Source organism: Paenibacillus plantarum (genome assembly GCF_013141695.1).
In the GTDB taxonomy this organism is placed as follows: domain Bacteria; phylum Bacillota; class Bacilli; order Paenibacillales; family NBRC-103111; genus Paenibacillus_E; species Paenibacillus_E plantarum.
Genome location: NZ_WHNY01000075.1, coordinates 633,560 through 864,245, shown reverse-complemented (window position 1 = coordinate 864,245; position 230,686 = coordinate 633,560). Strand labels below are relative to the sequence as shown.

Sequence of the window (230,686 nt, the reverse complement as noted above, 5' to 3'; positions counted from 1 at the left end):
ATACAGCCGTTCCATGAATCGTCTCTTGGTGGAGTGCCGATCCCTCTCAGGCAAGCCTGCATAATGTTCCGCCGCCATTTTGTAGACGAGATATGCGCGGGCGTCCGACTGCCACAGCCGGAGCAGCGCCTTACAATACGTCAACATCTGCCTCTCATTCTGGCCGCCGCCGCAGATGTTTGCCCATTCTGCAAGGGCTTGCTCGCATCGCTCGAAGCCGCTGCCCAGCACATCTTCTATTAATAAATGTCGGTTGGGGTAATAATGGTATACCGTGCCGTAACCGATCTTCGCCTCGCGGGCGACGTCGCGAATATCAAAGCTGCCGCTCGTGTGGAAGTAGGTGCGCGCGGCAGCGTCAAGGATCTGTTCACTGCGCTGCATGCGGATGAGCTCATTTTGTTCTTTGGTACGGGGGCACATGGACGTGTAAACCTCCTTGTATAGACCTGCAAATTTGTCGATATAAACATAGTAACGCATGCGGCGGGGATATGCAAATTATCTGTTAGAGAAATAAAGTTCAATAGTGAACTGAACTAAAACAGAACTCCATGCAGGAGAAAAAGTGGGATTTCATAAAATTTCCTTTTCCTTGAGCTTTCAAGCGTTAGATTTCTACTTAGAGGCATAGACACACTCATTATTATTTGAAAAAAGAAATCAAATGTTCAATGACACAAAAGTGCCTACATAACTTTTAATGTAAAGGCATGAGGAATTAGGCTTTTTTATTTTTATGTAGGAGGATTTGTGTCATCAATAATGCACAAATTCACCTACTTTATAGCGAGTTCGATTTTCAGACGGATACCTCAATAAATTCCGATTGCCGACAAAGACAAACTTAACCGCTCCACTAAACATTCCTGTTAATGCTAAGAAATGGCCTTTGTCAATAAAGGAGCGCCTCGGTATGATGGGTTTGTGCACGGGTTCGAAACCCAATACCATCAAGGAGGCACTCTTCTATGAAGTTTAAACAATCTGACGGACACAATCAACGTATTGAACGAATTACCAACTCCCACCTTGTCGTGGGAATATTGCGAAGGAAACTCATGTAGCACAAACAATAAATTTTCGTGACATTGTGCTTTCAAAAAGGTATCTATCATTTTCAAATACAATAGAAGACTTAGAAAAAATAATGCGATGTGTGAGTTGAAATAAACGAAATAGGAATACATCAATTAAGTTCAGTAAGCCAGAGTAGTTATAAATAGGAGCGGAGTTAGAAGTATTAATCAAAATGATGAATATATATTCATATTTATTGATACAATTATGGGGCTATATCATACCGAAGAGGTCGTTTGTAACTGAAAAAGAAAGCTTGGAGTTTTATCATCAAACTCAAATTTATTTTGCAAAGTGCACTTCGTAAACGATTAATGATGAGTTCATAATCGGATTTGTGAGTAAATGTTTAAAGATCAAATGTTTTTAATATTACGATAGTTACATCTCAAACATCGAGGCTGCCGCGTGCAGCCTAAAGTGCTAACGGGCAGTGCGCGCCTAGCCAAGCTAGGCACAACTTACTGATGCAAGTTCAGTCGGGGTAAGGTCCAGTGGATCTGGTTAACGGCACTTACGAGTCGTTTAACGACCGTTTCTCGGTTAGCCATGAGCACTCGCAGTTCCTCGTATTCGGAAGAATGGAAGCGGACAGGAGAGTAGTAGCCGTTTTTCACCATGTCGGCAAATAACTAAAGCATCTTTTTTGTCGCTCTTAGAGCGTGTATTGTCGCGGTTTTCTTTATTCTTTTTAACTAAGTGAGGATTAAAAAGTACGGCTTCAATGGCTTTGTTTTTGAGCCACCCGGCAAGGCTTAGCCAGTAATTGCCAGTCGGTTCCATACCAACGATAACTTGAGATAATTTAAATGAAGCTAACAAGTCGCGAATCCAACGGTCGAGTGACTTGAAACCATCCTCGTCATTACTAAACACTAAAGGATTACCGAGAGCAACACCTCGAAAGTTAACCGCTCTGGCAACATGAGTCTCTTGAGCAATGTCTACACCAACAACAATATGATTAAAGGTAATGTTTTCAATGAGTTGATTTTGCTTATCTTGTGATTTAAACTTCATAGTAGAGCGTCCTCCTGGATGATGGAATTAAAGGGCTTTTGACCCGTTGCGTACTTCCATCGTACAGAGGCGCTCCTTTTTTTACAAAGCTGAAATTTATCCATCTACAGGAATCTAACGGGCAGTTATGCGTAGTTAAGTGTAAGTAACTTATGGTAAGATATTTCCAGTAAATGTATTTACATAATCGACAATTTCTAAGGAAACACGAGCTCAATAAACACCATGAACCGTTCCCAGTTGATTTTCATACGTAATGAAAGAAAATAGATATTAGGAGGTGTTACTTATGAAAATCAACTATTTAATTACATTTGACTCTGAAGAATCAGATGCATCTTTAGATGAACTTGAATATGGTGGAAGACTTTCAGGTTACTTTGAGCTTGTGTGTAATGAAGAATGTAGTTATGGGTGTATACCCTATTTACCAATCCCCGCTGATTTACAAGGTTTGGATTTGCTATCAACATGGTTCGAGCAAATATCAGAAGCAGCAATGTTACTTTCCAAAACTTCAGACTTTGTAATAATAAATGATATTGATTCTTATAATTCATGGATTGAGATTCAAAAAAGTGGTGAACAAGTATTTATTAGCCATATAATATCTGAAAAGAAAGCAGGGCATGGTGCAGTATTGCTTAAACCACTAAGTAACTATTCTAATGGTCGTTGGGTGAAACAACCTGTTGAATCTAATGTTTTTTTTCAAGAGGTCATTGGTAAAACACTGACATTTTTGGATGAACTTCTTTCACATAATAAAAATTTCCTGAACGTTAGTTGGGTTAATAGAATAATGAATAATATAAATAACATAGAGGTTTAGACGAGATTAATCTAACGAGAAACGTTTGTTCAATACACAGGAAAGGGAGGCAGCCGGCACGATCGACAACCTTTCGCTCACCTAACGGGCAGTTTAATTTATATTTCTTTTTTACTTTAATGTCTGAGTTTAATGTATAATTATTCCAATATTCTGTTTTGGGTGGGTGTTCTACATTGAATAAGTTTAAATACATTTTCTTTGATTGTATGGAAACAATTGTTGATTTATATGAATTGCCAAAAGGGAATGACTATGCTTTATGGGCATTTAAAGGTTCTGGTGTTGAGCATTATTGGAATGATTTTAATGAGTTCGCAAAATATTATGAAACTTCAAAAATTGAAATTGGAGTAACCCTTGAAATGGACGAAGAGTATGAGTTAGTAAGAAGGTTTGAGTTATTAGTTCATAAATCTAAGTCAATAGGACTAAATATTAAAACTGAAGTAGTAACAAAGCTATATGAAAATTATTGGAGAACATATAAATCGAAATGCTACATAAGTCCAGAAGTGAGAGAGGTTATAATTCAGCTTTCTAAGAGATATAAGTTAGCTATAGTTTCAAATTTTATGGTAAAGGATGGTATAGAGGAGTTACTATTCAGCAACGGAATCGGAGAATTATTTGACTTTATAATCACCTCGATAAATGTAGGTTGGAGAAAGCCACATTCAAAAATATACGAGATTTCCATGCAATCAGCGGGCTGTAATAATTCTGAAATTATATTTGTTGGCGACGATTATGAAAATGATTATTTAACACCACAGAGAATGGGAATGAAGTCAATCTTCTTAGATAAATTTGACACTCAGAGAGCAGGATGTGAACGAGTATCCAGCTTCAATGAATTGAAGACAGCTTTACTAATATAAATGATATACGATAAACACCAATTAACTAACGGATAAACGATGTTGATTTGTATTTACCGGCTGTAAACGACTTGTCGCTCAATACAGATGAAGTGAAAATGATTATGCATAAAACGCCTTGAGTTGTTTTGTAAAGAAATCGAAGTAATCTCAGTCCATAAGTTAATAGTTTATTAGCTTTTCTAAGAGCTCTTTGAACTAACGGATAACGTTTGTTCAATACACAGCAATGGGAGGCTGCCGGTACGATCGGCGCTACTCCCGAAAGGTGCGGAGGTGTCGATTGGAATCGTAGGTTTACGGGATCGGAACAAGCACTTGCATATAAATGTTTACTTACAAGATGGCATCCTTTTAAATGAAAAGCTTGTAGAAGAGGGATACGCGGCCACTAGTTTGGATCTTCAAAATGATGGTTTAGCAAGCACACTCAATCCGTTACAGGCCGATGCCATACAGAAAAACAAGGGTCTCTGGGCAAGCAAGCAACTACTTCGCCTGCTTCATTACATAATATCAACATTTATACGACCGATGTTGTGGTCGTGACCGATGAAGGGGAATTATGGACATGGGGGCAGTTTTATGAAAAGCCAACTCGTATTCTTCAGGATGTCGTGGACGCGCAAGTGGATAGCGATGCTGGTATTGCTTTAAAGAAGGACGGTACAGTTTGGGTCTGGGGCTTCAACAATGCGGGACTATGGGGCATTGGAGAACAAAAATATGAAACAACAGTTCTCCCTAGACAGGTAGAGGGACTCCAGGACATCGTTTCTATTGCAATTCAGCATTCAAGTATTTTTGCGGTTGATCGCGAAGGTAGTGTATTCGCCTGGGGATCGAATTACAACGGTAGGCTTGGGCAAACGTACAAGATGAGCGAGATCATCTATAAGAAGCCTTATCAGACACCATGGGTAAATGTTCGATCTGTTAGTCCCGGATTTGAATTTACCGTGGTACTTAAGAATGACGGTACCGTGTGGCAAACACAACCAACTAAATCTGTTCTGAAACAGCTGAGTTCCCTAAAAGATATTATTGCGGTTTCAAACCATAATAACTTTGCAGTAGCTCTCCAAAATGACGGGACCGTATGGACATGGGGTGTTAAGAGCTTCTTCGGTGTTGGAAATTCCGAAAATCCTGAACCAAAACGTGTTGAAGGTCTTTCGAATATCATCCAGGTGGATGCGGGGCATGACCATGCTCAAGCAGTGGATCGAGACGGTAATCTGTTTTCGTGGGGTGATAACGAGTATGGACAACTCGGAAGCGTAGTCTTTGGGGATAGCATAGCACAACCTACACTGGTGCCTAACCTTCCCCCAGTCAAATTAGTGGAAGCAGGTAGAAGGCAATCCCTAATTCTCATGCAGGACGGAACTTTATGGGGAGTTGGGGCGAATGCCCACTATATTTTGAGCTCTCAAACTCTGAGAGATAGATATGAAAACAAAGTGTTATATCAAAACAAATTAACACAGATCAATCTCAATCTCAAATCATTACGCTAATGGAAGAAGGAAAGCTCAATAATCCAGACGAAAAGGCAACCGACTAAAAGCGGTTGCCTGTTCCAATGCTTTAAAGAATATTTAGAAAAAGGGCGATAAGATGAAAAGAAATAGTAAAAGATGGTTAATAATTATGCTCCACGATCGGCAGCCCTTTCTGACATATGTATAAAATACGGATTTTGTGAAGTAGTAAGCATTTGTGAAGCTGTACCGAAATTGTTCTTTCTGGAGCACCGCCTGCTAAAAGACCAACCGGATCCCAATCATTAATAACTTGGGTCTTCTGATATTGGTTATATGCTTTAATTCTCCCGCCCGTACAACAAAAAAGGAACAGCTGCCAGTCGTGACAATCTGCTCTCTTATTTTGAACTACTTATCCGTTAGCGCAATGAAAAGGAGTAGCTCGGATTATCTTCAAAGTTTAGCGTACGCGTCTCCTAAAGCAATAAAATTGTCGTCTAACCAAAAAATTGAAAAAGTTGGTCTAACAATTCTGCGAATGAAACGTTACTCACGTCCTTTCTGCTGCTCAAAGTTTCTTAAACTCTCGTGTCCCGTTAGCTGAGCGATAGTCCTAGTTTTTCAAATGGATGTTCAAATAGGTCTAGCTCGGTTTCTTTTACTTTGAAAAATGAAGCTACAATGAGAAATCGAATGCCTCTTGAAACAATTATGATTACCTTTCGATCATTTGATGGTTCACCTAATTTGTTATTTACATTAAAGGATTTCTTCATTATTTGCATCATCGAGCATAATTTCATCCAGAAAACGTGGTAATTCAATGTATCTAATATTAAAAAACAAGATATCTATATTTTTGTGGTTATATCCTTACTTTTGGGACTACGAATAAGAAGTTCTCCATGACTCACTCTGTATAACCAAAATTGAAAACTTCTGTTTTTAAACCTCATTGGTAAACCTAGCATTATCCCATCCCCTAGAGCATCCCCCTATAATTATAGAGAAAAGTCTGCAGTACCATTAATGTCAGCTGCCAAATTGAACTCTCGTTCTGCGTTAGCGTAGTAATGGATTAACAATAGTGAGTCACCTTCTAGATAGACACTTCGTCCCAAGAAAACAACGCAGCTGTTTATTTCGGGGATGGAACCTCCAAAGATTGGGTATGTTATGAAATAGCTATTAATCACCCGACTGTGCGAGCTTTGGCTCCACTGGATACCGGGATAAATTTTAGGGGGTTCTTTTTCATATGGCTATCTCTTTACAAGCAGGAGTACGCAAACAAGCAACAAAATCAGAAATTAAGCAACTGCGTTCCAAAGGAAAAATTCCCGCTGTCGTGTACGGTAAGAAAATGGCGACTACGGTCATAAGCGTCGATTTAAAAGAATTGCAGGTCGTTCTTCGGCAAAATCCTCATGCCATTATTGATTTGGCTATCTCCGGCAGTACAGTAAGTCAACCGGTCATGATTAATGAAATTCAGCGCAATCCGCTAAACCGCGAGTTGTCCCACATCGACTTCCATCAAATTAATATGGATGAGCCGATCAAAACGGTTGTTGCGCTGGAATTTATCGGTGATGCCGTAGGTGTGCATGATGGCGGGATTATTCAAATTCAGATGCACAACATCGAGATTCGCTGCATGCCGAGCCAAGTTCCGACTTCCATTCAAGTGGAAGTATCTAGCTTGGGGCTAGGTGACAACCTACATGTCAGTCAAATTGTAGTGCCCGCCGGCATTGAAATGAAATCCGACCCGAATGATATCGTCGTAACGATTCTGGTACCTCAGAAGGAAACGGAGACACCAGTGGCTGCGAACCATGAAGAGCGCGTGGGTGAAGCGGAGACGTCCAATGAGGCTGCAACAGTAGGCCAGCCTAGCTAAGCCAAGTTAGCACCGTGCAAAGAAGCCCTGCGCCATCGCGTGAAGGCTTCTTTCGCTAAGCCTAAATATGTAAACGGTTAACACCGTTTTAGTATGCCGACCGCGGCGATCTGCTCTCTGTTTCTAAGCTCACGTTTCGAGGGTTCGCTGGCAATGTCGATTTAATTTTTTAATTCATCAAGAGTTTCAAAAAGCAGATCGATTCTATCTTCATAATCATTAATGGCTTCTTTTATTTTAATTATCAGATCTTCTGGAATTCGGACATCCAGTAGTTGCAGTAAATATTTTGCTTCATGGCGCACTTCAAAATTTCCGCTAATTACAAAATCGACTAGTAACCCTAAATGGGATGAGTAATCAAATGGTCTCAAGGCAAACAACAGTGAGCCTCTGCTACCCAATGTCTTTGGGTCCTTGAGCAGTTCGATAATTGGTTCCAGAGCAGCTGGATTTCTAATGTCACTTAGAGGGCTATAGCAATTTCATTTCTAAGTATTTTGTTTTCAGTATTGTTTAAATGTTTTATTAACATAAATACCTTCTTCATTCTTGTAGCCACTTGCCTCAGAAATTGCTCCAGATGCTTCTTCTTGATTACCACTCATTAGAGCCCGTTCTAAACGTATAAGCTCCATTGCATGCCCTCACACTGTTGAATTATGTATTACATTTATTCTACCACTTATTGGAACTATCCTGTCCGTTAGCGCAACGAGGCTGCCGATCTATCCGGCAGCCTCGTATTGGTTACTTAAACCAATGGGTAATCAACTACAATAACATTTTCCAGTATACCATCCAGCGATTTAACAAATTCCTGATGAACAGGATGCGGACCATATGAACGCAGCGACTCAAGGTCTTCAAACGTTACCCGTAATCCGAGAGTATAACCCTTAATATTTTCCGTTTCTTCAGTTACGTTGATGCCTGCACTCATATCAAATATCCCGGGGATACGATCCCGAAACGTTAACAATTGATCCAGCAATTCCTGTTGCTTAATTGGCGTGACATTAGTATTGAACTTGAATACAACGAGATGTTCGTACATCGCTAAATTGCTCCTTTTATAAGCTTAATGTTGTGGTGCTATTGTTCTTACGTAAGCTCAACGAGGGACGAGAGTGCTTCCAGAAAGAGAGAAACATAAAGGTTTACCTTTATCCTTTGGTGTCCATCCCTGTTTCATCGCCTCGACAATGATAGTAGCCACATCCGATGGCTTTATGACCTTCATATTCAGTGACTTTACATTCGGACACTTAGTCGCTAAGAAAGCAATTGGAAAAAAGTTTGGAAAACGTCTAGCATCATCCGAAACAAATATCCCCCAAATAACTTCTTTATCCAAGGCTTCCCTCCGTTCTTGATTACCATATTGTAGCACATTATATTGCGTTAAACTGCCCTGTACTTTAAAAACAGGGAGAAGCTGCCGCGGCAATCTGCTCCCTGTTTACTGTGCTATAAGTTTATCCGATAGTTCAACGACGACCCAAAAAGTCATTCACTCATTTTTTCTAATTGATTTTGATTTTCTTAAACAGGAAGGAAGAAAACTGTTACGATTTTAAATAATAAAAAGATAGCTTTTTCAAATTTTTTTGCGGGGGTGCATTATGTATATATTCGAAAAAAATGCAGTGTCTTGTATGAAATGAACTCATCTGTTTGACGTTTATACTTTGACAATTAGAACAGTGCTTCATATTTCCACCTCTTTTTGTCATAGACAAAGCACAACATATATCTACTTTCAATTAAATTATAGGATGTTTTGTTTTATTTCAGAAGTTCGTCGAGAATGGGATCAAGTTCTTGTCATTGGCTCGTGACAAGAACTTGATCCCATAAAATAAAAAACGCGATTTACGTGGCAATTAATAAGATAATGTTCTTGTCACCCGACATTTACTAACCCCGGGTAATCCCTCGAAAAGTACTTTCACTCACTTCTACGTATAGTCGAATTCTTTCCAGCACTCGTATGCTCTATATTTAAGTCAATATGGACATCTCGGATCTCATTTTCATTTAACAACATCCCCTCCGATTGGGTGGTGATGGCCTTCCAATCTTGATAATGGTAACGGAATAAATCGTGTTCAAGATTATAGATATCCGTATTCCTTTTCATACCTGCCATGAATGACTTCCGGATTTCTTTTTCGATGTTCTCTGTCGACTTTTGGGTTAATTGTTGAAGCCCCAACAATTGATTATTGATTCGGCTGACAACATATCCTGTCGCTTTCATATCAATATTAAATTGAGGACGATCATCTATCTTGACCATCTTCAACTTAGTTTTGGGATTATCGACAACGATTTCAACCGATGGCTCCGTCTTACTCGGAACTGACACACCCGCCCGTACAGAACCCGATTGTATCCAGCGAAGTCCGATCAATTCCTCTACTGGAATATAGCTTTTGTAGACTTCACGTTTTAGGAATATCGCCCCATCGATCGTTAGTTTAGGTTCATTATTCTTTTTTTCCACCCAGCTTTTCTTGTTTACTGCTAGGGTCGGAATACATGAGGTAAAGCCATCTTCGTTCATCTGACCGATTAATCTATGAAGTTTGATGGGCTTAATAAAGGAGGTTTGGGAATAATTCCCTGTTGGTTCATGGAGAATGGTACTAAGTGGTGATTGTCCAAAAAAACCACCTGTGCTGAGAATTTCCTTTATTGATTCTCGCGTTCCATACACCCAGGGGGTCAATCGAAATTCATAATATCTAACAAAACTATCGTAAATATTACCAATACCTTGCTTGAACGCCTCTTCGCTAACCACAATAGCAGTCACATGACCCCAATAAATTTTTTCCTGCGCCGTTCTATAAAGATCAAAAAGGGACTCTTCGAAGGAGTCCCCTACTCCTTCACCCACCCAAATTTTTGAAGGCGACCTCTGTGTATCGCTTGTTTTGGCAACGGACTGAAAATCATTGAATTGGATATAACCGTGGTATTTCCCATCCTTGTAATCCACGCCTATGGTAGACGCATAATTTAACTTATCAATATCCTTGACATCAGTGGCGCAGCCCGACATCACCAATAATCCAAGCATCATCACAACTAGCTTCCATAGCCGCTTATGCTTCAACGCTTTCACCTTTTCCGTTTATTTAGCATAGCCGACGAAACTCGCGATCTCCGAAACGGATCAACGACGAACGCAGCTAGCCAGTCCTTCATTCGTAAGGAAGATATCGGCTCGAGATAAGACAATCCAAATGTCTCAAGTCGGCAGAGATAGATCAAAAGCAAGAACATGCTCAGAAAAAAGCCGTAAATGCCAAGGTAGGAAGAGAGTAGAAAAATAAAAATCCTGACCACGCTTACAGTGCCAGCCAATGATTGATTCACGAGACTAAACGCTGCCACTGTGGAAAGTGCTATAACTACAAGCAATGTCGGAGATGCAAGGCCAGCCCTGATGAGGGAGTCTCCTATTATTAGTCCTCCTACAATGCCGATCGTTTGTCCAACGGCCTTCGGCAATCGAACGCCTGCTTCCCGAAGCAATTCAAACTGAAATATCAGAAGTAACGCTTCAAGAAACGAAGGCAACGGAACCCCTTCACGTGAAAGGACTACCGTTGAAAGGAGAGCAAATGGTATCTGGTCTAGATTTACGCTTGCAATTGCGATCCAAAAGCCCGGCAAAAAAATACTGAGCATCAGCCCCAATATCCTGAGGACGCGTTGAAATATCACATAATGATAAGGGAAATGGACATCTTCAGGTGTCTTTAACAATTCAAGGAAGTTAGAAGGTCCGATGAGTACCATAGGTGACCCGTCTACCACAATCGTAAATCTTCCTCGAAGCAGCGTTTCAACGACGAAATCAGGCCGACCGATATAATCAATCAAGGGAAACAATGAAAAGGTTCGGTCCGATAACCATTGTTCCAACTGGCCACTGCTAACAATGCTTTCTGTTTGAAAGGTTTCCAATCGTTTACGTACTTCTGCAACCATTGCAGGGTTCGCTTTATGACTCAGATACAGTAGAGATACTTCGGTTTTGCTTAAACTTCCAATGACGAACTTTTCGCAGAATAACAATCCCGTTTGCAATCGTTTCCTTATTAGGGATATATTCGTAAACATGTCTTCTGTGAAAGCATCCTTCGCGCCTTTGATTGAGATTTCCGTATTGGATTCCTGTATCGCGCGTTGGGGGACCTTGGAAATATCCACCACCCAAAAGTAGGTATCACCTTTCCGATAAAGAATCAAACAGCCGGTAAACAAATTTATAACCATATCTCCGAACGTCCAGTTAATATCAAACAGAGGCATTTCATCCGAATACTTCGGAACATCCTCTAGATTAACCGATAAATGGTTTATATATTGACATACCCTAGTAAAGTACGAGTTCAATTCGGTTTTATCAATCATGCCTTCGCAGTAGAAAGCCGTCAATTGATCGGATACTTCTAATTGGGGAAGCGCTGGAAAAATGATGTCTGAATACTGTGCGAATGCTTCTTGCAGTTGACCTGTCAACAAGCTTCCACCCCTTAAGCAGGCGTCTTGCTCTGCGAATAGCCTCGATTCCTCAGGTGATTGATTCATTGCCTTTCCCCTTTCGTTGCGGAACATAAATGATCATAAAAAGAACCGCTGTTAAGGCAACTCCGAACCATAGCGAATAGGTGTAAAAGTAATCATGGATGATCTTTTGCATCCTGATGTCGCTGACCATGAACAGCGAAGGAAGTGACAAGACGGCAGCACTGAGTAGCAATACGACTTGTCGATTTTTTTGAGATAGGGCAGCAGCCAGTTCAGTAAGGAGATGGATTATTAAAGCTGTTCTCACAACACTTCCTGCCATCAACTGAAATGCGGCTAAAAAATCCACATGAGAGATTTGTCTGCCAAGCATCACTAGCCTCCATTGTTCAAAAGCGGGAAATCGCAAGTTTTCAGCTTGGTAAGGACCAAAGGCTGCTATGGATCCTATAGTTGGACCCATGATTAGCCCTATTAATATTGTCAGTAATACGAAAATGACGCCATAATTAAGCGGTTTGCTCATTTTATGCTGGATCAAGAGCAAAACCATCAAATCAATGCTTCCACCAAAAACGACCACACTTCCGGACAGGTCTGAGCCAAATCCTTCCTTCAGAAGGGGGTGTAGCATACCATAATCTTTACTGCTCATAGTCATCAGAGATACTCCGACACCTAACATCCATACGATAGGCAGTAACATTGAAGACATATAAACAATTGTTTTGAGTCCCGATTTAGCTGCGATGTAAGACAAAAAAATATAACTAAGAATGACAACGATATCAGGCGTTTTTGGAAGAAAATGAATGCTGATGTTTTTTGTCGTATCAAAGACGATCATCATCCCGGCAGCAACTAAATAAAGAGCGATGCAGCCACTTACAATTGATAATCCAATCATACCTACCCTGTCTTTAAGCCAAAGGTAAAACGATGCCATCCCCATTGATTTCAAAATAAAATACAGGATCAAGCTCCAACCAATTAAAGCTAGGTATGCGAGCAAAATACTAAACCATGCATCGCGTTTCGCAGCTTGGAGTAGATGAGGAATAATGAGCACATGATTAGAAATGCCAAGCGATAATAGCAACAAAAATACGATTTGCAGCCTAGAGAAGGAAACCTCCACTGCTGTCCCCCCTAGCGTAGTGACGTTTCAGTATTTGGTATACTTTCCCTAATTCCGCTTATTTATTCATCCTAATATAGTGCTTGTACTTAGTAGTCTCTTTGTTTGACGTAAGAATTTCAACTGTCTAGTCATGAAACGAACCAATAAAAAAGCAGAATGAAAACTCAGATTCTGAATTTTCATTCTGCTTTCTATTTTCAAGCCCCTTTTATAGACACATCATTAAAAATGTTAAGCTATTCACCCTTTAAAAAAGCGGCTTTCAGTAGAACTGTCATGTCCTCGATCTAACCACGTGATAAGCATTACTAATGAGCAGTCCGATAAATAAGTACATCAGGCCGCCAAAAAAACCATAAATAACAACACCTACTGTTGCGCTCAGTAAACCAAAAACCACTTGTTCCTTATTGGAGACTGGAGAGGTTGGTGGATCTGTCAGCATAAATAGGGCAAAGAACAGTGAAGCATTTATAAAAGGAGGTCGAAATGCATCGGCGGCTTCTCCGACATGTATGAACCCCAATAGGAGCAATAACAAAAAATACACACTAAGAAAGGAAAACACTTGTGGGAATTTGTTCACCCGATTGGTAACCATATAACCCCCTAGAAAAAGAAATCCAATTGTCCACACCGGAAGATCTCCAAATGCCCCCCACCAACTCTGTCCCGTTTGAAAAAACAGGATAGATAATAGAAGTCCAAAAGCGGCTGGATTAAATACCGGTTTCTTTTTATACACGAGTAGATGCTTAGATAAAATAGCCATGGCTGCAGTAATAGCCACAATATACCAGGAGGTTGCTGTGCTTAAAATTAAGGCAATAATAAGCCCTGTGATCACTGCACCATCCGGAAGCCACTTTTTTCTTTTGCCTTTGCCTAAACGAAAACAAATCAAATCAATCCCTACTGCTGTAACTATAGCAATAATTGAATTATAAATTCCTTTACTATCTGATGAGAATATCGCGGCAATAATTAGAATGCCCACCAAGGAAATGATGACATAGCTCTTTGGTTTTTTATGCCATGGATGGGTTGACACTCATATCCCTCCTACTCTTTCCACTTGTAACTTCGACGTAATCAAAATCCCCTTCAATTGCAAGTCGTTTATCAAACTTCTGCCTTGATCCAAGCCATATAAATATACGACAGTTGAGAAGACATCCGCCATCATCGCATATGGGGCCACAATACTGCAACTAATCAACTCATGGGGAGACTGTTTACTTTTCGGGATAATAATATGATGGATATCTTCTCTGACTTTACTTTTGCGCTCGTAACCGCCAGATGTACATACCGCTTCGTTCGATACTTCAATGGTATCTATGATGTGATCCTTGTACGCCGGATGCTGAATTCCGATGCGCCAAGCGTGGCCTGTTTCATCTACACCTCCAGCATAAAGGTCTCCACCAGCATTTATTATAAAACCAGGAAAATTTGATAATATCTGGGAGGCTAAATCAATAGCAAATCCTTTCGCAACCGCCCCTAAATCAATCAGCAGTGGCTTATGCAAGTACATCGTTCGGTCATGATCTCTTAAGACAATATCTCGAAAGGTCGCGTTATCTGCAGCTACGTTTGAATTAGTTTCTCCGGTTAGATAATGTCGATTGAAGCCATACGCTTCCATTGTTTTCCCGATTGTTGGGTCAAATATCCCCTGTGTCCATTCCGCCATTTCCAAAGCAAACTTCAATGGTTGAAATAACCAAGAGCTGATCTGAACATGAGTTCTAATCTGTTGAGAGGCTTTCATTAATTCACTATCCGAAGTGAAACGACTGCAAGCTAGTTCCACGTTTCGAAATGCAGCAAAAGCTTGCTCTATCAAAGGTTCAACCTTAGGCAATGAAAGAGAAGTAACGACCTTAATCTCTATAACAGTATCCATCATTAACTTGGACTTTTTCACAATGTGGATCATTATTCATTCCGCGCTTGCATAAGTGCGTCTTCAATTGCATCTTGGAATGCTTGTGTACTATACGTTGCTCCTGAAACATTCTGCACTTGAGCACTTTGCTTTTGTATAACTTCTTGAGGTAATCCAACAACATCGTTTTTGGAATAATGCATGGCAAAATGACTAATTTCCAAATCCGTTATTTTATCATTGGTAATGCTCACTTTAACCCCAATGGACCCGCGTCGATTACTCCCACTTCCATCGAAAGTGCCATTCTTATATTGACTTTTGATCTGACTGCTGACGGAATGAACATTGGTTTGTATGTGCTGCTGAGACTCCTGCAAAGTGGCTTGTGTTTCTGTTGTCAAATACCCAGCACTGTACATTACGCCTATAGCTGTAGTACAAAGTACTATCCACTTTTTATCCATTTTGGTCATATACATTCCTCCAACGTACACAAATAGTACTTACATACATACGACTTCAATTTTCAACTACTTGATTAATGATACATCAAGTAAATGAAATTAAACTGAAATCAGCTACGTATTGAATTCTATTTCGAATATACTCCCCTTCCCTTCTTCACTTGTAACATGAATGTAAGCACGATGATTACTTAAGATATCTGCGGCAATAGAAAGGCCTAATCCGGCTCCACCTAACTCACGTGAACGTGCTTTGTCCACTCTATAGAAACGCTCAAATATACGTTCGAGCTCATTCTTTGGAATGCCAATACCCGTATCAGCAATTTGCAACATGGGTCTACCGTTCTGTTTAACGCAATATGTGATCGTGACTTGTCCGCCAGGCGGTGTATACTTAATGGCATTATCAAGTAAGATATAAATGAGTTGTTTTAATTGATCTACGTTTCCCTGAATGAAGTTAAGTTCCTGATTGAGCGGTGGTATATCTACATTTAAAATAATCCCTTTCACAAGAGCCAGCGGTTCTATCGCTTGAATCATTTTATAGGAAACTTGCCCTAAATTAATCCTTTCCATTTTGATACTCAACGTTTTCGAATCGCTACGGGCCAAGGTTAGTAATGTCTCTACAAGCCGGATCATCCTTTTCACTTCATCCTGTAAACTATCCAGGATATGCTGTTCAAATTCTGGTAATGTATCCTTACACTCCTCTAATAGTTCTACGGAGGAATGAATAACACTCAGCGGTGTCCTTAGCTCATGGGATGCATTCGTTGTGAACTCAACCTGGCGATAATAGGATTTTTTGATAGGAACCATGGCTTTGCCCGCAAAAAAGTAGGCTAACCAGATGGCAATCAACAATAATACAATGGTAGAAATCAAGAGGATTAGCCTGATAGTATGCAAGAGTGCTACATTTGAGGATATATCAACGGCCATCCAATATACCCCGCCAGCGTCATTTAAGACTTGGGAACTTATTAGAAAGGTCTGTCTTGCCCCCCCTACTTCCACATAGAACCGTTCACCGCGCTCACTTTTCATCTCATTTCGTTGAGCCCAATTTAAGAGCTGATTGGACATTTCTGTGTAACGACTTGGAGAGATCTGAGTTTTCCCATCTGGACTCACCCAAACAATTGATTCGTCTGAAAGCAGGAAGATCCATTCGACATTCTTGGCTTCATGCTCCATAGTACGCTTTCCCTTAATTTGCTCCTCAATGCGATGCTCCCATTGCTGGGACATTTTATTCTTTAGATCTTCTAATTTCTGAATTTCATTGTGTTGAAGAGTTTCCTGTAGAATCAGATAAAAAAAAGCAGTTATGAGAATGATAACAACGCCAAGGATACTGCCGAAAAATATCGTCAGTTGCTTTCTTGTTCGTTCGAACATCATTTTCCCCCTTCTACAACCAAGCGGTAACCAAGTCCACGTACATTTTGTATAATTTTGTCGGAAAATGGGTCATCCAGTTTCTTACGCAGTAATTTTATGGTGGCATCGACAGTATTAAGTGTAATTTCAGCATCTATGCCCCATACACGGTCAATAAGCTGCTCTCGACTTAATATTTGTTTGGGATGTTGTGACATAAACGATAACAATTGAAATTCGCGGCGCGAAAGAGGAACCGACACTCCGTTTCGACTCACTTCATAGGTACTATGGTCAATGACAAGCGTATCTCCAAATTTTTTGGTATCCGCTTCCCAATTCGTTTCTTTTCTACGATATAAGGCATGAAGACGTGCAATCAATTCTTCGAAAGCAAATGGCTTCACCAAATAATCATCAGCTCCTGCATTTAATCCTTGAACACGGTCAGTAATGGAATCTCGTGCTGTTAGCATAAGGATCGGTGTCCGATTCTTCTTCTTTCGGATTTCTTTACATAACTCAATTCCGGTTTTATGAGGAATCATCCAGTCTAATATATAAATATCAAAAGTTGCTCTTTCAATGAATTCCAGTGCACTTTCCGCATTTAATGCCCATTCCACTTGGTATAGTTGTTTTTTAAGTTTATATTGAATCAGCTCGCCCAGCTTCACATCATCCTCAACCAGTAAGATATGCATTGCCCTCCACCACCTTCCTCAGATTTACTGTTATAGAAATGCATGAATCAAAAATAATACAGCAAATGCTAGTCCAGATCTTAAATGCCATTTCTTATCGAGTCTTCTGTAACGAAATAATCCCGAAATGGGGACCGGTAACAGGACAATTAGTGCAAGAAGCCCGCTAATGTTGTTAAAATCCCATTTAAAACCATACATAAAAACGGCAACCGCATGAAGAGTAATAAGCGCAATAGCCAGAATGGCAATGGATGTATGATATTTTTTAACAATACGAAGCAGCGTAACCAAACCTTTTTTCAGTAGAGCTAATTCTCCCCAAATACGCTGTTTAATGATAAAAGCTAATACATAATTCGCTAACACTACGAATAAGGCTATTCGGGCATTGGAGCCATAATTTTTGAATGTATGCTCAAAACGACGATTGTGCAATGTTGTTGATGGTAAATGAAAAAGACTCCAAAGCTGCCATATCACATAGATTGCGGCTACTGCCATCGCACCAAATAACCATTTGTGTTCTTTCTTAGGAATCCATGTTTGTTTTACTTCTTGTTTATGCTGAGAGCTCATCCTAACTCCTCCAATTCTTATTAATAGGTGTAATATACCCCATCTTTCTGAAAATGAAATGAAAAGCAACAAACCGAAACAATTCAGTAATAGACCCCGATTTATTACTGCCTTTTTTGCTGCAGTTATTTATTACTGCGTGTATACTCTTTCTTAAATCTCCTCTTTTTAACAAAATATTTCCCCCCTACAATATGCAATGTACTGAAAGAGAGAAAATGCTTCCCAACTATACCGGGAAGCATTTTCTCTTATTGTATTTCTATGAATAGGAAGATATCTGTCTGTAAAAAATGTCGAAAGATCATTTTCATCATCTGATCTAATCACGAATTCGATCTATGATCATTGCACAAGCTCTCTCTATTTCATTCTCAGTTGTATAGCGCCCAATTGAAAACCGCACAGTGCCAGCCGCAACCTCCGGAGATAATTTCATAGCCTTTAGTACAGGTGACATTTCGATACTTCCCGTATGGCAGGCTGAACCCGTGGTGGCAGCAATTTCAGGGATCTTTGCTAAAATCTCTTCCCCAATCATGCCAATAAAGCTAACGTTTAACGTATTTGGCAATCGCTTTTCTGGGTGCCCATTCCTAACAATGCGATCTTTAAATGCATCCGATAGCTTTTTCCAAAATAGGTTCGATAATGTCTGGATCTCCTGATGATCATTTCTTCTATGAGCGATATCTGCCGCCTTCCCAAGACCTACGATGAAAGGCACATTCTCGGTACCTGCTCTTCTGCCCACTTCATGACTGGCTCCGTGATTGTGTGGCGTAATCTCAGTTCCTTCTCTAATGATTAAGGCACCGACTCCTTTAGGAGCGTAGAGTTTATGACCTGCAACAGTAAGCAGATTCACATTCATTTCATCCCAATTAACTTCGATTTTCCCTAAAGATTGCGCTGCATCGGTATGTAGAATGATCCCTCTTCTACTCGTGATTTGAGCAATTTCCTGGAGAGGTTGGACCGTTCCTACTTCATTATTAGCATGCATAATAGACACGAGAATCGTATCCTTCGTTATTGCTGCAGTAAGATCTGAGAGATCCACCAACCCATATGCATCTACATCTAAATATGTAACCTTAGTTCCGATGGATTCAAGAAATACGCACGGGTTAAGGACAGAAGGATGCTCAACTTTTGTCGTAATGATATGATTCCCACGATGTCTATTGGCAAAATATGATCCCTTGATTGCGTGATTATTGGATTCACTTCCCCCACTGGTGAAGACGATTTCACTAGTTTTGCAATCTAGCAGCTTACCTATACGCTGTCTGGCAAGATCGATGGCCACTTTAATTTTCTCAGAAGCCCAATGGGATGAAGATGGATTACCATAATAACTCGTTAGAAATGGTAACATTTCCTCCAAAACTTCTGGATCAATCGGCGTGCTTGCATTATAGTCCAGATAAATGCGATCTTGTACTGTCTCATTTAGTCCTGTTGCCATTCTTACACTCCATTTATCCATCTAAGTTTACGAGTAATTTATTTTTTTACTTTCTACATCTACTTCTTTCAAATAATTCTTTACAGCTATTACCGCTTCATCTATCGTGTTTGCTCGAATCGTAATGATTTCTTGTTCGTATTTATGCATAGCGTGTTCATATCGCGGATCATAATAATGTTCCAATAAGAGGCTAACTGCCTTCTCATAATGATCTTCATGGAGAGCTGTTTCAATTTCTTTTGCGATTGGCGTGTGGATTCGGTTCTTAATACGGCTATAGGCTTTAAGCAACTCTACCTTGTTTTCCAATGGACGATACTCTTCAATGATATGTCGAGCACGTTCAAGAAGAGGCATTTCAATATAGAGTTGTACACCCGAATCTTTTTTGCTAACGATGAACTCAGGAATGACTGCTTTTCCAATTCGCTTGCTTTCTCCCTCAATCAGAAAATAAGATGAATCTTTCAATTGCATAAGTTTAGTGACGAGATGGGCTTCAAATGTCTTCTGATTGTTTGCTTGGAGGCCGACATGACCGAATATAGATCCCCGATGCCCGGCAAGCGCTTCTAAGTCCAGCACAGGATATCCATCATCTTGAAGACGTCTTAAAATAGCCGTTTTTCCTGCTCCTGTATTCCCAGAAATCACGCATATGCTAGGTTTGAAATCCATCTTCTCAAGCGTGGCAACGACCCATCTACGATAGGAACGAAAGCCTCCTGTTAAACGATAGGTTCTAATACCCATTAACGAAAGAACTGTCGCAGACGTATGACTTCGCATGCCACCACGCCAACAGAATACCGCTTTTTGTTCTTTGATTCCTTCAAATAACTTTACAAAAGTCGGCAATTTCGCTGAAATGATTTCAAGACCTCTATCTTTAGCAGCCTGTACACTTACTTGCTTATAAATGGTTCCAATTTCTGCACGCTCGTTATCATCAAAAAATGGAATGTTTATGCTTCCTGGAATCGTCGCGTCCTGAAACTCGGAAGGCGAACGGACGTCGATCATAACTAACTCTTTCTTGTCTCTAAGCGCTAACAATTCTTCTATAGTGATGTCTTGAAACAATGAATCTCGCCCCTTTAAAGTTTTCGTAAGAAAACTAGCATAGCAATAGCTTTTAGATGACCACAATACGTCCCGAATGTTCTTCTGTGATTTCACCGATCATACTTGCCTCGACTCCGCCTAATGTCAACTTAGTGAGCAAATCATCAGCCTGGGCTCCAGCCACGGAAATTAGAAGACCTCCAGATGTCACGGCATCGCATAAGATCCATTGACCGATCTGATCTAATGTGTCCGGGAAAGTAACTGAGTTCTGTACATGAGCGAAATTATTTTTTGTGCCACCAGGAACAAAACCTTCTTCAGCCAATTCCCTAACTCTCGGTAATAAAGGCACGTCATTTGCGATAAGGCGGATGCCAACTCCACTACCTTTTGCCATTTCAAGAGAATGTCCGATCAAGCCAAAACCAGTAACATCTGTGCAAGCATGAACTTCAAAGGGTTCCATCGTTTCTGCTGCCGTTTTATTCAATGTAGCCATGACCTGTGTTACTCGCTTTATTTCCTGTTCATTTAACCTATCCTTCTTAATTGAAGTGGTCAAAATCCCTACACCAATTGGCTTCGTCAGAATCAATTTATCTCCTGGAATCGCCCCCGCATTGGTGCGTATCTTCTGAGGATGTACCAACCCAGTAACAGCAAGGCCGAACTTAGGCTCGTTATCGTCAATGGAATGTCCACCAACCAGTGTAATGCCTGCTTCCTTCATTTTGTCGCCGGCGCCACGTAATATGTCAGCGAGCACATCCTTGTCCAATGTACGAATCGGAAATGCTACAATATTTAGAGCGGTAAGCGGCTTGCCACCCATCGCATAAATGTCACTAATCGCATTAGCTGCAGCTACTTGCCCGAACGAATAGGGATCATCCACGATTGGGGTGAAAAAGTCTACCGTTTGCACTAGCGCAAGCTCTTCGCTCAATTTATAAACTCCAGCATCATCACTGGTGTCAATGCCTACAAGAAGGTTGGGATTTGGAAGCGCTGGAGGTAATTTCTTAATCACCTCTGAAAGATCTGCAGGACCTATTTTACAGCCGCACCCACCCTTGGTTGAATAGGATGTAAGCTTAATTTTATCAGATGTCGACAATGTACCTCTTCCTTTCTTTATTCAGCAGTAAATAGGATTGTTTTATTATGATACCATCATAACCGATTTACCTGATCATAAACACCTTCGAATGGAGCGATCGCTCTCAGACGCTTTTATCTAGCAGTGCAACTGCCAGATCTCGTTTTGTGCCGCGGTATATCGCTGATATACATAAAAAAGCTTAACTCAGTTAAGAGTTAAGCTTTTAAACGTGCACTAAGGAGCGTACGGTGTATCACTTAAGCCAGGTTAGGCTTTTTTACAGAGTGGCTAAATTCTTAAAATCCTGAATAGATTGAGCAAACTCCCTCCATCTTTCAGGAATACCCTCCCTATTGTCGCAATAAATAAACTGTAAATAACGTGACAAGCTCGTTACTTCCCCTTCCACAAGAACCTCGCGTATCTCAGAAGGTTTTGAAGGCACATCATGGTCCCGCGCAATCTCGAATTGGTCAAGTGTAACAAACATCTGCAAACTTTTCTTATAGGCACAACGATTTGGATACCGCGGTGAGCTTCCTGAATCATACTTAGATAATTTAATATCATCATAGAACTCATCAAGCAACGCATGCGCATCCAATTGAAGAATGGCAAATGCTTCATCAGGTTCTCTTCTCGCATACATCTCCAGCATTTTTTGACAATCTCTTGGTGTCGGCCAAAAAAATACGTGCTGATCCAGATAGCTATGAAATTGCTGATGAGTTATGGTCTCACTCATGACTTGGTCTGCAATTCGTAAATGAGCATTGGCAACAAATACATGTCCATCTAAATGAATTTCTCGCCTCACTAACCGTCTCTCATTCGATAAAGCAGGGTCAACCTTATGACAGGAATACAAAGCATCTAGATGCGCAATGGAGGGCAAGTTCCGTACTCTCGTAAAATGAAAGAATGACTTCCTTTTTTTACTGTTCGTTATTTTATCTACGATTTCATTTCTCATATGGATGAGCTTTCTTCTTTTTTAATCGTACCGATATAAGAAAACACCAGATCAATAAATCCACTAGCTGCTTGACCCAAATACCTATCTTTATGATAAACAATCACGACTTCACGGCTGAGCTTAGGGTTTACGATTGGTATGATAACCAAGTCCTCATAGTGGTACATGTCAATTAATGTTTTTGAAAGCACAGTTGATCCAATGCCAGATCGAACTAAAGAAAATAAAGAATCTACCGTGGTCGTTTCAATAAAAGGTTTTAATTCCAATCCTTCAATTTGGCATGTGGAATCAATCAGTTGCCTGCATCTATGTGTTTCTGGAAACATCACAATCGGGGTTGTTACTAATTCTTCAAAATCAATTGAAGTGTGACTGGCCAAAGGATGATTGGCGGTAGTCACGAAATAAAAGGATTCACGATAGAGAGATTTAACCGCCAATTTATCATGTTCTACAGGTAGAATTGAGATGGCAAAGTCAAGTTCATTATGCAAAACCCGTTCAACGACATCTTCATTAGCAATCAACTTGATATGAATGTTGGGATATTTGCGGTGGTAGTTGATTAATTGGGATGAAACGAGTTCATTTAATTCACCTGGCAATGCGCCGATCGAAAGCGTGCCACGCTCTACTTTCTGCAGCTCTTGAATTTGTTCGCGTGCGCTAGTCAAGGATCCTATAGTAATATGGGATTGCTGGTACAAAATCATACCGGCTTCTGTGATCATCGTCTTCTTACCTATTCGGTCAAACAAACGAACGCCTAGTTCGTTCTCAAGCGCCTTAATTTGATGACTTAATGTTGGCTGTGTAATCCCAAGCTTTTCTGCAGCCCGAGTGAAATGGAGTTCTTCACACGTCGTCATGAAATATTCTAATTGTCTCAATTCCATGATCTATTTCACCTCACTATCCTTTCAACAATTTGCCGTTAAACAGCATGTTCAGCGTTCGAATAAACAGAATGATCAGAACGACACTAAGCAAAGCCAGAATGACCGCGGCAATGGTAATGAGTAGCCAAGAATGTACGAACATCGCATACTTCAAAGCAGCATTGCTAAGCGCAGCCATCGGGAAACTTACCGCCCACCAAGAAGCACCGAATGGTACTGACTTTTTGAACACTTTAAAGAACATGACAACAAATAAAAATAGGCCAAAGTAAAACAATATCGCTGAAAAACCATCTATTCGTTGCATAACATTCGTATAGCCAAGAAAGCCTACCTCAAATGGCGCAGTCATGATCATCATTGAAGGCATTAATCCAACTGGCAAAGGTTCCTTATGAACCAATCTGGACACGATCATGATGAAGAAAACCAATGCAATAATTCCACCAATCGCTAAGCACAGCAGATTGACTTCATGCGCCCATGTAAACGGCATCGTTCCGCCAGCGACGGCCACATCAAGTGTAGCGACCCCAGGAATAAGCAATGGTGGAACAGCATTTCCAGGCTCTTGATTCCCATTAAACAATCGTGAAACGAAAACAAAACTAAGCAGTAACGTGGTCGCTGTACCGATGATCCAGGCAGCTTGACCTAATGCTTGACTGTAAGTTCCTATTACGGTAGAAAGCAATAGAATCGAAATCGTGATTGTACCGAAAAAGTTCCCTATAATAGGATGCCTAAATTCGCTAACTACATTCTGAGGGTAGCGAATCCACTTATAAATATAACCTATACTTAACGCGATAAACATGATGATCGCAACAATTCCAATCAGATCCGCGATGGCTGGAGAAGTGCCAAATAGCTTGCTCGCTTGTCCCCAAGCTGAAGACAATCCTGAAATACCCATTACAGAAGCGAATAAATTGACTGGCAAGAACTGAACGGAACCGAAAGTTCTTCTATGGTTCTGTATGGGGGAAGCCATTGTATTCATAGTAAGTCACCTCTATATTCATATTTGTGTAGAGCCGCGGCACTCGCTATGACTGCCTTCCTGCATGCAAGGAACATCCTTATCTTACCCTTGTAACAGGAAGTGATCAATGTTGTTGTTTCTATTGTTCCTATAGATAGGATGACTAGATTGAAAACAAAAAATCCGCCAATTTAGCGGATTCTAATCGAACTAATTGATCTATATGCTTCATCCATGCAGCTTCTCCAGCCCTAAATGAAATCAAATCGATGAAATAACGAATTTCGATCAGGGTAATTATAACGAATCGGCAAATCATGTTTGGTTATCGCGACCAACCCATTTTTCTCGAAAAAGTGTTGTGACCTCTTTGCAATTGCAGGCGTGTCCAAGAAAATGGTTGTTGCTCCTTGCTGCCTTGCATACTCAAGAATTACGTCCAACAATTCTTGTCCAAAAGAGAGTTCCTTCCCCCGATTTTCGATATATATATAAAACTTTTTAATAGGAAAGATATCATGCGCATTCGCCTGCTCTACGGTGTTTCCCCATTTATTCTCTTTCAAGGCAATGAACTCATGATGATGAAAAGATAATATGAGCTCAACAATTTCCTCATCATAACGATCTTTTAATACCCTTAAACTACTCATTTTACTTACCCTCATCCGTTCAATATGTATTCAATATCCAACGCTCCGAGTGGCTTACTGGCTATTTAAACGCTTCACTAATTTGCTCAGCCATACCAACCGTTTGATCACTAGCATGAATCCCTTCCAAAATAACTGAAAATTTCTCGCAGCTTAAGCGAGCGACAGTGCCTCAATCGTGATAAACTAATGATAATAAGTTCATACGAGTTTTAAAACGACAAAGACACACAATCCTCATCATAACTACTTTTACTCACGATGTAACCATCCACTCAACAAGAAAACAAACCATCCAAGTTGACCTCAGAAACCTAAATTTTTCTTATTTTTTGTATTTTCATGTTGCTCATTTAACGTAACTTCAAATAGTATGACAAAAATTTGATAAAAGTTGGTATATTTTATGTGGAAGCCTGATCGATCAAGCAAAACGCCTATTTATCAACAAATTGCAGATTACATGGAACACCGCATAGCATTTGGAGAGTTCCCTCCTGGCAGTACGCTTCCATCCGAACGAAAATTGGCCGCCGTACTACGCGTTAACCGAAGTACCGTGGTAGCTGCGTACGAAGAACTTCGTGCTACTGGCATACTGGTAAGTAGTAAAGGCAATGGTACCATTGTTTCCAATCTGAATGAGGAGAACATGACTAACCAAACTCCCAACTGGAAAGAGTATGTAGAAGGAGGAAATTTCCTCCCCAATCAACCATTCGTACGCCGGATTCGCGAAGAATTACTTCACAAAAAAGGGCTTATCGACTTCGCAAGCGGCCAGTTGTCACCAGATCTATATCCGCAAGATATCGTCCGTGAACTTTTACAAAAGCGGCCCTTTCATGAACAACTTGGTTACGATAACCCGCAAGGGTGCGCACAACTGAGAGAAACGCTTGTTTCCTTTCTTGCTAAGCATCTTCACATTCATACAACTTACTCATCTATATTAATTTCAGCTGGTTCCCAACAGTCCTTATATTTAATTCTACAGTGTTTATTGAATCCTGGAGACGCGGTTGCGATTGAAGACCCTTCCTACTGTTATTCGTTGCCCATGTTTCAATCGGCTGGCCTTCGCTTATTCCGTATCCCCTCCTATGAGCACGGCATAAATCCAGAAGAAGTTATGACACTATATCGCAAATACAAAATTCGCATGTTATTTGTAAACCCTAACTATCAAAATCCAACGGGTAGTGTAATGCCAACTGAACGAAAAATTAGGCTGCTTGAAATTGCATCGGAGCTAGGCATACCGATCGTTGAGGATGACACTTTCACATTAACCGCCTTCGATGGTCATCCACCTCCTACCTTGAAATCATTAGATAAGAATAACAATGTCTTATATATTGGTTCCCTATCCAAAACGGCTTCTTCTGGCATACGAATTGGTTGGTTAATCGCTCCACAATCCGTTATTAGTCGGTTGTCCGATGCTAGACAACAGATGGATTTCGGCTTGAGCAGCATTCCGCAGTGGGTTGCTAACCATTTTATCAAGGAAGGTCATCTCGATAATCATATTCAATTCTTGCGAACAGAATTAGCAAATAAGAGAAATGAACTCATGCGAGGACTAACAGAAATTATGGGAGATACGATTTCATATGCCATACCTCAGGGTGGGCTTACACTTTGGTGTAGAATCAACCGCGAAGTTGATGAATTTAAATGGCTTGAAGAGTCCACCAAAAGAGGCGTTATTTTTGTACCGGGAACTGTTTATGGATCCAATAAAGGATGGATTCGTCTAAGCTTTGCAAGGCCCCATTTCAATGAAATCATTCCAGGTATTCAACAACTTCATGCTGCTTTAGAGATGTGCAGTAATTAATGACCTTACAAGGCCGCAAATTTGCGGCCTTTTTCAATTCGCTTATTTTACAATGAGACTGCCTTAGAAATGATAGTAACTTATTTAAGTGTAGCTGCAACCTTTTTATCAACAGTGCCGTTTAAGTTTCTGAAACACAAAAAACCATATGAGGTGAATGAATATGAAAAAAACAATCAAGACCTTCACGCTAACAGCAGCAACTGCGTTGCTATCCCTATCTTTAGTTGGACAAAGCTTTGCAGCTACTAGCTCCTTTACTGACCTAAACAACATTGCATCAAAAGATAAAATTATAGCCCTACAAGAAAGCGGTATTGTCGGTGGAATAACTTCTACGCTTTTTTCACCACAAGAGAAAATTACAGCAGCCCAATCTGTACAACTACTGGTGAACGCACTTGGACTTAATTTAGATTTGGTCAGATTCGTGAAAGAACCGAAAGCTAGCGATTATATTACGAATGCTTCAAATGACGCATGGTATGCACAGGCCCTTATCGTTGCGGCAGTCAACAATGTTGATCTTCCCAAAGATCTAAACCCTGATAAAAAATTAACACGCGAAGAGTTCACACATCAGCTTGTTCGAGCAATCGAAGTGAGTAAGAACCTCCCTTTGATTAACCCGCTTGTTGTCGATATCAAAGATGGAGATCAACTAACCGTTGATTATTCGGGATCGATCCAACGTGGACTTAAATACGGGATTATTACATTGAATACCGATGGAACATTCAATCCAAAAGCTGAAATTACTCGTGCTGAGGCTGCTGAGGAAGTTTATAATGCGTTAGATTACCTGAAAACTCATCAAGCGCCCGTTACAAGCAATGACCCTATCTCAGCAGCACAAGGTGTTCAACTTATCACAGATGCACTTGGTAAATTGGGTACTGATATCAAAATCAAGATAGATCCGGATGCCAAAATGACGCGTGAATCGTTCACATATCTTCTCATTCACACATTTCAAACCAGTGAGAAATTGCCAATGATTAAATTAAATCCAGTCGAAATCAAAGATAATGACAAGATAGACTTATCCAATGTTGGCGCCATCCAAACCGCGCTTGCTTTAGATATTGTCGAGCTTAATGCAGACGGTACTTTTCATCCGCAAGATGGCATTACCCTTACAGATGCAACAGAAATCGCTACTCAAGCGGTTAAAGCGGTCGAGGGCTTAAAGAAGTAAATTTAAAAGCAGCAGTCATGGACGAGAAAATAAAGTCCTGGACTGCTGCTGTTTTATTGAACAAACGTTATTCTCTCTATTGATCTTGTTTTTTGATTTTATTCGGAGACTTTACATATATACTGTTGAGTATGGTGATTTCTGCGGAGATTTCATAGTCCAAGTCTTCAAACCAAATCTTTTTCCAATCTCTTATTTGTTCATCGTTCATCCTTTTCCGGAAAAGTTGTCCTATAGCTAGAACGTCTGCCTTATCACTTTTAAGATCTGTTATTAGTTTTTGAGCTCTTTTCTCGATGATCTCTTTGAGTTTCTTCGTAATTTGACCCTCAGTTTCTTCGTTTTTATTTTCCAAAATCTCTACTTTCAAGCGAATACGACTTTTTATCTGAGGCCCTGATTCAGTCCAATTAAGGGCATGTTTAATAGTTGCTTTTTTAATCCTCACACTACTATCTTCGGCAACTTCAATGGTTCCACCCGTATATCTTTCCTGAAATACATTGTAAATTAATACTTCATCAGAAGAAATTTCCCCTACCATTTTATCCCCACCCATAATGGCTGATCCTTTAAATTGATACAGGGTATCTGTTCCTTTTGTAAGAATAGGAATCGACATGTCTTGTGTGTTGGATTTAATATTTCGGTAGGCTTCCCATAAGCGTACGATGGTCGTTTCAGGTGTCCAACCAGCCTGCTCACTGAAAAAATCATAAGAGGAAAGCTCTGGATTTGCATTGATTTCGTGATGGATAACATCATCGAAATCGCCTTTAACTATGGCTAGTAACCCTTTAATGGAGATATCGTTTGCCTGAATCGCATAATCGATAATATCGCCAATACCTTCCTTTGCCGTTTTTTCACAGATAAGGAACAGTCGGATATGGAGAAGATCGATACTTTTTTCCGATTTTGTTCGGATGTTGTCAACCGCATTGTTGATTGTCGCGGAGCTGCTCTCCATATATTGAGAGCCTTTTTTTTGAGGACTCGGAATTTGTAAAATAATTCGGTAATCCTGATTCTTCTCTTTACATATTCCCATCACAACGGGCATGAGTCGCTTGTTAATGTCTTTCGTATCCCAACAACCTGTAAGGAGTGTACTCAGGGTACATAGAACCAGTACAACCGTTAGAAATGATCGATGGATCAAGCCGGCTTCCTCCTAACCCTTAAACCCATGAGAATAATGGCAAGTGGGATACCAAGGATGCAGTAGAAGCATAGGATAGTATTTAACGTAATATATTTCCCTAGTTTGTCGATATTATCCAAATAACAACTGAAGATATAGGATAAAATGCCAACGATGAGGACTGCTATTCCTCTCTTCTTTTTCAAAAATAGTTTTTCGATCAGCGTTGACATCATCCAGAAACTCACTGCTGCTGCTACCATCGAGATAGCGATCATGGCAATAACGAAAAAAGTTGGGAGCCAATCAAATACAATCCACTCACTATCAATCGTGTCAGAAGTCAATACATTCGGATAGCGAAAATAAATAATCGATTCCTGACCGAAAATGAGCATGGGCACATACACAGAGGACATTGCAAAAATAAGAAGTATCCCCAACATCGAAGTGATTTGGCGAAATGGCAATCGACGCTTCATCTTAACCAATCCTAAGAACAAGAAGCCCGCATGCACGAAAAAGGCAGAATAAAACGTCGGTTTCTTGAAGAAACTGAGCCGTGTATCGATGATTGGATAGATGTTATTGAAATCGAAATTACTCATTGCGCTAATCAAAGAGAATAGCACCAAGGGAAACACACAGATGAATACGACCATCCCCCCTCTTGAGATCGCGTCATAGCCTTTCCAAGCGACGTAAAGGGGAATAATATACAACAATAAAATGAAATACGTAGGAGTATTAGGCAGTAATAGGATGCTGATCGATTCCATTTCATAGCTGTGCGTAAAGTTGGAATCCAGAAATAAATAGACGATCAGCGGAATAAGCAAAAGACGTGCCACCCATGTCCCTGATACTTCTTTGCAGATATCAACGAGGTCCTTACCTGGAAAAGCAGCAAGTCCCTTCACATAAACCCATACGCAGCACAATTCTAGAAGAAAACCAATAACAATAGGCTCCCAATGCCCTTTGGATGTAGACTCAATCATTTTGACGGGATAGATATAAAAATACAACGAGAGGTGAACGATGACAAACATCGTTAATAGGGCTTTATTGCTCATTTGTTTTTCACTCTTTTGGTAGAGAGGCTTAAATAGGGCACGTCAAACGTTGTAATTGTTCCAAGGTAAAAACAAAACAAGACGATCGATACCATTAGGCCGAGTATGCCATACATAGCGCTAAATAAAATGACTACATACTTGTACAATCGGATCGAGACTGTGTTCATATAGGTGCCCATCGTAAAATGTGCAATTGTCGATCCAGCTACAACAATGATAAGAAAGTAACTGACTAACCTAGCTTGAACGACCGCTTGTCCTAGAATAATACCGCCAACCATCGTAATGGTTGGACCAATACTTTTGGGAAGACGAATGCTCGCTTCGATGACCATTTCAATAATAAACAGCATGAGAAGCAATTCAACTAACACGGGATAGGGAACTCCTTCTCTTGAGTTCGTAATCGATACAGCCAATTGAATCCGCAACAATTCAGGGTTCACAGAATTAAGAACCACATATAACCCTGGCATGGTAAGCGCGATGATTAAACTCGCGATACGAATAATTCGGTATAAATACATAAACAGTGGTAGTTGATCTTTATCTGTTTGTACCTCCCAAAAGTCCGATATAATAGAAGGAAACGAAATCGAGAACGGAAAATGATCTAAGAAAAGGATCACTCGACCGTCCATCAGATTGTGTTTGGTTGTCGAAGGAAGCTCGGATGTGACATAGGTTGGAACAAGACTGTAGTAGGGCTGTTTGAGCGCTTTCAGCAATCCTTGAACATTCGAAACATCCATCATGGCATTATCATTCAAGCAGGTATGGATGAGTTCAACGACCTTTGGATCAACTTGTCCATCCACATAAAGAACAGCCACATCACGTGGAAGTGTAGATCCAAGGGTAAAGTTCTGAATATGTAAATTTTTGATTTTCATTTTATTGCGAATAAGACTTATGTTGGCAAAAATGTCTTCCGTAAAGGCATCTAGCGAAGTCTGAATCGGATTCTCCGTTTCTGCAGTCGTAATACCTCGATTCATGTTGACGGAAGAAGGCTCAATCAACATGTTATCGTAGCCTTCTTGTGGGAAAATAACCAACTTACCTTGCAATATGGCATTCACGATCTCAGTCAAGGGGACATTCAGCCTTACCGATGGGGATAAGCCGATTTGTTCAATCGGATTGTCCTTGCCATGAAGCAGTGACAGCCTATTAACGAGGTTGTCAAACGTTTCTTCATAATGAACTAATGTTTCTAAATAGCATATGTGGACATGCGCCTCATAAATATAAGCATCCCTGCTTACAAAATCAGATGTATGCTCAAAAACTTCATCGATATAGGCTAGTTTTTCTATTGATGTCGTTCTGTTCATCTGTCTTCTCGCCTCTTTACTTGAAATTTCCTCTCCTTTTAATATCCTCCAATTCGGTTTCGATTACTCCGAAAAAGAAAAAAAACCAGTGCCTCAGCCTGAGTTTCAGACTGCACTGGTCATTTAACTATCGTTCTATCTATCCGAGATTAGCTGCTTGTCGTTTATACAAATCTTCCAATACTAAGCACGCCATCGCTTCAACCACGGGTACGATTCGCGGACAAATACATGGATCATGGCGACCTATCGTTCGAATTTCTTGTTCCTCACCATTCACGTTTAACGTCTTTTGGGCAACAGAAATCGAAGAAGTCGGCTTCACACTAATTCGGAAAATAATTTCTTGTCCCGTACTAATCCCGCCTAGAATTCCTCCAGAATGGTTACTGAGAAATCCGTCACTATCCATTTCATCATTGTGCTCACTACCTAACATTGTTGCAGCTGAGAAACCCGCACCAAATTCAATCCCCTTCACAGCGCCAATAGACAGCATTGCTTTCGCTAATTCAGCATCCAATTTATCAAATACCGGCTCTCCAAGACCAGGCATAACCCCACGAATCCGGCATTCTACGATACCTCCACAGCTATCACCAATCGCAGCTAATTGCTCAATTTTTTCAATCATTTTGGCTCCGGCAATCGGATCACATGCACGTACTGCATTGCGTTCAATCGCATCTTCATCGAAGGTCTGACAAGGAATTCCTCCGATTTCTTGGGTATAGGCTACCACTTGTACACCTCGGTGTTCAAGCAGTTTTCGAGCGATTGCCCCACCTGCTACCCTGCCCGCAGTTTCTCTACCCGAAGCTCGTCCACTTCCGCGATGATCGCGGATTCCGTATTTCTGCAGATACGTGAAATCCGCATGGCCTGGTCGAAACGAGTTCTGAATATCATTGTAAGCTTCTGGCTTCATATCTTGATTATAGAGATTGACAAACAGCGGCGTACCTGTCGTTTTCCCTTCGAAAACACCCGATAAAATATGAATAATATCATATTCTTTGCGTGGGGAGGTCACCGAGGATTGGCCAGGCTTTCTTCGATCCATCTGTTTCTGAATATAGGCTTCATCGATCTCAATGCCTGGTGTTACACCATCCACAATGACGCCTACCGCGGCTCCATGTGATTCCCCGAAAGTTGTAATTTTGAAAATTTCACCGAAAGTATTTCCTGCCATATGATTGTAATCCTCCTATTTAGTAAGTAACTTCTATGCCTAATGTAGACAATTGTTCGAAATAGCCTGGACATGTCTTGGATACACACCCTGGATCTACAATACGGATATTTTCAACCCTTAGGCCGATCAAAGTCAAAGCCATAGCCATGCGATGATCGTCATACGAGTCTACCAAAGCAGGCAACGGTTGCCCAGGATAGATCGTTAAACCATCCTGATGTTCCTCTACATGAATGCCAAGTTTGCCGAGTTCACAACACATCGCCGCAATACGATCGCATTCATGATGTCGAATATGAGCTGCATCGGTAAGTGTAATCGGTCCATCTGCAAAAGGAGCCAAAGCTGCTATCGTCAACGTTTGATCGGACCATTGCTTCATACTACGTGTAAAGCCACCTTTGAGCTGCTTAGTACCCTGCACTTCAACGAAATTCTCGCCGCGTAGAACGGTACAACCCATTAGCTCTAGTACATCTAATATCTCTATGTCAGGCTGACTCTTGCTCCGTGCATCAATGCCTTCAATTCTTACACGACCAGCGGTTAATGCAGCTAAAGACCAGAAATAACAACAAGTTGAGACATCTGGTTCAAGTTGCAACGTCTGCGCTTGATAGGTCCCTGAAGGAACGCGAATTGATTGTCCGTCCTCAGAAACCTGCGGAGTGATACCAAAAGATCTCATCATATCCATGGTTAATTGAACATAATCCCTCTGCACAATTTCTCCTTCAATCTCAATGGTTAATGGTGTTTGCGTATAAGGTGCGGCTAATAATACCCCGCTAATGAATTGGCTGGACGTTGATCCAGGTAACTTCACGGTTCCACCTTTGAGACCGGCAGCATCAAGTTCATAAGGCAATCGGTGTTCCGCCTCCAAATAATTGAACGAAGCTCCTTGCGCTGAAAGCGCCGAAAGTAGTGGTGCGAGTGGTCGCTCACTTAATCGTTTACTCCCTTTGATCGTCCATTTCCCTCGTCCGATAGCCAAAGCTGCCGGCAAGAACCGTGCAACCGTACCTGCTGCCCCCATGTAGAGCTCTCCAGATGAATTGGGCCAATTTCCACCACAGCCTTCCACATAAGCAGTTTCTCCATCGATGACAACAGTCACTCCTAGCTTGGTTAATGCTTCTATACACCAGTACGAATCATCACTTTTCAAAATGCCTCTTAACGTTGATTTACCTTCAGCTAGTGCGGCAATCAGTAACGCTCGGTTCGTCAGACTTTTACTCCCAGGCACTCGGATGGTTCCTGCTACGCTCGATTTTGGAGGACTAATGCGTACTTCCGATTCCCCCTTATTCGTCGACCACGGAGACCGCGCTTCCCAATCTGGTTGATGCATCGCCATATTCGCCACCTCTTTTGTGTTTTTGCTATATGCCAATTATAATGAGTTCAATGAGATAAATGAAATTGGAATATTTATAACTTGTCATAGAGGTGATCTATATCAAATGATCAATTTAGAATGGTATCGTATTTTTTTACATACGGCCAAATGCCGAAATCTAACGAAAGCTGCGCAAGAACTTCATATAACGCAACCCTCAGTAAGCTATGCCATTAAGCAAATGGAAGAGGCAATTGGGCTTAAATTATTTCATCGTCTGTCCAAAGGTGTTGAGCTCACAGAAGAAGGACGCACGCTGTTTGACTATGTGGAACAATCCTTTGCTATGCTGGATTCGGGACAGAAGCATCTTCTCAATCTGAAGCAATTACATCAAGGTGAGATTCGGATCGGGGCAAGTGATTCATTGATTAAGCACCTCCTGTTACCTCAGTTGAATGCTTATCATAGGCAATATCCAGGCATTCGGATTCGTTTATCACACGGGAAAACAGGCGAGATTACGAAGCGTTTAAAGGAAGGTGAAATTGACTGTGCCATCGTTCATCTACCGATTGAAGATTCGGATTTGACGATTCACACGATAGCGACGTTGGAGGATTGTTTCGTGGTTGGGGAAGATTTCCGAGAATGGACGAACTGTTCCATCTCTACGAAGGAACTCGCGAGGCTACCTCTTATCTTCTTGTCGCCAGGGAGCAGTACTAGAGTATCTATAGAAAAATGGTTTGCATTACAAGGATTCGCGGTGAATCCAGATATTGAATTAGGGAATATTGATCTCCTAGCGGAGTTCGCACGGTTAGGTTACGGGGTTGCCTTCATAAGTCGGTCATTTGTACAGGATGAGCTTCGATCAGGCACTCTCTTGGAGCTCACGTTGCAGGAACCACTTCCACCGCGCAGCATTGGTTTAGCCGTTCGTCGAGATATGAAATTATCGCTAGCTGCTGAAGGTTTTGTTCAGATTCTACTCGCGTAGTTTGACGTAAATGAACCATACTCCTTGTTCCAACGTCTTAATTAAAGTAAGAAATCTAACTGTTTAAGGAGTAATGCATGAAAAATTTTCTCACATCACGATTAAACTGGACTAGAATTAGCGATCAACTGGAGTCTTATTGGGAAGCAAACGTACTGAAATGGAAGAAACGCTTAAATCCATTGACGAACAAAATCGGATTTGGCATCTACTTTTATAAAAACATGACCTTAAACCTCAATCGTTTGAATAAGGAAATCTTACAAATTGCTGAGGATCATATCCATCTTGGACTTCTCAAGAAACCCGAGTTCCCTAGCTTTATCTCCGTTGTAGATGGCATTAATGCGTCCACGATGGTTATGAAACTACCCAATCATATCACGAAGCAAATCACGACTATGGTTAGAGCGCTCCCTGGGTTCAAATCCTTACAAGCCATTGCCTGTGAATATGGGTACAAATGTGAGCTGCATTATAATCAAGGGAAAGCATTTTTCGGATCGTTGCAGATTCACTTTATCAAAATCAACACGTTTCCATCGATGCCGGCATGACTCCTACATAACTCCCTATTCCGCGTCAAAATAAAAAAATCTCCAGTTATGGAGATTTTTTTCTGTATGTATGTCTATTCAATTGAGTATCGAATAAAAGCTAGCAACGCTAATAAGCCTGCTGCAATCGAGATGACGTACAAAGATGTAAGCCTTACCCACTTCGTGCCTGTTTTCTGAAAATAGGACTGATCCCCTTCACGATTTTTACGAGAAAAACCGATGAGGAATGTCGACAATAAGCCAAACAATAAAATAACAGAAAATATCACAAAGTAAATGGATGTATTCATAAGAAAAGCGACCACCCTTCTTTTGTCTAATCAAAATGTCTTCTCCTAAATTATATAGGAGCTTGTATGATAAATCATATACATTCGCTTCCATGTTCATACAAATTTCAAAAAGTATCTGTTATTATGACGCGAAAATGTCATTTCTAGCGTAACAGTAAACTTAACTTATATTATGTAAACAAATATCATTTATTAGTGATCCCCCGCGGGAAACATTTGTTATAACTGTATTTTCAATTGCACAAGATTCTATTCAACCGTTATGCTACTCGTAAATACTTAATCTTATGGAGGCCATAACGATGTTAAAAATCGGAATTATTCTCGGCAGCACTCGCCCAGGTCGTAGAGGCGAAGTCGTCGCTCAGTGGGTACATGAAGTAGCGAGCAAACGTACGGATGCCATATTTGAGATCGTCGATCTGGCCGATTTTAATTTGCCACTTTATGATGAACCTCATCCACCTATGATGATGAAATACACGAAAGAACATACCATTGCCTGGTCGAAAGCAATTCAGTTTTACGACGGTTACATCTTCGTGACACCAGAGTATAATCATGCCGTTCCAGCGGCGCTGAAGAACGCGCTAGATTTCCTATACAATGAATGGAAAGATAAAGCAGCTGGAATCGTCAGTTATGGTGGAGGTACGGGTGGAGCGCGTGCTGCAGAGAACCTAAGACTCATCTTAGCTGAATTACATATTGCCGGCGTACGTGCTCAGGTAACCTTATCCCTCTTTACTGATTTTGAGAACTTCACAGTGCTCAAGCCCAATCCGCGTCAGGATGCCGCTGCGAACACCATGTTTGATCAAGTCATTGCTTGGAGCGGAGCTTTGAAGACATTACGTTAATTCCTATCTAAGCAAAAGAATGTGAAAAAAAGCTGATTTTAGGGTTCCCCTAATTCAGCTTTTTTGGTCTATTTCATCAAAACGCAAGGTGAACATAATCGCATATTCAATCCTGCTTAGCGCTTCAGGTGAGAAATCAGATGTACGAATTTCATTCGTACTCGTCGCATGCATTCCCCAGACATGAACGGACTCATTCGTGTTAAAGATACGGGGTTCACTATTCTCAATCAGACCTATAGCATTCAGTTTATTATCCCATGGAGCGGTAAAAACAGCTATATTTGATCCTGAATGAGATCGCAAACCCACTTTTATCGTGTTTAGAGCAGCTTGCCCCTCTATTTCTACTTTATCTATGGAGATGATGACCTCCAGTTCTTTACTATTTTCCGCTTGTGTCTGAAAGAACAAATCGCCAATTGCCCCGATCGTCTTCTCTTTCTTTCCGTTCCGCCAAATATCAATATCCAGCGTTGCATGTGGTTTCGTACCGTGATAACGTAATTGAAATGCTCCCGACATAGCGCCCATAAATGGCTTAAATTTAGCGCCATCCCCCTTGAACAACTCGACAGGTGTAAGAGCTATTTCATTAGCTTTAAGACTTGGTTTATAATCAAATAATTCTGAACAACCAACTGTCAATAACGTTAGCATGGTTATCACAAGAGATAGTCTAAAACATTTAAAAATCCGATGTGTCATGGCTCTTCCTCTCTTTTATAATTTATGTATATATATTCCATATAGAGTTTGTGAATTCCTTCTATTGAGTATTTGTTTACATAACATATGTTATGTTGTCTAAAATATTCATGAATGGGCGAATCCCCGCCGGCGCCCGTTCCAACCGAGATAGTCGATTATTTCGACTATCTCGCCCAACCAAAAAACCGCCCCCTGCACACAGGAAGCGGTCCACACACTTACTTTTTAGCGATCACAGGATCAGCCTGGCTTTGCATTTCAGCCACAATCTTATCAATGCCTGCTTGCTTCAACTTGTCTTTGAAAATTTGCAAACCATGTCCAGCATCGCTAGGATCAACTAAGCCGTAGAATAACGGTTTACCATAAGTTTCCATCACATTACTGACAGCGGCAACTTCATTTTTCACTTTGGAATCATCGAACGTAAATGTCTCCAATGGATGATTAACCGTTACGGTTTTCTTCCAGTTCTCTGTGAATTTAATTGTCTCTTCAGCTACCGTCGAATCCAGACGCTCATTCAATGAGTTCCAGCCCCATGGATCTGTACCCGATGGCGGGAAATCAGCCGAGGCAGGTAGAGGCTTGAATTGATCTTTGCCTACTGGCTCATAATGCTTGCCTTTGATGCCATAGTTCGTCAAATCATGAATTTCCGGGTCATAACGAAGAAGGTCAATCGCCATCAATGCGCGCTCATAGTTCTTGGAACCCGCGTGAATGGACATCCCATTGTTGATGAATGGATTGGATAGACGTTTCTTGTCTGCACTTAGATCGTATAGCTCAACTTTCCAATCCGGATGCGTCGTTTGCATTTCGGATTTCGTACGCAGCAGAGTACCAAGGTTCCACTCAACAGATGCTAATTTACCATCTTTGAAAGCTTGCGTCTTATCTACTTTGTTCGCAATCGCATCACGGGACCATGCACCGGTCTTCTGGGTATCGAACATTTTCTTAGAGAATGTAGCGAATTCTGGTGTATCTACATAACTAAACAGCTTACCTGTTGCTTCTGTTACTTTATACACGATAGGCAGCTGCGGTACGACAAAATTCCACTCGTTCGGCTGAATCAACTCTACTGAGTTAAACTCACTTACCCCAATGCTTGGCTTGAAATCTTTCTCTTTCTCTGAGATTACTTTCAAGTAATTCACATAATCATCATACGTTTTCAGCTCAGGTAAATTATACTTCTGACGCAGATCACCACGAATACCGATCATATGATAGCTGTATTCAAAATTGTTCTGTGGAATCATATAAATTTTCCCGTTGATTTTCGCTTGCTCCCAAGCAACCTTCGGCTCCTCGGCCCATGTTTTAGGAGCGAATTTCTTGATCAGATCTTCCGTCAAAGGCATGAAACCATTCTTCGTAGCTTGCTGGGCATAATAGGACCACGTCGCTGAGAAGACAAGATCGAAATCTTCATTCGCAGCAAACATCAAAGGATATTTCTGTTGATATTCGCCCCAATCCAAGAAGCTAATGTCGAGTGTGGCATTAATCTTTTGCTTCATTAATTTATTGACTTCCCCATATACCTCATCAAAAGCCTTTGGCTTGGAGCCTAACAGAACCGTTTTCAGCTTAACTTCCTTGCTTGTGTCAATACCCGTATTAGCAACTGCAGTAGCGGAAGCGCTTGCTTGTGGAACCACAGATGTACTTGGAGAAGGCGATGCTTCTTTGGTACTGCAAGCTGTCAGTACAGTTCCCATCGCAAATAAGGATGCCAGACTGAGTGTGGCTAATTTCTTCGTGTTTGCCATGTTATTCTCCCCTTATAAATGATAGATAAGTTATGATAAACCGGGAATTGGAATTCCCGGGGCTACCCTTTTTTACCCTTTTACAGCTCCAACCGTCAAGCCTTGAACGAAATAACGCTGTACGAACGGATACAAGAAAATGATCGGTCCCGTGACAAGAATGGCTAAGGCCATTTTCAAACTCTCGCCAGGCAAGTCAGTTACCTGCATACCGGTAATCGCCATAACCTTGCGAATCCCTTCGAGATTTCCTAGCATTTTATAAAGTAAATATTGCAGGGTGTACAGTTTCTCATTCTGCACAAACAGCAACGAGTTAAACCAATCGTTCCAATAATTCAGCGCGGTGAACAAGCCAATCGTAGCTAGACCGGGTTTAGCCAAAGGGATAATCAATCGCACGAAGATCGTGAAATCCCCTGCTCCATCGATTTTGGCAGATTCGGTAATCGCATCCGGAATGCTGCGTAGAAACGTTCGTAAGATGATAATATAGAACACATTTAACAATGGCGGGACAAGCAGCGCCCAGAACGTATTCTTCATGTGTAAATAGTTAACCATTAAGATATACCAGGGTACAAGTCCACCGTTAAACAGCGTCGTAAAGTAGAAGAAGAATGAAAATCCGCTGCGCCATTCAAAATCCTGACGTTGCAGCACATATGCAGCCATCGCGGAAATAAATAATCCGACAACTGTACCTGTCACCGTTAAAGTGATGGTCAACACATACGAGCTCACAAATTGCTGTGGATGCTTGAGCGCGAAGGTGTAGGCATCCCACGAAAATTCCTTTGGCCATAAGCGAAACCCATCGCTAGTAATTGATGACTCACTCGTTAATGAGCCACTGATGATGAGCAAGAACGGAATCAAGCAGGCCAAACATATCACTGCTATAAAGACATAGCCAACCGCATCCAAGATTCGTTGATCGATTTGACTCTTTTTCAAACTGGTCGTACTCATAGTTCCACCTCGCAAGTTGCTGTAAGTTTAGAATAACGCATTATCTTTATCGGATTTACGTACTAGGAAATTCGTCACCATGATGGTTACAAAACACAGAATGGATTGGTAGAAACCGATCGCAGAGGACATACCGATTTCATTATTGACCAGCAGTGAGCGATATACATAAGTGTCAATGACATCTGTCGTTTCATACAGCAGACCGTTATTACCCACAAGTTGATAGAACAATCCGAAATCACCACGGAAAATGCCGCCAATCGCTAATAGAACAAGTATTGTAATCGTTGGTCGAAGTGATGGTAAGGTGATATATCGAATGCGCTGGAACACGTTGGCTCCATCGATTTCGGCTGCTTCATACGTCTCACGGTCAATGCTCAGAATGGAAGCCATATAGAACACGGCACCATACCCCACTGCTTTCCAAGCCGAGAAGAAGACCAAGATATATTTCCAATACTCCGTCGTTGTATAGATATCTAATTCAGGAATGTGCAACGCACGCAGCAGTGTGTTTACGGTTCCATGCTCGTAGTTAAACAAATTGTAAGCAACCGCCCCTACGACCACCCAGGATAAGAAGTAAGGTAAAAACATAACCGTTTGCGCTGTTTTACGGAACAGCTTGGACCCGATCTCCGCCATGAAGATGGCGACAATAATTTGCAATCCATTATTAATCAAAATGAATGCCGCATTGTACAGCAGTGTGTTCCTGGTTACTCGGAAGGCATCTCCTGTCAGAAAGAAGAACTTGAAGTTGTCCAAACCTACCCATGGGGACCCCATTATTCCTAAATCATAGCGATACTGCTTGAAAGCCAGCACAATGCCTGCCATCGGTACATAGCTGAACAGCAAGAAGTAAATCACAGCCGGCGCGATCATGAATAACAGCGCTTTCTTGGATCTCATGCGATACAGGAGTCCTGTTCTCATCTCTACCTTTCCCCCATCCGTTTCTAGTTGTCTCTCTCCTGTATCTAAATTAACAGGTTACTTGGAACGTGATAACCCGACAAAATATCGATTCCCTGTAACTTTTGCAGATGCGCCCTGTAGCTAGTGGTATTGCGTGTAAATATGAGATAATCTATAGCTACATCTAAGGGGGGTTGCCCGTCATGAAACTTCTATTTGCAGAAGATGAGAAATTCACGCGAGAAGGCGTACTCAAATCCGTCAGTTGGGAGCGTCTTGGCATTACCGAACTCCATGAAGCTGTAGACGGTCTGGATGCTGTTGCTATTGCGGAACAGTTCAAACCCGACATCGTACTCACTGATATTCGCATGCCGCGGATGGATGGCATCGAACTTGCCTTTCATCTTCGCCGGAAGTACCCGCAGTGCAAAATCGTCTTTATGAGCGGCTATGCCGATAAAGAATATTTGAAAGCCGCGATAACCTTGAAGGCGGTTAGTTATGTCGAGAAACCAATTGATGTGGAAGAATTGGAAGATGCTCTGCGGGGAGCAATTGATATCGTGTTAGAAGAACAGCGACATGTTGCCAATGATACGGTAGCCAAAGAAAATAAGAGCTACATGAAGCAAGAAGCCGCTTTGCAGTTGATTCGCGGCGGTTACGATGAGGATATGCTGCATAGTCGCTTATTGGCGGCTGATTTCACAGCTGTCATGCAAGCGCCCGCTGCAACAGCTGTCATCAAGCTGATTTCATCAGGATCACGGAAAGAATCGCTGGGTCATTTAATAGATGAAGCACTATCTGGCTGTGAGCTGCCTTATTTGTACGCTTGGAAAGATGATCATCACGTGATTGTTCACTTCTTTTCACAGCAGAATGACAGTATCGCAATCAGCCATGTTCAACATCTGTGCTATGAGCTGTCCACCGCCTTGAAGCGGGAGTATGATTTATTTTCGATCGCTGCGGGCAAAATTGTCCCTTCCGCCTATAAGCTGCAGGAGTCCTATACGAGTGCTGTGCTTCGCTTACAAGAGTCGTTTTTTCACAAACCGTGCTCCCTCATTTTGCATGATAATACGGGAAGTGACGCTCACTCGCTTCATTACGTTACGCAGCCTGAACAACTCGTCCGCTTCTCGGAAGCGTTGTCTGAAGAGCATTTTGCCGACGCCGATCAGCAACTCGCGACGATAACCGCCGATATTCGCCTGCATCCAGGTACGCTGATTGTTAGTGTGAAAGAACTCTACTACCGCTTCATTCTGGAATTGGACAAATTCGCCCATGGTCGGAACATCACCCTCTTCGACACATCGGAGGAGAATGATGTGGCTTGGAAGCTGATCCTGGAATGTCATTATTTGGACGATATCCACCGTGTGACAGCTATGAAACTAGACGAATTGAAAAAAGCCATTCAAGAACGCTCGAACGGCGGCATGTCGTCAACAAGCTCCCGAATTGTGCGTTTCATCCATCTCCACTATGCCGATGACGATCTTTCCGTCCAGGATGTGAGTGATCATATGCAGATGACGGCTTCACATCTTATTTCGATCTTTAAGGATGCTACAGGGAAAACGATCAAGCAGTATGTGACCGAATATCGGATGGAAAAAGCGAAGGAGCTGCTGCGCAACAACCGACTAAAGGTCCTCGATGTGGCTTCGCAAGTGGGTTATAAGGACGGGGAGCATTTCGCCAAAATTTTCCGCAAATCCACGGGTATGACGCCTTCCGAGTATCGGGAGCGGTGCCAGTCATGATCTTCTCATTCATTCAAATGCTGCGCAAATGGCTGTACAATACGAAACTGCGTCATAAAATCATGTACACCTATTTGCTGCTGATCATGCTTCCACTAGGCTTCTATCAATTCATTGCTTCTGAGAAAATGTCCGATATCATCATCAATCATGTCACCTATTCAGCTAAGCAAGGCTTCGATCAGACGTATTCTTTTCTGAATTATCGCGTCCAGCGGATTGCAGAGACAACGAATATTCTCGTCTCCAACTCCGCCATCTCAGATATTCTGATGGATAACAATGTAACCAGTGATATCAATCGTGAACTGCAGGAATACGCTAATCTCAAGAAATTGCTGCGCTCTATGCAGGATAGTCTCGATATTTCACGTGTCATCCTTTACGTGCCGAGTGCTTTTATTTTCGCGAATGAGTCTGAGAATTTCTTATCACTAAATGAAACCAAGGACAGTCCTTGCTTCGACCGTTTAAATGACTTGCATGCCAAATATTTGTGGTGCTCAGCCCCTGAGCTTGGGGGGAAAGCTACTCGTGACAATTCTTCGCTCTATGTCGTTCGAAGTATATTGGATCCGAACAATTATGCCATTCCGATCGGTCAATTGCGTGTTGATGTACAAGCGGAAACGATTCGTTCCATGCTGAGTAAAGCGAACGTGGTCAGAAACAGCACAACCTTCTTGGTGGATCAGAATCAACAAATCATCCTATCCTCGGATCCTTCAGTAACCACGCTAGTCAATTTGCCTGATACATGGGACGATGCAGTCTCCACCACTTGGCAAACGAATAACAATTACTATTTGTTCCGGCAACTGCCTTCCAATTGGGGGATGGTCACCGTCATTCCATTGCATGAGGTCGTGCAGCAAAGTCATCAATTGCGCAATGATTTGTTGGTTATTTTGCTCATCGTGACGGTCATCGCCTACTTATTAGCCTACCTCTTCTCCTTCTCCGTCACACGACGTGTCACGCAATTGACTAGCCGTCTAAGGGATGTGCAGAATGGAAATCTCATCGCGCTCGCTCAAACGCAGGGTCGAGATGAAATCGGTGAGCTGATCCAAACATATAATTACATGATCGAGCAAATAAGCTCTATGAATAAGGAGCATTACCGTCTGGGACAAGAGGTCAAAAATGCGGAGTTAAAAGCACTCCAATCGCAGATCAACCCACATTTTCTGTATAATACATTGGATCTGATTAACTGGATGGCGGACAGCGGGCTGAACACGGACATTAAGAAAGTCGTCAAAGCACTCGCTCGTTTCTACAAAGTCAGCCTCAGCAGCGGCAAAGATATTATCACCTTGCGTGAGGAGCTGCAGCATGTTTCGTTCTATGTGCAGATTCAGAATATTCGTTTTGAGAATAAAATCGATTTCCAGATTGACGTTCCTGAAGAGCTGCTTAATCATCCTATCCCGAAAATCACCCTGCAGCCACTTGTCGAGAATGCCATTCTTCATGGGATATTAGGTCGGACGCAGCGCGAAGGCAGCATCTCGATTCGGGCTTATCTGGAAGATCACACGATGCATCTCCTCATCAAAGATGACGGTGTAGGTATGAATCCCAACCTCATCGAGGATATGATGGCGGGCATTAGCCGCAGTCGGATCGGCGGGAGCAGCTTCGGCGTTAAGAACGTTGGCGAGCGTATTCGCCACTATTTCGGAGATCCAGCGAAGCTTATTTATCGAAGTGTCCCCGGTGTAGGGACCGAGGTTGAGATCACGTTTCCTTTTACGGATGAGGAAGAATGAGAATTCATGTAACCCTGAACTCCTCAAACAACTCTCACGAGCAACTACACAGCGAAAAGCCAGCGGATACCCGCTGGCTTTTCTGTACTTTATCTCATTTAATCAAGCTGATTGATGACAGCTGTCCACTTATCACTTTCCCAGGCCACCTGCGCGCCAAGCGCTTCAGTAGCAAATCGTAGTGGAACATACGTAGAGCCATCCGTGGAAATAAAAGGCGCATTCGAAAGTGCCTGCCTTGTTCCGTTAACTAGGGCTTCTTTCTTACCAATGGACAAAACAATCGTTTTTGATCCTTTCACAATGGTAACTTCTTGACGAGTTCCTTCCCAAATCACTTTGGCTCCCATAGCCTCAAACACGCCACGAAGCGGGATGAACGTACTTTCGCCAATGATTTTCGCCTTTGGAGAAACGTCTACATAGGTCCCATTGATACGAATACCCACATCATTTTGCGTATATTTCTTAGGCGGGTCCGTTTTGACTGGACTGCCTTTCTGTTCCTTAGATGGCTCAGCTGGATTTTCTACAGTTGTGAAAGACCATGATTTATTCTCAACAGTTACCGTATACGTTTCTCCATATGCAAGCTCATTTATAGGAATAATATGCCACGCGTTCATATCGCCAAGCTCTTGCTTTAATTTGTAAATCTCAATAGGTTCATCTCGACTATTCATCAGCGAGGCGGTCACGTCCGTCTTATCTTGAGCTACCCCTGCGTAAGTAATAAAATAACCTGACTTCTCCAAATCGAATTGTTCCAATGGATTCGGTATCTCGAACCCATAAAATCCAATCGGTACCCCTGTCTGTCCATCGTAGGGATAAACGCCTGTTCCTGTGTGGGTAAACCACTTCTTAGCAGGGTTTAGAACAAGTGCATGCTTGTTATACCCTACGCCTAGTAGTGACATGTCCGGAAGAATCAAACTCGCTCGATGAAGAGGAGCATCCAATAAAGACTGAACACCAATTTCTGGCGAATCGGTCGTAAACGAAACATCCTCAAACACACCGAATTTATCTGTATCCAGGCCTGCAGCGGCTGCCCGATCCCAGGGAAGTTTGCCAGAGAACCCTTGCATATTTGGTGTTTCTGTATGGCCGTTCTCTTGATTGAGCAGGAGATAATTCGCATGTTTTCCAGCTGCAGTAGTAAGTGAAGGATCTAATTCCATCAATGGAATGCCCATATGTGCCCTGACATCATTTAAATAGTCTAGTGCGGCGCTCTGATCGTCATTACTTGCAGCTAGTACACTGAGATTCCCGAATACCATGGATGCCCCAGATACCCCAGCAAGAACAACTGCTAACTTGACACTCATTTTCAACCAATTAGTCATTGTACCTCCGTAACACACGGTTTGATTTCCACGAATCATTCCTTTTCGACAAAATCCCTCCTAATTCCTGCAAAAAGGAGCACCCGTGCGCTAATTTGTCTTCCCTTAATAGAGAAATATACTTCTCTATTAGAAAAAGGCCACCGAGATCAGACTCGGCAGCCCTTGAATGTAATGAAATTTGCTCGCTTTGATAGTGCACCTACCAACCCATCCGTTCCTTCAGTGATGCGATCTGAGCAATGTGATGTCGATCATGCCATACCAAACGTTGCAGTGCCGTTTCCAGACTAAGTACGCCAAGGACTGGACTCGTAAAAGTCTTCTTGAAATCCGAAGAACTTAACGAACGGAGCACAGAAACAAAACGAATATGTATCGATTCCAGTAGCTGTATCGAAGCTTCAATCGGTACCTGATAATCGCTCAACTCTGCCCATAAATCTTCCCGGTATGAGCTTGCAATGGGACTGTCCTCTGTAAGGGCTCGCTTGAAACGCAGAAAAGCATTCATATCATTGTCCGCCATATGGTGAACGACTTGTTGAACCGTCCATCCGCCAGGGCGGTACGTTGTTAAACGTTGTTCCTGATTTAGATGTAAGACCGTCTTTCGCAATAAATTAGCTGTCTCCGCAACGTCCGTCACCCACTTATCCCGATCCGATTGTGTGGGATGCTCGATTCGTTCGAATCTCCCAATCGGGTATTGTAGATGTTCCATATCGATCGCCCCACCCTTTCAGTCTAATCTAACCGCTTTATCCGGATCTCTCAAATAATCAAACATACTCTTCACTTGTGCAATCGTGTTCCGTTCTGCTGATAATTCGGGAAGTTCACTTTCACCGAAAAAACGCACCTCACTCGTCTCCACCCCGACTAACGCTTCTCCGCCAATTATTTTGCAAAGAATAAACATCTTATAGATGTGATAGAGTTCAGGTGGATGAGCATGGAACTTTTTATCTAGAACAGCAAGCAACTTGACGGGCACCACATCAAAGCCTGCCTCTTCTCTGACCTCTTTCACAGCTACTTCCGAAGGTGAGTAACCAATATCGGCCCACCCCCCTGGTAGTGCCCAGGCTCCATCAGCTTTTTCCTTTACAAGAAGTATCTTATCCTCTTCAAAAACAACGCCTCGAATATCAACCTTCGGTGTGGCGTACCCGGTTTCATTTGCAAAGCTAAGGTTAACCGTATCCTTACCCACCAAAGTGTAAGTATCCAGAATATCAACACTTATTTCCCGAAGCGCCTGGAAACGTTCCAAATCGAAGACATCCTTCGAATACGTTAAACCGATTTGGGCAATCGATTGAATTTGTTTGGCCCAGTCTAACCATTTGAGGCTTACATCACGTTCTGTCATCTCTTCACACTCCTACTTTTCTCCCGATATATAACAAATGCGAGGAAACCCCCAACACCGATGGATCACGCGCTAGTCGAATGAGAAGTTCTATGAACGCGTCTTTTTCCCCACGATCCGTCCAATATTGCTTCTGTTCTTGCGATAACAAAGCCCCAAGATTGGAAGATCCAATCAGATCTAATGTCTCAAATCCTTGGCTTTCCATAAAAGGCTTGATGTCTTCCACATCGTAATAATAAGCCCCCGTGAAACGACCTGCATCTGTATGATTAAAAATACCTTCCTCTATAAAATGCTCAATCGCAGCCATATTGTCATTCGGTTTCCAAGCATTTGGGAAGAGCAACGAAGTTAGAAGCATTCGCATCCGACTTTGAAAAGCGACAAACACGATCCCATCGTTCTTGGTCACACGATACAATTCTCTTGCGGCAGCAATGCGATCCTCTTCTACTTGCAAATGATACAATGGTCCCAACATCAATGAAGCATCGAAGGTTGCATCTGATATCCCCTCTAAACGCGTTGCGTTCAGCGCTTGAAAGCCACTAAACATGTCTGCTAAACCCAGCTCATTTGCTTTATCTTTCGCAATCTCGACAAGATTAGGCGTAAGGTCAGTAAGCGTTACATGATAGCCGAGTTTCGCTAATTCCATTGCGTATTTGCCTGGTCCAGCCCCGTTATCTAGGACATGACCACCACGAGGGAGATACTTCTTCATGTAGTGCCAATTTACCGTAAACTCAATAGGCTCGCGATCTAGTCTTCCCCATTCATCAAACTTGGCATAGTAATCGATCACATTCTTCATTTGTTTTTCCCTCCCTTTTTGAAAATGCCAAAAAACCCATCGCCTACAAAGAGGCGACAGGTTAAACCTTCGCGGTACCACTCTTCTTGATTCGCAACATGAATCGTTACAAATCCTTGAGACCCGATCACGGAGGTTAACCGTTAAGATCTACATGACACTTCGATCTTACCGCTCATGGGTGAGTTGGGGAAGCTATTGGCTGTCTTCCACCGAAGCGACAGCTCTCTGGACAATAGATGTTCCTTACTAGTCCCAATCATTGCGTTTGGATATCAAATTAGTTGGATGTGATGTAAGTTTATATTCCCAAATACTTCCTGTCAATGAATTCTTTGACGCTACAAATGTTCTTTCAATTGACCAATGATTTCCTCATATTCTTGCTCAGACAATTGCTTATTGTCAGCGGGATTCATTTCGAACATTTTACCCCACGTGTACCCATCCTTATATTTCGGAACAATATGGAAATGCACATGAGGCATCGTATCGCCGAAGGCGCCATAATTGATTTTGTCTGGAGAAAATGCACGTTCTACTGCAGCCGCAGCCTGCGCCACATCACGCATGTACAGATCCTGATTCTCTTGAGATAAGTGAAAGAATTCAGTGTGATGCTCATTCAGGGCAACAATACAGCGCCCCTTATACGTCTGTTCTTTGAATAAGTACAACGTGGATACACGCAATTGTCCAATTTCAATCATTAAGTTCGCTAATGCCTCGTTCTTGCTGCAATAATTACATACTGGGGTCATGGTGGAAGTCTCCTATTCTAGCGATTAGTTAATGGATAACATTACTAGTATCATAGCATACTTCACATCGGAGCAGATACACTTCCTATTTGGAACAATACGGATCTGCCAGCTTCCTAACACGCTCAATACCGTCCCACATATCACCAGGGCCATCATAGACAAGCGTAAGCGGCCCTTCATAACCAGCCTGTTTGGCGATGTTTAAACAGCGAATAAACTCCGCCTCATCAGGATCTCCCTCGGCATTGGTTTGCGCTTTGGCATGGATGGATTCACTAAGTGGAATTGTTTGGACTAACTCATCGAATTTCTGTTCGCCTTTGAAATTCCCGAAATCGGATGTAAATCCAATGACATCTCCACACCCTTCCAAAATCGCTAGACAATTGTCGCCTGTTGAGGATAGGGATTTGAAATTTTCTGTCACAACGCGTACGTCATGATCCTTCCCATACTGTCCTAGCTCACGCAGCGCTTCGATCGATCGTGTTAAGGCATCCCTGTCCGATGGATCCGCTTCCCCTGCAATTATACGTACTCTTTCCGCACCTGCTAGGGCCGCGACATCGATCCAACCTTTGATCCATGCGATATCGGATTGTCTACGAACCTCATCTGGACTAGAGATATCCCCATATTCAAGCAGTAGTGTGTAAAAACGAAGTCCCGCATCCGCAAATGCCCCTTTCAACGCAAGCAGATATGCTTCATTCGTCTCTGCAAAATGAAAATGACACACTTCCAGCGAGGTGAACCCCTTCTCCGCTAGTACAGCTGGTAGTTCGAGCAAAGAAAGCAGTTCTGGTTGATCTTGAGCTTCCGTGAATTGCGTTTGCTTATTGTCATCCCAGCGAGTCCAACGCAAAGGACCTAAATTTCGATGTAAACTCCAACTCGTTAGCGATAAAAATGGCATAGCTACCATCCCTTCATTCCTCTATTTTGTCATATCTTATCAAAGTCGTTCTGGAATCGCCATATTCGAATGCGCAAAAAGATATCTTATTATGCTATTTTTCAAGAAAAAAAGCAGGCCGCCGCAGCGCCTGCTCTCCTCCCAACTATTTGATGCGATCCAAAAGCTCCGCTAACCGCTCATACGAATCCTGCATCCCTTGCTCCATGCCTGAATGCAGCATGCCGTCTCGATCTGCGACCGATTGAAACACTGACTCCATCACTAGCTTGGTCTTACCGCCTTCGAGTTCTTCGAATTTAGCCGTTTCGAGGATAACATGTCCCTTCTCCGGAAGTCCCTCAAACTCGAACGTTTGAATAATCCGCTCAGGCGCAGAAACTTCATGGTATACGCCGCGGAATGCATACTCATTTCCATTGTTATCCAAATGAATATACCGCCAGTTGCCACCGCTTCTCGGCTCAAACGTGTCCAATTTCATCGTTAGCTTGCGGGGCCCAAGCCATTCCACGATCAGCGCTGCATCCGTAAACGCTTTAAACACTAACTCTCGTGGCGCATTGAACACGCGTGTCATGCAGATCTGTTGACCTCCAGGCTCATAGGTAAGAATCGCTTCATTCTCGATCATAACCGTTCACTTCCTTTTCATTACAATAATAGGCTACTATCATATCGAATTCTAGGATGATATCCAATTCTGAATGCTTTGAGAACCTATATCCCTAGTTCATTGTGCTTTCTTCGTGTAAATAATACGACGCCAATCACCACGACACACGCCATAGATAGCCATGAGCTGTATAGGAAAACTTGTCTCATCCCATAGGCTGCGCTCATGAAGCCACCTAAGAAGCTGCCAATAATACGAGCAGCGCCAAGGCTGAGTAAACCGTTGAGCGTTTGCCCGCTTGCCTTCCATTCCGCTGGTACTTCGCGGTTAATGATCGTAGCAATCGTAACAGATAGTACGATAAAGATAACGCCATGCAAGATTTGAACAGGTAATAACCAGTGCGCCACTTCAATCTGGGAGAATAAGAACCATCGTAAGGCTGACGCAAGAGCTGCCACGAGTAAAATGATTGAGATAGGGACTCGCTTGAAAATTTTTGCTGAAAATAACAGAAAAGGCAACTCGCTCAAGGACGAAATCGTCATCGACCAGCCTAACATTACACTGTCCCCGCCCATTTGCTTGAAATAAATCGGAAAGAAAGCATAATAATAGCCAAGCGTAATTTGGATAATAAAATTCATGCCTATATAGAACATGAGTTTTCCATTTTTGAACAGCTCACGGAATTTCCGCCCCATTACATTCACAGGTCGCCCAGCGGCAGCTGGAAATCGCCATAAACAAAGCAAAGCGGCAAGCATCGTACAGGCGTAAACCGGGAACATGGAATTGATGTAAGACTTGGCAACGAACCCGAAAAGAAGTGACATCATGGCGAAGCCTACGGTTCCTCCCAGCCGAATCAAGCCAAAGCTCCATGTAGGCTGTCTATCTAATTCCTCTAAGGTAATGGCATCACTTAGCGCAAAAATGGAGGTCTGGAAAAAAGTAAAAATACAAATGATAACAAGAATAAAGAGGAATTGATGCGAGATCGGGAAGAACAGAATCGAAATACCGCTGCCGATAATTAATAACCGCAGGATGTGATTCTTAGATTTGGCACGGTCCCCTAACGCCCCCCATACAGGTTGACCAATCATGGCAATCAAGGGTCCGAGACTAAGTAGGACTCCGATCTGCTCTTGAGAAAACTTCGCGTTGTTCAGATACACCGGCATGAAAGTTCCATAAACCGCGTTCCCCATATAAATAACGACATAAAATAATACAAATGCATTCAGTTTCGTAGCTGTTCCCTTCTTTCATCTGTGGTTGCTAAACGATGCCTATCCGCATGCGGTAACCAAATAAGATGGATCGTTCTTCACCAGCGAATACCTTTTCCACTAACTGGCGAAACGCTGCTGCCTCTGCCTCAAGCTCTTTCGCACCTAACTTTATCGCGGATTGTAAGCTGCCCTGACTTAACGCGAGGTTGGCATAGCGAGTTGCATCGCATGACTCCCAATTATGAAACACAATTTCTCTTGCATAGCGGAATAAACCCGATGATTGGATTTGTTTCAAATGCTCGTCCTTGTTCCATTTATGCGCTTGCTCATGCTTCGGTGCCAGCTCAACAGCCCGTTGATGACCAAGCGACGTAAGTTTGATATATTGCTGCTCAATTTCCCAGTCAACGACAGGCGGCCAATCGCAATCATAAGCAGCGAAAACGCCACCAGTGCGAAGGATACGCGCGAATTCACGCAAAGTGCTTTGCGGCTCCATCCAGTGAAATGATTGTGAACACGTGACAACGTCTGCAGAATCGGAAGGTAGCTCCAGTTCATGTGACAACCCGCTAATAAATTGAATCGCCTCTGGCTTGTTCATACTCTCCCATTTGGCTAGCGCTACTGCGCGCATGTCATCACTTGGCTCAACGCCGATGATCCGCTCTGCATCATTCAACCAGATAAACGAAGATAGCCCTGTGCCGCAGCCTACATCTACAACGGTTTGGGGTTGGCTGCCCAAATAAGATGTCAAAATCTTGATCAATTCCTGCGGCGCAGTTGGCCGGCTTTCATCATACAACGCACCGAACCCGGTAAATCGCTGTACATTACTCGTGCGAATATGTTCAATCATAGATTCCCTCCTCTGATTCATGACAAAAAAGCTCAACCAATGGATGAGCTTCTACTCGACATTTTTAACGTACATGAACGTGTAATCGTCCCTCTAGATGAAGTATGCCTTTATCTTGGACGGCTTCCTTCGCGAGGACATTGATTCGTTTCAACCACTCTTCTGGCTTATAATTGTTGGTTGTTGCTTGGACTAATCGCTCTGCATGATCATAACAGGTGTCATATCCACCTAATTTACGAATGACCTCGACATACTCAACAACAAGCTTTCGAGCACCTTGCGAGGTGTAACCGAAACTCTGAACAAGAGCATCAACGATTCCGCGTTCATACAGACTCAGCCGAACTTGTGTTTTCATAGTAGATCCACCTGCCTCCCGTAAAAATGTTATAACCAACAAAGCGAAGGGATGCTTCCCACTTCTCAGAGGAAAATACCACTTGATTGCCAAGACGCAACGCATCCAATTTCCGACCGCGTGTGGTGCGTAAAATTTGATCATAAAACCAATGTACATCTTTATTTAATTGTACTGCTTCTTCAATAATTCGTCCAGTATCCCCATCCGCCATTGGGCCTATAATGATATCCGGATGCTTGTGACATGGGTCCGCTTCTCCCTTATTCATGACACTGCGATGCGACATTACAAATTCAGCCCATGCTAAGGAATCACTTAGAAAAATGAGCGGCTCCATCTTCGCAGGAATTGAAATAAGCTCAATTTCAAGCACACAGGCAAGTTCATGCCCCATAATCGATCGAGCCGCTGCCTTACGTGCCCAATTTCGCGCCTGTGCTGCTGAGATGGTTGTATAAAATCCTTCGCCGAAATCACGGCCAGGTCGCCAATACCTGCTATCCAATAACTTATCTTTGAAAAGGTTGACGAGATTATCCGTTGTTCCATGATATAAACGTTGTGGTGTTATTATATCCATTTCGCTTTCCTCTGAAACCCCTTTCCATTCAAAATAGGCTAGTAAGCACCACGAATATGATCGTGAACGTCCGTCGCATAGAAGCTCTTCAGACGGACTAGCTCTTCCGAAGAAAACGCCGGAACTTCAAGGGTAGCTAAATTATCTTCAATTTGCTTGACGTTCTTGAAGCCAGGGATAATACAAGTAATGTGGGGATTCTCCAAAATCCAACGCATCGCAGCACGTGCCATGTTTCCACGACCTTCACCAATCCAAGCCAACTCCTGCGCGAGTTCTACGCCTTTCGCAAACGGCAGTCCTGCAAACGTCTCACCCACGTTAAATTGGTCGCCATTCACATTGAAATTACGGTGATCATCCGCTGCAAATGTGCTAGATGTCGTGAATTTCCCTGTTAGCAAGCCGCTGGCCAACGGAAGCCGTACCAAAATACCTACCCCAGCTGCGTTCGCTTGCGGAAAGAGGAGGTCTGCAGGCTTTTGACGGAACAAGTTAAAAATCACTTGCAACGCTTTAACACCAGGAACTGAGAGACAGAACAAACCTTCTTCCACCGTCTCCACGCTCACGCCATAGTGGCGAATTTTACCCTCGGCTTTCATTTTCTCAAGCACCTCGAAGACCGAACCATCCTTCAAGATCGCTAGCGGCGGACAGTGAATTTGATACAGGTCAATTCGCTCGCGATTTAACCGTTTCAAGCTGTTTTCGGCAAATTGGCGAACCGCTTGCTCGGAGTACGTCGCAAGATCATGAATATCACCCGAACGGCAAAACTTCGTGGCGATGTGTACCTCATCGTCTTTCCCTTTCGTCGCTTTCGCTAGGAGCTCTTCTGCGTGACCCGAGCCATATACATCCGCCGTATCAAAAAAGTTCACACCTGCCTCCATGGCACGGTGTAAGCCTCGAATCGATTCATCGTCATTTGCCTCACCCCAGCCTCCACCAATTGCCCAAGTACCGAAGCTAACCTCACTAATTCGAAGCTCTGTATCGCCAAGTTGACGGTATTTCATCATTCCCACTCCTTCTATGTAAATATTATCAAGCTGTTTCTAATAATTTTCATCTCTCACCATTTCGCCATAGGATAAGAGGAAACCTCCCTCTTTATGCAAAAAAAAGGGAGTCCGCTTATGACGGAACCCCCTTTTGGGATGGAGTAAACGAAAGACTAGCGTTTTCGTTTATTGTAACCCTTATCGTCGTATGGCTCCAACTTCTCGAGCCATAGTTCAAGCAACGCATCAACCTCAGATCGATAACTCTTCAGATCCGCGGCATCCAACATGATCTCATCACGAGGCTCAATACGATCTAGCACCTCAAATACGAACACTTGACCGCCGAACGTCGCCCAGTCCTTCTGGAGCTCATTGAAAGTATTGGTATTCATCTGCTTGCAAAATTCAAGCCGATTCTTCATACCATCGAGATCCATACTGCCGTTTACAAATATTTTATCGTTCTGGGTATTGCGTATTTGATACACACCCATGGCACGAAACGTTTGTTTATAATTGGTCGCAAGCTCCTTTTTCTTCTGTTTGTCTAACATGTTGATTAATACCCCATTTCTTTTAAAATCCTGGAAAGCGTACTTAAACGTTCCCCAATCAACTCTCCATCATCACTCAAAGCTTGACTGAAAAGCTTGATATCTTCATTGATTTTCTCATTATCTGTACATACGCCTACCGTCATCGCATCCCCTTGCAGGCCGATTCTGTCAATGATAGGATTCTCCGCGTCATACCCGTTCTCAAAGCGATAAGCGTCCTCTTGGAAATGAAGCTTCGTACGACATACGAGGATAGCAAGATCTAAAACACGGTGCAAAGGCAACTCTTCCGATTGGCGTGACCATTTCTCGCCCGTATAGCGCCATACTTTAGCCGAAATATCAACCTTTCCTCTGTCATTCCACTGAGCTAGACCTAAGGAAAGACCTTGCGTATCCGTGTTTTGCGTGTATCTACCGTCAATATTGGCGTAGTTCTCAGCTACGATAACAGGTTTATGTTTGAGTGTTGTTGGGATTTTCATTGTGATTCCTCCATGTTTGAAAATAAGTTATTTTGATTTAGTAATTTACTAATTTACTAAATATATAACCGTTGATTGAAGTATACCTCAGCTTCTTTTTCAAGTCAATGGATGCCTGTATGTAGCAGTATGACACAGATACTAGGAAGTCTGCGCCGAAAAAAACACAGGACCACCCCAACAGGGAATCACTGTGTTTGTTTTCCTTCTTATCCGCTATGCCCTACCGCGGTATCCGTTTTGTCGGCTCAGCAAGCACGCATGCCTCTGGAAGCATGTTGCCGGACGTCATTTTCGAATCAATCACATCTATGATCATTTGTAAGGAATTAATCTGATGTTGAATATTCTCCTTATGCTGCTGGAGCTTGACTTGTAGTTCGGGATGCTCAGTCAAATCGGACTCATAAGTTAGACCTAACGTTGGGAAATAATAAAGCACATTTCATCCCTATTCAACATAAAAATAGGTGAAAACGCTTGTTGATTTTTTAAAATGAGGAGAAACCCATGATTGTAATCGAAGGTATCAGTAAAATAGCCTTTGAAGAAGGAACGCTGTCCGAGTTAGAACTCGCCATTTATCAAAAGAAGCAGAATAGCCCTTTTATGTATCGTTATGATTCGGTATTCACCTTGTTGTTTGAATTGTACATGCGAACCCAAATCGTGGAGTCCTCTAGTTTGCTGAGTAAAAGTGGTGTTTATTTTGCTGATTTCAAAAACACGCTATGCAACCAGACGTATTGGACCATTACAGATCAGGGTAAGTTTCAGCTGAAAAGTGATGTTGCTCCTCAAGATGCGATAAGGGATATATTCACGAATGGAACCTCATACGGTTTTGAATGTTCAATGGCTGTCGTCGTTGTCTTATACAAAGCTATATTAGAGTCCATAGATCCTAGACATTTTGACATACTGTTTTCGGATCTTTTATTATTTAATTGGCATTCTAACAGTAATTTACGTCTGATCGACCGGACTATCCATGAGGAATCTGTGATGGGTGACGTTCTCTATTTCGAAAACCCTGAGTACGATCCTATGATTCCTTGGGGCAAAGGAGAAAATGTCGTCATGATGGGAAAAGGGCTCTTTTATGGACATGGTTACGGCCTCGGAATCGCGACTTCGAAAGAAGTTATTACTGTCCTGAATAAACACAGAATACCTGGTAGTACAATATCAGCCTATCTGGCGGACCGTTATGTACATCCAGACTTCTCTTATTATGCACTTTTTCAAAATACCGGACGAAAGAAACCCCTTATTGCGAAAATAGGAGAATGGATATATGTTCGAAACAATTGATTATTTAAAACTATTAATAAGATAAGCCCAATTTGCTTAGACATGTGCCCTGTTTACTTTTTCTTGCATAGGATGACGTATGCCTACACCGAAAGGGGAAAGAAAATGACACAACGAAATTCATCAACGGAGGGTAACCTCCCGATTTATCCATCTGAGACTAGAATGGAGTCCCATATGCCAGCTCAGCAAACTCCGACTTGGACGGGGGATAATCTTCCTATATATCAACAACCAGCCGTAAATCCCGGACAGCAATCTCCGATGCATCTACAACATGTTTCCCATGCGCAGCCTCAACACATGTACCACCCGCATCACCACTATGCCTATCACCCACACCATCATCATGCCTATCATCCCATGCACCATCTAGCATATCACCCTATGCATCATGTGGCTTACCATCCTATGCATCATCACCTTGCCTACTATCCACATCATACTCAGCATCCGCATCATCCACACCCTACTCATCATGCTCAGCCACATCAACAGCATCATGCTCATCATACTCAGCCACAGCATCATACTCATCATACAAATCAACAATAGCAGTATGTTACCGCGTCAATGAGCTGTATAAATCCATCGATTTCTTCAAATTTTTTACCAGATAGCGTGAATTTCTATCCCACATGCTAAGCAACTTTAAAAAAGTTATCCAATTTGCGGTTAGCTTTTTTAAAGTTTGCTGTAACGAGTATAACCTAGACCAATCGGCAAATTAACCGATACCTCGGTCGTTCCCGGGCTTCTTTTGATCGTAAAGCTGCATTTTTTTAGCAAAATATCTGAGGACACATACGGCAAGTCCTTACAATTATTTTCCACAATCGTTCCCTCCTCTTCAATTTCAAAGCGTATATTTTGGTTAAAATGTTGGCTGGACCCCAGATTTGAGTGATTTTACAAGCTTAAGTTCGGCATTAGAGCAAATTAAAAACAACGAGCAGTTGATTGATCTCCTTTACAACAATGCAGGTGGTAGCTTCCCCGAGTTAATGTATTCGAAGCATGGTCGTGAACTGCATTATGAACTGCAAACCGTCGTACTCTATATCATCACGATGGAGTTAAAGACGCTTTTGAAGAATGGAACGCTGAAGCGAGTCGTGCATACCTCCACTAACGCGTTCAATACGATGAAGCGATTTGACCCTGAAACTTTAGATAGCCCCGCGCAAAATAAAATGTTCTTCGGCCCTTATGCGGCGTCTAAACTCGCGCTATCCTTATGGACACAAGAACTCGCTCCCCATCTTGTAGCTCTGAAATTCGTCCAGCATGCACCACGGGTTCTTGAGAAAGTTCGAGCCATTTATGAGTATATGTATAATGAAGTTGGGAAATAATGAGTAGACGCGAACGGCGTTGTCTATACAGAAAAACTCCTGCAATCGTGCTTTACTAGCACTTTTGCAGGAGTTTTTCCTACTCACCTATAAGTCCTGACTTAGGCGAATCATATCGCGGCACTGAATGCCATTTTCAAAAATAGGTTCCTTATAATGCCTTGTAAAGAAATCGAGATCAACACCGTAGATGCGAAATCCGCACTTCTGATAGAGACTCAACTGCTGAACACCAGAATTTCCTGTACCAACCTCTATTGTCTGATAGTTAAGCGTTCTTGCCGTTTCCACCGCGTGTTTCACTAATTCCTTCCCATAGCCACGGCCTTGTTTCTTCGTTATCACCGCGATATTCACCAGTTCAATCGTCTTCGGTCTCGTTGGGAGCAGCAAATAAGCACCAATAACTTCATGGTTTTCTTCCAAAACGAAACATTTACTTTGGTACACATACGACTCGACCATCGCAAGCTCTGGGTCAGCTAATAGAAATAAGTGAATCGGATATTCTTCCGTTACTTGTAATTCTCGAATATGCAACATGCTGTATGCCTCCATCCAACTGTGATGGGTTTCAGAAATGAAACTTTGCTTTAATCATCGCTGCGACATCCTCTGGACTTACCCCTGCATTGTTGATCCGCATGTAATTTTCTCTAGTGATTTCACCATCTAGCGAGTTTAAACGGTTCTTTTCCATGCTTTCTAGTAAATTCTGTTCCGATTGTGCAACATTTCGCTTGGTAGGCTTATGCGCTAGTCGATGGGGGGTTTTATTCCGTTCTATTCTCTCTTCCATTGGTGCTTCAAGTTCAACGAAATAGATCTCGCCACCTTTGGATTCGAAAATAGCGCAAACTTTCTGCACGAAATCCCAATCGGCTTGCTTATCAAATGCCCATACGTACGTGAAAATTAATCCGTACAACTCACTTTTCGCGACAGCCTCAAAAATTTCAAAACGAAATAACTCAACTAATCGCCACGTTTCTTGGGAAAATCCGAAATAGGGATGTAGGAGATCAATCGTCATATGATTGTGAAAGAGCTTCAACGCGGTAGTTTCTTCAAGTGCGTGGCCGACTGTCATCTTTCCAACAGCTTGCGGACCGAAAATGAACACAAATTTCATAGCAGCACCTCACTATACTTCATCCCTACTCCTAGTTTATCATGCCTAATGGCGCTTTATTTGTATAAAATAAGTAAAATTCAAACTTTCCGGGTTGCTACTACTACAGGTTACTATTAGTCCGACTTTGCCGATCTAATCCCTCTGTCCGCGTCACTCCGTCGAAGTTGCGGAATGTAGTTCCCTTTCGCAGTACCACGATCCCCCGCTGGATCATTCTAATGAAAAAAACGGCCGCCCCGAGGCAGCCGCAACTTAATTATACGTAATTTTCAGGCCTAATTCTGCGGCACGTATTAGCGCTGCGTCAGAGAATTTCGGCTTTTTGTATTTGACTTCGAACTCTTCTTTCGTCAGCGGTGTCCAATTGAAATCGCGATTCTGATACACCCACGTTTTCGTTCCCCAATCCACATGAATGGTACGACTCGCTACCTTTTTCACAACACCAATTTCAAGAATAACACCTGTCTTACCAAAAAACTTCGCACAGTACTTCCCGACCATTTCACTCACTCGAAACATCCTCATTTCCATTAGTCAAATCACGTAGTATGCCAATTGCGATTTCAAAAGTATCCGCCTCAGACTGAAATTCATCCAGAAAGGATTTTCTGAAAATCCGTTGGATCTCTTGTCCCAACCCGGCAACACTTATCTCTTCCATATGCTTAATTATATAAATGGTAACGCTGCGACCCTCACCATCGTATTCATCATCTTGACTTCCATCGTCTAGCAATTGAATCGGATCCCACTGATCAAGATGATACTTCACAACGCCAATGATCGGCGAAGGATCAAACGGTAAGGATGCTAAGTACTTATTCTCTTTCCTGATTTCATTCTTTATACTCCAGAGCATATAATTCATCTTGGTCTCTTGCGATACAGCACGAAATTCCACAGCGTTTGCCTCCTTTGTTGGACACCAGCTTCATCTGCTGATTCCGTCAAAACAGATCAATCCGCTGCAGTGTCGCCCTTAGCAGTTTATCATGTTAGCTGGAGGATGCCAACTATTTATATTTAATTACCTAAATTATTAATGGCATTAACTATAAATATTCTCGTCTCTGCCAATCGATTTCTATTGTCATTTCGATCCTCCGGCTCCAACCAACCAAAGCCATCCCCAACATATCTCGGGAAAATATGAACATGCACATGGCCTAAATCATTGAATGTACCACCATTTTGGAGGATCGTAACGCCATCTGGTTGATAGAGTGTTTTAATCACGCGTGACATTTTCATCACTGCTTTCAGCATGGCTGCTGATGTCTCTTCCTCTAATTCCTCCAATTCAGCCACGTGGTGCTTGGGAAGCAATAGAACATGTCCTTCATTTAACGGAGCGATATCTAAAAGGCAGGTCAACCACTCATTCTCATAGACAACGTTAGCTTGAACTTGTGAGTTCGCTAGCTGGCAACCTAAGCACGTATTTTCCATCTTACACATTCATCCTTCCAGACTTCAGATTAGCGCAAATCGCTACTTATCAATTCCATTCATCCCCTGAATTTACCTGCTGAAACAAAAAACAGCCCCTCCACAGAGTGACTGCATAGCAAACCGTTCAACTCGAATACGTATAAAAACCTTGCCCAGACTTGCGTCCAAGTCGCCCAGACTTCACATATTTCCTCAGGAGCGGACAGGGTCGATATTTGGAATCCTTAAACCCCTCGTGGAGAATTTCCATGATCGATAAACATGTGTCCAACCCAATGAAATCAGCTAGCTCCAGCGGTCCCATCGGGTGGTTCATCCCGAGTTTCATCACCGTATCTACAGCTTCAACCGTTGCTACACCTTCATATACTGTAAAAATGGCTTCATTAATCATCGGCATCAGAATACGATTCGAAACGAATCCTGGAAAATCCTGCACCTCAACCGGTGTTTTTCCCAGTTCTTTGCTAAGTTGAAAGATGGCGTCGAATACATGCTGGGACGTTTCCAGACCTCGAATAATTTCAATCAGAGGCATCACGGGAACCGGGTTCATGAAATGCATCCCGATAACTTGCGAAGGTCGTGTTGTCGCCGCAGCAATCTCGGTGATCGGCAGTGATGACGTATTCGTTGCCAGAATCACATGAGACGGACAAATCCCATCCAACTTCTGAAAAAGTGCTGTTTTCCAAGCCATATTCTCAGATATCGCCTCGATCACAAGATCCACCTGCGCAGCCTCTTCAATAGCTCCCGTCAGTTGAATGCGACTAAGAATGCTTACTTTCGCTTCCTCCGTCAACCTTCCTTTCGCAACATTCCGATCTAATTGGTTGCTAATGACCAACATGCCCTTATCGATCAAAGGCATAGATAGATCATGCCAAAGTACCCTGCGGCCAGCTGAGGCAGCTACTTGCGCAATGCCGCTCCCCATCTGCCCTGCCCCAATTACCATGATGGTTTGTATAGACATCGTTCATCGCTCCTACTGCTTCATCGAACCGAACTACCAGCACCGAATAGGGTTCCTCGGCTATTCCACACGAAGCAAGATCGCATCACCTTGCGCCGTGCCGCTGCATATCGCTGCAATCCCATAACCACCGCCAATTCTGCGAAGCTCGTGGATTAAAGTGAGAATGATGCGTGTTCCACTCGCACCAATGGGATGACCGAGTGCTATGGCACCGCCATTAACGTTAACGCGTTGCGAATTCCACCCCAGCATACGCTCGCATGTCAGCACGACAGCGGCAAAAGCTTCATTCACCTCGAATCGATCTATTTGATCCAGTGTCATGCCCTTTTGCTGCATTAGCTTCCGAATCGCCAAAGCAGGTGTCGTCGCAATATATGGCGCTCGCTCGCCTACACTGGCATGGCCGAGTATCGTGGCTAGCGGTATAACGCCCTGTTCTAAAGCAGCTTCTCTCGCCATTACGACCAAAGCTGCTGCGCCATCATTTACACCTGGCGCATTTCCAGCCGTAATGCTGCCTTGTTTATCGAATACAGGGACTAATCCGGCAAGCTTAGCTAAACTCGTATCTGCACGTGGTCCCTCATCACGGTCCACCACAATTGTACCCGCTTGGACAGGTACGATTTCCTCTGCACAGTAACCATTGGACATCGCCTGCAAGGCTAATTGATGACTGCGCAAAGCCCACTCATCCTGCTCTTGACGTCCAATGTTGCATTCAGCAGCAATGCGACTACCGTGAAGCACCATATGCACGCGTTCGAACGGACATGTCAGTCCATCATGTATCATCAGATCGATCAGTCGCTGTTCGCCCATCCGTGCGCCCCAACGCGCATGCGTCGCCAAATATGGCGCGTTGCTCATGCTTTCCATGCCGCCTGCCACAAGTACCGACGCATCACCTGCACGGATGATTTGGTCGGCCATGGTCACACTGCGCAGCCCCGAGGCGCACACTTTGTTGATCGTCTCCGACGTTACACTCCACGCCAGTCCCGCCTTGCGAGCAGCCTGACGTGAAGGAATTTGTCCGGCACCTCCTTGCAGCACCATACCCATGATGACTTCTTCGATCAATGAAGGATCCAGAGACGCACGTCGTATGGCTTCCTTGATGACGATTCCCCCCAGCTCGACAGCTGGGACATCCTTCAACGCGCCGCCAAACTTACCGAATGGGGTTCTCGCACCGCCAACAATGACGCTTTCTCGCATACACCTCGCCCTCCAGTCCAAGCTCACCTCATCTTCATCAAACGAGCAATTGCTCTCCGCTCCTCATCCATTGTTGCTTCTATCATTTGGAGCATTTTCGCATCACGCATGTACCGTTCAACGGGGAAGGCTTTCGTATATCCGTAACCACCGTGGATTTGAACAGCTTCAATCGTAACCGCCATTGCCGTATCTCCTGCAAATAGATTGGAATACGCCCCTCCAACTGCTCCCTGGCTCTCACGCCATGCGGCTTGATACGTAAGCAGTTTAGCAGCTTCAATTTGTGTAGCCATATTCGCTAGCTTGAATGCGATAGCCTGCTGCTGTGCAATTGGCTTACCGAATTGCTTGCGTGTCTTCGCATAGGAGACAGACACATCCAATGCTGCTTGCGCGAGCCCTACCGCCAGTGCAGCGATGCCGCTGCGGGCAGACTCCAGCGTCTGCAGAGCAATCCGCAGGCCGTCTCCTTCCTCGCCAAGCCGATTCGCTATTGGAATTCGGCAATCAACCAGTTCAATAGACATGCTAGGTGAGCCACGAAGTCCGAGTTTTCTTTCCTTTTTGCCTAACAAGAAGCCTGGAGTGCCCTTCTCAATAATAAAAGCACTACTCTCGCGTGACATAGCATCATTTCCCGTCGATGCAAACACCACATATACATCCGCATCACCCGCATTTGTAACGAAAAACTTCGCACCCTGCAGCACGTAATTATCCCCGTCACGCAATGCTTGCGTATGCAGAATTAAGCCAGAAGCCCCCTCAGTATGCGTACTTTCAGACCACGCATAAGCCCCTAGCTTTTGCCCATTTCCCATCGGACCCAGAAACAACTTCTTCTGTTCCTCGCTGCCAAACATCGAAATTGCCATACCCGCCAACCCGCTATGCACGAAAAGTGTATACCCCGTCGATGCGCATGCACGAGCTAACTCCTCCAAAACCAAACAATTCGTCAGAGCATCCGAGCCAAGTCCCCCATATAACTCAGGTACCAGAATCCCAGTTAAACCAAGCTCCCCCATCATTTCGAATAGATGACGATCAAACCGTTCTTCTTCATCTCGAAGAGCCGCAGTTGGCGCAACCTCCTCGGATGCAAAATCGCGCACCATCGTGCGAATCATTTCCAATTCCTCTGAAAGGCTATAATCCATGTGGAGCCCTCCCTCAAGCCGCTTGCACTTCTAGAGGTTGTTCAAAAAGTCCAATTTTGATCACGAAGTAGTCCATGAAGCGTATTCGACATCGAATATTGAATTCAGCCGGAACTTCCGGTGCTCACGTAGCTTCCACTACGCTCCGCTCCTCATTTCCTAGCTTCTTTCAATCTTCTCGGTGCTGAAAACCCGACTTTTTGAACACGCACTTCTAGCTCTTATCCTCCCAAGTTGATCGTGCAATAGAACCATCCAAGGCCTCATAATCTTCATAGCGAATGGCTTGATATAACTCACTGCGCGTTTGCATGTCAGCTAGCGATCCGATCTGCGTCCCTTGCTGACGAATCTCCTCAAATACCCGCTCATAAGCTTTAGCAGCGACACGCAGCGACGTTACCGGATAGAGAACCATCCGAAAGCCCCAACTTTCGAATTGCGCAGCCGTATAGTACAGTGTACGTCCAAATTCCGTCATATTAGCCAAAAGTGGTGCATCTACTTCCTTTCGAAAATGCTGAAACTCCTCCTCACGCTCGAGCGCTTCTGGAAAAATAGCATCCGCCCCAGCGGCGAGATAGTGCTTTGCGCGGGTAATGGCTTCCGCCATGCCTTCTACCCCTTTCGCATCTGTCCGTGCAACAATATATAGCGTCGGGCTGACGGCTTTGAGTGTGCGGATTTTTTGACACATTTCTTCGGTGGAAATGAGTTTTTTACCACTGAGATGCCCGCATTTCTTCGGCATATCTTGATCTTCAATTTGCACGGCGGCAACTTTCGCCTCCACCATCTCCTTTGCGGTCCGTGCGACATTCAGGATGCCGCCATATCCCGTATCGATATCGACCAATAACGGGAGTCCCGATGCTCGAACGAGTTCCCTAGCTCGCTCTGCTACCTCGTTGGAATAAATAAGACCCAAATCAGGCAATCCTCGACTGGCCGTATAAGCAGCACCGGATAAGTAAAGGGCCCCAAACCCTGCTTGCTTAGCGATTCTAGCTGCCATGCCATCGTGAGTGCCAACGATTTGGACAATAGGACCCGCTTCAACGAAACGTCGCCACCCTGCAGCTAACTGTTCTTGGCTCGGCTCCTCCTCAATCAACCATGACATAGTAACCTCCTGCCTCATTCAGCCGATCTGTCTACCATTTAAATGACGAAAAGCGACATATACGCAGGCACAGGTGTCTGAATGAGCTTCTCGTAATCGAGTGATAGCTTCATAATTTCTTCTGTTTGCTTCCTTGGAAACCGCGTTTGCACATTCGCTTTGAACTTTTCGATCACTTTTGGCAGTCCCTCCGCCCGCCGTTTCCGGTGTCCGATGGGGTATTCACAAACGATTTTTCCCGTCGACGTTCCATCCTTAAAATAAATTTGAATGCTATTCGCGATAGATCGTTTATCTGGATCCAAATAATCCTTGCTGTACTGCTCGTTCTCGACAACAACCATGCGTTCCCGAAGTGCATCAATACGCGGATCAGCAGCGATATCATCTTCATAATGCTCCGCAGTTAACGTACCATACAGAAGTCCGATGGCCACCATATACTGTAAACAATGATCACGATCCGCTGGATTGTGCAAAGGGCCTTTTTTATCAATAATACGCATCGCTGATTTGTGAGTTGTTAACATAACTTTTGTTATGTCTCCAAAACGATCTTTAATAGGTTCATGGAGAGTAAGTGCACATTCAACAGCGGTTTGCGCGTGAAACTCGGCTGGAAATGAAATTTTGAACAAAATATGTTCCATCACATAGCTGCTCAAGGGTCTGGCCAATGTTAGCGTCTTGCCTTCGAAAAGCACATCCTGGAATCCCCAGTTCGGCGCTGTCAGCGCTGAGGCATACCCCATCTCACCTCCGACTGCCATCAAAGCCAAGCGAACAGCCCGGCTCGTAGCATCTCCCGCAGCCCAAGATTTTCTAGAACCTGTATTTGGCGCGTGCCGATACGTGCGTAAACTCGCTCCATCAATCCAAGCATTGGAGATGGCGTTGCATACCTCTTCCTTCGTCCCACCCAGCATGACGGCAGACACTGCGGTAGAAGCGATTTTCACCAGATGAACATGATCCAAGCCAACTGCGTTCAAACTATTTTCCAGTGCGAGCACACCTTGAATTTCATGCGCTTTGATCGCCATCGTTAAGACATCTTTGATCGTAAAAGGTGCCTGCCCCTCGGCCATACGTTTCCGACTCACATAGTCGGCAATTGCAAGGATACTGCCTAAGTTGTCGGATGGATGCCCCCATTCTGCCGCTAGCCACGTATCGTTGTAATCGAGCCACCGAATCATACATCCAATATTGAAAGCCGCTTGAACGGGGTCCAATTCGTATCGCGTACCAGGTACGCGAGCGCCGCCGATCACCTCTGCACCTGGAACAATCGGACCGAGATGTTTCGTACAAGCTGGAAAACGCAGCGCTAGCAAGCCTGTTCCCAGTGAGTCCATGAGGACATGATGAGCAATCTGATAGGCTTCCTCACTCTCAATCTCGGCATGCAAGGCGTAGTCTGCAATCTCTACAATGAGCGGGTCAAAAATCATCTCCCTCTGAACAGGTTCTCTAGACGTACTCATACAATCTCGTCCTCACTTTCTGAAACAATATTCCCTTGAGGCGGATGTAAATCTCGCGCGCCTGTATAATGAACACGTGGTCGGAAGAGGCGATTGTTCGCATGCTGCTCCATCACATGTGCGCTAATACCTACCGTGCGCGCTGCAAGGAAAACAGGTGTAAACAACTCAATTGGAATGCCAAGCAAGTAGTAAACAGGCGCGGCATAATAATCCAAATTGGGATGCAGCCCTTTCTCTGTCCTCATCACGTTTTCCCCACGTACGCACATGTCATATAGTTCCTGTTGATTACATGCCGGTGCGAGCTTCGCCAGCGCTTCCTTCATCAGCAATGCGCGTGGATCTGGTTTTCGCATATACACACGGTGTCCGAAGCCCATGATGCGCTCCTTTCTTGCAAGCTTAGAACGAATCAACGCTTCCAAATCATCTTCTGTACCCGCTTCAAGCAGCATGTGCATGACTGCTTCGTTCGCTCCTCCGTGCAGCGTTCCTTTCAGAGAAGCAACCGCGCCAACAAGCGCGCCATAAATATCTGACTGCGTGGAGGCGATGACGCGCGCCGCAAAAGTCGAATTCGGCAATTCATGCTCACTGTACACAATCAGCGATTGATCAAATATCGCCACCTCCATCGGCGACGGAATTGTTCCCGTTATCATGTACAGAAAATTAGCTGTATAAGACAGCTTGGGATCTGGTTCAATGAGCGGTTGCTTCGTGATAGCCCGGTAACCATAGGCGACAATTTGCGGTACTTTAGCCAACAGTCGTAGCGCCTTACGTCCATTCGCCTCGAGTGATCGATCATCGAGTTCGTCATCAAAGCTCGCTAACGCAGAAATGCTCGTTCGCAGCACATCCATCATATCGGCTCGATCCGGCATCAAATGGAGCATGGCACGCACATTTGGCGGTAATCCATAGACCGCTTGAATCAGTGATTCAATCGCTTGACGCCTCGACTCATTAGGCAATTCACCTTCTAATAGCAATCCAACTACATCCAAATAGGTCATTTGCTCAGCAAGCTCCATCAGATCATACCCTCGAATCACAATCTCTTCCTTCTCCACATCGAGAAATGAAATGCTAGTCTCACTGGCTATCACATGCTCAAGTCCAGGCAAATAGTGATCACTCATGTTTTCGCTCTCCCTTCCTACGTGGTTTCAGAAAGCAGCAAACGCGAAATCACAATACGCTGAATCTCATTCGTCCCTTCATAAATTTGCGTCACTTTGGCATCTCGCAGATAACGCTCCACCTTCGACTCCTTCAGGCAACCCCATACGCCGCAGAGCTGGACAGCACGCAAACATACTTGAACAGCCATATCACTGGCAAAAAGCTTCGCACTGGCAGCCTGTTTCCCATACGGAAGGCCTTGGCTTTTGCGCCAAGCGGCTTGATAGGTCAACAGTCTTGCGCCTTCGATGTGCGTGGCCATCTCCGATATATGAGCATGGAATTGCTCGCCGGTGAGCGCGCTGACTCCCGCACCATAAGCAATGACAGCGTCCAAGGCCCCTTGGCCGATGCCTGTGGCTTGTGCGGCAATCCCGATTCGCCCGCCATCCAGACTTCGCATCGCGATGCGGAATCCTTCGCCTTCCGGACCTAATCGGTTGTCCGCAGGCACGCTGCATGCTTCAAACCTCAGCTCCATCGTTGTGGATGAACGAATCCCGAGCTTATTTTCTTTGATTCCGAAAATAAGCCCTTCCATGCCTTTCTCCACGATGAAAGCCGTGGTGCCTTTCTGTTTGTTCTGCGCATCCGTTATGGCGAACACAATATAAACCTCTGCCTCACCGCCATTCGTAACGAATAGCTTGGAACCGTTAAGTACGTAGGCATCTCCTTCCTTCGTTGCTGTCGTGCGCATTGCACCGGCATCAGAGCCGGACTCACTTTCCGTCAGACAGTAGGCGCCGAGCTTTTTACCTTGTGCCATGGGCAGTAGATATCTTTGTTTCTGCGCATCTGTCCCATACGTATGAATCGCCCAACTGGCCAGCGACGTATGCACGGAGAGCATCACGCCTGTTGACGCACAGACACGAGAAAGCTCTTCAATCACCATCGCATAGGTGAGAAAATCGTAGCCTCCCCCGCCGAATTCACGTGGCCAGGGAATCCCTGACCATCCAAGCTCTCCCATACGGTCAAAAATATCTCGATCAAACCGTTCAAATTCATCCCTTTCCTCTGAAGTCGGCTCCATCTTCGCGAGTGCAAACTCACGGACTTTAGCCCTGATATTTTGCTGATCTTGGGTATAAGAGAATTGCATGCGACGACCTCCTTCGACGTGCTCATGCTGCTAACACCAGATTGGCCGAGGTTGATTGGGTCGATCGTACTTCTTTGGACAAGTTGTAAACGCTTTCAATATATGTTATATATACACGCTTTTGTTAGGCATTAGACTGTGCCGCGGCAAAAAATGATCTATTCCTACTGTCCATTACCTTTTAACCTGCATGACCTTCATTTTCCCCTTACCACTAATCCTCGTCGCTCCTTTAACTGCACTTCACATACCACTTAAAACTTATCATTCTTGAACGCGCTTTAAAACTTATTGCCGCAAGCTATGCGGTTCCTTTACCTCTAATCAGCCCCATCGCCTACTTATCTCCTTTACCACTAATCACCCACTCTCCTCCTCTACTCATTTACCACCAATCAACCTCTCGCCTCCTTATCTCCTTTACCACCAATCAACCTCTCGCCTCCTTAACTCCCTCACCACCAATCAACCTCTCGCCTCCTTATCTCCTTTATCACCAATCAACCTCTCGCCTCCTTATCTCCTTTACCACCAATCAACCTCTCGCCTCCTTATCTCCCTCACCACTAATCAATCTCTCGCCTCCTTTATCTCCTTTACCACCAATCAACCTCTCGCCTCCTTTATCTCCTTTACCACCAATCAACCTCTCGCTTCCTTATCTCCTTTACCTCTACACGCCCCAAAACTGGGATTAGATGGAAAATACACAGTTATTTCAGCGGAAAATTTGATTTTAGAATGATTAGGTGGAAAATACGTTGTTAATTTTGCAGTTTTCATTATTTCCGCCCGTTCCGCACCAAATTAACGTCATATAATCCAGTTATTTCATCTTTTAGTCTCAAAACAGCTGAATTAGCTGTACATTTTCCAGTTAATTGCATTTTTCCGATACCTGGGATACAAAATGCAAGACATCAAAAAAGAGGAGCAGTCATCTGCTCCTCTTCCGCGAACTATTTCAACCTTTATTCCGACTTCATCACAACGCCTGCCGGTAGAACCCGTTCCACATGCTCGCGCAGCGATGCATTCGTATACAACTCATCGCTGAAAATCGCAATAATCCCACTATCTTCTCGCGTTCGAATCAATCGACCCATCCCTTGACGCAATCTGAGCAGCATATAAGGAATATCGACTTCTTCATACGGAGAAACAGCCGCTTCACGCTTCGCATTAAATACCGGATCTTGCGGAGGGAACGGCAACGCCCAGACGATGACGTTGGAGAGCGATGGACCCGGAATATCTAGTCCCTCCCATAGGCTAACCGCAGCCAGCACACTGTGCTCATTCTCTTGAAACGATGCAATCACATGCGAGATTTCTTGATCTCCCTCGTAGAAGAAGGTTAAATCCTTGCAATCCGAACGGTCATTCATCTCTTTTTTAAAACGCTGCAATTCCTGATGTGTCGGGAACAAAATAAGCGCTCTGCCTTCTGTTCTTTTCAACAAGCTGGCGGCTGAAGTCATCTTCTCCTGGAAAGTTCCCCCCTCCGAGAAACGAGGAGCTACTACTTCCATCCGTTCCGCGTAGTCATACGGTGAGTCTACCGAGAATGATAAATATTTCTCAAGGCCTAAGCTGTTCGCCACATAATCGAACTTACCCTCTACGGATAGTGTAGCCGACGAGAACACGATTGGCATTTTGGAGGAAAAGACATACTCCTTGAGAACTTCCTTCACCGTTCTTGGCATTACAACAAGACTCAGTCCTGTAATACTTTCCGTCGCCCAGCAAATGAAGGATTGATCGTTGCGGAATAACGCGAACGCCTTCTGCATCATTTCTAGATGCTCTTCAACTATTTTCAGCTGATAGTCATTAAGAGTAAACATTTCCCCCTCAAAGACAAGCTCCTCTTCAATCTCGGATAAAATATCACAGAGCGTAAGAATCTCTCTTTTCAAGAGATCACTCATAACGATTTGTTTACGGTCAGAGCCCGCAATCGGGCGACAACAGCTTTCCAACACTTCAAACATACGTTCGCTCTGCTCAATCGCACGATCAATACAGACAGCTAAGGTTTCACGAACTTCCCCTTTTAACAAGCGAATGACCAATTCCTCGAATACCATATGCTTCAGCTTATAGGTCAAAGCCTTTTGAGCAGCGGATTCCATCAGATGTCCTTCGTCAAACACAACAGTGCAATGATCCGGCAATAGTGGCAGCTGTCCTTCACGCTTTCTTCCGTCATATGTCCATACATGCTCCATGTAGAAATCATGCGAACAAATGATTAAATCGGCCGATTTCCGGTAAGATTCACGCGACAAGGTTTGTCCACAACGATGCCGCTTATCACACACAAAACAGTCTTGATAAGCATCCCAGTTCATGCGGTGCCACTGCTCATCGTTCAGCTGCGGATAGTTTTTGCGATCTCCATAAGCATGGAATGTTTGTAGCGCTTCACGCGTATGCACAAAATCAGGAAGTCCCTCATACACTTCACGATACAGCCCCGTATCTTCATGACCGAATCTGGCCTCATCTAGCTTGACCAAACAGGCATACTGATCTGGTGATTTTGCTAGTCGTGCATCGATTTCCATATTCAAATGGCGAGAAATTTTATCAATATCTCCGCCAGGTTTCACAAGCTGCTCAATGAGTGACTCATCAGCACAAGCAATGATGGCCGGCTTCTTCGTAAAGCGCGAATAGCATAGTGCATATAATAAATAGACTAACGTTTTGCCTGTCCCAACGCCGGCTTCCGCAAAAATCGTCTGCTTCTCAGCATAAGCCCGCTCTAGCTGAAACGCCATGTAAATCTGTTCATCCCGAACCTCAAAGCCCGCTTCAGGTAAAATGTCATAAAAGATATCCGCAATCCAGTCGGACACCTGCTGCATATATGGCTGTGCATGATCATATGCAAATGGATAACGTCCCACGTGTGTGCCCCCAACCCTCTAAGTTAAGAATCAAACTTGTATTATCTCATGAAAGATGGCTAAAAGCAAAAAACTCATTCCACAGCCTACGTGCTGTCCGGAATGAGCCTTTATTTTACATGCTAAAACGTTCGCGATATCCACATTTACGGCATAGTTCCTCAACCACTTCACGTCTAGAAAAGCCTTCGAATAACCGATTCGCTCTCTCACCCTCTACGATTTCGGAGAATGGCGTGTGGTTAATATTCCCCAAGTTAATAACTCCTTCCCCGTCTAAACAACAAGGAATAACGGTTCCGTCAACGAGAATACCTGCTTGATTGCGCAGCGCATGGCAGAAGCCAGGTCCCTCAATCTCCTCCGCTTTCAAATCCGGCCATTGGAACTCATGATCCTGATTCAGATACACACGATCAGCGAGCTTTACGCCAGTTCCGCGGACGAATTTCTCATCGATTTTGTAATCGAGTTCGAACTCTTTCTCTAGCAATTCCAACACTTCACGATTCCGATTCCGTTCCAAATTCGTTTGATTGTCGGTATCCAAATTCCATAATCGAAAGGAAATAATGACATTCGACTTCGCAACGATTTCCTTGGCAAAACGCAGAATGCTCGTCACATAACCTTCCTTATCCTCGGAGCCTTCATGACCGTCAAAGCTGTGTAAGGAAAAATTCATTTGGCGAAGCGCCGGTTTATCAAGCAGCTTGTGCCTATTTTTATTAATGAGCGTCCCGTTTGTTGTGATATTTACTTTGAAGCCTTTTTCGTGGCTTAGGTCGAGTAATTCATCGATTTTGGGATGGAGCAGCGGCTCACCTTTCACATGCAAATAAATATGATCCGTATGCGGCTTAATTTGATCAAGGATATTCGTAAACGTATCTATTTTGATGAAATTCGCTTGACGCTTCGTCTGTGGACAGAACGTACAAGCCAAATTGCATACACTCGTAATTTCAATATAAAACTTCTTGAACTTCTTCATGGTCGGACTCCGTTTCTTGTTTGCGCTACTATGATAGAGGCTATTATACCAAGTGAGGCTTCTGAATGAAAGGATTTCACACTTTTTTAGAAAAACAATTGGACCATCCAGCCAATAAAGTACGCCGACGGAACGAGAAAAATTTGTGCTAACAGCGTTCCTAGAAAGCGTGTAGTCATGAGTAAAGCGTAGATTTTGCCTAGCTGCTTACGTTGTTCTTCGTCGTGCAATGCCTTATCGGTAATGAGACCCAACTGAGGATCAATGAATATGGTGAGCAAAATAGTCGCAATTCCGTTGATCAGACCCGACGCTTGTGAAGCTGTAGTTGCATAATCTGGCCATAAATGAGCCGCATATAAGGAGGCTAGAACACCTACGGAATAGAACGCTGTAACGACAATATTGATGAATAGGAATCGTTTGGAAATGCCGAGATAACGGAACTGGCTTAGTTTCACTTTGGGCTTTTTGATATATTTGGTCGTGTTCTTCAATTGTGAAATGGTTACATTCGTGAGCATCTTCGGCAGTGATCCTGCAAGTTCGAGACGAGCAATAACTCTAGCACTTAAGTTGATAAAAGTAGGAAACAGCGCAATCGCGATAATCGTCCCGATTGACGATGCCAGCAAAGAAATGCGTAAATATCGCACCAAATCAAACGTGGGCTCATGCTTGGCAAAATCCACAAAATTCGCTGTCATCGGCGCCTGAATCAGGTTCGCTGTGCGCGATACCAACACGACGATACCAACCAGCGATAGTGCTACAGCGAGTTTGTTCACCCGCACCCCCGCATACCGAATCGAGTATGACAGTGTCTCGGCTGTGTGAATGATCATGGTCAAAATGAAAACCAAAATGAGCGTGTTGATCATGCGAATTGTTCATCCTCTACTAGAGTTATAGGTGCATAAGAGAGCGAAAACGAAAACCCACCTCCTGTTGATCACATTGGGTGGGTTTCTTGGTGATTGTGGTGAGGGAAATGAAAGGTTCGCCCCTCTGATCGGAGGGGCACCTGGAATAGATGGAAAACATGTAGGTAATTTCGCCGATTTCACCCCCACTGGACAATTTAAAAGGAAAATATGCAGCTAATTTCACGAGTTTCAACGTTTTCAGCGAATTCCGGTGAAATTAACTACAGAAAATCCAGTTATATTGAAATTAGGTAAGAAATTTAAAAGATTAGCTGTAGTTTTTACAGTTAATTGATTTAATTTGTTTAAGAGCCTAGGTGTTCGGTGTTGATGATGAAGGTGACATTGGTGATTCGAGTTACGACAGAAAAATTTCCTTTATTTCACTATTCGTGATGCAGCTCGGATTCCCTTTATTGGTAATCACGAAGAGTGCAGAAACTACGCCTATGACTAAGCCTTGCGATCGTCCCCGTACCACAGCTCACGGAACGTGGAGCTGTGTCGTAGCAGTTCCTCCGATGTGCCCTCCGCTTCGATACGGCCATCCTTCATCACGATGATGTGATCGGCACGCGTCAACGCGGTCTTGCGGTGCGAGACGACCAGACACGTCGCATCGCTGCGGCGCTGGAACATCCGCTCCCAGAGCTTCTGCTCCGTCTCGACGTCGAGCGCGCTCGAGAGGTCGTCGAAGACGTACAGCTCGGCGTCCCGCACGAGCATCCGTGCCGCGGCGGTCCGCTGCGCTTGGCCGCCGGAGAGCTTCACCCCGCGCGGGCCGATGACCGTGTCCAGCCCGCCAGGCAGCTGCGCGACGTCGAACTCGAGCACCGCCGCGTTTAAAGCCTGCTGCAAGCTGTCGCCTTGCTCCGCTTGCCCGAGCAAAATATTATTGCGCAGCGTATCGCTGTATAGCCGCGGCACCTGCGCGGTATATGCGCTCTGCGGCGGTGTAAAGAAGGTGCCCGGATCCTCGACGGGCACACCATTCCACGCAATCGTTCCACTCTCCTTGGGCAGCAGCCCAAGAAGGGAACGAACCAGCGTGGTTTTGCCTGAGCCGATCGTTCCCGTGATGACGGTGAACGATCCTCTTTGCATGGCGAAGTGAATGTCAGCGATACCTCTACCCGTATCCGGGTAGGTGTAGCTGAGCCCATTCACTTCCAATCGTTGCAGCGGAGGTGCAACGACGCTGTCATTCTCTTGATCTTGATCTTTCTCTTGATTTCTAACTTGATCTTTATCTTGCCCTTGCTCTTCCTTCACCCGCTCCGTCTTCAAATACAACGGCTTCACCATCGTCAATACCTTCGCCGATGCGCCTTGCAACAAGAAGGTCAATCGCTCTAGTGAAACACTCATTTGCTTAAAGTACGTAATAAACTTCCCGACATTCGTAATAAACTGTGTCACGAAAGTCAAATAGTAAACAAACAACGCGAGATCTCCGACGGTGAACGTCCCTGCTCTCATTTTCGTCCCCGCCAAAAGAAGCAAAAGTCCCGTCCCCAAATTAACCGAATTCGAGAAAACGGAGTCGAGCAATTCGCTCATGAGTCGATCTTTCAGCATCGCTTTGCGACGCTGATCACCGAAGCTGTGAAACCGTTCCATCACTCGCTTCTCAGCACCCGCCACTTGAATGGCCTGCACATTGCCGAACATTTCGCTAATCTCCCCCGTTACTTTGGAGGTGGATTCCCGACTCGCAGCGCGATATTTCTGCAAACGTACGGTTGCAAGTTGAGCTGCCGTGATGACAATAACGATTGGCATAAATACGAGAAGTGTCATTTGTGCATCGATACGAATCAATATGTATCCGGACACGAGGGCGAAAACCGTCATCCCAAACACATCAACCGACCAACTCACCGCTTCCTCCGATTGATCTACATCGTCCCGGAAATGACTGATAGCTTCCCCAGGAGATACGGGAATGGCCTGCGCTCCAGGTTGCTTGAGGACATGCTCTAGCAAATTGCGGCGAAGCAGCATCCCCATGCGAAAGCGGAAATGCACATCCGTAATGAATCCAATAATGATCAATAGAATTCGTCCCAATGCTGCCCCGATCAACAGCGCGATCAAGCCCCACACGCCAAACTTCACTGTGGCATTCCCTGTCAACGTATCGAAAAAAGCTTTTGTAATAAGACCAGGCGCAATAGGTGCCAAATAAATGATGGTCCATGCGAGAGCATTAATGAAATATCGAAAAGGTTTATACATGATAAGACCTTTTAAATACTGAAACGTTGTCATGCCAACACCTCCTCTAACCCTGTCGCGAGCAGTTGGCTGAACCTAGAATTCGGGTCGGCAGCCAGAACTTCTCTACGTCCAGATTCCAGCACACGCCCTCCATCCAAAATAACGATGTGATCGGCACGCTGTACAGTGGCAAGTCGATGGGCAATCATAATGCAGGAGCGCTCCGTTAACAATTTGGAAACGGCTTTCTCCATCCGTTGTTCGGTCAATGGATCCAGACGCGATGATGCTTCATCCATAATAACCAGTCCCGGATTCGTCAGGAATACGCGTGCAAAAGCCAACAACTGCGCCTCTCCAGCAGATAAACTGCTCCCCCCCGATGCAAGCCCCGTATCCAAGCCATCTGGCATCGCTTCAAACCAAGCACCTAAGCCAAGTTCATGAAGTACTGCAACAATCTGTTCATCCCGAATCGACTCATCATAAAAGGTTAAATTATCACGAATTGTCCCTTGGATGATTTCAATATTTTGTGTCACTAGCGCGACACGCTTCCGCAGTTCTGGTAGTTTACAAGCTCGAATGTCAGTACCACTTAGAGCAATCACACCACTTTGCGGATCATAAAATCGCAATAATAACCTCGCAATTGTAGACTTCCCGCTCCCTGTTCGACCAAGCAACCCAAGCACTTCACCAGGTTTCAAAGTCATCGTCAGGTGATCAATCGTCGGTTGATCGTCATCATAACTGAATACGACATCTTTGAAATCAACCCCAAGTGGTCCATCCGGAAGCTCAGCCCCAGCTCCATCTTGAATCTTAGATTTAATCGCGAATAGCTCACGAATCCGGGAAATACTTGCGTCTGCCTTTTGCAAATCCTCCATTTGCGTCCGAATCTTCTCGATCGGCTTAGCGAGTAATTCCGTGTAGAAGAAAATTAAATATACGGTACCCAAGGAAATATGATTACCATGCCATAAATAGGCGCTGATCCCGAACGCCATCGCATTTCCTAACGCGAAAACAAAGATCGACATGTTCCACATCGCACAGAAACCGAGGAACGCTTTGACGCGTAGCGGCAGCATTTTTCGGAGCATCGTATAAAAGCGATTCATCACGAAGCGTACCGCACCGTTGGCGCGAATATCCTCTGTTCCCTCCAGATGTTCCCCGATAAAACCATAAAACTCCGCATTTGCTTGCCTCCACCCCGCCCAAACAGGCACAGCAAATTGACGAATCCACCCAATCATGTAAATCGCGCAAACGACGAAAACAGCCATTCCCACACCAATTAACCAATTTTCCCGGAATAAAAGAACGAGAATACCTGCCATAAGCAGCACATTTCCAAATAAATGAATGATCATACTGGAAAAGAAATTCGCAAGCGCATTCACATCCCCATCCACACGTTCAATCAGCGAGCCTGATGTATGACTTTTATGAAAAGACATATCCAACGACAGACAATGGGCTGCTAAATCAACCCGTAGTTTATTCGTTGTTTTCCAACCAACATTTTCACTAAAATAGGTCGCAATTACTGATACAAGCTGCTGCACTAATGCAAATCCAATGAACAGAAGCGCCGCCGTAAAAAGAGGCTGCATCGCCCCCTGCGACTGCGCGGTATCAATAAAATAGCGGATAATTTGCGGATTAATCAGCTGCAGCCCGATGGATGCGAACAACAGGAGTGTTAGTCCAATCAGCGTCCCTTTCTGAGGGAACAAATAGCGGCCAAGCAGCTCGCGGTATTGTCCCATGGAGTTGCTGTTTTTTCGGTTTTTCTTCATTGTAATGGAGTCCTCCGTATTCCTCTCGACGTACACTCCATCATACTAAATTGACTCCTTCTCGACAACGGACTGTTTGGTTAAAATGAAAAAAACCGCCTTCTGGGCGGTGTGGTATCCACTAGAGTTTGGCTTTTGAGCTGTAGTGATGTTTTTCATCACTACAGGCATCGAAATCAGGCCTAGCTGGATTTCAGGCGCGGAACTGCGCCTCCACACTCTGAAAAACCTGAGGCTCCACCTCAGGTTCATAAGCCATCCATACTCAAAAATACCGCGAGGTAATCATTTTCTTTTTCGTATAAAATTCAACACCGTCTTTCCCGTTGGCATGCAAGTCGCCATAGAAGGAATCCTTCCAGCCTGAGAAGGGGAAGAAGGCCATCGGCGCAGGCACTCCAACATTGACACCAAGCATCCCTGCTTCTACTTCCTCGCGGAATTGGCGCACTGCCTTCGCATTCTCCGTGTAAATAACCGCTGAGTTCCCGAACCGTGACTGATTCACTAACTCCAGAGCGCTAGTCAAATCCGCCGCGCGGAATAACGACAAGACAGGCCCGAATATCTCCTCTTTGGCAATCGTCATCTCCGGTTTGACATGATCGAATATCGTGGCTCCGAGGAAGAACCCCTCTCCTTCACACGCTTCAACTGTTCTCCCGTCGATCAGTAGATCAGCACCTTCCGTGATCCCTTTCTCAATGTAGCTCGTGATCCGTGTACGCTGCTCATCTCGGATAATCGGAGTCAGTGTCACCTGCTCCTCCATCCCACTGCCAAGTACCAACTGAGCAGCAGCTTCCGTCAACCCGCCAACAAACGCATCCCCATCGCCAACAACAACGACAGCGGAACACGCCATACAGCGCTCACCAGCAGAACCGAAAGAAGACATGACGATATTCTCGATCGTTTTCTCCTGATGGGCATCGGGCATGACGATATGATAGTTTTTGGCGCCTGCGAGGGCTTGCACTCTTTTACCAGCAGCGGATGCTCGTTCATACACATACTTAGCCACTGGCTGCGAGCCAACGAAGGATACGGCTTTGACAGAAGGGGACGACGTCAGCTCATTAACCACGTCATGGGCACCATGCACGACATTGAGCACACCATCAGGAAGACCAGCTTCTTGGAGCAATGCGGCTAATTTCATCGCGGTCAACGGTGTGCGTTCGGAAGGCTTCAAGACGAAGGTGTTCCCAAGTGCAATGGCAAGCGGAAACATCCAGCATGGCACCATCATGGGGAAGTTAAATGGTGTAATACCTCCGACTACGCCTAATGGCACCCGAAATAACTCGGAATCCATTTCCGCAGAAATATTAGCGAGTGTCGTCCCCATCATGTGGGACGGTGCACCAGCTGCAAATTCTACGCACTCAATGCCGCGAAGCACTTCACCAAGTGCCTCTTTGTAGCTTTTCCCGTTCTCTCGGGTAATCAATTCAGCAAGTTCATGCTCGTGAGCTTGAAGCAGCTGCCAATAATGAAATAAGACGCGTGCACGTTTGGGAACAGGTGTTCTACTCCATGTTTCAAACGCATCTTGTGCAGCAGCTACAGCTTGCTTAACATCCTCAGCTGAAGAAAGTGGCACACGCGCAATCACTCCTCCTGTTGCAGGATTGATGACATCACTCATTTCCCCACTTGTTGCGTCTACCCAAACGCCGTTAATTAAATTTTGCAGGTCCGTCATCGCCGTTCATCTCCTGGGGCAATAAATTTTCTCCACAAGTCATTGGACACATTGTATAATAGGGTTCATTCCCTTACTTTTCGCAATTACGTTAACTTTCCTTACATGAAAGTGGTGATTTCGCTTGGTACAGACCCTATTGCAATTAACCGTGCACGATATTCTGCAGCGCCCGCTCTTTCAGAAGGCCGAAACCATTGCTACGGAAGAAGCACTGGCCCGTAAAGTTCGCTGGGTTCACATCATGGAAGTTACGCAAGTCGGTCACCTTTTGAACGGAAATGAGCTTATTCTTAGCACGGGAATTGGTTGGCAGGACAATGAGGAAACAAGCCTTTCGTTCTTGCAGCAATTAATTGACAGCGGTGCTTCCGGTCTTTGTATCGAGCTAGGCACCTATACGAAGCATCCGCTAGAAAGCATGAAGGCACTTGCCCTTCAAGCAAATTTTCCGCTTATTTTTTTCCATGAGGAAGTCCGTTACATTGATATCACGCAGGATTTACATACGCATTTCATTCACCAGCATCACAAAATGGTTTCCGATCTAGAATCCCTCTCCACCAAGCTCAATCAACTGCTTTTGTCAGGCAAAGGCTTGCACCCACTTCTCAAACTGCTGCACGAGACGACGCAAGCGCAGGTCGCTTTCTTCCCATTCGATACGGATTCCTCCGTATTCGTCCCTTCGCTTCCCAAATCAGATGGTGCTGCGTTTTATGAGAAATGGATTTACGGCGAAATGTTTCACCTTTTCGATGTCAAAAACAAGCTTGCTCATCGCCCCATTCTCGCACTAGAACATTTGTTCGCAGACCTACTTTTATATGCCGAACAAGAGCTGAGCGAGTACCAAATCCTTGCTTTGGATCGATGTGCGACCGCTATTGCCCAAGAGATGATGCGTACGACCTATATCGAAGAGAAAACCCGTTACAAACAGGATCTATGGGTGACCGATTGGTTAGTCGGCAAGCATTCGCTTCAGGATATTCGTGACTATGTCATGACCATCAAGCCTCCGATGAAACTAGGTCCAATCATCTTATGTGTCTTCGATAAAGCCGCAGGAAGCAATAGTTCCAGAGAGCAGGAAACACTCCTAATTCAGAAACAAATGATCGCCCGCTCCTTATTTGAAAGAGAAGGCTTTTATTTACTCCCAACGGTGTACGAGCACCGGATCGTCTTCATCCTCATAGATCAAATGCCTTCTGGTACTAGTCATGAACGAATTTTACGTACGATCCAACGCTTTCATAAAACACAAGAAACACTGCTGTTTCCGACGCTAATGGGGATTGGCCAATCAATTAGCGATCCGCTCCAAATTCAAGTCAGTTATGAAACTGCCCTACAAACGTTAGAGATCCAGAAAGATATCGGCGTTCTCCCGAAGCCTTTCTATCACGAACTTCATATCTACAAAGTGATCCTACTCATGAAGCAAACTGGAGAACTTACTTCCTTCATAGACGGTTATCTCAATGGGATTATCGCCTATGATCACGAGAAAAATGGCCAGCTATTGAAAACATTGCACATGTATCTAGCGCTATCCGGCTCAAAACAGGAAACAGCCAAGGAACTGTTCATCGTTCGGCAAACGTTATACCATCGGCTGGACAAAATTGCTGCGATCCTCGGAGACGACTTCATGCAGCCACAGAAGCGAATCGCACTGGAACTCGCCATGCATGGCTATGAATATTTGAACGGAGCCATCCATTAAGCTTTGGTTTTGCCCTGTGACAATAGTACATTAACGTAGTACTTCCTGGCGTTCGCCGTCGTCAAATGAAGCCTCGCGGTTTCACCGCCGGGGTGCTCGAGGTCTAGCCATGCCCCTTCTAGATCCTCGAGCACGCCGACTATTTTGAATTTCTGCGCGACGTAGCCGTCAAGTTTCTGCTTTTCCGATTGAAAAAGCTCAAATTCAGACATAAGGAGTACCTCCTTGAACCGTTTCCTTCTTCGGTTGAGTCACCTGCGAGGAAAATGAAACATATGTTCCCCTCTTGATGAATTGACCATTTCCCGCTTCTCCTACGAACTGTTTATCCCGAATGACATAGGCTCCACGCGACAATACCGTCACGGGCTCCCCAGTAATTTCAATCCCTTCGAACGGATTATAATCCACATTCATATGGTGGGTTTCGGCGGAAATCGTGCGTTTCGCATTCGGATCAAAAATCACAATATCCGCGTCCCCGCCGACCGCAATCGTCCCCTTTTTCGGAAACAAACCAAACAGCTTGGCGCTTCGCGTCGACACAATATCCACGAACTGATTCAGCGTAATTCGGCCTTTCCCCACCCCTTCAGAGAACAGAATAGAGAAACGATCCTCGATACAAGGTCCACCGTTGGGAATTTTGCTGAAGTCGCCGAGCCCTAAATCTTTTTGACCGTTAAAATTAAACGAGCATTGATCCGAGCCGACCGTCTGCAGCTGCCCCGTTTTCAACGCATTCCACAGCACGTCTTGGTGAAACTTCGGCCGAAGTGGTGGAGACCACACGTATTTCGCGCCTTCAAAGTCAGGCTTTTCCAAATAGGATTGATCAAGCATCAGATACTGCGGACACGTTTCTCCCCAGATATCGACACCGCGATTCCGCGCCTCTGTAATTTGCTGCACAGCCTCTTCACACGTCACATGCACCACATAAAGCTGAGAGTTGGCTAATGCGGTGAGTTTGGCAGCACGCCCTGTCGCTTCCCCTTCAATCAAGGATGGCCGAGTCAGCGCGTGATAAATTGGATCAGTCTGACCCGCTTCAAGCGCTTCTTTAATCAAATACTCAATCACATCGCCATTCTCCGCATGTACCATAACGAGTGCACCGTGCTTTTTCGCCTCAAGCAAAGTCCTATATAGGGTGCCGTCATCCGCTTGAAAGACATTCTTATACGCCATAAAAACCTTCAGTGACGTGATACCTTCATCATGAATCATGCTCGGTAACTCAGCCAGCACCTCATCATTGATTTCCGCAATCATGAGATGGAAGCTATAGTCGATGACAGCTTTGCCTTCTGCTTTCTGATGCCATGTCTGAACAGACTGACTAAGCGGTTTCCCTTTATTCGTCAGGCAAAAATCAATCACAGTCGTCGTTCCGCCAAAGGCAGCAGCTATCGTGCCTGTCTCGAAATCATCAGCAGTGACCGTCCCGCCAAATGGCATATCCAGATGCGTATGCGGATCAATACCGCCAGGAAAAACATATTTTCCTGTGACATCTACAATCTCTGCGCCTTCACGTGAAAGGTTCAAACCAATCCCGGTAATCAACCCATCTTCGATGAGAATATCCCCTTGATAGTGATCCGTTGCAGTGACAATCGTTCCATTCTTAATGAGTTTGGCCATGACTACACAGCCTCCTTCTTATCGGCATCTTTTCCCTCTGTCAGCTTGGCAACAGCCGTTTGACGTTCGTTCCACGTCATTGGCTCCTCGGTCCCCTTCACCTCAACCATCGAGATCGCACCATCTACGGGGCACACAATCGCGCATAAATTACACCCTACACAGTCCTCTTCCCTCACTTGCAAAAAGGACTTCCCTTGCTCATCCGTATGTCGCTCAATGCATTGATGCGAGGTATCCTCGCAGGCAATATGGCACTTATTGCAGTTAATACACGTTTCCGTGTCGATCTTGGCAACTACGGCATAGTTCAAATCCAAATTTCCCCAATCCGCATAGCGCGGGACGGATTTACCGATCAACTCGGAGACACTGGCTAGCCCTTTTTCATCCAAATAGTTATTCAATCCATCGATCATATCCTCCACGATCCGGAAGCCATGATGCATGGCGGCTGTGCACACTTGAACACCTGTTGCGCCCATGAGCATAAATTCAACCGCATCGCGCCAATTGGAAATACCGCCAATGCCGGAAATTGGAATATTGACCCCTGGATTACGCGCGCAATCTGCGACCATATGAAGGGCAATGGGCTTCACAGCAGGACCGCAATAACCGCCATGTGAGCCTTTGCCGCCAACATGAGGAATGGTGTTCCATGAGTCAATGTCGACACCTGCCAACGAGTTTATCGTGTTGATGAGCGAGATCGCATCTGCCCCGCCACGAACCGCCGCTAAAGCGGTGCTTGTGATATCTGTGATGTTCGGTGTCAGTTTCACGATCACGGGCGTCTGGGCCGCTTCCTTCGCCCACATCGTCTGCGCCTCCACAAGATCAGGCTGCTGCCCGGATGCCGCTCCCATGCCACGCTCCGCCATACCATGCGGACATCCGAAATTCAGTTCAAGTCCGTCTACGCCAACGGCTTCGACCTTTTTGACGATCTCGTGCCACTTGTCACGCTTGGGCTCAACCATTAAGGACACGACCAGTGTATGATTCGGAAATCGCTTCTTCGTTTCATAGATTTCCTTGAGATTAACCTCAAGCGGACGATCGGTGATCAACTCGATATTGTTAAAGCCCGCAACGCGTTGTCCGTTGAAATGGACAGCAGCGAAACGCGAGGATGTATTGATAATCGGATCGCCAAGCGTTTTCCACACGGCGCCACCCCATCCCGCTTCAAAAGCCCGCTGAACCTGATACCCCGTGTTCGTTGGCGGAGCCGATGCCAACCAGAAAGGGTTGGGTGACACAATTCCAGCTAGATTCGTTCGTAAATCAGCCATGCTGAATCCCTCCTGATTCTGAAGTAACCCTACCTATGCTGATGCCTCTTGCTCCTTCACCAACTGCTTGTAAATCGCGTAAGCCACTAATTTGCCTTGTTGTGCTGCCGACACGACCATGGCTTCACCCTGTCCATCTCCGAAAATAACATCACCAGCTGCGAACACCTTCGGATTCGATGTCATGCCTGCAGCTGTGTCTACCAATGTCACGGTGCCTCGTGAATGAGCGAGTCCGAACTGCTCGATCAGCGAGATATGTTTCGTCTGACCGATCGCCTTGATCACCGCGTCCACGTCGATGACAAATTCAGAATCTGCAAGGGGGACTGGTCGTTTACGCCCTCCATCTGTCTCAAGAAGCTCCATCCGTACACACTCGATGCCAATGACGTTCCCCTGCGCATCACCGAGGATCCGTTTCGGCGCCGTTAACCACTGAAAGGCGACGCCATCAAGCTTCGCAAACTCATATTCGAAATCATACGCTGTCATTTCTTCTTGTGTTCGTCTGTACACGATTTGCACGTTGTCTGCCCCAAGCCGGACTGAGCACGTTGCTGCATCTATGGCGGTATTCCCAGCACCAATCACCGCAATCCGCTTCCCAATGAAAGACTCATCGAGATCTGGGGCCGTTTTCGTCGACTCTACGAAATCAATGGCATCATAGACACCGGTCAGTTCTTCTCCATCGATGCCTAGCAGGGGTACTTTAGACATCCCAACCGCGAGTACCACTGCATCGTAATCACTTAGCAATTCAGCAGCACTCACATCCACTCCGACACGCGTGTTCATCCGAAACTCCACACCAAGCTGCCTGACTTGCTCGACCTCCCAAAGCGAGATTTCCTGCGGCAGCCGGAACGATACGATGCCATACGTATCCAAGCCGCCAGCTTGCTCCTTGGCTTCGAACACGGTGACTTTAAAACCGAAGCGTGCTAGCTCACGAGCTGCCGCAAGTCCCGCAGGTCCGCTGCCCACGATTGCAACTGTTTTACCGTTACTTGTCCCTGCTTTAAATAAAATCTGTTCATTCTTAATGGCCCAGTCGGTTGCATACCGCTGCAACTGACCAATCAGGATAGGCTTGGACGAATGATTGAGAACACAAGCCCCTTCGCATAATTCCTCTGTGGGACATACTCTCGAACAGGAAGCGCCAACTGGATTGGCATCCATAATCGTCCTGGCGGAGCCTTTTAGATTGCCGGAGGCAATCTTTTTAATAAAGGAAGGAATATCAATGCCTGTCGGACAGGCGTGTGTGCAAGGAGCGTCATAACAGAATAAGCAGCGGTTGGATTCTTCGATCGCCTCTTTGGGCTTCATGCCTGCCTTCACTTCCGCAAAATTACGCTTCAACTCCGTCAGCGAAATAAATGTCGTACCCATCTTCGCTCCTCCTCCCTCATTCAAAGTTGCGTGATTTGATCATACGTTTCAGGCCTGCGGTCTCGATAAAACTGCCACACGTTTCGAACCTCACGAATCAACGATTTGTCCATTTCCCCAATGATTACTTCGTCTTGATCCCGACTGCCTATTGTAACGATGGACCCCCGCGGATCCACTAAGTACGACTGTCCATAAAACTCACCCATGTTCCACGGCGCTTCCGTTCCAACCCGATTAATTGCAGCTACGTAATACCCATTGGCTACCGCATGCGCGGGCTGTTCAAGCTTCCACAGATACTCTGATGTGCCTGCAACGGTAGCAGATGGGTTAAACACGATCTCTGCACCCCCAAGTCCAAGAGCTCTTGCTCCTTCAGGAAAGTGACGATCATAGCAAATGTATACACCGACTTTTGCAAAAGTGGTATGAAACACAGGATATCCGAGATTGCCCGGCTTAAAATAATACTTCTCCCAGAATCCGCAGGACCCGCCTCCTGCCGCAACGTGAGGGATATGATGTTTCCGGTACTTCCCTAGATAAGCCCCATCCGCATCAATGACTGCCGCAGTATTGTAATAAGAGGCAATTCCCTCCCTCTCGTAAATCGGGAGAATAATGACGATACCTAGTTCCTTTGCTACACTTTGAAAAAGCTTTGTCGTCGGTCCATTTGGGATTTCCTCAGCCGCATCGTACCATTTGGTCGTTTGCTCTGCGCAAAAGTAGGGACCGTAGAAGATCTCCTGTAAGCACACGATTTGCGCTCCCTGAGCAGCCGCCTTGCGTACTAAGCCAAGATGCTTCTGAATGGCCTGCTCTTTATGTTCGGCGATCGGTGCATCTCCATGCACGTCATGTGAGGCTTGAATGAGACCGATGCTGACGATACTCATGTTTGGAAGCCCCCTTTGTCTACAACAATCTGGCGAGCGGTTCGGAATAATAGCTCCGTCCCCAAAGTAATATCCTCTGGGCTAGCATATTCCTTCGGATTGTGGCTAATGCCCTCTAGGCAGCGCACGAAAATCATGCCGTAATCGCACACGTAGGACATGGTTAGCGAATCATGGAATGGCCCGCTCATGAGCTCAGGCGGTTTCATGCCCATCATGCCTGCTTCTTTGTGCAGCGCATCTTTGATCCAATTCGCACAATAGCGAGGATCGCTATTCGTATCTTCTCGAATTGTATAGGTGAGCCCATGTTCGCAAGCTACATTCTTAATAACACTAAGGAGCTCAGCTTCAAGCGCATTTCGCCGACAGATGTCGATGTCGCGTAAATCAATCGTAAAGCTGACCTTTTCTGGGATGATGTTGCGAGAATCAGGAAATACCCTGAGTGAGCCGACGGTACCAACCGTTGGGGCGCTTGGTTCACGACAAACAAGTTCGTTAAGTGCAACGATGATCTTGGCACTGCCTAGCAGAGCATCATGCCGCATCGACATTGGCACGGAGCCGGCATGACCCGCGAATCCTGTCATTTCTACTGTGAGCCATAATGGACCAGAGATTCCGCTCACGATACCAATCGGCTCATCGAGCGATTCCAAGACAGGACCTTGTTCGATATGCAGCTCCAGAAAAGCACCAATCCGGCCCTCTTGGAACGTATAGCCTTCGAAATCAGCAGGATCGCATCCGAATTCCAACAGTGCTTCTCGGCGGGTAACGCCGTTTTTGTCCGTACGCTCCAACTCATCCGCTTCGAGTTTACCGGTCATGCCCCTAACGCCAAATAGACCTTTATTGAAGCGACTGCCTTCTTCATCACAGAAAGCAACCACTTCAACATTGCAAGCGGGTGTTACACCTTGTTCCACCATCGTTTGCACAGCTTCAATCGCGCCAAGCACACCGATCGCCCCATCAAATCGCCCCCCATACGGCTGTGAATCCACATGAGATCCGAGCATGAGGACAGGAGTCCCCGAATCACTCCCGCGCCAAACGCCAATCAGGTTAGCGAAAGGGTCGATATATGCCTCCATCCCGGCCTCTTCCATCCAGGATTTCACAAGTTCCACACCTGCACGATCTTCCTTCGAGAGAGCAAGTCTGCAAACGCCTGTTTCGCCGATTTTCCCAATTTGCGCCAGATCATGAATATGCTGTCCAAGACGTTCTGCGTTGATTTGGATAAGTGGCATTGTCGACAAGTCCGATCATCCTTTCTCTTGCTCGTTACCAAACACACTGAGTAAGGTTTCGATTATGAAATTTACATCTTCATCTGTAGAGGATAACGGGGGACTGAGTGTAAGGATATTGGCATAGCCAGGAACGGTATCCCCATTCTTACCGACGAGCAGCCCCTTGCTTTTACAGGCTAGAATAAGATGAGTTACCCGTTCTACCGAAGCGGGAATCATCGATTTACGATCCTCTACCAATTCAATGCCCATGGCCGATCCAAAAATACGAATTTCTCCTACATGAGGATGTTCATTCAATGGTTCTAAACGAACTCTGAATGCTTGCCCAATCTCAGCAGATCGTTCAACAAGCCCCTCACGTTCAATAATGGCGAGATTCGCTAAGGCCACTTTACAAGAAACAGGATTTCCACCAAACGTATTAACATGTCTAAAATGGCTAGTCGCTTCTTTCTCTTTGAAAGAATCGTATAATTCAGCTGATACAGCGGTGGCTGATAGAGGTGAATAGGCGCTTGTTAACCCTTTGGCCATCGTGATGATGTCGGGTCTTACCCCATAATTCTGATGTCCGAAGGGCTTGCCCGATCGCCCAAAACCGCAAATGACTTCATCTACGATCAGCAGCACATCATATTTATCACAAATGCTTCTAACCGCCGGTAAATAACCGTCATGAGGAACAAGCATTCCCCCGCCAGTAATAACAGGCTCCATGATCACACCAGCAACGGAATCGGCTCCTTCCCACACGATGGCATTCTCGATCGCTTTGGCACATTGTAAGGAGCAAGTCTCTTTCGTCTGCCCAAAAGGGCACCGATAACAATAAGGCGGGGGCACGTGCTGGAAGCCCACCCCAAGCGGTTCATATTTTAACTTACGTTGCGCTTGACCCGTGGCTCCTAGTGCTCCCATGGAATTTCCATGATACGCGCGATGACGCGAAATGAACTTATGTTTACTCGGTTTTCCATTTTGATGGTGATATTGACGGGCGATTTTGAACGCGACTTCATTCGCGTCTGATCCTGAATTGGAGTAAAAAATACGGTACTCCCCTTCAAGCCATTCATTTAATTTCGCCGCTAACTCAATAGCTGGTATATGGGATTGAACTAGTGTCGCATAAGCAATTTTCATCATTTGATCAGCGGCTGCTTCAGCAATTTCCCGCCTTCCATGACCGACATTCACGCACCATAACCCTGACATACCGTCTAAATAACGATTGCCATCAATATCTGTCACCCAACTTCCCTCGCCCGAAGCGATGATCATGGGATTCTCATTATGGGCAGACATATGATGCCAAACATATTTGCGATCCTTCTCTAGCAGTTCCTCTTTAACCAATGGATCTACGCCATCCTGAGCACTCATAAGCAGTCCCTCCATCTCTTGTCCATTCATTCATACACTATTTCTATGATCAAAAAGAGGATGTCATCCCTAGCTTAAGTTGTTATTTTTCAATTGGTAGATTTGGTTTTGGCTGTGTAATAAATTGGAGGTAAAAAGAAAGATAACCTTAGCCTTGTTTAAAAGTTACGCTTCAGAGGATTCACTTCCCTCGTTAACAGACTTTCGAATTGCAGCGGTTATTTCCTGAAAAAGTGGAGATTCACGCGTTTGCAAAGTGCGATCATTACCTAAGGGGACCTGGTGAATCGCATGCACACGACCTGGATTTGCGGATAAGACGATAATTCGATTCGAGAGGAATACGGCTTCGGTTGTACTTCGAGTGACAAAAACGATGGTTTTGTTCATTTTCTTCTTCATTTCCAGTAAGTCGAGTTGTAATTTATCTTTCGTATATTCATCTAAGGTTGAGAAGGGTTCATCCATGAATAGTATGGGAGGATCGAGGGATAACGCACGGGCTATAGCGACTCTAATTTGCATACCAACACTGAGCTGCCAGGGGTAATAATCCTTAAATTTAGTTAAACTGACTGTTTCGAGTAAGTGGTCTACCCGATCTTGGTACGTATGTCTTGACTGTTCGTGAACTTCAAGCGGCAGCTCGATATTCTCTCGTACAGTCCGCCACTCAAATAAGTTAGGTGTGCGAAAAATGATACCAAATTTACGGCGCAGCCGTACTTCCTTAGGGTGTTCCTTCTGAATCGTAATCTGCCCACTGGAGGGCTGTAAGAGATCAGCCATAAGTCGAAGCAACGTTGATTTGCCACAAACTGAAGGTCCTAATAACGTGACGAATTCATTCTGTTCAACATCGAAGGTAATGTTCTGAAGGACGGTCACTTGCCTCCCTTTTTTTCCGAACACCATACCGACGTCATCCAACGAAATTTCCACTTTCTGACGGGAAAAGTCTGAATTCACCGGGTTCCTCCTTCTATCTGCTGATCATCGCGTTATCTATCTGTGAGTATTAATAACTCTATATGTTATATTATATCTTGAATTTCATCATTTTCATTATACATTCTGTTCCTAAATTAGCATGTTTATTTGACATAGTGTAAACTCATTCGTTAATTTCTGGACCAGGGGTTGGTGGGTTAGTTACATAGTTGTCTTTTGTTTACATAACTAATGTTCTGTAAACAAATTATCAACCCAACCTTTATATCCATATATTGTTCATATTCTCTATTTCTTCAATTTGATAGAATGTCTAAGTAAACACATTCGACATCTAGGAGGAAGACTATGAAAAAGATCATTCTTACAACAGTTGTTGCTACGAGTCTCATGTTCAGTGGAATGGCGAATGCCGCGCCCTCCAATTCGTACATAGCTACGGATTCCGACACCTTCTGGTCCATTTCACAGAAGTTTAATGTGCCCCTATCCGATCTTATCGCAAGTAATCCAAATGTGAATGCAGATAACATTTATGAAGGCGTTAACATTTCAATTCCTTCGAAAGCGACTCCCAAAGCTAGTTGGGAAGTCAAAGCTGATGCAATCATCGCAATTGGGATGAAGCAGCTTGGTGTACCTTATGTTTTTGGCGGCAGCACACCTTATGTAGCCTTTGATTGTTCGGGTTTTGTACAATATGCGTTTAATCAGCAAGGATTTAATTTACTTCATTCTGCGGCTTTACAAAGTCAATTAGGAACACCTGTGGAGAAAAGCAACCTTCGAAAAGGAGATTTAGTTTTTCTACAAGGAACCTATACAACTGGTGTTTCCCATGTCGCTATCTATCTAGGCAATAATCAAATTCTTCAAGCAGGAACAATGGGAACACGAGAAGTGAAAGTCAGTACTTTGTTTGGTACGCCCTATTATGATGAGCATTATTGGGGAGCACGTCGTTTGATTAACTAACTACGAACGAAGCTTCTATCGCAGTCCTTTGTTGAGCCAAAACTACAATTGGTGCGATTTGGAGCAATTCCAAAAACCAGTTAACAGCCGCAACATCGGATTGTTAACTGGTTTTATACATACTTATATTAACTGGAAAATGTACAGCTATTTATGAGGAACTTCCTCGAAAACTCGATTTAACTGGAAAATACGTAGTTAATTCCTCCACTTTTGTTCACATCGGATAAAATGGTTAAAATTAACTGGAGGTTATCCATTTATTCTGCATTTGTTCAGAATATCAGAAGATTTAACTACAGAAAATCCATCTATTTACTTACTTCTAAACTTTCCCCCTTCTCAACGCCACTCCACACATTTACGACGCACTATCCCGTAACAGTTGGTTCTAAAACAGTCAGTTTATTCGCATACGTATCGAGTTCAGCCATTGCCCCAATGGGAATAGCCGCTTTGTATAAGCCATGAGCCGTACTAAAGTTAGTCAAAAGTGGTTTTCCTAAAGGCACGATGATCCCCGCAATTAAATCATTATAGGAAGTTGCATAGGAAGTGGTACAATTCGTGCATTGTCCCATCACAATCCCCACGCAATCTCGAAATTTCCCCGCCAAAATTAATTGTGTCAAATAGCGATATATCGCATTCGTCGGTTCATGTGTCTCTTCAATGACGATTATTTTACCAACAGTATCTACTTCGAAAGGTGTCCCGAGTGTCCCAACGAATGAGGTGAGATTCCCACCAACAATTCGCCCTCTCACCGTACCCTTTACTAGGCCATTCAACGGCATACTAGGTGGATTTTGAATAACTCTAGGGCTTACAAGCGTGGAAGTCGCCGCATAGAATTGATCGAAATTATAGGCTGGTGTATTGGAGTTAAAATCAATTAACAACAGGCTTTGAAACGTAATGAGATTGGCAAATTGAAATAAAATATTTAATAAAATCGTAATATCACTGTATCCCGTTACGATTTTCGGGTGACTATTAATGAGAGGATAATCAAGAAGCGGCAAAATATCCTTAACCCCCGTACCACCTCGAGAGGGGAGAATCATTTTTACCTTCGGATTGACAAACATACTCATCAGGTCTTCTGCTCGCTGTTCTGCTGTCGCTGCAACGATCCCTCCATACGCGTATGCGTATTTGCCTACGACAACATTAAAACCCATGTCTCCGAGCGTCCCTATTCTAGCATCAATCGTGCTCGCATCAAGTGGGCTTCCTAAAGTAACAATGCCAATGGTATCTCCACTTTGTAAGATGGGTGGGCGTATTGCCATCGCTATACCTCCTACCAATGACATTGTGTGAAAAAGGAACTTCCCCTCAATCCCTTTTATGCTCCGAATTAGCGAATTATGACAATCCCCCTCAGATTCCCATACCTACTGGAATAAATGCGGATACACGATTCATGGCTTCCTGCTTTTGTTTATCCCCCACGTGTGTGTATATTTGCGTCGTTTGAATACTGGCATGTCCAAGCAACTCTTGCAGCGTTCGGATATCCGTGCCAGCTAACACTTGCATCGTTGCAAATGTGTGCCTTAGCTTATGGCTAGAGAATGATTTCCCTTGCAGCTCCATATATTGCCCTTTTAATTGCTCAAATTGCTTCTCAGCAATCGATTGAATCATTCGTATGCTAATACGCCGACCGAATTGGGATACAAAGAACGGCTGCTCGCTCCCACTCCTCGCTTCCAGTCGCTCAACTAGCGCGCGCTCAAGCACCTGTACGATTTCACTGGGAAGCGGGATCACACGCCACTTGCGCCCTTTCCCTAAGACCATCAATGAATTCGTGCCGCGATTAAAATCCGAAACGTTCATCCGATTCAATTCACTGACGCGAAGTCCCGCATAGCTCATCAAGAGGAACATCGCTACATTGCGAATCTGGTATTTCCCTTCGATCGATTGTAGAAAAACAGAAAGTAGCTCCTCACTCAGAAAGGTCGGAACTGAATTCTTCTCTACCTTCGATTTCTTGACTACGATAGAAGGATTGTACTTCACCATCTGCAATTCGATGAGTGCTGAGAAAAATGTTCGGATCGATGAGAGGTAGCGATTCCTCGCGGCATCTCCTGCCCCACCTTGGCGCATCTTCGTCAAAAAGCGCATGATATCAATCGCTTCAATCGTAGACAACTCTTTCTCTCCTAGGGTCGCGAGAAATAAACGAACATCCCCCAAGTACGCTTGTTGTGTTCGTTTCGTGAACCCTTGATCCTTCATCCAGGTATCAAAAAGCTCCAAATAGTCGTCATCATATGTGAATCTAGTGTCCATTCTAGTAAACTCCGTTCCTTACAAACTAAATTGCGTTAAATATAGATTTAGTGCAATTTTTCGAGATGAAAAATCGCTTATTCTTAGACTCAGAACCAGTTTCGTTACACTGGTCATTTACTAGAGTTAAGAATAAGCGTATTGTTGGGAAAACCTCAGAAGTACCGATTAATCCCGCGGATACTCCACCTTCATAATATCCATAAACGGCACCTTATCCAACTCGCCTTTGCAATCCATATGTACTCTTCCTGTACGTGAATCCATCGTCGAGATCGTGCCTCGCACGGTTTCTTCGCGTCCCCAAACCGTTAACACAATCTCGGAATTCTCCATCTTCGCTTCCGACAACTGGTTCCCGATTTCTTCTAAAACGAATTCATCACGTGTAGGCCGCTTCGCTACCTTTGCTTTTGCCATCCCCTATTCTCCTCCATGTTCCGTCAGTTGGACGGCGTAATAATTTCTTTCACACGGCCGACTTGGCCATCTGTGAGTCTTACTTTTATACCATGAGGATGTGTAGGTGAGTTCGTTAATAAATCCTTCACGATCCCGCGTGTAAGTTTCCCGCTTCTTTGATCTTGCTTTAACACGATGTTCACTTCTCTGCCAGGTACAACATCTTTCCGATTTTGTCCATTCATGCTGCCTAAGTCGCCTGCTTTCATGCCATAATGTTGATTCATTATACCATAGTTTCCCCATCTGCCCCATCTCGATGAAGGAATTTACCTCGAATATTTAATTAATGACATTAATAATTTATCTCATTAAATTAAAATATGACACAAAATAAACCTGATTCTCTGCCTCAGGTCCTTTGTAAAAACCCAATCTGAAGTGTATAGGGAGGGTTATCCATGTTTCAAGTTAAACAGGCGAGCATATTCTTCCCAAACATAAAGAGTATTGCAAAAAGAGGATGGTTGAATTTTCTAACAGACATGACAGCCTCTAATAGCTAAAAATGAGGCCGTTTTGATTTTTAATGGACACCAGAAGCGTTATTGACTGATTTGTGTGCCAACATGTGTGGCAAGGGACTGAATAACGGCCATGGCGGCCGTTAGCATTTGGACTCCCTGCTTTTCTTACTAAATAACGGCTCTCCTGTCCGTAACGCAGAAAAAAATGAAAGCTAACTTGCATCACAACTGGTTCCCTCTGCTGCTCTTATCCCAACAGCAACGGTTAACTTAGGTGAAGTCTTCCAACTACCCTTTTTTTAGAAAGGGGGGGCCGCTTTCACAACACCCCTATCGTGATTCTCGTAAACCCCAAACATATAAATTCTTATCTTTCAAAAAAAACGGGAATCCTAAGATTCCACGCCTTTTATGACCATATTTTCTGCTGACTCATCACTTTTTCTTGAAAAATAGGGGATTAACAAGGCGCTTGAGAAACTAAAGATCATCACAGCCTTAAATACGTTTCCATCAAAATCCTGAATCCCGAGGATCAACGCCAGTAGGAACATTCTTGAAATAACAAGGATGAGTTCGCGCCATACCATCACCCTCGTTTGATGAATCGGTTCTAATGGATAGGTCACAAGAAATTGTCGGGAACTCCAAATTGTGCCGAAGAAAAACAATCCGATCGTCGTTAATATGTTGGAAAGAATCAGAATCAAAGGTGTCGGGAATAACGCTAACAAGAAACCTGCCGCCGCGGCTGCCATCCCAAAGGTTAACCATTTATTGTCACTTATCTTACGCGTACGACTTAAACGTCGATAGATGAATACACAGGCAATCGTGAACGATGTGTACATAATTTGCAACAATGCAATGCTGAGCTTATCTTGTGTGACCGAAAAGGTAAAGATTAGTGAGAATATCCCCTGAAACTGAATGAAAAATCCGCCAGCAATAAGCGAAGGAATCATCCATTTCAATTGTGGAGTTGCAAATACTTGGCCCAAGCGGAACTTACGAAAAACGGGTTCATTCGCTTCTTTTAACGAAATAGGTGGAACGAAATACGATGTGAAAATCATAAGTGCGATGAAGATGAACATAATGAAGAAGGATGCAGTGAATCCCATCCACTTAATGATCACTGCAAAGAATAATGGATTAAGGAAAGAAATTAACTGACCGATCACACTCACTGCGGAAAAAAATACGCTAAACTCCTTCCCTTTTCCGAATAGCGAGATCCCCATATTATTCGCAGAGCCATATAAACCGTTCGTCAGCCCTACAGGGATTGCGATCAAAGTAATATATAGGATTTTCGGCTCAAAATGCACCCAGGATAGTAGGACAAATGTGACACCTGCCCCAATGGCAGCAACTCGCATCACGGAGCCTATCGTAAATTTAGATAGAAGATTGGCACCGTACATAAAGGCCACTCCCCAAGCTAGGAACATAACGAGATTAAACCACGCAACGTCGAAGATTTGATTTCCTTTTTCCCAAATAAAAAGATTAATAAATATGCCCATATAGTTAAAAATAATGCCAGAACTTATATTCATCCATAATAGTCGTTTTAATGCGGTCGTCATGTTGTCCACTCTTTCTGAACGAATTTTTTATAAACTAGTTACGTAGGCATAGATTCTCCCTTATAATGAACATATACGAAAGTTTATGCGGTTTAACTTTCACAATCATATCACGGAGTCCGTTCGGAAGGAATGTATGTTATGCCTAGGTTCATGGACGATACGATAAGTCCTTATCCACTTCGAATCATTACTTTACCTATCGATGCTAGTAAATTAAAACTGCAATCTCTACGGATTCAACATGTCGGACATCTGCCTGGGCGGATTATGTTTCGTGGACATGCCAAATTCGAAAGCTTTGCCATAGTATATATCGCAGGAGGCAAGGGAACTTACCGAGTCAATGATGGACCGGTTCAAAAAGTGGAAAGCGGCAGCCTCTTCTTCTTCCGGCCAAATCAAGTTTATCAATATGGGCCTGATCCCGGAGGCTTCTGGGATGAGTATTATTTTACGCTCGAAGGCAGCCGTGTGAAGGAATGGCAGAACAGTTGGCTGACCAATTTAGATCAAGTGAAACAGGTTGGTTATGAGGATGCTGCCCAGCATAATCGGATTGAGCGAATTTTCATCGCCATGGAAAGTGGCATTCCTGCTAATATTGATCGTGCAGCTTTACTTATTGAGTCATTATTATTTGAATTCATTCAGCGAGCGGAAGCCACAACGGAAACAACGAAGTCGGGACAATTCATCAATCTTATCAATGAGCTCAGTGATTCGTTATATCAACCATTTGATGCGCATAGCATTGCGAAACGACATCACATTTCACTTTCTACCCTTCGTAGAATCGTTAGTGATTATTCCGGTTATCCGCTAAATACCTATATGCATAGAATGAAAATGGCTGAAGCCAAAAATATTTTGTTGAATACGTCGAATTCCGTAAAGGAAATTGCCGACTCGCTCGGTTATAAAGACGTCTTCTACTTCTCGCGTATTTTCAAAAAGTATGTAGGCGTCTCCCCACATATCTTCCGAAATACGATGCACACCTAGTCACAAAAATTTCCGACTACCTAGCACGACTTGTCACATTGCCGCATATGATAGATTGAAAGCGAATCTTCGTATGTGGGGGTGAATCAGACATGGCACTTACACTATCGGGTTTAATGCTTTATGCAATGTGGCTTGTCTTGGGAGTCATGGGTCTTAGCTTTGTAGTAGACTTGTTCAAATCGTTCTCATCTGGCACGTTCTCCAGTTCTACGATTACAAATTACTTGAGAGACCTTTTGTACTTTGTGTTCCCATTATTCTTACTTTCCAACATGATGCCGCTAGATCATACCGATTTCATTATCAAAATCGCCTATTATATCGGTGTGCTTGGCGTCCTCTACAATTATGTTGGAGGCTATTTTAAAAAATAATTTTGCAATCGCATTCAAAGCTGCTGAGATACTCAGCAGCTTTTTTAATGCGCAAAAAAGCTGTTCACCAATGAATGGTAAACAGCTTTTCATTTTCTTTAAAATCGCGGTAAATTTGATAAATTATTGCTTGGGTCTCCATCCGGATAGGAACGCAAGGTTTTCTCGCCTTTCCGATTGACCCCCGTATTCGCATCTTCAATTAAATCGGCTTCGGTCATCTCAATTGCAGTCTGGACATCGACCACTTGGCCATTTTGAAATTGAACAGCCCCAATACTTCCATTTTCATAATGTACGGATTGGATCATGGCTTTATTCGGATCAATCGTATGTGGACCACTATTACGACGTCGCGGCATAATGTCTCCTCCTCTATCTTCCTGCGAGTTGTTCAACCCCACGAATGTGGGGTCTCATTGTAGCTTCATTCAGATACTATGACTGTGTGGACTCACTCTGCGATTTAATTTCCTGCTTCAGATCTTCTGTTTTCTGCTGCGCTTGCTTGATTTGAGATTGAAGATCCTCTAACTGCTGCTCGGCTTCCGTAAGCGCCGCTGCTGTAGCTTGTGAATAGATTTGCTGAGCAACCTGCAAAGTTTGTTCGGCTGCTTGCTCTGCTTTTTGGGCAACATCTTTGATTTGCGCTAAACCAAGTTCCTTTTGTTGCGGCATGGTAATACCCCCAGCTGATGTTTTGCATACCCAATTAATGTAGGCAACCTAGTCCTTTTTTATTCGGGCAAAAGATAAGCATGTGTACTTAATTGATCAACTAAAAGGTTGGTCGGTATGATGAATTCCGGTGTCCCCATATAACCTGGTGTAACCTCATATTTCTGAAACACGATCACAAGCTTGCCATCCTTATTGATATAGAAGCTTTGATCTTTTTTAATGGAACTAAAATAAAACTTCACATCATTTGGAACACCCTCTACCCAATAAATTTTAGCCGGATCATCTTTCATCCGCTGTATCATTTGCGCTTTAATATAATCACTGATCACTTGAACATATCCCTCATCCTTAAATAAGCTCGGTAAGGTGATTAGCAACTGATTTTTCTTATCAATCGTGTCATATTGGAAGGTGGTAGACGAAGAACCCACTGTATTGACAACATATCTGCCCACCGCTAAGATCTGATCATTGTCCGTTTTTACTATATAACCACTATCCACCCCAAGGTGTCCCTCTAATCCACTTGCTTTCATCTTCTCAATGTCGATCATGAAATCCGTGTAGAGCTTCTTGCTTTCTTCTAAGTATTTCGTATTTAGGGATTCCTCTAACACTTTGTTATCCAAATTCGTGATGATGGGGACTTCTACTTTTGCTTTATGTGCGCCATCGTCATATAGGTATTCTCGGAAGGTCAGCACTTTGATCAGTTTGCCAACGACAGGCATCTCCGCTAACGAATGAGCAAAAGCTGGGCTCGTATTAAGACCCGCAACAAATACAATTACTGCAGCCGCGACAGCTACTGATGACCATTTCAGATTAGTCCTAGGCTTTTTTCTATGTTGTTTTATCGCTTGATTGACTATGAAATCGAGTTCTGCAGGAATGGGGATGTCCATATAGGTTTGTTTCATTTGTTCTAGCTTCTCATCCATGGTTAGTTTACCTCCACAAGCGTATCATCGTTCATTTTTATCCGTAAAAGTTTAAGTGCCTGGTAGAGCCGAGTCTTGATCGTACTCGAGTTTTCTTTTAACACATCCGCAATTTCATCGATCTTCAAATCTTCGAAATAACGAAGCGTAATCACACTGCGATACATGGTCGGCAAATCTTCCAGAGCTCTCTCCAAGTCAATATTCGTATAGGCATCTTCACTGCCAGGCGTTATCGCTTCCATCGTCACATCATCCATTACGGTAAGCTTCTTATGTTTTCGCAAGAAATCTAATGAGGTATTGACGACAATTCGGTAAAACCAGCTTTTAATGGCTACATGGCTTTTCAACGAATCTGCAGCAGCAAATGCTTTCTGAATCGCCTCTTGTACGATGTCGAGCGCATCCTCTTGATTTTTCACATAGCTATAGGCGAGTCGATATACTTGCTCCTTATGTTCCGTTATACAGGTAATAAGTTCGGTTTCTAGCTTCCTATTCTTAGTCATATCGTTGATGACGCTCCTTTTACCGCGCGGTTAATCAGAATTAAATCATGTTGTAGCTAAGACGTTTAAGGGTGCCAAATAGTTTGACTTCGATGCCTACCAATTTAGGGAATCCACTGGTATACTAACAGCAAGACGCTTATGAGGTGAACCGTATGAATATTATTAAAGTCAAAGACCGCCATGAGTTAGATCGACGAGTTCCTTCGATGCCTTGGTATATTGAGAAATTTATTAATTATAAGCTCCCTGATCTTTCACCTTCATCACTTCTTGAATATGTACGTGATTATGAAATTTTCCTCTCCTGGCTTCTTGCCGAAGGTTTAAGCACGGCGACCGTCATGAACCAAGTTCCACTTGAGGACTTAGAGCGATTACATATGGACAGTGTTAATAATTTTCGCATGTTCCTTGCAACTCGTAAAGCACAAGCTAATGGTAAAACTACAATTAACCGCAAATTGTCTGCGCTGCGCTCCTTATTTCATTATTTGAGTCAAATTGCCGAAGATGATAACTTCTACCCGCTTCTGAAACGAAATGTGATGGCGAAAGTGGAAATTAAACGTGCTCACAAGGCCAAAGATAGTGCAGCGAAGCTCGAAGGCAAGTTGCTGCAGGAAGAAGAAATTGCTGAATTTATTGCTTATGTGAAGGAAGGCTATGAGCACGATGTCGCAACGAATAAACAAGCTCTATATGCCTATGAGTTAAATAAAGTCAGAGATGCCTGTATCGTTACGCTAATCCTTAATTCAGGACTTCGTGTATCTGAGGTGTTCAACCTAAACGTTGATGATATCGATATGAAATTGAAGCTTGTCCATGTGTATCGAAAAGGTAAAAATGACGATACGTTCAAAACGCCCGTCTACTTCCGGCTCGATGCCATTCAAGCCATCACGGATTACTTAAGTATTCGTTCCTCCCGATACAAGCCAGCCAAAAAAGAAAAAGCCCTCTTCATCGCCATGGCCAATGGCAAAAAAGAAGGCGAACGTATGACGAAGAGAGCCATTCAAGAGCTTGTGATCAAATATGCGAAAAGGTTTGGCAAGCCGTACTTATCTGTGCATAAGTTGCGACACTCGTTCGCTACCGACTACTACCTACAGAACGACTTGTACAAAACGCAAGAGCAGCTTGGCCATGCTTCCCCGGAGACCACGCAAATCTATGCGCATCTCACAGATCGTACAATGTCTGAAGCAATTGACAAGCGCGCGGAGTCTTAATGCCCCGTTACTGATCTTACGTCAATCAACCAGCCATGTTGTTAATAGAATGAACGGTATCAAATACCGAAATATGATCTACTTTACCAGTGGATTTGGGAATAATAAATTTGAGTTGAAATTCTTGTGAAGCTTGATAAATATAAATAGTGTCGTCTCCATTTAATTTGATATCCGTCGGTTTGCCTAATGCTTGTTCGATCTGAGTCAACGTTAGTGTCTGTAACTGTGGATCGTTAGAGCGGATATCGATGATTTGGCTTCCCTTGTTATACCCAATAACAGCATTTTTCTTGCTATATGTCGCGTAAATCCCGCTTCCTGCAGATTCTGTCTTATCTGCCTTTCCCCACAATTTCTCGACATCGTCACTCAATACTGTTTTCGCTGCAAAAGGAATGCCGCTGACCTTACCAGACTTTGCGAGTTCAAGCATATCTTTCATTTTCTTCGAAACCGTACTAGTATCTGCAGTTGATGAAGGCTTCGGTGTTGCAGGTGTGACAGTCCCACTAGCAGATGGACTAGCCGCTGAAGTCGCTGCGGGCGTTGCTGTTGGTGATGCCGACGGTGACATACTAGGACTTGGAGTCATCGTACTCGACGCTGGTTCTTGTGTTGAAGAACATGCCGTTGCTAAGAGCATTGTCGATAAAATCAATGTATATATCTTTGTTTTTCTATTGTATGTTTTCATGGTAGTCTCCTTTAATTCATGTAGTTACAGTTTCTTAACGATGAAACCTCATGAAAAGTTGCTGAGCCTGAAATAAAACAAACCATAGGGGATCACTCCCCCATGGTTTGTTTAGCTATTATTATTCAACTTTGCTTCTACTTCAAGATTTTTTCAATCGCTGCCAATTCCTCTGGAGCAAACGCCAGATTTTTAAGTGCGGCAACATTCTCTTCAATTTGCGATACGCGGCTTGCACCAATCAATGCAGAAGTAACACGTTCGCCGCGAAGTACCCAAGCCAGCGACATCTGTGCTAAGCTTTGACCACGAGAGCTCGCCAATTCGTTCAGTTGAATAATTTGGTTGAGCTTTTCTTCTGTGATGTCTTTTTCTTTCAAGAATTGACTCTTGCCGCCAGCCCTCGAATCAGCAGGAATCCCGTTCACGTATTTATTCGTTAACAAGCCTTGAGCAAGCGGGCAGAATGCGATACTACCAACACCGAAATCATCCAGCACATCTTGTAAGCCATCCTCGATCCAGCGATTCATCATACTGTAAGATGGTTGGTGGATAAGTAGCGGAGTACCTAAACCTTTAAGAATGGAAGCAGCTTCTTTGGTTTGCTCAGCCGTATAATTAGAAAGTCCAACATAGAGCGCCTTACCTTGACGTACGATTAAATCCAAGGTTGCCATTGTTTCTTCGAACGGCGTGTTCGGATCTGGACGGTGAGAATAGAAAATATCGACATAATCTAGGCCCATTCTTTTCAAACTTTGATCTAAGCTCGACACCATGTTTTTCTTGGATCCCCACTCACCATAAGGACCTTCCCACATGTGGTAACCCGATTTAGTCGAGATGATGATTTCATCGCGATAAGCCCCGAGGTCACTTTTAAGTACACGCCCCATCAATTCCTCTGCTGATCCTGGCGGCGGCCCATAGTTATTCGCTAAGTCAAAATGTGTAATCCCCAAATCAAATGAACGAAGCAGCATAGCTCTTCCGTTCTCATGGTAATCTAACCCTCCGAAATTATGCCACATGCCAAGAGAAATAGCTGGAAGCTTAAGCCCCGATTTCCCAGAGCGATTATATTTCATTTCAGCATAGCGTGTTGAACTTGCTTGATAGACCATGATAGTCCTCCTTCATATTTCTAAGTAACATTGTTATTAGGCAAGAAACCTATGTATTCACTAAAGTTTTCACAAATATCCTGCTTCCTATGTACCAGTATAGTTCAAGCCTATCAACAAAAAAAGAACTGAAAAAAACGTGTCTTACTAACCTCGAGGTTAGTATGGCACGCTTTAGTGATTAATTCGGATCGAATCGCAACAAAGTATTATGCTCTTGGAGCCATTTCGTTTTCTCATAGGTATTGCCTATAATATCGACCAACACACCTTGTGGATCTACCCCGTCCAAGTATCGCCCGAGGAAATGAATGAAAACATCTAACCTCCGAAGCTCGATTAACAAAGGTAATATCTTGATTTCTTCTTGTGTTAATTGGACAAATTGACAGAAACCGTCATAGAACGCTTTGCTTTTCCTTCTGAGACTATCCTCGGGAAGCATCGGATCAATGAGATCAGATAAACAAACGGCAAGTTCCATAACCCTCGCATCGATTGTTACAAATTCAAAATCAAGAATGGCCACAAACCGTCCATCGTCATCCACCAGCATGTTGGAACCGTTAATATCACCATGAACGAGTTGATGAGGAAGCTGACGAATCGTTGGTATAGCGCTGTACAAGGCCATATAGCGATTAAATATATAAGCAAGTTCTTCCTGCTGTGCGATGAAAGGTTCTGGCGGTTGCAGTGCGAACGCTCGAATCGCATCTGGCTTACAGCTAGGATGAATATGTTCTATTTCATAGTAAGGAGCGTACTCCGGTTTATCTCCTATTGAGATCTTGGCTAAGGAAGCAGATAATTGTCCTGCTGCTTTCCCCATCTCTTGCAGTTGGCTTAGACTTAATTCAATTGGATTATGACCTTCTGTAAAAGTAAATAAAGCAGCAAGCTTCCCATCTTGATCGTCATCCGCTAACGTTACCACGGTTCCCCCAGTTGGCAACTCTAGTGGCATCGGAATTTCGAAAGGAAGCTCTTCTTTCATTTCAGCTAAACGAAGCAATACATTATGCTCAAACTTAATTTTGTCCCGGTCACGATGTGTCTCATACAGTCGTAGAACATATGTACGATCCTCAACCTCAACGAATCGTGTTGTATTATTCATCCCGCCTGCACCAACACGAAGCGTCCATGTTTGAGCCCCGAACCAATTAGCTGGGAGTAATGCTAATTGTTCCTCTTTTTCAATAACTCGCATAATACCCTGACCCAGCTCCTCTTCTTATACTTGGTTGTCGCCTTCTACCGCGAATTCAAAATCCTCTACATCGAATGCCTCAACAGGTATGGCAAATTCCACTAATCGCTCAATAAAATCGAATTGATCCGTTAATAATACAGCTTGTTCTTTCAAAGCTGTCAAAATTAATTCCGTTTCGATAGGATCAAATTGATCACCATAGGCTTCATTATCTATCGCATACACTATTTTCAATGTCACATGCTCATTTATTGGTAGCGGTGGGCTTTTTCCCCATGGTATGGACAAAGCCTTTTCTATTTTTTTCTTATTAAAAGATTCCTCGAAAAATGCAATGAGCTCACCGATCATTTGTTTGACAAAGCCATCATCTTCTTGTTCTAACATAATAGGTTCGGGGCTGCTATGCAGTTCATATAATTCTTGAATGGTCGTATAAGGTATCAAATAAGTCACAGGTTTTGATGGCAGCATGAGCTGGCCATGCACGGCTAACATCACCGCTTCGATAATAAACGTTTTGCTCATGGAGTCCCCCCTAATGTTACAAACATCATTCAGCAATACTTCGCTAAGCATACTCGGAAACCCTTTTTTTTAAATAGAAACACATCATACCCTTGCCTTAAAAGCAAAACCGTTAGCTCCCAAGATCACTTTGACCATTCGAGCTAACGGTTCCTTCCTCAGCTTATAAACTGCCATCGAACACCTCATTATCTTCATAAAGGGGTCGATATGGTTTCTTGGAGAAGCGATTCGCATAGGCGGATGCAACATAACAATCGGGTTTAATGACCGGAACCATACCGACAGATTCCACCCGTCTCACCATTTCTTGGACGAATTTGGCCGTCCGATTTCTATTCTCATCATCTCCCGCATCAATATGAATGAACATATCGAAAGTGGCACCTTGATACAGATGAGGAAGAATAATATTTTCCATATCTAATCGCTTGTTTTCGTCGAAATACATCGCAATCTCTTCACTTAGTGTCGTTTCCATCGAAAGCTTTTCTTTGATGGAGTGAAGCGCTCTTGGTACGATGACTTGACGATAACATGCCCACGCTCCTTTCCCTAGCCGCTGGATCACTACGCCGGTAATGAATTTCGTATGACCTGTGTGTACCTGACAATCCGTCCCTATAATGAATTTGTAGGTTGCCACGGGGTCAAGACGCATGAAATGAAGAATACGCTCGTGCACGGTATCCAGGTTAAGTCCTCTTTCCGTTGTGTTCCTAAATTCCAGTGGTTGGTTCGTCGCCGAAGGTTTCAAAGATAAGGCTCTCCCTTTCTCCATAGACTAAAGAAAAAGGCGGATGCTCAAGGCAGCACCCGCCTCTTCTATAGTATATGGCAAACCTTGCCTGTTCGAACCATCTTCTTATTTTAAAACAGGTCCACCGTACAAAAATCGATTTTCCCACTGCTTGCCATCAATGGTATCCACACGAACGCCGCCGGATTCAACGGAATAGGTGTGCAGCATTTGGCCGTTGCCTAAGTATATACCAACATGGGTAATCGGCTCTGTCAATACATTAATACCATCGTAATCAGAAGCTTTGGAACCTTTATAGCTGCTGAAAAATAAAAGATCCCCGCGTTTTAACTTCGTCCAATCCTTCACAATAGATCCCAAGGATCTCACATAGCTGCCTTGTGCAGCAGAATCACTTGGCAAGGAAAGACGGAGAGCATCCCAGTACATCGTTTGCACAAAATCAGAACAGTCGAATGTAGTGGGATTATTCCGTTCGGAACCAAATTCATAAGGAGTCCCTAAGTAGACTTCTCCCGCATCAATCACAGCTTCAATTTCATCCGCTACTGGCATATTAGGTTTGATAACGGAGAAATCCGCTGTTATGTATTTGGAACTAGAGCTCATATAGCCACTGACACCACTAGCATCTTTGACTTTATACCAGCTATCATTCACTTTATCAGTGACAAGAACTTCTTCCCCTTTGCTCAGCATTCGAATCACCTTCGAACCTGAACTTGCGTCTGATGATGGCAACGTACGGAAATTAACGCCATAAATGATCTGTGCATTGCTCACAATCGATATGTATTTACTGTTTGTCGATACGTAACCACTAACACCTTGTGCATCCTTAATTTGAAACCAATTCGTCGTCGTATAGTCTGTTACCGTGACCACTTCATTGGCTTTCAACATACGTTTGACATTACTAGACGTACTTGGTTGATCTCGAAAGCTTACACCAGCTACAATTTGAGCTTTCGTCCCGACAACTTCTTCCGCTTGCGTATCTTTGGGAAGTAGAGCTATAAATGATACCATCAATACCGCGATAACCATTGTCAACTTATTCATCGTCGTACCCTCCATCCTCTTGATGTTAAAATTTTCATTCGTATCCTTATTATAGTTTGAGGGGGTAATCTGCGAATATAGGTGAATGGTAGCGATTATTGCGATCGTATGCGTGGCGATTAGCCTATTGACGGCTAGGTTTAATTTTCCAATTTCCGAGCTTCCGCTTTTCGTGTAAGAGAAGACCAAAACAACCGCCATTGCGGGGAGTTTTTGAGTTTTACGTTCCCTATTTTCATCTCGTTTTCTTCCAATTCAATCACTTGCCAACTGCTTGGATCTTGAACGGCTTGGGATTCTAAAAAGGCTATAGCATGCTTATTCGCTTCCTCTTGCTCATTCCAGAATTTCACACCATAGTAAGCGAGACCATAATGGTTAACCAGCGTAGTCGTATAAATTTGCTCAGAATCTTTCTGCTGCAGCACATAAGGCATATTTCTTCCCTCCTAATGAGGAAGACCCATTCACCACGAGGGGAATGGGCCTCCGTTTGTAAGCGAGCTTCTTAGATAACGGTTACGCCAACTTACAAATACGCATTCTCATGCTTCGCTTTCAACATATTCCAACGGCGTTCAACTTCCGTTTCGAACGATTTCAGTGAACCTTCATATTCGGGTTTCGTAAGATGTTTCGTTTTCCCCATCGTTTTCAACCAATCGGATAACGGAATCTTCTTACTCTTATCCTCCGGATTATAGGTGATCGAAGTCACCCCATGCTCCACTTCATAAAGTGGGAAGAAGCAGGAGTCCACCGCAGCACCAACGATGTTGGAGCCCTCTTGGTCATCCGACAGCCAGTTCAACGGGCAAGCAATGAGAATTTTGCCATACACTAACCCCTCATGCTGCGCATACCATTGCGCCTTCGCCGCTTTCTTGACTAGATCTTGCGGATACGCTTCAGACCCGGTAAATACATAAGGAATATGAGTTGCAGCCATAATTTGCGCTGTATCCTTATGATGGAACACCTTACCACCTTGATGCTTCCCGACATTGGAAGTTGAAGTCCGATGTCCCATCGGAGTTGAATACGACAACTGTGCACCTGTGTTCATGTATCCTTCATTATCGTACTCAAGAATAATCATTTTATGATTCCGTAAAGCAGCCCCAATCGCAGGCCCCATTCCGATATCCATACCGCCATCGCCTGTAATCATGACGAAAGTGAAATCGTCCTTCAATCCCAAATGATCAAGTTCTCCGCGACGCTTCCGCTCCCAGAACATCTCTACAACACCTGACAGCGTTGCTGCGCCATTCTGGAACAGATTGTGGATATAAGTAGCTTTATGCGCTGAGTACGGATAACCCGTGGTTACAACCATTGCACAGCCGGTATGGAAAATGGAGACAATATCTCCCTCTATCCCTTTGAAGAACAATTCGAGTCCTGAGAAAATCCCACAGCCAGGACAAGCGCCATGACCTGGTGCAATCCGTTTTGGCTTTTTGGTCAAGGAACGAAGAGGCGGAATGCGTACATTCAACTTCCTCGTGCTCTCGTCTTGCGTGACCGTGATCAGACCTGTATTCAAATCCTCATACTTCATTGGTGTCAAAACCCGCTTCGGTGCTTTCGAAGGATCCCCCGGCGTATGGCCGTAGTAATCGAAAGGCACATCTACCTTGCCGCTTTCCATCGCATCAATGGCGAATTGGAACAGATTATGCCCATCCTCGGCATAAAAGTCTTTGCCACCTAAGCCATAGATTCGGCTTATGACAAGCGTGTCTCTGTTCCCGTTCGTGAACAGCGCCGCTTTAATTTCATTGACCATGTTGCCGCCATGTCCGCCATAGGAATCCGCGCGATCGCCTACGGTGATCGCTTTCACATTCTTCAGCGCCTCTGCGATCTGCTTCGCTGGGAAAGGTCGGATCAGGTTCGGTGCGATCGAACCGGCTTTAATGCCCTTCTCGCGGAGCTGGTCGACGACATCCTTGATGATTTCGGAAGCCGAATTCATCAGGAATACCGCGACTTCCGCGTCCTCCATCCGATATAGCTCTAGAATCGGATAGTCACGACCCGTCAATTCGGCATATTCCTGCCGAATACGGTCATACACACCTTCGGCGTTATACATCGCCATCGACTGTTGATAACAATTATTAATGTAATCCGGCTCATTCATATAGGGTCCAACGGTGATCGGATTATTACGATCCAAGGTATCTGGGAAGCCCTGTGGCTTCTCACCTACGAATGCCTGCACATCAGCCCGATGTGCGAAGGTTTGCACTCTGCGCTTTTGGTGAGAGGTGAAATAACCATCGGATGCGACCATAACTGGCAAACGCACCTCAGGATCCTCCGCTAATTTCAGCGCCATAATATTCATATCATATACGGCTTGCGGATCTCGACACATCACAATCGGCCAACCCGTATTCAAAGCATAGTAAAGATCGGAATGATCGCCATGAATATTCAGCGGCCCCGAAACAGAACGGCAAACCAAGTTCATAACCATTGGAAAACGGGTTCCGGATTGTACTGGCATTTGTTCCAACATGTACAAATAACCGTTGGCGCTTGTCGCGTTAAATACGCGGCCGCCAGCAGTTGATGCGCCATAACATATACCTGCTGAACCATGTTCACCGTCGGCAGGAATTAATACAATGTCATGCTGTCCATTGGACTTCATGAGATCTAGAAACTGAGCTACTTCCGTGGATGGTGAGATCGGAAAGTATCCCATGACATGATAATTAATTTGATGTGCTGCATAGGCAGCCATCTCATTCCCTGATTCATACACGATGCGCTGTTCGACTTTCGCTACCCCAAATTCCTGCTTGATATCAATGGCCATGCGTGTAGTTCCACCCTTCTCCCATAAATACTCTCTAAGAGTTTATAGCTAGATTGAATCGATGAGGCATGCGATTAAGATCAGCATAACCATCTTCTTCCCGCTCACTAGAGAGCGCATCGGTTGGACAAGCTTGTACACATTTAAGGCAACCTTTACAATATTGATAGTCTATGCCTTGCAGGAACATTTGGGGACGGCCTTTTTTGTCAGGGAGCTCATCCCATACAAAACAAAAGTCAGGACACACATTATCGCATGAAGCGCAGTGGATACATGAATCTTCATGGAAATGCGGCATCATCCCAGCACGGGAAATACTTAAATCTTTGAGTATACTATTACCTGGGTTCGTAACGACTCCCCCAATAGGCTGTGTGGCAAAGCCCAGAACTGGTGTATCATACCGTACAAAATCTGGCATAGTTTCCCCATCTGGAAGCGCATACGTTTGGAAAACGACCTCGTTATATCCACGATCGAATGTACGTAATGCTGGTGCTACTGCAAGAGGGTATTTCTTCTCTAAAGACTTTCTAATCACACCTCGCATGACATCTGGATCCAGAAAATCACACAATCGGAACATGGCACCCAGCATGGCCATATTTACACGATTCTTTTCCTCGAGCGAGATACCAATTGCGTCAATAACAGCAATCGTTCCTCCCCTGAGCTTCATCTTCTCCTTCAATTCATCAGGTGTTTTCGTTGAATTTACTAACACGGTACTATCCTCATAGATGCCACTGATAACGTTTACAGTTTTGGAAAGAGACTCATGAAAAACACCTACAACATGCGGTCGTTCAACGGGCGATGTATCCCGAATCTTCGTATCCATGTCACAAAATCGAATATGTGCTTTTACTGCCGATCCTTTCTTCTCAGACCCATAGGATGAGAAACTGACACCGTTCAAACCAACGCCAACGACTCCTGCTTCAGCCAGCATCTTACCTGCCAGATTCGCTCCTAGACCGCCGATGGATTCCAGCCTTATCTCGAAAAATCCGAGATCGTTCAATTTAGGTAAAGTTACCATGCTTGGTCTCCTTTCAAAAATGAACTGCATATAGAGTGAATAGTGTGAATAATAAATCTACTATTATTGTAACAAGAAATGGCTGGTAATCAACCTTTTTTTAAATCAGCCATTTAAAGCAAATAATCAATGATTAGACCGCATTTTCCCAAATAAAAACTAACCGATTCCCGCTCCACTTCCACGTCATTCTCCGATGCCTCACAATCTTCACAAACGTCTACATAATCGTCTTCAATCGGATTAAACACAACACCGCACACCTGTGAGCACAACCGCATTCACATCTCTCCTCGGCTTCAAATCCTCCAAAATTGTAAACGTTTGCAAACTATGTTTTCTTTATTATACAGCGGTTTAACCTGCATTGACTATAAGTCTTTATGAAATCTTTAGCATTCCAATTCGGGCATTTCTATTGATTCAAACCGCATTTGTGAGATAATGTAGAAATAATTCCCAGATTGTCGAAATATGGAAAGGATGCATAGGATTGCTTCATTTCATTATTGCCAATGAACTACAAAACATTTTCTACATCATGAGCGCAGCTCTGCTGCACCTTATTCTTGCTCCTCATTTCATACATAAAGAAACACATTTGAATATCTTCTTCTCTTTGGTTCTAGGAAGCTTCATCCTTCTTTATTGGAATTTTGCGGATATTGATCCGTTAATCTACTCCTTACAATTAGTCCCTGTCTGCTTGCTTTTTGTGACATTATGCGTTGGTATTGCGCCTTCAATCATGACATGGATCATATTCAATATCGGATGTATGTTCGTCTTGAAATATTATTGGGAGCCAGCTCTACTAAGCAGTACATTCTTACTGATGCTAGGAATTCTAGTTCGAAATCGCGTAACTAGCGGAAATTTGATCGTGAAACTCATGTATGCAACTGGAATCTTCATCATATATGAACTATTGTATGCACCACTTGCTCCTTATGTCTTAGCCCCATTTTCCGTGTACACTGGCTTTGTTTTAGCCCTCGCTTTTATCTCGCTATGGATTATGATTTCATTACTTTTTTTTATTAACAAATATGAACTACAGAGAAGACATATCACTCATCTTGAAAAAAATCGCATGCTAGCCGAGTTATCGGCTACAGTTTCACATGAAATCCGAAATCCTCTAACATCAACTCGGGGATTTCTGCAATTACTGGCAAGATCGGATCTGACTCCACTGGATCGTAGGCGTTATGTTGACCATGCGTTATCAGGCGTAGACCAAGCCATCACTTTATTGACAGATTTTCTTAACTATGCGAAACCCTCTGTTGACATGAAAGAACAGCTTGATATCAAAGAAGAACTGGAACATACCATACGGTTTATTACCCCTTATGCGCTTGATTTTCAGATTGCGATTGATATTTCACATGAATGTGAAACTCCGCTTTATATTCTTGGAGAATCTCAAAAGCTTCGCCAATGTTTACTGAATCTAATTAAGAACGCCATTGAATCCATGCCAAATGGTGGGAAGCTCTCATTACGTACTTGTAAACATCCTAGTGCCGTTCAGATCTCGATCACAGATACGGGTGTTGGTATGACCAGCAAGCAGTTGAACTCCCTCGGCAAGCCTTTCTACACGACCAAACAACACGGTACTGGACTTGGACTTGTCGTCGTCATGAGTCTAATCAAGAAAATGAATGGCAAAATTTCATTCACTAGCAGCCTCAATCATGGAACGAAATGTTCTATTATTTTTCAACAATACTGAACAAACCCAAAAAGCAAGCTAGACAAGAGGCTCTCTCTTATCTAGCTTGCTTTTTAATGTGTTGTATTCCTCTTACTTCGTCAGCTCATGTTGATCCACGATATAGGCAAGCAAGCGACTACAACTTTCCTCAACCATTTCATATACTTCTTGAAATTTCCCCGTGTAATAGGGATCGGGCACTTCAGTAATTGCTTGATTACTAGAGAAGTCCAACAATTTATGTATCGAAGCGTGTTGTTCATTCTCGACAAATTCCGGAGCAAATGCATCTAAGTTCACGACATTACTGTCATCCATAGCGATAATATACGTAAAATGATAGAAATCATCAGGGCGGACTTGTCTGGCTTTTAAGCCATCATAACCAATCTGATATCGGTCAAGAATATCCCGTGTTCCTTGATGGGGAGGATGCCCGATATGCCAATCCCCAGTTCCCGCTGAATCAATTGAAATGACATCTTCAAGACCAGCTTCCTTCACTTGATGACGAAACACCGCTTCCGCCATTGGTGATCGGCAAATATTGCCCAAACAAACGAATAAGACCCTAATCATATTTGACCAAACACAAGCATTTTTTCATTCAACGTGAGTGGTCTAGCAGGAATGTCCAAGACAATCCGACCTTCCGATACTCCCCAAATGCGTGTTGCAAAACGCTCAGCGAGTTCAATCTTATGAAGCGTCGCGATAACGCTCATGTTCCGTTCTTTGCATAACGATTTCAAATCCTGAAGGATGTATTCCGTTGATTTCGGATCAAGACCTGATACAGGTTCATCTGCTACTAGCACTTTGGGACCAAGAATCAACGCTTTCGCAATGGCGACACGTTGTTGTTCACCCCCGCTAAGCTGACCAACCTTCTTTTCACCTTTATCCAAAAGGCCAACCTTTTCTAAAAAGTCCATGCTATCGATTTTCTCATTTCTCGACGACAATCCTGTAACCATTCGAAGTGGGGCTTGATACACCCTACCCATCAACACATTTTTGACAGCGCTTTTATTCCGATTTAGAAAAGGCTTCTCCTCCAGATAAGCGAAATCCTTACCCAATTTGAACCGGTCCCACGGACCTGGCTTCGTTATATCAATCGAGTTATATATGAGCTGACCGCTTGTCCATTTCTCTTGATGACTAATACAACGAAGCAGCGTTGTTTTCCCACTACCACTGCTGCCGATTACCGCGATAAACTCTCCTGCATCAACTTGAAAGCTAATTTGCGATAGGACTTGATTGTCCGGAGGGAATACTTTACTCAAATTTCGAACTGTCAGCATGACAACTCTCCTTCACGTAAGCCTAGTGGTCATTCATAAGAAATAGTAAATCGCCGCTCAACTGGGGCTATTAAACTGCTCGTTGAGGGCGATTTCCTTCTTATTTACATGTCAAAATTAATCGCACGAAGTTGGTGCTTCTGCCGCGCCTGCTTCAACATTAATTTTATCTGAAATCGTGTCTCTGACTACGGACATTACCAATTGAAGTAAATAGTTGATATCTTCTTGGGTTTGCTTGAACTCATTCACAATGGGAATGCCATCTAATTCATCTTGCAGAACTTCGATTTCATTCTCGATTTTTTCCACCATTTTCTTGTTTTGGAACGTTTCAAAAGCAACTATCTCTTTTTGCTTCTTCTTAATCGCACTAATCAAACCTTGAATATCAGGATTCGTTGCAATTTGCTTTTCCGCTTTTTGATAGAACTGAACTTCATTGGAAGTTGTAAGCAACGCAGCCAGTTCCTTCGCTTTCGCCAGAATATCTTCGCGGACGATCATTTCTGTATTCGTAAATTCCTCTACTTGAAATGCATGAGGCTGGTTATCATCATGTGCATGATCACATTGGGACATTTCTTAACACGCTCCTATTTATCCTGTTCGTAATTTTATACAGACATCTGAAGAGGCTTATGTACAATCTCACCTTTCAATATCCAAGTTTGTGCATGTGTAACTTTGACATGAACCATTTGACCTATCAAGGATGGATCTCCAGTGAAGTGAATTAGCTTATTCGTCCGGGTACGACCAGCAAGCACATCTGTATTGTTCTTGCTCTCGCCTTCTACTAAAACTTCGACAGTTTGATCTAGCAAACGTTCATTACTATCTTTACTCAGCTTATTTACTAACTCATTCAATCTATATAAACGCTGTTTCTTCACTTCCATCGGGACATTATCTTCCATCTCAGCTGCAGGCGTACCTACTCGCGGTGAATAGATAAACGTAAATGCAAAGTCAAAGCCTACTTCCTCGTACAGCGTCATCGTATCCTCGAATTGCTCATCCGTCTCGCCGGGAAAACCAACGATAATATCTGTCGTTAATACGACATCAGGCATCGTTGCCTTGATTTTACTTGCAAGTTGCAAATAATGATCTCTCGAGTACTTCCGACTCATCCGTTTTAAAACATCTGTGTTACCAGCTTGCACAGGTAAATGGATGTGCTCAACGAGATTGCCACGTTTCCCTAATACCTCAATCAAACGATCATCGAAATCTCGCGGATGAGAGGTTGTAAAACGAATGCGTGGAACATCAATCTTACGAATATCATCCATCAGATCAGCGAACGTGTACGTTATATCTTCAAAGTCTTTGCCGTAGGCATTGACATTCTGTCCAAGTAGCGTAATTTCCTGAAAGCCTTGACGAGCCAGATCTCTGACTTCTGCCAGGACGTCCTGCGGTCTACGGCTTCGTTCTTTACCACGTGTATATGGCACAATACAATAGGTACAGAACTTATCGCAGCCGTACATAATATTAACCCAAGCACGGATACCTTCCCGTTTTTTGGGGAGATTTTCTACGATATCGCCTTCCTTTGACCATACCTCCACAACCATTTCTTTGTTGAAAAAGGCATCTTTCAATAGGCTAGGCAAGCGATGAATATTATGAGTGCCGAAAATCATATCGACAAATGCATGTTTCTGCATAATGCGATTAACCACGGACTCTTCTTGCGACATACAACCGCATACACCAAGAATAAGCCCTGGCTTCTGTGCTTTCAGCGTCTTCAAATGACCCAGTTCACCGAACACCTTGTCTTCCGCATTCTCACGAATCGCACACGTATTGAGTAGGATCACGTCTGCGACCTGCTTGTCTTCCGTAGGCGTATAACCCATTTGCTCGAAAAGACCTCTCATGACTTCGGTGTCATGCTCATTCATCTGACATCCATAAGTTGTGATTAAATAATATTTGTCTTTACCAAACTCTTGCATATCTTCTGGAATCGCAAAATCGTAATGAACCTGAATGTCCTCTTTACCACGTTGCTTCTCATCCTTGTAATTAGGCGCAGAATTAATTTGGATATTTCTACCTTTAATTCGATAAGTCGTTTTGCCCTCTTCTTGGCTTAACACTTTCGCATCCGAGAAGTCAAAGTATTTGGAGTAATCCTTAACCTTGTCGGATTTTAAGTCCGATGTATTTTGGTTCTCCTTTGACATGATGAACTCACTTCCCTTTATCTATAAATATTGCTCTAACTTGTATTAACCCAATATCAAATTATAGCACAAAAGATACCTGTATATCCATATTGGCTTCCTTTTCAAATTAATGAGAAAAACCTTCTCCAAAGAGAAGGCTCTGAAAGCACTTTTACCCAAATGTATATTGTTGCTTAATGATACCCGTCATTTCCTGCGCAGGTAATGGGCGGCTAAATAAATACCCTTGCGCTTCATTACATTCTTTGAGTAGTAGGAATTGAAGCTGCTCCTTTGTTTCTACTCCTTCTGCTATGACCTTTAGATCCAAATTATGTGCCATTGAAATGATCGTATGTACGAGTGCAGCATCTTTCGCATCCTCAAACATATTTCGAGTAAACGATTGGTCAATCTTTAAACTATCAATAGGGAACAACTTTAAATAATTCAAAGATGAATATCCCGTTCCAAAATCGTCGATCGATAAAAAGATCCCCATCGTTTTTAGTTTATGCATAGTCTCAATGGCGTACTTGGCATCTTGAATAATACTTTCTGTTAACTCTAGTTCTAGATACTGGTGATCTAACCCAGACTCATCTAAGGCTTTACTTACCATTTCGATTAAATTACTTTGCTTAAATTGCCTAGATGATATATTTACAGCGATACGAAACGGTGCATAGCCTTGGTTCTGCCATTCTTTATTTTGGCGACAAGCCTCATTTAGCACCCATTCACCAATTGGAATAATTAGTCCGGTTTCTTCTGCTAGTGGAATAAAATCTGCTGGTGATATCGGCCCCCAATCAGGGTGCTGCCAACGAATCAATGCCTCTGCTCCAGTAATCTTCCCCGTATTCACATCAATCTGCGGCTGATAAAAAACTTTAAATTCATTTCGCTCTAATGCTTTGCGCAGCCCAATTTCCATTTGCATTTTTTTGGTGACCGCTTCATTCATCTCTGGTGTATAAAACTGAAAGTTATTTTTACCTTGTTCTTTCACACGGTACATCGCGGTATCTGCATTTTTAATTAACGTATCGATATCCCCTCCATCAGATGGATAGAGACTAATACCAATGGAAGGCGTAACGAATAATTCGTGTTCCAGGATGGTAAAAGATTGCGAGAAAATATGAACAATTTTATTCGCGTTTTTTATCATCTCTTCAGCAGTTGTATGTGCCCAAAGAATAATAAATTCATCGCCACCTTGCCGAGATACCGTATCTCCTTTACCGATGCAAGCTTCGAACCGCTTCGCGACCTCAATCAATAATTTATCCCCCATAGCATGGCCAAGCGTATCATTAATAAATTTAAACCGATCCAAATCTATAAACATGATCCCCATGCTTTGTTGATTTTCAAACGCTTGGTCTAAAGCTAGATCCAGACGATCATTTAATAAAAGCCGATTTGGCAAACCTGTTAAAGGATCACGATACACCATCTGATTAATCTTTTCTTCTGTCCTTTTTCTTTCCGAGATATCTCGAATTATGCAGCTAAAATATGTGCTGCCTTCTTCTTTCCACACGGCAAGTGAAAGTTCAATCGGAAACTCAATTTGATCTTTACGTAACCCTATTAATTCATAAGTCAATCCAAGTTCATCCACTTCACCATTGGCATTGGCTAGGAAACTCTCTAATCGCTCTTTATACGATGCAAAGAACCGTTCTGGGAAAATACGATGTAATCTTTCTCCAATGAGTTCATGTTCTTCATAGCCAAAAATGAGCTGTGCACCCTTATTCCAAGAGATAATTGTGCGATTATGATCAGCCAAGATAATCGCATCATGAGCTGATTCAACAACGGAACGGAATCTTTTCTCCGACATCATCATCTGTGTTTCAAAACGTCTATCGATGAATGTACTGATGAACGCTAGTCCAAGTATGAATAAAATGCCAAAACCTATTAAATAGGCCAGCAATTTCGTATCGAACGTAAGATCTGAAGCGATTTGTGAATGATCATGCTTGAATGTTGCTGCTGCCATTCCTGTATAGTGCATACCACTTATTGCAATGCCCATGACCAACGAACTAACTAGCTTCCTTAACAGAATACGAGGTGAGCTGGCATTCTGTTTTACAGAGAATAGCAATAGGAGTGCAACTAAAGAGACAACGTATGCAATGATGGCAGAAAGAGCCCATAGATAGGGATTATATTCAATCGTTGCTCCCATCACCATGGCTTCCATGCCAATGTAGTGCATGGATACGACTCCTGTAGCAATAAAAGTAGCTCCAATAAACACATGTGGTTTACGCATTACTGGTCTGCTGATGATATATAAGGCTAACCATGATGCAAGCAACGCTGGAACTATTGAATAGATTACAGTCGATAATTGGTATGTGACAGATATAGATAAATGAAAAGCTAGCATCGCGACGAAATGCATCGACCAAATACCCATTCCCATAGCAAAAGCACCGCCTGCCAACCAGGCTTGCTTCGCTGAACTTCTGGCCTTATGGATTCGAATTCCGAGATCCAACGCAGCAAATGATGCAATGATAGCAATGAGAATAGAAAAAATGACAAAGGGGATGTGATACGTACTTGAGATCGTTTCCACAGGGATGTCTCCTATCTTAAGGCAATGATCATGATATCTACAGGAGGCATTGAATCCGTTCGATAAGCCTAAGCAAATATATGTATGTAGAATCTAATAAAAACCATTTTACCATGATTTTCTTAGTGCCTCTATACGTTTACGTCGAAAATACTCGAAAAATGCAAAACTTACATCTCAACGTAATTTTCATGCAAAAAATGCGCAAAAAAGCATCCTTTACACATCTTTGTAAAGGATACTCTTATTGTATACATTAACGTCATAAATGATTAATGTCATTAATCAATGTTATAATAACAATTCTGCTTTGTCACCTGTCTTCACGCCCGCTGCATTTCCTTCGTCTGTATCGATATGCATATCCAACGCAAACTGGTCCGACACTCGGGCAATCACATCTTCAAATACTAATGGCCTTTCTCCCCGCAAATGAACGCGTAGAAGTTGTTTATCCTGAATTCCCCATTGGTTGGCATCAGAGGTATGAAAGTGTATATGTCTCGCCGCTACAATGACTCCCTGCTCCAATGTAACTTCTCCTTTAGGACCAATAACACGCAATCCAGGTGTTCCTTCGATTTTACCTGATTCGCGCACTGGTGGATGGATCCCCAGTGTGAAAGCATCTGTGCGCGAAACCTCGATTTGCGTTTGTGGTCTAATCGGACCAAGAATTCGGACCTTATCGAATTGCCCTTTCGGCCCTATTATAGCAACTGTTTCTTGTGCTGCGAATTGGCCTGGCTGCGATAGATCCTTGAAATTCGATAACTCATATCCCTCACCGAAAAGTGCAACTAAATCAGTTTGTGATAGATGTATATGTCTTGCTGAAACACCAATAGGAATCATAGGCATGGTAGTATTCATCCTCTCTTATAGATCATAATTGTCAGTATTACCGCTCAGCAAAAAAGGCATACGGAATATCACCGTATGCCTTCTTAGGAAATTGTTATTTAAATTCAGTAAGCAGTTTGCTAAAGTCAGCTTCGGAAAGCTTAAGATCTTGTTTCGTTAGACCTTCTTTAGCAAAGCTTGGAATGGAATCTTCATAGCTCTTTTTATCTTTGTTTTGGTAGATGATACCTGTCAACATGGAGTTTGTTTCCATGATTTTCGTCATCGCCATCACACGGTTTGTGTAATCATAGTCTGGAATTTCATCCAAATCAACGATATTCTCTTTGAACCAGTCATATGTGTTTACTTTGTTGAAAGTAACACAAGGGCTGAATACGTTAATCAAGGAGAAACCTTTGTGATTCAAACCAGCTTCAATAACAGCCGTTAACTGTTTCAAGTTACTGGAGAATGATTGTGCTACGAACGAAGCACCTGCAGCCATTGCAATTTCAAGTGGTGAAATTGCGGATTCAATTGTACCGGATGGTACGCTTTTCGTTTTGAAACCTTCCGCACTACGTGGTGATGCTTGACCTTTTGTCAAACCGTAGATTTGGTTGTCCATTACGATGTAAGTAACATCAATGTTACGTCGAATAGCATGAACAGTGTGCCCCATACCAATTGCAAAGCCGTCTCCATCTCCACCAGAAGCAATAACAGTCAAATCGCGGTTAGCCATTTTCACGCCTTGTGCGATAGGCAGGGATCTTCCGTGAATACCATGGAATCCGTATGCATTGATGTAACCCGAAATACGTCCAGAACATCCGATACCTGAAACGATTGCTAAGTTTTCTGGCTCTAAACCAACGTTAGCTGAAGCACGCTGAATAGCCGCTTGTACGGAGAAATCTCCGCATCCAGGACACCAGTTAGGCTTTACATTGTTACGAAAGTCTTTTAATGTTGCCATGCTAAAGTCAACTCCTTACATTTTTGTTCGATTTCTGCTGGTAAGAACGGGTTACCGTTGTATTTAAGTACGTTTTTGATTTTGTCTGCATGCCCAACATGCAATTTAATTTGATCAGCTAATTGACCTGTAGCGTTGTTTTCAACAACGATAACTTGTTTCGCTTTTTCAACAAGCGGACGAAGTTGGTCAGCTGGGAATGGATGAATCAAACGTACTGTTGCGTGGTTGGTTTTGATGCCTTCCAATTCAACACGACTTCTTGCTTCATCAATTGTTCCACCTGTTGAACCCATACCGATAATAAGAAGATCTGGATTCTCGTGAGGAGCATCAAATTTGATAGCATCTGTCACTTGAATATGTTTCAACTTCTCAAGACGCTTATCCATCATACGTTGACGATTTTCAGTGCTTTCAGAAGGACGACCTGTTTGGTCATGCTCTACGCCTGTAACATGGTGAATACCGTGCTTCACGCCAGGGATTACACGAGGAGAAACACCTTTCTCCGTGAACTCATAACGTTTGAACAATTGGTTAGGCTCTTGTTCAGGTGCTTCAGTTACAAGTGTGCCGCGGTCAATCACGATGCGGTTGTAATCAAGCATTTCTGCTGATTGTTTACCTAGTGAAAGTTGAAGATCTGTCATAAGAATAACAGGCACTTGATACTGCTCAGCAAGGTTGAAAGCTTCAATTGTATCGTAGAAGCACTCTTCAATCGTACTTGGAGAAAGAACGATTTTTGGAATTTCACCGTGCGTTCCGTAAACCATTGCATTTAAATCAGATTGCTCTTGTTTAGTAGGAAGTCCTGTACTTGGACCACCACGTTGCGTATCAACGATTACTACTGGAGTCTCTGTCATACCTGCAAGGCCAATAGCTTCCATCATAAGGGACAAACCAGGACCAGCTGAAGCTGTAAGCGCACGAGCACCAGCGTAGTTAGCGCCGATAGCCATTGTACATGCTGCAATTTCATCTTCCGTTTGAATAACGGTCCCACCTAATTTAGGAAGTACTTTTTGTAAATACTCCATAACTTCGGAAGCTGGTGTAATAGGATAAGCCGGCATGAAGCGGCAACCTGCAGCAACTGCTCCAAGAGCGATTGCATCATTTCCGATCATGAACAATTTTTGTTGTCCGTCTGCAGGCTCAAGTTGGAAGTCAGCGATAGGTCCGCCAGCTAGTTCAAGTACAGATTCTGCACCTTTGCGAACCGCTTCAATATTCTTCTCAACGACAGCTGCGCCTTTACGGCCAAATTCTTCTTCAACAGCTTTATTAAACACGTCAATCGGCAAGCCAAGAAGAGCCCATGAAGCGCCTGACGCGGCCATGTTCTTAAATAGGGAAGTTCCTAATTCCTCTGCAATTGCAGTGATCGGTACTGGGAACAATCTAGCTTTGATTCCTTCTGGTAAAACAGGGTTAAACTTAGCATCCGCAACGATGACACCATTGTCGCGAAGTTCGTGAGCGTTGAAATCGATACTTTCTTGGTCGAAAGCAACAAGAATATCCAAATCGTCTGAGATTGCGCGAATCGGTTTGGTGCTGATGCGAATCTTGTTATTTGTATGTCCCCCCTTAATCCGTGAAGAGAAATGACGGTACCCATACAAATAGTAACCGAGACGGTTCAATGCAGTAGAGAAAATGCGGTCTGTACTTTCGACCCCTTCACCCTGCTGACCTCCGATTTTCCAAGATAACTGACTAATCACCGTACGTCCACTCCTTTTGATTGTAGCTGCGTGAAGAAAATTTGATAAGCTGATTGTTTAGTAATTTAAGATGGTGCAATAAAAAATTTCTTTCACTTGTCATCCAAATTCTATGCCTTTACAGAGTAAATTGCAAGAGGTTTCACTGTTTCTAACAGATAGAGTTTTTAGATTGTATCCATATCAATATTAGATTGATTTCCACTTATTCATTGCGGAAGGTTCCGCAACATGAAATTACGCCAGTTCCCATACAAAAACGCCTCCACTTGCGACTCTGTATAGTTTTTACACAAAGCTTCTATAATATTTCCGTAATCTCCAACATGTCTTAAATCTTTTACCCATTGTTCAATCCCATCAAAATCCGAACCAAAACCTATTTGGGACTCCCCGCCTAATGCACAGATATGATCGATATGTTTCAGAATCGCTGAAATCTCTACTGTCGTTTTCATGTTCTCCAGAAAGTAAGGAACAAAAGTAATTCCCATTATACCTTTACATTGTATGATAGCTTTAATCTGATCGTCTGATAAATTTCTTGGATGAGGACATAACTGATAAGCGTTTGAATGTGACGCGATAAACGGTTTTTTGTAAACCTCCACTAGTTCCCAGAAGCCTGCAACGGAAAGATGGGACACATCGACTATTATACCCATAGTTTCTAATTCTTTTAACATGTGCTTCCCTTTTTTTGTAAAACCGCCTTTTCTTTGTTCCATGACACCATCCGCTGCCCAATTTGCGTAGTTCCACGTAAGCCCTGCACAACGAACACCTAAGTAATCAAGAATTCGCAAGTTGGTTAGATTACCAGCAAGCGCATCCATTCCTTCTAATGTCAAAATAGCACCAATCTCCTGCTTTTGCTCCACATCTAACCAATCTGAAGCCGTTCGAATAAATCTCATTTGCGGGTGGCTAATAATCTTTCGATGAAAAATATCTACCATTTGTAGAACATGCTCAAAGCTAGGGTTAGGAATCGTTTCAGAAAGATAGATCGCAAAACATTGTACTTTAACACCTGCCTGCTGCAGTTTTGGATAGCTTACATCCAATTCTAATACATCCTGGTTAAAATCCAGTTTACCATTCTGATATAACTTCGTTAGTGCGTCACAATGTCCATCTACAATTTTCATTATAACCCGCCTCCACTCATCGCACTTTATGTCCAAACAGCACAAAAACCTCTATACAGAGGTTTCAGAGGTACTGTGATAACATTTCGATTAACTGGCTGTCAGTCATGAAAGTCAACACTTATACAGTTGCCTTACCGTCTACCGAGGCTCGACAATCAATTTAATAGCTGTCCGGTCCTCCCCATCAATAACGATATCCGTGAAGGCTGGTACACATATTAAGTCGACTCCACTAGGCGCCACAAACCCTCTTGCGATAGCTACTGCTTTGATGGCTTGGTTCAATGCGCCTGCACCTATTGCTTGAAGCTCAGCGGCTCCACGCTCACGCAATACGCCTGCCAATGCACCTGCTACGGAGTTTGGATTGGATTTTGCTGAAACTTTTAACACATCCATGAATAGTACCTCCTCGGAAATGATGGATAGCTTCCAATACCCATCATATTCACGAGGTATACGAAACATGCTACCTCATCCCATTTATACGGTTACCACTAATATTTTTACAACTAATCGTTTTTACTACTAATCCATAAATACTTGATCTTCATCATATCTAATCAAGTTAATCCCTTTAGCTAAACCTGTCTGATCGTTTAATTCTATAACAACGGCATGAAAATGCCATTTGCCTTCATCTGTAATGAAACGAACAGGAAGCTGCGTCTTAAACTTCTGAAGCACTGCGTTACGTTCTACCCCTAGGATGCCATCACGAGGCCCTACCATCCCCACATCCGTCACATACGCAGTACCTTGAGGCAATACACGATTATCATTTGTTTGAACGTGTGTGTGCGTGCCAACGACCGCAGACACCTTCCCGTCCAAATGCCAACCCATCGCAATTTTCTCCGAAGTGGCTTCCGCATGGAAATCTACAAAAACAAACTTGTGTTTTTTCTTATCAGCTTCCAATATGTCATCCACTTTACGGAATGGACAATCAATTGGCGGCAAAAATGTTCGTCCTTGCAAATTAATAATAAGAAGTTCTTGGTCCTTCACTTTGATGACTGTATGACCTTTGCCTGGCGTACCTGGCGGGAAGTTCGCAGGACGTACCATTTTATCGTCACGATCAATAAAATCGAAGATTTCTTTCTGATCCCATGTGTGGTTTCCCATCGTAATGGCCTGAATGCCCATTTCATATATTTCTTTGGCAATTGCTTGCGTAATCCCTTTACCCGCGGCTGCATTCTCACCGTTGGCAATGAAGACAGCATGCGGATGTAATTGCTTAAGTCTTGGCATGATATTTTTCAATGCTTTTCTTCCTACAGAACCTACGATGTCACCAATAAATACAATTTTCATAACGTAAAACGAGCTCCTTTATATGACCCAATTCCATTCGGCCTTGAAAATAAGGAAAAGTGGCTATAATAGCCACTTTTCGCATTTGCTTCTTATTTAGCGTATTCAACTGCTCTAGTTTCGCGAATGACCGTAACCTTAATATGTCCTGGATAATCGAGTTCACCCTCGATTTTCTTCGTAATATCACGGGCTAAACGGAACGCTTCAGTGTCATCCACTTTCTCTGGCTGCACCATGACACGTACTTCACGACCTGCTTGAATGGCGTAGGATTTCTCAACACCTTCAAATGATTCTGAAATCTCTTCCAGCTTCTCAAGACGTTTAATATACGTTTCTAGCGTTTCTCTTCGAGCACCTGGTCTCGCCGCTGACAATGCGTCCGCAGCACCGACTAACATGGCAATTACTGAAGTTGCTTCCACATCACCGTGATGTGAGGCAATACTATTAATTACAATAGGATGCTCTTTGTATTTCTTGCCTATCTCAACACCGATTTCGACGTGAGACCCTTCCACTTCATGGTCTAACGCTTTACCAATGTCATGAAGCAGCCCGGCACGTTTCGCCAAAGTTACGTCTACCCCGAGCTCTCCGGCCATTAAACCAGCCAGATACGCTACTTCCATGGAATGTTTCAACACGTTTTGTCCGTAACTTGTTCTGAACTTCAGGCGCCCCAAAATTTTGATCAAGTCAGGATGCAAACCATGTACCCCAACTTCAAACGTCGCTTGTTCCCCATATTCGCGGATACGTTCGTCCACTTCTTTGCGAGACTTCTCAACCATCTCTTCGATACGTGCGGGATGAATACGTCCATCCGCCACAAGTTTCTCAAGTGATGTGCGAGCAATTTCACGACGGATTGGGTCAAAACCAGATAAGATTACTGCTTCAGGTGTATCATCAATAATAAGGTCAATACCGGTCAAAGTTTCCAATGCTCGGATATTTCTACCTTCACGACCGATAATGCGACCCTTCATTTCTTCATTAGGCAACGAGACAACGGATACCGTAGTTTCCGCTACGTGATCTGCCGCACAACGCTGAATAGCAAGTGTGATGATCTCACGTGCTTTCTTATCGCCTTCTTCTTTGGCTTGTTGTTCAATCTCTTTGATTAGCTGAGCAGTTTCATGACGAACTTCTTGCTCTACATTAGTAAGAATGATGCTCTTAGCTTCTTCCATTGTAAGACCAGAAATTCGTTCCAATTCGGAAACTTGACTTTTATAGAGCTGATCAATTTGTGTTTGTGTATCCTCGATTCGCTTCTCTTTGTTGGCTACTAGCTCTTCTTTACGCTCGAGAGACTCTAATTTTTTATCCAGCGATTCCTCTTTTTGCAACAATCGTCTTTCTTGTCGTTGAATTTCATTCCGACGTTCACGAATGTCTTTTTCAGCTTCGGATCGTAGTTTGTGCACTTCGTCCTTTGCTTCCAGAACCGTTTCTTTTTTCAGTGCTTCTGCTTCCTTTTTGGCAGATTCTTTTATCTGCTCAGCGGCTGTTTCAGCACTGGAAATTTTCGCTTCTGCAAGAGATTTACGGATAAAATAACCAATCCCTAAGCATGCAGCTCCAACAACGAGAATGATCGCGATCCAGATGGCAGTCATCATCTTGTTCACCTCCTCGTTGGTTTCTCCAAGGTGTTAGCCTGGGGTACCTTCGGTTTTTTAATCCGATTCAATTGTTTGACTAGTCATACATACCCCTAAAATGTAAGAGTATGGCTTTTAAATGAATGCGCACAGTGCGTTAGGGCACCATAGTGCTAATAATCCATAATCAACAGTGTAAAAATTGGCGGTTTTTACAGCTGCCTTCTCAAAATCAATGAAATTAGTATGATTTTGAATACATTATGAAAATATACACTGTTATTTTATCTTTTGTCGAAGAAGCTTGTCAAGCGAATGTCCTAGAGTTGATTATTTAGACCCAAAACACACTTGCAAATAGTTAATGTCATTAAGTTTCTCCACAACTAATTAATGTGATTAATTATCTTCGAATCCATCCTCCATAAACTCCATCTCTTCCTCGTCTGATTCATTACTTATGAGCCCCAAAACCTTAGTAACTATGGCCCCCGTGTAACCTCTTCGCATTAGAAATGCCGCAGTTTTACGCTTTCTATCCATTAGTTTTCCCGAAGTTTGCTTCCATTTCGTTCTCGCTATTTTCAGTGCCCCGACATACTCATCCTCTGCATTTATTGACTCCATGGTACTTTTAACCACATCTTGATGAATCCCTTTTTGTTGAAGTTCTTGTCGAATCAGATTACGTCCTTTGCGTTGAGAAATCACCCGGTTGTCCGTCCACATCTTAGCGAATTCTTCATCATTGACGTATTTATTTTCAATAAGCTTGTCACTCGCCCAATCAATAATTGGCGCTTCAAAACCTTTCTCTTTCAGTTTACGTTTCACCTCAGAGAGGGAATGCGGACGTCTCCCTACCATATGGAGCGCTTTTACATAGGCCATATTTCGCTCTTCATCTAAAATGATAGCTTCAATCACTTGCTGATACAGGGATTCTCCTTTGTTCAAACGATGCTTGATCAGAATATCTTCATGAACAGAAAAAGCGTACTCCTCATTCAGATAAATGTTATAGCGATGTCTTCCTTGTTTTTGTTTTTCCACTTTGGTTATTACTTGTAATTCTTCCTCTTCGTGATTCATCTCAACAATCCCCCAAATGAAGAAAAAACACCCCAACACAAGGTTAAGGTGCTTCATCCATCCTATTTTCCAAACCTATTCGAAAGCTGTTTCCAACTCATCTTCTTCTTCATCCGTGTTCGGTCCAACAACTTTAATCAAGTTACTATTCTCTCTAATTCTTAGTTCAATCGTTTCGGAGATCGCTTTGTTATCTTTCAAGAATTGCTTCGCGTTCTCACGTCCTTGGCCAAGACGCTCACCTTCATACGAATACCAAGCGCCGCTCTTATTCACGATATCCAGCTCAGTTCCGATATCAATAATGCTACCTTCGCGTGAGATACCTTCACCGTACATAATATCGACTTCAGCTTGTTTAAATGGAGGTGCTACTTTATTCTTAACGACCTTAATTCTCGTACGGTTACCAACCATGTCATTGCCTTGCTTGATCGTTTCAATACGACGAACATCCAATCGAACGGAAGAGTAGAACTTCAATGCACGACCACCCGGAGTTGTCTCAGGATTCCCGAACATAACACCAACCTTTTCACGCAATTGGTTAATGAAGATAGCGATAACTTTGGATTTATTGATAGCACCAGACAGCTTACGAAGCGCTTGTGACATCAATCGCGCTTGAAGACCTACGTGAGAATCCCCCATATCGCCTTCAATTTCTGCTTTCGGTACTAGTGCTGCAACGGAGTCGATAACAATAATATCTACCGCGCCACTACGAACAAGTGCTTCCGCGATCTCAAGTGCTTGCTCACCTGTATCTGGTTGAGAAAGCAATAATTCATCTATATTAATACCAAGCTTGCTTGCATAAGAAGGATCCAACGCATGCTCCGCATCGATAAAGGCAGCTTGTCCGCCCACTCTTTGAACTTCAGCAATCGCGTGTAAAGCTACAGTTGTTTTACCTGATGACTCTGGTCCGTAAACTTCAATAATTCTCCCGCGTGGGAATCCGCCTATTCCAAGTGCGATATCCAGAGCAAGCGAGCCCGAAGAAATCGTTTCAACTTGCATATGAGTAGATTCTCCAAGTTTCATAATGGAGCCTTTTCCGAACTGTTTCTCAATTTGACGCAATGCATTATCTAGCGCGGCACGACGATCTGACAAAACGACCACTTCCTTCTATCATTATAGGTATATGATAACTTGTTTTGGCATGTTTGCCAAGCATTTTTTCGAACATACATTCGTTTTTTTGCGAACAAACAAAAAACCGTAACAAAGTTATCGCTTTGCTACGGTTCTTCCGTTAACTAACTCTGATTATAGAGGATTTCTAGTTTTCTTTCAACTGTTTCCATAATTGATAGAGTGCACGTTTAGCAGCTCTTAATTTAATTGACTCCCTATTGCCTGAAAGTTGGAGCGTAAATACTTCCGTCTTCGCATCCTTCTGTGCTAATCCCACATAGACCAGCCCTACAGGCTTCCCTTCAGACGGGCTTGGACCCGCCACACCGGTCACGGAGATGCCAAAGTCACTACCAGTCTTAACTAGCAACTGTTCGGCTAAAATGACGGCTGTTTCGCTGCTAACAGCACCCGGAGCACCTTCCCCCTCCAAAATATCCATTGGCACACCGAGCAACTTATGTTTTAACGCGTTTGAGTAAACGATAATCCCGCCTAAGAAGGATTCTGAGCTACCTGGTACTGTCGTTATTAAATCACTGATCAAACCTCCCGTACAGCTCTCAGCGACTGTCAACGTCTTCTTGCGGGCTGCCAGCAATTGCAAGACTACCGTTTCAATAGGGACGTCCTGATCGGCATATAGATACTCACCAAGGCGCTTCTTAATTTCGGCTTCCGTGGCTTGCAGCTTCAGCTCGCCTTCTGCTGCCTCATAGGCACGCGTTGTTAATCGTATTGTTACTTCAGCTTCTTTGGCGTAAGGGGCAATTGTCGGGTCTGTCTGTGTTTGAATCAAATCTAACAACTGATGCTCCAAATTGGACTCACCAATACCTGCAAACTTCAACATTTTCGAATACAGCGGAACTTCATTTGTCATTCGTAATTGAAGCCACGGCATCGCATATTTGGTAAACATCGGTTTCATTTCTTTCGGAGGTCCCGGTAAAAGCACGAAATGTGTCCCTTCGAATGTGAGCGCATTTCCTACAGCCAAACCTGTCTCGTTATGTAAGGGATCGCTTCCTTCTAGCATAAGTGCTTGACGACGATTGCTTTCCACCATATGAATCCCTCTAGAAGCAAACATCTCAGAAATAGCCTCCATAGAAGGCTCGTGAAGCACCAGATTACGGCCAGTCAGTGTAGCTAATACATCCTTAGTCAGATCATCCTGCGTTGGCCCTAATCCTCCTGTACAGATCACAACATCAGCTCGAGAAGCAGCTAAGCGAAGGCTGTCCAACAAGCGCTGTTCATTATCACCAACAACCGTTTGAAAGTACATATCAATCCCTAGTGCTGCACATTCTCTAGAAATAAACTGCGCATTGGTATTCACGATTTGACCAAGCAACAGTTCTGTTCCTACCGCAATGATTTCTGCTTTCATTTATGCAACCTCCTTAAAATGAGAAAACCTCTAACGTGATCGCTCATTATTGATCGACCGCGTTTAGAGGTAACGTTTAATGGAACTATGACTTTTCAGAAAAGTCTATGACATGTTTATTTTTAACGAAATATTCCACACCTGAATAAACGGTAATAATTGCTGCAGCCCAACTAGCTATAACATCAAAGGGAAAATCTAGAAACGTAAATGGAAAATTATTAATCAGCAGTGCAATGATGGCTGTAATTTGAGCCGCGGTTTTCGCTTTGCCCCATTTGCTGGCCGCCATGACTGTACCCTCTAAGAGGGCAATTTGACGAAGTCCAGTCACAGCCCATTCTCTGCTAATAATGACAATAACGATCCAAGCATCAACTTTATCCATTTCTACTAATGAAACAAGTACAGCGGTAACAAGCAGCTTGTCTGCCAATGGATCCAAAAGCTTGCCCAAATTCGTAACAAGATTACGTTTCCTAGCAATGTAACCATCTAAGCTATCTGTACTCGCAGCAATAATAAAAATTAAAGCAGCAATAATTTGATTATACGTTATGCTAAACTCCTCTATCCGTATTTGAGGAAATTTTACCTTAATCAACAAAAAGAACATGATGATGGGTACTAATAAAATTCTCGCTACGGTGATGCGGTTAGCTAAGTTCATGCAATTACCTCCCCGGATAAGTCAAACTCATAGGAGTGGGTAACACGAACTTTCGCAAGTTCTCCAATGTTCAATTTAGCATTTGATACGAATACTTCACCATCAATTTCAGGTGCGTCGAATTGGGAGCGCCCAATATAAACGTCGCTTCTGCCATCGTATCTTTCAATAAGCACGTCAATTTCTTGCCCAATACGTCGACCGCCGCGAATATTTGAAATTTCACGTTGAATTTCCATAATTGCGTTAGCCCGGTATTCCTTCACATCATCAGGCACTTGATCCGGCAGTCTTGCTGCTGGCGTATCATCTTCTTTGGAGTAGGCAAACACACCAAGTCGATCGAACTGAACATCACGCACGAATTGTTTCAAGTTCTCAAAATCTTGTTCAGTCTCACCTGGGAAACCAACAATAAGCGACGTACGCAAAGCAACATCAGGAATGGATTCGCGAATTTTACGAACAAGTTCACGCGTATCCTTTTGACGGCCAGGTCTACGCATACGTTTAAGAATAGAATCTTCACTATGCTGTAAAGGCATATCAATGTACTTGCATACTTTAGGATTCGTTGCCATCACTTCAATCAGTTCATCACTGAAGAAGCCCGGATATGCATAGTGCAGACGTACCCACTCAATGCCTTCAACTTCACTTACTTTGTTCAGCAAGGTAGGAAGCATGAAGCTATCATAGATATCCGTTCCATAGTTTGTGGAATCTTGGGCAATTAAGCTAATTTCCTTAACGCCTTGAGCCGCAAGGTTAGCAACTTCTGCAACGACCGATTCCATACTTCTGCTCTTAAAAGCACCGCGCATAATGGGAATGGAGCAGAATGTACAAGCGTTATCGCAACCTTCTGCAATTTTCACATAGGCTGTATAACGAGGAGTCGTCATCAGTCTAGGAAGGTCAGCGTCATAGTTAAATACCGGATTCCCTACTAGAACCGGTTTCTTCCCTCTAAGCGCTTCGTCCACAATGTGATTAATTTTATCAAAATCACCCGTACCTACAATGCCATCGATCTCAGGCATCTCTTCCATTAACTGCTTTTTGTATCGTTGTGTTAAACAGCCTGAAACGATTAGCGCCTTGAGATTCGCTGTTTGTTTCAGTTCTGCCATATCCAAAATTGTATTTACGGATTCTTCTTTAGCTGCATCAATGAACCCGCAAGTGTTCACGATAATGACTGTAGCATCTTCCTTGTTATCTACAAGTTGGAAACCACGGCCATGAATTAAACCTGACATAATCTCGGAATCAACTAAATTCTTCTCGCATCCGAGAGTAACTACTTTAACCTTTTCTGTCATGAAAGAAACAACCTCCAATAGTCCTAAAAAACACTCCCTACCAGTATAATACAAGCCAATAGGGGTGTCAAAATGTAAAAACCCCCTGCATCCAGGGGGTTTTCCTTCAAGTAAGCATATATTCCTGTTTATTTCATATTAACAAACTGCAAATCCAATGGAATATCTGCTTTCCGAAGCAACGCGATAACTGCCTGTAAATCGTCACGGCTCTTTCCGGTTACACGGATTTGATCCCCTTGAATTTGAGTTTTCACTTTCAATTTTGAATCACGAATCAGTATATTAATTTTCTTGGAGTTGTCTTGATCGACACCTTGTTTCATGCTGATTTTCTGTCTAACTGTAGAACCAGCGGCTGGCTCTACCTTGGAATATTCGAGATTTTTAATCGAGATTCCACGTTTGGTCATTTTGGCATGCATAATATCAAGGACGTTCTGAAGCTTAAACTCATCATCCGAAGTGACAACAAGCTGATCTTTATCTAATTTAATGCTACTTTTACTTCCTTTAAAATCAAAACGGGTCAACATCTCTTTCTCCGCTTGTTGAATCGCATTATTAAGTTCTTGCATATCCACTTTGGATACAATATCAAACGAACTCTCTGAACTCATCTACATCCCAACATCCCTTCCATCAAATTACATTAGCATTATAGCAAGAACACGTAAAAAAGGAAATATCCAACCGCCAATGGCATCGAATATTTCCCATTCAACTATTTTCATTACCCGGGAAAGCGCAGGAACTGGCAAATTGCTAGCTTTTCTGCAAATTCAGTTGAACCCGCTTCGGATTCGGCGTATCGCCAACAGGTACGAGAGTGCCATTAACCATGAGCTGCAATGCACTAGCTGCACCAACATTCAAAAAAGCTGAACTTGCTAAATCAAATGTATCCGTATCACCGGCATTATACAGTTTCTGTCTTAGCAATGCCCCTTTCTCACCCTCAGGGGTAAGTGCATTAACAGCGATCCAGCAAGAACCGGTAATTTTGAATTCAATATTCAAATTTGCAGTACCTGTAATGATGTAATTATCTACACCCTTTTCAGTAGCGCTAAATTTCACCTGCACAGCAGGCGGTGTTGGGGTTGGAGCTGGTGTTGGAGTTGGCGTTGAAAGCCCTATTGCTTTACCATCCCCCGTAGCATTAACAGACGTGCTCGGCGATGGGTTCGTCGAGTCTGTAATGCGCGGCGATTGCGTTTGCGTTGGCTTCTCATCCGCTGGCGTTCCCTTATAATTCTTATATGTATAATAGTATACGATCCCGAATATGAGCAAAATAAAACAGATAAACATCAGGCTCGAAGCCCAGCGGCTCATCTTTTCTGTATTGCGAACACTCGATCTATTCTTGCGAATCGCTTCCACAACGGGCTTCTCAATCGTTGGAGCTGGAAGCGTTGACTGATACATATTCAGAACTTCATTCGGATCAAGCCCTAATGCTTCCGCATAACTTTTAATAAAAGCCCTCACATAGAAACTTCCTGGCAGCACCTTGTAGTTTCCTTCTTCAATGGCTTCTAGATAGCGCTTGCGGATCTTAGTAACTTCTTGAAGATCATCCAGCGAAATTTTTCTTTCAAGTCGAGTTTTGCGCAAAATGTAGCCTAAGTCAGACATATGGTCACCTCCCCGAAGGAATTATTCATCCTGTTATTGACGTTTGAAACATTAAAAAGGTTCGGACGTATAAGTGAACGAATCGTAGTTAATTTCTTCATCCGGGCTGTTCCGGAGCTCAATAATATAATCGAAGTGATTATAGGTGTATTCCGATTCGCGAATAAAAATGTCTGGATGCTCGATAACCTTTGTTGAAGGCAGACCCATAATATCTTGCAAAAGACTGTAATGCTTCTCGTTGGAACGAATTGTCGAAACAATACCGTCAATGATATAGACATTGTTCGGGGCCATTTCATCCTCAGAAAGCTGACTGCGAACGGTCTGTCTCAATAAAGTGGAAGAAACAAATGTCCAACGTTTATTCGCACAAACACTGCCAGCAATAATAGATTCCGTTTTACCAACACGCGGCATGCCACGAAGTCCAACAACTTGATTGCCTTCGCGTTTGAATATTTCACCTAGGAAGTCAACTAACAAGCCTAACTCGTCTCGCGTAAAGCGAAATGTTTTGCGATCGTCAGAATCGCGCTCTATATATCTGCCGTGGCGAACAGCCAAAATATCAACTAATTTTGGAGGTCTCAACGCAGTAATAGTAATATTATCTACTTTTCTCAACATTTTACCCATTAAATCAATTTTTTCTTCATCATTTGTTTGTAGAAGCATACCACGCGTACGATCTTCAACCCCATTAATCGTCACGATGTTAATATCCAGCATCCCCATTAATGAAGCTATATCACCTAATAAACCGGGACGGTTCTTGTGAATTTTGTATTCCATATACCATTCTTTAACGTCCAATTCTTCCACCTCATCATCATCTCTGTCACTCAAATCTGTAAATGAACCAGACTGTTCATGTCCATTTAATTAATTTCTACAAATTCCGCCATAATCCTTCTCAAAAACCGAACTACCCTGATATTATTTCATTTTTAGTTCCTTTAGCTCTTGCGGATTGTAATTTTGTATTCCTTTTTGCCAAGCATGCGTTTTCATCATGGCGAGCCGGTTATCAAGAATTTGTGTCCAATTCAGATCTGCAGTTAACGCCCCCGCAAAATCCATTACGGATACACCCAAAGATTTAGCTCTCTGCAGCTGATCTTCACTCACAGGGCTGTAAAAAATAACCCATCCTGCGCGATGTTGATGTACTTGAAAAGTCAACTGCTGAAACCATTGGTTGTTATTGTTTAGCAAAACAATGTGATCGGCTTCCTCGGAAGGCGCCCATGCAGATGGAATTGGACGCTCACTTTGCGTCACCCATTCGATAACCGCATTTTGAGACAGAAGATCTTGAATCGCCTTATTCTTCATGGTTTCCATCTGTTGCAAGTCCAATTGTAACAAAGATACCTGCTCATTCACGGTAATTGCGCTGCCCTCTGCAAACGGCTGACTTTGTAAAAAAGTCCATTTACCCGTTGTAAGACCTAATGCCATCTTCTCATTAGCTGAAGGGAATAGCTCATTTCCAACAACGTATATGTAATCATATGTTTTCGATTTTAGTTTCGAATCCACATTATCATCCAGCGCATTTAAATCTTTGACCCATTCATAAGCAATCGAATTTCCGTCTCGCCAATTCTTTAGAGTTTGACCTAGCACGTCTTTGGCTGATGCTGATAACCCGCTACTTGAGAGCATTAAAACAGACATTTTCTGATCGAGCAGTTCTTGCTTAATAACTGGAATTCCACGATTCCCGCAACCAGCAAGTAGTGATAATAATAAGGTTAAAATAAGTAATAATCGCGTCTTATGCATACATGGATAATTCCTTTCCAGCTTATAAAGCATGCAAAAGCCTCCGAAAGAGGAGGCTTTCACATCATACCCTATTGAATTGTAAAACGGTTATTAACCTTTGTCTACTAATTTTACCATGAGGCGCGCAAGAGTATGCTTTTCCTGTTCATCCCCAGCATCCCACAACTCTTTGAGAACTCGTTCTTGCTCATTTTGAGGATCTACCTTGTCTGCCAAAAACTCTCCAATTTGAAAAGCGAGCTTGGAGATGGTTTCATCACTCATCCCTGCATGTCCAGCCTGACTCACGCGTTCAGCCAAAAACTCTTTCCATTTGTCGAACACTTTAAGTACAGTAGCCATAGTAAGAAGCCTCCTTTGAGTTATGAGAAATGGTCATTACATACGTAATATGCGCTTCTCAAAACAGAATTATGCGTGGACTTCTCTGCCATAGATACTTGTAATTAAGTAAGCCAGCCCCCGTTGGGTGAGATGATTTGACCTGTAATATAACCGGATTCAGGCAAGGCTAAGAAATAAACAAGCGAAGCTACCTCATGCGGAGATGCGAGCCGTCCAACAGGAATTTCGTTGGTAATAGCATCAATTTCGTCAGCCTGGAAGCCGGCCATCATATCGGTTTGAACAGCCCCCGGTGCTACGGCATTCACCGTAACACCCGATGGAGCGAGTTCTTTGGCTAGCGCTTTCGTAAACGCATTAAGGCCACCCTTGGCCGTTGAGTAAAGCACCTCACACGAAGCACCTGAGATGCCCCATATTGAGGATACGTTGATGATGCGACCATACTTTTGTTTAACCATAGCGGACATAAAAGCTTGAGTGCAAAGAAAAGAACCCTTAAGATTAACATTCATAACACGATCCCAGTCTTCTTCTGTCACATCAGCTAGCATCCCATAGTGAGAAATACCTGCATTATTAACGAGGATGTCTGGTACCATGTTCATTTGTTCAAGCTTATCTCTCATTTTGAGAATCTGCTCATGCGATTGAATATCCGCGGATACCGTCAATACCGTTGCCCCTTGCTTCATACAAGAACGGGCAATTTCATTGGCTGCCTCATGTGAATCCCGATAATGAATGACAATCTGCATGCCTACCGCGGCGAAACGTTGGGCTATTGCAGCACCAATTCCCCTGCTAGCTCCCGTAATCAGCACGGTCTGTTCACTAAATGGTTTACCAACACTCACGATGGTTCACGACTCTGTACAATGGATACTGCGAGCTTGCTCCAATCAAAATGCTCACGGAAGCGACGATTCACATCTTCAAGCGTTAGCTGTTCATAAACCGGCAAGATATCGAAGAGATCGATCCCTTTGAACCGATATTTGGTATATTCATTCGCAATGGATTCAGGTGAGTTCATCATGCGCAAGAAACTGCCAATCTTCTTCTTACGACTGCGTTCGAAAGTGACACTATCGAGTCCAGCTTCTTTCCTTTTTTCAACCTCGTCACGAATCCTTGCAATAAGTTGTTCCGGATCCTTGGTATCCCCTCCAACAATGGAGAACGCATACCCATCACTACAGTTATACTCATGACCGAAATTATCAGAAATTAATTGATCATCATACAGTGTTTGATAAATATCAGAACTGGAGCTAAATAGGACATCCAACATTAATTTGGTCGTTAATTCTCTTACCAGTAAAGGCTTGCCTGTAACCGCTGGTGCGGCTTCCTTGAAGCCCATTAAACATTTCGGCAAAGAAACTGGAAGTAAGATAAGCCTGCGAGCTTCCTTGACTTCGACTGGCTCTTCAGGGAAAAACCTTTGGATCTCGCCTTGTGGCGGAAAAGTTTTAGCAGCTTGATTATCTTTCACTAACGTAATAACCTCTTGTGGATCTACGCCTCCTACAACGAATAAACTCATGTTGCTCGGATGATAGAACGTGTTATAGCACTCATACAACGTCTCTTTGGTGATTTCTGCAATTGACGCAACAGTTCCGGCAATATCAATATGAATCGGATGCTTCGCATACAAAGATTCAATTAAGCCGTAATAACTTCTCCAGTCCGCATTATCTTCGTACATCTTAATCTCTTGCCCGATAATCCCTTTTTCCTTTTCAACATTCTCATCCGTAAAATAAGGGTTTTGCACGAAATTAATTAATGTCGTTAAATTTTCTAAATAGCGATCCGTCGATGAAAATAAGTAGGCAGTCCGGTCAAAACTTGTAAAGGCATTGGCCGATGCACCATTCGTAGCAAACGTTGCAAAAATGTCTCCTTCCGGTTCCTCGAACATTTTGTGCTCTAAGAAATGCGCAATACCGTCTGGTACTCGCACGACATCTTTACCTTGAACTTGAAAATGATTATCAATTGACCCATATTGGGTTGTAAAAGTTGCATACGTTTTCTGGAAACCTGGTTTGGGTAACACGAACACATGCAGCCCATTATCAAGCTTTTCATGATAAATGGTTTCATCAAGATGTGGATATGGCATACTCTGCATGGTTTACTCCCCCTTCTGATCCCGTAAAAAGTATATCGTGTCCAATTGCACTCGTTTCGCAACTTCTGCTATTGCCGGAATATCCACTTGCTCGACTGCAGAAATTAAACCCGCTACCGTGCGCTCTTTTCCTGACAAAATGGCATTAAAATCAAATGAGATCAGCTCAAACGCTGAATCTTGTATTTCACGCAACTGATTGGAAATCATCGCTCTTGTTTGACTCCATTCAATGTCAGTGATTTCTCCCTGTTCCAAAGCTTTCAGTTGCTTACGTATGATATCCACGGCTTTCTCATAGTTAGCCATCTCAATACCGGACTGAATGGTCAAAATGCCTTTATGTCCATCAAAACGAGAAGAAGCATAATAGGCTAGACTTGCTTTCTCACGAACATTCGTAAATAATTTGGAATGCGGATATCCGCCTAGAACTCCATTATACATAAGTGCAGCCGGGTACTGATCATCGCTGTATGAAAGGTTTGTACGAAGACCCATATTCAGCTTTCCTTGGTTTACATCCAATCGTTCTACGATCGTTTTCACTTCACCAGTTACGCCACGCGGCGCAGATGTGACATAGCTTGCATCAGCATTCCGCTCAATCGCGAACGATTGCTTCACAATTTCTTCAACTTCACTTAGCGTTGTGTTGCCAACAACATATATATCCATTGGTGAAGTTTGGAGCCATTCTTTATATTGTTCGTAAAGCTTCTCCGCATTCATACCGTCGATATCTTCTATTTTACCCAAAGGATGAAGTCGATACGGTTCATCGCTGCACATTTCTTCCATACAACGTTCGGCAGCATAACGAATTTTATCATTGATGACCGATTCGATTCGTTTACGAAGTGTCTGCTTTTCTGCGTCTACATATTTTGTGCGAAAATGTTGATCTTCTAATGCTGGACGAGTTAACGTTTCACCTACAAAATCAAGCCCTTGTTTCAGCAAAGAATCCGCTGATTTCACGAATCGATCATTGATAATGTCCATTCGTAGCTGAACGATTTGGTAATCGCCTCGCTTATAAATATCAAAACCAAACCCTGCACCGTACAAATCATCTAAATACTCCCGGAATTGCTTCGTTTCAGGACGTAGCTCTGTACCTCTGCGAAGGATAAAAGGTGTTACTGCCGTACTTGTGACCGTTTCTTCATCTAATTGGCGTCCTATGTATACGGAAATGGCAAATGTTTTGAAACGATCTGTCGGTAGAACATGTATACGGATGTGTTTCCAACTGCTGCGCTCAAATTGAATAGGCTTCAAAGGTCAGTCTCCCTTCTATGTCCGTGTGATAAATCCATTATATTCCTATACGAAGAGGAGAAGCAACCAATTGTGGTTCCTTCTCCTTGTCCAATTTACACACAGAAAATGTGTTTGCCAATTTTTTTAATTTGTTTTCTTGTCCAAATCCATTTGGACGTTGCCGTTTCTGGGTTGAAGTAATAGATGCAACCACCAGTTGGGTCCAGTCCATTCAAAGCATCCCTCACGGCTTTTTTCGATGATTCATTAGGTGTTAGCCATATTTGACCATCAGCAACAGCGGTGAAAGCACCTGGTTGAAAAATAACACCAGATACTGTGTTCGGAAAGCTTGCCGATTTCACTCGATTTAAAATAACTGCCGCTACAGCAACTTGTCCAATGAATGGTTCACCACGCGCTTCACCATTGACAGCATTGGCCATTAAGTTAATATCCTGTTCCGAATAACCAAGATTGTTGGAGGGCGTTAGATTGGCAGGTGTATCAGTACCCGTAGCATTATTGTTAGCGCCCTGATTGTTATTCGCTGTTTCTGGTGCTGAAGGTTTCCAACTCTTCGTTGCTTCCCACAGCTTTAATTTGGTTTTCGGTCCAACGATACCATCTACCTTCATGCCAAACTCACCTTGGAATCGCTTTACTGCTGTTAATGTCTTGTACCCATAGTCGCCGTCGATACCGCCATTATAAAAGCCAATGAATTTCAGCCTACCTTGAAGTTCATACACATCTGATCCAGTGGCGCCATAGCGTACTTCATTCTTACTAAATGTTTCTTCCGTCGGCGGATTGAATTTACCCTTCAATTGAAAAGAAACTACCAAGACAAATACGATACAAAATGTAATGACAATTAGTCGTTTATTCATTCCCCTTCTCAACCTCACTTTTCAAATTACAACCTTTTCTTGCTTATTATGAGAAAGTGAGTCCATGATTATACAAATAAAACACTCCCCTAAGGGAGTGTTTGTCTAAAATGGATTATGAGCTAATCCGATTATGATGATATTGTTCAAGTGAGATCAATACTTCACGCGGTTTACTGCCTTCATAAGGGCCAACAACCCCTTTAGCTTCCATCGCATCGACAAGCCTAGCAGCACGTGTATAACCGACTCTCATTCGCCTTTGAAGTAAGGATACAGATGCTTGCTTCGCTTCCAAAACAATTTGAACGGCTTGATCGTACAGCTCGTCCTCAAATTCATTCTGCTGCTCTGGCATTTCTTCAACCTGTGGTACGAGTTCCTCCCGATAATTTGCTTGTTCCTGTGTTCGTACAAACCCAACAACCTGTTCAACTTCGCCATCGGAAAGGAATGCCCCTTGGATACGTACAGGCTTGGATGCACCTACTGGCAAGTAAAGCATATCACCACGACCTAGTAATTTCTCCGCTCCTACCATATCCAAAATCGTTCGCGAATCCACTTGTGATGAAACTCCAAAAGCGATACGGGATGGAATGTTAGCCTTGATAACACCAGTAATAACGTCAACGGAAGGACGTTGTGTCGCAATAATTAAGTGAATGCCCGCAGCCCGTGCCATCTGAGCAAGACGACAGATGGAATCCTCGACGTCATTAGCTGCTACCATCATGAGATCAGCTAACTCATCCACGATAATCACATAGTAAGGCAGCGGCGGTGCAGTGCCACTCTCTGTCAACATCGCGTTATAGCCTTCAATATTTCGTGTCCCACTCTTGGAGAATAGCTCATAGCGTTTCTCCATCTCGACAACGATTTTCTTGAGCGCTAGGGATGCTCGCCGCGGATCGGTAACTACAGGTGCTAATAGATGCGGAATGCCATTATACACATTCAACTCAACCATCTTCGGATCGATCATTAAGAACTTCACTTCATTTGGCTTTGCTTTATACAAAATGCTAGTGATAATCCCATTGATACAAACCGATTTACCAGATCCAGTAGCACCGGCAACTAGTAAATGGGGCATCCTTGCCAGATTCCCAACAATTGGTTGACCCGAAATATCTCGTCCAAGAACTACGGAAAGTCGTGAGCTAGACTCCTGAAAAGCTGTCGTTTCCATGACTTCTCGCATCGTAACAATAGAAACTTCTAAGTTCGGCACCTCGATACCTATCGCAGATTTGCCTGGTATTGGTGCTTCCATCCGGATATCCTTTGCTGCAAGTGCTAGTGCAATATCGTCGGTTAAAGAAACAATTCTGCTAACCTTCACACCCACATCAGGTTGGATTTCATAGCGCGTTACAGCAGGACCTCTTACTACCTCAAGAACCTTAGCTCGAACTCCGAAGCTCTCTAATGTTGCTTCAAGCTTTCTTGCATTGGCTTTGTAATCCGCCATTTCGCTTCCTTTGCCTAGAGCTGGCCTTGCTAATAAATCAAGCGAAGGTATTTCATATGGACGAGTCACAATGACAGGAGCATCTTGAAACTCAATTGTGACTGGCTCATTCTCCTCTCCAGCCACACTAGTTGGTACTGTTGTTGTACTATTGGAGACTGAAGGAGTTGCAGGTCTAACAACTTGTTGTGCTTCTTGAATAACCTGTTCTTGAAAATCACGAATAATCGGTGCTCCAGCAGGTTCATCTGTATTATGTATGGGTTCAGCCGTTGGAGGTACAGGGTTCGAGTAAACAACTTCCTCCCCGGCCACATCAGCTTCGCCCTCTGACAAATTATCCTCGATATCATCTCGTTCTCTTGCCGCAGATTTCTTCCGGTTCTCCTTAATTGGTCGAAGGAGTTCCATAAATAATGGCGTTTTCTTCACCCGCTTAACTGGTTGAAACACTTCTTCATCAAATTCATCATCAACAGGTACGTAAGCTGGCTTCTTCACCTTAGTAGGCGCACTTCCCGCTGATGCAGCCTGAGCCTGCGGCACACGTCCATCACGGTCTTGCAGCCATTCTTTCATTCTGTCTTTAAAAGTTTGTCCTACATTACTGAAACGACCCTTCACGATATTACCTAGATCCACATAAGAAACACCTGTCGCTAGAATAAAACCCATAACAAAAAGCATATATTGGATTAATCTGGCTCCAAGGTAATCGAATAGGAAATAGAGGATGCTGTATAAAAAAGCGCCTACCATTCCTCCACCAATACCATGTTCTAATGCTGCTCTTCCAGCTTCTGTAGGATGCAATCCCTCAAGCATAGCTGACCATGTCGAAGAAATGACTTTACCCGATGTAAAATCGTTATTAGGATACAACTGTGCAAATAAATCAATATGATTCTTGATTAATAAGCCAAGAATGAACAACAAAATGCCCGCTTTCTTGGGAGTTATCATTTGTGGCCAAGCTCGTTTGATCATTGCGTATAAGCCCACGTAAATGAAAATAAGTGGTATAAGTGAATACCAAGTCCCCACAAAAAAACGAAACAAATAAATCAATGAATTTCCGACATGACCTTGATGTGCAAGGGCAATGACCGAGAAAATCAAGATGAGGATTCCATACAGCTCGAATAATAAGCTGGTTTTTACAGCCTTCGTCTTTTTCCTGCGTTTCGCCAAGATTGTCACCCCCAAGTCCACATTATACCATATTTGACTCGAGGGATGATACGGGAACAAGACCTAACGAGCGGAATTGACCCCCAGCTGAGGTTGGTAGGAAATGATGCTGCCAGGCGTATAGTGTTCATTCAAATAATCTTGTGGATTACAGCTATACAACCTTACAATACGTGCCTGATAGCCACTTAACGGCTCAATTTGCATCATGAAACCGTCTACTTCAACCTCTAAATATTGTGGGCTAAAAGCATCGAAACCTTCAAATATAACTTCCATTGGAATCACGGAATAATGGGTCACTGAACAAGCCCCCCAGAGTTCGCCACTTTCTTCGCTTCGATCCGGCTGTTCAGCTCACGAATGGCATCGCCGATGCCACCTACTTGATTGATTAATCCATATTTAACGGCATCAATACCAATTACCGTTGTTCCGATATCTCTCGTAAGTTCACCTGTCTTAAACATCAGCTCTTTAAACTTCTCTTCCGTTACGTTAGAATGTTTCGTTACGAACCTTACAACACGCTCTTGCATTTTGTCTAAATATTCAAAGGTCTGAGGTACTCCGATCACCAAGCCATTCATTCGAATTGGATGAATCGTCATGGTCGCTGTTTCTGCGATGATCGAATAATCTGCAGATACGGCGATTGGAACGCCTATACTATGTCCGCCACCTAAGACTAATGCTATCGTTGGTTTCGATAACGTCGCGACCATTTCAGCAATAGCTAAACCAGCCTCCACATCGCCCCCTACAGTGTTTAAAATGATCATGACACCTTCAATTTTGGAATTCTGCTCGGCGGCTACAAGTTGAGGAATCAGATGTTCATACTTGGTCGTTTTATTCTGAGGTGGGAGCACAATATGTCCCTCTATCTGTCCTATTATCGTTAGACAAAAAATATTGGATTCACCAGAAACCGTGTTCGTTTGTCCTAATTGTTGGATATTTTCGAGAACCGCATTTTTCTTGACTTCCTCTGATCCCGGTTCTTGTTCCTGTTCTTTCGAGCCTGGTGCTGATGCCACTTCATTATCCCCTTTCAAATTATGTTCACATACAAGTTGTGCAAGATCTCCCATAGTATGAATAAACTTGTATGCTTTCATGCATACTTCTCATTGCAACAACAAGAAAAAGCTCCCTCCAATTGGAGAGAGCTTTACTATTTGCATAGGCTCAAGTGACTTGTTCGAGTACCTAAACTTCCATAATGATAGGAAGAATCATTGGTCTTCTTCTGGTTTGTTCATATAAAAAGCGTCCGAGAACATCTTTCACATTTGTTTTTAAAGATGCCCATTCATTTACATTTTCATTCATAAGTTTAGTTAACGTATTTGTTACGATTCGATTGGCTTCTTCAAGAAGTCCTTCGGATTCACGAACATAAACAAATCCGCGTGAAATAATATCTGGGCCGGACAAAATTTTGCCATCTTGCTTACTAAGTGTAACCACGACTACAAGAATTCCGTCTTGCGACAGTAATTTACGGTCACGCAACACGATATTGCCTACATCCCCTACACCTAGTCCATCAATTAGGATGTTGCCGCTTTGAACTTTCGATCCTTTGCGTGCAGCCCCATTTTGAATTTCTACCGTATCACCAATATCGCACATGAAAATGTCTTCTTTAGGAATGCCGACAGTTTCGGCAAGGATAGCGTGTTGACGCAGCATGCGATATTCGCCATGAATTGGAATAAAGTATTTAGGCTTCATCAGGTTAAGCATTAGCTTTAATTCTTCCTGACTACCGTGACCTGAAACGTGAACACCAGTTACTGATCCTGGTCCATAAATCACGTGGGCACCGATGCGCATAAGCTCATCAACCGTTCTGCCAACGTAACGCTCATTTCCTGGAATCGGAGTTGCCGCAATAATAACCGTATCCCCTGGTAAAATATCAATTTTACGATGGGTTGAACGTGCCATTCTTGTTAGTGCAGACATCGGTTCGCCTTGGCTACCCGTTGAAAGGATAACTACACGATCAGCTGCAAGCTTATTAACTTCCTCTGGCTCAATCAACATGCCATCTGGAATGTGCAAGTAGCCTAATTCGCTAGCGATCGAAACCACGTTGACCATACTGCGGCCAATTACTGTCACTTTGCGATTCGTTGCTGCAGCTGCATCAAACACCTGTTGAACACGGTGAATATTCGATGCAAATGTCGCAATGACAACTCTTTGCTTCGCTTTACGAAACACTTCTTCAATCTCAATCCCTACACCGCGCTCAGAGCCCGTGTAGCCAGGACGTTCTGCATTCGTACTGTCTGAAAGCAAGGCAAGAACGCCTTTCTTTCCGATCTCAGCCATACGATGCAAATCTGCGTATTGCTCATTAACTGGAGTCTGATCAAACTTAAAATCTCCCGTATGAACAACAACACCTTCTGGCGTATCAAGTGCGACACCCACAGAATCCGGAATACTATGATTGGTTTTGAAGAAAGTGGCCGTAAGAACGCCTAGGGGAAGAACAGATTCCGAATTGATTAGAATTCGATTCGTCGTTCCGAGCAAGTTCGCTTCCTTCAGCTTAGCTTCAATAAGTCCCATCGTTAACTTCGTAGCATAGAGGGGAACATTAAGGTGTTTAAGCACGTAAGGTAAGCCACCAATGTGATCCTCATGGCCGTGAGTTATGATGATGCCGCGTACTTTATCCCGATTCTCTGTTAAGTACCCGATATCTGGGATGACAATGTCAATTCCGAGCATGTCCTCCTCTGGAAATTTCAAACCACTGTCAATGACAATAATATCGTTCGCATACTGAACGCAATACATATTTTTTCCGATTTCGCCCACGCCGCCAAGAGCGAAGATCAAAAGTTTATCAATATTTTTTTTGGACAAGAATATACCTCCTTCATAGATTGGACGACGAATTTTAAATGAAAAAACCGAACTAGTCACTTGCAACCATTATACATGAAAAAAAACAGCAAATACAAGTTAATACTGAATACGTTTAGATTTCCCAAAAAAAGAAAACCGATGCCGGAAGCACCGATTCATTAGGCATGATCATACAAAAAGTGATTGAATGAATTGTCCTTCTTGCTCGGATACACGAACTAACGGAAGTCGAACGCCGCCTGTTTCAATACCCTTAAGTGCCAAAGCATGCTTAATTGGCGCAGGGCTCGGTGCACAAAAAATACCAGTGAATACAGGATGAAGCTTACGATGAAGCTCAGCAGCTTGCTGAATGTTGCCTTCTAGATAATACTTTATCATAGTTTGCATTTCTTTTCCAATCACATGACTCGCTACGCTGATAATCCCTTCACATCCAATGGCTAAAGAAGGCAAAGTATTGCTATCATCTCCACTATATACGAGGAAATTAGGGGCAGCATGTGTAAGTATACGAGTCATTTGATCCGTATTCGAGCAATCTTTGGTCGCCACGATATTCGGTATTTGGGAAAGACGAATCGTTGTATCCGCATCCAGGTTCACACCTGTACGACCAGGCACATTATAAAGTACGACAGGTGTATTAACAGCCTCTGCTATTGCTTTGAAATGTTGATACAACCCCTCCTGTGAAGGACGGTTGTAATAAGGAGCAACAAGAAGTAAAGCATCCACGCCAATCTTCTCTACTTTACGCGAAAAAGCGATTGTATGAGCAGTGTCGTTGCTTCCAGTACCTGCGATGATTTTGCAACGCCCAGCCGCTACACGAACGGAAAGTTCAATAAGTCGCAACTTTTCATCTTCTGATAACGTTGGCGACTCCCCTGTCGTACCACAAATCACCAGGCTATCCGAATGTTGATCTTCAATTAAATAATTAATTAATGGCTCTACTTGATCCCAGTTGACCTGCAACTGATCATCAAATGGAGTAACCATTGCCGTGACTACTCTTCCAAAACTCACTTGGTACGCCTCCTGACTTTCTTGATTTATTTAAACAAATTAAATTTCCGATGAAGTGCACGCACTGACTTGATCATGTCGACACCTTGGACAAGCACCCAAATGGTTGTATTCGAATCAGCTGATTGCAGAATTCGGATATCTTCCACGGTTAATGCTTCAACAATATGCGCCATAATACCTGGTACGCCATTCATTCCGCCACCAATCACGGACACCTTCGCACAGCCACTCGTGAACTTGGGCTCGTAACCCTGCGCCTTGAGTAATTGAACTGCACGTTCAGCTTCATGATCAAAGACCGTATATACAACGCCTGAAGGGTTCACATTAATAAAATCAACACTAATCTGATGTTGAGCCATCGTTTTGAATACACGAAGCTGAAGATCAAATTCGCCATCAACGGCAGCAACCTGGATCTGTGTAATATTCGTGAAATGAGCAATCCCCGTAACAAAGCGATCTTTAACATGGTTAATATCTGTCGAGGTGTTGTCAGAAGCTGTGACTAGCGTTCCTTCTTCCTTGGTGAAGGTTGATCTCACACGAATAGGAATATTTGCTTGCATGGCAACTTCAACAGCTCGTGGATGAATCACTTTGGCACCATTGTGTGCCATATTACAAATCTCACTAAAGCTCACGCGTTGTAACGGTTTAGCATCTTCAACGATTCTTGGATCCGCTGTCAAAATACCATTAACATCTGTGAAGATATCCACAATTTCTGCTTTGAGTGCAGCACCAAGTGCTGTTGCTGATGTGTCACTGCCCCCGCGGCCTAATGTCGTCAACTCATCATTGCTTGTTTTCCCTTGAAACCCAGTGACAATGACAACCTGATCTTGCTCTAACAATTCAAGAATCCGATTAGGCTTCATCGCTATGATCTGAGCATTACCATGGTTCTCATTCGTGATCAGACCAGCTTGCCCACCCGTCAAAACTGTGGATCGAATTCCTGTTTTGTTCAATAAACTACACAAAAGTACGGCAGATATTAATTCTCCGCATCCCATTAACATATCGAGTTCCCGCGCGGGCAGCCCCTCCCCATTCTTCCGAACGAGGTCTAAGAGCGTGTCAGTCGCATAGGGTTCCCCTTTTCTTCCCATCGCAGAAACAACAACAACTAGTTTATAATGTTGAATTAGTGCGTCTTGAATATGACCAATAACGTGTTCTCTAGCTTGTGCGGTGGAAAGTGAAGTACCTCCGAATTTCTGGACAAGAATTCGCATGAGTTTCCCCCATTTTCACTGCTCAAATAAGCAGTTTGCTGATTATTGTTGCTCTATAGCAATATATTCAGCAATTTGCACGGCATTCCAAGCAGCACCTTTTAACAAATTATCTGAAACAATCCACATGTTAAGTGCTTTAGGGTTGCTTAAATCACGGCGCACACGCCCTACGAAAGTTTCAAGCTTACCTGCAGCATCAGTAGCAAGTGGATATTGTTGTTCTGCCGGATTGTCAACGAGTACAATTCCAGGAGCATTTGCGAGTAGTGTTCTCACGTCTTCCACGTCGAAATCTTCTTTCAATTCTACGTACACGGATTCAGAATGGCCGTAAACTACTGGAATACGCACGCATGTAGCTGTGACCTCAATGGACTCATCGCCCATAATTTTCTTCGTTTCAAGAATCATTTTCATTTCTTCATTTGTAAATCCATTATCTAGAAATTTGTCAATTTGCGGAATAGCATTGAAAGCAATCTGATGCTTTACTGGCAACGAGCCAACTGGTAAAATATCTGGCTTTGCCTCATTACCTGCTAGTACTTCTTTGGACTGTCTAAGCATTTCATTAATGGCTTTAGCTCCAGCACCAGAAACAGCTTGGTACGTGGAAACGATAATACGTGAAATCCCATAACGGTCATATAGCGGCTTAAGCGCTGCAACCATTTGGATCGTAGAACAATTCGGGTTCGCAATAATCCCTTTATGTTCATTGATTTTCTCAACATTCACTTCAGGAACAACAAGCGGTGTGTCTGGGTCCATTCGATATGCACTAGTATTGTCAATACAAATCGCGCCTGCTTCTACTGCATGTGGAGCTAATGCTTTCGTAACATCGCCACCCGCACTAAAGAGCGCAAGATCAACACCTTGAAAGCTATCCCGAGTTGCTTCTTGCACAACTACTTCTTGGCCTTTAAAAGCAATCTTTACACCTGCAGAACGAGCAGAAGAGAGTAATTTCAATTCCTTGATGGGGAAATTCCGTGCTTCTAGTAGACGGATGATTTGCTCGCCGACAGCGCCTGTAGCGCCTACAACTGCAACGTTGAAAAGCTTCTGGTTGGACATATGCTGGTTTCTCCCCCTCAAGTTGACATCTATCTGTTAGTATTGAAATCTCTCAATAATCATGGGCTGCAATTGTTTACCTTCCAGCGCAGCTTCACAAGCTTCCATAATCAAGTCCATCCTGGCCACCAACGAATTTGGTTTAGCTCCTGGCGCATCTTGACCGTAAGGCACAAAGTAAATATTCTTGGTAATCAAAAGTTTCGCAATATTCATTGCATTTAAACCCAGTCCATCATTCGTTGAAATCGCTAATACGAGCGGTCTCAAGTTCCTCATTTGTGCTTTAGCTGCCATAAGAACGGGACTTTCTGTCATCGCATTTGCTAGTTTACTAGTTGTATTACCCGTACAAGGAGCAATCACCATCACATCCAATAATTTGGATGGACCTAGCGGTTCTGCATCAACAATGGTAGAAATAATTTCATTACCCGTAATATCTTTCAGCATTTGCTGCCAGTCAGCAGACTTACCAAAACGTGTGTCTGTCGTCATAATTGTATTCGATACAATCGGAATGACACGAGCACCCGCATCTACAAATCTCTTAATTTGAGGCATGACCTCTTCAAGTGTACAGTGAGAACCGGTTAATGCATAACCGACTGTTTTCCCTTGCCAATTCATTCCACATCGCTCCTGTCTTTGAAGTCTTCCTCGATCAGCTGACTTAAGGTATTAGCCATAATACGGCCAGCTGTTTTGGGGGCGACGATTCCAGGTAAACCGGGCGCTAGCATCGCTTTTATGCCTCTCTTCTCGGCAAATCGAAAATCCGTTCCACCGGGTTTTGAAGCTAAATCGATAATAAGCGCGCGATGTGGGATATTGGTAATAACTTGCGCTGTGACTATCATAGTCGGAATTGTGTTAAAAAGCAAGTCAATATTCCCCACTTCCGGGTACAAATCCTTCGTATAAAAAGGCTGAAAACCCATCTCCCACGCCCTTGCATAATGCTCCGGTTTCCTGACGCCAACCTTGACGGTTGCCCCTAATCCTTGCAAAGTTTTGGCCATTGTGAACCCTGTTCGACCAAAACCTAAAACCATACAAACGGAACCATGAATAGTAATATCGGTGTTCTGGATGGCCATCATAAGCGCACCCTCTGCAGTTGGAATCGAGTTATAAATGGCTATGTCATCACGATCTAATAACTCTACAAGCTCAATGTCATGTGTTGAAACGAGCTTCTTCAAATAGCTCTTCGCCATACCTGTATATACCTTGGCATGTTTCGGCAATGAAGATATATGCTCATCTGTCAAAATCATCTCTTCACTTGAGAAAATAGATTCCACTTGTCCTGTCTCATCCGTACCTACAACTGGCAATATAAGTGCATCCACATGCCCAAACAACTCCGGATCTAACTTCACATTCGTAACACCGTGAAATTGCCTGCCGAGATTGTCAAATCCGAGTAATATAACGGTAGCGTCTAACTCAGTAAATTTCTGAATTACTTCAAGTTGCCGGGCGTCTCCTCCCATAATAGCAACCGAAATCCCAGTAAGCATTCTTGCTTACACCCCTTCCTCGGTCCGTTTCGATACGTTATAGTATGCGTTCGCCTAAGGATGGGTGACTTCCGACTTTGCATCCCCTGAAACAAGAAAGAACCCCTTCCTAAGAAGAGGTTCTTTCTTATTCGTCTTATGTAACCGGCCGTATTAGCGCCCTGTATGGCCGAAGCCACCTGAACCACGTACCGTTTCAGACAACTCATTGACAACGGTCAGTTGAATTTGTGGTACACGCTGGAATACCATCTGAGCGATGCGTTCATTCCGCTGAATAACGAATGGCTCTTGACCAAGATTAATCAGCAATACTTTAACCTCACCGCGGTAATCTGCATCAATGGTTCCCGGTGAATTAAGTGTTGTAATACCGTGTTTATAAGCAAGACCGCTTCTAGGGCGAATCTGTGCTTCTAGCTCAGGCGGCATGCTTAGCGCGAAACCAGTTGGAATCAATTGACGCTCACCAGGTGCAAGTACAATTGGCTCTTTAACTGCGGCATGCAAATCATAGCCGCTAGCCGCTTCAGACATTTTCTGAGGTAAGAGAATATCTTCTTGACCTTCGATTTTTTTCATTTGTACTTCATAATCAAAGAGAGACAAGCTGATCCCTCCTGAAACCGCTAATGACATCATCCGCATTTCCGACCATGGACAGAGCAAACGGTGTTGCAAATAAAGTTTTCGTCAGTTGGCGAATATGATCCATGTTTACACTTTCAATACGCTCAATCATTTCATCCAAACTATAATGCTTACCAGTCATCAATTCATTTTTGCCAAAACGGTTCATCCTGCTGCTCGTGCTTTCTAAACTCAGAATAAGGCTGCCTTTCAGCTGCTCTTTCCCCTTCTTAAGTTCATTATCTGTCATTCCGTTTACGGCAATATCATGAAGCAGCTCCATCGTAACTTTCAATACTTCTTCCGTTTGCTTAGGCGCCGTTCCTGTATAAATGGTAAACATTCCACAATCAATATGAGAAGAGTGATAGGAATATACGGAATAGGCTAAGCCACGTTTCTCCCGAATTTCTTGGAACAGTCTTGAACTCATACCGCCACCAATGGCATTATTCAATAAAACCATTGGATATAAATTCTCCTCTTGCAAAGACAAGCCAGGTAACGACAAACAAATATGGTTTTGTTCTGTTTTCTTCGCATGGAAAATCAACTCGCTAAGGAAATCTGGTGCATCATAGCTTGTTTCAACACCTGACTGGGAGAAGTCACCGAAATGCTTTTCAATTAATTCCTTTACACTATCATCAATATTCCCAGCGATACTCAGCACGGTATTCTCTGTATTGTAATTTTGTTTGAGATAAGAACGAAGATCATCTGACTTCATTTTGGACAAATTGTCTTGCGTGCCCAGAATTGTATACCCCAGAGCATGGTTGCCATATGAAGCTTTGGCTAACAAGTCATGAACGAGATCGTCCGGTGTATCTTCATACATGGAAATTTCTTCGTAAATAACGTTCTTCTCTTTTTCTAGCTCACCTTCATCAAAGGTTGAATGAAAGAACATATCCGAAAGGACATCCATCGCTAAAGGTAAATGTTCATCGAGTACTTTGGCATAATAGCACGTATATTCTTTGGACGTGAAGGCATTCACATTCCCGCCGATGCCATCAAAGATTTCTGCGATATCTTTCGCCGAATGACGTTCCGTACCTTTGAACAACATGTGCTCGATAAAGTGTGAAATACCATTGTTCGTTTGCGACTCGTTGCGTGAGCCTGTTTTTACCCAAATCCCGAATGTTACTGATCGAAATGTGGGGATTTGTTCCATAACCACTCTTAAGCCATTATGTAAGCGATATTTGATCACCAAGGTTCCTCCTCGAAATGGTACACCTAAAAGTCCAATTCTCCTATTATACTTCCTCAGTCTAACAAAAATGTGCCTAGGACTCAAATTAGCAGCAGTAAATCATGACTAATTCGTGATTTGCCCCTGTCCGGTGATCCTTTTTGAGGAAAGAAGGTCAGATACGGTACCTAATACCAACCCTTTTTTCTTAATCAGACTAATCATTCCTGGCAATGCATCACGTGACGAAACGGTTGGGTGCATCAAGATAAGTGTGCCAGGTTCAACATTGCTGGAGAGTCGCTCAAGAATGCGACCTGCTCCTGGATTTTTCCAATCTATCGTATCAAAAGTCCACAACACCGTTTGCAGCTTAAATTCTGAAGCGACTTGAATCGTTTCTTGATTGAAGTATCCGGATGGTGGAGCAAATAATGAGTTTCTAACACCGAGTTGCTTCAGCAAATCTTCTGTTTTCGAAATCTCCTCTACCGCTTTGCTCCGAGCGATCGTGCGCATGTCTTTATGAGAGTATGCGTGATTCGATACCTCATGTCCTTCGCTTATTATGCGTTTGGCCATTTCAGTATTTTTCTTTAACCAAGACCCATCAAAAAAGAATGTCGCGTGAACATTTTCCTTATGTAACGTTTCTAACATGCTAGGCAAGTATTCATTGCCCCATGCGACATTAATCATAAAGGAAACCATTGGTTTCTTCGAATTACCTTTATATACAGGATTGGGAGCAAGGTCGTCTAATTGGATTTTTGGCTCTACTTCCTTCATTACATAATTAATTTGATTTGGTGTCAATTGATGCTCCGCCAACTTCAGAGTCTCCTCAATATCCACTTCAAGACCATTATAACCTGGGATAGCTTTCCATACGGAATCTACTTTTGCATTAATTGGAGCGACCTTACGGTTCTCTGCTTCTTTCGTTATCGTTTCTAATAAGGTAGATTTATTGGCAGATGCAAAAACTGGACGTACGTCAACCCTCGTTTCAACATACTCACGATCATCATGAAATTGATTAATTTTCACACTTTGTATATAGGTTTCAACACTTGGGATCGCATTCACACTAAATAGAACCATAGCAAAAAAACTCCCAAGCAACATCCATTTTTTGTGGAGCATACACAGGTCCCCTTTCTTCATCTCCTGATTGTATGAATGTTGGGACAAGAGTAGAACCTGTGCATGTCCTCACTAGTGTGAAAAGCAAAAAAGAGACAGATAGATCTGACTCTTTATCCTGAATTATGAATGAAACGCACTCACGAATACAATTCTCTAGCTTTGTGCAGAGACTTGTGAAGTTAACGTTGCTTTGCGTGAAAGATTTACTCTTCCTTGTTGATCAATCTCTGTAACTTTAACCGTAATTTGATCACCAATGTTCACAACGTCTTCTACTTTCGCTACACGCTCAGTAGAAATTTGTGAAATGTGTACAAGACCTTCTTTACCAGGTAGAATTTCAACGAATGCGCCGAATTTCTCTACACGTTTTACTGTACCAAGGTAAGTTTCGCCAACGATGACTTCACGTACGATGCCTTCAATAATGGAACGAGCTTTCTCGTTCATTTCTTGATTCGACGATGCAATGAATACGCGGCCGTCTTGCTCGATGTCGATCTTCACGCCAGTTTCTTCAATAATTTTATTGATGATTTTACCGCCAGCTCCAATGACATCACGGATTTTATCCGGATTGATGTTCATTGTAAGAATTTTAGGCGCATATTTAGAAAGGTTTTTGTTTGGTGTAGAAATACGTGATACCATTTTGCTCAAAATATGCAAGCGGCCTTCTTTGGCTTGTTGCAACGATTGTTGCAAAATGCTGCGGTCGATGCCGTCAATTTTGATATCCATTTGTAATGCTGTGATACCTTCTGCAGTACCAGCCACTTTAAAGTCCATATCGCCTAGGTGATCTTCCATACCTTGAATATCGGACAAAATGGAGAAATGATCGCCGTCTTTGATAAGACCCATTGCAATACCTGCAACTGGCGCTTTAATCGGAACCCCAGCATCCATAAGTGCAAGAATACTCGCACAAATACTTGCTTGAGAAGTCGAACCGTTCGATTCCAATACTTCAGACACAAGACGAATTGTGTAAGGGAACTCGATTTCATTCGGGATGATCGCCTCAATAGCTCGCTCACCTAATGCACCATGTCCAATTTCACGACGACCTGGAGGACGCAACGGTCTTGCTTCCCCAACGCTGAATGGCGGGAAGTTATAATGATGCATGAAACGTTTCGTTTCAGTCAGATCTAAACCGTCCAAGATTTGAACATCACCAAGCGCACCTAATGTACAAATACTAAGAGCTTGCGTTTGTCCACGAGTGAATAACCCAGAACCGTGTGTGCGCGGCAACAAGTTAACATCGCACTCAATTGGACGAATTTCTTCTGGTTTACGTCCATCCGGTCTTACTTTATCATGCGTGATTAAGCGGCGTACTTCCTCTTTCACGATATCATAAAGCGTTTCTTTCACATCACCTAGAAGACCAGGTGTTTCTACATATAAAGCGGTGAAATGCCCAACCGCATCTGCATTGACAACATCGATTGCTTCTTGACGAGCATGTTTCTCAGGAATTTTGATCGCATCCACTAATCTTGCTTGAGCAAATTCACGCACCGCGCTATTCACTTCAGCATCGACAGCATGGAGTTTAACTTCCATTTTCGGCTTCCCTACTTGCTCAACCAATTCCTCGATGATCGCAACAATCTTGCGAATTTCATCATGACCGAACATGATTGCTTCAAGGACAACTTCCTCTGAAACTTCTTTCGCTCCAGCTTCAACCATCATAATTGCATCTTTGGTACCAGCTACAGTTAAGTGAAGATCGCTCTTCTCTGCAATTTCACCAGTTGGATTAATAACGAATTGTCCATCAACACGTCCAACAATCACGCCACCAACAGGTCCGTTGAAAGGAACATCAGAGATCGCAAGTGCAGCAGAAGTACCGATCATAGCAGCCATTTCAGGTGGGCACTCTTGATCCACGCTCATGACGATCGACACGATTTGAACATCATTACGGAAGCCTTCTGGAAAAAGCGGACGAATCGGACGATCCGTCAAACGGCTCGCAAGAATGGCTTTCTCACTAGGACGTCCTTCACGCTTGATAAAACCACCAGGGATTTTACCAACCGCGTATAATCTTTCTTCATAATTCACTGTTAACGGAAAGAAATCTAAATCTTTCGGTCCGCTGGAAGCCGTTACTGTGCTAAGCACAACCGTATCGCCATAACGAACTGTTACAGCTGCATTGGCTTGTTTGGCTAGTCGGCCTGTTTCAAGAATGAACGGCTTACCGCCAAGTTCCATTTGTACCCTTGTCTCCATAAAATCCTCCTAAGGCATGGTTTGAATTTCAAAATATGTGTTTGATAAACATGTACAGAAATCATAAGATCCAGAGACCAATCTGAAACTGCTCCGTATGTATGCAAAATAGACAAGCTATGGAGTTATCCTCTATTTCTGCGTTATGTCTAGTATTTCCTTCTTTTCCCGTTTTAAAAAATACAAGAAAAAGCAACCATTTGCTGCTCTCTGCCAGAGCTTTATCAAGCCTAGCAAAGGAGCAACAGGTTGCTTCTCATTGTCGGTTTTATCGACGCAAACCAAGCTTTGCAATCAAAGCACTATAGCGGCTTACATCTTTGTTTTTAACATATGCTAGCAACTTACGACGTTGTCCAACCATTTTAAGCAAACCACGACGGGAGTGGTGATCTTTCTTGTGTGTACGAAGGTGGTCTGTAAGGTTAACAATGTTTTCTGTAAGGATTGCTACTTGTACCTCAGGTGAACCTGTGTCGGTATCGTGTACCTTGTGAGTTTGAATCAGTTGCGTTTTGCGCTCTTGCGTAATTGCCATAATCGTTCATCTCCTAAATTCTATTAGTATCCCCGCTAGCCTAGAAAGCGCCGATGAAAACGTCAATCCAAGCTAAGGTTCATGCCAAACGAACAAGTCCATTCGACAACGTTATTCAGTATATCACAATTGACTAGTAGAAGTAAATGTAGGATTAAGTCTCTAACGTCAATTTCTGCCTAGCTTCCTCTGCATCAAGTTTTATTTGAGCAACTAATTCTTCTAGTGAAGTGAATTTACGTTCGGGTCTAAGAAAAGCGATAAGCTCAACCAGAACGGTTTCTCCATATATTTGCTCAGAAAATTCAAATAAATGCGCTTCAAATGATGGTTTTAGTTCTCCTGTCTCAAATGTTGGTTTCACACCAATATTCATGACACCTTGATACACTTCCCCGCGGACGGTTGCTTTTATTGCGTAGACACCGTTCGTTGGACTGACATACGGTTCTTCTAGTTGGAGATTAGCTGTAGGAAAACCAAGGGTTCTCCCTCTCTTCGCCCCATCTACGACAGTACCACTTATGCTATAGGGACGTCCTAACAGCCTAGTCACAGTTTCCAATTCTCCAAGCTGCAATGCTTCACGTATACGCGTACTGCTCACTTTTTCACCATTCATATGAAAAGGTCTCACCACTTCAACAGAGAATTTCCCGTGACTCAACTCGCAGAGTGAATCCGGAGTACCTTTACCTTGAAATCCAAAGGTAAAATCAAAACCACATATGACACTATCCACGCCAAGACGATCAAGGACTTGATCTACGAATTGTTCTGGAGAAAGTCGCATGAGCGAGGCATCAAACGTTACGATGTAAGCATGATTGATGCCCATGCTTTCAAAGATCTCCATCTTCTTCTTCGTGGGAGTCAACGACTCCACATATTTATCTTGCCCCATTACAGCCCTAGGATGAGGATAGAAGGTCATGATGGCCGAGTTTAGTCCAAGGTTCTTAGCTGTTAGCTTTGCCCGTCCTATTACCTCTTGGTGTCCTAAATGTACACCATCGAAGTCACCAATGGCCACCACTTGCTTCCCTACAAACTGTGTTAGCTGATCCAAATCCATCGGATATGATATTGGTATTATTTGCATAAAAGTTCATTCACCTACCCATTTCAACCCGTCCCGCGACGTTATGATTAAAGGAATACTTTGGCCGGGACCAAGACGTGGCTAGTGCTTTTCCATTCAAACAGACCAAGAAATCGTTCATCTGGAGAATAGGCCCGAAATATGGTTTGTGATGCATCTGCATGAGCCACTCGATTCGCAGCTAGAGCTATTTTCTTACCTTGCAAGGAATGAAGCGCTTCTTGATCAGTGAGGGAGATAGATGGCATGTGTGAGATCGCAACATCCATCGGAATCATATGCTGCTGCAATGATCCTTTCTCCAGCAATTGAACAATCTGCTCAAATGTTAAACATTGCTCTTTACGAATATTCCCTGTTGACGTACGTATCAAACTTACCATAACGGCTGGATATCCGAGTACTTTTCCTAAATCTACACATAATGTTCTTATGTAAGTACCTTTGGAGCAAACAGCTCGGAAACGAATTTCAGGGTGCTTCTGATCCAAGTTGAGTTCGAGAATCTCAAGTTCATGGATGGTCGCTTTCCTAGCTTTTCGTTCAACTTCCTTACCTTCTCTCGCCAATTCGTAGAGTCGTTTACCATCTACTTTAACAGCAGAGAACATAGGAGGGATTTGTTCGATGTCTCCTACGAAAGATTCCAGCACTTCACGTACTTGACTTTCGTCAAGTGACACATGAGGCACCTCTTCCAAGACTGTCCCCGTCATATCCTCAGTATCTGTAGATAAACCAATACGTAAAACAGCTTCATATTCCTTCGGCAACTCTTGAATATATTCAACCATCCGTGTAGCACGACCGATGCAAAGTGGCAGTACCCCTGTCACTTGTGGGTCAAGCGTACCCGTATGACCAATTCTTTTAATACTTAGAATCCTTCTAACTTTGGCGACAACATCATGTGATGTAAAGCCCGCTGGTTTCCAAACAGGCAGTATGCCTTCTAGCGTCATTTCAGCTTGTCCCCTACTTCCTCAACCATTCTAGCAATTGCTTCATCTAGCGTACCATGGATAGTACATCCTGACGCTCGAACATGTCCTCCACCGCCTAGTGATTGTGCTACTGCAGCAACATCGACTAGTCCAGAGGAGCGCAGACTTACTTTAATGACGCCAGGTGCCTTCTCTTTAATCAACATACCTACTTCAACACCCTCAACATTACGAGGATAATTCACTAAACCGTCCAAATCATCGCTCGACGCACCTGTTAACTCTAAATCTGCGAGCGACACAGCAAGCCAAGCTAACTTTCGATCATAGGCAAAGGAAAGTGTGGATAGCGCTTTTTGGAGAAGTACAATCTGTGCATACGTCATTCGTTCAAGTACATGCTCTGCGATTTCAGCACCCTTGACCCCTAACTCCAACATGGAGGCTCCAATTTTCATAACCTCTGAAGAGGTATTGGAGTAACGAAATCCACCTGTATCTGTAAGCAAGCCAGTATAAATGCATTCACCGAAGTAAATATCAGGTTGCAGTTTCATATGTAACGCCAAATCATACAAGATTTGAACGGTCGCCGCGGCATCATGCTTGATTAAATGACAGGAACCAAATTCATCATTCGTTGGATGATGATCAATATTGAGCAGGTTTGCCTGTTCATCAAAAAGAGTGCTGATCCTACCCATTCTGGAGAAATCAGCACAATCAACACTTATGATGGTTTGATAAAGTCGATTCGGTGCCTGTTCACTAAAATCAATCGTATGTTTACTACCTGCTAAGTAGGAAAATTTAGAGGGCATAGCGCCCTCATTGATCATTGTGAATGACTTCCCAAGCCGACTTAATATCCAACCTGTTGCATACGTTGAACTGGCAGCATCTCCATCCGGCTGGATGTGAGATACTACCAAGAAATCATCATGCTGCTCGATAAACGCAGCTGCTGCTGCCAGCTGCTGACAGTATTCGGTGGCATGGTTCATTCCGCTATTCATACGTTTGTATTTCCTTCCTGATTGAGCTTATACAACAATTGGTCAATGTGACTACCATAGTCGATAGAAGCGTCAAATTTAAACTGAAGCTCTGGAATCTTACGTAAACGAATTCGCTTGCCTAATTCAGAGCGAATATATCCTGAAGCAACAGAAAGTGCCTTAAGGGTGGCAGCTTTCTCTTCTTCAGTTCCCATTACGCTTAAATAAACACGAGCAAGAGATAAATCATTCGTCACTTCAACACCTGTAACGGTCATGAAACCAATACGAGGATCTTTCAGTTCAGCTTGAATGATTTGACTAAGCTCTTTCTTAATCTGTTCGCCAACTCGACCTACACGAACTCTAGCCATTTATTATCACCTCTCAACGGACTCCATGATAAAGGCTTCGATGATGTCGCCCTCTTTAATATCATGATAACGCTCAAGAGATATACCACACTCATAGCCTTGTGCAACTTCTTTTTGATCATCCTTGAATCGTTTCAAGGAATCAATTTTGCCTTCATGAACAACAATTCCGCTACGTACTAAGCGAGTTTGTGCATTACGAGCAATTTTACCTGAAGTTACATAACAACCTGCAATTGTTCCTGAACCTGTAATTTTGAATACATTACGTACTTCAGCTTGACCAAGAACAACTTCTTTGAAGATTGGATCCAGCATGCCTTTCATCGCTTGCTCGATTTCTTCGATTACGTTGTAAATGATGTTATGCAGACGGATATCAACTTTCTCTTGATCAGCCGTTGCTTTCGCAGCAGGCTCAGGACGAACGTTAAATCCAATAATAATCGCATTGGAAGCAGATGCCAGAATAATATCTGATTCAGTTACTGCGCCAACACCATTGTGAAGAATCTTAACGCGAACACCTTCAACTTCAATCTTCTCAAGAGAGCTTTTCAGTGCTTCTACAGAACCTTGAACGTCACCTTTGATAATCACATTCAGATCTTTCACTTCACCATCTTTAATATGCTTAAAGAGGTCTTCCAGAGTAACACGTGAATTAGCTGTCATCTCTGATTGACGAAGTGCAATCGAACGACGATCTGCAATGTCTCTTGCTTTACGCTCATCTTCATAAGCCAAGAACGGATCCCCAGCTTGTGGAACTTCTGTCAGACCCGTGATTTCAACCGGAGTTGAAGGACCTGCTTCTTTCAAACGTTTACCTTTATCGTTTACGATCGCACGAACACGACCGAAGCATACACCGGCAACGAAGCTATCTCCAACTTTTAACGTACCGTGTTGAATTAGGATTCTAGCCACAGGGCCTCTTCCTTTATCCAACTCAGCCTCAATAACAGTCGCTCTAGCACGCTTGTTCGGGTTAGCCTTGTACTCTTGTACTTCAGCTACTAGCAAAATCATTTCAAGCAAGTTTTCGAGACCAATACGTTGTTTTGCGGAAATTTCGCAGAAAATCGTATCGCCGCCCCACTCTTCCGGAACTAACTCATAAGCCGTTAGAGCTTGCTTGATTTGGTCTGGATTAGCGCCTTCTTTATCAATCTTGTTCACAGCAACAATGATCGGTACGCCAGCCGCTTTAGCATGACTAATCGCTTCTACGGTTTGTGGCATTACACCGTCATCTGCTGCAACAACGATAATCGTAATATCCGTAACTTGAGCACCGCGGGCACGCATTGTAGTAAACGCTTCGTGACCTGGTGTATCCAAGAAAGTAATTTTCTTATGATTAACTTCGACTTGATAAGCACCGATGTGCTGTGTAATTCCGCCTGCTTCACCTTCAGTTACACTCGTTTTACGAATGGCATCAAGCAATGTTGTTTTACCATGATCGACGTGACCCATGATCGTAACAACAGGTGGACGTTCGAGCAAGTCAGCCTCGTCATCGATTTCTTCGAATGTTTCGAAGTTATCTTCTTCGACTTTAATTTTGATTTCAACTTCAACACCAAATTCGGTCGCAATCAATTGAATCGTTTCCAAATCTAGCTCTTGGTTGATCGTAGCCATTGTGCCAAGGAATAAAAGTTTCTTAATAACTTCAGAAGCATCTTTGTGAAGCAATTTCGCTGTTTCACCAACAGTCATATTACCACGAACGATGATCTTCTTAGGTGTGTTATCCACTTTTTCTTTCTTAACCATGTCTTGTTGGTAACGACCTCTGTTGTTGCCGCGTTGGTTGCCTCTGTTGTTGCCACCAGGACCACGATTACCACCAGATCTATTGTCGTCAAAACGTTTTGGAGTTGGTTTGGATTTCTTCGTTGTGATCACGCCAGCTTTTGCTGCTGCATCATCCAACTCAGCCGCTGTTGCGCCAACATGGAATTGCGGTTTCGCTTCTTGAACAACCGGTCTTCCACTTTGGTTATTGTTGCGGTTCTCAAATGGCTTTGACTGACGATTAGGTCCAGCGCTGCGATTCGGACTAGATTGTGGACGTCCGCTGTTCGCGCTTTGACCACTGCTTGCGCCAGCGCCGCCTGCACCTTGATTCGGACGAGTGCCTGCATAATTACTATTCGTGCGAGGTGCTCCGCCTTGTCCTTGGCCGCCTTGGCTGTATCCTTGACTAGCTGGACGACTGCTATTGTTGTAGCCACCGCTGCTTCCACCTGCAGGACGTTGTCCACCAGGATTGGAACCTTGGTAACCACCCGTACGTTGTCCGCCTTGGCTGGAGCCTTGGCCTGCTGGACGTTGTCCACCAGGATTGGAACCTTGGTAACCTGTACGTTGTCCACCTTGGCTGGAACCTTGAGGACGTGCACCGTTTGGATTAGAACCTTGATAGCCAGTACGCTGACCACCTTGACTACTATTAGAACGGTTTCCTTGATAATTACTGCTTTGACCACTTGGACGTGATTGTGGTGGGCGACTTGACGTATTTTGTGTAGACTGACCTTGTTGTGGAGACGTGACTCCAGTTGATGTAGTCGGTTGACTAGTTGATTGTTGCTCAGTAGTAACTGGCTTTGCCGCCGGAGTTACTGCACCTTTATTCTCTTGTGCTGGAGCCTGCGATGCAGGATTCTGATTCGTCGTAGATGAACTCACATTTCCTCCGTCCGTAGCTGCTCGTTTGGCAGCTGCATTAGCTTTGATATCTCTAAAAAACTTTTCCACACTGCTAACAGCGTCATTCTCCATAACACTCATATGGTTGTTAACAGGTATATTTAATCGTTTGAGAATGGTAATAATTTCTTTGCTGCTCATATTGAGCTGTTTCGCGTATTCGTACACGCGTGTCTTGTCTTTATTATCTTGTTTATTGGTCAATATGTTTCACCTCCGCAGGATTTTCTTGACTCTTCTGCAGCATCTGCGCGAAGCCTCCGTCCAATACACCTATGGTGACACGCATTTCTTTCCCAATGCTGCGGCCCAATTCATACTTCGTACCGACTTCCATGAGCTTAACCCCATAAAATAGGCATTTATCTTGAAATTTCTTACGTGTATTAGCAGAAGCGTCTTCCGCCATAATAACTAGCTTGGCCTCACCCGAGCGAATGGCTTTGAATACACCTTCGTCACCCGTAACGAGTTTACCGGCTCTCATCGCTAATCCTAATTGATTTAAAAATTTAGGATTCATCTTCTGATTCCTCCTCCTCTTTCGAAGAAAGGAATTCATCTTCTACACGAATGAAATCTTGTTCCAGTTGGTCATAAATGTCTGCGCCTACAGCATGCTTCAGAGCTCTATCCAGGGCTTTGCTTTTCTTTGCCAATTTAAAACAAGAAACTTTACCGCACAGGTAGGCACCGCGCCCAGACTTCTTCCCCTTAAGATCAATGAGAATGTCATCCTCAGGCGTTTTGACGACGCGGATCAATTCCCTCTTCGGCATCATTTCCTGACAGGCAACGCATTTTCTCAGAGGGATTTTTCTCTGCTTCATTCCGATCACCCCTTGTTCCAAACAAAAACTTAATCGATGCTAATCGAATCTTGGTGCATCTCTTCCGAGTAAGTTTTCACTCTGCCATATTCTTGTTCTGCTTGTGTTTCGCTCTTGATATCGATTTTCCAGCCTGTTAGCTTTGCAGCTAAACGGGCGTTCTGTCCTTTAATCCCAATTGCCAGAGAAAGCTGATAATCAGGTACAATGACTCGTGCCATTTTTTCATTTTCATGAATCTGAACTTCAAGCACTTTAGAAGGGCTTAGCGCATTCGCTACATACTCTTCTACACTCTCCATCCAGCGAACGATATCAATTTTCTCTCCGCGCAGCTCGGTTACAATCGTTTGTACGCGAAGTCCTTTAGGGCCTACGCATGATCCGACTGGATCAACCTCTGGGTTACGAGAATGAACAGCAATCTTCGAACGGAAGCCTGCTTCACGTGCAACGGAACGAATCTCTACTACGCCATCGAAAATCTCAGGCACTTCAAGCTCAAATAGACGCTTCAACAACCCAGGATGTGTTCTCGATAAAATAATTTGAGGTCCCTTTGTCGTGTTCTCGACTTTCGTAATATAAGCTTTAATACGGTCTCCCTGTTTGAACTTATCCGTAGGCATAAGCTCCGTAAGTGGAAGAACAGCTTCTACTTTGCCAAGATCAACATAAATATTACGTTGGTCTTGACGTTGCAGGATACCCGTTACGATATCTTCTTCTTTATCGATAAAAGCATTATAAATTAAGCCACGCTCGGCTTCGCGGATACGTTGCGTTACAACCTGTTTAGCGGTTTGTGCAGCAATACGTCCAAAATCACGAGGCGTCACTTCAATTTCAACAATATCTTCCAATTGGTAGTTCGGATTAATTTCACGCGATGCATGAACAGAAATTTCCAATCTTGGATCCAATACTTCCTCTGTTACGGTCTTCCGTGCATAAACCTTAATAAGACCCGTATGTCGATTGATATCTACACGTACGTTCTGTGCCGTGTTGAAATTACGTTTATAACTTGAAATCATCGCCGCTTCAATAGCATCAATGAGTAGCTCCTTGGAGATACCCTTCTCTCGTTCAATTTCCGACAGCGCTTCAATAAAATCCGTGTTCATTTGAACTGAGTCCCCCCCTTCAATAAGTAACGATTACTAAAATACGATAGCGAGACGTGCACTAGCTACTTTAGCAACCGGAATGCTGATTTTCTTTTTACCAATCTCAATCACGAGTACTTCCTCGTCATAAGACTGCAACAACCCTTCAAATTCCTTAGAACCGTCGATCGGTTCGTACGAAGTAACAAATACGTGACTATTCACGGCTTTATAAAAATCTTGAGTCTTCTTAAGCGGACGTTCTGCTCCAGGAGAAGAAACTTCCAAGAAATAAGCATCAGTAATCGGATCTTTCTCATCCAATTGAACACTTAAGTATTCACTGATGCGGCCGCAATCATCTATATCAATTCCGCCTTCTTTGTCAGCATAGACGCGAAGGAACCAATTGCTGCCTTCTTTGACATATTCAATATCCACGATTTCAAATCCATTTTGTTCAACAAAATCCTTCAGCATGTCCTCAATGATGGATTTGATTTGTTCTTGTGTAGCCACAGATATGTGTACCTCCTAAATTGACTTCTCCTTGTCGTATCCCGAAAAGTCCTATATCAAAATGTAAAGAGTGGGTTTCCCCACTCTTTAATCACAAGATGATATCCTCATTATTGCCAATAAAAATTATACCATAACCATTCTTTGCATTACAATAGCAAACTTGTTAATCATTTTCACTTGACAGCTTAAAGTTTTTGAAGAAAAAGTGACTTCTTAAGTATCTTATGACTAGAACAATGAGAGTTGATTGGATTCAGGCAACCCGCGGAAGCAACCCATTGTGCTTAACATTTCAATCACCGTTTTGGAAGCTTTGGAACGATTCTGGAAGTCCTCAATAGATAAGAAATCCCCATCATCCTTAGCAGCCGCAATGTTTTTAGCCGCATTTTCACCAATACCTGACATCGCTGCAAACGGTGGAATTAATGAATTGCCATCAATGATAAACTTCGTTGCATCGGAACGGTAGATATCAATCGGTTTGAAACTAAAGCCGCGTGACGTCATTTCCAGTGACATTTCAAGAATTGAAACCATGGCTTTCTCTTTCGGCAGTGCTTGGAAACCTTTCGCTTCAATCTCTACCAGTTGTCTGAGAATCGCATCATATCCTTGGCAAAGCAGTTCAAGATCAAAATCAGCTGCGCGGACACTAAAGTAAGTAGCATAGTAAGCTATAGGATGATACACCTTGAAATAAGCAGTACGAACGGCGGAGATAACGTAAGCTGCAGCATGCGCTTTTGGAAACATATACTCAATCCGTTCGCAGGATTCAATATACCAAGCGGGAACATTACAGCGTTTCATCTCTTCTTTCCATTCGTCGGTTAGGCCCTTCCCTTTACGCACGCTCTCCGTAATTTTAAAAGCAAGACCAGCATCCATTCCCGCTTTGTAAATCAGATAGAGCATGATATCATCCCGACAGCCAATAACTGTCTTAATGTTACAAATCCCTTTTTTGATAAGCTCTTGCGCATTCCCCAACCAAACACCTGTTCCGTGTGACAATCCTGAAATTTGCAATAAATCGGCGAAAGACGAAGGCTGTGTTTCTTGAAGCATCTGACGAACGAATTTGGTCCCCATTTCGGGAACACCGTACGTAGCCACCGGAGAACGAATTTGATCAGGCCTTACGCCTATTGCTTCCGTAGAATTGAAGATACTCATAGCCTTGGTGTCGTTCATTGGAATCGTTGTTGGATCGATGCCCGTCAAATCCTGAAGCATTCTCATCATCGTCGGATCGTCGTGCCCCAGAATATCTAATTTGAGCAAGTTCGCATCGAAAGCATGATAGTCAAAATGTGTCGTCATCCATTCTGAATTTTTATCATCTGCAGGGAATTGAACCGGTGTAATATCATCAACCTCAATGTAATCAGGAACAACAACAATACCGCCTGGATGCTGCCCAGTACTTCTTTTGACCCCCGTACAGCCTGATGCCAACCGAGCAATTTCTGCACCGCGCCATTTCTGACCTTGTTCTTCTTCATATTTCTTTACGAATCCGAAAGCCGTTTTCTCAGCAACAGTTCCGATTGTCCCTGCCCGAAATACATTCTTAGGTCCAAAGATCTCTTTCGTGAAGTTATGCGCAACCGGCTGATAGACCCCAGAGAAGTTCAAATCGATATCGGGAACCTTGTCCCCTTTAAATCCTAAGAAAGTTTCAAACGGAATGTCATGCCCATCCCCTTTTAAATTCCCGCCGCAGGAAGGACAAACTTTGTTCGGCAAATCGAAACCACTCGGAACGCTACCGTCTAGGAACCATTCGCTGTGCCTGCAAGAAAGACATATATAGTGAGGTGGCAATGGATTAACTTCCGAAATCCCTAACATCATGGCAACGACAGAGGAACCAACGGATCCCCGAGAACCTACCAGATAGCCATCCGCATTCGATTTTTTCACGAGACGTTCCGATATCAAATAGTTGGCAGAGAATCCGAATTTAATAATCGGAACAAGTTCTTTCTCTAGTCGCGCAATAATGACTTCGGGAAGCTCTTCCCCATACATACTTTTCGCCGTATCATAACAAGTTGTTCGAATTTCTTCGTCTGCACCTTCGATAATAGGCGTGAATAGCTTGTCTGGGAAAAGTTCGATAGATTCAAATCGATCTGCAAGATCATTCGTACTGCGAATGACAACTTCAATCGCCTTTTCTTCACCCAAAAATTTAAACTCTTCGAGCATTTCTTTCGTTGTACGGAAATGTGCGTCAGGCTTCTTCACTGCTTTCAGTGGACTAAAGCCTGTAATCCCATTGATCGTAATATCCCGACACATTTTCTCACGCGGATTCAAATAATGAACGTTCCCAGTCGCGATGACCGGCTTACCCGTTTTATATCCGATTTCACAAACACGACGAACAGCATCCTCTAGATCTTCTTTAGAACCAACTAAGCCTTTTTCTACGAGATGCATATTATAGCTAACTGGTTGAATTTCGAGAATATCGTAAAACTCCGAAACTTGCTCAGCCTCTTCAATCGTTTTGTTCAAGACCGCTTCGAAGAACTCCCCTTTTTCGCAACCTGAGGTTACAAGAAGTCCATCTCTATGTTCGACCAATACACTTTTGGGTATAGTCGCAGCTCTCTGTAGATAGGTTGTATGTGACAATGAGATCAGTTTAAATAAATTTTTCTTTCCAACTGGGTTGAGTGCGTAAATACAACAATGAAAAGGCCGTTGATTCGAAAGGTCTTTCCCCACATAATCGTTTAGTTTAGCTAAACTCGTAATTTGACGATCATTAGCCTCATTAATTAAATGATATAGCACATGTCCAAGAGCAATCGAGTCATCGATCGCACGGTGATGATTATCAAGTCCAACTTTAAACTTATCAGATAAAGTATTTAATCGATGATTTTTCATGGATGGGAAAAGAAATCTAGCAAGTTCTAACGTATCAAGAACAGCATTCGTAACTTCTGGAAGGTTCATGCGCTTTAAATTAGCTTGAAGAAAGCCCATATCAAATCGCGCGTTATGTGCGACAAGCACACAGTCTCCAATAAACTCAACAAACTTAGGCAACTCGTCCTCAATATCGGGGGCATCCTTCACCATATCGTCATTGATATTCGTTAACTGCTGAATGTTATATGGAATTTTCTCATGCGGATTGATGAATGTGGCGAAACGATCAATTTCTTTGCCATCTTGCATTTTCACACCAGCAAGCTCAATGATGCGATTATTGATAACAGATAGTCCTGTCGTCTCCACGTCGAAAATAACATACGTCGTTTGCTTTAAATCAAGATCTCGTCCATTCATAACAATAGGAACCGAATCATTAACTACATTCGCTTCAACACCATAAATCACTTTAATCCCATGCTTTTTGGCCGCTTTTCCGGCATCAGGAAAACATTGAATATTGCTATGGTCTGTAACAGCGATCGCTTTATGACCCCATTTGGCCGCCATTTTCACATATTGATCTATCGGTGTCAGTGCGTCCATCGTGCTCATCGTCGTGTGCAAATGAAACTCTACTCGCTTCTCAGCAGCGTCATCCATACGATCCCTTGGTGCCATCACTTCGTATAGATCATTCGGAATCATCACCAGCTCAGGAATTTGCATGAAACGATCATACTCAACTTTTCCTCTTGCTCTAATCCAAGTCCCATTGGCAAGAAGACTCATGATCTTCACATCGTCCTTGGTCTTCGCAAAAACTTTCATAGCTAGTGAATCGCTGAAATCCGTAATATTAAAAGTAAATAACGTATTACCATTTCTCAATTCTTTGACATCCAAGCCAAATACCGTACCTTGTACAGCGATTTTCTTCTCTTCTTCTTGGATATCCTTAAGTGGCGTAGGAACTTCTTTTATATCAATGCCCATGACTAGTTTCAGATCACCCTCAGGCAAGGATGACTCTTCTTCTTCCATGTCAATGGACATCATGATTTCTTGTGTATATGATTTTTCACCTTGCTCACGCTGCTTTGCAAACTTCTCATATTCCGCAACGATTTCTGTGGTATCGCTTATTGCATATTTGACAGATAGCTCTGTTTGAAAAAAATTATGAAAAAAATTCCGAATAAACATATCGATATTCTTTTTCTTCGCTAATTCTAGACCTATAGCATCCAACATGATCAACGATAGGGCATTTCCTTGTACTTCGAACCTTGCTTTCGACATCCATCCATTGACAGAGGGAACTTCTCGCTGTAACCATTCCATAAATAATCCCCAATACTCATCAACGAGAGCAGCAGGTTCTGCTTGTTCATATTTCCAAATAAACCGAATTTTTGCAATCTGCGCAAACTTCTCTTGAATCATTTTACAAAATGAACGATAAATAGTCAGAGGCACAAGGTCATTTTTCACCAAATAGAATGTCCAGTCGCGATTTTTCCGACTAATCTCTACTTGATCAATGTAGCCTTCTGTAAAATATGACCGTACAACATCGGCTGGAATCTCGGCTTGCTGCATCAAAAGCTCAAAGCGATTCCGTTTATCAGCCAAATTACTCATGAACAGCCTCCCCATAAAACATACCAAGGGCAATGGAGTTAGACCTCCATATGCCCTTGATTGTAATTAATAGCTTCGACCAAAGACAACTGTATGCTTGGCAGGATCGCCGCATACAAGACAAGTCGATTTGGTTTCGGATGGTGTGAACGGGATATTACGACTTGTTGCTCCTGTTTCTTCCTTCACTTGTGATTCACAAGCGTTAGATCCACACCAGCCAGCCAAGGCAAATCCGCGTTTCGTCTCCAAGAATGTCTTAAACTCATCGATCGTATCTACCGCAATATAATGCTCGTCACGGAATTGCTTCGCTTTATCATACATCTGCTGATGAATCTCAGCAAGTAAATTTTGAACTTCTTGCACGAAGTCAGCCTGTTGAACAATTTTCTTTTCTCCACTTACGCGAGAAACAAGAACAACTACGCCATTTTCCATGTCGCGAGGACCTAACTCTACGCGAATTGGAACGCCGCGCATTTCGTACTCATTGAATTTCCAACCTGGACTTTGATCTGCACGATCATCCACTTTAACGCGAACGCCAGCTTTCTTCAGGTCCGCGAACAACTCGTCTACCCGTCCAATTACTTGTTCACGCGTTTTTGGAGGTCCAATTGGAATCATGATAACTTGCGTAGGTGCAACCTTCGGCGGTAACACTAATCCGCGGTCATCCCCGTGAACCATGATAAGTGCACCAATTAATCGCGTACTAACTCCCCATGAAGTTGTATGTGCAAATTGGTGTTGATTCTCACGATCTAAGAATTTGATATCAAAGGCAACTGCGAAATTCGTTCCAAGGTAATGTGAAGTCCCGGCTTGAACAGCTTTACCATCCTTCATCATGGCTTCAATGGAGAACGTATCAATGGCACCAGCAAACTTCTCGGAAGGCGTTTTTTGACCCACAATTACAGGAATCGCTAGGAAATCTTCTGCAAATTGACGATAGACATCCAGCATTTGCATCGTTTCGCGTCGAGCATCTTGCTCGTCTTCATGCGCAGTATGACCCTCTTGCCATAAAAACTCAGTTGTACGTAGGAACGGCAACGTGCGCTTCTCCCAACGAACTACGTTTGCCCATTGATTGATTAATAAAGGTAGATCACGATAGGAGTTAATCCATTCGGCATACATATGTCCGATCATCGTTTCGGATGTTGGACGGATAGCCAAACGCTCCTCTAGCTTCTCCCCACCTGCCTCAGTGACCCAAGGAAGTTCTGGATTAAAGCCCTCGACATGTTCTTTTTCCTTTTGGAAAAAGCTCTCTGGGATAAATAACGGGAAGTACGCGTTGCGATGACCCGTTTCTTTAAATTTGCTGTCCAACTCACGTTGAATATTTTCCCAAATTTCATAACCATCCGGTTTGAACACGATACACCCACGAACCGGGGAGTAGCTCATTAAATCTGCTTTCTTAATAACATCTATATACCAGCGGGAGAAATCTTCTCCTTGTGGTGTAATTTCTTTAACAAATTGCTTATCGTTTGACATAAACCCTCCCACAGATTAGGACTAACCCTTAATCAATCGTAAAATATCATTGTATGTAACAGCAACCATCAACAGCATCAGAAGTGCAAAACCAACAAAATGAACCATACTCTCACGGTTCGGGTCTATCGGCTTACCTCTCAATGCTTCTAAGCCCATGAAAAGCAGACGACTTCCGTCTAGCGCAGGGATTGGCAATAAATTAAAAATACCTAGGTATAAACTTAGTGTGGCAGCCCATGAAATTAAGTAAGTCAGTCCCATTTTAGCAAACTCAGCAGACACTTGAGCAGTTCTCACAGGCCCACCGAGATCATCTAATTTGAACTGAAGCATAACGAGTTTCTGCAAACCGGTTACGATTCCTATGGTAGTACCTACTACCTGATCATAGGTCCCTGTAAATACTTCACCCAAAGTTGCACTTCTCCGGTCACCGCTAATGACAACACCAAGCTTCCCAGCTCCTGCTTCCATTTCTGGCGTTACTTGAAGTGTAATTGGATTCCCTGCACGATCGATCACCCATGTCATTGGCTTACCAGCAGAAGATTGTATCGAAGTAACTAGTTTCTCCCGATCATCCCCGATAGGCTGCTTATCAATGGACATAATGATGTCGCCTTTCTGAAGGCCTGACTTCTCACCTGCTTTACCTGCAAGAACAGAATCCAGCTTCACATTCGTGAATACACCAGACATGATCACCACAATGAAGAACAAAACAATCGCCAGAATAAAATTCATCACGGGTCCCATAACGATAGCAATGGCACGTTTCCCTACGGATTTCGAGCCGAATTGACGATCATATGGAGCGATTTGGGTTTCGGTTCCCTTCGTCACCATCATGGCTTGAGGATCAATCGGATACGTCACTTTCTCACCGTCGACATCCAGGGATAAGCGAAGTGCTCGCTCTAAATCAATTTGTTCTACGACACCGATGATGACGTTTGAACGACGATCTAATTGATCTAGATATAAGAATGTAACTTCATTCTGTTTGTTTAATTTAATTGCAACCGTTTGTCCAGGATTAACTTGAACGATTTCCGGGTCTTCACCTGCCATGCGAACGAATCCACCAATCGGTAAAATCCGTAACGTATAACGGGTCTCCCCTTTTTTATATGAAAATATTTTGGGACCGAAGCCAATCGCAAATTCACGAACTAAAATACCTGCACGTTTTGCAAAGTAAAAATGACCCCATTCATGAATCGTAACTAGAACGAAAAACAGCAGAATTACCTTTAAACCAACTTCAATAGCCGACAAGTCGTATTTCCTCCTTCGGGTTTTCTTTCAGAAAACTACCTTATGTAGCAATGACCCGGCGCTTACGGTAAATGAGTCTACCTTCTAAGCATCTACTTCAGATCAGCTGTTCTTGTTCTTAGATTACCACTATTGAACGGCTGAATACAAGCTATGCCCGTACAGGTCATTAAACGAACTAAGTGAAATATATAGACTTTACTTTACAACCTCAGTGTCGGAAATTGAAAAGAAGAGCTGAGCCATGCAAGCTGACCTCATCTCTTCCTGACATTTAGAAACGGATAGACGCTGCAAACGATCTAGCCCATTGATCTTGTTCGTGAATAACTTCAATTGTAGGATTAGCATATGATTCATGTTTTTGCAAAGAAGCTTCGATAATATCCTCAATTTGTAGAAATGAAATGTCACCCTTAAGGAAACGAGCCACCGCAATTTCATTAGCAGCATTATACACAGTAGGCGTAATTCCACCTTGTTTACCACTTTCAAACGCCATGCGCAAGCAAGGGAATCGTGTATAATCCATCTCACGGAAATGAAGTTTACCGATTGCGGCTAGGTCTAATCTTGTTGTTGGTGTTGGATAGCGATCTGGATACGTTAACGCATACTGGATGGGAACCCTCATATCCGGATTACCTAACTGAGCGATAACACTATGATCAACAAATTCAACGTAAGAGTGAATGACACTTTCCGGATGAAGCAACACTTTGATATCCTCATATGCTAACCCGAAAAGCCAGTGCGCTTCCATTACTTCAAGACCTTTATTCACCATTGTTGCAGAGTCAATCGTAATTTTGGCACCCATCGACCAATTCGGATGCTTTAGTGCATCCTCCACGGTAACACCTACTAATTGTTCACGCGTACGATCGCGGAATGAGCCACCTGAAGCTGTAATCGTGATTTGAGCAATTTGAGAACGCTTCTCACCATTCAAACATTGAAAAATCGCAGAATGCTCGCTATCTATAGGTAATAAGGCAACACCTTTTCGAGAAGCGGCTTCAGTTACAATGTGACCTGCACTTACTAAGGTCTCCTTGTTGGCTAGTCCAATATCTTTACCTGCTTCAATCGCGGCCAAAGTTGGTCTTAATCCTTGACTCCCCACCAATGCACTTACAAGCAAGTCCGCATCTGTCGCAGCAGCGACCTCCAACAACCCAGCTTCACCATAAAGAACCTTAATGTTTGATGGTATTTGCCTAGCAACATTTTCAGCTAATTCCTTCGTAGCAACAGAAACGAGCTTAGGTCGAAATTGGTTAGCCTGCTCAATGACAAGATCACTGTTATACCCTGCTGATATTGCCTCGACCTGAAACTTTTCTGGCGAATGCTGTACAAGATCCAAGGTTTGAGTCCCAATGGAACCTGTCGATCCCAAGATGGCAATTTTCTTCATATGTTCACCCCAGCTTATGAAAATTAGTTAGGAATCAAATTGAGCAAATAGATAAAGGGGAAAACAATTAACCAACTATCCATCCGATCGAGTACACCACCATGACCTGGCAGCAAAGTTCCCGTGTCTTTAATTCCTTTAACACGCTTATAAGCGGATTGAATTAAGTCACCAATTTGTCCTACTACAGCAATAACAAATCCTAACAGGAGTGATTTCCCTACACTTAAGAGATCCGGTGCGTACAAAGCAAAGCATACTGCCAAAATCATCGCAATAACTACTCCGCCTAGCGCTCCTTCAATCGACTTTTTAGGACTTATTTGAGGCCATAGCGGGTGCTTGCCTAACTTCGAACCGACAAAATAAGCACCTGCATCAGAAGCCCAAATACAAACAAACACCATGATCGACCAAAACAATCCATTATCCGCCAAACGTGCCTCTATCATATAGTTGAAGCCAAATCCAATATAAACAACGCCTAGTAAAATCACAGATACTTGATCAATCGTTATTTTATTCTTGGAAGCTACTGTTATGAAAAGCAACAAAAACATAGCAAACCAAATAACAGTTGTAAACGAAATTGTCCATGTTATACCTAACAACCCCCAAGGGATCGTTAAACATAAAAGTACTATAAGTCCAGCAATAGCTGTTAGTTTAAATGGCATATACCCATTCATTTGTAAATACTCGCGGTATCCAATAATTGAACAGAGTACGATTAATCCTGCATACCACAAATCACCAAGTACTAGAAGAGTAATGAATGCAAGACCTGCTATGACGCCAGTTATGATCCTTTGTTTCAAGTTGAATCCCCCTAGATGAACAACGTTTATCTCTAAGTCATCCTTTTTAGTGAAAAACGATTACACAATCAGATGTTAAATACCACCGTATCTTCTCCCGCGGCGCTGATATTCAGCAATGGCTTGCATAAATAAGTCCTCTGTGAATTCTGGCCAATAGGCATCAGTGAACCATAATTCCGAATACGCTAATTGCCATAGTAAAAAGTTGCTTAATCGTAATTCTCCACTCGTACGAATCAACAAATCGGGGTCAGGCAAATCCGCCGTTAACATATAGGATGAAAAGAGTGATTCATTCAAATCATCCGGGTTTAAGTTCCCGTTTTGCAAGTCCTTCATCATATCCTGAACACCTGCAATGATTTCCTTACGTCCGCCATAATTTAAAGCAAAATTCAAAATAAGACCCGTGTTCTCTTTCGTTCGCTCGATCGCACCTTCTATAGCTTTCAGCGTATAGTCAGGTAGACCATCTCTCCAACCGGTCATTCGAATACGCACATTGTTCTGAATTAATTCTTCAATTTCCAAAGGGAAAAACTCTTGAGGAAGCTTCATTAGGAACTCGACTTCTTCTTTGGGGCGTTTCCAATTTTCAGTTGAAAAAGCATACATGGTAAGTACTTTGACACCAATATCATTGGCTGCCATTGTAATCTTCTTTACATTTTTCATGCCCGAATGATGACCTGCTACGCGAGGCAAGCCTCGTTGTTTGGCCCATCGACCATTTCCATCCATAATTATCGCAACGTGCGCAGGTACTTTGTCCAACTCTATATCCGCTGCTGTTGCATCTACTTGCTTCCGTGTTGGATTAAACCATTTCTTAAATAGCTTGAGCACAGTTGTTCCTCCCAACTAGGGAAAGATGAAAAACCCCCAGCAAATGAATACCCGGGGGCATATCTATCTTATACTTCCATGATTTCTTTTTCTTTAGCAGCCAAAACTTTCTCAACTTCAGCTACGAATTTATCAGTAAATTTCTGAATGTCCTCTTGATGCTTGCGGGACTCATCCTCAGAAATACCTGCTTTCTCAAGCTTTTTAATTTCGTCATTCGCATCACGGCGAATATTACGAATTGCAATTTTGGCTTCTTCGCCAAATTTCTTCGTCATTTTAACCAAGTCAGCACGACGCTCTTCTGTTAATGCAGGAATAACAATACGAATAACAATCCCGTCATTCGAAGGTGTTAAACCTAAATCGGATTTCATAATTGCCTTCTCAATAGAAGACATAGAGCTCTTATCCCATGGTTGAATGAGAAGGGTACGTGAATCTGGTGTTGTCAAATTTGCTAATTGATTAACAGGCGTCATTGCACCATAGTATTCCACTTGAATGCGATCTAATAACGATGGCGTTACACGCCCCGCGCGAAGAGAAGTCAAATCTCTTCTTAGCGCTCCAATTGCTTTGTCCATCCGATCTTCTGCGTTCTTCTTCACTGATTGAGGCATGGTTTATACGCTCCCTTTAACTGTAGTCCCAATTTTATCGCCAAGGACCACTCGTTTGATATTCCCTTTTTCCGTGATGTTAAATACAACCAACGGAATGTTGTTATCCATACAAAGGGAAGATGCAGTGGAGTCCATGACACCAAGGTTGTTGCTTATAACTTCCATATAGGTTAACGTTTCGAATTTCTTCGCTGTTGGATCTTTGAATGGATCAGCTGAATAGACGCCATCCACTTTATTTTTGGCCATAAGAATAACTTCTGCTTCAATCTCTGCAGCTCTCAAGGCAGCCGTCGTATCCGTCGAGAAATATGGATTACCTGTTCCCGCAGCAAAAATAACAACTCTACCCTTTTCAAGATGGCGCATAGCTCTCCTACGTATGTAAGGTTCAGCAACTTGTTGCATAGTAATGGAGGACTGGACTCTTGTTGGTACCTCTAGGTTTTCCAATGCATCCTGCAAAGCAAGTGAATTCATGACAGTAGCCAGCATCCCCATGTAATCCGCTGTTGCACGATCCATTCCTTTCTCACTACCTGCGATTCCGCGCCAGATATTCCCGCCGCCAACAACGATAGCAACTTCCACATTTAACTCTACAACATCCTTCACTTGTTGAGCAATGGAGGTAATCACTTCTGAATCAATACCATATCCCTGCTGTCCGGCTAAAGCTTCGCCGCTCAATTTAAGCACTATTCTTTTATAAAAAGGTTGACCCAACTTGTATGACCTCCGTTTCCATGCATAACTCCATGTCTTTAAGGGCTAAAAAAGAAGGAACACCAAGTGTTCCAACTTTTTAAATGCCTATTATAGTTTAACTTGGGACATAACTTCTTCCGCAAAGTTTTCTTGTTTTTTCTCAAGACCTTCACCAAGTCCGAAACGAACGAAACGACGAATGGAGATGTTCTCGCCGATAGCAGCGATTTTCTCGTTCAACAATTGGTCGATTGTTTTGTCTGGATCTTTAATGAATGCTTGCTCCATTAAGCAGAACTCTTCGTAGTATTTACCAATACGTCCTTCAACCATTTTGTCGATGATTTTCTCAGGTTTGCCTTCGTTCAAAGCTTGGTTACGAAGAATTTCTTTTTCTTTTTCCAAAGCTTCTGTTGGAACTTCTTCACGACGAACATACGATGGGTTTGCTGCTGCGATATGCATAGCAATGTCTCTGCAGAACGTTCTGAATTGCTCTGTTTTACCAACGAAGTCAGTTTCACAGTTAATCTCAACAAGAACGCCAACTTTACCACCAGCGTGGATGTAAGATTCTACAGCGCCTTCTGTAGCAATACGTCCAGCTTTGTTAGCTGCTGCAGAAAGACCTTTCTCACGAAGAAGTTCGCCCGCTTTTGTGATATCGCCGTTTGCTTCTTCAAGTGCTTTTTTGCAATCTAACATACCTGCACCTGTTTTTTCACGTAACTCTTTTACTTGTGCTGCTGTAACTGCCATTAGAAGAAACCTCCTGTTAAATGTTTATTTTTATATGTAACACTAGTTTATTCTTTAAAAAAAGGGTGGTGACAGGCTGTTACACCTTCCAACCACCCTTTTCACATTGCTATAATTTAAGCTGTTGTTTGCTCGCCTTGGTGTGCTTCGATAACGGCATCAGCAATTTTCGCTGTCAACAATTTAACTGCGCGAATCGCATCATCGTTACCTGGAATCACGTAATCAATTTCGTCTGGATCGCAGTTTGTATCAACGATACCAACGATTGGGATACCCAATTTACGAGCTTCTGCTACAGCAATACGCTCTTTGCGAGGATCGATAATGAAAAGTGCACTTGGCAAACCTTTCATGTTCTTGATTCCGCCTAGGAATTTCTCAAGACGCTCTTTCTCTTTGCGAAGGATGATAACTTCTTTCTTAGGAAGAACTTCGAAAGTGCCGTCCTCTTCCCATCTTTCAAGAGTTTTCAAGCGATCGATACGTTTTTGAATTGTTTGGAAGTTAGTCAATGTACCACCCAACCAACGTTGGTTGATGAAGTACATGCCACAACGTTCTGCTTCTTCAGCAACGGAATCTTGGGCTTGTTTCTTAGTTCCTACGAAAAGGATTGTACCATTGTCTTCGGATACGGATTTAACAAAGTTGTAAGCTTCTTCAACTTTTTTAACCGTTTTTTGAAGATCGATGATGTAAATACCGTTTCTTTCAGTAAAGATATACTTGTCCATTTTCGGGTTCCAACGACGTGTTTGGTGACCGAAATGTACGCCAGCTTCTAAAAGCTGTTTCATGGAGATAACTGCCATCCCCAATCCCTCCTCTAAATGGTTTATTTGGTATCCGCCGCCCCTCGCATCTTTGCATAAAACCTACCGAAGTAAGCACCATTATGCAAATTGACGGGCGTGAGTTTTTAACACCGTGAATAAATATACCACAACTGAAAACAAGGTGCAACCTTTTATCCTGAATGTCATTCTTCCCTTGAATTGGATAGTTTATGTATAAGCAAACAAAAAAAGATCTCTCTAAGAAGATCCTTTAGTCTGAAATTCTATTGCGAAGTAATAAGGTTCGTCACCACAGTCTGCATGTCCATAAAACCTTCAAATACATGATAGCCAACTTGAATCTTCGTGTTTCCGCCTCGTTTATCGAGTTCGGTTACAAACGCCTTGCGATCAGTAATTACACCAGACTTCACAAGAAGCTCTGCAACGGCAGTTGCATCTAAATTAGGTTGGACATAGATGACGATCTTTGAAGATGTAACTGCCGCGGGATCAGTCGATTTAGGCGTTTCTTGCGGCTTCGTCGAAGCTAGCTTATCGGCTTCGTCTTTGACTTTCTTCTGCACAGCAGCATCCAATTCGGCTTGGGTGTACATTTTCACATTTTTCTCAAGCACCAAATAGTATTTAGAGGCCTCTTCCTTGAGCTTCTGAGGATCCATCTCCTCCAAGGATATTCCTGACTTGCTCGGGCTACTTGGACGAATCAGCATCACTTGAAGAAGAATAGCGCCAACAATAATACCTACCCCAATACCAGTAACTAAGGCTCTATTTTTAAACACGGGTCCGTTCCTCCTGTCTTGAAAGTTGAAGGATCAAACTGACCTCGCCTTTATTCATACTAAGCTTTTTGGCAATTGCCTCCACGCTTTTCCCTTGATCGTGTAAAGTAAATAATTCAGAATATCTGCTTTTCATACTTAAGCCCACATAGACTGGCTCCTCAGGAAGAGGATCAGGAGCAGTTTCGATTACATTTACAGATGCAGGAATACCATGATTAGGAGCGTTCAGAGCACTCAGCATCTCCGCCGGAGAAAGAACTGGTGGTTGACTCACATGAAGAGTCGTAAGTTCTTTGGACAGCTCGTGCTTTTGTCGCTCCAAGGTTTCCAAACGGCCTGCTAACTTAGCAAGCTCCACTTCATAATCTTGCTTTGTCTTTGAAAATAGATCAAGCATTGCTTGATTCTGTTCATCCATTTCAGCGGCGAAATGTTCTATCGTATCTTCAATTTCCTGTACTACCGTAGCACTTGCGGATGAAGCCGTCGTTTGTTCCTTCGGTATAAATCTCGCATAAACAATCATCACAAGACCGAGCAGGATGACATAGAGCACCGGCTGCATAACCATAAAGTTCACCTTTTCCTATAGCAAGTTAGAGGGAGAAGTCAATATGATGACCTTTATAGGGATGGTCCGGTTGGTGTTCCGGATCCTTAGTAAGATTATTTAATTGCCCTCTTGTCTTACCTTTACCCATTTGCGTTTTTTTCTGTTCACGACGATCCAAGATATCAGCGCGCCCACTCTCTTCAAGTTTGCTTGCCCGCCCTCGGTCACGTTCCGTTGTTTGTACAGCTTGATTTTCTAAAATCGTTCCATCTTGCCGCGGCTTCTGCATCAATTGATTCTGCTTTATACCAGCCTCATCATTCTTGTGTACAGCGAATTGTAAATCGATGGCTTTGAAACTCATCGTCTACTCCCTCCTCACTTACACATTTGCACTCATGACAATATCGCCTTCACTTAATCGGAATGTCATTCGGTTCGTTGGATCTTTAATAAATTTCGTGTAACGACCAATAACAATTTTGGTACCACCATAAATCGTCGAAATAACTTGAACCTTAGCATTCTCAGAATCCTCAAGAGATTTCTCGATTTCCAAAATCCGTTCCTTGATCGATACTTGTTCGTCCACAGATTGCTTCTTCGTATTATTAAGTTTAATACGCATGGCAAGTTTATCAGGACTGAGCTGGCCTGCAGCAGCTAATTGATCCAATAAAGTAAGCGCTTTATTAGTTTTTTCCATATTCTCACTTAGTGATTTTAGTTGATTACGAAGTTGAATCATTTCATTCCGCAGTTCTGGCAGAACACCGACTTCAATAATAGTTGACGTAGACATTGAATTCCCAATTGTTCTAGCTGTAACGCGTTCTCCAGCTTGAATGGTCCCACCCACAATTAAGCCCTTTGCCCCTAAGCAGCTGACACTTTTACCTGCTCTCACGGTCGAATGCATGATACTTTGCGAAACGATTAGTTCACCAGTAACATCAATGGTGGCATCTTGGATAAAAGAACTCTTCACATTCTTACCAGCTTTGATCAAAGCTTTATTTTGCCCTACAATACCAGCCGAGATTTCAATCGATCCTTCTGCTTCAAGCTCCGCGGCTTCAACACCACCGGTCACACGAATGTCTCCAGCTGCTCGAATTTTGAACCCAGGTAGAACATTCCCTCTAACAACAACTGTACCGATAAAGTCAATGTTACCAATATTATAATCGACATCCCCATTAATCTCGTACACAGGGAATACGTTTATTTTATCTCTATCTGTACGGACCACCATGCCATCGATCGTTGCGTATAGCCCCATCTGATCAGCATCCGTTACAACATTTTTACCTACCTTGAATCTAGCTTCTTTACCTGATTTTGAAAAAAGCGTTTCACCAGTAACAGCACGACCAGGTGTACCGACAGTAGCTAAAAAACGTTGACCAATCAATTGCCCTTTTCTAACATTATGAATGGATACGACTTCTTTATAATTGACCCTGCCGTCTTCCAGCTCCAAGGGTTTTTTTTCGTTGTCATCGAAGTCAAAAGATAATTTAATATATCCATTTTGACCATCTACATGTTTAGTTCCCGTGGCAATTAGCGTCTTTTTAAGAGAAAAAGATTTAGGATTTGCTGCAATTTCTGCTAGCACTACTTGATTAACGCCATGAATAATGCGATTTTTTTGAACCAGATCTAATAATTGCCCAATTGAGACTTTAAACGTATCTTCAGTATTACTGATAAGTAAATGAGCAGATAACTTGTCATCTGACACTGTAATACTTATGAAGAAATCCAAAGGCATGTTCCCTTCGCTCACGGACATACCACCTTTCCATACTTTCAGAATAAGTTTAATTATCTTGAAAAAGCTGATTTTTAAATCGTCCGAGTACACCTTTAAGTCTTAAGATCGCTTTAGAATGCAATTGAGAAATACGCGATGGTGATAAACACATGACCTCTGCAATTTCACTTAATGATAACTCTTCAAAATAAAATAGTGAAACAACAGTTCTTTCTTTTTCTGTCAAGCGATCTATCGCTTTTGCCAATGATTCTTTCAAATAAAACTCGTTTACTTGAGATTCTGGGTTCTTGGCTTTCTCATCCACGATAAGGGACAATCTGGTCTCTGACTCTTCTTCGCGTATGGGGTCATCAATCGAACATATGGTCGTAACAGAGATATCCTGTAACATTTGTTGAAAATCTTGCTCGCTAATTTGTAAAAAAGTACTTATCTCCGAATCTGTAACGGATCGAAGATATTGTTGTTCGAGCTTTTGATAAGCGTCTTCTACTTTTTTAGCTTTTTCTCTAACTGACCTTGGAACCCAATCCCCTTGACGCAAGCCATCAATAATTGACCCGCGAATTCTCCAAGAAGCATACGTTTCAAATTGTAAGCCTCTTGCATAATCAAACTTCTCAATAGCATCAATTAATCCCATAACTCCAAAGCTAGATAAGTCATCTTTAGAGACACTTTTAGGAAGACCAATGGCTAATCTGCCTGAGACATACTCCACTAATGGTAAGTAGTTCTCTATTAGAGCTTGTCTAGCTGCAATAACACCTTGTTCTTTCCACTGTTTCCATAAATCAATATTTGCAAGCTGAACTTGCTTTTGATCGATCATGATTAATGATACACCATCCTTAATCTTCAGACATTCGCCTCAAGGCACCCGCCAGTTGTTCAGGGTCCAAATTATTCTTGGTGACTAGCTTAGGTGGATTCAATGGTGAAAATTGCATATCATTAGATTGTGCATCTTTTGTCTGATTCGTGAGGTTCGACTTCATTAACTGGCGTGTTTCTTCATCCTCATCGGGTGTGCTTAGATCTAAGTTCTGACCAACCCCGGATGAGGAGTTCTCAAGTAATGAATCCTCTAATGAAGAAACAGGTCCAATTAATAACCCTAAGACCCATCTAAATCCAAATGTGACAACGAATAAAATGAGAAAGCTGTATCCTGCTTTGATACAGGATGACAAGAATAAATTATTGCCTATCGATAAGGCAAACGTAAAAATTCCAGCTAACAGAGCTACGATGAGATTAATTCGAATAGTACCAATCATCATTAAATTTCCTTTACTCCTAATTGAACACTACGTATCTGAAGGATCCCTGTCGCACTAAAAAACTCAATCGTGCGGCCATAATTAGCTCCTGTATCCTCTGCCAGAATAGGAATCTTGTAACGATTCAACATTTCTTTACAAGATTCTACATTCCTCGGTCCAATTCTCATCGTATCATTATTTCCGGCAAATGCAAACATTTGAGCACCACCAGCCAGCTTGGCTTCAAGCTTACTTATATTAGCCCCTAGCTTTTCCATTCTCGAAATTAGCTCCGGAATAGCCGTATCTGCGTACTTCGCTATATTCAATGAACCTTCTCGCGCTATTTCAGATGAAGGCAGCATGACATGAGCCATTCCTGCTACTTTTGATCGGCTGTCGTATAGGGTAACACCTACACATGAACCTAATCCCGTTGTCTTCAAAACGCCAATTTGATGAGCAACATTCAAGTCAGCCATACCTACTTTAATTAAGTTTTCTAGCGTCATGGAGAGACTACCCCTAATGCCGAAAAGATTTTACCAAACGATTCCGGATCAGGGATTAAGAAAAAGTGCCCTTGCACTTCATTCTCCCCTTCCAAAAATTTAGTATCAATGAGAAGAGCCTGGTCTCCCATTTGACCAAATTGCAATAAACCATAGCTTAAAATTGCACCAGCCATGTCGATCGCCAGCGCTGGAACCGTCGGCTGCATATTTAAATTCGTAAAATCAGCAAGCGAGGATAAATAAGAACCGGCAAGTATGTTTCCAATTTCATTCAGTGCTGATAATTCTAACTCTGAATACTCTTCATGAGACGTTAAGGATAAACCAACCAAATCATGAAGCATGTTTTTGGCAGCATCCAAATCAAGAATGAAAAACATATTTCCCGGGGCATCCCCTTCAACACGTAAGAAGATGGCAAGTACGACTGTCTCAGCCCCGCCAACACTTTCGCAAATTTCTTCGAAAGGCAACATTCTTACTTTTGGAACCAACATATCGATCGGCTTATCCAGTAAGGTAGAAAGCGCAGTCGCTGCGTGCCCTGCGCCAATATTACCTACTTCCTTAAGCACATCTAATTGAAAATCTTGTAATTGGCTAAAAACGTCCACAAGCTATTCCTCAAATCTTTCAAGCTGCTGAATTTCACTACGATTCAAAACTTGCTCTAGGTTTAGAAGAACTAATAATCGACTCTCGCCTACACGAGCGATTCCATCCAAGTATTTCGCTTTAATGCCACCAACTACTTCTGGTGGTGTGTTGATATTATCTGTATCGACATCAATAACATCATTAGCCGAGTCGACAATCAAACCTACTTCAAATTCAGCCGCAGAAACGATAATAATACGAGTTGCATCCGTACTTGCTACTTCTTCAAGTCCAAATCTAGCGCGTAGATCAATAATTGGGATTACAATACCACGCAAATTAATAACACCTTTAATAAATTCTGGCGCTTTAGGTACGCGTGTCATTGGTTGCATTCTTTCGATCGTTCTAACCTTTTCTACTTCTACACCATACTCTTCCGATCCTAGTGCGAAGACAATTACTTTCTTTTCTTCTCCCATTGTCAAATCCTCCTTAAAGTTTTCGTTAGAAAACTGACTTCGTAAGCATCAGCATTAAACGAATATGGTTTATTTAATCAATGCATTAGGATCAATGATCAAAGCAACTTGTCCATCACCCAGAATGGTTGCTCCTGAAATTGCGAAAATCCCAGTTAAATATTTACCAAGTGTTTTTAACACGATTTCTTGTTGACCAATAAATTCGTCCACCATAAGTGCTACTTGCTTATCGCCTTTACGAACAACAACAATTTCTGTTTCTTCTTCCAAATCCTCGTTATAATCAGGAACTTGAAATAAAGTGCTCAGGGACAATAATGGGATAACCGTTTTGCGATAATCAATCATCTTAGTACCTTGGATGTTGCGGATTTGCGACTTCTGAATGGCTGACGTTTCCACAATGGAGGATAATGGAATCGCATATTTCTCACTGCCCAAACGTACTAACATCGCCGAGATGATGGAAAGTGTCAATGGCAACTGAACGGAAAACTTACTTCCAAAGCCTGGTTTAGAATCTACTTGAACATGTCCGCCAAGCATCTGAATCTTTGTCTTCACGACATCTAAGCCTACACCACGACCAGATATATCTGAAATTTTCTCCGCCGTACTAAATCCTGATGCGAAGAGCAAGTTATACACTTCATGATCTGTTAATTTAGTTGCTTGTTCTGCTGTAACGAGACCATTTTTCAAAGCAGTTTTCAAAACTCTATCTCGATAAATCCCTTTACCGTCTTCTTCGATTTCAATAAAAACATGATTCCCGCTGTGGAATGCGCGAAGTTGGATCGTACCTTGTTCTGGTTTACCAACGGCTAAACGCTCACTGATCGATTCAATTCCGTGATCCACAGCATTTCGCAATAAATGGACTAACGGATCACCGATTTCATCAATAACAGTTCGATCTAATTCAGTATCAGCACCTGTAATCACTAGATCTACTTTTTTGTCTAAAGATTTAGCAAGATCTCTGATCATGCGTGGGAATCGATTGAATACCGAATCTACAGGAACCATGCGGAGCTTCAGAACGATATTTTGCAAATCACTGCTAACACGGGACATATGTTCTACGGTCTCGGTCAAATCATTCCGTTTCACTTCACTCGCTAATTGCTCGAGTCGAACACGATCGATCAACAGTTCACTGAATAAATTCATAAGTGTATCTAAACGCTCAATATCTACACGAATCGTTCGGCTTGCAATTGGTGCTCCACCTGCGGCTGGTTTAGCAGCACCTGGATTCACAGCTGGTTCTGCTTTGGGTGCAGCTACTTCAATTGTAGGCACTGTAGTAGCAACAGCAGCAGCGATTTGTTGACGAGCTGTTTCAATCTCTGCAATCGGTCGGGATAATTCTGCAAGAGATTCTGTATCAACGGTTATAATAACAGCTGAAGCAATTTCAGAAACATTTAAAATTTCTTTCTCAAGCGTTGCTTGATCAACTTTGGAGATAAAGTACAATGAGAACGATCGATCAAACTTCTCTTGCTCAATTTCTTGCACGGAAGGCGTCGACTTAATAATTTCGCCCATTCTTTCCATCGCATCGAATACCATGTAAGCACGTGCAGCTTTTAAGACACAGTTTTCATTGACACTAACTTCGATATAGAAAACTAGAAAGCCTGAATCGATCGACTGTTGAAGAATAGAGTATTGAAACTCATCCACTTCAATGCCTTTAGCTGGTTCTTTTACTGCAACTGTAGTTGTAACAGACGGGCCTTTTTTGTAGTCGCCTGTCACGATGGATCTAAGAGAGGCAACAATTGGACTTACATCCGCTTTACCTGTCCCACCTTGAATGATATCTTCAACCATGGATTCTAAGGAATCCAAGCTTTTAAAAATACAATCAAATATGTAAGGATCCATATCAAGTTTACTATTACGGACAAGGTCAAGCACATTTTCCATGTCATGTGTAAGCGCTGCGATGTCCTCAAACCCCATTGTTGCAGACATCCCTTTTAACGTATGTGCTGAACGAAAAATGTTATGTACAATACTTATATCTTTCGGATTACTTTCTAAATTAAGAAGATTTTCATTCAATGATTGCAAATGCTCTTTGGATTCATCGATAAACATCGATAAATATTGACTAAGTTCCACTACCACACACCTCCGATAGAATCATCCAGTACCCCTTGTTTGCTTCAATTCATTTCATTCTGTACACACCTAGATAAACGAACCGCAATTTCTTGCTGAGGTAATACATGCATTGCAGCTTGATTTTCTACAGCGGCTCTTGGCATCCCATATACGACACAAGTTTCTTCCGCTTCAGCGATCGTTGTGGTTGCCCCCGATTGTTTCAAAGAAAGCATCCCTTTGGCGCCATCACTTCCCATTCCTGTCATCAAAACGACATGTCGTTTTAACTCATTCATGTTTAGTAAGGATTCAAACATCACATCTACTGAGGGTCGATGACCTGAAACAGGTTCATCTTTGGTTAATCGAATTTTGTACGTTCGGTTCGAATCTTTGTGAATAACCATATGCCATCCACCTGGAGCCACATAAGCTGTTGCCGTTTGAAGGACTTCTCCATCAGCAGCTTCAACAACCCTAATTTGAGAAATATCATTCAAACGTTGAGCTAGTGATTTGGTAAAGTTAGGCGGCATATGTTGAACAATTAAAATTGGTGCTGGAAATCCTGCAGGAATATTGGAGATAACTTGATGTAAGGCTCTCGGACCTCCGGTTGAAGTCCCTATGGCTACTACATGACTAAAATGTGTCGTAGTTGGGATAGTCTGACCAACCGAATCGGTTTGTTTCAAATTGTCTTTCAACATCTTAGATCTCAAAGACAAGGGATTAACTTTTACTACAGGTGATTGCACGCTTGCTGGTTGGTTGACACTCATTTTCGAACGTACTGCCATAAGCAATTTCTCATGCAGCAATAGCTTAACTTTATACAAATCCAGAGAGATGGAACCCGATGGCTTTCGAATAAAGTCTACTGCCCCCAACTCCAATGCTCGAATCGTCTCAGAAGCACCCTCTTGCGTTAAGGAGCTCAGCATGATAACGGGAGTTGGCTGCTCTTCCATGATGTGTTTAAGCGCATCCAATCCATTCATAACAGGCATTTCGATATCCATTGTGACAGCATCCGGTCGAAGCAGCTTAACTTGTTCAATTGCATCTTGACCATTCTTAGCAGTACCAATGACTTTAAAATGCGGATTCTCTGAAATTAAATCACTTACTATTTTTCGCATAAAGACGGAGTCATCTACGACAAGAATGTTATATATTGCCAAGCTGCTTCCCCCCTCTATCTGCTTATTCGACACGTTTTTCAAAATTCCTATTTCAAAAGTTTCAACATTTTATTTAAAAAGCTCTTGACACCCGTTGAAGGCGTTTCAATAACACGATACCCCTTAATATAATTGTCGGTAAGTGTTTTGATGCTCTTAGTTGCCGTAGAATACGGAAATGCGATTGAGAAAGGAATTTGCCTTTTCACTGCTTTAGAAACAACCGGATCGTCATCAACAAACCCTAAGGTTGGAATATGAATATTCAGAAATTGTTTAGCTACTAATGAAATTTTGTCCGCTGTCTGCTTGCCTTCTCGCGCATCTGTAACACGATTAATAACTAGTTTAAATGAAACGTCGTGGCCCATTGAATTCACCATTTTAATTATGGCATAGGCATCTGTAATGGATGTCGGTTCAGGAGTCGTAACTACGATGGCTTCTTCAGCCGCAAGTATGAATTTTAGCGTTTCTTTGGATAAGCCTGCACCTGTATCGAAAATGATAAAATCCACATAGCCATTTAATTGCATAACTTGTTCCGCAAAATAATCTAATTCTTCTTCCGTTAATCGCAGTAGGTCATTAAAACCAGATCCACCCGCGATGAACTCCAAATCATTCGATCCCTTTTGGATGATTTCCCAAATCGTCTTATCCTTCTTTAGCAAGTGATATAGACTATACGTTGAAGATACACCCATTAATACATCAATGTTCGCGAGTCCAATATCTGCATCGAATACAAGCACCTTGTAACCCAAAGACTTCAGTGATAAAGCGAAGTTTAGCGTAAAATTGGATTTACCTACACCACCTTTTCCACTGGTTACGGTAATAATCCTGGTTGTTCTTGTGCCTTTATCGCCTTGTGTTTGAACCAGATTCCGCAACCCTTCTGCTTGATCCTTCATGTTCTAGGCTCCTCCAATAACAAATCAATGATTTGCCACTCGTTCATTTCCGCAATATCATCGGGTACACTTTGCCCAGTTGTCACATACGAAAGCTTGAGAGAAAACTCATGAACAACATTCAAAATGGCGCCATAGGAATCCGTTTCATCCATTTTGGTAAAGAGCACTTTGTCCAATTTGAATTTACTAAAATTATTTGTAATCGCTCGTAGATCACGATATTTGGTCGTTAAACTTAGTACGAGTATCGTTTCACTACTCCCTTGTGTCTTCAGTAAAGAATTCAATTCTGAAACATACATTTCGTTACGGAAATTACGTCCTGCCGTATCCATGAAAATGATGTCGCATTCTGCTAGATTTTGAAAAGCTTTCGTCAAATCCTGCGGTGAAAATACAACTTCAAGTGGCACATTTAAAATGGTTGCATATGTTTTCAACTGCTCAATTGCAGCAATCCGATAAGTGTCTGAAGTAATGAACCCAACTTTACGATGGTATTTCAATACTTGCTCCGCGGCCAACTTGGCAATCGTGGTTGTTTTACCAACACCAGTAGGTCCAACAAAATGAACAACGCGAGTTTGTGTAGATATATGCTTACTATGATCCGTTTGTAGAATCTCACCTAATTTCGAACGAACAAGCTGATGAGCTGTTTCTTCTGTAACAGGTTCATCCGCAAGTTGAAAATCCGCCATAACTTCATCCATAATCTGTCGTACAAGTGTTGGGTTCACTTCTTGATCATAGAGTCTTTGCTCAAGCGTTTGTAACGCTTCAGGAAGCTTATCCCCGTCGTTCACTTGTGTAAGCTTCTTCATCATTTCTTTCATTTGTTTGAGTTCATCCATTACTTGGTCATCTTTTACCGACGCTCTCGCTACTGATTGAACAGAAGAAGGTGAATAGGCTTGATGGGCTGCAGGATTCACAACTCTCTCTGGTTGAGGAATGGCACTTACTGCTACTGGCTCGCTCTTCATTGCCACAGGTGCTATTACATCAGGTACATCTGGAAAATCTGATTGAAAACTAGTTTTAAGTGGAGCTACTTGACTATTCACCTTAGGCTGCGGTGGGATTTGAGGCGCTACTCGTTGGGGAGCAGGCGCAGGTTTCGCATTAGCAGCGTCAATTGCGGCAATGACTTCTATTTTCTTCTTTCCAAACATACCAAGAAAACCGCCAGTCCGAATTTCTTTCGTATTCAGAATCACCGCATCCTTGCCAAGATCCGTCCGAATTTTTTGCAAAGCATCTGGCATGGAATCAACAACATATCTTTTTACTCTCATAAATTGACTACCCCCATGCTTTGGATTTCAACGCTAGGCTCTAATTCGCTATACGAAAGTACGGGTATATCTTGCAGTGTTCGTTCTAAAAGCTGTCTAACATACATCCGAATTGTTGGTGAAGTTAAAATGACTGGTTGCTGCCCAGATTGGATTAATTTCGTAACTTGCTCCGTTACACGATGAAAAATAATTTGTGATGATGAAGGATCTAACGCCAAATAGCTACCTTGATCTGATTGTTGCACGGAATCTGCAATTTTCTTCTCCACCGAAGGGCCTACCGTAATAACTTTGAGTGAATCTCCATGTGAAGTAAACTGCTGAGTGATTTGTCTTGATAGTGACTGCCTCACATATTCAGTTAAAATCTCAGGATCTTTCGTGTACGTACCATAATCCGCAAGTGTTTCTAAGATTGTGACCAAGTCACGAACAGATATTTTCTCACGTAGAAGTTTGGATAGAACTTTCTGAATATCTCCAACAGCTAGTACGGAAGGGATTAGATCATCAACAAGCGCAGGATATGACTCTCTTACATTTTCGATAAGCGCCTTCGTTTCCTGACGACCCAGTAGCTCATGAATATGTTTCTTAATAATTTCAGTTAAATGCGTGGCCACAACAGACGGTGGATCTACGACTGTGTAACCAGATAGTTCTGCTCGTTCTTTGTTTACTTCATCAATCCAAATTGCTGGTAAACCGAATGCTGGTTCTGTCGTTTCAATACCTGATATCGAATCATCATCGAAACCTGGACTCATGGCCAGATAGTGATTTAAAAGTAGTTCGCCACGTGCAACTGTATTGCCTTTAATTTTGATGATATACTCATTGGGTCTTAATTGGATATTATCGCGAATTCGAATAACAGGAACTACGACTCCAAGCTCCAATGCACATTGACGACGTATGAGAATAATCCGATCTAATAAGTCACCGCCCTGCTGTGTATCTGCAAGAGGGATTAGTCCATAACCAAACTCAAACTCGATCGGATCAACTTGTAGTAAGGAAATAACACTTTCTGGACTTCGAACTTCCTCAATCTGCTGCTCTTCAACCAATTGCTCTTCTTTAATCGCTTCACGATCCAAATTCTTTTGCATTTTAAATGCGGCATACACCAATAGGCCAGCTATCGGAAACGTCGTAAACCAATGGATCGGAGTGAAGGTACCTAGAACAACTAAAGTACCAGCAACAATATACAACAATTTAGGTTGAGCCGTTAATTGTTTTGTAATATCATGACCTAAATTACCCTCAGATGATGCGCGAGTAACAATGATACCTGCTGCAGTTGAAATTAATAATGCAGGGATTTGGCTGACCAATCCGTCACCAATTGTAAGGATCGAGAACGTTTGCAGCGCCTCTTGAAAATCCATCCCCTTCATGGTCATCCCAATGATAAATCCACCAATTAAATTGATAACAAGGATAATAATCCCGGCAATCGCATCACCTTTGACAAATTTACTGGCACCATCCATGGCTCCATAGAAATCTGCCTCACGTTCAATCTTTTGCCGTCTTTCTCTTGCTTGAACCTCATTGATTAAACCAGCATTCAAATCGGCATCAATACTCATTTGCTTGCCGGGCATTGCGTCTAAGGTAAACCTTGCCGCTACCTCGGCCACGCGCTCAGAACCTTTGGTAATAACGATAAATTGCACTAAGACAAGGATGAGAAACACAACGAATCCCACGACGATATTACCCTGCGCAACAAATGAACCAAAAGTTCTGACCACGTCGCCTGCTTCAGCATGCGCCAAAATATTACGTGTTGTTGACACGTTTAATGCTAATCGAAAGAGTGTTGTAATCAATAGCAAAGAAGGGAAAATCGAGAACTGAAGCGCTTCTTGTGTATTCATAGCAACCAAGATAATCATTAATGCTATGGAAATATTAATAATAAGTAAAAAGTCCAGCAAAGGGATCGGAACAGGTACAATCATCATCAACACGATGCCAATAATACCGACTAAAACTAATAAATCCTTGATTTTCATCAGATTGCACCTCCCTCTACGTTAATTCGTCTTACCCTTCATCTTATATACATACGCTAGTACTTCTGCCACAGCTTGGAATAGATCTGCTGGAATGGCATCACCAATTTCCACCTGTGCAAAAATCGCTCGAGCAAGCGGCTTATTTTCCATTGTCATGACGCCATTCTGTTTGGCGACTTCTTTAATTTTTAATGCAACATAATCTGCCCCTTTTGCAATTACTGTAGGAGCCTGCATATTTTTGGCATCATATTTCAAGGCAACTGCGAAGTGAGTAGGGTTGGTAATGATAACATCGGCCTTAGGAACTTCCTGCATCATGCGTTGCATGGCCATTTGACGTTGTTTGGCACGGATCTTCCCTTTGATGAGAGGATCGCCTTCACTTTTCTTATACTCATCCTTAATATCCTGTTTGGACATTTTGAGACTTTTCTCATGTTCATATTTCTGATAAATAAAATCAAAAATAGCTAGTACGATCAAAATAGCACCGATTTTTATTCCCAAGATTAGCGTAACCGAAGCAATAAATGAAAATGTACTCTCCAAAGGTGTGTGGCCTAACCCTAACAACCTGGCTTTTTGCCCCATCAAAGTGGTATAAACCGCATAACCAATGATCAACATTTTCAAAGTCGACTTTAGGAAGTCTACTACTGTTCGCATCGAAAAAATTCGTTTAAACCCACTAATTGGATTTATCTTATCAAACTTCATCATTAAGGGCTCACCGATAAACATAAAACCAACCTGTGCGTAGTTCGCTATAAAAGCGATCAAAACTACCAATATAAAGATTGGAGCCAATATGATCAAGCCTTGTACCGTTAACTCCGTGAATAACACTTGTACGTTACCTACGGTCACATCCATGCCTAATTGATTCTCATATACATCCCGAAAGATATGAATAATCCTTCCTTTCATAAAAGAACCAAACATTAGAAAAGCCACGAATGAAAAAAGTAAAATGGAAGCCGCGGGCAAGTCCATACTTTTTGCAACTTGACCCTTTTTTCTGGCCTCCTGTCTTTTCTTGGCAGTAGCAGGCTCCGTTTTTTCCCCAGCAAACCATTGTAAATCAAGCTGTAAACGAAGTTGTTGGGACACGGTACTCCTCCTACTTAGGTGTTGTCTGCGGCGAACCGCCCATAATATGTAACATTTGCTCCATATAGTCAAACATAGTTCCGAACAATTGCTGGAATTGTGAAATTAAACCTGGGAATATAATAACAAGCAGGAAAAATCCTAGAATCATTTTAAGAGGTGCGCCGATTACAAAAATATTGAATTGCGGTGCAACCCTTGTCAGAAGTCCTAGACCTAAATCAGTTAGAAATAATGCTGCTACTATGGGAGCAGCGAGTTGGAATGACAGGTAAAACATTTTGGAGAGCGATTTAAATAAGAAATCTGATATTTGCCCTTCGTAAATGCGACTAAATAGTGCGTTATCAATTGGTACCCATTTATAACTGTCAATGATCGCTCTAATCAAGTAATGATGACCGTCAAACGATAGAAACAATAGGACAGCAATCATATATTTTAAATTACCGAGCATCGGTGTTGAAGCACCTGATAAAGGATCAATAACGCTCGCCATACTGAAACCAATTTGCATATCCATAAATGAACCAGCCGTTTGGACTACGGTGAAAAACAGATAGGCAAGAAAACCTAATATGATACCTATCAGCATCTCACGAATAATCAACAGTACATATACACCATCAATTGGCATGGACTTCTCCATCCCCAATGTCGCGAAAATAATCAATGATATAAATACGGTGAGTCCCACTTTAAACATCATTGGAATATTTCTGGAAGATAGAATTGGAACCACGACAAAAAATGATGTAATTCGACAAAAAATAAGCAGAAAAATAGGGATCGCTTGAATAATTGTTGGCATTTCACTCACAACCTAACCAACGAATTTGTAAAGATTGTTGAGTAGATTAAAGGTAAAATCAACTAATGTATTCATAATCCATGATCCGAAAATAAGGATGGAAAGCAATACAGCAACAATTTTCGGAACAAACGCAAGTGTCTGCTCTTGAATCTGTGTCGTGGCTTGAAAAATACTGATGGCCAAACCAACGATTAATCCAATAAGCAGCATTGGCGCACTAGCCTTAAGAACGGTATATACAGCCTCACCAGCAATTCGTATTACAAACTCCGAACCCATCTAGATTACCTCCGATATCTTGGTCTTTAACCGTAGCTTAAGAGTAACGATCTCACCACAAGATACCAACCATCTACAAGAATAAAAAGAAGGATTTTGAATGGAAGTGAAATCATCACGGGCGGGAGCATCATCATCCCCATCGCCATTAATGTACTGGATACAACCATATCTATCACCAAAAATGGAATAAATATCATGAATCCCATTTGGAATGCAGATTTTAATTCACTGATGGCATAGGCAGGTACTAATGAAGTGAGAGGTATGTCTTCAACACCAGTCGGCGCCTTAGCTTTGGAATAGTCGAGAAACAGCTTCAAATCTTTCTGGCGCGTATGTTTAAACATAAACTTCTTCATGGGCAGTGATGCCGACTGAAAAGCCTGCGTTTGATTGATTTCACCTTTTAAGTAAGGTTGAAGTGCTGTTTGATTAACTTCCCCTAAAGTTGGAGACATAATAAAAAAGGTTAAAAACAGAGCGAGTCCGATTAAAACCTGATTAGGTGGCATTTGTTGAGTTCCTAATGACGTTCGAACAAAACCCAATACAATAACAATGCGTGTAAAACTCGTCATTAAAATAAGAATTGAAGGAGCTAGACTTAATACCGTTAGCAACAAAAGGAGCGTTACCGTATTCGAAGAACCTCCCGTTGCCGTACTTGTCCCAATATTAACGTTTAATCCGGGAATCGGATTCGTAAGATCAGTTTCGGCAGCAGAAGCAGTTAACGACAGTAAGAACATGGATATCACAGTGAGCAGTACTAAGCCGATTAATTTATTTCTTTTCATTCTTCATTCAACCGATCTGTTTGTTTTTGATCAGACAACCATTCTTCTACATGCTTATTTCGATCTGTTACACGCTTTAATTTATCATGAAATACTTGTTGAAACGAAGAAGTAATCTCTACTTCCTCTTCTATATCGTTCTTCTTTCGTGGTATCTTGTTAATCCACTTGCTTATAGTGCCAAAACCCATTCGATCATCCTGTGAGGATTGTAAGAGCTCTGAGATATAAGCCACTTCATCAGCGTCAATGATTTTATCCAATAACTGAATGTTCTCACCGACGCCAACAACGAAGAGGGAATGACCGATCTCCACAATTTGAATGGATTTGTTTTGGCCAAGGGGAACTCCACCTAAAGAACGTATCGAGTTCCCAAACATTGTACCTTTATTTTTCTTTGCCACATATCTCATCAGTACATAAAAAAGAATAATTATAAAGGCAAGAACTAATATCACCTTAACTACCATCAAAAGTGAGTCCCCTGAACCCAATGAACCTGGGTAGTCAGTAATTGGATCAACTTTATTCGGTTCAGTTTCCGCATGTACGACTGTACTTGTGTAGAACATAGCCATAATACTGAGAAACGTTAAGTATGCTTTATTCGATTGAAGTCTTTTCATAAGAACAACCCTTTCGGTTTATGTAAGACTCAACCGAATCCGGACGGTTTAACCTAGAGTCTTTTTGATTGCTTCGATTACGCGGTCAGCTTGGAATGGTTTAACAATGAAATCTTTCGCACCAGCTTGAATGGCATCAATAACCATGGCTTGTTGACCCATCGCAGAACACATAATTACTTTCGCATTTGGTTCAATTTTCTTGATTTCTTTTAAAGCTTGAATACCATCCATTTCAGGCATCGTGATATCCATCGTAATTAGATCTGGTTTCAACTCTTTATATTTTTCGATAGCTTGTGCACCATCATTCGCCTCGCCACATACTTCATACCCATTTTTAGATAAAATATCACGAATCATCATTCTCATAAAAGCTGCATCATCCACAATTAGAATACGGTTAGCCATTGAAAATATCCCCCTAAAATTAAATTATTGTAATTTTTGAATTCGTTCCCATTGATTAACAATGTCAGTTACACGAACCCCAAAATTCTCATCGATAACTACAACTTCACCTTTAGCAATCAACTTATTATTGACCAAAATGTCTACTGGTTCACCAGCAAGCTTGTCCAATTCAATGATAGACCCTTGAGACAGTTCTAAGATGTCTTTAATCACCTTATTCGTTCTGCCCAACTCTACGGTTACCTTAAGTGGTATATCGAGAAGTAAATTCAGGTTTGTATCATCCGCTTGCGCGTAAGAGCCTGATTGTAAATTACCAAACTGAACAGGTTGAACATTCACATTACGATTCGGCATACCACCATAGGCAGCTGGAGGTTGTTGTTGATACATTGGCTGCTGCGGTGGATACATCGGTTGTTGTGGCGGATACATCGGCTGACCCATAGGAGGTTGCTGATACATCGGCTGCTCATACATCGGTTGTTGGTATACAGGTTGCTCATACGCTGGTGCTGGTTGCGATTTAGGAGCTTCTTGTACAGGTGGAGCTACTACTGGTGGTGCTTGCGCCGCCGGTGCAGCTTCCATTGCTGAATCAGTATCACCACCACCCATTAAGATCGATACCATTTCTTTGGCGAAAGGAACAGGCAATAACTGCATAATATTGGAATCAATAAGATCGCCAATGGCAAGTCGGAACGATATCTTTATAAATACGTCCTCGTCAGGCAGTTTTCCTTCTCCTTTCGACAAATTTAATATGTCGATTCCTGGTGGAGAGATATTGACAAATCGATTAAATATGGTAGACATGGAGGTAGCTGATGAACCCATCATCTGATTCATGGCTTCCTGTACCGCGCTGATATGAATTTCGCTTAGATTTTCATCACCGCCGGTGCCATCTCCACCCATCATTAGATCGGCGATAACTTGAGCATCTTTGGTTTGAATAACAAGTAAGTTAATTCCATGGAAACCATCAACATAGTTCACATGTACGGCTACATGAGGTCTTGGAAACTGTTCTTCCAATTCATCTTTACCGATGACAGACACCTTAGGTGTCGTAATATCTACTTTTTTGCCCAGTAACGTCGATAACGCTGTCGCCGCGCTGCCGAACGTAATGTTACCAATTTCCCCAAGTGCATCCTGCTCGAGCGGGGATAAAAAATCTTCTACTTGCGGAGGCCCATGAAATGAAGAGACAGAACTTTCTTCAGATGATTGTCTCAATAAAGCGTCGATCTCTTCCTGCGACAAATAATCTCTGTTATTCATCATATTCTTCTTCTCCTTCATTCACGATTTCTGTAATTTGTACAGCCATCTTCCCTTTTACGGTACCAGGGCTTCCGAGATATTTCAGCTTCTCGCCCACTTTGACTTGAAGCGAATCTTCGACGGATTTATGCAGAGGGATTACATCGCCTATTGTTAAACCTAAGAAATCTTGGATAGAAATTTCAGACGATCCCAATTCTGCAATGAGAGGTAGCTTGGTTTTCTCCAAGCGTGATTGAAGTGCTTCCACTTCTTCAGGAGCTCTCGTTTTCTTCTGGGAAACAAACCAGTGATGTACAGAAAGCCGAGGCATGATAGGTTCAATAACAACATGAGGAATACATAAGTTGATCATACCTGTTGTGTCCCCGATTTTGGTGCTCAGCGATATTAATGCAATCGTTTCATTGGGAGAAACAATTTGCATAAACTGCGGATTCGTTTCTAGTGCCTCTAAACGAGGTTGAATATCAATAACGGTTTTCCATGCTTCTTGCAAGCTATCAAATGCTCGACTGAAAATGCGCTCCATAACGATTGTTTCAATCTCGGTTAATGCATTAATTTTGGTAGGCGTCGTACCTGCTCCGCCTAGTAATCGATCCAACATAGCAAAGGCAACATTGGGATGTACCTCAAGTACCATTCGACCCTCTAAAGGCTCTGCTTCAAAGATGTTCAAAATGGTCATTTTCGGGATCGAACGAATAAATTCATCATAGGGCAATTGTTCAACCTGAACTACACTGATTTGCACGAAAGTACGCAACTGCGCTGAAAAATATGTCGTTAAAAAACGCGCGAAATTTTCATGAATCCGAGTTAAGCTACGAATATGGTCTTTAGAGAAGCGTACAGCTCTCTTAAAATCATAAGCCCTTACCTTCTTCTGAGTATCCTCCTTCTTAAGTTCATCTGCATCCATTTCCCCAGAGGACAACGCAGCTAGCAAGGCATCGATCTCATTTTGCGATAAAACATCAACCATTCGAGTCACCTCCTTTAAGCAAAATCATTTATGAGTTACTGCAGCACTTTATCAGTTATCCAAATTTGTTTAATTTTACCTTCATGCAATAATGGGTTTAGTTTGTTCATTATTGTAGAAGTTAAACTATCTGAACCTTTGCTTCCTTCAATTTGCTCTTTCGTCATATCACCAAGAATCTGGACAATCGATCCCTTAACGGCTGAATCGAGCAAACTATCGAATTCAGCTTTGGCTTTTGAATTTTCCATTTCAAACGCAAAGCTTATTTTAATAAAATTCTGGCTTCCTGATAAATTCGTTAAAATATCCTTAATGATAGAAGTATTCGCCTTAACAGTCTCCGCTGATGGAGCTTTTGTTGGTTTCACACTCGCAACAGCATCCTGAGCCTTCACAGCAGGATCTGTGGATTCATTATTCTTCTCCATAAAGTTCCACAACACGAACGCTGCAGTCAGAATTAGTGTGATCGCAATAAGGATGGAAACAATGAGTATAAATATTTTGTTCTTAAACAATTATGAACCCTCCGTATCCCTGGACTGTATTGTCGCTCGGACGGAACCAATATCTTGCATGTAGGTCCGCACTAAGCTTACCACAACCTCTGCCTTTTCGAGAACTGTGATTTTCTTGCCTGTCGTCAACGTAATCATCGTATCCGGAGTTTCTTCGATGAGCTCAATTAGAATTGCATTCAAGATAACCGGTCTACCATTTAAACGAGTGAGTGAAATCATCGTTCTCCTCCTGAATCAGGGTAAGGGGAGCTGAGCTCCCCCTTCAATCATTCAACTACTGATTAACGCTTCAGATTAACAACTTCTTGAAGCACTTCATCAGACGTTGTAATAATTCTGGAATTCGCTTGGAACCCGCGCTGAGCAATAATCATTTCGGTAAACTCACCAGTTAAGTCTACATTGGACATTTCTAGTTGCCCCGAAATGAGTGTACCCGTTCCCGTTGCTGGATCACCAGCAGAGCCAACTAGAATCTCACCCCCTGGATTAGCGTTTGCGGTCATTTGATACAAATTTCCACCGATTTTTTCAAGACCAGCTGGGTTGGTTACTTTCACAACGCCAACTCGTTGTCCTGTATTGATCGTTTCACCATCCGCATTTACGCCAATAATGTCACCATTTTGAGCAATCGAGAACGATACGATTTCCTCGGGAATGATAACGGGACCTGCTCCATCAGGGCCCATAACATGAAGTCCCTCAGAATTTACAAGGTTTCTATCCGGATCCACTGTGAAGTTACCAGCTCTTGTCAAAAAAGGAACATCTACTTGATCGACAGTCCCAACTGCGAAGAAGCCATCGCCATTCACACGTAAATCTGTTACAACATTTGTCGTCATTGCACTTCCAGCTGTATGCACAGTATCAATAGCAGCCAAACTAACACCCAAACCAACTTGCTGTGCATTCACACCACCTCGGTTTTCATCCGGCGCACTTACGCCTGAAACCGTCTGGCTAAGAATATCTTTAAACATAACACGACTACCTTTAAATCCGATGGTATTTACGTTAGCGATATTATTTCCAATAACGTCTAACTTCGTTTGAAAGCCACGCATACCTGAAACGCCTGAGTACAAAGATCTTAACATGAAATAGGCCTCCTAAATCGGATGTAAGTATAAAAATTTGAGTTGCTTCTTTCGATCCACAACTCCAGGCTTCCTAAACGGTCGAGCCCTGCAAACTTATGAAATTATCATTGCACTATCGATCTGTGTAAACACATGATCATTCATTGCTTGGCCATCAAGCGCAGTCACTACGGTTCGATTGGGTACATTTACGATATATCCATTCCCTGCTAAGATCAATAGCGCGTCTTTGGCACCTTTGGATGCAGCTTTGTCAATGGCATTGTTCATTTTCTCAATTTGCTCTGGTTTGAGTTGAATGCCGCGTTCTTGTAACCTGACCTCAGCATGATGACTAAACTTTACAAATTGATCTTGGAAAATTTTCTGAAAAGTAGGATTTACGTTATTCCCGTTAGGTATTACTTGCTGCGTTGGTGTTCTTCTCGTAGAAGTGGGAGAAACCGCGCTAGGATAAAGTTGACCTATGGATATTCGCTCTGTCATTCTGATTCTCCAGCGTTTTCAATTTTCTTTAACTTATCCAGGGAAACTTCTGCTCCATTCACAGTGGCAAATTGATTTCCATCTTTAAAAGTTATCGAATCTACTACGCCAGACAACTCAGTTGTAACACCTGATGCATCTGTTCCAGTCCATGATATTGACTTACCAATTAATCCGGACACGAAGCCTAATGATTGTCTCATTAGTTTCATTTCACTAGCCATATTCGTTAATTGCTCAACAGAAGTAAATTGAGCCATTTGAGCAATAAACTCTTTGTCCTGTAAAGGCTGCGTAGGATCCTGATTCTGAAGCTGTGTAATTAAAATTTTCAGGAAATCATCCTTACCCAGGGTTGTACTGTCCTTATCTTTGGTTTTCGCGTTAGTCCCTTTATTAATCAGGTCAGTAACATTACCAATGATTGGATTTGTAGCCATACGTTCACCTCCAACAATTCATTCTACTTCAGTTTAGGCAATGACATCGAAGGAATTGCCGTTTGCATGATTGCGAAGCTGTGTGATTTGTTCCATATCCTCTTTAAACTCAATAGCATCCACTTCAATATCACCTGGGCGATTTTTGGGTTGTCGTTGTGATTGATTAAAAGTTTGAGGTTGCCGTTGTTCTTGGAACATATTTGAAGACATGTTTTGACTTTGCGTAACTTCTAATTTCTCAACTTGTAAGCCCTGCATCAGAAGCGCTTGACGTAGTTGAGGCAACTGGCTTTCTAACATTTGTTTGCCTGCTAAAGTATCTGCTGCAAACTGGGCAAATAGTTGTCCATCATGCATGGTAATCTTCACATCTACATGTCCTAAATTCTTTGGAAACAAAGATAATTTAGCCTCAGAGAATCCTTCGGACATTGTAATTTTCATGTTTTTTAATACATGTGTAGTCATCTCTTCAGTGAAATTAGCTGCTGTTAACACCGGTACTGGCGTTTTATCAGCCACAATCGTCACTTGCTGAGATTTCTGTAAATCACCAATCGTAACGATTGAATTTGTTCCCGTAGTTGTCTCAATAGGCAGATCAACGAGTGGTTGAGTTGTCGATTCCGAAACGTCATTTGACTGTTCAGTTACCACGAATGGAATATGCTTAATTGCAAATTTCTCTTGTTTTGGCTGAAGCGATTGAAGATTTACGGAAAGACTGTTATCTAGCGACGAGTCATTTTCACGTTTGTTTATGTACTTGTTGGAAATAATTCTCCCATTCGGTGAAGTGTGCTCTTTAGCTCCAGTGACTGGCACATTAGACTCAATTGAACTAGAGGATGCATCATTGACAGTTATCTTCTGATCTTTTCCAACTTCTGCTATAATCTCTTGAAGTAACGGTTGTATCGTGCTCGTGAGTTCTGTATTCAAGAAGTTTAGAATCGGATTGTCTGGCTGCTGCTTGGATAAAGCCGACAGTGTTAACAATGTATTCTGTGCTTTCAAACTCAGGGAATTATTAGTTGGCTGTTGCCACAGTGCAAGATTTCCAGCTGCCAGAGGGTTTGAAGTGTTACTAAGTGCAGCTAACAAATCTTCTGCATCATCAAACCACTTTTTCACTTTAGGATCTTGCAATAATTTGTCAGCAAGTTCAGGATTACTATTCATTGCCTCTATAAGCAATTCTGGTAAAGTGCCGTCGGACGAAGTCACTTTTGATTCTTGAGCCACATCAGTTTGAATTGGCATGACCAAGCTTTGAAGCATTTGCAACATCATACTCATTGAAAGCTCAGTTTCTGATGGTTGCCCTTCAGCCATTGCTGCATTCTCTTGGGAAGTTTGGTCTGAAAGAAGTGCTGAAAAACTATCTGTCGTTCCATTCCCTTTCGTAGTCGCTTTACCTGCACTTGTTGCTCCTGTTTGAGCGACCGGCGCTGAAGTCATCTGTACGTCCATTTTTTTCACCTCCCTTCCTAATTTACCTACAAGTTACGGTACAAGCTTTGCTGCAATCGTTGCTGCAATCTCCTTATTAGCATCTGAGAGAGCTGACATCACCTTAGAACGTGATGAATTATCCATCCCACTTAAAATGGATACAACTTTTGCTGGGTTTGATTTATTCATCTCTAGCAGGACGTTCGAAGCGCTTTTTGGTGTCATATTAGCAAAAGTTTGTCCAAGATCCGAAGTACTCACCGTGCTTGTCGCTGCCTTGGCATCCTTCGTGTTATTCGTGGCTAGTCTTTCTTGTAAAGCAGCTATTTCTTTGTCACGAACTGGCACGATATCTTTCAAGCCTATGGAAGCAGCGGCTGCTTTTGCAGCATCCATTTTCTCAAGAATCGCTCCACGATTATCTGCTTTCATCATAGAGAACACCAGTACCATTTCATTTGGTGTCAATGCCTCAATGATAGGTGCAACTTTACTCGGCGTCATTTTGGCGTACATATTGGCAAGCTGTGTGATTTGATTCGTGTACTCTTCTTCCGATTGCGTTTTATCTTTTAACTTTTCCTCAAGTTCGGCAACCTTCGCAACTGCTGCTTTTAGGGAAACGTCTTTATTCTCAGTCGTCGAATCCGCTTTTTGCAAGGCTGCTGTCAATTCATTAACGCGGGCATTCAGCTTCGCTATCTCATCTTCTTTAAGTTTTACACTTTGCTCAGAAGATACTGTTTTACCTTCAACTGTCACTGGTGCAGTTTCTTTTGGTGCTGGGACTACTAATCCAACGACAGGCGTATTGTGCAATGCTTTTTGAATACTACTTTTGATATCATAATCAAAAATGGAAAGCAGCACGAAGAGTAAAACCGCCGTAAACACAAAGGGGATGACAAACCATATCAAAAATCGCTCCAGTGCACTATAAGATGCACCCTCTACGCTTGTATCGGCCATCTCTTCGTCCCTCCTTTTCTAGCTTAATACGATAACCGCCTAAAACGATTCGTAGCCATTTCATCAAGAGCATCCTGCTCTTTTTTAGCGATCATGAATTGGAATTGGGTATGAGCTTTTTCTCTTGCTTTGGTCCATACTTTTTCATCTATCATTTTCACGGACAAATGTTCTTGCTTCTCAGTTACGATATGTTTAGCTTGTTTAACATCCTGATGCTTGCGAACAATTTGTTTGTCTACATGATTCATATAGCTCTGCATGAGTAGCATGTTCGATATCGACACAGAATGGCTAGTTGCTTGAATCATTTCATTGTGCAAGTTTTCCTTCTGCTCGAACAATCCGTTTAAGCTCGTTTCTTCATTCCTTAACTGCCCCATTGCCTCGGATAAAATCCATTCTGCTTGCGTTCGTTCATTATTCTTCAAATCTACAATTTGCTGGAAAGAGTAGCGAAAACTCATCTAGGACCCTCATCCCTTATAGAATTCTTGGATTAATCGTTCTTGAGCTTCTTCGTAGGTTAACTTTTCACTTGTTCGTTGTTTCGTGAAATTCCAAATGGCTTCAATATTATCCATAGCTATATCAATATTTGGATTAGAACCTTTCTGGTACGCCCCGATATTGATAAGATCTTCCGAATCTTTATAAATAGAGAGAAGACGCTTAAGTTGATCAGCAGCTTCCATGTGTTCTGACGGAACAATTTCTTTCATAACTCGACTTACACTTGATAAGACATCGATCGCAGGATAATGGCCTTTGTTCGCAATACTTCGATTCAGGACGATATGACCATCCAAGATTCCTCGGACCGCATCTGCGATAGGCTCGTTCATATCATCACCGTCGACAAGCACCGTGTAAAATGCAGTAATGGAGCCCTTCGCACCTGTACCTGACCGCTCAAGAAGTCTAGGAAGCATAGCGAACACAGATGGTGTGTATCCACGTGTGGCTGGAGGTTCACCAACGGCTAATCCCACCTCACGTTGCGCCATAGCAAATCGTGTTACGGAATCCATCATCATCATGACATTTAAGCCGCGATCTCTAAAATACTCAGCAATACTTGTCGCAATCATGGCACCTTTAATCCGAATTAATGCGGGTTGGTCGGATGTTGCTACGATGACAACCGATCTCGCCAAACCTTCTGGGCCTAGATCACGCTCAATGAAATCCAACACTTCTCTGCCACGCTCTCCAATGAGAGCAATAACATTGACATCGGCTGAAGTATTGCGGGCTATCATTCCCATTAACGTACTTTTCCCAACGCCAGACCCTGCAAAAATACCAACACGTTGACCTTTGCCAATTGTTAGTAATCCATCGATACAACGAACACCAACAGATATTGGATTGAGCACACGTGGGCGTGTTAGTGGATTACTCGGTAAATTATTCGTCGAATATTGCGCCATCCTTGAAGGTAAATAGGAGCCATCTAGAGGTTGACCTAAACCGTCTAAAACTTTTCCCAATAGCTCATGTCCAACCTGGACTGTTAATGGTTTACCTGTGCCAACAACATCGCAACCAGGTCCTATGGCATCGAGATCACCAAGCGGCATTAGAATAACTTTGTTGCTTCGAAAACCGACCACTTCCGCTTTTAATGGTTTATTGGATTTATGAGGATAGATATAACATAGATCACCAATACTGACATCGGGACCCTCAGATTCAACTGTAAGTCCAATAACTTGCGTCACTTTACCGTTTACCCTAATTGGATCAATCGTTTGTAAAACTTCTTTGTATTTATCCACCTTCGGGATCGATGTCTGTGTCATTATGATTCCTCACTTTGTAAGGCCAGTTGCTGGAGCGTTGACTTAATCTCTTTCAGCTGTGTATCAATTCTCGCATCTATACTTCCGTACGATGAACGAATTACGCAACCTTGATCTTGCACAGAAGAATCCGGAATAATTTCGAGTTCGGCTTGTGAATCAATGGATGTGATCAATTCTTCTCTAGCATCTTGGATATACGCGAACTGTGAAGGAGCTACACATAAAGTAATAATTCCCTTTTCACGTCGGCGAGCGAGTATTTTCTTAATGAACTCAATTACCCAACCGGGCTCAAGAGAAAGCTGTCGAACAATAATTTTTTCTGCGATGGATGTGCTTAATTCTATAAGAAAAGGTTCTGACTCTTGGATAATTTGTTGCTTCAGCTTATACGATAATTCAAGGATGGATCTAGCTTCAGCCAACATTTCATCATATTCTTTTCGAAGAGCACTCTCCGCTTGAGCAACACCTTCACGATAACCTTCATCAAATCCTACTTGTTTCGATGCGTTCGCTAGCTCTACATCTTCAGCTCGCTTACTTTCCCACCAGCTAGCAATGTCGGATTCTGTTTCCTGGCGGATTAATACACATTCTCGCTTTGCCTGTTCAATTTGATCACTGGCAAAAGCTTCAGCATCATCCAAAATTTGTTTTTTCAATGTGTTTGCATCGTTAATCTCTATTTGCATTTCTGCTGACATGCTATTTTCAACAACGGGAGATTCTGGCACAGTTGCTGTTTGAATGGTATGTGCTTCAAAAATCTTTTTACTTTCCATCGGATAATATGCGAATGATTTAATGACATTAGACAATAATATCATCTCCTCCACCACGTGCGATGATGATTTCACCCGACTCTTCTAAACGACGAATCGTAGCCACGATACGTGTTTGTGCTTCTTCCACATCACGTAATCGAACAGGCCCCATAAATTCCATTTCTTCTTTGAAAGTGTCCGCCATACGTTTGGACATGTTTTTGAATAACACATCGCGAACCTCTTCACTCGCAACTTTAAGTGCGAGTTGCAAATCAGCGTTTTCAATGTCGCGGATAATACGTTGAATGGAACGATTGTCGATATTGACGATATCTTCGAATACGAACATCCGTTTCTTGATTTCTTCAGCAAGTTCTGGATCTTGAATTTCTAATGAGTCGAGAATCGTACGTTCTGTTCCTCGGTCAACACCATTCAAAATTTGAACGATGGATGCAATACCACCAGCATTTGTGTAATCCTGCGTCACCGTCGAGGAAAGCTTCTGTTCTAATACGCGCTCAACCTGTGAAATCACTTCTGGTGAAGTACTATCCATGAGTGCAATCCGTTTAGCAACATCGGCTTGTTTCTCCTGTGGGAGTGACGACAAAATGATCGATGCTTGTTCAGCTTGCAGATAAGATAACACGAGTGCAATGGTCTGTGAATTCTCATTTTGAATAAAGTTTAGAATTTGCGCTGGATCTGCTTTCCGAGCAAAGTCAAACGGTCTTACTTGTAGTGTAGCTGTCAAACGATTGATAATATCAAGCGCTTTTTGAGAACCTAGTGCCTTTTCCAAAATATCCTTGGCATAAGCGATACCGCCTTGAGAAATAAACTCTTGCGCCAAACAAATTTGGTGAAACTCAGCTAGAATTGAATCCTTTTCTAAGGTATCTACTTTACGTACATTCGCTATTTCTAGCGTTAATTGTTCAATTTCTTCTTCACGTAAATGTTTGAAAATTTGTGCTGAAACCTCAGGGCCTAAACTGATCAAAAGAATAGCTGCCTTTTGTCGTCCGGTCAACCCTTGTAAAGCGGCTCTGGCCATACAAGTGCACCTCTATTCGTCTACTAACCAAGTACGCAGCAAGTTAACAAATTCTTCTGGCCGCTTTCTTGCAAGCGTTTCGAGTTGCTTACGCACTTGATTGTCATTCGTTACATTTTCAATATCAATCGTTGGAAGCTCTGCTTTTTGAGAAGCAACATTCATCTCCTGGTCAATCAGAAGTTGTTGTGCTGCTTTCTTGCGTTTTCTAATTGCAAAGCCAATAAATGCTCCTATAGCTAGTGCGGCTAACGCTAATGCACCATAAGTCAAGTAAGTAGATGAACTTGTTGCACTCACATCGGAAGGTCTTACAAATGAATGAGCAAAAACCGTAACTTTTTTCTGCAATTCATCGTCTGTATAAGTAGTCTTATTATCAGCAAGTGCTGTTCTCACGATATTCACTAATGCATTCTGTATGGCTGTTTTCGTTTCAGCAGTTAAAGAGTTCGGATCATCTCTTACTGGAGGCTCGATGCCGACATTAATACTTACATCCTTCACTACATAAGGTGTTGAGATAATGTCATTTGTAATGCGATCCACTTCATAATTGACTGTTTTACTGTTTTTCTCTGATGTCGAATTCCCACTGTTTGATGCCCCTGGATAGCCAGGTACATCTGTTGCGCCAGTACCAGGAACACCGCCTGTATCCGTTCCTTTATTTTGGTAAGATTCATTCGCTTCTTGCAGGGAGATTTCAATTCCTTTTTGATCTACTTGGTTCGGCGCTCTCACAAGTTGTTCTTTGGTTTTCTTCTGATCAAAATTCATTGTTGTAAATACACTGACACTCACTTTATCACGTCCAAACATCGTCCCAAGCATCGAGTTGATGTTCTTCTGTAAATCATTTCGGAACTGCGTATTAATATCTGTATCTCTCGGTGTGTTATTAGCTTCACCACTGAACTTATACGAGAGCAAATTTTGATCCGAAATGGAAATATTCTCAATCGGTAGATTCTTAATACTATGAGATACTAAATTGTAAATCGTATCTACTTTGGGTTGATCTAAGGAATATCCCTGTTTGATTTGTAAAACTACTGATGCTGTTGCTTTCTCCGCCTGCTGCTGTAGGAATGGCCCCTCCTCTGGAAGAGAAATGTTTACTTTAGAACTTGAAATTGCTTGATTTGCATTAATAAGCTGTTGAAGTTCACCTTGAATCGCGCTCAAGTATTTCACTTTGAATTCATTATCCGTGATACCGAATGAGCTGCTTCCGCTAAAAACTTCAAACCCCAAGGAACCGTTCTTATTCAATCCTTGAGACTCTACTGCAAGTTTTACATTGGCTACTTCACTTGTTGGCACTTCTATGCTTTTGCCATCAGCACTCAGATGATAAGGTATTTTGGCTGTATCTAGATATGATTTGATATTGGCTGCATCACTGGGCTGTAATTCTGTATATGCCAACGAATAATCTGTTTTCGACAAATTAACACTTATAATGGCAGCTGTTAGAATTAATAAGAACACAGTAGCTATAAAAATAATTTTCGTCGTTCGATTATAACGATTCCAGTATTGCTTCACCTTTTCCCAGTACTGGAGCAGGTTCTCGTTCACTCTGTCACCTCATTGACCCAAATTTAGCAGCACCTCTATAGTTACAGCTGCATTCTCATGATTTCTTGGTACGCCTCGAGCACTTTATTTCTGACCTGAACAGTTAGTTCGAGTCCTAATGAAGCTTTCTCCGAGGCAATTGTCAATTGATGTACATCTGAAAGTTCCCCTTTAATGAAGCTTTCGTTCAACTGATCGACTTGCTTTTGTTGAGCACTCAAATTGGTCATTGCCTCGTTCAGAAATGAACCGAATTTCTTACCTAAATCATCTGCTCCCTCACCCGTGTTATCCTTCGGAGTAATAGAACTCATTATATTAATCGGACTGTAACTAATTTTGTCAATCATCACGCAACCCCCTATCTACCAATTTCCAGTGCTTTGGTAATCATTGCTTTGCTTGCATTTAATGCTGTTACATTGGCTTCATAAGATCTCGTTGCTGAAATCATATCCACCATTTCTTTGGTAATATCTACATTTGGCATATATACGAATCCATTGGTATCCGCATCAGGATGCGAAGGATTATACACTTGTTTTAATGGTGATGTATCTTCAAATATCTTATTCACTCGAACTCCCTCACCTGTTCCATCGGCCATCGCTGAATTCAGTGACTGGGCGAAACTTGGCTGAGATTTCGTCTCGAATGAAACTAACTTTCTCGTGTAAGGTATCCATTTTCCATCAACAAACCTCGCTCTTGTCGTATCCGCATTGGCAATATTGGACGAAACAACATCCATACGCAAGCGTTGCGCAGTTAAAGCTGATGCACTAATGTCAAATCCGTTTGTAAGTCTCATCGTTTATTGCCTGCCCCCAATGACCGTACGAAGTTTTTTGAAATCACTATTCATCTGTTGAATCATCGTATTGTATTTAAGTTGATTTTTAGCCATCAATGACATTTCGTAATCCATGTCCACATTGTTTAAATTGTTGTTTATTGCTGTCGAATCATCTGATTTAATTTCGGTATTTGGTAATGTTGTCGTTTTCCCAATTACAAAATGCCTTGGATCTGTACGAAAGCCATTTATTGAAGGTGTGTTCGCATTCATTTGTCCTTGTAAGAGCTCTTCAAATACAACTTCGGAACGTTTAAAGTTAGGAGTATCTACATTGGCAATGTTATTCGCCGCCACTTTTTGCCTTAGCGTCGATGCATCCAGCGAACGCTCCATCATATTCCAACTAGGCTTGTCTAATAAAGACATAAACGATTCCCCTTCACTCTAAATAATAATCAGTTACTATTTCAACATCGGCAGAATTGATTCCTTCTTATTTCGACATTATTCTCGATTTCCAATACAAAATAGTTCTATATGTAGAATTTTGTAAACCTTTGACTTATACTCTTTATCATCTAAGATATTACGATAAGTTACAATAAGAAAAAAGCCCTATCTTTTTACCAGATAGGGCTTCAACATTTATTTTTATAATTTTGACTTCATCTGTTCAATACTCTGCATCAGTTGTTCATTTAGAATACGGATATAAGTGCCTTTCATACCTAGTGATCGCGTTTCAATCACGCCAGCACTTTCCAGTTTACGCAGGGCATTTACAATAACAGAACGAGTTATACCCACACGATCTGCAATTTTACTCGCCACCAACAATCCTTCTTTGCCGTCCAACTCCTCAAATATATGTTCAACAGCTTCCATTTCACTGAAAGACAATGAGCCAATTGCAACTTGAACAACTGCTTTGCTGCGAGCTTCCTCTTCAATCTCTTCCGCGCGCTCACGCAATATTTCCATTGCAATAACTGTCGAACCATATTCTGCAAGAACTAGATCATCATCAATAAAGTGACCTTCGCTTCGACTTAGAATCAAAGTGCCCAAACGGTCGCCACCACCAATAATTGGCACTAAAGTTGTATGCGTCGCTGGAAACATATCCTTCATCTGGTCTGTATAATAAAAATACGGACTGTCTGGCTCCGATGTAGATGAGGTCTCTTCGATTTTTAGCAATAAATTGTTAGATTCAATCGGAAATCTGCGTTCGATTAGAATCGTTTGATTCATTTCTGGAGATACAGGATCATTCGTAACCGCGTAGCCTAAAATTTTCCCTTTACGGCTAACCACATAAATATTTGCGATAACGACATCTCGTAGTACTTCTGCCATATCCATAAAGCTAACCGCATTGCCCGCTTCTTTTTGGAGCAAACGATTCAGCCTTCTTGTTTTATTTAATAAACTCATGTAACTGCCTCCTACTAACTGCAACCTGCTTTTTTCTTATAAGATATACTGACTTAAATCTCTATTTTGAACAATACTGCTTAGTTTCTCACGTACATAAGCTGGATTGATCACAAGTGACTCTAATGTGATTTCCGGTGCTTCAAAAGATAAATCTTCCAGCAATTTTTCTAAAATTGTATGTAAACGACGAGCTCCAATATTTTCTGTTTGTTGATTTACTTCAACCGCAATCCGAGCGATTTCATGAATAGCTTCCTCAGCAAACTCAACCGTTATACCTTCCGTTTGCAATAAGGCTGTATATTGTTTAGTCAAAGCATTCTTAGGCTCCGTTAAAATTGAAACGAAGTCTTCTAATGTTAAATCGCTTAGCTCGACTCGAATTGGGAATCTGCCCTGCAGTTCCGGAATGAGATCAGATGGCTTGGCAATATGAAAAGCTCCTGCCCCAATAAATAACACATAATCTGTTTTAACAGAACCGTATTTAGTTACAACTGTGGACCCCTCCACAATAGGTAAGATATCTCTTTGAACACCCTCACGTGAAATATCAGGACCACTTCCACCGCGGCTGCTGCTTGCTATTTTATCAATCTCATCTATAAAAATAATACCACTTTGCTCCGCACGGTTGATCGATTCCTGGATCACATCGTCCATATCAATTAGTTTCTGTGCTTCTTCTTGTGTTAGAACTTTTCTAGCTTCTTTCACAAGCAATTTCCGTTTTTTCATCTTTTTGGGCAGAAGACTGCCGAACATTTCTTGCATATTCATCCCTGCTTGTTCATTGCCTTGACCACCAAGCATATCAAGCATAGAAGGTGTAGCGTCTTCCACTTCAATTTCTACATGATCGTTTTCTAATTTACCATTGGATAATTGCTCGGCGACTTGAGCTCTTTTAGAAGCCAGATTAGAATCAGGCGGCGTCTCTTCTTGCTCATCTTTATTTTGCCCGCCAAACAACATCTCAAGCGGGTTTCGCTGTGTTTTGGCACGTGTAGGACTCGGAGCAAGTAAAGTAACTAGTCGATCATTAGCGAGCTTCTCTGCACGATCCTTGACCTTTTCCATTCGTTCCGCTTTAACCATACGTACTGATGTCTCAACCAAATCACGTACCATCGATTCTACATCACGGCCTACGTAGCCCACTTCAGTGAATTTCGTCGCTTCAACTTTAATAAAAGGTGCGCCAACCAGCTTCGCAAGTCTTCGTGCAATTTCTGTTTTCCCAACACCAGTAGGTCCAATCATGAGGATGTTTTTCGGTACAATTTCATCTCTCATGCTTTCGTCAACCAGATTTCTCCGATAACGGTTTCGCAGTGCGATCGCAACGGATTTCTTCGCTTTTTTCTGCCCCACTATGTATCGATCCAATTCTTGGACAATTTGTTTAGGGGTAAGAGAGCTATTAGTCATATGTGATACCCTCCTTAAATGTAGGCTAAAGTTAATTGATCAATTGAGAGCGTGTGCTAATTCCTATAAAAAAACATACGTTCTAGTCTATTCAATCTCTTCAACAATAATATTATGGTTGGTAAACACACAAATTTCAGCCGCTGTCGTCAACGCCGCATGGGCAATTTCCTTCGCACTGAGATGAGGTGCATGTCGGTGCAGCGCTCTACCTGCCGATAGTGCAAAGCTCCCGCCAGAACCAATAGCCAACAAGCCATCATCTGGTTCAATAACTTCACCATTACCGGACAGCAGCAAAAGCCCTGAAGCATCCATGACAATCATCATGGCTTCCAGTCTCCGCAACACACGATCTTGACGCCAATCCTTCGTTAGCTCAACTGCAGCTCTCTGAAGGTTACCGTGGTGTTCTTCCAGCTTGCCTTCAAACTTCTCGAAGAGCGTTATCGCATCAGCAACGGATCCGGCGAAACCAGCAATGACTTTCCCTCTATGTAAACGCCGCACTTTTTTGGCCGTACTCTTCATGATCATACTATTGCCAAATGTCACTTGCCCATCGCCGGCTATAGCTCCCTTACCTTCATGACGAATTGCAAATATCGTTGTCGCATGAAACGTGGCTTGATTGGGTTCCATTTCAATTCACCCCTCTATAAGATTCAATTCCATTAAGAGATCTCCCATGCCTATGGGTCGCAAAAATGAGAGAAACCTCTAGCGAGGTCTAAAGGTTGAGTAGACCGCATCTAGAGGTAAATGTATGATCAAACAAATGAAAAATGCAATAAAACATTAATTTATAGTAACACAGTGGATCATCTCATGACAACTTATTCAACAATTGTTTTCTCAAAATTCTGAATACTCTCTAATGCGCGGTTAGCCAGCTTTTCGTATTTTTCTTTTTTGTTTCGAATACGTTCCGGCAGAGCAGGTAGTAAACCGAAATTTGCATTCATAGGTTGGAAATGTTTGAAGTCTGCAGTAGTAATATACTGTGCCATGCTCCCTAGTGTCGTTTCAGCTGGCAAGACTACACAGTCTTGTCCTTTCGCCATTCGACCTGCATTTAGTCCAGCTATCAAGCCAGAAGCAGCCGATTCCACATACCCCTCAACACCAGTCATTTGACCTGCGAAGAATAAATTCTCACGACGCTTGTATTGATAGGTAGGCTCTAACAGCTTAGGTGAGTTAATGAACGTATTACGATGCATAACGCCATAACGGACGAACTCAGCTTGTTCTAGTCCTGGGATAAGCTGCAAGACACGTTTCTGCTCTCCCCATTTCAAATGTGTTTGGAAACCTACCAAGTTGTATAGGGTACCTGCTGCATTATCTTGACGAAGCTGCACAACTGCATGTGGCATTTTACCCGTGTGCGGATTGATTAAACCAACAGGCTTCATAGGTCCGAATAACACAGTTTGTTTACCGCGTTTCGCCATTACTTCTAGTGGCATACAGCCTTCAAAATAAATTTCTTTCTCGAATTCCTTTAATTCTGCGACTTCAGCTGTAATAAGAGCCTCGTAGAACACATTGAACTCTTCTTCCGTCATCGGACAGTTCAAGTATGCTGCTTCCCCTTTGTCATAACGAGAAGCCAAGTATACCTTATTCATATCAATTGAATCTTTCTCAACAATAGGTGCTGCAGCATCATAAAAGTATAAATACTCCTCACCCATTAATGCTTTGAGTTCTGCAGCTAGATCTGGGGATGTGAGTGGCCCCGTTGCAACAACTGTGATTCCCTCAGGGAGTGTTTGGAGTTCTTCATTACGAACCTCAATCAATGGGTGATTACGCAATGTGTTAGTTACTGCTTGGGAGAACCCATCACGATCAACCGCCAAAGCGCCTCCAGCAGGCACTGCATGCTCGTCAGCACAAGCTAGGATGAGAGAGTCCATTCGTCTCATCTCTTCTTTTAGAACTCCAACTGCATTCGTTAGACCATTGGAGCGTAGAGAGTTGCTGCATACAAGTTCAGCGAACTGATCCGTTATATGAGCTGGAGTTTTCCTTACATTTCGCATTTCATATAAAGTAACAGGCACGCCTTGACGGGCAATTTGCCATGCGGCTTCACTGCCTGCCAATCCTGCGCCGATGACTGTTACTCTTTGATTTTCTGGCAAAATCAGACACCTCTAATCTTTCATATCATCTGTGTGATCGGATTCGTCAACAGCTTCTTCCTTATGATCACATTGTGTACATTGAATCATAACCCCGTTCTTGCTTCGCTTCTCAATCATCATAGAGCTGCACGCTGGGCATGGCCGATTAACTGGTTTATCCCAGGAAACGAAATCACAAGTTGGATATTGATCACAGCCGTAAAATACGCGCCCCTTCTTGCTTCTGCGCTCAACAATTTTACCAGCGTGACAAGTTGGGCAAGTAACACCGATATCTTTAATGATCGGCTTCGTATTCCGGCAGTCAGGGAAACCTGAACATGCAAGGAATTTACCGAATCTTCCCATTTTGTAGACAAGATGCTTTCCACATTTCTCGCATATCTCATCCGAAACTTCATCTTGTATCTCAATTTCTTTCATTTCTTCTTCTGCAAACTCTAAACGCTTTTCAAAGGATGTATAGAACGTATCGAGTACTCTGACCCAATCTTCTTTCCCTTCCTCGACAAAGTCCAACTCTTCTTCCATATGAGCAGTGAACTCAATATCTAGAATTTCCGGGAAAAACTCTTGCATTAATTGGATCACGAGCTCGCCTAGCTCCGTCGGTACGAATTTCTTCTCTTCGATCGCTACGTAGCCACGTTTCTGTATGGTTTCTAGTGTAGGTGCGTAAGTACTTGGTCGCCCGATCCCCATCTCCTCAAGAGCACGAACTAAACGTGCTTCTGTATACCTTGGAGGTGGTTGCGTAAAGTGCTGCTTCGGTTCTACACTTTGTTTGGGCAATGAATCGCCTTTGGACAGAGGAGGCAGCAATTTATCTTCTTCTGTCGTTCCGTCATCATTGCTTTCTACGTATACTTTCATGAATCCAGCGAACTTCATTTTGGATCCATTCGCTCTAAATACGGTCTCTCCTGCGTTTAAATCAATCGTCATCGTATCCAAGATCGCGGACGCCATTTGGCTTGCAACAAAGCGATCCCACACGAGCTTGTACAATCGGTACTGATCTTTACTCAAGAACGCTTTCATCTGATCAGGCTCACGAAGTACGGAAGTTGGTCGAATCCCTTCATGCGCATCTTGTGCATTCGCATTCTTCTTCAAATACTGACGAGGCGTCTCAGGGTAAAAAGTTGGGCCATATTTCGTCATAATAAAGTCTTTGGCTTCTTCTTGGGCAATAGGAGAAATCCGCGTAGAATCCGTACGCATATAGGTAATTAATCCGACGGTACCTTCTTTTCCTAAATCGATACCTTCATATAATTGCTGCGCCACAGACATCGTTTTGGAAGCACGGAAATTCAATTTACGCGCTGCTTCTTGTTGCATAGAGCTTGTAATGAAAGGCGGAGAAGGGTTACGTTGACGTTCTTTCTCTTTCACTTCTTTCACAATAAACGCTTCATTACCCATAGCAGCAAGAATCAAATCGACATCTTCTTGTGAGTGCAGTTCTTTCTTCTCACCATTATGACTATGATACTTAGCTTCAAATACAGTTTTGCCTGCATCAAGAACTGCTGTAATCGACCAGTACTCTTCTGGCTCAAATGCTTTGATTTCATTTTCACGGTCTTGAATTAACTTAACCGCTACCGATTGCACACGGCCAGCTGACAGCCCCTTCTTCACTTTTTTCCAAAGCAAAGGACTGATTTTGTAACCAACTAGTCGATCCAAAATCCGACGTGCTTGCTGAGCATTCACCAAATCTTGATTAATCTTGCGAGGCGTTTTAAACGCGTCCTTTACAGCTTCTTTCGTAATCTCATTAAACACAACACGACAAAGCTCATCTGGACCCACGTCGAGATAATGGGCTAAATGCCAAGCAATCGCTTCACCTTCGCGATCCGGATCCGCCGCTAGATATATTTTTTTCACTTTTTTGCTTGCGTCTTTGAGTTCTTTAAGGATAGAACCCTTTCCACGAATCGTTATGTATTTAGGCTCAAAGTTACGATCGACTTCTACGCCAATTTGGCTTTTCGGAAGGTCGCGAATATGACCCATCGATGCTTTTACGATGAACTTACTGCCTAGATATTTGCCGATGGTTTTGGCTTTTGCTGGTGACTCTACAATGACTAACGAATCTGCCATGGTTCGTCCTTCCTCCCCTCTTGGTTTCAAGGTAAGTTTACTTGGCGAGAAGCAAAACTTCGTGATTAGCCTATGCTCGAATGTATGTTGAACCCGGAAGCTGTTTAATCGCCTTTTTCAATAGTAAAGATAACAGAACTCCATGCAAATGTCCAAACGTAAATTGCGTCTCTTCTAATAGAGTGTCAATTGAGACTGGATCATCTGACAGTTTTCGTACAATTTCGACCTCATCTTCAGTGAAAATAAAAGTCGTTTTTTGCTGTAAAGCAACATTTATTTCATCTATATTTACAATGTGTTTATACTCTTCGACAATTTCTTCCACACAAGTTACTAATTTCGCACCATCCTTCAAAAGCTTATGAACACCGCTGCTTTGTCGTGAGTTAATTGGGCCCGGGACCGCGAAAACATCCCTTGAAGCATCTAACGCACATTCAACTGTGATCAATGATCCACTATCTTCTGCTGCCTCCACAACCGTAACACCCAAAGACAATCCGGCGATAATTCGATTCCTCTGTGGAAACATGCCTGGCCTCATCCCTGTTCCTATTGGGTATTCCGAAATAATCACACCTTCCTGCTCAATATTGCGGAATAACAGAGCATTCTCTCGTGGATAAATCGCATTGATCGCACAACCAAGCACAGCCACCGTCTTCGCTTTTCCTTGCAGCGCTCCAATATGTGCCTTACTATCTATTCCTCTTGCTAATCCGCTTACAATCCCAAATCCTGCTCTCGAAAGTGAGGCTGCCCACTCCTCAGCAATTTTCTTCCCATATAGCGTTGGTGTTCGGGTACCCACAATACCAAGCAGGCGACCATGTAAGATCGAAGGATCTCCTTTCACATATAAGACCCATGGTGGCTGAGCAATTTCTTGCAGGATTGACGGATAATCCTCATCGAATCGTGTCATGATCCGTATGGCTTGACTTTTATATTGGTGTATCTTTTGTTCAACAAATGCAGGGGTTAATCGTGTCGCAATGGTTTCTGCTATTGTCCTCCGGATTCCACTCGAGGCGATCTCACTTGCTGTCAGCCCGATTAAAACACTTAATTCAGGGAAACGGCTTAAGAGTTGGTAAATCGTTTTCCACCCTATCCCCTCAAGCTCGTGCAAGCCAATTAAACATTTGCGATTATCCATTAGTATATACACTCCTTCCATGAATGACAAATCTATGCATCTTGCTGAAAACAAAAAAACCTCCCAATTCCCAAATAAGGGAAATGGAAGGTTGCTTACCTTCGTGAAACGAAGCTTATTTTTTTGTGATAACTTTATCAAGCATACCTTTTTCTTCAAGTACGCTAACAAGTGTTGAACCCATTTCGGATGGTGTAGCCGCTACGCGAATACCACATCTTTCCATAGTTGCAACTTTTTCTGCTGCCGTACCTTTACCACCAGAAATGATGGCACCAGCGTGGCCCATACGTTTTCCTGGAGGCGCTGTTTTACCGCCGATGAAGCCAACGACAGGTTTCGTCATGTTTGCCGCAACCCACTCCGCTGCTTCTTCTTCAGCCGTTCCGCCGATTTCACCGATCATGATTACAGCGTACGTATCTGGATCTTCGTTAAAACGTTTAAGGATGTCGATGAACTCGGATCCTTTAACAGGGTCTCCACCGATACCAACTGCGGAGGATTGTCCAATTCCGCGAGTAGTCAACTGGTGAACTGCCTCATAAGTCAATGTTCCAGAACGAGAAACAACACCTACGTGTCCTGGTGTATGAATGTATCCTGGCATGATACCGATCTTGCACTCACCTGGTGTAATAACACCTGGGCAGTTCGGTCCGATAAGAACAGTATTCTTACCTTCTAGGTAACGCTTAACGCGCACCATGTCAAGAACAGGAATACCTTCCGTGATACAGATAACCAATTCAAGCTCAGCTTCAATCGCTTCGATGATGGATTCTGCAGCAAATGCAGGAGGTACATAGATAACAGATGCTGTTGCACCCGTTACTTTTTTCGCTTCAACAACAGTGTTAAAAACTGGCAACTTAACAAGCTCACCATTTTCCAACGTGATATCTACAGTAGTGCCGCCTTTACCAGGAGTTACGCCACCCACCATTTGCGTGCCGTAGTCCAGACCGCCTTTGGTATGAAACAAACCCGTAGCGCCGGTAATCCCTTGAGTAATGACTTTTGTATGTTTATTGACCAAAATACTCATGATCGATTGTTCACATCCCTTATCTATTTTTCAAACCGTTCAGGTTTTTATTTAACAAGTGCAACGATTTTTTGTGCGCCATCCGCCATGGAATCAGCAGCAACAATGTTCAAGCCGGATTCGTTAAGAAGCTTTTTACCAAGCTCCACGTTAGTTCCTTCAAGACGAACTACGAGTGGACGCGAAAGTCCTAGCTCTCTTGCAGCAGCTACAACACCTTCAGCGATAACGTCACAACGCATGATACCACCGAAAATGTTAACGAAAATCCCTTTAACTTGCTCATCAGAAAGGATGATTTTGAAAGCTTCAGTAACTTTCTCTTTCGTAGCACCGCCCCCTACGTCTAGGAAGTTAGCAGGGTCTCCGCCGTAGTGCTTGATAATGTCCATAGTGGCCATAGCAAGTCCTGCACCGTTAACCATACAACCGATGTTTCCATCAAGTGCGATGTAGCTTAGGTCATATTTGGAAGCTTGGATTTCTTTCGCATCTTCTTCTTCAAGGTCACGAAGCTCAACGATGTCTTTGTGACGGAAAAGAGCGTTAGAATCAAAGTTTAATTTCGCATCAAGTGCCATAACGTCGCCAGAGCCAGTTACAACCAATGGGTTGATTTCAGCAATGGAAGCGTCTTTCTCAACGAATGCTTTGTAAAGAGCAAGCATGAACTTAACTGCTTTGTTTACAAGCTCATTCGGGATGTTGATGGCATAAGCAAGTCTACGTGCTTGGAAAGATTGAAGACCGATTGCTGGGTCAACCACTTCTTTGAAAATTTTCTCAGGAGAGTGCTCAGCTACTTCTTCAATTTCCGTACCGCCTTCTTCGGAAGCCATCAAAACGACGCTGCCCGTTGCACGGTCAACAACAACACCTACGTAATATTCTTTCTTAATGTCACAGCCCTCTTCGATCAAAAGGCGTTTAACTTCTTTACCTTCTGGACCTGTTTGGTGAGTGACAAGCACTTTACCTAGAATTTCGCTAGCATATGTACGAACTTCATCGAGGCTTTTGGCTACCTTAACGCCGCCTGCTTTACCGCGACCGCCGGCATGAATTTGTGCCTTAACAACGACAACGGATGTTCCAAGTTCTTTTGCTGCTTCAACAGCCTCATCAACAGTAAATGCAACCTTTCCGTTAGGAACGCTGACTCCGTACTGTCTCAGGACTTCTTTGCCTTGATACTCATGGATATTCATTTCCTAAATCCTCCTATCAGTATGGACTTTCTATACGTGCTATACAGGGAAAAGTGTAATTTCCAATTGACGTTGTGCACGAGAAACTATCTTGCTACCGGAATTAGTATCACACTTCTTCGCAAGCCCTAACCATTGTATCACATTATTTTCGACAGTTTCTTTATTTTTTTCGTGAATCCATTCAAATTTATCTTTCACACTGAAAAAATTTAACTATCACGCCACAAATAATGACAAATAAAAAAACGTATTTCTCATCTTCTGAAAAATACGTCATGCTTCTACTTGATTAATTGTACGATGTTGGTGTTGTATTTACCCGTGGTTCACGCTCTGCTTGTTTAATAAAACGCATTTCATTCGCTGAAAAGTTACAGATTAAGCACTGAATCGTTGGCTCAGGCTCAGGAATGACGCCAGGATCATGGAATTCGGTAATATTCCCGGAAAGTGCATCCTTTAGAAAAGACTGCGAATAGCTCGTGATTACATTAAATTTAATGCGATTTGAACGGCAATTGGGACAAAAATATGGTTTCTCCTGCATATCATCACCTCATCTTCCAGTATGTGCATGTCGCACATTTTTAAAACGTGAAAGTGACTCGACAGTATTTGCGTAATTTTACCAATTGCGATTATAATAAAAGAAATTAATCGGATCAATGAGGAAGCACCTTTTATCCAATTCGAAACTCAGTTCTTGTAACTGTGAATTCCGTGGAGAAGAAGGTGTTTTTTATGTATGGCAAAGTGATGAGTGCTTGTTTACAAGGAATTGAAGGTCGAACGATTGAAGTCGAGGTGGATATTTCGAGCGGCTTACCTCAGATTAACCTAGTTGGACTTCCTGACTCAGCGATTCGTGAGTCCGTAGAACGCGTACGTTCATCGATCAAAAATTGTGGCTTCACCTTCCCTATGGACCGAATTACGGTAAATCTTGCTCCAGCTGACTTGCGCAAGGAAGGCTCGTCTTTCGATCTTGCGATTGCTGTTGGTATTCTCATTACGACAGGCCAAGTGCATGTTGAAGGCTTCACTTCCACCTTATTTCTAGGAGAACTAGCGCTAGATGGTTCTCTTCGTCCAATTCCCGGTGTCCTATCTATGGTCCATGCTGCCAAGAAAACGGGGATTAAGCGAGTTTGTCTATCAACTGCGAACGCGCAAGAAGCCGCTTTAATCGAAGGTGTTGAGGTTTGTGTTATAACGAATCTATCCGATTTCAAGAAATGGAACACACGTTCTTACACAGAATTTATTTATCAAACTGCTGAGAGTGAATCTCTTGTTCTTTTTAACTCTGCCAATAACCACCTTGGTTATGTTGAAGATTATGCTGATGTGAATGGACAACATCAAGTAAAGCGCGCCATGATGATCGCCGCCGCAGGCATGCACAATTTACTTCTCCTGGGTCCTCCAGGAACTGGGAAAACGATGCTTATCAAGCGTCTGCCTACTATACTTCCACCTTTAACAGACCGAGAGGCACTCGAAGTTACGAAGATCTACAGTGCTTCTGGCAAGCTGACCGACCGTTCAACTCTGATGCGTGCAAGATCGTTCCGCGCCCCACACCACTCTATCTCAGCTGCCGGTCTCGTCGGTGGTGGAACTATCCCCAAACCCGGCGAAGTGAGTTTATCTCATCGGGGTATTCTCTTTTTAGATGAGCTGCCAGAATTTACACGAAATGCACTTGAGGTACTCAGGCAGCCCCTTGAAGATCGCTACGTCATGATTGCCAGAGCAAGAGCTGTATACACATTCCCCTCCCATTTTATATTAGCCGCAGCGATGAACCCATGCCCGTGTGGCTATTATGGTGCTGAAACTGAAACGAATGCTTGCATCTGTAGTCCCGCTAAGATCGTTCAATATCGCTCTAAAATTTCAGGTCCGCTTCTCGATCGCATTGATCTCCATGTTGAAGTTCCAAAACCCAGCTATACCCAACTAAAAGATAATGCTTCTAATTTGTCGTCTAGTGAAATGCGAGCTAAGGTCATGCAGGCTCATATGCGACAGCAGGAGCGTTACGCTGAAACGGATATTCAGCATAATAATGAGTTGAGCGGAAGGTTAATGCGGGAAATTTGTCAATTAACTCCTGAGTGCGATCAGCTACTGCGGACTTCATTCGACGCATTAGGGTTAAGCGCACGCGCACATGATCGAATTTTGCGGCTTGCGCTCACGATTTCGGATCTAGACGGTTGCGATCACATTCTCCCCGCTCATCTTGCAGAAGCCATTCAATATCGGAATTTAGATAAAAACCAACGCATCGATGAAATTGTGATCTAAGGTAAGGTGTTTATATAGATACGTTGAATAAGAAAAGCCCTTTGACTTGTCATAAGGCTAAATGACTGTCAAAAGGCTTCTTGTATATGTATGATTTTCGGATCCGTGTTACTTTCTGACATTTCAACTGCAATAACATCGAATTGAATCGATTGCTCATACTTATGAAAGCGATGCATATAAAATTGTGCAATTTCACGAACCTTCGCCTGCTTGCGATAGTCCACCGATTCTTTGGCAGTACCGAATCGGTTAGACGGACGTCTTGTTCGCACTTCAATAAAAATGAGTTTATTCGACTTCTCTGCAATGATATCGATTTCGCCTGAACGACAGCGCCAATTCCTCTCAACAATCTGATACTCTTGCTCTAGGAGATAATTGAACGCCAGTTCCTCACCTTGTTTTCCCAACATTTTGCGATCATCTTTATAAAATTTGTTCATCCATCATGGCCTCGCGAAGGTTTCATACGCTGGTCGGATCGGTAAATAAAACTTAGCACTTCAGCAACTAATTGATAAAGCTCTGGCGGTATTTCTTGATCCAAATCAAGTTTGGATAGCACTTCAACTAACGATTTATCCTCTTGAATTGGAATACCGCTTTCCTTAGCCTTTTGCAAAATCGCTTCAGCCATATGCCCTTTCCCTTTGGCAATGAGGGTTGGGGCTTTCTGTGCCTCTGGTGAATAGCGCAGCGCTACTGCCTTCTTGATCGGTGTAAGCTGTGATTCATCGAGCGCTTTTTTTGGGGGGCTCATGCGCGAACATCAACCCCTTTATACGTCCTAGGGCGATAAAGCTCACTTAAATCTACGCGACCATCCAAAGATCCTATCTTTGTTCCCTCTTCTTTACCCTCTTGAATGTCAAGAGGCTTAGGGTATGGCGAACATTTTAACGAAATAAACTGATAACCCACACTATTCATGGCAGTAGCAATCTCATCTTTGGAAGACTCCATCAAACCAGCTAGTGCCGGATGATCATTGTGAATGTTTAACGAAACAATTTTGTTCACAACTTGAACATCAAGTAACGTGTTGCCCATTACCTTCATCTGAAGATCAAACAAAAGACGACAATTACTAGCATCTACTTCTCCGCGACTTCCTTTGCGGGATTGAATATGAATAGCTGCTGTTTGTTGACCTGTGTTGTCCAGGAAGGGCACGAACATGGTCATTTGCGTAAACATGGCATTCTTGTCATTCGTCAGCATAAGCTGCTGCCCCGTAATTTGACTAACCGCTTGCTGTGCCGCTTCTTTCAGTGGCGCAGGTGTATCGTCAGATGCAGTAAGTTGAAGTAATAGGCTTTTCAGGGTTTCGGTTGCTGGCTTCGCAGAATCCCCTTGCTGATCTGGGCCGTTGCTGCTAAAAAGCGAAAAGGTATTCTCTGTCGCTTGTTGGCGCACAGGCATAGGATTGCCGCGCTCGTCCAGCTTAGCGGCGACATGCGATTCATGCTCAACGCCAACGGCTTTGAGCATCTTGCTGATCCAGTTCGTCTCTGGATCAGCATTGGGCGTCTCTCGAGGCGCACTAACCTGCGCCTCTTTAGGGGCAAGCCCGCCCTCCTGCTTCGCAGGGAGGGCTTCAGGCAAGGGCTTCGGCGAACCCGCTTGCAGCGGTTCGCCCTGCCGTACAGGCTCAGCGCTGCGCGCCTGAGCCATGTGCCCGTCGGCCGCCGGCTTCGCAGAGGCGGCCACTCCTGCCGCGCCAGCTGCTGGCGGCACGGGAGGGGCTTCGCCCGCTGCTGCTGCGGGCGGGGCTGCAATGGCAGCGGCCGCCGTAGGCTCGCTGCCACGCGGCGCAGCCGCGGTCGTGCCACCAGACTGCGGAGCAGCTGGTGCAGCGCTTGTGGCCTGCGGCGGCGCAGCCGCAGGCTCGTCCGCGACGGAGGCTGGCGCAGCCGGCTCCGCAGGTCTTACAGCTGCGGCGGTAGCACGCAGCTCCTTGAGCAGTGACACAACCTGCTTGGCGGTATCCGCCGCAGGGTGTGTCGGGTCTTGCTCAAGCAGCGCGTTCGCCTGCTGCTCGAGCTTCTCTAACACCTGGCCCGCCGGCGGGCCGGTCGTCACTTGCTTTATAGCATCCACTGTCGCAAGTGTAAGCGGCAGCCCCCTCTTCGAGGCTAATACAGCCGCTTGCAGCCACTCTTCTTTATTAACTCCCTGTGGCATCTCTCGCATCACAGACTCAAATGCCTTCACATTTTCCTTTGACACGGGAATGCCTTCTTGCTGTATCTGCTGTACCATTTGACGATTACCAGCCGAATCCTTTATCTCAAAAGCCTTCAAAAGTTCACCAAGCGAGTCATCCGCGATCTGCACGTCGGAAGCAACAAGCGGCTTCAAAATAATTTGACCGCCCTTAGATTCTGGCTGCACCTGCAGCATGGTAACATCCCCCTGCTTCAGAGGGGTTTCCAGCTTTGCACGAACTTGCGTGCCACCTATATTTACTAGCGCTTCTTGATCACTCAGGAGTTGAAGCACTACACCTTTGACAATTTGCCCTACCTTTAATTCGAGTGTCTTCGAATCAGCAGCCGTTAAATCCCCGACTAAGTTGCGAATTAATCCACTAATATTCATACAGCTCACCTCAAATCTGATTACACGTATGTATAATATCGGCGTCTGATGCCGTTTTCGTTACATCTTAAAAATTTATATGAGGTCAAATAAGAGCTGTTCCGTTTGCAAATCATTTTCTTGCACTTCAAGCTGAGCCATAATTTTACGAATAAATAATTTCCTATGTAGCGGCGTAGGCCCGTATCTCAAGAGCATCTCTCGATGGTGTTTGGTCGCATAACCTTTATGTACGGCAATCCCGTATTCTGGATACTGCTCGTCCCATTCCGCACACATACGATCTCTCGTCACTTTGGCGATGATGGAAGCAGCAGCAATAGATTGACTTAACGCATCACCATGAATGATGGCTGATTGGGGAAGTTCTATGTCCACATTTTCAGCATCAACTAGTAAATAATCTGGTAATTGATCTAGTTTCTCTACCGCTTGCTTCATCGCTAATCTTGATGCTTGTTTGATATTTATTGCTTCTATATCTTCCACATTGACAATACCGATACCAACCGATATCGCCTCATTCATTATCTGATCGAACAGCAGCTCGCGCTTCTTCTCCGACAGCTTCTTGGAATCATTTACTCCTTCAAGCACATGTCCCATCGGAAGAATAACCGCAGCAGCCACAACATCTCCAAATAGGCACCCGCGACCAACCTCATCAATACCTGCTATCGCCGTGAAACCTTGCTGCCATATGTCTTTTTCATGTTCTAGCACGTGTTATGCCCCTTTCCTATGCCTTCATTATATAGGATCGTCACTTCATCAAGCCACACCCATTTTTTTCAACTTTATCTCCACAAAAAAAAGAAAAACCCAAGGCTCAGCCCCAGGTTCTTCCTGATTCATCATCATTAAAATGGTCGTTCCAATGAAATACGGCCCATTTTCCCAGCTCTCAGATCACGAATAATAATGAGAGAAGCTTTATCCAAATCGACTTTCCCACCGCTCACAATAGCGCCGCGCTTACGCCCAATCGCTTCCATGACCTTCACCATTTCTTGAATGTTTTCCATATCTTCCGGTAGTTCCTGAACACCAAAGCGTTCCTGAATACCAGCACCATAATGCTGAACCATATATTTAATGGTAAACAAAGCTACGTCATCTAAATGCAGAAGCTCTTCCTTAATTGCCCCAGTTGCAGCCAAACGCATGCCAACCATCTGGTCTTCAAATTTAGGCCACAAAATCCCCGGTGTATCCAGCAGATCCATCTCCGTGCCAACCTTGATCCATTGCTGACCTTTGGTCACACCTGGCTTATCACCAGTCGCAGCAATCTTCTTACCTGCCAACTGATTAATAAGTGTGGACTTACCAACATTCGGGATTCCAACAATGAGCGCCCTAATCGCACGGGGATTAATCCCTTTACGCAGCATCGTCTCAATTTTATGAGCCCAAAGTTGTTTCACTCGAGGCAAAATCTCCTTGACATGCGTTCCGTTCGCAGCGTCAATTGGCAAGGCGGGTAAGCCTTGCTCTGCAAAGTATTTCACCCATTCTGCCGTCACTTGCGGGTCAGCCAGATCATTCTTGTTGAGCAATACGAGACGTGGCTTGCCTTTTAAAATCTCATCAACCATCGGGTTCCGGCTGGAAAGCGGGATTCGGGCATCCAAGAGCTCAATCACGACGTCAATCAGTTTAAGCTTTTCCTCGATCTGTCTGCGAGCCTTGGTCATGTGACCGGGAAACCATTGAATGGTCATTTCTCTTCACCTCAAAAATGTATGAAACTAATTTTCTTCACCGGCCAGAAAATCACTTCTGCACGGCCTACGATTTTATTGTAAGGCACAAAGCCAACACTTTTCGTACGACTATCTTTGGAATTCGGACGATTATCACCCATGGCAAAAATCTCGCCTTCCGGCACTTTCGTTTCCGGGAAATCCAGTAATGTATTGTAAGGATGGCCTTCTTTAACCGCTTGATCAATCGCAGCTTGAATAAAAGGTTGGGCCAATTCTTCACCGTTAATGTACACCTTGTCCCCAACTACCTTCACGGTTTCTCCAGGTAGGGCGATGACACGCTTAATATAATCTTTGCCTTCAGGTGCGTGGAAAACGATGACTTCACCGCGCTTCGGATCACGAATATCGTACACGATTTTATTGACGATCAATCGCTCGCCTGTAAAGAAATTCGGATGCATCGAATCTCCATCAACAATAAATGGGGAGAAGAGAAACCAACGAATAATAATAACAAGTACTCCTGCAATTACTAGCGCTTTAATCCATTCCCACGTTTCACTTTTTGTTTGCACGGTCTTTGCTGGTGTAGCACTGATCGGCTGATTAGGTTGCATTTGATCGTTATTTTCCATCCCTGACGGCCTCTCTTCCAGTTTTGGTATGATCTCTATTATGTCCTATTATGTACAGAAAAAATGAAAAGGAGACTTGACTGAACAAGCCCCCCATTTTACTATCGAATTTCTTTAATTCTTGCTGCTTTACCACGAAGACCACGCAGATAATAAAGTTTCGCACGACGAACTTTACCACGGCGAGCCACTTCAATCTTGTCAATCTTCGGAGAATGGAATGGGAAAGTTCTTTCCACACCCACACCGTAAGAAATTTTACGAACTGTAAACGTTTCGCTGATTCCACCGCCGTGGCGTTTAATAACAACACCTTCGAACAGCTGAATACGCTCACGTGTACCCTCGATAACTTTTACGTGTACTTTAAGTGTGTCTCCTGGACGGAAATTAGGAATATCCGTACGGAGTTGCTCTTTCGTAATCTCTTGAATAAGATTCATAGTTGACTCCCTCCTTCCACACAGGTGTTCATTCCGCTAATAGTTAGTAATATCTAAGTTGTTATGCGTAGAGGACCACCAGACTCGAACTGTTGAAAAAATCACAACAGAATATATAATATCATAGTCCCAAGATTAATTCAATAGAGAAGATTCTGAGGACTTAATTATTTTGTTCTTGTTGTTGCTTTTTCCATTCAGCCACCCATAGTTTTTCCTCTTTGGACAATATTCTGCCCTCAAGCAGATCTGGCCGGCGCTCTAAGGTACGGATGAGTGACTCTTTGTTCCGCCATTTTTTCACATTGGCATGGTGACCAGACAGAAGCATCTCAGGAACTTCCCAATCTCTGAACTTGGCAGGACGTGTATAATGAGGATACTCCAGAAGCCCCGTTGAGAAAGAATCCGTCACAGCGGACATCTCATTCCCAAGTACCCCAGGTAGTAGTCTCACTACGCTGTCTATAATGACCATAGCGGGTATTTCACCGCCGGTTAGTACATAATCACCTACAGATAGCTCGTCCGTCACCAGGTACTGCCTAATCCGTTCATCATAACCCTCATAGTGACCGCAAATAAACACAAGATGCTCTTCTCCAGCCAACTCTTCCGCTTTCTTCTGGGTGAAAGTCTCCCCCTGAGGGCATAACAGGATGACCCGCGGCTTTACAGCTACTCCTTCAGCTGTTTGATGCGTTGGCAAATCTTCGACGGCACCAAAAATCGGTTCTGGCTTCAGCACCATGCCCCCGCCGCCGCCATAAGGGTAATCGTCAACGGTATTATGCTTGTTCGTGGAATAATCCCGAAAATTAACCGTGCTCAGGGAAACGATTCCTTTATCACGCGCTTTCCCTAAAATACTGGAGGAGAATACACCCTCAAACATTTCTGGGAATAAGGTTAAGACATCAACTCTCATTCCAATAACCCTTCCATCAAATGAATCCGAATTGTTTTGTTCGGAATATCCACTTTTAGAATGACATCATCAATCACGGGAAGTAATAGCTGCTTACCTTTTGGTAAAGAAACCACCCAGACATCATTAGCTCCTGGCGTTAGTATTTCAGAGATCAGTCCTAGCTCTTGCTCATCTTCTGTGACGACTTTACAGCCGATAATTTCGTGATAATAATACTCGCCCTCTTCTAGCGGCATTTGATCCTTAGCCTCAATCTTGAGCAGGGAGCCTTTATATTTCTCAACATCATTAATATTCGAGAATTGACTGAACAAGACAATAAATACGTTTTTATGTAAGCGGGACGTTTTCACTGTCACCGGCGTTTGCTTATTTTGAGAGTCTACAATGATTAATGAATTTCCCACATCGAACCGTTCTGGAAAATCTGTTTCTGGCACGATTTTTAGCTCTCCACGAATCCCGTGGCTATTTACGACTTTTCCAACCGTCACTAATTTCTCCGTCATATGCGCTTGCCCAACCTCCACATTAAATTACCTTCTTTTCATATGCGAAAAAAGGCTAGGAATTGAATCCTAACCTCATTTCTTATGAAACGATTTCAACGGCTACCCGCTTCGTTTCTTTCACAGCTGCCGACGTGACAACCGTACGGAGCGATTTCGCAATCTTGCCTTGCTTGCCAATCACTTTACCGACATCGTCGGGATGAACAGAAAGCCTGTACTCGATCTTGTCCTCTTTCTCCACCACAGCGACACGTACCTCTTCCGGATGATCGACAAGAGCCTTAGCAATAACGGTGATAAGATCCTTCATGAACCCACCCTCCGAAAGATAACAGATTACTTCTGTAATTTCAGCTCGTGAAACTTAGTCATCAAACCTGCTTTTGAGAACAGGCTGCGAACTGTATCGGACGGTTGAGCGCCAGTTTGAAGCCATTTAAGCGCTTTTTCCTCATCAAGAACCACAGCTGCTGGTTCAGCAATTGGATTATAAGTACCGATTTCTTCGATAAAACGACCATCACGCGGGGAACGGGAATCCGAAACCACGACACGGTAGAAAGGAGCTTTATGAGCGCCTACACGTTTAAGACGAATACGTACTGCCATTGAAAAATCACCTCCTACTTAGAATAAACACCATTATTTAAAAGGGAAATTTGAATCCCTTGCCTAACTTCTTCATGCCTTTGGCACCTTTCGGTCCCATCATACCCGAGAACTGCTTCATCATCTTACGCATATCATCGAATTGCTTAATGAAACGATTGACTTCTTGCACCGTGTTTCCGCTACCTGCTGCAATCCGTTTGCGACGATTTGCATTCAACAGCTCAGGCTTACGTTTCTCTTCAGTTGTCATCGACTTCACAATAGCTTCAACGCGAGCCATTTGCTTCTCGTCAACCTTCATATCTTTCATGCCTTTAATCTTGTTCGCACCAGGAAGCATATCAAGAATTTGGTCAAGTGGCCCCATTTTCTTCACTTGCTCCATCTGCTCAATGAAGTCCTCGAAGGTGAATTCCGCGTTGCGCATTTTGCGCTCCATCTCTTTCGCCTTATCCATATCGATACCAGCTTGCGCCTTCTCAATTAAGGAGAGCATATCGCCCATACCGAGAATTCTTGATGCCATACGGTCAGGATAAAATGGCTCTAAAGCATCCATTTTCTCGCCGCTGGCTACGAACTTAATCGGACAACCTGTTACCGCCTTGACGGATAACGCAGCACCACCGCGCGTATCTCCATCTAGTTTGGTTAACACAACACCAGATAATTCAAGCTGTTGATGGAAGCTCTCTGCAACATTGACTGCATCTTGCCCAGTCATCGCATCGACAACTAGCAAAATCTCATCTGGGCTCGTAGCTTCACGTACATTCTTCAACTCGTCCATAAGGTTTTCATCAATGTGCAAGCGACCTGCGGTATCGATAATCACATAGTCATTACCGTTATCCTTCGCATGTTGAAGACCCGCTTTGGCAATCTCAACAGGGTTCACTTTATCACCTAATGAGAAAACCGGAACCTTCAGTTGTTCACCCAGTACTTCCAACTGCTTAATCGCCGCGGGACGATAAATGTCACACGCAACAAGAAGCGGTCTGTGATTCTGTTTCAACAACATTTTAGCCAATTTACCTGAGGTCGTTGTTTTACCAGCCCCTTGCAAACCAGCCATCATAATAACCGTCGGCGGTCGATTCGAACGCGCTAGCTTACTTTGTGTACCACCCATAAGAGCTGTAAGTTCTTTGTTCACGATATCGATAACTACCATGCCCGGCGTGAAAGATTTCAGAACTTCTTGTCCGATCGCTTGCTCTTTCACCTTCGCAATAAAGTCTTTCACAACTTTAAAGTTAACGTCCGCTTCAAGCAGTGCCAATCGTACCTCGCGAAGCGCTTCGCCTACATCTTCTTCCGTCAGCTTACCTTTGCTTCTCAGCTTGCCGAACACATTCTGCAATCGGTTTGCTAATCCTTCAAATGCCATGCGCTTCACCTCCTGCTTCTAACTAAGGTTTCAATCCATCCCTACTATTGTATCAAAAAGCTCTGTCACTTTCCTCTTTAGCGATGGATCACAATCACTCAATCCAACTTCTAAATCTTGACGCAGCTTCATGCGTTGTTCGTGCTTATGTAACAGCTTTAACTTACTCTCATATTCCTGCAGTGTCAATTCCGCACGTTTGATATGCTCATAGACCGCTTGGCGGCTGATCGTGAAGTTCTCAGCAATCTCCCCGAGGGAGTAATCATCATGGAAGTACAGTTCAAGAAATGTTCGCTGTTTATCGGTCAACAATGCTTCATAGAAATCAAACAGCAGGTTAATGCGATTCGTTTTCTCCAACATAGGATCGACAGTCATAATCTACCTCCGTAAAGGTTG

231 protein-coding genes, 2 pseudogenes and 1 other annotated feature (1 of these 234 only partly in view) are annotated in these 230,686 nt (G+C 43.0%); of the genes and pseudogenes, 22 read left to right on the top strand and 211 right to left on the bottom strand.

The window, feature by feature from the left end:
- Together GC096_RS32195 and GC096_RS32185 are read right to left on the bottom strand one after the other, a co-directional pair.
- Positions 1-423, bottom strand: the 5' portion of a protein-coding gene (locus GC096_RS32195) for a TetR/AcrR family transcriptional regulator (protein ID WP_171636095.1). 162 nt of this gene lie to the left of the window's left edge; 423 of the gene's 585 nt are visible here — the first part of the coding sequence; the start codon lies at positions 421-423; its stop codon lies off the left edge, out of view.
- Positions 424-1,574: 1,151 nt separating this feature from the next.
- A pseudogene (locus GC096_RS32185) lies at positions 1,575-2,100 on the bottom strand (IS110 family transposase); the annotation flags it as partial.
- 289 nt (positions 2,101-2,389) lie between these two features.
- On the opposite strand from GC096_RS32185, the gene GC096_RS32180 reads away from it, so the two are divergent.
- The 5 genes from GC096_RS32180 to GC096_RS32160 all read left to right on the top strand — a co-directional run bounded on the left by GC096_RS32180 (position 2,390) and on the right by GC096_RS32160 (position 7,203).
- Complete coding sequence (locus GC096_RS32180) at positions 2,390-2,932, top strand: hypothetical protein (protein ID WP_171636093.1); 543 nt, start codon at positions 2,390-2,392, stop codon at positions 2,930-2,932.
- 176 nt (positions 2,933-3,108) lie between these two features.
- A complete protein-coding gene (locus tag GC096_RS32175) occupies positions 3,109-3,813 on the top strand; it encodes an HAD family hydrolase (RefSeq protein WP_171636091.1) in 705 nt (234 codons plus the stop codon).
- Positions 3,814-4,089: 276 nt separating this feature from the next.
- A complete protein-coding gene (locus tag GC096_RS32170; RefSeq protein WP_171636089.1) occupies positions 4,090-4,362 on the top strand; it encodes a thermonuclease family protein in 273 nt (90 codons plus the stop codon).
- Positions 4,359-5,333 (top strand): RCC1 domain-containing protein, encoded by a 975-nt coding sequence (locus GC096_RS39195; RefSeq protein WP_171636087.1) that lies wholly within the window; start codon positions 4,359-4,361, stop codon positions 5,331-5,333. The genes GC096_RS32170 and GC096_RS39195 overlap by 4 nt, the downstream gene beginning before the upstream one ends.
- A 1,225-nt stretch (positions 5,334-6,558) precedes the next feature.
- Entirely contained in the window at positions 6,559-7,203 is a 645-nt protein-coding gene (locus GC096_RS32160) for a 50S ribosomal protein L25 (RefSeq protein WP_171636085.1), read from the top strand.
- Between the two features lie 161 nt (positions 7,204-7,364).
- On the opposite strand, the gene GC096_RS32155 is transcribed toward GC096_RS32160, so the two are convergent.
- From GC096_RS32155 to GC096_RS32065, 20 genes are all read right to left on the bottom strand, one after another.
- Positions 7,365-7,586: a hypothetical protein gene (locus GC096_RS32155; RefSeq protein ID WP_171636083.1), complete on the bottom strand. Its 222-nt coding sequence runs from the start codon at positions 7,584-7,586 to the stop codon at positions 7,365-7,367.
- A 123-nt stretch (positions 7,587-7,709) separates the two neighbouring features.
- Positions 7,710-7,841 (bottom strand): hypothetical protein, encoded by a 132-nt coding sequence (locus GC096_RS39190; protein WP_281366846.1) that lies wholly within the window; start codon positions 7,839-7,841, stop codon positions 7,710-7,712.
- Between the two features lie 116 nt (positions 7,842-7,957).
- Entirely contained in the window at positions 7,958-8,260 is a 303-nt protein-coding gene (locus GC096_RS32150) for a Dabb family protein (protein WP_171636081.1), read from the bottom strand.
- Between the two features lie 57 nt (positions 8,261-8,317).
- On the bottom strand, positions 8,318-8,560 hold the full coding sequence (locus tag GC096_RS32145) for a hypothetical protein (protein ID WP_171636079.1): 243 nt from the start codon (positions 8,558-8,560) through the stop codon (positions 8,318-8,320).
- A gap of 594 nt (positions 8,561-9,154) precedes the next feature.
- The gene (locus tag GC096_RS32140; RefSeq protein ID WP_171636078.1) at positions 9,155-10,327 is read right to left on the bottom strand and encodes a Ger(x)C family spore germination protein; all 1,173 of its coding nucleotides are present in this window, start codon (positions 10,325-10,327) and stop codon (positions 9,155-9,157) included.
- A 5-nt stretch (positions 10,328-10,332) separates the two neighbouring features.
- Complete coding sequence (locus GC096_RS32135; protein WP_171636076.1) at positions 10,333-11,811, bottom strand: spore germination protein; 1,479 nt, start codon at positions 11,809-11,811, stop codon at positions 10,333-10,335.
- The gene (locus GC096_RS32130) at positions 11,795-12,889 is read right to left on the bottom strand and encodes an endospore germination permease (protein WP_171636074.1); all 1,095 of its coding nucleotides are present in this window, start codon (positions 12,887-12,889) and stop codon (positions 11,795-11,797) included. Before GC096_RS32130 ends, GC096_RS32135 begins: the two co-directional genes overlap by 17 nt.
- A gap of 277 nt (positions 12,890-13,166) precedes the next feature.
- Positions 13,167-13,943, bottom strand: a complete 777-nt coding sequence (locus GC096_RS32125) for an RnfABCDGE type electron transport complex subunit D (RefSeq protein WP_171636072.1) — start codon at positions 13,941-13,943, stop codon at positions 13,167-13,169.
- Positions 13,944-14,807, bottom strand: coding sequence for an FAD:protein FMN transferase (locus GC096_RS32120; protein ID WP_246303075.1), 864 nt, complete (start codon positions 14,805-14,807; stop codon positions 13,944-13,946).
- Between the two features lie 29 nt (positions 14,808-14,836).
- Complete coding sequence (locus GC096_RS32115) at positions 14,837-15,262, bottom strand: FMN-binding protein (protein ID WP_171636070.1); 426 nt, start codon at positions 15,260-15,262, stop codon at positions 14,837-14,839.
- A 105-nt stretch (positions 15,263-15,367) separates the two neighbouring features.
- Entirely contained in the window at positions 15,368-16,666 is a 1,299-nt protein-coding gene (locus GC096_RS32110; protein ID WP_171636068.1) for a sensor histidine kinase, read from the bottom strand.
- Positions 16,663-17,349 (bottom strand): response regulator transcription factor, encoded by a 687-nt coding sequence (locus GC096_RS32105; RefSeq protein ID WP_171636066.1) that lies wholly within the window; start codon positions 17,347-17,349, stop codon positions 16,663-16,665. The genes GC096_RS32110 and GC096_RS32105 overlap by 4 nt, the downstream gene beginning before the upstream one ends.
- 30 nt (positions 17,350-17,379) lie before the next feature.
- Entirely contained in the window at positions 17,380-17,928 is a 549-nt protein-coding gene (locus GC096_RS32100; protein ID WP_171636064.1) for a hypothetical protein, read from the bottom strand.
- A 322-nt stretch (positions 17,929-18,250) separates the two neighbouring features.
- Positions 18,251-19,399 (bottom strand): cysteine desulfurase family protein, encoded by a 1,149-nt coding sequence (locus GC096_RS32095; RefSeq protein WP_171636062.1) that lies wholly within the window; start codon positions 19,397-19,399, stop codon positions 18,251-18,253.
- Between the two features lie 27 nt (positions 19,400-19,426).
- Positions 19,427-20,485: a tRNA 2-selenouridine(34) synthase MnmH gene (gene mnmH, locus GC096_RS32090; protein WP_171636060.1), complete on the bottom strand. Its 1,059-nt coding sequence runs from the start codon at positions 20,483-20,485 to the stop codon at positions 19,427-19,429.
- Positions 20,486-20,537: 52 nt separating this feature from the next.
- Positions 20,538-21,587, bottom strand: a complete 1,050-nt coding sequence (selD, locus tag GC096_RS32085; RefSeq protein WP_171636058.1) for a selenide, water dikinase SelD — start codon at positions 21,585-21,587, stop codon at positions 20,538-20,540.
- A 262-nt stretch (positions 21,588-21,849) separates the two neighbouring features.
- Positions 21,850-22,545 carry a DUF7002 family protein gene (locus GC096_RS32080; RefSeq protein ID WP_376769538.1) on the bottom strand — a complete coding sequence of 232 codons (696 nt, stop codon included), beginning with the start codon at positions 22,543-22,545 and terminating at the stop codon, positions 21,850-21,852.
- Positions 22,542-23,447, bottom strand: a complete 906-nt coding sequence (locus GC096_RS32075; protein ID WP_171636054.1) for a LysR family transcriptional regulator — start codon at positions 23,445-23,447, stop codon at positions 22,542-22,544. Before GC096_RS32075 ends, GC096_RS32080 begins: the two co-directional genes overlap by 4 nt.
- Before the next feature lie 16 nt (positions 23,448-23,463).
- The gene (locus GC096_RS32070; protein WP_171636052.1) at positions 23,464-24,453 is read right to left on the bottom strand and encodes an SLAC1 anion channel family protein; all 990 of its coding nucleotides are present in this window, start codon (positions 24,451-24,453) and stop codon (positions 23,464-23,466) included.
- 233 nt (positions 24,454-24,686) lie between these two features.
- Entirely contained in the window at positions 24,687-25,088 is a 402-nt protein-coding gene (locus tag GC096_RS32065) for a GNAT family N-acetyltransferase (protein ID WP_171636050.1), read from the bottom strand.
- A gap of 406 nt (positions 25,089-25,494) precedes the next feature.
- Between GC096_RS32065 and pdxR the strand changes: the two genes are divergently transcribed.
- Both pdxR and GC096_RS32055 read left to right on the top strand, forming a co-directional pair.
- A complete protein-coding gene (pdxR, locus tag GC096_RS32060; RefSeq protein WP_171636048.1) occupies positions 25,495-26,931 on the top strand; it encodes a MocR-like pyridoxine biosynthesis transcription factor PdxR in 1,437 nt (478 codons plus the stop codon).
- 163 nt (positions 26,932-27,094) lie between these two features.
- Positions 27,095-28,129 carry an S-layer homology domain-containing protein gene (locus tag GC096_RS32055; protein WP_246303073.1) on the top strand — a complete coding sequence of 345 codons (1,035 nt, stop codon included), beginning with the start codon at positions 27,095-27,097 and terminating at the stop codon, positions 28,127-28,129.
- A gap of 76 nt (positions 28,130-28,205) precedes the next feature.
- On the opposite strand, the gene GC096_RS32050 is transcribed toward GC096_RS32055, so the two are convergent.
- The 5 genes from GC096_RS32050 to aroA all read right to left on the bottom strand — a co-directional run bounded on the left by GC096_RS32050 (position 28,206) and on the right by aroA (position 34,250).
- On the bottom strand, positions 28,206-29,291 hold the full coding sequence (locus tag GC096_RS32050; RefSeq protein ID WP_171636044.1) for a Ger(x)C family spore germination protein: 1,086 nt from the start codon (positions 29,289-29,291) through the stop codon (positions 28,206-28,208).
- Entirely contained in the window at positions 29,288-30,349 is a 1,062-nt protein-coding gene (locus tag GC096_RS32045) for a GerAB/ArcD/ProY family transporter (RefSeq protein WP_171636042.1), read from the bottom strand. Before GC096_RS32045 ends, GC096_RS32050 begins: the two co-directional genes overlap by 4 nt.
- Positions 30,346-31,689, bottom strand: a complete 1,344-nt coding sequence (locus tag GC096_RS32040; protein ID WP_171636040.1) for a spore germination protein — start codon at positions 31,687-31,689, stop codon at positions 30,346-30,348. The genes GC096_RS32045 and GC096_RS32040 overlap by 4 nt, the downstream gene beginning before the upstream one ends.
- A gap of 139 nt (positions 31,690-31,828) precedes the next feature.
- Entirely contained in the window at positions 31,829-32,884 is a 1,056-nt protein-coding gene (gene aroC, locus GC096_RS32035) for a chorismate synthase (RefSeq protein ID WP_171636038.1), read from the bottom strand.
- A 19-nt stretch (positions 32,885-32,903) separates the two neighbouring features.
- A complete protein-coding gene (gene aroA, locus GC096_RS32030) occupies positions 32,904-34,250 on the bottom strand; it encodes a 3-phosphoshikimate 1-carboxyvinyltransferase (RefSeq protein WP_171636029.1) in 1,347 nt (448 codons plus the stop codon).
- Positions 34,251-34,356: 106 nt separating this feature from the next.
- Here aroA and GC096_RS32025 point away from each other — a divergent pair, with 106 nt between their 5' ends.
- Positions 34,357-35,235: a LysR family transcriptional regulator gene (locus GC096_RS32025; protein WP_171636027.1), complete on the top strand. Its 879-nt coding sequence runs from the start codon at positions 34,357-34,359 to the stop codon at positions 35,233-35,235.
- Between the two features lie 77 nt (positions 35,236-35,312).
- A complete protein-coding gene (locus GC096_RS32020) occupies positions 35,313-35,792 on the top strand; it encodes a hypothetical protein (protein WP_171636025.1) in 480 nt (159 codons plus the stop codon).
- A 74-nt stretch (positions 35,793-35,866) separates the two neighbouring features.
- Here the strand turns inward: GC096_RS32020 and GC096_RS32015 are convergent, their stop codons facing one another.
- The gene (locus GC096_RS32015; RefSeq protein WP_171636023.1) at positions 35,867-36,085 is read right to left on the bottom strand and encodes a hypothetical protein; all 219 of its coding nucleotides are present in this window, start codon (positions 36,083-36,085) and stop codon (positions 35,867-35,869) included.
- A gap of 305 nt (positions 36,086-36,390) precedes the next feature.
- Here GC096_RS32015 and GC096_RS32010 point away from each other — a divergent pair, with 305 nt between their 5' ends.
- Positions 36,391-36,948 carry an NADPH-dependent FMN reductase gene (locus GC096_RS32010; RefSeq protein ID WP_171636021.1) on the top strand — a complete coding sequence of 186 codons (558 nt, stop codon included), beginning with the start codon at positions 36,391-36,393 and terminating at the stop codon, positions 36,946-36,948.
- A 54-nt stretch (positions 36,949-37,002) separates the two neighbouring features.
- On the opposite strand, the gene GC096_RS32005 is transcribed toward GC096_RS32010, so the two are convergent.
- The 4 genes from GC096_RS32005 to GC096_RS31990 all read right to left on the bottom strand — a co-directional run bounded on the left by GC096_RS32005 (position 37,003) and on the right by GC096_RS31990 (position 41,360).
- Positions 37,003-37,656, bottom strand: a complete 654-nt coding sequence (locus tag GC096_RS32005) for a hypothetical protein (RefSeq protein ID WP_171636020.1) — start codon at positions 37,654-37,656, stop codon at positions 37,003-37,005.
- A 221-nt stretch (positions 37,657-37,877) separates the two neighbouring features.
- Positions 37,878-39,443: an ABC transporter substrate-binding protein gene (locus tag GC096_RS32000; protein WP_171636018.1), complete on the bottom strand. Its 1,566-nt coding sequence runs from the start codon at positions 39,441-39,443 to the stop codon at positions 37,878-37,880.
- Between the two features lie 72 nt (positions 39,444-39,515).
- Positions 39,516-40,415, bottom strand: coding sequence for a carbohydrate ABC transporter permease (locus GC096_RS31995; protein WP_171636016.1), 900 nt, complete (start codon positions 40,413-40,415; stop codon positions 39,516-39,518).
- A 27-nt stretch (positions 40,416-40,442) separates the two neighbouring features.
- Entirely contained in the window at positions 40,443-41,360 is a 918-nt protein-coding gene (locus GC096_RS31990) for an ABC transporter permease (protein ID WP_056625357.1), read from the bottom strand.
- 185 nt (positions 41,361-41,545) lie between these two features.
- On the opposite strand from GC096_RS31990, the gene GC096_RS31985 reads away from it, so the two are divergent.
- The gene (locus tag GC096_RS31985; RefSeq protein ID WP_171636014.1) at positions 41,546-43,120 is read left to right on the top strand and encodes a response regulator; all 1,575 of its coding nucleotides are present in this window, start codon (positions 41,546-41,548) and stop codon (positions 43,118-43,120) included.
- On the top strand, positions 43,117-44,895 hold the full coding sequence (locus GC096_RS31980) for a cache domain-containing sensor histidine kinase (protein WP_171636012.1): 1,779 nt from the start codon (positions 43,117-43,119) through the stop codon (positions 44,893-44,895). Before GC096_RS31985 ends, GC096_RS31980 begins: the two co-directional genes overlap by 4 nt.
- A 98-nt stretch (positions 44,896-44,993) precedes the next feature.
- On the opposite strand, the gene GC096_RS31975 is transcribed toward GC096_RS31980, so the two are convergent.
- From GC096_RS31975 to GC096_RS31905, 15 genes are all read right to left on the bottom strand, one after another.
- Positions 44,994-46,247, bottom strand: coding sequence for a stalk domain-containing protein (locus GC096_RS31975; RefSeq protein WP_171636010.1), 1,254 nt, complete (start codon positions 46,245-46,247; stop codon positions 44,994-44,996).
- A gap of 202 nt (positions 46,248-46,449) precedes the next feature.
- Positions 46,450-46,971 carry a YfiT family bacillithiol transferase gene (locus GC096_RS31970; protein ID WP_171636008.1) on the bottom strand — a complete coding sequence of 174 codons (522 nt, stop codon included), beginning with the start codon at positions 46,969-46,971 and terminating at the stop codon, positions 46,450-46,452.
- A gap of 18 nt (positions 46,972-46,989) precedes the next feature.
- Entirely contained in the window at positions 46,990-47,622 is a 633-nt protein-coding gene (locus GC096_RS31965) for an NUDIX hydrolase (protein ID WP_171636006.1), read from the bottom strand.
- Positions 47,623-47,626: 4 nt separating this feature from the next.
- Positions 47,627-48,439 carry a class I SAM-dependent methyltransferase gene (locus GC096_RS31960; RefSeq protein ID WP_171636004.1) on the bottom strand — a complete coding sequence of 271 codons (813 nt, stop codon included), beginning with the start codon at positions 48,437-48,439 and terminating at the stop codon, positions 47,627-47,629.
- A gap of 46 nt (positions 48,440-48,485) precedes the next feature.
- Positions 48,486-48,711, bottom strand: a binding site (T-box leader).
- A gap of 69 nt (positions 48,712-48,780) precedes the next feature.
- Complete coding sequence (locus GC096_RS31955) at positions 48,781-49,200, bottom strand: HIT family protein (RefSeq protein WP_171636002.1); 420 nt, start codon at positions 49,198-49,200, stop codon at positions 48,781-48,783.
- An 85-nt stretch (positions 49,201-49,285) separates the two neighbouring features.
- Complete coding sequence (locus GC096_RS31950) at positions 49,286-50,119, bottom strand: sugar phosphate isomerase/epimerase family protein (protein WP_171636001.1); 834 nt, start codon at positions 50,117-50,119, stop codon at positions 49,286-49,288.
- Positions 50,120-50,264: 145 nt separating this feature from the next.
- Complete coding sequence (locus GC096_RS31945; protein WP_171635999.1) at positions 50,265-50,753, bottom strand: SRPBCC family protein; 489 nt, start codon at positions 50,751-50,753, stop codon at positions 50,265-50,267.
- Positions 50,754-50,839: 86 nt separating this feature from the next.
- Entirely contained in the window at positions 50,840-51,985 is a 1,146-nt protein-coding gene (locus tag GC096_RS31940; protein WP_171636248.1) for an MFS transporter, read from the bottom strand.
- Between the two features lie 34 nt (positions 51,986-52,019).
- Positions 52,020-52,838, bottom strand: coding sequence for a class I SAM-dependent methyltransferase (locus GC096_RS31935; RefSeq protein WP_171635997.1), 819 nt, complete (start codon positions 52,836-52,838; stop codon positions 52,020-52,022).
- Between the two features lie 64 nt (positions 52,839-52,902).
- A complete protein-coding gene (locus GC096_RS31930; RefSeq protein WP_171635996.1) occupies positions 52,903-53,199 on the bottom strand; it encodes a hypothetical protein in 297 nt (98 codons plus the stop codon).
- Entirely contained in the window at positions 53,168-53,782 is a 615-nt protein-coding gene (locus tag GC096_RS31925; RefSeq protein WP_171635994.1) for a DUF3990 domain-containing protein, read from the bottom strand. The genes GC096_RS31930 and GC096_RS31925 overlap by 32 nt, the downstream gene beginning before the upstream one ends.
- Before the next feature lie 38 nt (positions 53,783-53,820).
- Positions 53,821-54,804 (bottom strand): aldo/keto reductase, encoded by a 984-nt coding sequence (locus GC096_RS31920; RefSeq protein ID WP_171636247.1) that lies wholly within the window; start codon positions 54,802-54,804, stop codon positions 53,821-53,823.
- A gap of 158 nt (positions 54,805-54,962) precedes the next feature.
- Positions 54,963-55,346, bottom strand: a complete 384-nt coding sequence (locus GC096_RS31915; RefSeq protein ID WP_171635992.1) for a GIY-YIG nuclease family protein — start codon at positions 55,344-55,346, stop codon at positions 54,963-54,965.
- Positions 55,347-55,351: 5 nt separating this feature from the next.
- On the bottom strand, positions 55,352-55,834 hold the full coding sequence (locus tag GC096_RS31910) for a DUF6530 family protein (protein ID WP_171635990.1): 483 nt from the start codon (positions 55,832-55,834) through the stop codon (positions 55,352-55,354).
- 223 nt (positions 55,835-56,057) lie between these two features.
- On the bottom strand, positions 56,058-56,276 hold the full coding sequence (locus GC096_RS31905; protein WP_171635988.1) for a hypothetical protein: 219 nt from the start codon (positions 56,274-56,276) through the stop codon (positions 56,058-56,060).
- A 68-nt stretch (positions 56,277-56,344) separates the two neighbouring features.
- Here GC096_RS31905 and tgl point away from each other — a divergent pair, with 68 nt between their 5' ends.
- Together tgl and GC096_RS31895 are read left to right on the top strand one after the other, a co-directional pair.
- Positions 56,345-57,148 carry a spore coat transglutaminase TGL gene (tgl, locus tag GC096_RS31900; RefSeq protein ID WP_171635986.1) on the top strand — a complete coding sequence of 268 codons (804 nt, stop codon included), beginning with the start codon at positions 56,345-56,347 and terminating at the stop codon, positions 57,146-57,148.
- Positions 57,149-57,253: 105 nt separating this feature from the next.
- Positions 57,254-57,703 (top strand): hypothetical protein, encoded by a 450-nt coding sequence (locus tag GC096_RS31895; protein ID WP_171635984.1) that lies wholly within the window; start codon positions 57,254-57,256, stop codon positions 57,701-57,703.
- A 129-nt stretch (positions 57,704-57,832) separates the two neighbouring features.
- On the opposite strand, the gene GC096_RS31890 is transcribed toward GC096_RS31895, so the two are convergent.
- On the bottom strand, positions 57,833-57,982 hold the full coding sequence (locus GC096_RS31890) for a hypothetical protein (RefSeq protein ID WP_171635982.1): 150 nt from the start codon (positions 57,980-57,982) through the stop codon (positions 57,833-57,835).
- 62 nt (positions 57,983-58,044) lie between these two features.
- Here GC096_RS31890 and GC096_RS31885 point away from each other — a divergent pair.
- Positions 58,045-58,413, top strand: a pseudogene (locus GC096_RS31885) (Rossmann-fold NAD(P)-binding domain-containing protein); the annotation flags it as partial.
- A gap of 177 nt (positions 58,414-58,590) precedes the next feature.
- Here GC096_RS31885 and GC096_RS31880 read toward each other — a convergent pair.
- The 18 genes from GC096_RS31880 to GC096_RS31795 all read right to left on the bottom strand — a co-directional run bounded on the left by GC096_RS31880 (position 58,591) and on the right by GC096_RS31795 (position 79,948).
- Positions 58,591-59,043, bottom strand: coding sequence for a GNAT family N-acetyltransferase (locus GC096_RS31880; protein WP_171636245.1), 453 nt, complete (start codon positions 59,041-59,043; stop codon positions 58,591-58,593).
- Between the two features lie 34 nt (positions 59,044-59,077).
- Positions 59,078-59,635 carry an ATP-binding protein gene (locus GC096_RS31875; RefSeq protein WP_171635978.1) on the bottom strand — a complete coding sequence of 186 codons (558 nt, stop codon included), beginning with the start codon at positions 59,633-59,635 and terminating at the stop codon, positions 59,078-59,080.
- Between the two features lie 255 nt (positions 59,636-59,890).
- Entirely contained in the window at positions 59,891-60,151 is a 261-nt protein-coding gene (locus GC096_RS31870; RefSeq protein WP_171635977.1) for a hypothetical protein, read from the bottom strand.
- Positions 60,144-60,542, bottom strand: coding sequence for a hypothetical protein (locus GC096_RS31865; RefSeq protein ID WP_171635975.1), 399 nt, complete (start codon positions 60,540-60,542; stop codon positions 60,144-60,146). Before GC096_RS31865 ends, GC096_RS31870 begins: the two co-directional genes overlap by 8 nt.
- A gap of 122 nt (positions 60,543-60,664) precedes the next feature.
- Positions 60,665-61,090, bottom strand: a complete 426-nt coding sequence (locus GC096_RS31860) for an HIT family protein (RefSeq protein ID WP_171635973.1) — start codon at positions 61,088-61,090, stop codon at positions 60,665-60,667.
- Between the two features lie 127 nt (positions 61,091-61,217).
- On the bottom strand, positions 61,218-62,072 hold the full coding sequence (locus tag GC096_RS31855; RefSeq protein ID WP_171635972.1) for a 3-hydroxybutyryl-CoA dehydrogenase: 855 nt from the start codon (positions 62,070-62,072) through the stop codon (positions 61,218-61,220).
- A gap of 60 nt (positions 62,073-62,132) precedes the next feature.
- A complete protein-coding gene (gene mmgA, locus GC096_RS31850) occupies positions 62,133-63,299 on the bottom strand; it encodes an acetyl-CoA C-acetyltransferase (protein WP_171635970.1) in 1,167 nt (388 codons plus the stop codon).
- Positions 63,300-63,322: 23 nt separating this feature from the next.
- On the bottom strand, positions 63,323-64,462 hold the full coding sequence (locus GC096_RS31845) for an acyl-CoA dehydrogenase family protein (protein ID WP_171635968.1): 1,140 nt from the start codon (positions 64,460-64,462) through the stop codon (positions 63,323-63,325).
- 214 nt (positions 64,463-64,676) lie between these two features.
- On the bottom strand, positions 64,677-65,585 hold the full coding sequence (gene prpB, locus GC096_RS31840) for a methylisocitrate lyase (RefSeq protein ID WP_171635966.1): 909 nt from the start codon (positions 65,583-65,585) through the stop codon (positions 64,677-64,679).
- A gap of 38 nt (positions 65,586-65,623) precedes the next feature.
- On the bottom strand, positions 65,624-67,072 hold the full coding sequence (locus tag GC096_RS31835) for a bifunctional 2-methylcitrate dehydratase/aconitate hydratase (RefSeq protein ID WP_171635964.1): 1,449 nt from the start codon (positions 67,070-67,072) through the stop codon (positions 65,624-65,626).
- Entirely contained in the window at positions 67,069-68,220 is a 1,152-nt protein-coding gene (gene mmgD / locus GC096_RS31830; RefSeq protein ID WP_171635962.1) for a citrate synthase, read from the bottom strand. The genes GC096_RS31835 and mmgD overlap by 4 nt, the downstream gene beginning before the upstream one ends.
- 17 nt (positions 68,221-68,237) lie before the next feature.
- Complete coding sequence (locus GC096_RS31825) at positions 68,238-69,371, bottom strand: acyl-CoA dehydrogenase family protein (RefSeq protein WP_171635960.1); 1,134 nt, start codon at positions 69,369-69,371, stop codon at positions 68,238-68,240.
- Positions 69,372-70,342: 971 nt separating this feature from the next.
- A complete protein-coding gene (locus GC096_RS31820) occupies positions 70,343-72,289 on the bottom strand; it encodes an ATP-dependent DNA helicase (RefSeq protein WP_171635958.1) in 1,947 nt (648 codons plus the stop codon).
- A 115-nt stretch (positions 72,290-72,404) separates the two neighbouring features.
- On the bottom strand, positions 72,405-73,283 hold the full coding sequence (locus GC096_RS31815; protein ID WP_057315601.1) for a radical SAM/SPASM domain-containing protein: 879 nt from the start codon (positions 73,281-73,283) through the stop codon (positions 72,405-72,407).
- A gap of 86 nt (positions 73,284-73,369) precedes the next feature.
- On the bottom strand, positions 73,370-74,164 hold the full coding sequence (locus GC096_RS31810; RefSeq protein WP_171635956.1) for a lipid II flippase Amj family protein: 795 nt from the start codon (positions 74,162-74,164) through the stop codon (positions 73,370-73,372).
- A gap of 498 nt (positions 74,165-74,662) precedes the next feature.
- Positions 74,663-76,480: an ABC transporter ATP-binding protein gene (locus tag GC096_RS31805; protein WP_171635954.1), complete on the bottom strand. Its 1,818-nt coding sequence runs from the start codon at positions 76,478-76,480 to the stop codon at positions 74,663-74,665.
- Positions 76,477-78,240 (bottom strand): ABC transporter ATP-binding protein, encoded by a 1,764-nt coding sequence (locus tag GC096_RS31800; RefSeq protein WP_171635952.1) that lies wholly within the window; start codon positions 78,238-78,240, stop codon positions 76,477-76,479. Before GC096_RS31800 ends, GC096_RS31805 begins: the two co-directional genes overlap by 4 nt.
- Positions 78,241-78,505: 265 nt before the next feature.
- Entirely contained in the window at positions 78,506-79,948 is a 1,443-nt protein-coding gene (locus tag GC096_RS31795) for a CoA-acylating methylmalonate-semialdehyde dehydrogenase (RefSeq protein WP_171635950.1), read from the bottom strand.
- Between the two features lie 124 nt (positions 79,949-80,072).
- Between GC096_RS31795 and GC096_RS31790 the strand changes: the two genes are divergently transcribed.
- Positions 80,073-81,680: a PucR family transcriptional regulator gene (locus GC096_RS31790; protein WP_171635948.1), complete on the top strand. Its 1,608-nt coding sequence runs from the start codon at positions 80,073-80,075 to the stop codon at positions 81,678-81,680.
- On the opposite strand, the gene GC096_RS31785 is transcribed toward GC096_RS31790, so the two are convergent.
- From GC096_RS31785 to GC096_RS31750, 8 genes are all read right to left on the bottom strand, one after another.
- The gene (locus tag GC096_RS31785) at positions 81,677-81,892 is read right to left on the bottom strand and encodes a hypothetical protein (RefSeq protein WP_171635946.1); all 216 of its coding nucleotides are present in this window, start codon (positions 81,890-81,892) and stop codon (positions 81,677-81,679) included. The two genes, GC096_RS31790 and GC096_RS31785, sit on opposite strands and share 4 nt — an antisense overlap.
- Positions 81,885-83,327 carry a dihydropyrimidinase gene (gene hydA, locus GC096_RS31780; RefSeq protein ID WP_171635944.1) on the bottom strand — a complete coding sequence of 481 codons (1,443 nt, stop codon included), beginning with the start codon at positions 83,325-83,327 and terminating at the stop codon, positions 81,885-81,887. Before hydA ends, GC096_RS31785 begins: the two co-directional genes overlap by 8 nt.
- A 2-nt stretch (positions 83,328-83,329) precedes the next feature.
- Complete coding sequence (preA, locus tag GC096_RS31775; RefSeq protein WP_171635942.1) at positions 83,330-84,625, bottom strand: NAD-dependent dihydropyrimidine dehydrogenase subunit PreA; 1,296 nt, start codon at positions 84,623-84,625, stop codon at positions 83,330-83,332.
- Positions 84,626-84,658: 33 nt separating this feature from the next.
- Entirely contained in the window at positions 84,659-86,026 is a 1,368-nt protein-coding gene (locus tag GC096_RS31770) for an NAD(P)-dependent oxidoreductase (RefSeq protein WP_171635940.1), read from the bottom strand.
- Positions 86,027-86,046: 20 nt separating this feature from the next.
- Entirely contained in the window at positions 86,047-86,928 is an 882-nt protein-coding gene (locus tag GC096_RS31765; protein WP_171635938.1) for a nitrilase-related carbon-nitrogen hydrolase, read from the bottom strand.
- Positions 86,925-88,187, bottom strand: a complete 1,263-nt coding sequence (locus tag GC096_RS31760; protein ID WP_171636243.1) for a M20 family metallo-hydrolase — start codon at positions 88,185-88,187, stop codon at positions 86,925-86,927. Before GC096_RS31760 ends, GC096_RS31765 begins: the two co-directional genes overlap by 4 nt.
- A 15-nt stretch (positions 88,188-88,202) precedes the next feature.
- Positions 88,203-89,576 (bottom strand): aspartate aminotransferase family protein, encoded by a 1,374-nt coding sequence (locus GC096_RS31755; RefSeq protein WP_171635936.1) that lies wholly within the window; start codon positions 89,574-89,576, stop codon positions 88,203-88,205.
- Between the two features lie 165 nt (positions 89,577-89,741).
- A complete protein-coding gene (locus tag GC096_RS31750; RefSeq protein ID WP_312886382.1) occupies positions 89,742-90,545 on the bottom strand; it encodes an ABC transporter ATP-binding protein in 804 nt (267 codons plus the stop codon).
- Positions 90,546-90,875: 330 nt separating this feature from the next.
- On the opposite strand from GC096_RS31750, the gene GC096_RS31745 reads away from it, so the two are divergent.
- Positions 90,876-91,502, top strand: a complete 627-nt coding sequence (locus GC096_RS31745; protein WP_171635934.1) for a C40 family peptidase — start codon at positions 90,876-90,878, stop codon at positions 91,500-91,502.
- Between the two features lie 371 nt (positions 91,503-91,873).
- Here GC096_RS31745 and GC096_RS31740 read toward each other — a convergent pair whose 3' ends face one another.
- The 5 genes from GC096_RS31740 to GC096_RS31720 form a co-directional block, all read right to left on the bottom strand.
- Positions 91,874-92,797: a S66 peptidase family protein gene (locus tag GC096_RS31740; protein WP_171635932.1), complete on the bottom strand. Its 924-nt coding sequence runs from the start codon at positions 92,795-92,797 to the stop codon at positions 91,874-91,876.
- Positions 92,798-92,888: 91 nt separating this feature from the next.
- The gene (locus GC096_RS31735) at positions 92,889-93,812 is read right to left on the bottom strand and encodes a tyrosine-type recombinase/integrase (RefSeq protein WP_171635930.1); all 924 of its coding nucleotides are present in this window, start codon (positions 93,810-93,812) and stop codon (positions 92,889-92,891) included.
- A gap of 168 nt (positions 93,813-93,980) precedes the next feature.
- On the bottom strand, positions 93,981-94,232 hold the full coding sequence (locus tag GC096_RS31730) for a YolD-like family protein (RefSeq protein ID WP_056625207.1): 252 nt from the start codon (positions 94,230-94,232) through the stop codon (positions 93,981-93,983).
- A 23-nt stretch (positions 94,233-94,255) separates the two neighbouring features.
- The gene (locus GC096_RS31725) at positions 94,256-94,459 is read right to left on the bottom strand and encodes a YwbE family protein (RefSeq protein WP_056625563.1); all 204 of its coding nucleotides are present in this window, start codon (positions 94,457-94,459) and stop codon (positions 94,256-94,258) included.
- Between the two features lie 674 nt (positions 94,460-95,133).
- Positions 95,134-96,333, bottom strand: coding sequence for a hypothetical protein (locus tag GC096_RS31720; RefSeq protein WP_171635929.1), 1,200 nt, complete (start codon positions 96,331-96,333; stop codon positions 95,134-95,136).
- A 141-nt stretch (positions 96,334-96,474) separates the two neighbouring features.
- Here GC096_RS31720 and GC096_RS31715 point away from each other — a divergent pair, with 141 nt between their 5' ends.
- Entirely contained in the window at positions 96,475-97,338 is an 864-nt protein-coding gene (locus tag GC096_RS31715; RefSeq protein WP_246303070.1) for an AraC family transcriptional regulator, read from the top strand.
- A gap of 92 nt (positions 97,339-97,430) precedes the next feature.
- Positions 97,431-97,715, top strand: a complete 285-nt coding sequence (locus GC096_RS31710; protein ID WP_171635927.1) for a hypothetical protein — start codon at positions 97,431-97,433, stop codon at positions 97,713-97,715.
- A gap of 98 nt (positions 97,716-97,813) precedes the next feature.
- On the opposite strand, the gene GC096_RS31705 is transcribed toward GC096_RS31710, so the two are convergent.
- The 4 genes from GC096_RS31705 to sigV form a co-directional block, all read right to left on the bottom strand.
- On the bottom strand, positions 97,814-98,077 hold the full coding sequence (locus tag GC096_RS31705; RefSeq protein WP_235550656.1) for a DUF3892 domain-containing protein: 264 nt from the start codon (positions 98,075-98,077) through the stop codon (positions 97,814-97,816).
- A gap of 76 nt (positions 98,078-98,153) precedes the next feature.
- Positions 98,154-98,393 carry a hypothetical protein gene (locus GC096_RS31700; RefSeq protein WP_171635925.1) on the bottom strand — a complete coding sequence of 80 codons (240 nt, stop codon included), beginning with the start codon at positions 98,391-98,393 and terminating at the stop codon, positions 98,154-98,156.
- 59 nt (positions 98,394-98,452) lie between these two features.
- Complete coding sequence (gene rsiV / locus GC096_RS31695) at positions 98,453-99,340, bottom strand: anti-sigma-V factor RsiV (RefSeq protein WP_171635923.1); 888 nt, start codon at positions 99,338-99,340, stop codon at positions 98,453-98,455.
- 2 nt (positions 99,341-99,342) lie between these two features.
- Positions 99,343-99,852, bottom strand: a complete 510-nt coding sequence (sigV, locus tag GC096_RS31690; protein ID WP_171635921.1) for an RNA polymerase sigma factor SigV — start codon at positions 99,850-99,852, stop codon at positions 99,343-99,345.
- Positions 99,853-100,007: 155 nt separating this feature from the next.
- Between sigV and xerS the strand changes: the two genes are divergently transcribed.
- Positions 100,008-101,090 carry a tyrosine recombinase XerS gene (gene xerS, locus GC096_RS31685; RefSeq protein ID WP_171635919.1) on the top strand — a complete coding sequence of 361 codons (1,083 nt, stop codon included), beginning with the start codon at positions 100,008-100,010 and terminating at the stop codon, positions 101,088-101,090.
- Positions 101,091-101,115: 25 nt separating this feature from the next.
- Here xerS and GC096_RS31680 read toward each other — a convergent pair whose 3' ends face one another.
- The 10 genes from GC096_RS31680 to GC096_RS31635 all read right to left on the bottom strand — a co-directional run bounded on the left by GC096_RS31680 (position 101,116) and on the right by GC096_RS31635 (position 110,642).
- Positions 101,116-101,787 (bottom strand): YjgB family protein, encoded by a 672-nt coding sequence (locus GC096_RS31680; RefSeq protein WP_171635918.1) that lies wholly within the window; start codon positions 101,785-101,787, stop codon positions 101,116-101,118.
- Positions 101,788-101,924: 137 nt separating this feature from the next.
- Complete coding sequence (mgrA, locus tag GC096_RS31675; RefSeq protein WP_171635916.1) at positions 101,925-102,914, bottom strand: L-glyceraldehyde 3-phosphate reductase; 990 nt, start codon at positions 102,912-102,914, stop codon at positions 101,925-101,927.
- A gap of 181 nt (positions 102,915-103,095) precedes the next feature.
- Entirely contained in the window at positions 103,096-104,127 is a 1,032-nt protein-coding gene (locus GC096_RS31670; protein ID WP_171635914.1) for a phosphotransferase, read from the bottom strand.
- A gap of 24 nt (positions 104,128-104,151) precedes the next feature.
- The gene (locus GC096_RS31665; RefSeq protein ID WP_171635912.1) at positions 104,152-104,658 is read right to left on the bottom strand and encodes an ADP-heptose synthase; all 507 of its coding nucleotides are present in this window, start codon (positions 104,656-104,658) and stop codon (positions 104,152-104,154) included.
- A gap of 163 nt (positions 104,659-104,821) precedes the next feature.
- The gene (locus GC096_RS31660) at positions 104,822-105,415 is read right to left on the bottom strand and encodes a ribonuclease H-like YkuK family protein (RefSeq protein ID WP_235550655.1); all 594 of its coding nucleotides are present in this window, start codon (positions 105,413-105,415) and stop codon (positions 104,822-104,824) included.
- Between the two features lie 108 nt (positions 105,416-105,523).
- Positions 105,524-106,483, bottom strand: a complete 960-nt coding sequence (locus GC096_RS31655) for a C40 family peptidase (protein WP_171635911.1) — start codon at positions 106,481-106,483, stop codon at positions 105,524-105,526.
- A 140-nt stretch (positions 106,484-106,623) separates the two neighbouring features.
- A complete protein-coding gene (locus GC096_RS31650; protein WP_171635909.1) occupies positions 106,624-106,920 on the bottom strand; it encodes a hypothetical protein in 297 nt (98 codons plus the stop codon).
- A 92-nt stretch (positions 106,921-107,012) separates the two neighbouring features.
- Positions 107,013-109,316 carry a thiamine pyrophosphate-dependent enzyme gene (locus GC096_RS31645; protein WP_171635907.1) on the bottom strand — a complete coding sequence of 768 codons (2,304 nt, stop codon included), beginning with the start codon at positions 109,314-109,316 and terminating at the stop codon, positions 107,013-107,015.
- A gap of 34 nt (positions 109,317-109,350) precedes the next feature.
- Entirely contained in the window at positions 109,351-110,361 is a 1,011-nt protein-coding gene (locus tag GC096_RS31640) for a 2-oxoacid:acceptor oxidoreductase family protein (protein ID WP_171635905.1), read from the bottom strand.
- Positions 110,362-110,474: 113 nt separating this feature from the next.
- Positions 110,475-110,642: a hypothetical protein gene (locus tag GC096_RS31635; RefSeq protein WP_171635903.1), complete on the bottom strand. Its 168-nt coding sequence runs from the start codon at positions 110,640-110,642 to the stop codon at positions 110,475-110,477.
- 212 nt (positions 110,643-110,854) lie between these two features.
- Here GC096_RS31635 and GC096_RS31630 point away from each other — a divergent pair, with 212 nt between their 5' ends.
- Positions 110,855-112,102: an ATP-binding protein gene (locus GC096_RS31630; RefSeq protein ID WP_171635901.1), complete on the top strand. Its 1,248-nt coding sequence runs from the start codon at positions 110,855-110,857 to the stop codon at positions 112,100-112,102.
- Between the two features lie 72 nt (positions 112,103-112,174).
- Here GC096_RS31630 and GC096_RS31625 read toward each other — a convergent pair whose 3' ends face one another.
- The 105 genes from GC096_RS31625 to GC096_RS31105 all read right to left on the bottom strand — a co-directional run bounded on the left by GC096_RS31625 (position 112,175) and on the right by GC096_RS31105 (position 219,676).
- Complete coding sequence (locus GC096_RS31625; RefSeq protein WP_171635899.1) at positions 112,175-112,663, bottom strand: low molecular weight protein-tyrosine-phosphatase; 489 nt, start codon at positions 112,661-112,663, stop codon at positions 112,175-112,177.
- The gene (locus tag GC096_RS31620) at positions 112,660-113,394 is read right to left on the bottom strand and encodes a phosphonate ABC transporter ATP-binding protein (protein ID WP_171635897.1); all 735 of its coding nucleotides are present in this window, start codon (positions 113,392-113,394) and stop codon (positions 112,660-112,662) included. Before GC096_RS31620 ends, GC096_RS31625 begins: the two co-directional genes overlap by 4 nt.
- Before the next feature lie 117 nt (positions 113,395-113,511).
- Positions 113,512-113,976 (bottom strand): YlbF/YmcA family competence regulator, encoded by a 465-nt coding sequence (locus GC096_RS31615; RefSeq protein WP_056625149.1) that lies wholly within the window; start codon positions 113,974-113,976, stop codon positions 113,512-113,514.
- A 35-nt stretch (positions 113,977-114,011) separates the two neighbouring features.
- The gene (miaB, locus tag GC096_RS31610) at positions 114,012-115,598 is read right to left on the bottom strand and encodes a tRNA (N6-isopentenyl adenosine(37)-C2)-methylthiotransferase MiaB (RefSeq protein ID WP_171635895.1); all 1,587 of its coding nucleotides are present in this window, start codon (positions 115,596-115,598) and stop codon (positions 114,012-114,014) included.
- A 154-nt stretch (positions 115,599-115,752) separates the two neighbouring features.
- Positions 115,753-118,185, bottom strand: coding sequence for an EAL domain-containing protein (locus GC096_RS31605; RefSeq protein WP_171635893.1), 2,433 nt, complete (start codon positions 118,183-118,185; stop codon positions 115,753-115,755).
- Between the two features lie 291 nt (positions 118,186-118,476).
- Positions 118,477-119,046: a phosphate propanoyltransferase gene (gene pduL, locus GC096_RS31600; RefSeq protein ID WP_376769537.1), complete on the bottom strand. Its 570-nt coding sequence runs from the start codon at positions 119,044-119,046 to the stop codon at positions 118,477-118,479.
- A 97-nt stretch (positions 119,047-119,143) separates the two neighbouring features.
- Positions 119,144-120,010, bottom strand: coding sequence for a 2-oxoacid:ferredoxin oxidoreductase subunit beta (locus GC096_RS31595; RefSeq protein ID WP_057315638.1), 867 nt, complete (start codon positions 120,008-120,010; stop codon positions 119,144-119,146).
- Complete coding sequence (locus GC096_RS31590; RefSeq protein ID WP_171635889.1) at positions 119,998-121,746, bottom strand: 2-oxoacid:acceptor oxidoreductase subunit alpha; 1,749 nt, start codon at positions 121,744-121,746, stop codon at positions 119,998-120,000. Before GC096_RS31590 ends, GC096_RS31595 begins: the two co-directional genes overlap by 13 nt.
- Positions 121,747-121,955: 209 nt before the next feature.
- The gene (locus tag GC096_RS31585) at positions 121,956-122,897 is read right to left on the bottom strand and encodes a dipeptidase (RefSeq protein WP_171635887.1); all 942 of its coding nucleotides are present in this window, start codon (positions 122,895-122,897) and stop codon (positions 121,956-121,958) included.
- A gap of 141 nt (positions 122,898-123,038) precedes the next feature.
- Entirely contained in the window at positions 123,039-123,299 is a 261-nt protein-coding gene (locus GC096_RS31580; RefSeq protein ID WP_028558349.1) for a stage V sporulation protein S, read from the bottom strand.
- Positions 123,300-123,428: 129 nt separating this feature from the next.
- On the bottom strand, positions 123,429-124,223 hold the full coding sequence (locus GC096_RS31575) for a TIGR00282 family metallophosphoesterase (protein WP_171635886.1): 795 nt from the start codon (positions 124,221-124,223) through the stop codon (positions 123,429-123,431).
- Between the two features lie 92 nt (positions 124,224-124,315).
- Positions 124,316-125,857, bottom strand: a complete 1,542-nt coding sequence (rny, locus tag GC096_RS31570) for a ribonuclease Y (RefSeq protein ID WP_056625130.1) — start codon at positions 125,855-125,857, stop codon at positions 124,316-124,318.
- 381 nt (positions 125,858-126,238) lie between these two features.
- Positions 126,239-126,931: a regulatory protein RecX gene (locus GC096_RS31565; protein WP_171635884.1), complete on the bottom strand. Its 693-nt coding sequence runs from the start codon at positions 126,929-126,931 to the stop codon at positions 126,239-126,241.
- Between the two features lie 75 nt (positions 126,932-127,006).
- Entirely contained in the window at positions 127,007-128,050 is a 1,044-nt protein-coding gene (gene recA, locus GC096_RS31560) for a recombinase RecA (RefSeq protein ID WP_171635882.1), read from the bottom strand.
- Positions 128,051-128,219: 169 nt separating this feature from the next.
- Entirely contained in the window at positions 128,220-129,470 is a 1,251-nt protein-coding gene (locus GC096_RS31555) for a competence/damage-inducible protein A (protein WP_171635880.1), read from the bottom strand.
- Positions 129,471-129,555: 85 nt separating this feature from the next.
- Positions 129,556-130,140, bottom strand: coding sequence for a CDP-diacylglycerol--glycerol-3-phosphate 3-phosphatidyltransferase (pgsA, locus tag GC096_RS31550; RefSeq protein ID WP_056625118.1), 585 nt, complete (start codon positions 130,138-130,140; stop codon positions 129,556-129,558).
- A complete protein-coding gene (rimO, locus tag GC096_RS31545) occupies positions 130,137-131,465 on the bottom strand; it encodes a 30S ribosomal protein S12 methylthiotransferase RimO (protein WP_171635878.1) in 1,329 nt (442 codons plus the stop codon). Before rimO ends, pgsA begins: the two co-directional genes overlap by 4 nt.
- A gap of 128 nt (positions 131,466-131,593) precedes the next feature.
- Positions 131,594-132,085 carry a YajQ family cyclic di-GMP-binding protein gene (locus tag GC096_RS31540; protein WP_056625112.1) on the bottom strand — a complete coding sequence of 164 codons (492 nt, stop codon included), beginning with the start codon at positions 132,083-132,085 and terminating at the stop codon, positions 131,594-131,596.
- A gap of 145 nt (positions 132,086-132,230) precedes the next feature.
- Complete coding sequence (locus GC096_RS31535; RefSeq protein ID WP_171635876.1) at positions 132,231-133,106, bottom strand: helix-turn-helix domain-containing protein; 876 nt, start codon at positions 133,104-133,106, stop codon at positions 132,231-132,233.
- Between the two features lie 51 nt (positions 133,107-133,157).
- On the bottom strand, positions 133,158-133,901 hold the full coding sequence (locus GC096_RS31530) for a DUF3388 domain-containing protein (RefSeq protein ID WP_376769543.1): 744 nt from the start codon (positions 133,899-133,901) through the stop codon (positions 133,158-133,160).
- Between the two features lie 144 nt (positions 133,902-134,045).
- Positions 134,046-134,897: a hypothetical protein gene (locus tag GC096_RS31525; protein WP_171635874.1), complete on the bottom strand. Its 852-nt coding sequence runs from the start codon at positions 134,895-134,897 to the stop codon at positions 134,046-134,048.
- A 93-nt stretch (positions 134,898-134,990) separates the two neighbouring features.
- Positions 134,991-135,242, bottom strand: a complete 252-nt coding sequence (locus tag GC096_RS31520) for a DUF3243 domain-containing protein (RefSeq protein ID WP_028558337.1) — start codon at positions 135,240-135,242, stop codon at positions 134,991-134,993.
- 104 nt (positions 135,243-135,346) lie between these two features.
- A complete protein-coding gene (gene ymfI, locus GC096_RS31515) occupies positions 135,347-136,102 on the bottom strand; it encodes an elongation factor P 5-aminopentanone reductase (RefSeq protein WP_171635873.1) in 756 nt (251 codons plus the stop codon).
- A complete protein-coding gene (gene yfmH / locus GC096_RS31510) occupies positions 136,099-137,388 on the bottom strand; it encodes an EF-P 5-aminopentanol modification-associated protein YfmH (RefSeq protein ID WP_171635871.1) in 1,290 nt (429 codons plus the stop codon). The genes ymfI and yfmH overlap by 4 nt, the downstream gene beginning before the upstream one ends.
- 3 nt (positions 137,389-137,391) lie before the next feature.
- The gene (yfmF, locus tag GC096_RS31505) at positions 137,392-138,672 is read right to left on the bottom strand and encodes an EF-P 5-aminopentanol modification-associated protein YfmF (RefSeq protein ID WP_171635869.1); all 1,281 of its coding nucleotides are present in this window, start codon (positions 138,670-138,672) and stop codon (positions 137,392-137,394) included.
- A 95-nt stretch (positions 138,673-138,767) separates the two neighbouring features.
- The gene (gene sleB / locus GC096_RS31500; protein WP_171635867.1) at positions 138,768-139,547 is read right to left on the bottom strand and encodes a spore cortex-lytic enzyme; all 780 of its coding nucleotides are present in this window, start codon (positions 139,545-139,547) and stop codon (positions 138,768-138,770) included.
- 115 nt (positions 139,548-139,662) lie between these two features.
- Positions 139,663-142,215, bottom strand: a complete 2,553-nt coding sequence (locus GC096_RS31495) for a DNA translocase FtsK (protein ID WP_246303069.1) — start codon at positions 142,213-142,215, stop codon at positions 139,663-139,665.
- Between the two features lie 63 nt (positions 142,216-142,278).
- Positions 142,279-142,518, bottom strand: coding sequence for a YlzJ-like family protein (locus GC096_RS31490; protein WP_171635865.1), 240 nt, complete (start codon positions 142,516-142,518; stop codon positions 142,279-142,281).
- Positions 142,515-143,336 (bottom strand): ClpP family protease, encoded by an 822-nt coding sequence (locus GC096_RS31485; RefSeq protein WP_246303068.1) that lies wholly within the window; start codon positions 143,334-143,336, stop codon positions 142,515-142,517. The genes GC096_RS31490 and GC096_RS31485 overlap by 4 nt, the downstream gene beginning before the upstream one ends.
- A 91-nt stretch (positions 143,337-143,427) precedes the next feature.
- Positions 143,428-145,104, bottom strand: coding sequence for a ribonuclease J (locus GC096_RS31480; RefSeq protein ID WP_056625086.1), 1,677 nt, complete (start codon positions 145,102-145,104; stop codon positions 143,428-143,430).
- A 171-nt stretch (positions 145,105-145,275) separates the two neighbouring features.
- Positions 145,276-146,139: a 4-hydroxy-tetrahydrodipicolinate synthase gene (gene dapA, locus GC096_RS31475; protein ID WP_171635863.1), complete on the bottom strand. Its 864-nt coding sequence runs from the start codon at positions 146,137-146,139 to the stop codon at positions 145,276-145,278.
- A 26-nt stretch (positions 146,140-146,165) separates the two neighbouring features.
- Positions 146,166-147,383 (bottom strand): aspartate kinase, encoded by a 1,218-nt coding sequence (dapG, locus tag GC096_RS31470; RefSeq protein WP_056625076.1) that lies wholly within the window; start codon positions 147,381-147,383, stop codon positions 146,166-146,168.
- Between the two features lie 42 nt (positions 147,384-147,425).
- Positions 147,426-148,466 carry an aspartate-semialdehyde dehydrogenase gene (locus GC096_RS31465; RefSeq protein ID WP_171635861.1) on the bottom strand — a complete coding sequence of 347 codons (1,041 nt, stop codon included), beginning with the start codon at positions 148,464-148,466 and terminating at the stop codon, positions 147,426-147,428.
- Between the two features lie 36 nt (positions 148,467-148,502).
- The gene (locus GC096_RS31460) at positions 148,503-149,096 is read right to left on the bottom strand and encodes a dipicolinate synthase subunit B (RefSeq protein WP_056625070.1); all 594 of its coding nucleotides are present in this window, start codon (positions 149,094-149,096) and stop codon (positions 148,503-148,505) included.
- Positions 149,093-149,992, bottom strand: a complete 900-nt coding sequence (gene dpsA / locus GC096_RS31455; protein ID WP_056625067.1) for a dipicolinate synthase subunit DpsA — start codon at positions 149,990-149,992, stop codon at positions 149,093-149,095. The genes GC096_RS31460 and dpsA overlap by 4 nt, the downstream gene beginning before the upstream one ends.
- Before the next feature lie 153 nt (positions 149,993-150,145).
- Entirely contained in the window at positions 150,146-150,574 is a 429-nt protein-coding gene (gene dut, locus GC096_RS31450; protein WP_246303105.1) for a dUTP diphosphatase, read from the bottom strand.
- Positions 150,575-150,587: 13 nt separating this feature from the next.
- Entirely contained in the window at positions 150,588-151,844 is a 1,257-nt protein-coding gene (locus GC096_RS31445; protein ID WP_171635854.1) for a M16 family metallopeptidase, read from the bottom strand.
- A 108-nt stretch (positions 151,845-151,952) separates the two neighbouring features.
- Complete coding sequence (locus tag GC096_RS31440; RefSeq protein WP_246303067.1) at positions 151,953-152,930, bottom strand: polysaccharide deacetylase family protein; 978 nt, start codon at positions 152,928-152,930, stop codon at positions 151,953-151,955.
- A 198-nt stretch (positions 152,931-153,128) separates the two neighbouring features.
- Positions 153,129-155,231: a polyribonucleotide nucleotidyltransferase gene (gene pnp, locus GC096_RS31435; RefSeq protein WP_171635850.1), complete on the bottom strand. Its 2,103-nt coding sequence runs from the start codon at positions 155,229-155,231 to the stop codon at positions 153,129-153,131.
- A gap of 268 nt (positions 155,232-155,499) precedes the next feature.
- Entirely contained in the window at positions 155,500-155,769 is a 270-nt protein-coding gene (rpsO, locus tag GC096_RS31430; protein ID WP_028558319.1) for a 30S ribosomal protein S15, read from the bottom strand.
- Between the two features lie 154 nt (positions 155,770-155,923).
- On the bottom strand, positions 155,924-156,871 hold the full coding sequence (locus tag GC096_RS31425; protein ID WP_171635848.1) for a bifunctional riboflavin kinase/FAD synthetase: 948 nt from the start codon (positions 156,869-156,871) through the stop codon (positions 155,924-155,926).
- A 47-nt stretch (positions 156,872-156,918) separates the two neighbouring features.
- Entirely contained in the window at positions 156,919-157,833 is a 915-nt protein-coding gene (gene truB, locus GC096_RS31420) for a tRNA pseudouridine(55) synthase TruB (protein ID WP_171635846.1), read from the bottom strand.
- On the bottom strand, positions 157,830-158,831 hold the full coding sequence (locus tag GC096_RS31415; protein ID WP_246303065.1) for a DHH family phosphoesterase: 1,002 nt from the start codon (positions 158,829-158,831) through the stop codon (positions 157,830-157,832). Before GC096_RS31415 ends, truB begins: the two co-directional genes overlap by 4 nt.
- Positions 158,828-159,187 carry a 30S ribosome-binding factor RbfA gene (gene rbfA, locus GC096_RS31410; RefSeq protein WP_056625044.1) on the bottom strand — a complete coding sequence of 120 codons (360 nt, stop codon included), beginning with the start codon at positions 159,185-159,187 and terminating at the stop codon, positions 158,828-158,830. The genes GC096_RS31415 and rbfA overlap by 4 nt, the downstream gene beginning before the upstream one ends.
- Before the next feature lie 6 nt (positions 159,188-159,193).
- Positions 159,194-162,052: a translation initiation factor IF-2 gene (infB, locus tag GC096_RS31405; protein WP_446686388.1), complete on the bottom strand. Its 2,859-nt coding sequence runs from the start codon at positions 162,050-162,052 to the stop codon at positions 159,194-159,196.
- A gap of 52 nt (positions 162,053-162,104) precedes the next feature.
- Positions 162,105-162,434, bottom strand: coding sequence for a L7Ae/L30e/S12e/Gadd45 family ribosomal protein (locus tag GC096_RS31400; protein ID WP_235550652.1), 330 nt, complete (start codon positions 162,432-162,434; stop codon positions 162,105-162,107).
- Complete coding sequence (rnpM, locus tag GC096_RS31395; protein ID WP_056625035.1) at positions 162,424-162,741, bottom strand: RNase P modulator RnpM; 318 nt, start codon at positions 162,739-162,741, stop codon at positions 162,424-162,426. The genes GC096_RS31400 and rnpM overlap by 11 nt, the downstream gene beginning before the upstream one ends.
- 29 nt (positions 162,742-162,770) lie before the next feature.
- Positions 162,771-163,868: a transcription termination factor NusA gene (gene nusA, locus GC096_RS31390; protein WP_028558311.1), complete on the bottom strand. Its 1,098-nt coding sequence runs from the start codon at positions 163,866-163,868 to the stop codon at positions 162,771-162,773.
- Between the two features lie 36 nt (positions 163,869-163,904).
- A complete protein-coding gene (gene rimP, locus GC096_RS31385; RefSeq protein ID WP_268796259.1) occupies positions 163,905-164,369 on the bottom strand; it encodes a ribosome maturation factor RimP in 465 nt (154 codons plus the stop codon).
- A 231-nt stretch (positions 164,370-164,600) separates the two neighbouring features.
- On the bottom strand, positions 164,601-168,911 hold the full coding sequence (locus GC096_RS31380; RefSeq protein WP_171635842.1) for a PolC-type DNA polymerase III: 4,311 nt from the start codon (positions 168,909-168,911) through the stop codon (positions 164,601-164,603).
- Positions 168,912-168,977: 66 nt separating this feature from the next.
- Positions 168,978-170,426, bottom strand: coding sequence for a proline--tRNA ligase (gene proS, locus GC096_RS31375; RefSeq protein ID WP_171635840.1), 1,449 nt, complete (start codon positions 170,424-170,426; stop codon positions 168,978-168,980).
- A 21-nt stretch (positions 170,427-170,447) separates the two neighbouring features.
- Positions 170,448-171,707: an RIP metalloprotease RseP gene (gene rseP / locus GC096_RS31370; RefSeq protein WP_171635838.1), complete on the bottom strand. Its 1,260-nt coding sequence runs from the start codon at positions 171,705-171,707 to the stop codon at positions 170,448-170,450.
- Between the two features lie 274 nt (positions 171,708-171,981).
- Positions 171,982-173,127, bottom strand: coding sequence for a 1-deoxy-D-xylulose-5-phosphate reductoisomerase (locus tag GC096_RS31365; protein WP_171635836.1), 1,146 nt, complete (start codon positions 173,125-173,127; stop codon positions 171,982-171,984).
- Positions 173,128-173,150: 23 nt separating this feature from the next.
- Positions 173,151-173,945, bottom strand: a complete 795-nt coding sequence (locus GC096_RS31360; protein WP_171635834.1) for a phosphatidate cytidylyltransferase — start codon at positions 173,943-173,945, stop codon at positions 173,151-173,153.
- Positions 173,946-174,020: 75 nt separating this feature from the next.
- The gene (gene uppS / locus GC096_RS31355) at positions 174,021-174,794 is read right to left on the bottom strand and encodes an undecaprenyl pyrophosphate synthase (protein WP_171635832.1); all 774 of its coding nucleotides are present in this window, start codon (positions 174,792-174,794) and stop codon (positions 174,021-174,023) included.
- Positions 174,795-174,862: 68 nt separating this feature from the next.
- Entirely contained in the window at positions 174,863-175,417 is a 555-nt protein-coding gene (frr, locus tag GC096_RS31350; protein ID WP_171635831.1) for a ribosome recycling factor, read from the bottom strand.
- Positions 175,418-175,420: 3 nt separating this feature from the next.
- On the bottom strand, positions 175,421-176,146 hold the full coding sequence (pyrH, locus tag GC096_RS31345; RefSeq protein ID WP_056625013.1) for a UMP kinase: 726 nt from the start codon (positions 176,144-176,146) through the stop codon (positions 175,421-175,423).
- Between the two features lie 90 nt (positions 176,147-176,236).
- Entirely contained in the window at positions 176,237-176,887 is a 651-nt protein-coding gene (gene tsf, locus GC096_RS31340; RefSeq protein WP_057315674.1) for a translation elongation factor Ts, read from the bottom strand.
- A 116-nt stretch (positions 176,888-177,003) separates the two neighbouring features.
- Positions 177,004-177,702 carry a 30S ribosomal protein S2 gene (gene rpsB, locus GC096_RS31335; protein WP_056625008.1) on the bottom strand — a complete coding sequence of 233 codons (699 nt, stop codon included), beginning with the start codon at positions 177,700-177,702 and terminating at the stop codon, positions 177,004-177,006.
- Between the two features lie 248 nt (positions 177,703-177,950).
- Positions 177,951-178,472: a hypothetical protein gene (locus GC096_RS31330; RefSeq protein ID WP_171635829.1), complete on the bottom strand. Its 522-nt coding sequence runs from the start codon at positions 178,470-178,472 to the stop codon at positions 177,951-177,953.
- A complete protein-coding gene (locus GC096_RS31325; protein WP_171635827.1) occupies positions 178,465-179,046 on the bottom strand; it encodes a hypothetical protein in 582 nt (193 codons plus the stop codon). Before GC096_RS31325 ends, GC096_RS31330 begins: the two co-directional genes overlap by 8 nt.
- Before the next feature lie 25 nt (positions 179,047-179,071).
- Entirely contained in the window at positions 179,072-179,392 is a 321-nt protein-coding gene (locus tag GC096_RS31320; RefSeq protein WP_171635826.1) for a hypothetical protein, read from the bottom strand.
- Positions 179,393-179,410: 18 nt separating this feature from the next.
- On the bottom strand, positions 179,411-180,826 hold the full coding sequence (locus GC096_RS31315; RefSeq protein WP_171635825.1) for a flagellar assembly protein A: 1,416 nt from the start codon (positions 180,824-180,826) through the stop codon (positions 179,411-179,413).
- Positions 180,827-180,854: 28 nt separating this feature from the next.
- A complete protein-coding gene (locus GC096_RS31310) occupies positions 180,855-181,643 on the bottom strand; it encodes a FliA/WhiG family RNA polymerase sigma factor (protein WP_171635824.1) in 789 nt (262 codons plus the stop codon).
- A gap of 19 nt (positions 181,644-181,662) precedes the next feature.
- A complete protein-coding gene (locus GC096_RS31305) occupies positions 181,663-182,094 on the bottom strand; it encodes a hypothetical protein (RefSeq protein ID WP_171635823.1) in 432 nt (143 codons plus the stop codon).
- Positions 182,094-182,588 (bottom strand): chemotaxis protein CheD, encoded by a 495-nt coding sequence (locus tag GC096_RS31300; RefSeq protein ID WP_171635822.1) that lies wholly within the window; start codon positions 182,586-182,588, stop codon positions 182,094-182,096. The genes GC096_RS31305 and GC096_RS31300 overlap by 1 nt, the downstream gene beginning before the upstream one ends.
- Positions 182,585-183,205, bottom strand: coding sequence for a chemotaxis protein CheC (locus GC096_RS31295; protein WP_171635821.1), 621 nt, complete (start codon positions 183,203-183,205; stop codon positions 182,585-182,587). Before GC096_RS31295 ends, GC096_RS31300 begins: the two co-directional genes overlap by 4 nt.
- A gap of 3 nt (positions 183,206-183,208) precedes the next feature.
- On the bottom strand, positions 183,209-183,670 hold the full coding sequence (locus GC096_RS31290) for a chemotaxis protein CheW (RefSeq protein WP_057315684.1): 462 nt from the start codon (positions 183,668-183,670) through the stop codon (positions 183,209-183,211).
- A 69-nt stretch (positions 183,671-183,739) separates the two neighbouring features.
- Entirely contained in the window at positions 183,740-185,809 is a 2,070-nt protein-coding gene (locus tag GC096_RS31285; RefSeq protein ID WP_171635820.1) for a chemotaxis protein CheA, read from the bottom strand.
- A 44-nt stretch (positions 185,810-185,853) separates the two neighbouring features.
- Positions 185,854-186,978 carry a protein-glutamate methylesterase/protein-glutamine glutaminase gene (locus GC096_RS31280; protein ID WP_171635819.1) on the bottom strand — a complete coding sequence of 375 codons (1,125 nt, stop codon included), beginning with the start codon at positions 186,976-186,978 and terminating at the stop codon, positions 185,854-185,856.
- Between the two features lie 47 nt (positions 186,979-187,025).
- Positions 187,026-187,895 carry a MinD/ParA family protein gene (locus GC096_RS31275; protein ID WP_171635818.1) on the bottom strand — a complete coding sequence of 290 codons (870 nt, stop codon included), beginning with the start codon at positions 187,893-187,895 and terminating at the stop codon, positions 187,026-187,028.
- The gene (gene flhF / locus GC096_RS31270; RefSeq protein WP_171635817.1) at positions 187,892-189,196 is read right to left on the bottom strand and encodes a flagellar biosynthesis GTPase FlhF; all 1,305 of its coding nucleotides are present in this window, start codon (positions 189,194-189,196) and stop codon (positions 187,892-187,894) included. The genes GC096_RS31275 and flhF overlap by 4 nt, the downstream gene beginning before the upstream one ends.
- Entirely contained in the window at positions 189,193-191,226 is a 2,034-nt protein-coding gene (flhA, locus tag GC096_RS31265; protein WP_171635816.1) for a flagellar biosynthesis protein FlhA, read from the bottom strand. The genes flhF and flhA overlap by 4 nt, the downstream gene beginning before the upstream one ends.
- A gap of 21 nt (positions 191,227-191,247) precedes the next feature.
- Complete coding sequence (gene flhB / locus GC096_RS31260) at positions 191,248-192,342, bottom strand: flagellar biosynthesis protein FlhB (RefSeq protein ID WP_171635815.1); 1,095 nt, start codon at positions 192,340-192,342, stop codon at positions 191,248-191,250.
- A 10-nt stretch (positions 192,343-192,352) separates the two neighbouring features.
- Complete coding sequence (gene fliR / locus GC096_RS31255; RefSeq protein ID WP_171635814.1) at positions 192,353-193,153, bottom strand: flagellar biosynthetic protein FliR; 801 nt, start codon at positions 193,151-193,153, stop codon at positions 192,353-192,355.
- Between the two features lie 12 nt (positions 193,154-193,165).
- The gene (gene fliQ / locus GC096_RS31250; protein ID WP_028558285.1) at positions 193,166-193,435 is read right to left on the bottom strand and encodes a flagellar biosynthesis protein FliQ; all 270 of its coding nucleotides are present in this window, start codon (positions 193,433-193,435) and stop codon (positions 193,166-193,168) included.
- A 26-nt stretch (positions 193,436-193,461) separates the two neighbouring features.
- A complete protein-coding gene (fliP, locus tag GC096_RS31245; protein WP_376769542.1) occupies positions 193,462-194,187 on the bottom strand; it encodes a flagellar type III secretion system pore protein FliP in 726 nt (241 codons plus the stop codon).
- A gap of 44 nt (positions 194,188-194,231) precedes the next feature.
- Positions 194,232-194,864: a flagellar biosynthetic protein FliO gene (locus GC096_RS31240; protein WP_171635812.1), complete on the bottom strand. Its 633-nt coding sequence runs from the start codon at positions 194,862-194,864 to the stop codon at positions 194,232-194,234.
- Positions 194,865-194,912: 48 nt separating this feature from the next.
- Positions 194,913-195,275: a response regulator gene (locus GC096_RS31235; RefSeq protein ID WP_028558282.1), complete on the bottom strand. Its 363-nt coding sequence runs from the start codon at positions 195,273-195,275 to the stop codon at positions 194,913-194,915.
- A gap of 24 nt (positions 195,276-195,299) precedes the next feature.
- Entirely contained in the window at positions 195,300-196,568 is a 1,269-nt protein-coding gene (gene fliY / locus GC096_RS31230; protein WP_171636229.1) for a flagellar motor switch phosphatase FliY, read from the bottom strand.
- Complete coding sequence (gene fliM / locus GC096_RS31225; protein WP_056624958.1) at positions 196,561-197,559, bottom strand: flagellar motor switch protein FliM; 999 nt, start codon at positions 197,557-197,559, stop codon at positions 196,561-196,563. The genes fliY and fliM overlap by 8 nt, the downstream gene beginning before the upstream one ends.
- 35 nt (positions 197,560-197,594) lie before the next feature.
- Positions 197,595-198,080, bottom strand: a complete 486-nt coding sequence (locus tag GC096_RS31220; RefSeq protein ID WP_171635811.1) for a flagellar basal body-associated FliL family protein — start codon at positions 198,078-198,080, stop codon at positions 197,595-197,597.
- Positions 198,081-198,302 carry a flagellar FlbD family protein gene (locus GC096_RS31215; RefSeq protein ID WP_171635810.1) on the bottom strand — a complete coding sequence of 74 codons (222 nt, stop codon included), beginning with the start codon at positions 198,300-198,302 and terminating at the stop codon, positions 198,081-198,083.
- A 62-nt stretch (positions 198,303-198,364) separates the two neighbouring features.
- Positions 198,365-199,186, bottom strand: coding sequence for a flagellar basal body rod protein FlgG (flgG, locus tag GC096_RS31210; RefSeq protein ID WP_171635809.1), 822 nt, complete (start codon positions 199,184-199,186; stop codon positions 198,365-198,367).
- A 96-nt stretch (positions 199,187-199,282) separates the two neighbouring features.
- Positions 199,283-199,675, bottom strand: a complete 393-nt coding sequence (locus GC096_RS31205; RefSeq protein WP_171635808.1) for a TIGR02530 family flagellar biosynthesis protein — start codon at positions 199,673-199,675, stop codon at positions 199,283-199,285.
- Positions 199,672-200,115: a flagellar hook capping FlgD N-terminal domain-containing protein gene (locus GC096_RS31200; RefSeq protein WP_171635807.1), complete on the bottom strand. Its 444-nt coding sequence runs from the start codon at positions 200,113-200,115 to the stop codon at positions 199,672-199,674. Before GC096_RS31200 ends, GC096_RS31205 begins: the two co-directional genes overlap by 4 nt.
- 33 nt (positions 200,116-200,148) lie before the next feature.
- Positions 200,149-201,591 carry a flagellar hook-length control protein FliK gene (locus GC096_RS31195; protein ID WP_171635806.1) on the bottom strand — a complete coding sequence of 481 codons (1,443 nt, stop codon included), beginning with the start codon at positions 201,589-201,591 and terminating at the stop codon, positions 200,149-200,151.
- 33 nt (positions 201,592-201,624) lie between these two features.
- Positions 201,625-202,542 carry a MotE family protein gene (locus GC096_RS31190; RefSeq protein WP_171635805.1) on the bottom strand — a complete coding sequence of 306 codons (918 nt, stop codon included), beginning with the start codon at positions 202,540-202,542 and terminating at the stop codon, positions 201,625-201,627.
- 23 nt (positions 202,543-202,565) lie between these two features.
- The gene (gene fliJ / locus GC096_RS31185) at positions 202,566-203,009 is read right to left on the bottom strand and encodes a flagellar export protein FliJ (RefSeq protein WP_171635804.1); all 444 of its coding nucleotides are present in this window, start codon (positions 203,007-203,009) and stop codon (positions 202,566-202,568) included.
- Positions 203,010-203,018: 9 nt separating this feature from the next.
- Positions 203,019-204,347 carry a flagellar protein export ATPase FliI gene (gene fliI, locus GC096_RS31180; protein WP_171635803.1) on the bottom strand — a complete coding sequence of 443 codons (1,329 nt, stop codon included), beginning with the start codon at positions 204,345-204,347 and terminating at the stop codon, positions 203,019-203,021.
- The gene (locus GC096_RS31175; protein WP_246303063.1) at positions 204,347-205,180 is read right to left on the bottom strand and encodes a FliH/SctL family protein; all 834 of its coding nucleotides are present in this window, start codon (positions 205,178-205,180) and stop codon (positions 204,347-204,349) included. Before GC096_RS31175 ends, fliI begins: the two co-directional genes overlap by 1 nt.
- Positions 205,164-206,180, bottom strand: coding sequence for a flagellar motor switch protein FliG (gene fliG / locus GC096_RS31170; protein ID WP_171635799.1), 1,017 nt, complete (start codon positions 206,178-206,180; stop codon positions 205,164-205,166). Before fliG ends, GC096_RS31175 begins: the two co-directional genes overlap by 17 nt.
- Before the next feature lie 12 nt (positions 206,181-206,192).
- Positions 206,193-207,764 (bottom strand): flagellar basal-body MS-ring/collar protein FliF, encoded by a 1,572-nt coding sequence (gene fliF, locus GC096_RS31165; RefSeq protein WP_171635797.1) that lies wholly within the window; start codon positions 207,762-207,764, stop codon positions 206,193-206,195.
- Between the two features lie 41 nt (positions 207,765-207,805).
- Positions 207,806-208,114, bottom strand: coding sequence for a flagellar hook-basal body complex protein FliE (fliE, locus tag GC096_RS31160; protein WP_171635796.1), 309 nt, complete (start codon positions 208,112-208,114; stop codon positions 207,806-207,808).
- An 11-nt stretch (positions 208,115-208,125) separates the two neighbouring features.
- Positions 208,126-208,575, bottom strand: a complete 450-nt coding sequence (flgC, locus tag GC096_RS31155) for a flagellar basal body rod protein FlgC (RefSeq protein WP_171635794.1) — start codon at positions 208,573-208,575, stop codon at positions 208,126-208,128.
- 3 nt (positions 208,576-208,578) lie between these two features.
- Complete coding sequence (gene flgB, locus GC096_RS31150) at positions 208,579-208,989, bottom strand: flagellar basal body rod protein FlgB (protein WP_171635792.1); 411 nt, start codon at positions 208,987-208,989, stop codon at positions 208,579-208,581.
- Between the two features lie 225 nt (positions 208,990-209,214).
- A complete protein-coding gene (codY, locus tag GC096_RS31145) occupies positions 209,215-210,000 on the bottom strand; it encodes a GTP-sensing pleiotropic transcriptional regulator CodY (protein ID WP_056624907.1) in 786 nt (261 codons plus the stop codon).
- A gap of 36 nt (positions 210,001-210,036) precedes the next feature.
- Positions 210,037-211,434: an ATP-dependent protease ATPase subunit HslU gene (gene hslU, locus GC096_RS31140; protein ID WP_171635791.1), complete on the bottom strand. Its 1,398-nt coding sequence runs from the start codon at positions 211,432-211,434 to the stop codon at positions 210,037-210,039.
- A gap of 87 nt (positions 211,435-211,521) precedes the next feature.
- On the bottom strand, positions 211,522-212,076 hold the full coding sequence (gene hslV / locus GC096_RS31135; protein ID WP_171635789.1) for an ATP-dependent protease subunit HslV: 555 nt from the start codon (positions 212,074-212,076) through the stop codon (positions 211,522-211,524).
- Between the two features lie 194 nt (positions 212,077-212,270).
- Positions 212,271-213,587 (bottom strand): FADH(2)-oxidizing methylenetetrahydrofolate--tRNA-(uracil(54)-C(5))-methyltransferase TrmFO, encoded by a 1,317-nt coding sequence (trmFO, locus tag GC096_RS31130; protein WP_171635787.1) that lies wholly within the window; start codon positions 213,585-213,587, stop codon positions 212,271-212,273.
- 12 nt (positions 213,588-213,599) lie between these two features.
- Positions 213,600-215,708 carry a type I DNA topoisomerase gene (gene topA / locus GC096_RS31125; protein WP_171635785.1) on the bottom strand — a complete coding sequence of 703 codons (2,109 nt, stop codon included), beginning with the start codon at positions 215,706-215,708 and terminating at the stop codon, positions 213,600-213,602.
- 70 nt (positions 215,709-215,778) lie between these two features.
- Complete coding sequence (gene dprA / locus GC096_RS31120; protein ID WP_171635783.1) at positions 215,779-216,870, bottom strand: DNA-processing protein DprA; 1,092 nt, start codon at positions 216,868-216,870, stop codon at positions 215,779-215,781.
- 115 nt (positions 216,871-216,985) lie between these two features.
- Complete coding sequence (sucD, locus tag GC096_RS31115; protein ID WP_057315715.1) at positions 216,986-217,918, bottom strand: succinate--CoA ligase subunit alpha; 933 nt, start codon at positions 217,916-217,918, stop codon at positions 216,986-216,988.
- 47 nt (positions 217,919-217,965) lie between these two features.
- Positions 217,966-219,126, bottom strand: a complete 1,161-nt coding sequence (gene sucC, locus GC096_RS31110) for an ADP-forming succinate--CoA ligase subunit beta (protein WP_056624886.1) — start codon at positions 219,124-219,126, stop codon at positions 217,966-217,968.
- Positions 219,127-219,418: 292 nt separating this feature from the next.
- Positions 219,419-219,676, bottom strand: a complete 258-nt coding sequence (locus tag GC096_RS31105) for a hypothetical protein (protein ID WP_171635775.1) — start codon at positions 219,674-219,676, stop codon at positions 219,419-219,421.
- A 194-nt stretch (positions 219,677-219,870) separates the two neighbouring features.
- Here GC096_RS31105 and GC096_RS31100 point away from each other — a divergent pair, with 194 nt between their 5' ends.
- A complete protein-coding gene (locus tag GC096_RS31100; protein ID WP_171635773.1) occupies positions 219,871-221,442 on the top strand; it encodes a YifB family Mg chelatase-like AAA ATPase in 1,572 nt (523 codons plus the stop codon).
- Between the two features lie 68 nt (positions 221,443-221,510).
- Here the strand turns inward: GC096_RS31100 and GC096_RS31095 are convergent, their stop codons facing one another.
- From GC096_RS31095 to GC096_RS31035, 13 genes are all read right to left on the bottom strand, one after another.
- Complete coding sequence (locus tag GC096_RS31095) at positions 221,511-221,888, bottom strand: YraN family protein (protein ID WP_171635772.1); 378 nt, start codon at positions 221,886-221,888, stop codon at positions 221,511-221,513.
- A complete protein-coding gene (locus GC096_RS31090) occupies positions 221,885-222,205 on the bottom strand; it encodes an EscU/YscU/HrcU family type III secretion system export apparatus switch protein (protein WP_171635770.1) in 321 nt (106 codons plus the stop codon). The genes GC096_RS31095 and GC096_RS31090 overlap by 4 nt, the downstream gene beginning before the upstream one ends.
- Positions 222,202-224,046: a TP0910 N-terminal domain-containing protein gene (locus GC096_RS31085; RefSeq protein WP_171635768.1), complete on the bottom strand. Its 1,845-nt coding sequence runs from the start codon at positions 224,044-224,046 to the stop codon at positions 222,202-222,204. The genes GC096_RS31090 and GC096_RS31085 overlap by 4 nt, the downstream gene beginning before the upstream one ends.
- Positions 224,047-224,121: 75 nt before the next feature.
- Positions 224,122-224,769, bottom strand: coding sequence for a ribonuclease HII (gene rnhB, locus GC096_RS31080; RefSeq protein WP_171635766.1), 648 nt, complete (start codon positions 224,767-224,769; stop codon positions 224,122-224,124).
- Between the two features lie 137 nt (positions 224,770-224,906).
- Positions 224,907-225,770, bottom strand: coding sequence for a ribosome biogenesis GTPase YlqF (gene ylqF / locus GC096_RS31075; protein WP_171635764.1), 864 nt, complete (start codon positions 225,768-225,770; stop codon positions 224,907-224,909).
- Between the two features lie 11 nt (positions 225,771-225,781).
- Complete coding sequence (gene lepB, locus GC096_RS31070) at positions 225,782-226,393, bottom strand: signal peptidase I (protein ID WP_376769536.1); 612 nt, start codon at positions 226,391-226,393, stop codon at positions 225,782-225,784.
- Between the two features lie 101 nt (positions 226,394-226,494).
- Positions 226,495-226,836 carry a 50S ribosomal protein L19 gene (gene rplS, locus GC096_RS31065; RefSeq protein ID WP_028558249.1) on the bottom strand — a complete coding sequence of 114 codons (342 nt, stop codon included), beginning with the start codon at positions 226,834-226,836 and terminating at the stop codon, positions 226,495-226,497.
- Between the two features lie 163 nt (positions 226,837-226,999).
- Complete coding sequence (gene trmD / locus GC096_RS31060) at positions 227,000-227,764, bottom strand: tRNA (guanosine(37)-N1)-methyltransferase TrmD (RefSeq protein WP_171635762.1); 765 nt, start codon at positions 227,762-227,764, stop codon at positions 227,000-227,002.
- Positions 227,761-228,276, bottom strand: coding sequence for a ribosome maturation factor RimM (rimM, locus tag GC096_RS31055; RefSeq protein WP_171635761.1), 516 nt, complete (start codon positions 228,274-228,276; stop codon positions 227,761-227,763). The genes trmD and rimM overlap by 4 nt, the downstream gene beginning before the upstream one ends.
- A gap of 82 nt (positions 228,277-228,358) precedes the next feature.
- Complete coding sequence (locus GC096_RS31050; protein WP_028558246.1) at positions 228,359-228,589, bottom strand: KH domain-containing protein; 231 nt, start codon at positions 228,587-228,589, stop codon at positions 228,359-228,361.
- A gap of 26 nt (positions 228,590-228,615) precedes the next feature.
- Entirely contained in the window at positions 228,616-228,888 is a 273-nt protein-coding gene (gene rpsP, locus GC096_RS31045) for a 30S ribosomal protein S16 (protein WP_028558245.1), read from the bottom strand.
- 37 nt (positions 228,889-228,925) lie between these two features.
- A complete protein-coding gene (gene ffh, locus GC096_RS31040; protein ID WP_171635759.1) occupies positions 228,926-230,284 on the bottom strand; it encodes a signal recognition particle protein in 1,359 nt (452 codons plus the stop codon).
- Positions 230,285-230,314: 30 nt separating this feature from the next.
- The gene (locus GC096_RS31035) at positions 230,315-230,665 is read right to left on the bottom strand and encodes a putative DNA-binding protein (protein WP_171635757.1); all 351 of its coding nucleotides are present in this window, start codon (positions 230,663-230,665) and stop codon (positions 230,315-230,317) included.
- Positions 230,666-230,686: the final 21 nt, after the last annotated feature.

Coding starts and splice junctions, on each gene's coding strand:
- GC096_RS31915 (WP_171635992.1), bottom strand. CDS start 55,346: ATGTTAGACAAACAGAAGAAAAAGGAGCTTGCGACCAATTATAAACAA.
- GC096_RS32055 (WP_246303073.1), top strand. CDS start 27,095: ATGAAAAAAACAATCAAGACCTTCACGCTAACAGCAGCAACTGCGTTG.
- aroC (WP_171636038.1), bottom strand. CDS start 32,884: ATGGCAGGAAATACTTTCGGTGAAATTTTCAAAATTACAACTTTCGGG.
- GC096_RS31195 (WP_171635806.1), bottom strand. CDS start 201,591: ATGGACGTACAGATGACTTCAGCGCCGGTCGCTCAAACAGGAGCAACA.
- GC096_RS31105 (WP_171635775.1), bottom strand. CDS start 219,676: ATGCAGGAGAAACCATATTTTTGTCCCAATTGCCGTTCAAATCGCATT.
- GC096_RS32180 (WP_171636093.1), top strand. CDS start 2,390: ATGAAAATCAACTATTTAATTACATTTGACTCTGAAGAATCAGATGCA.
- GC096_RS31300 (WP_171635822.1), bottom strand. CDS start 182,588: ATGACGCTAGAAAACTTAATTAAAGTAGGTATGGCTGACTTGAATGTT.
- GC096_RS32040 (WP_171636040.1), bottom strand. CDS start 31,689: ATGAACAGAACGACATCAATAGAAAAACTAGCCTATATCGATGAAGTT.
- trmD (WP_171635762.1), bottom strand. CDS start 227,764: ATGAGAGTTGATGTCTTAACCTTATTCCCAGAAATGTTTGAGGGTGTA.
- GC096_RS31310 (WP_171635824.1), bottom strand. CDS start 181,643: ATGATCGATCAAAAGCAAGTTCAGCTTGCAAATATTGATTTATGGAAA.
- GC096_RS31925 (WP_171635994.1), bottom strand. CDS start 53,782: ATGGATATAATAACACCACAACGTTTATATCATGGAACAACGGATAAT.
- GC096_RS31990 (WP_056625357.1), bottom strand. CDS start 41,360: ATGAGAACAGGACTCCTGTATCGCATGAGATCCAAGAAAGCGCTGTTA.
- GC096_RS31215 (WP_171635810.1), bottom strand. CDS start 198,302: ATGATTTCACTCACTCGTTTAAATGGTAGACCGGTTATCTTGAATGCA.
- GC096_RS31595 (WP_057315638.1), bottom strand. CDS start 120,010: ATGGCAACATTAAAAGACTTTCGTAACAATGTAAAGCCTAACTGGTGT.
- fliP (WP_376769542.1), bottom strand. CDS start 194,187: ATGTTCTTACTGTCGTTAACTGCTTCTGCTGCCGAAACTGATCTTACG.
- fliR (WP_171635814.1), bottom strand. CDS start 193,153: ATGCCAACAATTATTCAAGCGATCCCTATTTTTCTGCTTATTTTTTGT.
- fliY (WP_171636229.1), bottom strand. CDS start 196,568: ATGAATAACAGAGATTATTTGTCGCAGGAAGAGATCGACGCTTTATTG.
- GC096_RS39190 (WP_281366846.1), bottom strand. CDS start 7,841: ATGGAGCTTATACGTTTAGAACGGGCTCTAATGAGTGGTAATCAAGAA.
- mmgD (WP_171635962.1), bottom strand. CDS start 68,220: ATGAGTGATCACTATTTGCCTGGACTTGAGCATGTGATAGCCAGTGAG.
- GC096_RS32080 (WP_376769538.1), bottom strand. CDS start 22,545: ATGAGAAATGAAATCGTAGATAAAATAACGAACAGTAAAAAAAGGAAG.
- GC096_RS31960 (WP_171636004.1), bottom strand. CDS start 48,439: ATGAAGAATGTGATCGATTACTATGCCAAGTTTGATGAATGGGGAAGA.
- GC096_RS31315 (WP_171635825.1), bottom strand. CDS start 180,826: ATGTCCGTGAGCGAAGGGAACATGCCTTTGGATTTCTTCATAAGTATT.
- GC096_RS31520 (WP_028558337.1), bottom strand. CDS start 135,242: ATGGCTACTGTACTTAAAGTGTTCGACAAATGGAAAGAGTTTTTGGCT.
- GC096_RS31935 (WP_171635997.1), bottom strand. CDS start 52,838: ATGATTGAACATATTCGCACGAGTAATGTACAGCGATTTACCGGGTTC.
- GC096_RS31650 (WP_171635909.1), bottom strand. CDS start 106,920: ATGCCTTATGTGCTGCAGCAGAAAGATTCTGAGCAAATTTATACGACT.
- GC096_RS31205 (WP_171635808.1), bottom strand. CDS start 199,675: ATGACAGAGCGAATATCCATAGGTCAACTTTATCCTAGCGCGGTTTCT.
- GC096_RS32115 (WP_171636070.1), bottom strand. CDS start 15,262: ATGACCAAAATGGATAAAAAGTGGATAGTACTTTGTACTACAGCTATA.
- GC096_RS31815 (WP_057315601.1), bottom strand. CDS start 73,283: ATGAAGAAGTTCAAGAAGTTTTATATTGAAATTACGAGTGTATGCAAT.
- GC096_RS31680 (WP_171635918.1), bottom strand. CDS start 101,787: ATGAAAACATACAATAGAAAAACAAAGATATATACATTGATTTTATCG.
- GC096_RS31175 (WP_246303063.1), bottom strand. CDS start 205,180: ATGATATTATTGTCTAATGTCATTAAATCATTCGCATATTATCCGATG.
- GC096_RS32095 (WP_171636062.1), bottom strand. CDS start 19,399: ATGGCAACAGGACTAAATGAGACAGTACAAGATCGCATTTATCTGGAC.
- GC096_RS31540 (WP_056625112.1), bottom strand. CDS start 132,085: ATGAGTTCAGAGAGTTCGTTTGATATTGTATCCAAAGTGGATATGCAA.
- truB (WP_171635846.1), bottom strand. CDS start 157,833: ATGACGCTAGAAGGCATACTGCCTGTTTGGAAACCAGCGGGCTTTACA.
- GC096_RS31800 (WP_171635952.1), bottom strand. CDS start 78,240: ATGAAGAAAAACCGAAAAAACAGCAACTCCATGGGACAATACCGCGAG.
- GC096_RS32075 (WP_171636054.1), bottom strand. CDS start 23,447: ATGGAATTGAGACAATTAGAATATTTCATGACGACGTGTGAAGAACTC.
- GC096_RS31580 (WP_028558349.1), bottom strand. CDS start 123,299: ATGGATGTGTTAAAAGTTTCAGCAAAATCCAATCCAAACTCCGTAGCA.
- mmgA (WP_171635970.1), bottom strand. CDS start 63,299: ATGCGAGAAAGCGTCATTGTTGGCGGTGCGAGAACCCCATTCGGTAAG.
- GC096_RS31585 (WP_171635887.1), bottom strand. CDS start 122,897: ATGAAAATTGTAGATGGACATTGTGACGCACTAACGAAGTTATATCAG.
- rimM (WP_171635761.1), bottom strand. CDS start 228,276: ATGACGGAGAAATTAGTGACGGTTGGAAAAGTCGTAAATAGCCACGGG.
- GC096_RS31670 (WP_171635914.1), bottom strand. CDS start 104,127: ATGCGAGTTATTGAAAAAGAGGAACAATTAGCATTACTCCCAGCTAAT.
- ylqF (WP_171635764.1), bottom strand. CDS start 225,770: ATGACCATTCAATGGTTTCCCGGTCACATGACCAAGGCTCGCAGACAG.
- GC096_RS31635 (WP_171635903.1), bottom strand. CDS start 110,642: ATGCGGTTGTGCTCACAGGTGTGCGGTGTTGTGTTTAATCCGATTGAA.
- hydA (WP_171635944.1), bottom strand. CDS start 83,327: ATGGCCAAACTCATTAAGAATGGAACGATTGTCACTGCAACGGATCAC.
- GC096_RS31460 (WP_056625070.1), bottom strand. CDS start 149,096: ATGAATTGGCAAGGGAAAACAGTCGGTTATGCATTAACCGGTTCTCAC.
- flgC (WP_171635794.1), bottom strand. CDS start 208,575: ATGAGACTTACAAACGGATTTGACATTAGTGCATCAGCTTTAACTGCG.
- GC096_RS31325 (WP_171635827.1), bottom strand. CDS start 179,046: ATGGTTATGCAGCCGGTGCTCTATGTCATCCTGCTCGGTCTTGTGATG.
- GC096_RS31825 (WP_171635960.1), bottom strand. CDS start 69,371: ATGCAATTCTCTTATACCCAAGATCAGCAAAATATCAGGGCTAAAGTC.
- flhF (WP_171635817.1), bottom strand. CDS start 189,196: ATGAGAGTAAAAAGATATGTTGTTGATTCCATGCCAGATGCTTTGCAA.
- GC096_RS31715 (WP_246303070.1), top strand. CDS start 96,475: ATGCCTAGGTTCATGGACGATACGATAAGTCCTTATCCACTTCGAATC.
- GC096_RS31970 (WP_171636008.1), bottom strand. CDS start 46,971: ATGGAACATCTACAATACCCGATTGGGAGATTCGAACGAATCGAGCAT.
- GC096_RS31795 (WP_171635950.1), bottom strand. CDS start 79,948: ATGACGGACCTGCAAAATTTAATTAACGGCGTTTGGGTAGACGCAACA.
- GC096_RS31965 (WP_171636006.1), bottom strand. CDS start 47,622: ATGACAGAACGTGATGTAAGCCTCAAATGGTTAGACTGGGCCAAACAA.
- tgl (WP_171635986.1), top strand. CDS start 56,345: ATGATTGTAATCGAAGGTATCAGTAAAATAGCCTTTGAAGAAGGAACG.
- GC096_RS31720 (WP_171635929.1), bottom strand. CDS start 96,333: ATGACGACCGCATTAAAACGACTATTATGGATGAATATAAGTTCTGGC.
- GC096_RS31400 (WP_235550652.1), bottom strand. CDS start 162,434: ATGAATCCTAAATTTTTAAATCAATTAGGATTAGCGATGAGAGCCGGT.
- flhA (WP_171635816.1), bottom strand. CDS start 191,226: ATGAAAATCAAGGATTTATTAGTTTTAGTCGGTATTATTGGCATCGTG.
- GC096_RS31305 (WP_171635823.1), bottom strand. CDS start 182,094: ATGATGATTGGTACTATTCGAATTAATCTCATCGTAGCTCTGTTAGCT.
- pdxR (WP_171636048.1), top strand. CDS start 25,495: ATGTGGAAGCCTGATCGATCAAGCAAAACGCCTATTTATCAACAAATT.
- GC096_RS31725 (WP_056625563.1), bottom strand. CDS start 94,459: ATGAATGGACAAAATCGGAAAGATGTTGTACCTGGCAGAGAAGTGAAC.
- lepB (WP_376769536.1), bottom strand. CDS start 226,393: ATGGAAAATAACGATCAAATGCAACCTAATCAGCCGATCAGTGCTACA.
- GC096_RS31845 (WP_171635968.1), bottom strand. CDS start 64,462: ATGGATTATAGCCTTTCAGAGGAATTGGAAATGATTCGCACGATGGTG.
- rny (WP_056625130.1), bottom strand. CDS start 125,857: ATGATGACTGCCATCTGGATCGCGATCATTCTCGTTGTTGGAGCTGCA.
- GC096_RS31710 (WP_171635927.1), top strand. CDS start 97,431: ATGGCACTTACACTATCGGGTTTAATGCTTTATGCAATGTGGCTTGTC.
- fliJ (WP_171635804.1), bottom strand. CDS start 203,009: ATGAGTTTTCGCTACTCTTTCCAGCAAATTGTAGATTTGAAGAATAAT.
- GC096_RS31200 (WP_171635807.1), bottom strand. CDS start 200,115: ATGGCTACAAATCCAATCATTGGTAATGTTACTGACCTGATTAATAAA.
- rpsB (WP_056625008.1), bottom strand. CDS start 177,702: ATGGCAGTTATCTCCATGAAACAGCTTTTAGAAGCTGGCGTACATTTC.
- ffh (WP_171635759.1), bottom strand. CDS start 230,284: ATGGCATTTGAAGGATTAGCAAACCGATTGCAGAATGTGTTCGGCAAG.
- infB (WP_446686388.1), bottom strand. CDS start 162,052: ATGAGCAGCAAAGAAATTATTACCATTCTCAAACGATTAAATATACCT.
- GC096_RS31955 (WP_171636002.1), bottom strand. CDS start 49,200: ATGACCCCAGTATGTAATTATTGCAGCAAGAACGAGGCATTAGCGAAC.
- GC096_RS31980 (WP_171636012.1), top strand. CDS start 43,117: ATGATCTTCTCATTCATTCAAATGCTGCGCAAATGGCTGTACAATACG.
- GC096_RS31530 (WP_376769543.1), bottom strand. CDS start 133,901: ATGGAATACAAAATTCACAAGAACCGTCCCGGTTTATTAGGTGATATA.
- GC096_RS31835 (WP_171635964.1), bottom strand. CDS start 67,072: ATGAGTACGTCTAGAGAACCTGTTCAGAGGGAGATGATTTTTGACCCG.
- pnp (WP_171635850.1), bottom strand. CDS start 155,231: ATGGAGACAAGGGTACAAATGGAACTTGGCGGTAAGCCGTTCATTCTT.
- mgrA (WP_171635916.1), bottom strand. CDS start 102,914: ATGGTCTATCAAGCAAGTTCAACACGCTATGCTGAAATGAAATATAAT.
- GC096_RS31805 (WP_171635954.1), bottom strand. CDS start 76,480: ATGACAACGTTTCAGTATTTAAAAGGTCTTATCATGTATAAACCTTTT.
- GC096_RS31380 (WP_171635842.1), bottom strand. CDS start 168,911: ATGAGTAATTTGGCTGATAAACGGAATCGCTTTGAGCTTTTGATGCAG.
- GC096_RS31920 (WP_171636247.1), bottom strand. CDS start 54,804: ATGAAATACCGTCAACTTGGCGATACAGAGCTTCGAATTAGTGAGGTT.
- GC096_RS31860 (WP_171635973.1), bottom strand. CDS start 61,090: ATGGAAAATACGTGCTTAGGTTGCCAGCTAGCGAACTCACAAGTTCAA.
- GC096_RS31620 (WP_171635897.1), bottom strand. CDS start 113,394: ATGCTGACAGTTCGAAATTTGAGTAAAGTATTCCCTCCGGACAATCAA.
- GC096_RS32105 (WP_171636066.1), bottom strand. CDS start 17,349: ATGCATATCTTACTGGTTGAGGATGATGTGAAGCTGGGCGAGCTGATT.
- frr (WP_171635831.1), bottom strand. CDS start 175,417: ATGCCTCAATCAGTGAAGAAGAACGCAGAAGATCGGATGGACAAAGCA.
- GC096_RS31985 (WP_171636014.1), top strand. CDS start 41,546: ATGAAACTTCTATTTGCAGAAGATGAGAAATTCACGCGAGAAGGCGTA.
- GC096_RS31930 (WP_171635996.1), bottom strand. CDS start 53,199: ATGAAAACACAAGTTCGGCTGAGTCTGTATGAACGCGGAATCGTTGAT.
- GC096_RS31525 (WP_171635874.1), bottom strand. CDS start 134,897: ATGCATAAGACGCGATTATTACTTATTTTAACCTTATTATTATCACTA.
- GC096_RS31440 (WP_246303067.1), bottom strand. CDS start 152,930: ATGGTTCTATTTAGTGTGAATGCGATCCCAAGTGTTGAAACCTATATA.
- tsf (WP_057315674.1), bottom strand. CDS start 176,887: ATGGCAGTTACAGCAGCACAAGTAAAAGAGTTACGTGAAAAAACAGGT.
- nusA (WP_028558311.1), bottom strand. CDS start 163,868: ATGAACACGGATTTTATTGAAGCGCTGTCGGAAATTGAACGAGAGAAG.
- GC096_RS31090 (WP_171635770.1), bottom strand. CDS start 222,205: ATGAGCCCCCCAAAAAAAGCGCTCGATGAATCACAGCTTACACCGATC.
- yfmH (WP_171635871.1), bottom strand. CDS start 137,388: ATGCAGAGTATGCCATATCCACATCTTGATGAAACCATTTATCATGAA.
- GC096_RS31735 (WP_171635930.1), bottom strand. CDS start 93,812: ATGGACACTAGATTCACATATGATGACGACTATTTGGAGCTTTTTGAT.
- dapG (WP_056625076.1), bottom strand. CDS start 147,383: ATGCGAATTCTTGTCCAGAAATTCGGAGGTACTTCACTTTCCACCGCA.
- fliE (WP_171635796.1), bottom strand. CDS start 208,114: ATGATTGACAAAATTAGTTACAGTCCGATTAATATAATGAGTTCTATT.
- GC096_RS31855 (WP_171635972.1), bottom strand. CDS start 62,072: ATGTCTATACAAACCATCATGGTAATTGGGGCAGGGCAGATGGGGAGC.
- GC096_RS32070 (WP_171636052.1), bottom strand. CDS start 24,453: ATGAATACAATGGCTTCCCCCATACAGAACCATAGAAGAACTTTCGGT.
- GC096_RS31810 (WP_171635956.1), bottom strand. CDS start 74,164: ATGATCAACACGCTCATTTTGGTTTTCATTTTGACCATGATCATTCAC.
- xerS (WP_171635919.1), top strand. CDS start 100,008: ATGAATATTATTAAAGTCAAAGACCGCCATGAGTTAGATCGACGAGTT.
- prpB (WP_171635966.1), bottom strand. CDS start 65,585: ATGTCATGGTTGATTGAGGAGGAGCCGAGCCAAGAACAGTTAGCTGCA.
- GC096_RS31745 (WP_171635934.1), top strand. CDS start 90,876: ATGAAAAAGATCATTCTTACAACAGTTGTTGCTACGAGTCTCATGTTC.
- GC096_RS32025 (WP_171636027.1), top strand. CDS start 34,357: ATGATCAATTTAGAATGGTATCGTATTTTTTTACATACGGCCAAATGC.
- dprA (WP_171635783.1), bottom strand. CDS start 216,870: ATGGATAATCGCAAATGTTTAATTGGCTTGCACGAGCTTGAGGGGATA.
- hslU (WP_171635791.1), bottom strand. CDS start 211,434: ATGACTAATAGCTCTCTTACCCCTAAACAAATTGTCCAAGAATTGGAT.
- GC096_RS32120 (WP_246303075.1), bottom strand. CDS start 14,807: ATGATGGATACTGTTATAGAGATTAAGGTCGTTACTTCTCTTTCATTG.
- aroA (WP_171636029.1), bottom strand. CDS start 34,250: ATGGCGATGCATCAACCAGATTGGGAAGCGCGGTCTCCGTGGTCGACG.
- fliM (WP_056624958.1), bottom strand. CDS start 197,559: ATGGTTGATGTTTTATCGCAAAATGAGATCGATGCCTTGCTAGCTGCG.
- rsiV (WP_171635923.1), bottom strand. CDS start 99,340: ATGGATGAGAAGCTAGAACAAATGAAACAAACCTATATGGACATCCCC.
- GC096_RS31555 (WP_171635880.1), bottom strand. CDS start 129,470: ATGAAAGCAGAAATCATTGCGGTAGGAACAGAACTGTTGCTTGGTCAA.
- GC096_RS32005 (WP_171636020.1), bottom strand. CDS start 37,656: ATGACACATCGGATTTTTAAATGTTTTAGACTATCTCTTGTGATAACC.
- GC096_RS31425 (WP_171635848.1), bottom strand. CDS start 156,871: ATGCAAATAATACCAATATCATATCCGATGGATTTGGATCAGCTAACA.
- GC096_RS31910 (WP_171635990.1), bottom strand. CDS start 55,834: ATGAAAATCCCAACAACACTCAAACATAAACCTGTTATCGTAGCTGAG.
- proS (WP_171635840.1), bottom strand. CDS start 170,426: ATGTCAAACGATAAGCAATTTGTTAAAGAAATTACACCACAAGGAGAA.
- GC096_RS32010 (WP_171636021.1), top strand. CDS start 36,391: ATGTTAAAAATCGGAATTATTCTCGGCAGCACTCGCCCAGGTCGTAGA.
- GC096_RS31290 (WP_057315684.1), bottom strand. CDS start 183,670: ATGGGAGAAGAAAAGAAAGTAATTGTCTTCGCACTAGGATCGGAAGAG.
- GC096_RS31535 (WP_171635876.1), bottom strand. CDS start 133,106: ATGTCTGACTTAGGCTACATTTTGCGCAAAACTCGACTTGAAAGAAAA.
- GC096_RS31625 (WP_171635899.1), bottom strand. CDS start 112,663: ATGATTAGGGTCTTATTCGTTTGTTTGGGCAATATTTGCCGATCACCA.
- GC096_RS31945 (WP_171635999.1), bottom strand. CDS start 50,753: ATGATCGAGAATGAAGCGATTCTTACCTATGAGCCTGGAGGTCAACAG.
- fliI (WP_171635803.1), bottom strand. CDS start 204,347: ATGACACAGACATCGATCCCGAAGGTGGATAAATACAAAGAAGTTTTA.
- flgB (WP_171635792.1), bottom strand. CDS start 208,989: ATGTCTTTATTAGACAAGCCTAGTTGGAATATGATGGAGCGTTCGCTG.
- GC096_RS32045 (WP_171636042.1), bottom strand. CDS start 30,349: ATGAGCAATAAAGCCCTATTAACGATGTTTGTCATCGTTCACCTCTCG.
- GC096_RS31415 (WP_246303065.1), bottom strand. CDS start 158,831: ATGAATAGCGGAATGAACCATGCCACCGAATACTGTCAGCAGCTGGCA.
- GC096_RS31760 (WP_171636243.1), bottom strand. CDS start 88,187: ATGCCACTTATCCAAATCAACGCAGAACGTCTTGGACAGCATATTCAT.
- GC096_RS31950 (WP_171636001.1), bottom strand. CDS start 50,119: ATGCCATTTTTATCGCTAACGAGTTGGAGTTTACATCGAAATTTAGGT.
- GC096_RS31485 (WP_246303068.1), bottom strand. CDS start 143,336: ATGAAAGCATACAAGTTTATTCATACTATGGGAGATCTTGCACAACTT.
- GC096_RS31615 (WP_056625149.1), bottom strand. CDS start 113,976: ATGTCCCAATGTGATCATGCACATGATGATAACCAGCCTCATGCATTT.
- flgG (WP_171635809.1), bottom strand. CDS start 199,186: ATGTTAAGATCTTTGTACTCAGGCGTTTCAGGTATGCGTGGCTTTCAA.
- GC096_RS31190 (WP_171635805.1), bottom strand. CDS start 202,542: ATGGCCGATACAAGCGTAGAGGGTGCATCTTATAGTGCACTGGAGCGA.
- sleB (WP_171635867.1), bottom strand. CDS start 139,547: ATGAATAAACGACTAATTGTCATTACATTTTGTATCGTATTTGTCTTG.
- preA (WP_171635942.1), bottom strand. CDS start 84,625: ATGGCTGATTTACGAACGAATCTAGCTGGAATTGTGTCACCCAACCCT.
- sucD (WP_057315715.1), bottom strand. CDS start 217,918: ATGAGTATTTTGGTCAATAAACATACAAAAGTCATTACTCAAGGGATT.
- dpsA (WP_056625067.1), bottom strand. CDS start 149,992: ATGCTTACTGGGATTTCGGTTGCTATTATGGGAGGAGACGCCCGGCAA.
- GC096_RS31320 (WP_171635826.1), bottom strand. CDS start 179,392: ATGAGTTTCAAAGCCATCGATTTACAATTCGCTGTACACAAGAATGAT.
- dut (WP_246303105.1), bottom strand. CDS start 150,574: ATGAAAAAAATCGAAGGTCAAGAAGATATTCTCTTACCTCAGAAAATG.
- GC096_RS31995 (WP_171636016.1), bottom strand. CDS start 40,415: ATGAGTACGACCAGTTTGAAAAAGAGTCAAATCGATCAACGAATCTTG.
- GC096_RS31085 (WP_171635768.1), bottom strand. CDS start 224,046: ATGAATATTAGTGGATTAATTCGCAACTTAGTCGGGGATTTAACGGCT.
- GC096_RS31700 (WP_171635925.1), bottom strand. CDS start 98,393: ATGCCGCAACAAAAGGAACTTGGTTTAGCGCAAATCAAAGATGTTGCC.
- GC096_RS32065 (WP_171636050.1), bottom strand. CDS start 25,088: ATGAGTAGTTTAAGGGTATTAAAAGATCGTTATGATGAGGAAATTGTT.
- fliG (WP_171635799.1), bottom strand. CDS start 206,180: ATGGCCAGAGCCGCTTTACAAGGGTTGACCGGACGACAAAAGGCAGCT.
- GC096_RS31770 (WP_171635940.1), bottom strand. CDS start 86,026: ATGGGTACGACATTTATTTCGCTGACGGAGTTGAAGCGTAATTTTGCG.
- GC096_RS32100 (WP_171636064.1), bottom strand. CDS start 17,928: ATGAGCTCTCAGCATAAACAAGAAGTAAAACAAACATGGATTCCTAAG.
- GC096_RS31365 (WP_171635836.1), bottom strand. CDS start 173,127: ATGAAGAAAATTGCCATCTTGGGATCGACAGGTTCCATTGGGACTCAA.
- GC096_RS31235 (WP_028558282.1), bottom strand. CDS start 195,275: ATGGCTAACCGTATTCTAATTGTGGATGATGCAGCTTTTATGAGAATG.
- rplS (WP_028558249.1), bottom strand. CDS start 226,836: ATGAATCTTATTCAAGAGATTACGAAAGAGCAACTCCGTACGGATATT.
- GC096_RS32110 (WP_171636068.1), bottom strand. CDS start 16,666: ATGATGTTCGAACGAACAAGAAAGCAACTGACGATATTTTTCGGCAGT.
- GC096_RS31740 (WP_171635932.1), bottom strand. CDS start 92,797: ATGGCAATACGCCCACCCATCTTACAAAGTGGAGATACCATTGGCATT.
- GC096_RS31095 (WP_171635772.1), bottom strand. CDS start 221,888: ATGAACAAATTTTATAAAGATGATCGCAAAATGTTGGGAAAACAAGGT.
- GC096_RS31730 (WP_056625207.1), bottom strand. CDS start 94,232: ATGGCAAAAGCAAAGGTAGCGAAGCGGCCTACACGTGATGAATTCGTT.
- GC096_RS31755 (WP_171635936.1), bottom strand. CDS start 89,576: ATGAGTGCTCAGGATGGCGTAGATCCATTGGTTAAAGAGGAACTGCTA.
- GC096_RS31035 (WP_171635757.1), bottom strand. CDS start 230,665: ATGACTGTCGATCCTATGTTGGAGAAAACGAATCGCATTAACCTGCTG.
- fliQ (WP_028558285.1), bottom strand. CDS start 193,435: ATGGGTTCGGAGTTTGTAATACGAATTGCTGGTGAGGCTGTATATACC.
- GC096_RS32150 (WP_171636081.1), bottom strand. CDS start 8,260: ATGTACGAACATCTCGTTGTATTCAAGTTCAATACTAATGTCACGCCA.
- GC096_RS31575 (WP_171635886.1), bottom strand. CDS start 124,223: ATGAAAATTGTATTTATTGGTGACATCGTAGGTTCTGTAGGAAGAAAA.
- GC096_RS31100 (WP_171635773.1), top strand. CDS start 219,871: ATGTATGGCAAAGTGATGAGTGCTTGTTTACAAGGAATTGAAGGTCGA.
- GC096_RS31975 (WP_171636010.1), bottom strand. CDS start 46,247: ATGACTAATTGGTTGAAAATGAGTGTCAAGTTAGCAGTTGTTCTTGCT.
- GC096_RS31895 (WP_171635984.1), top strand. CDS start 57,254: ATGACACAACGAAATTCATCAACGGAGGGTAACCTCCCGATTTATCCA.
- GC096_RS31565 (WP_171635884.1), bottom strand. CDS start 126,931: ATGAATCACGAAGAGGAAGAATTACAAGTAATAACCAAAGTGGAAAAA.
- GC096_RS31765 (WP_171635938.1), bottom strand. CDS start 86,928: ATGAGTATCGTCAGCATCGGTCTCATTCAAGCCTCACATGACGTGCAT.
- GC096_RS31640 (WP_171635905.1), bottom strand. CDS start 110,361: ATGGTAACTTTACCTAAATTGAACGATCTCGGATTTTTCGAGATAAGG.
- rimO (WP_171635878.1), bottom strand. CDS start 131,465: ATGACAGAAAAGGTTAAAGTAGTTACTCTCGGATGCGAGAAGAATTTA.
- GC096_RS32015 (WP_171636023.1), bottom strand. CDS start 36,085: ATGAATACATCCATTTACTTTGTGATATTTTCTGTTATTTTATTGTTT.
- pduL (WP_376769537.1), bottom strand. CDS start 119,046: ATGCCTATGATTCCTATTGGTGTTTCAGCAAGACATATACATCTATCA.
- GC096_RS31655 (WP_171635911.1), bottom strand. CDS start 106,483: ATGAATAAGTTGACAATGGTTATCGCGGTATTGATGGTATCATTTATA.
- sigV (WP_171635921.1), bottom strand. CDS start 99,852: ATGACTAAGAATAGGAAGCTAGAAACCGAACTTATTACCTGTATAACG.
- codY (WP_056624907.1), bottom strand. CDS start 210,000: ATGAGTTTATTAAATAAAACAAGAAGGCTGAATCGTTTGCTCCAAAAA.
- rpsO (WP_028558319.1), bottom strand. CDS start 155,769: ATGGCAATTACGCAAGAGCGCAAAACGCAACTGATTCAAACTCACAAG.
- sucC (WP_056624886.1), bottom strand. CDS start 219,126: ATGAATATCCATGAGTATCAAGGCAAAGAAGTCCTGAGACAGTACGGA.
- miaB (WP_171635895.1), bottom strand. CDS start 115,598: ATGTCAAAGGAGAACCAAAATACATCGGACTTAAAATCCGACAAGGTT.
- pgsA (WP_056625118.1), bottom strand. CDS start 130,140: ATGAACTTAGCTAACCGCATCACCGTAGCGAGAATTTTATTAGTACCC.
- GC096_RS31050 (WP_028558246.1), bottom strand. CDS start 228,589: ATGAAGGATCTTATCACCGTTATTGCTAAGGCTCTTGTCGATCATCCG.
- topA (WP_171635785.1), bottom strand. CDS start 215,708: ATGGCAGATTCGTTAGTCATTGTAGAGTCACCAGCAAAAGCCAAAACC.
- GC096_RS31465 (WP_171635861.1), bottom strand. CDS start 148,466: ATGTCCAACCAGAAGCTTTTCAACGTTGCAGTTGTAGGCGCTACAGGC.
- rnpM (WP_056625035.1), bottom strand. CDS start 162,741: ATGAAGCAGAGAAAAATCCCTCTGAGAAAATGCGTTGCCTGTCAGGAA.
- hslV (WP_171635789.1), bottom strand. CDS start 212,076: ATGGAACCCAATCAAGCCACGTTTCATGCGACAACGATATTTGCAATT.
- GC096_RS31275 (WP_171635818.1), bottom strand. CDS start 187,895: ATGAAGGATCAAGCAGAAGGGTTGCGGAATCTGGTTCAAACACAAGGC.
- GC096_RS32160 (WP_171636085.1), top strand. CDS start 6,559: ATGGCTATCTCTTTACAAGCAGGAGTACGCAAACAAGCAACAAAATCA.
- rpsP (WP_028558245.1), bottom strand. CDS start 228,888: ATGGCAGTACGTATTCGTCTTAAACGTGTAGGCGCTCATAAAGCTCCT.
- rbfA (WP_056625044.1), bottom strand. CDS start 159,187: ATGGCTAGAGTTCGTGTAGGTCGAGTTGGCGAACAGATTAAGAAAGAG.
- GC096_RS32020 (WP_171636025.1), top strand. CDS start 35,313: ATGAAAAATTTTCTCACATCACGATTAAACTGGACTAGAATTAGCGAT.
- GC096_RS31785 (WP_171635946.1), bottom strand. CDS start 81,892: ATGTCTGAATTTGAGCTTTTTCAATCGGAAAAGCAGAAACTTGACGGC.
- GC096_RS31875 (WP_171635978.1), bottom strand. CDS start 59,635: ATGAAATTTGTGTTCATTTTCGGTCCGCAAGCTGTTGGAAAGATGACA.
- GC096_RS32135 (WP_171636076.1), bottom strand. CDS start 11,811: ATGAATCAATCACCTGAGGAATCGAGGCTATTCGCAGAGCAAGACGCC.
- GC096_RS32000 (WP_171636018.1), bottom strand. CDS start 39,443: ATGGCAAACACGAAGAAATTAGCCACACTCAGTCTGGCATCCTTATTT.
- GC096_RS31645 (WP_171635907.1), bottom strand. CDS start 109,316: ATGGCCATTGATATCAAGCAGGAATTTGGGGTAGCGAAAGTCGAACAG.
- GC096_RS31240 (WP_171635812.1), bottom strand. CDS start 194,864: ATGAAAAGACTTCAATCGAATAAAGCATACTTAACGTTTCTCAGTATT.
- GC096_RS31705 (WP_235550656.1), bottom strand. CDS start 98,077: ATGCCGCGACGTCGTAATAGTGGTCCACATACGATTGATCCGAATAAA.
- GC096_RS31665 (WP_171635912.1), bottom strand. CDS start 104,658: ATGAGCAAAACGTTTATTATCGAAGCGGTGATGTTAGCCGTGCATGGC.